The sequence below is a fragment of the Skermanella aerolata KACC 11604 genome, from assembly GCF_000936425.1.
In the GTDB taxonomy this organism is placed as follows: Bacteria; Pseudomonadota; Alphaproteobacteria; order Azospirillales; family Azospirillaceae; genus Skermanella; species Skermanella aerolata.
The window spans coordinates 56485-283974 of the sequence record NZ_AVFK01000004.1 but is presented as its reverse complement, the minus strand read 5'-3'; the positions used below and the strand labels follow the sequence as shown (position 1 = coordinate 283974).

Below are 227490 nucleotides of genomic sequence, written 5' to 3'. Positions count from 1 at the left end.
ACCGGCTGAACGCCGAGAAGAGCGCCGCCGCCGTCGTGATGGACGTCCATACCGGCGGCATCTACTCGATGGCCTCCCACCCCAGCTACGACGCCAACCTGTTCACGACAGGCATCAACGCGGAGACGTGGGAGGAACTGCTGTCCGATCCGACCACGCCGCTGTCGAACAAGGCCGTGGCCGGCCAGTACGCGCCGGGCTCCACGTTCAAGATGATGGTGGCGCTGGCCGCCTTGGACAGCGGGATCGTCGGCCCCCGGCATAGCGTGTTCTGCCCCGGCCACATGGATCTTGGTGACCACCGCTTCCATTGCTGGAAGAAGGGCGGACACGGCACGGTCGATTTCGTCGGCGCGCTCAAGCATTCCTGCGACACCTTCTTCTACGATCTGGCGAAGCGGATCGGCATCGACCGCATCCACGACATGGCGAAGCGCTTCGGTCTGGGACAGCGGCTGCAACTCGACCTGCCCGGCGAGCGGCCCGGACTGATCCCCAGCCGCGACTGGAAGCAGGCCAACCTCGGGAAATCCTGGACGCAGGGCGAATCGCTGATCGCCGCGATCGGCCAGGGCTATGTGCTGGCGACCCCGCTCCAGCTCGCGGTGATGCAGTCGCGGCTGGTCAACGGCGGTTTCGCGGTCAAGCCGCACCTGACCCGGCAGATCGAGCGCGGCGCCGGCGAACAGACGGCATGGCCGGCGATCGGCATCAGCAAAGCCCATCTGGACATCACGCTCGCCGGGCAGAACGCCGTCATGAACCAGGGCGACGGCACGGCCTTCAAGATGCGCATCACTGAACCCGGCTTCGAGATGGGCGGCAAGACCGGCACCAGTCAGGTCCGTCGCATTACCATGGCGGAACGCAGCACCGGCGTCCTCAAGAACGATCAGTTGCCCTGGCGTCAGCGCGATCACGCGCTGTTCGTCGGCTACGCGCCGATCAACGCGCCGCGCTATGCCTGTGCGGTCATCGTCGAGCATGGCGGCGGCGGTTCCGCCGTGGCGGCGCCCATCGCCCGCGACCTTCTGCTGGAGGTCCAGCGCCGCGACAGCGCGCGGGGCTCGGCGCAGGTCTCGCGGGCGGAACCCGTGGTGGAACCGGCGGCTGCGATTGCCGTCAATCGGGGCGCTGCGCGAAAGGTCGGCGGATGAGCGGCGATTACCTCGGCCACCAGCCGGAACTCAGCCTGGGCGAGAAGCTCTGGCAGATCAACTGGAAGCTGATCCTGCTGCTGACCTCCATCGCGGCGGTCGGCTGGACAATGCTTTATTCCGCCGCCAACGGCAGCATCGATCCCTGGGCCTCGCGGCAGGCGACCCGGTTCGGCATCGGCCTGTGCGTCATGGTCGCGGTCGGGCTGATCGACCTGCGGATCTGGCTGCGCCTGTCCTATCCGATCTACGCGGTGGCTCTTGTCCTGCTGATCGCCGTCGAGATCGTCGGCGAGATCGGCATGGGCGCCCAGCGCTGGATCGATCTCGGCGTGATCCAGATCCAGCCGTCGGAGATCATGAAGATCGCCATCGTGCTGGCGCTGGCGCGCTACTTCCACGGCGCCTCGCTGGAGGAGGTCGGCCGGCCCACCTTCCTGATCGTGCCGCTGCTGATGGTGCTGGCCCCGGTCGGACTGGTGATGAAGCAGCCGGACCTTGGCACGGCGCTGATGGTCATGATGGTCGGCGGCGCCATCTTCTTCCTGGTCGGCGTGCGGTTGTGGAAGTTCGGCATCGTCCTCGCCGGCGCCGCCGCGTCCATCCCGGTCGCGTGGCAGTTCCTGCACGACTACCAGAAGAACCGCGTGCTGATCTTCCTGAACCCGGAAAACGACCCGCTCGGCGCTGGTTATCACATCACCCAGTCCAAGATCGCGCTCGGGTCCGGCGGCATCGCCGGCAAGGGCTTCCTGATGGGGAGCCAGAGCCACCTGAACTTCCTTCCGGAAAAGCAGACCGACTTCATCTTCACGATGCTGGCGGAGGAACTGGGCATGATCGGCGGCACCGGGCTGCTGCTGCTCTACAGCCTGCTGATCGCCTACGGCATCGTCATATCGCTCCGCTGCCGCAACCAGTTCGGCCGGCTGGTGGGGCTCGGCGTCTCCACCAACCTGTTCCTCTACGTCTTCATCAACATCGCCATGGTGATGGGCCTGATCCCCGTGGTCGGCATCCCCCTTCCCTTGATCTCCTACGGCGGCACCGCCATGCTGACCGTGCTGTTCGGCTTCGGCCTCGTCATGTCCGTCTACATCCACCGCGACATCCGGATCACCCGGCGGACGATGGCGGGAGATCTCTGAGAAGGCCATCGAGGTGAGGCAGTTAAAAAACTGTCGTGAAAGCGTTTTTTTGCCATCGACAAGCCGGGAGCGCTTTGCTATCTACCCCTCGTCGCCGGGCGCTGGTGCAAAACACCGGATCGCGGCGCGGAATACAGAGGGTGCATAGCTCAGTTGGTAGAGCAGCTGACTCTTAATCAGCGGGCCCAAGGTTCGAGTCCTTGTGCACCCACCAAATTCTCCCTTGGATAACAGGGGTACGAAAAAGACTAAGGGCTGCCTTTGGGTGGCCCTTAGTCTTTTTCGGCTTTACCGGCAAAGCCGAATTCGTATGCGAAGAAGCCTTCGATACTATTAGATCGCGTCCTCCTATTGATTGGGGAGTCCCTGCATGACTCCCCAATCATCGTGCATGACAATTCCCGTCGTGATCCCGCCGGAGATGGTCATCCGAAGGGCCGGTGTCAGAGCGGCCGTCGCAAATTGAACTTCAACGGGTCCGGTTCACTTCGGCAATTCGCTGCCCCCGTGGGAGGGTTGCATTGCCCCAGCGCCCTGGATCTCGACCTGAATGGTAACAGAACCGGACTTTTCGAAGTTCAACGTCAGGGGAAAGGCCTTGCCGCTAACCAGCGACTGCTTAAGCCCAAGCAGCATGACGTGCAGACCACCCGGCGCGAACGGCGTCGGTGAGCCGGGAACGACTTCGACCGCGCTGACCGGACGCATCCGCATGATCCCATCATCGGCGATATGTGTATGCAGTTCGGCCTTTTCAGCGATCGGGGTCGACGCGGAGATCAGACGGTCCGCATCCTTGCCCTCGTTGCTCAGTACCATGTAGACGGCGCCGCTAGGTGCCGAAGGCGCGGTCGAACGCGCCCAGGGATGCTCGACCTCGATCGAGCCTGCCTTGTAACCATGCGCCCCGGCATTTCCAGACCATCCGGCCAGACAAAGCGCCATGCCGAGATTGATTGCCACATTCTTGATGTTCATGACCTTGTTTCCGATTGCTGATTGTTTATCGCAGGTTGTTTGAAGAACTGAGAGTAGCCGCTCTCGATCGATGTTTTGCCGCTTCACCGCATCTGAGTTTTCATGGTCCCGCACCCTCTGGGACGTTTAGTTCAGTCCTGAAGACGGCTTTCTCGAAATCGTCAATCAGGACGTCGAGAGCCAACGTCCAGCGACCGGCCATGGGCAGATCGATTTCACCGTCGACAGTCCCTTGCGCCGTGATGTTCAGGGAACGGGTGATCGGTTCGATACCCGCTCCGGGATTGGCCATATCGATGTGCGCCTCCAACGGTTTCACGACCGAACCGCCTGGCTCTGTCAGGTATGCCTTGAACCGATTGCGGCCGGGTTGCGCCGGGTCGATCTCGATGGTCGCCATGCGCTGTCCCGCCATTACGACCGTGGTATAGCCGTGCCGCTCTCCTGCAGGCCTTGCTCCGTCAGGATCATGATCGTGGCGACGACTTTCTCCGGCGCCGTCCTGGGTCAGGAGAGCCCGAGGCGGCGGCGTCAGACCGAAACTCGCGGTCGCCAGCACGACGACCGCGACCACTGCGATCTCGGTCCGGACGCTGCGGTCCAGCAGCAGATACGCGGAAGCCCCATCCCTGGTCGTCGACTTGACCAGTGCCGGACTCAAGCGCTGGCGATTGAGAGCCGCAAGGGACAGAAGAGCCGCGACCAGCGTCATTTTGACCAGCCAGACCCAACCGTATGGGGTGTTCGTCACGGCGTCCATTGCACCGAGCTGAAGCACGCTCAGAACCCCGCCGGCTCCTGCCAGCACGATGACAGCGATGACCGCAATGCCTGAGAACCGGCGCACGGCGTAGATGACCTCATCCGCCGGCGCCTCGCGCAGGACCTTGACGAGCGGCCACAAGGCGCCGACCCAGTAAGCCGCCATAAGGCCATGGACGAATACCAGGGGCCGGCTCAGCCACTCGGGCGGTGCCGTCGCCGCATGACCAGTCGCGGCTAGCGAGGCTGCCGCCAGCAATGCTCCGCAAATCAAGGCGACGTTACCTACCCTGCCTTTCAGCGCCAGTCCCACGACACTGGACAGCAATCCTGAAAACGCCACCATAGCGGCGACGCCGACAGAGCTCGCCAATCCGGTCCGCCAGACTTCCGCCGTCAGCAGGCCGTCCACGGAAAATCCTTGCAGGGTTGCCCCGGCAAGACCGACTCCGAGTACCGACGTGGCCCCGGCGACTATCGCGGTAAGGCACAAGCCGGTTGTCAGGCTTGCGCTCGACGCCGTCCCGTGCCCCAGCACGAGGACTATGAAAAGTCCTCCGCCGGCAGTGGCCAGCAACGTTCCGTAATGAAGCGCTCGCATTGTCACGGCCGCGACCGAGATAATAGAGAAGGCACCATCGGACGCTGCCGTGTCAGCCGGCTCCGCCTCCGGAGTTGTGCCAATCCCGAAGACGATGGAGCCTGCCACTGGATGACCATCGCCCGATGTCACCCGATAGCTGATGACGTATCCGCCTTGCTTCATGCCATCCGGCAGGGCAACGCGGACAGTTTCCGCCTCGCGAGATACACCTTCCGGCGAAGTTATCGCGGTTCCCGACGCGTCGAGCACACGTACCGAAACCGGAACAACAGGTTCGTTGAAACGCAGCCAAATTTCCCTCGGAGCCGTACTCAGCTCAGCGCCGTCTTCCGGACTCGTCTCGAGCACGACCGCATGGGCCCAAGCAGCCGATGCCATGAGAAGACAGATCGACAAGACCGCCAAGGCCACGATCAACCGGGTGGTCACCACCGAAGAAATGGGCGCCACATCTATACTCCGGATAGCAGATGGACCTACGGTTTGGCGGTGATGGTCACGCCGGGAGCCGGCTCCTTGTAGTCGTCAGCCACCTTGCCCGTCTCCGGGATCTCTATCCACCGGTGCGCGCCCTTTTCGCACTGCTGCACGATGGGAAAATAGACTACGCTGCCGGCCGGGCTATCCGGCATCCTGACTCGAAAAACGAACTCGTCATACCAAGCGTCGGGCAGGCTGCCGCCGGACCACGACACCTCCGTGACGCCCTTGGTCAACTTTTCACCATAGTAGTCATAGGCTTGGGCGTACTGGCCTTCCTTGGTCGTCAATTGCCAGCCCGGCTTGGGCATCGGCTTGACCGCGATGACCCCTTCGGGGATCTGGACGCGAATCGCGGTCGTGGGCGAGCCTTCGCAGCCATGTCCGATACGGACCACGGCCTTATAGAAGCTGCCCGCTGGGGTCTCCTTTGTTTCCAGCGTAGCATGCGCAAAGGCGGCGCTGACGCTCGCCAGGCAAAGAATCGCGGTGCCGAACGCCACCATGTGGACGTGCTTCATGATTGTCTCCATCGGGACGAAAGATCGGGCTGACGTATTTTGGAACGCCAGCAACTGATGAGGGATCAGACTCGAACTTCGAGCGGCGGAGCGCGCGGATGCAGGCAACACAGGAATTGCAGCAAGACGAACGGCATTGCTGCGTCTGTGATCGGATAGACATTGAAGAAGTCCGGAGTTGGCAAGGCTTGCGCACCGGACATCGACGGCAGCACCTGGATCGACTTAACGAAACAGAAGGGGCAGAGTTCGTGTCTGTCGTGGGAGGAGGGCTGGTCTTTCTCCGGCTTTTCCGGGGACTTCTCGGCGGCCCCGTGCTCGTGCCCGCCATGGTCTTGGTGCATCCCGGCAACAGAAATCGCGATAGCGGACTTCTGCTGGGCTGCCGCTTCTCGCGCGGCCATTGCCAACTCAGGGACGATTGCCTGGATGAGCAAAGTGCAGATCGCGATGAACGCGAGAAGGCGACGCCAGTACGACTTCACCTTCCGCTGTCCGCGATGATCTTCGTGCTCGATCCGGCCCATGGCTCCCAGGCCATTGTCATTATCTCGATTACAATGGCATACGCCAACCGCAAACGCCAGTCACAGCCAATCGATCTCGCCCGACATGATAGGCCCGGTGATGACCTTATCGGCCTCGTTCTATCTGGTATCGATCTTCTGATTCGGCAGAAAAACAATGTACTCCCGATACCCAGCTTTATAGATCGCAATACATCGGTTTGAATGATCTACATTGCTTGAACATGCATTCGGGAACCGCGCGATGAGCAGGAGCGGAGTCCATTGGTTGACAATGATATCAAGCTTGGTGGCCGGATCGACCGTCCTTGCGTTGTCATTTTCTCTGTGGCCGGGCCTTTTGGACGCTGAGCCTTATGCCGATGACATGGTCGAAATATGCACATCCGACGGCATAAAGCTGATCAAAATCTCACCGGCTGATTCATCCGTCGCGAATACCGCGCAAACAATTTCTTCGGATGCTCGCTGAGTCCAAGGGTCCTTGTTCGCTGACCAAACATGCGGTCAATGGTTTAAAACCCTGACCTGTAGATCTTCCGCCCTGCGGGACCGGATCAGGCTGTCCTGAACCGGTCCCCGGCAGTTTCCTCAGCTCACGCCGAGCGCCACGAAGCGCAGGTCGCCCTGCCTGTCCACCAGCAGCAGCACAGTGTTGCGGTTGGCGTCGCGGGCGGCTTTGACCTTGGCGGCCACGTCCTGCGGAGTGGCAACCTCCTCCTGGGCCACCTCGACGATTACGTCGCCGGGACGCAGACCCTTCTCGGCGGCGGCGCTGTTGCCGGCGACCTCCGTCACCAGCACGCCCTTGAGCTGCTCGTTGATGTCGAACTGCTGGCGTAGTTCCGGCGTAATGTTGGTCAGCTTCAGCCCCAGCGCCTCGACCGATTCCGGCGCCGCAGGTGTGGGTTCGTCGGGGATGGCGGCCAGGGCGCCGGACTCCTCGGCTGCTTCGAGCTCGCCGACCTTGACCTGGACGGTCTGTTCCTTGCCGCGGCGCCACAGCTTGACCGGGACCTTCTCCTCGACGCCGGTTTCGGCGACGACGCGCGGCAGGCGCCGCATCTCGTTCACTTCCTTGCCGTCGAAGGTCAGGATGACGTCACCGGCCTGGATGCCGGCATCGGCCGCCGGGCCATTGGCGGTGACGCTGGCGACCAGGGCGCCGGTCACGGCCTTCAGCCCCAGGCTCTCGGCAATCTCGGGAGTCACGCCCTGGATGCGCACGCCGAGCCAGCCGCGCCGGGTCCGGCCGAACTCCTGGAGCTGGGCCACGACGCTGCGCGCCAGGGTCGAGGGAATGGCGAAGCCGATACCGACCGAGCCGCCGGAGGGCGAGAAGATCGCCGTGTTGATGCCGATGACCTCGCCCTTCATGTTGAACATCGGACCGCCGGAATTGCCCCGGTTGATCGATGCGTCGGTCTGGAGGAAGTCGTCGTACGGCCCCGCGTTGATGTCGCGGGCGCGGGCGGAGATGATGCCGGCGGTCACGGTGCCGCCGAGGCCGAACGGGTTGCCGATCGCCAACACCCAATCGCCGACCCGCATGTCGTCGCTGTTGCCGAACGTCACCGCCGTCAGCTTCTTGTCGGTCTTGACCCGCAGCAGGGCCAGATCCGTCTTGGTATCGCGGCCGACCAGTTCGGCCTTCAGGTTGGTGTCGTCCTGAAGGATCACGTTGATCTCGTCGGCGTCCTGGATGACGTGGTTGTTGGTCACCACCAGACCGCCGGCGTCGATGACGAACCCCGAGCCGAGCGAGGTGGCTCGGCGGGGCGGCGCGTTCTGTTCACGGCCCTGGCGGTCGAAGAAGTCGCGGAAGAACTCCTCGAACGGCGATCCGGGCGGGAACTGCGGCATCTCCGGACCCGGACGGGGACCGGCGCCACCGGGGCCGCGTCGCTCGGGAATATTTTGCGTGGTCGAAATGTTGACCACGGCAGGGAGCAGCTTCTGGGCCAGGTCGGCGAAGCTCTCCGGCGCGTTGGAGCGGGCCTGGGCCTGCGCCAAGGGCATGGAGGTAAAGAGCAGCAGTGCCACCACCGGCAAACCGGCAACCCAGCGGAACCACCCCTCCTGGAACCTTCCGGGGCGGCGTTGCCCGGCGACGATCGTCATGTCGTTTCCTCCGTCCTGTCCTGGGGCATTCCCGTGTGCGGCATTACCTTGAGCACTATTCGTCACGGAAGCTCTCTCCTTGCTTCATTATGCACCCGCCAGCAGCCGCCGCCGGTGCGTAGGCGCGCTCCCAAGGAATGCGCTCCAACTGCCGGGTGTCAGCCCGTGTATAAACCGCCCGGCCCGGTCATGCCGGGAACGGCTTTCGTCGTCACAGGAATAATAAACGCTATTCAGCGTTAAAAGTAAGGCGTCCGGTTGGCTGTCTGACGAACTTATTATTTTTCTTCGCCGTCCGGCAGGCTCTTAGTCAGCCGCGCAGCAGCCAGACCAAGCCAACGCCGCAGATCGCGGCGACCAGTCCGGCAACCCGCAACTGTCCGACCGGCGTCATCAGCGCCAGCGCCAGCATACGCCGCATCATGTCAGGAAAAAGAGCGTAGGCGATGCCTTCGAGCACAAGAACGAGCGCGAAGGCCGTCAGGAATTCAGTCGTCAACGGTAGGCCCTGGATGGAAGAGAACGTTGCGGCGGCCCGATGGGCCGCCGCAACGGAAATACGGGCCGGCGCCGCGATGGTGCGGCGCCGGCCCGGCTGGAAGGATGGACCGGATCAGTTGGCGGCTTTGCCCGGCTGTGTGTTCTCGGCGCCCTGGGTCGCCGGTGGAGTCGAAGAAGGCGCCGAGGGGATTGCCGACGCTCCCGATGTATTGGCGGGTGCGCCGCCCGGAACGCCGCTGGGAGCGCTTCCGGCGCCACCGGCCGATGCCATGCCGCTGAGGGTGCCGAAGTACTTGAAGAAGTCACCCGTCGGCGAGAGCACCATCGTGGTGTCCTCGTTGCGCAGGCTGTCGCGGTAGGCCTGGAGCGTCCGATAGAACGAGTAGAAGTCCGCATCCCTGCCGGTCGCCTCGGCGATGATCCGGAACGCCTGGTTGTCGCCCTCGCCTCGCAGGACCTGCGAATCGCGCTGAGCTTCGGCGATGATGACGGTACGTTCGCGTTCCGCACGGGACCGGATCTGCTGGGCCTGCTCCTGACCCTGGGCGCGGAACTCGGCGGCTTCCCGCTCGCGTTCCGACCGCATGCGGGCGAAGATCGACTGGCTGGTCTCTTCCGGCAAATCGGCGCGCCGGATGCGGACGTCCACGACGTCGATGCCGAAGCGCTGGGCCTCCGCGTTGACCTGCTGGCGGATATCGGCCATCACCTGCGAACGCTCGTCCGACAGGATCGCCAGCACGGTCACGTTACCCAGGACCCGGCGCAGGGCCGAGACGACGACCGTATTCAGCCGCTGTTCCAGCACCATTTCCGAACCGACCGACTGGAAGAAGCGCAGCGGATCGGTGATGCGGTAACGGGCGAAGGCATCGACGTCCAGGCGCTTCTGGTCGGCCAGGATGACCTGCTCGACCGGCGGGTCGAGGTCGAGCACGCGGCGGTCGTAGACCACCACGTTCTGGATGAACGGGACCTTGGCCTTGAGGCCCGGATCCTGGATCACGCGACGCGGCTCACCAAACTGGAGGACCAGCGCCTGCTGGGTTTCGTTGACCGTGAACAGGCTGGCGGAGGCGAGGATGCCCAGGATGACGACGACGATGCCGAGAATTGCTAGCTTCTTATTCATGGCTCAAATCCTCACTGCGCCGGGCGGGAAGCGCCGGGAGCGGCGGCCTGGGCGGGTGCCGCAGGGCGTTGCCGCTGCAACTCCGTCAGGGGCAGGTAGGGAACGACGCCGTTGGCTCCAGCCTCGCCATTGCCATCGATGATGACCTTGTTGGTGCCGCGCAGCACCTGTTCCATGGTTTCCAGATACATGCGGCGGGCGGTGACTTCGCGGGCGCCCGAATAGGCCTCGTAGACCGACAGGAAGCGCTGGGCGTCACCCTGGGCCAGACTGACGGTCTGTTCGCGGTACGCGGAGGCTTCCTGGACCAGCCGTTCGGCTTCGCCTCGGGCACGCGGGATGATGTCGTTGCGGTACGCCTCGGCCTCGTTGCGGACGCGCTCGCGGTCGGCGCGGGCGCGCTGAACGTCGTTGAAGGCGTCGACGACGGTGGCCGGGGGATCGACCTTCTGCAACTGGACCTGAGTGATCTCGATACCCGACTGGTAGTCGTCCAGCATCGCCTGGAGGAGCTGGCGGGTACTGTTCTCGATCTGCTGACGGGCTTCCGTAAGGGCCGGCTGAATGTCGGTCTGGCCGATCACCTCGCGGATGGCGCTTTCGGCCGCCTTCTTGACGGTGGTCTCCGGGTCGCGGATCTTGAACAGGTACTGGCCGGCGTCCTTGATCACCCACAGGACCGTGAAGTCGATGTCGATGATGTTCTCGTCACCGGTCAGCATCAGGCTCTCGTCGACCACATCCCGCTCGGTGCCGGTGCGGCGGCCGTCGCCGGTGCCTGAACGGAAGCCGATCTCGATCCGGTTGACGCGCGTGACCTTGGGGGTCAGCGCCGTCTCGATCGGGGCTGGGATGTGATAGCGGAGGCCGGGCTGCTCGGTCCGGACCCATTCGCCGAATCGCATGACCACGCCCTGTTCGTCGGCCTCCACCCGGTAGATGCCGCTGAACAGCCAGATCAGCACGACCAGGGCGCCCGCGATGGCGATACCCTTGCCGCTACCGAAGCCGCCGGGCATCACCCGGCGGAACCGGTCCTGGCCCCTGCGGAGCAAGTCTTCGAGATCGGGTGGCTGCGGTCCGCCACCGCCACCGGAGCCGCCTGGACGACCCCATGGGTTGTTTCCGCCGCCATTACCGGGCGGAGGACCCCAGGGGCCACCGCCGCCCCCTCCCTGATTGCTCCAAGGCATGCCTCTCGGTCCCTTTCTTTACGTATTCGCTCGCATTTCGTTCTAACGCGTGGCTCTTTCCAAGCCGCGTGTCCAGTCTTATAACGGCCGACAGGCGCGGCGCCGACCGAGCTGACAGTTATCCGCCAATATTGGGAAAAGATCGGAGTTTTCAACCATGGCGCAGCTTACCGAGACCCAGGTCCTCGACGCCCTCCGGGCCGTCAAGGACCCCGACCGTCAGACCGACATCGTCAGTCTGAACATGATTTCGGGGCTGGTCGTCAAGGGTTCCAACGTCGGCTTTTCGATAGAAGTCGATCCCAAGCGCGGTCCACAGCTCGAACCGTTGCGGCAGGCGGCTGAAAAAGCCGTGGAAGCCCTACCCGGCGTTACCTCGGTAACGGCTGTACTGACGGCGCACCGCGAGGCCCCGGCGGCACCGAAAGCGGCGGCGGCTCCGGCCACCGCCAAGGCCCTGGTGCCGGGCGTGCGTGCTATCGTCGCGGTTGCGTCGGGCAAGGGCGGCGTCGGGAAATCGACCACGTCGGTCAATCTGGCGCTGGGGATGAAGGCCAACGGCCTGCGCGTCGGCCTGCTGGACGCCGACATCTACGGCCCGTCGATGCCCCGCATGATGGCGATTACCGGCAAGCCGAACTCGGCGGACGGCAAGATGCTCCAGCCGATGGAGAACTACGGCGTCAAGGTGATGTCGATGGGATTCCTGGTAGCCGAGGATACGCCGATGATCTGGCGCGGCCCGATGGTCCAGAGCGCCTTGCAGCAGATGCTGCGCGACGTCGCCTGGGGCGAGCTGGACGTGCTGGTGGTCGATCTGCCGCCCGGTACCGGCGATGCCCAGCTCACCATGGCGCAGCAGGTGCCGCTGGCCGGTGCGGTGATCGTCTCGACCCCGCAGGACATCGCGTTGCTGGACGCCCGCAAGGGGCTGAACATGTTCCGCCGCGTCGATGTGCCGGTGCTCGGCATCGTCGAGAACATGAGCTACTTCTGCTGCCCCAACTGCGGCCATCGGACCGACATCTTCAGCCACGGCGGAGCCAAGCGCGAAGCCGAGTCGCTGGGCATGGAGTTCCTGGGCGAAATCCCGCTCGACATCGCAATTCGCGAAACCAGCGACGATGGCCAACCCATCGTGATGTCGCAGCCCGACAGCGAGCACGCCAAGGTCTACCGCCGCATCGCCGCGCGCGTGTGGGAAAAGGTGGCGGGACCGCAAAGGGGAACGCCGAAGATCGTGATCGAGTGAGGGTTGGGGTAAGGGAAGCTTGAGGCTGACAAAACGATAGATGCTGGCAAAAACCGCCAGCATCTATCGTTTTGATACTGGAAAGCCCGTATGCTCATCCTATTGTAGGATATAGCTTGGGCCGAGGGGGTCGATGTGCGCAGAGTGGGTGATGTTGGGGCAGCCAAGAAGCGAACGCAACGGCGCCACTTTGTTGTCCATCTGAATAGTTCTGCTAGTTTTGCAACTAACCCTCAGCCTTATGGTCTCAGCGACGATCCTACCGGAGCGATGCTTCCCGGCTTCAAGATGATACCGAATTGGAAGCCACTCATAGAAGCAAAGCCAGGACAAGCGAAGAACGGTCTTTATGCTCATCTGGCTTTGAAGCTAGAGGATTGATTTCTTCGGATCGAAGCCAATGGCTGACCTTCTTCTGGACACTCAGGCCTTGTTCTGAATGATCTACAGCCACAAGCATGTTTCCGCAGCCGCTTGGGCTGTTATCAACAACCAATACGCTTCATCTCACCAAAGTGCAGGGCCATCGCGACCCGATGGATCGTCTGATCATCGCCATGGCGCTTGCACGAAGGATGGTGCTCGTGTCTGCCGACCATCATGCTCCAAGCTATCTCGGAACAGCCGTGATTGATGCTGGAGGAGCGCCAGCATCGGCAGAGAAGCGCCAGACGATCGATGCGCGAAATGCCTTTCGCACCCTGGATTTGCCTGAACGGGAAGCCTGAGTCAGACGGTCGAAACGCACTACCCGATCAGCAGCGCATCATCTGCCAGTTGCTGGCCGCGTACGCGGCTGAACATCGCGAGCAGGTCGGGGACGTCCAGGCCGGCCCGCTCCTGTCCGCCGACGTCCAGCACCACCTGTCCCTCGTGCAGCATGATCGTGCGGTCGCCGTAGTCCAGGGCGTGACGCATGGAGTGGGTGACCATCAGCGTCGTCAGGCCATGTTCCACGACGATCCGCCGTGTCAGGTCGAGCACGAAGTCCGCCGTGGAAGGGTCAAGTGCGGCGGTGTGCTCGTCAAGCAGGAGGATGCGCGAACCCGCCAGGGTCGCCATCAGCAGGCTCACCGCCTGACGCTGGCCGCCCGATAATAGGCCCATCTGGTCCTTGAGCCGGTTTTCCAACCCCAATCCAAGTTCCGCGATCCGCTCGGCGAAACCGGCACGCTGGCGGGTTCCGACCGCAGCGCCTAGACCGCGCCTACGGCCCCTTGCCGCCGCCAGCGCCATGTTCTCCTCGATCGAGAGGGTGGCGCAAGTGCCCGCCATCGGGTCCTGGAAGACGCGGGCGACCAGACCGGCGCGGCGCGGGGTGTTCCAGCGGGTGACGTCGGTGCCGTCAATCGCAACGGTACCGCGCTCCGGGATCACGTCGCCGGCGAGCGCCCCCAGCACGGTCGATTTCCCGGCACCGTTGGAGCCGATGACGGTCACGAACTGGCCGCTCGGGATCGCCAGATCGACACCACGCAGGGCGTGCTTCTCAAGCGGCGTTCCCCGGCCGAAAGTAACGTGCAGGTTCTTCGCGGCAATCATCGGGAGGTGGCCTCCGCACCCGCACGGGCTTTCAGAGGATTGCGAATACGCGGCAGGATCAGCGCGCCCGCGACCAGCAGCGCCGTCACGAGGTTGAGGTCCGACGCGCGCAACCCGATGAAATCGGCGTTCAGCGCAACCTGGATCGCGATGCGGTACAGGATCGAGCCGACGACACAGCCGACCAGCATCCATACGATGACGCGCGAACGGACGACCGTCTCGCCGACGATGACGGCTGCCAGCCCGATCACGATGGTCCCGATGCCGCTTGTGACGTCGGCGAAGCCGTTGGTCTGGGCGAACAGGGCACCGGCAAGGCCGACCAGGGCGTTGCTCAGCGCCATGCCGACATAGATGTGCAGGTCGGTCGAGACGCCCTGAGCGCGCGCCATCCGGGCGTTGACGCCGGTCGCCCGCATCGCGAGCCCGAATTCACTGGTCAGGAAGCGCGCCAGCAGAGCCACGACGACCAGCACGACCGCCAGGACGAACAGCGGCCTGACCACGGCGTCCGACAATCCGAGCGTCTGGCCTAGATCGTAGAAAGGCGTCAGCACGGTATCCTGGATCAGGATCGCGACGTTGGGCCGTCCCATGACCCGCAGGTTGATCGAGAACAGGGCGATCATCGTCAGGATGCTGGCAAGCAGGTGCAGGATCTTGAAGCGGACGTTGAGCGTCGCCGTGACGATGCCAGAAGCCGCACCCGCCAGCATGGCGATGCCGGTGGCGACCCAGGGGTTCCAGTCGGCCAGGATGAGCGTCGCGGCGACGGCGGCGCCCAGCGGGAAGCTGCCGTCCACCGTCAGGTCGGGGAAATCCAGGACGCGGAAGGAGATGAACACGCCCAACGCCACCAGGGCGAAGACCAGCCCCAGTTCCGCCGCACCCAGCAGGGCCACGGTGCTCATGCCCCGTGCTCCACCCGATGACGCACCGTCACTGACCGATCACCTTCGACGCCCGCGCGACCACTGCTTCCGGGATGGTGACGCCCATCGCCTGGGCAGCCTTCGGGTTGACGTGAAGGTCGGTTCCCTGCGCCGAGCGTACGGGGATATCGCCCGGCTTCTCACCCTTGAGCACGCGCGCGACGATCTCGCCGGTCTGGCGTCCGACCTGATAATAGTTGAACCCGATGGTCGCGATCGTGCCGCGCTGGACGCTGTCGGTATCGCCGCTGAAGACCGGCAGCTTGTTCTGCGCGCCGACGATCAGCAGGGCCTCCAGGGCGGAGACGATCGTGTTGTCGGTCGGCACATAGATCGCGTCCACCCTGCCGACCAGGCCGCGCGCGGCGCCCTGGACGTCCGAAGACTTGGTCGCGGGCGCCTCGACGACGCTGAATCCCTGCCCGGGTGCCAGCTTCTTGATGATCTCGATCAGGGTGGCGGAATTCGGTTCACCCGGATTGTACGGCACGCCGAGACGCTTCGCCTCGGGCAGAACCTCCCGGATCAGCGCCAGATGGTCGGCGATCGGCGACAGGTCCGACAGGCCGGTGACGTTGCGGCCGGGCTTGTCGAGGTTACGGACGAGCTGGGCGCCGAGCGGATCGGTGACGGCGGTGAAAACCACCGGGATGTCGCGGGCCGCCGAGACGACCGCCTGGGCCGACGGCGTCGAGATCGGAACGATCACGTCGGGTCCCTGCCCCACGAACTGGCGGGCGATCTGAACAGCCGTTCCGGGATTGCCCTGGGCGCTCTGGTACTCGAACCGGAGGTTCTCGCCGGGCTTCCAGCCCTGCGCCGCCAGTTCGTCCCGGATGCCGTCACGCGTCGCGTCCAGCGCCGGATGCTCGACGATGGCGGTCACGGCGACGGTGGCGTCACGAGCCTGCGCCAGGGCGGCGGTAGCACTCAGCGCGACCAGCGCCAGGGCCGCCCCCGCCATGCGGGTCATCTTCTTCATTGCTTTTCTCTCTTCCAACCCCGGTCCCGAAATCGCTACGGCAGCCGGGCATGCCGTCACGCGTCGGGCGAACGGCCTAGCTGCTCCATCAGTTCACGCCATTCGCGCTTGCTCAGGCCGCTATCGCCCTGAACCACGATTTCGCCCGCCAGCATACGCTTCACGATGGCAAGGCCGGTCGCGGAGAGATGGGTACCGCCCAGGCGGTAATCCCGGAACGCTTCCGATGTCATCGGCACCCAGCGTTGCAGGATGTCGATCATGATGTCGGCATAAACCCGGATCTCGTACTGGGCATGGCTGTCGGCGCGCAGCCGCAGGAAATGCATCAAGTTGTGCAGATCCACCTTCCAGTACCACTGCGTATAGTAGTTCAGCGACAGGTTCATCCGCGCCAGTTCGCGCGCCAGTCCGGACCGGTTCGGGTCGAGCGCCGCACCCTGGTCGTCCTGGTTCAGCATCTCGGCATAGCCGCGATACGCGCGCTCGGAATCCTCCCGCAGCAGGTCGAGTACACGGGCCGCTTCGTCGCCCTGAAGCACGTCGCCACGGCCCTGCCGGTTTATCTCGCTCTGAGCGGACAGATGCTCGGGTTCCGGTATGTAGAACTCCTTGTCGAGGATCGAATAGCGCGCCGAGTACTCGTTGACGTTGGCCGTCCTGTGCCTGATCCATTGTCTTGCCACGAAGATCGGCAGCTTGACGTGATACTTGATTTCGCACATCTCGAATGGCGTCGAGTGCCAGTGCCGCATCAGATAGCGGATCAGGCCGGCATCCTCGCTGACCTTCTTGGTGCCCCGGCCGTACGATACCCGCGCCGCCTGGACCACCGCCCCGTCGTCGCCCATGTAGTCGATCACGCGCACGAAGCCATGATCGAGCGCTGGGAACGCCTCGTACAGGATTTCCTCCAGCGCCGGCACGGTCGCCCGTCTGGTCTGAACCGGATTGCTGCGCTGCTGATCGATTTCGTCGCGTTGCTCTGGAGTGAGCGGCATGGTGTCCCCGGCTTGCAAAGTCCGGCGGCACTCTAGCGCTCCACCGCCGCTTAGACCAGACCCGGACCGCCGATAAGATGGCCCATGGACGGCGCATCGTCTCTTCAGAAATATAGACCTTGCGGCAATCAGGCTCTTTCGCACCGCCATCGAAATGCCTATATTCCAGATGCCGGGTAGCATCCGGCAGTGGCCGTACGCGTCACACGAAGTAAGCGCAGCGGAACCGGGAGCGGTACCCGGTGCCTCCACCAAGCCAGCTTCCAAGCCGTGCTCTGCGGCTTTGGAACATGGGGGCATCAAGTGGCGGAAACCTCCCGTTGAATTTTGATTCCACTCGATTATCAAGTGGTGTCTTACACTGATTAATTAGGTTGAGGCGGCGCCTGGAATGCCTACCGAGTACCTCAGATACGACAAAATGGTTGAAAACGCCTTGCGTGGCGTGGTCCGCGAGGCTTTGCGCCAAGCGGGTGAGCGGGGTCTTCCCGGCAACCATCATTTCTATTTGACCTTCCGCACGCACGATCCGGACGTTCATATCCCCGATTATCTTCGCGGCCAGTACCCAAGCGAAATGACGATCGTGCTCCAGTACCAGTTCTATGGTCTGGAGGTGGACGAGGAAAAATTCGGCGTCACGCTCAGCTTCAACAACATGCATGAGCGGCTGGTCGTCCCCTTCGCGGCGATCACCACCTTCGCAGACCCCTCGGTCAACTTCGCGCTCCAGTTCCAGCCGCTCGGCGCGCAGGACGGGCCGTCGAGCGTCGAAGAGATCGAGGCCGAGGTCACCGAGGAAGCTGCTCAGCACGCTGCCAAGCTTGGCAGCCCCAAGCCTGCGGAAGAGGGCAAGACCGGTCAGGTCGTGACCTTGGACGCTTTCCGCAAGAAATAGGTTTCGGATCTGAACATCGCCGGGCAGGCAAGTCTCAAAGGGCGCCGTCATCGACGGCGCCCTTTTTCGTTCCCGTGCGTTGTCATGCCTGTAAGTACCCGGACGCCTTCTCGACGCCGGAACGCCGGTATTAATCCGTTCGGTGTCACCCTTGAGAGTTGGCGATCCGGGTGGAATCAGCTTTCAATGCTGCGTTGCAGCAGTTACGGATTCGCGGATAGGACTCCGGTTTCGTCATGTACGACCCTCTCCTGAGATCAGAACGATCCCGCCAAGAACGATGTTATGAAAGCTGACATGCGGCACTCCGACCGTCCGAGCCTGCTGACGAAATTCTTTAATCTCGACGCCAAGCTGGCAAGCAGTCCTTGGGGCCGCGCCGCAGTTATTGTTCTGGCGCTGGTGCTAACCATTGCCATGACCTACCTGCTGATGGGCAAGCGTGAGGTGATCGCAGCCGATACGCGCGATTATCTGGCCTTCTCGCCGCTCCGGGTTTTCGGCTATCCCTCGTTCCTGATGCTGATGTCGTCGATTGCGGATGTCCGTATCAGCACCGTGATAATCCAGACGCTGATCTTCCTCGGGTCCAGCGTCTTCCTGGCGCTAGTGGTATTGAAGGCGACGCGCTCGCTGGTCCTTACGCTGGCATTGACCGTGCTGCTGTACGGCAACATCGTGACGACCATCTACAACTATATCGCGGTTACCGAGTCGCTGGTCACTTCGTCGGCCATGGTGGCACTGGGTGCGCTGATCCAGTTCTACCGGACCCGCCGCCTGTCCTGGTTCGTCCTGATCTGCGCCGTCGCCGCGCTCAACATCGCGATCCGGCCGGCGGGCCAAGTGTACCTGCCCTTCCTGATCGTCATCGGGCTTTATTCATGGCTGGCGCTTCGGGTCAGCCTAGCCCGGATGGCCGGCGCCTTCGTGCTGACTGTCCTGGTCAGCTACGGCTCCATCTATGCGGTCAACTACACGGTCCACGGCTTTACGGGCACCAACAGCAACCATGGCACCGGCCTGCTCGGCAAGGCGATGCTGCTGGCGCCGAAGCATGCCGGCGAGTTCGCCGGTACACCCCTGCAGGAACCGGTATCCGAACTTGCCCGCATCATGGAGCCGGTCGTCAGCCGCCTCGACCAGATGGAGAACGACCGGGCGCGGACACTGATTTCGCAGACCTATGTCAACTATCTACGCTTCGGGGTCCTGTTCCCGATGTACCGGGACAGGTACAACCATGCCGACGGCTGGGACCGCGAACTGTATGTCCGTGACATCGCGAGCGCCATCGTGTCCAGGGACCGCGCGGGATATCTGGAACTGTCCTGGCGCGAGTTCATGGCGCTGGTCACCCTCGCCCCGATCATGACTCCGGCCGAGGCGGACACGGCTCGCGCCGATGTCGAGCGGCTGGCGCCCTGGCCCTATGACGGCGACGAGAATTGGGAATATGAATCCGGTCCCCGCCTGCTCAAAATGGAAATCGGCATCGGCGACGCCCAGCGCGGCACGGCCACGGTCGTCGCTTTCCGGGTGATCTATTACGGCTTCTACGTCATTGGGATCGGCGGGATCCTGGTGATGGTCGTAACCGCGGTCCGGCGCCGGCCGATCGACTTGGATCTTCAGATCATCGGTTCTTCCGCGATCCTCTATGCCGGTACGATCAGCATGACCGCTCTCGGCGATGTCGGCGGGGTGCGTTATCTGGTGCCAATCTGGCCCTGCATCGCTGTATCGTGGATCTTCGCCGCCGACTGGGTCCGGGTAAAGGCGCTGGCGCCGCGCACGGCGGCCGGCACCGACTATGCCCCTGGCCGGCGCCCCGCCATCTCCTGACGGGGTTTCCGGAAACGGAAAAGGCGCGGCTGTCGAAGCCGCGCCTTTCCGCACATCCCGAAACCGGGATCATCCATCAGGAATTGATGGAGATCGAACCGATCTGGGTGTTGTCGCTCACGTCGCCGCCCAGGGCGCCGGCAGCGTTCGAACCCGAGAGGGCGTTGCCGCCGGTGGCGTCCGAACCGGCGCTGCTGAAGCCGAGACCGCCGGCCGAAGCCATCCCGGAGGCATCGCCGCCGAGGCCCATCGAGGACGAACCCGAGAAACCGACCGCTTCGCCGCCCGACTTGCCGCTCTGCTCAATACCAACATGCGTGCTCATGTGAATCTCCCGACCTGATAAGGTGTTTGTATCGCTTCGACCGGCAGCTTCTCCGCCAGTGCTTTCCTTATCAGCAAGGGTTGTGCCACTTTAGTGGTAACCATTATAGACCGATCCGCGATGGCGGACTCCCGCGGTTTTACTGCCCATGGCCGCCAAGTTCGGGCGGAAGGACAGCCGGATGGTCTACCTGTCGGTCCAACGGTGTGGACACCGTCAAGGAAAGCTGGACGATGCCTGCTCCGCCCCGGCTTCAGGCGGCCATCGACCCGCGCAGCCGGGAAGCCAGCCGGTCCAGCACCTCGGCATCGACCGTTTCGTCGAACTTGCGGGCGAAGAACGCCGACGACGATGCCAGTTCGGGCAGGTCGGCCGCTGTCAGGACCCGAGGGTTGCCGGAATTCGGCATCCACTTGATCAAGCGCTTGTTGTCGGCATCGACCGTGCCGGCGAAGGGACTTGCCATCATCATGGCCTGATACCAGGACTCATGAGGATGCTTGACGCGACGGAACCAGCGCAGGCACTCCTGAGCGACCGGTGCCGTCACGGCCCACTCGCAGAACTCCCGCGTCAGGATGTGCCAGCCGTCGCCGATCCAGTCGTTCCGGAACCCGCGCGGCTTCGGATAGGGAAGCGGCAAACGCCGCACCTTGCCGCCGGCTTCGACGCAGACCCAGTGGAACCGTCGGCGGAAATGCGGTTTGCTGTCGGCCAGCGGCAGTACCCGCATATGGTTGACACCCGGTTTGGAGCGCAGTTCCTCGATCATCCGCTCACGCGTCCGGAGCGGAAAGTCCTGAGCCGTGATGTTCATCATGTGAGTCCAGCCGGGGCGTCGGATCAGCGCATTCAGCGCATTCCATTCGGCTTGGCAGAGGCCGAAGCCGCCCCACACCACCGAAACCGGCGGGATGAACTCGATATTGCTGCGGCCCTTGGCGGCCAGAACGAACTCCCGGTGGACCTCGGGGGAGGTCTTGGCATCGACATGCACGGCGAAATGATCATCGGGATGCCAGAGCACGTCCATCAGCCGGGCAAACTGCGACGGCTGCTTGTAGGCGGTGATGATGTAAGCAAGGGACATCAAGCCTGGGAACTCCGCGAAGTCTCAGCCCGGTTGGGGCCGGTAGAGCCGGCCTTCATGGGAAGTGGGAACGATAAGACGCTCGAAACCGTCCGCCATCCGCCCGGCGGTGAACAACTGCGCCCGAACCCGTGCCCGCTCGGCCAGGACGGCGCGGCGTCCCGCGTCCCTTACCAGAGCTTCCAGCGCCGTGATCCAGGCCTCGTCGCCGTCAAGGGGCAGCAGTTCCCCCGCCGCCTCCGGACCGGGACCGCCAAGCGTCTCGACCTGGGCCGGGATGTCGCTGGACACGATCGCCAACCCGGCGTGCATCGCCTCAAGCAAGGCGTTGCTCTGCCCCTCGAACCGGGTCGGCATCGCGAAGATGTCGGCGGCGCGCAGCAGATCCGGAATATCGGCGCGCTTGACTTCGCCCAGGAAGTTCACCCGGTCGGCGATGCGGAGCCGGACCGCCGCCGCTTCCAGGTCACCCCTGTCCTCGCCATCGCCCGCCAGCACCAGATGCCCGGCGGACATAGCGGCCAGCGCCCGGAGCAGCAGCCCCTGGTTCTTCTGTTCGGCCAGCCTGCCGATGTTCAGGATCACCGGCTGCCCGGACGGCAGGCCGAACCGCGCCCGCGCGGCGGCGGAGTCCAGGGCCGACGGACGCCAGTCGATCCCGTTGTGGACCATCGTCAGACGTCGCCGGTACGAAGCCGGATAACGATCGAAGCTATCGAGCACGGACTGGGAGTTGCCGACATTGACGGTGTAGCAGCCGAGGCTTCCGGCCAGCTTGTCCAGCCGCTGCATCAGGGGACTGTAGCTCCAGCCGGGATTGCGCTGGGAGGCGACCCGGTGGCGCACCCCAGCCAACCGGGCCGCGATCTGTCCCAGGCCGTTGGCAAGCGGCAGGAAGCTGATCACGGCATCCGGACGGTGCGCTTTCAACTGGCCGACCAGCTTGGGAAGGATTTGGAGATAGCCGGACGCGCCCGGCGAAGCTTCCGGCAGCAGGACCCGGACGCGTTCCTCGTTCCGGTAGAGCGTCGACTTCTCGTAAAGGAACCATGTCTCCACGTCATGGCCACGGGCGCGCAGTTCGCGGGCGAGACGGAGCAGCGCTTCCTGTGCTCCGCCCTGGTCCATATGGGTGATGAGCAGGACCAGCCGCCGTGTTTCACGTCCGGACATGGACGCTGCCGCCGCCTGTCCGCTCATCGATTGACGCCCGCTTCCGGCTGCGCCATGCGGGGATGGACCAGGGGCCGGCGGACGGCCTGGGGTCCGAGCGCCAGTTCGAGATACGTATCGACCGCCCGATCAAGGGTAAACTCCTCGACTTTCCGCGCCATCTCGTTGGTTTGGACCGGCTGGTCCAGGGTGCGGAGGATGGCGTCGGCCATGGCCTGATCGTCATTCATCGGCACCAGGATGCCCAGGCGACCGTCGTCCATGATCTCCCGGGTACCGCCCGGACAGTCGGTCGCGACCACGGGAGTCCCGCAGGCCATCGCTTCGACCAGGACGGACGGCAGGCCTTCCCACTGCGAAGACTGGACGAAGACCGAGGCGCGCGACATCACCGCATAGGGATTGGCGTAGAAGCCAGGCATTCCGACATCGTCGGCGACTCCCAGATCGGATGCCAGCTTCTCGAGCTCGCCGCGCAGTTCGCCCTCGCCCAGGATCAGCAGCCGGGCGCGGCGGCGTGCCCTCAAATCCGCGAAGGCGCGGATCAGGGCCGCGAAGTCCTTGACCGGAGCCAGACGTCCTGCCGCCATGATGACCGGAGGCTCGCCGGGAGCCAGCCATGGATGGTCGCAGGGTTCCGCGGCCCTGGCATAGAGTTCGGGTGTCACGATGCCGTTGTGGATGACGCTGATGGTATCCCGCCCCATGCCGCTGAACGTCGCCAGATCGTCGGCGACGCCTCCCGATACGGCCACTACGCGGGTGGCGAGCGGGTAGACGCGCGGCACCATCCTGTATGCCAGCTTCACGGTCCGCGACGTCAGGGCCGCGAAGTTGCGGGTGATCTGGCTGTGCTCGGTCACGATGACGCGGGTCCGTGCCCGCGACAGCGTCGAGGCCAGCAGGGCGCCGACGTTGACGTGGACCAGCGCCGTCAGCATGGCGGCCGGGCGCTCACGGCGAAGGTAGCCCGCAAGCGCCGCAACGCTGTTAAGCGTCCGCCGCGTATTCAGCACGACGAGGCGCACGCCCGGCGGGATCGAGTCCAGGTAAGCGCCTTCGCGCTTGATCAGGACGAGATCCACGGCATAGGAGCGCGCAGCTATTCCGGCCGCCAGACGCAGCATGACCCGTTCAGCCCCTCCCCCATGAAGATCCTGGAGAAACAGGCAAATTTTCGGAGTCATCGGTGTGGAAGCCGTCATGGTTTCAGTGGTCATTCAACAGGACTGCAACAGTTGGATAAGGTCGCGAGGGGGTCGGCAGGTGGTCGTAGCGGCTGGAAATCAAGAGTTCCGACTATAGGACGGATGGTGACCGTTGTTGGCCTGATCGCCACGGCAATTAAGTCCTACCCGTAGTGGGCACCCATTGATGGTTCTCGATCTAACGTCCTTTGCCATGTAACAGCCATACATTGGCATCAAGATCTCTGTATAATAGAACCACCAAGAGAATCCAAATGCCTCCCAAAGCGCTGAGTACTATAGACTGTGGCAATTAGACTCAAATGTAATGCATCTCGTCTTCTTATGCGTTGGCTTTGATCTTTAACCCATAGGGCTAACATGCACCACCTTTTAGCATTGTCTGCTCTGCGCATAGGAAGACACCCGGCATTCCACTGAACAAAGCCTCAGGCGACAATGTTCGTCCTGAGATGTCGCATGCGCGTGTAAAACTACCGGATACCACCGATGAACAAGCTTTTGACGCCGGAACGCCAAGAGACCGACCGGCATGATTGGACCACCCACGAGGAGGGTCCGTCCAGAACGGCGCCTACCCTTGGGTTGGCCGACTTGCTGATGGTCCTGTCGCGCCGGAAATATTTGCTGCTCGGTACGATAGGAATTGTGACGCTGATCGGCATCGTCAACGTCTATATGTTGACGCCACTATTCACCGCGACCACCTCGGTCATGGTGGACCCGCGCGAGCAGCGCGTCATCAATATCGAATCCCTAGTCGCCGGCGGTCCTGCCGACCAGTCGACCATCGAAAGTGAAATCCAGGTCGTCCAATCCGACGAACTGGCATCGCGCGTCATCGCCCAACTGGGGCTGGACAGACTGGCCGAGTTCAACCCGAAGGTGGCGGCGGAACAGGAAGCCGACAGTTTCCAGCTTCCCAGCCTGCGCGACCTGCCGCCTGTCCAGTGGCTGAAGAGCCTGCTTTCCGACGGCGAGGAGGAGACGCCGGATCCGGCCGCCGCGGAAGCGCGCCTGCGCACCGCCATCGAGGCCAAATTCCTGAGCAGGCTGAACGTCTCCAGCGTCGGACGGTCGCGCGTCCTGAACATCAGCTTCACCTCGCAGGACCCCGCGATCGCGTCCAGCGTGGCGAACAGCATCGCCAATCTCTATATTACGCAGCAGCTCGAACAGAAGTTCGACGCCCGCCAGAAGGCCAACGCATGGCTGACCGAGCGGCTGACCCGCCTGCGCGAGGAAGTCGAGACGGCGGAGAGGGCGGTGGAGACCGCGCGCGCCAGCCAGGGCGTCGTCCAGGGCCGCGATGCCGGCCTGGTCAACGAACAGCTCTCCCAGCTCAACACCCAGCTCGTCATGGCGCGTGCCGAGAACAGCACCTCCGTGGCGCAGCTTCGCAGCGTCGAGAGCGCCGTCGAAGCGCGCGGCATTAGGGCCGTGTTCGACGTGACCGACAGCACCCTGGTGAATGGGCTGCGCGCCCAGGAGACGACGCTTCGCCAGCGTGAAGCCGAACTGCTCAACAACCTGGGTCCGCGCCACCCGCAGGTCGTCGACCTGAAGTCCCAGATCAGTTCGGTCAGCAACGAGATCAACAACGAAGCCAACAACCGCCTCCGCGCGCTCCGCAATCAGGCAGCGGTCACGCAGCAGCGGGTCGCATCGCTCGAGCAGTCGATGAGCAGGCTCGAGCAGGAATCGGCGCGCGTCAACCAGTCCGACGTCCAGATCCGCGCTCTCCAGCGCGAGGCGGACGCCAACCGGGCGCTGTTCGAAAACTTCCTGGCGCGGTCGAAGGAAACCCAGTCGGTCGACCTGGAACAGCCGAACGCGTGGATCGTCTCCACCGCCAACTCACCGCTCAACCCGTCCTTCCCGCAGAAGCCCCTGTTCATCGCGGTGGCGCTGATCCTGGCGACGGGCCTGGGCCTGACGCTGGTCTTCCTGGCCGAACAGCTCGAACGCGGAATGCAGACGCAGGAAGACGTCGAGCGCATGCTGCACCTGCCGTCCCTCGGCATGATCCCGCTGGTCAAGCGCAACCGGCTCAGCCGCATGCCGCCGCAGGACTACGCCCTGGACAAGCCGGCATCGGCCTATTCGCAGGCGGTCAAGAGCCTGTTCACGTCGCTGATCATCGCCCACCAGCGCAAGGGCACCGGCAACATCGTCCTCCTGACCTCCGCCGTTCCGGGCGAGGGCAAGTCGGCCCTGGTCGCGACGCTGGCACGAGTGACCGCCATCGCCGGCCGCCGCGTGCTGATCGTGGACTGCGACCTGCGCCGTCCCAACATCCACCGGTCGCTCAGCCTGCCGAACCAGTACGGCTTGGCCGACTTCCTCAGCGGAAACGCCACCCTGCCCGACGTGATGCGCACCGACAGCAGGACCGGCGCCGACGTGATTACCGCCGGGTCTCCGACCGATAACCCGGAAGAGATAATCCGGAACCCGCTGTTCGATCAGATGTTGTTCAACTTACGTCCCCAGTACGATCTGATCCTGCTGGATGCCCCACCGGTCCTGCCGGTGTCCGACACCCGCATCCTGGCCGAGAAGGCCAGCCAGTGCGTCGTGGTGGTCAAGTGGCGCCGGACCCCGCGAAAGCTGGTCCAACTCGCCATCCGCCAGTTGACGGAGGCGGGCGCCAACATCGCTGGCGTCGCCCTCAATCAGGTCGATACCAGCAAGGCGGCACGCTACGGCTCTGGTGAGGTGGAGTACTACATGGGCCGACGCGGCAGCTATTTCAAAAACTGAGCCTTAAGACCGAGCTATTGAAGACACTCCGCCGGGAACACAGTATGCCTTTGGGATTCAAGTCGAGCGAAATTTTCGGTGTGAAAGTGACGCCGACGACCATGGACGATCTGTTCACCCTGATGGATCGTTCCGTCGCCGCGAAGGATCAGGTCGTCATTGCCAGCCTGAACCTTCACGGCATGTACAAGCTGTTCAAGGACGACGTATTCCGCAGCCTTCACGAAGATCCGAAGACCTGCGTCCATATCGACGGCACGCCGATCATCTGGCTCGGGAAGGCAGCGGGGCTGCCTCTTAACGGCAGGCACCGGACCGGCTGGATCGACTGGTTCCTGCCCCTGATGGAGCGCGCCCAGCGCTCCGGATGGCGCGTCTATTACCTGGGCGGCACCGAGGAGGTGCTGACCGAAGGCTTGGCGCGCCTGCGCGCCGAGTATCCCGATCTGGCGATCGACGGCCATAACGGCTACTTCGACGCCCGTCCCGGCAGCGCCGGGAATGCAGCCGTGGTCGGCCACATCAACCGGTTCGAGCCCCACATCCTGATCGTGGGCATGGGCATGGGCCGGCAGGAACACTGGATCTCGGCCAACCGGGACAGCCTGCGGACCAACTGCATCGGCACCTGCGGCGCCTGCATGGAGTATTTCGCCGGCGCCGTCCCGACGGCGCCGCGCTGGCTGGCTCCCTTGGGGCTGGAATGGCTTTACCGGCTGCTCAGCGATCCGGCCAGGTTCTGGCGGCGCTATCTGGTCGAACCCTGGATCGTCGCATGGTTCCTGGTGACCGGCGTCAACCGGAAACGCCGCCGTGCGGCGGCCGCCGCGGAGGCAGAACGGTCCTCAAGCTGAAATCCGGCCGGTGAAGAACACGAAAAGGGCCGCCGGGCAGAAATGCCCGGCGGCCCTTTTCGTTGACGACAACCTCGGCCGTTCGGGCCGGCTTACGCCCCGTCCGCTTTCATCACGATCCACACCGTCCGCATGAGGACGTGCAGATCCAGCCAGATCGAGTAGTTTTCGACGTAGTAGACATCCAGTTCAAGCCGCCGCTCGAAGGTCGTGCGGTGACGGCCGGAGACCTGCCACAGGCCGGTGATGCCGGGACGGACGCGCGCCAGGACGCCCTGCTGGTGTGGGTATCTGACCAGTTCGTGCGGCATATAGGGACGCGGACCGATCAGGCTCATGTCGCCGATCAGGACGTTCCAGAGCTGGGGCAGTTCGTCGAAGCTGAGCTTCCGCAGGATACGGCCGAAGCGGGTAACGCGCGGGTCGCGCGTCAGCTTGTGGTACATCTCGTACTCGTGGCGGAGCACGGGATCGGCCTCCAGAAGCTCCTGAAGCAGACGCTCCGCATCGACATGCATCGTGCGGAACTTTAGCGCCCGGAACGACCGCGTGCCGCCGGCCCAGCGGGACTGCCGGAACAGCAGCGGCCCCCGGCTGTCCAGCTTGATGCCGGCCGCGATCAGCAGGAGCAGCGGGGTCACCAGCAGCAGGAGCAGCGCCGAGGTTACGATGTCGAAGCTGCGCTTCAGCATCGGCGTCACGCTGGCTCCCAGCGGCCGTCGAACTTCGAGGGACAGTATGCCCGACAGGTCCCGCACCCGCGTATTGACGGTCTGAAGCCCATTCCATTCCGGCACCACCAAGATGGTGGAGAACGGAAGATTGCCGATCATCTCCTGGAGGCGTTCCGGCTGGTCGTGCGGCACGGCAAGGATGCCGACCGACGCATAGCGTTCCAGCCGTTCGTCGACGGAGTTTCCGCCCGGCGGCACGACGGGCAATCCTTCCACCGTCGTTCCCCAGCGGCCGGGGTCCTCGTCGATGAACAGGACAGGATTGTATCCCAGGTGCTCGTTCTGGCCGAGACGCCGGACGATGTCGACGCCGGTCTTGCCGGCGCCGACGACGACACAGGGACGTCCCCAAAGACGCAGGCGCATCAGCACGCCGCGTCCCAGGGCATCGGAAACCCATATCAGGATCGCCAGCACCAGCAGAGCCATCAGGAGCCCGGAGTTCAGCCAGTGCGAATCGTTGAACTGCAGATCGAGGATCGTTACGCCGACCACCGTGCCCAACAGGATCATGAACTGCCTGCGGAGCCGCTCCACCGGCGACATGCCATACCCGGGATACAGCCCGACCATGCCCTTCAACGCCGGGACGACCAGGAGAATGCCGGCCAGGACCTGGGCCTCGTATGCGACGTCGAAAGAAAACGCAAAAGCATCGGCGGAGAGGGTCTGAACGCCGATATGAGCGATCAGGACAGAACAAAAGACTGCGGTAGCGTCGACGAAGAACTGGAAGAGAGCTGGCTGCAGCGAACGAAGCTGCCCCCGCGTTCTCTGAGCAGGACCAGATTTTACGGAAATCTGGAAGTCATTGAGCATTCTGAAATTCCCCGCGCCGGTTGCCGGACGCCAGCAGACCGGCTGATTCACATCTTCTCACCGAAGGTGAGATCGAGAGCATCCGCGTAGCATTACCCTATAATGCACTGCAACATTCCCATGCATGAAAGAAATGGTAAAGACAAAAGGCCCCTGGCCTCCGGACAATATCGACGTAAGCCCGTTGGCAGGTCCCAGAAATCGCCCGAGAATTTAAAATTTGAGCCTTAAACGATTCTATGCTTGTCTGCCACTGCTTTACCACTTCCACCTAGGGCTATACTTAACGAATCAACAAAATATATCCAGAATCCTTTCCGTATTACGCTTGTTGCCTCCATAGGAGTGTTGCATTCAAGCCGCTATGTCCGGCTATCGCGCGTACCGCACTGCCCGGTCCCGGCACCGGTACAATGCGCCCGGGCGGCCGATGGTTGCGGCAGACGCCGCAGTACCTCGAATACCCAATACAATTGAGAGAGATACCACGGCGGCCCTAGCCTATCCGATGGATGTCCGCTTCGCGGCAACTGCCATTCAGGGCTTGTGTCCCACGGTGTCCGCAACATAGGCACGGCGTTGCCCCAGCGGACGCTCAGCGCCTTTCGTCGTGTCGCGTGCCGTCTGATGCTCCATCTCGGCATTGAGTTCCGCCCCAAGCAGGACCGCGAAGGAACTCAGGTTGAACCAGAGCAGCAGGATGATGACGGCTCCCATGGCGCCGTAGGTCTTGTTGTAATCGGCGAAATTGGAGACGTAGACGGAAAAGGCGACCGAACCCAGCAACCAGATCGCCGTCGCGACCACGGCCCCCCAGCTTACCCAGCGCCACCGGGGCGCATCGCGGTCGGGCGCATATCGGTAGAGCACGGCCAGCGCCAGGATGATGGCGACGGCCAGGATCGGCCAGCGCGCCAGCCGGATCGTCCACTCGACGGTTTCGCCCAGGTTCAGGTAGCCGATCACGACCGGCAAGCCCACGACCACCGCTAGGGTGACGATCATAAAGACGATCAGCGCCACCGTCAGTGCCAACGCTATGGCGTTGAGCTTGACGAAGCTTCGGGATTCCTCCTCGTCATAGGCGATGTTGAGGGCCGTGATCATGGCGATGACCCCGCGTGAAGCGCTCCACAGCGTCAGCGCGATGCTCAAGACCACGCCGAAGCCCAATTGCCCGCCCGAGGCCGCTGTTACGGCGGTCAACTGATCGACCATGATCGAGCGTGCGTCCTCCGGAATCACGCCGGCGACCGCTTCGAAGTTCCGCTGCACGTCGACCGGATCGGCGACGAGGCCGTAGATCGACACGGTGGCGGCGAGCATCGGGAAGATCGCCAGCATCAGGTAGAATGCGACCCCGGCGGCGATCATGGAGATGTTGTCCTTGGACGTCTCGTCCTTGACCCGCAGCAGGATATCGCGCCAGCCCTTGGCCGGGATCTTGCGCGGATGATCAGCTTCCCGTCCGCGGCCGTCGCTGCGGGCCAGCGCCTGATCCTGGCCTTTCCCCTTGTTGCGTCCCTGACTGGGACCGATGTAGCGGTCCGCCATGACTTCGCGGTGGGCGGATTTGCTCAATCCAAGCATTTTCGGACCTCTCCGCTCATGACGTGGCGTTCTTGAGGGCGCTCATCCGGTTGTGGGTCTGCTGGATGGCGTGGAAATGCGCGCCGACCACCACGCGGGTTTCGTCCGGAAGGTCGGCGTGAAAGGCCATGCGGAAGGACTCGAGCGCCGAATCCTCGCCGTTCTCGATAGCGGCGATGATGGCCGGGGCCTCGCCCGTGACCAGGGCCCGCCGCAATTCGCTCCAGGCCGGATGCGGTCGGCTGGGAGCCATGACGCCGACCAGCGGCGTCGCGCCGTGCCGGCGCACTTCGGCGTCGAGCGCCGCTGCCGCCCGATCGTGCTGCTGGCCGATCTCGCGCACGATCGCCTGGATCTCGCTGTCGGGAATCTTCGCTTCGGCCTGACGCAGGCCGTCCACTCCCTGAAGCGTTACGGAGATCAGCGGCGACAGCACCTCCGCGATCTCGTTCGGACCGAGCCGGCTGAGACGGCGGGTGCCTGTTTCGTCATGCGGCTGCTGCGGCCGGTTCATCGCGAACGCCAGCCACAGCGCCCCGATGCCGATCATGACGACAGGGATCGGGTTGTTGCGGATGGCGTCGCCAAGGCGGCTGGGATTGCCGCGCATGACGTCCTTGACCAGGTCGACGGCGCCGGACGTCAGTTGCCCCGGTGACAGCCGGAACTCGAGCTCGTCGAGCGTGCGGTCCATGCGGGAGCGGATATCGGCGATGTCGCGCTCGATCTCGTCCGGACTGCGTTCGGCGTTCCCCTCGCTTCCGCTCTGAGCATTTCCATCGGACGGTCCGGTTCCGGGCTCCGGTCCTCTCGAAGCTCTCAAGTCATCGTTGTCGTTATTGCGATTCATCCCGGTATACTCCATGCCCCATTTGCCGCCATTCAACACTGGGCCTGGGTCTGTGTTCCGGAACAGGCCCGTTCCGGCTCGATACCGCAGGTCCGACCATGAATTCAGGAAAACAGGTGAGGCCGACAGGATGATCGATTTGAACCGCGCGAGGGCCGAAACACCCGGCGTCAACCATGTCACGCACTTCAACAACGCGGGCGCCGCCCTTATTCCGCAGCCCGTCCTGGATGCCGTGATCGGGCACCTGAACCTCGAGGCCCGGATCGGCGGCTACGAGGCGGAGGCAAGGGCCGCCGACGCGGTCGGCCGCACCTACGATGCGGTGGCGGCGCTGCTCAACTGCCGGCGGGAAGAGGTCGCCATCGTCGAGAACGCCACGGTCGGCTGGGACATGGCGTTTTACGGCCTAGCCCAGACATTCGCCGCCGGCGACCGCATCCTGACCTCGATGGCGGAGTATTCCAGCAACTACATCCCCTTCCTCCAGGTAGCCGGACGCACCGGCGCCGTGGTCGAGGCTGTGCCCAACGACAGGCACGGACAGCTCGACGTGGATGCCCTTGCCGGCATGATCGACGGGCACGTCAGGCTGATCGCGATCACCCATATCCCGACCAACGGCGGGCTGGTCAATCCGGCCGCCGAAATCGGCAGGATCGCCCGCCGGTACGGCATCCCCTACCTGCTCGACGCTTGCCAGACCGCCGGCCAGATGCCGATCGACGTCGAGGAACTCGGCTGCGACATGCTGTCGGCGACCGGCCGCAAGTTCCTGAGAGCCCCGCGCGGCACAGGCTTCCTGTATGTCCGGAAGACCTTGCTGGAGCGGCTGGAGCCGCCCGTCCTCGACAATCACGCGGCGACCTGGGTGGCGCCCGGCCGCTATGAGATCCACGCCGACGGCCGTCGGTTCGAGAACTGGGAAAGCAACGTCGCCGCGAAGATCGGCCTGGGCGTCGCGGTCGATTACGCGCTGGGCTGGGGCCTGGATGCGATCTGGGACCGGGTGCGGAACCTTGGCGACCTGCTGCGCTCCCGCATCGCCCCCTTGCCGGGCTATACGGTCCGCGACTTGGGAGAGGTCCGGTGCGGCATCGTCACCTTCACGGGGCCGCGCCCGCCGGCGGAGATCAAGGCGCTGCTCGCGGAGCAGGGCATCAACGTGTCGGTCACCAAGGCGGCATCGACCCTGTTGGACATGAATGCCCGGGGCCTGACGGAAATGGTCAGGGCATCCGTCCACTACTACAACACGGAAGATGAGATCGACCGGCTGGTCGAGGCACTCACCTGACCGGGCGCCACCAATCCGCGGCGGCGCGCCGGCGGGCCTCTTCGAGGCGCTCGCCTTCCAGCACGAGGCACAGGTGGATCTCCGGACGTCCCCGGCGGGACGACTCGACGACAAGGTAAAGATGCGTCCATGTCCCCCGACCGCGATGGACGGCGGCGAACACCCATTCGCGCCGGTCCGGCTCGCGCGCGGTGGCGCGGCTGCCGCCCGCGATCAATTCGAGCGTGTCGGCAGGGCCGCACAGCGGGATGGTACAGGGACCGGCGACGGGGACGACGGGCTGACGTTCAGACATGACTAAACCCTCCTGGCTTCTGTGCCGAGGAGGGCTGACGCAGCGGCTCGTTCCCGTATAGTTGCCGGTTCAGGCCGCATCGTTCCGTTACCGGAACCACCACCTTGCCCGGGAAGGCAGGTTGGTGTTGGGCGCCAGCCCAACTCTTGATGCTGGGGTCCATGTACAATGACGACCGCGTCCGGTGCAACAGCATTCTTAAAGCCCTGCGACTCTATACCCCTGTTGAAAGTGCTATGATATAATCCTGAAGAATCATATAAGAGCTAAGCTTCGTCCGCCGGTCCAGGGATAGCGTCACCATGGTTTCATCTTCCCCGATCTCGCCCGATCTCATGCGGACGGCTCCCAAGGTGCGTGACCTGACGCCACAGACGCAGGCGTTCAACCAGGAAATCAATCGGCAGGTCAGCAACACCAACGACGGAATGAAGGTCAATGCGCGGGTCGAGCCACTGACCGGCGTCACCAAATCCATCGTCGGCGAAGACAGCAAGGCGATCCAGGAAACCAATGCATCGACCAAAGCGGGCGCGAAGGTCCCCACGCTGACCGGCGCCACCAGCGCCTATGTGACGGAGATGAAGTCTTCCGACCAGCAGAACGTCCAGAGCATGATCGCCGCCGCCGGCCGTGCCCGCACGCTTGGACAGGGTCCCGGCGGCGGAACGATCGATCTGTCGGCCTGACCGGAACCGACGCCCCCTTCTCGGTCCACAGCATACCGAAGCGCCGATTTTCGTTGATCTCTGATCTCCCCGCTCCTATTGGCTGCAAAATCTGTTAGTCAGATCGCGCGCCTGACCGGAGAGACGATCGCCATGCAAGACCAGCACACCCACCCTGCCCCAGAGCGCCGCAAGGCGATGGACGTGATCGCAAGCCTTCTGCCGATCGAAGGCGCCCGCATCGTGGATGTCGGCTGCGGCGAAGGCTCTTTAGTTCGCGCCCTCGCCAAACGGGGCGCCCATGTGACGGGCGTCGAAATCCTCGACGAGGCCCTGAACCGCGCCCGCGCCGCCCAGCCGGTCCGGGACGAGCGCTATATCAAGGGTGTGGGCGAGAACCTGCCGATGCACAACGACAGCGTCGATGCGGTGATCTTCATGAACAGCCTGCACCACGTACCGATCCCACACATGGCGAAGGCGCTGGCCGAGACGGCGCGCGTGCTGAAGCCGGGCGGTCTGGCGCTGATCCACGAACCGGAACCGCGCGGCGGCTATTTCGAACTGACCAAGCTGGTCGACGACGAAACGGATGTCCGGGCCGCAGCGTTGAAGGCACTGAAATCCGTCCGGGTACTGGAAGCGGTGGATGAGCTGTTCTACCTCAATCCGGTGAAGCACGATGACTACCAGAGCTTCGCTGACCGCATGGCGGGCGTCGATCCGACCCGCTCGACCCTGATCCGCACGGAGGACGCGCATCTGCGCGCGCTTTTCCAGGCCTCCGGCGAGCAGCGCGAAGGCGCCTGGTGGTTCGACCAGCCAATCCGGATCAACCTGCTGCGAAAGCCTGACCAGTGACTGCCTCTCTAACCGAACTGCCTTTCGTCGATTACCAGTATCCTACCAAGGACCCGGCCGGCGGTCGCATCGCCATCATAGGCGAAGCTCCCGGCGCTGAGGAAGCGCGCACCGGCAAACCCTTCGTCGGCGTCAGCGGCCGTATGCTGGACGAGAACCTGAAATCCGTCGGGCTGGACCGCGCCACTTGCCTTGTCGGCAACACCTTCCGCTACCAGCCGCCCGGCAACAAGGTCGGCCATTTCTTCTCCTCGCGGACCAAGGCCCGGAAACTCGGCGTCGAGGTCGCGGAGGATTTGGGTCCGATGGGCATCTCGGACTACTGCCTCGCCGAATACGCCGCCGAAGTCGAACACCTGCGCCGGACCCTCAACGAGATCAAGCCGGCCGTCGTCATCGCGCTGGGCCGCACGCCGATGTGGGCGCTGACCGGCCAGAGCGGCATCACGGCCCTGCGCGGCCAGGAACTCCCCTGCCGCCTCTACCCGGACGCCATAGTCGTACCGACCTTCCACCCCAGCTACATCCTGCGCGGCAACCGCGTCGAAGAACCCCTCTTCCACGCCGACGTGACGCTGGCCGCGAAGCTGGCTAAGCGTTAATCGGGGCAAACACTAACTCTTTCGATTTTTCACCGTGACTGCTATGAGAGGCGCCTTCTCTTCAGGAACGAGCGGCGGTCACAGCCGCTTGCTTCTTGCTCTCATGGCTGATCGATGGCGAAGCGAACGGCAAACCCGAAACGTGCGATACGCCCACTCTCATCCAGCTTAGAAGAAGAGCAATTGCTGCGATCCATTTCTCTCAGGATTGGGTATGGCGGCAATCCGATGCACAAAATGCATCCGGGAGACTTTGGACTGACGCCTCCCGGATCGGCTCGCCAGAACAAGACGCTGTGCGATGCCGTGGTGATCTTCTCAAAGGCCGAGGCCACCCGCCTGCTTCGACAGGGCGCCGTCCTTGGATTGGTGAGCGTGGAGATGGACGGGGATTGGCCAAAAAACGTCTGGGCAGTAGCTCGGAACGGCGATCCTGTCGAAGCGATCCTGGAGAACAGGGTTCAGGGGATTTATCATGGCTATCCGATGGGTGAGGACGACCCGCTGGCAGTCGATGTCCGGAAGCGTTGGAGTGCGGTATGCCGACAAAGTTCGTGATGGATGCCGAATGGGTTGCGTGCGACTGCGGCCTGCCTGAGGATCGTGTGACAGCCACGCACCTTCACATCGCCGCCGGCGACTTTGTGGCGACGCATATCGAAGACACCTTATCCCACACCGTTCATGACCATGTTCATGTTTCCGCCTATCCGCTGGCCTTGTGGTTCGCCGCCAACTGGTGGCGTCTGCGGTGGGAACCTCAATCCTCGTGGGGTGAGTTTCCGGCTTCATGGAGGATGGCGCATGAAATGCCGGCAGCCGGTCATGGCTTTATCTGGCCTCCGGTGACGTTCAGCAGCGATGGGGAAACAATCGAAGTTTCGTGCCAGCCGTCACGACAGAAATCACCGGAGCCGATTCGCTATCTGGCGGATTTCAAAGCGACGATAGAAGGCAACGATTTCGAATCGACGGTGGATGCCTTCATCGACCATGTACTGGTCCGGTTGCGGCAGCAGAAGGCCGGAGAAACCGACTTGTCCCGCCTCTGGACCGAAGTCGCCGCTGAAAGGCAAGATCCGAAGGAGCGGGAGCGGCGGAGATTGGAAGCTCAACTTGGCTTCGATCCCGACGAAGCTCCGGAACAGGCCCTCCTAGACCTCCTGACCCTGAGAGAACAAGCAGGGCAAGCAGCGTTGGACGAGATCGCGCCCACTTTGCCCAGGACTGCCCTGAATGAAGCGATTCAGCGGACGACGCGTATTGCGACCAGAACGGGAACCCCCGCTTGCATACACACGCCGAATGCATTGCAGAACCTTCATTTTTCCCCTGGTGTGCCTCCCTGGAGTCGCGGTCGGACACTTGCCACGGCGGCCCGGCGCGCATGGGCCATTACGCGGGATGCCGTAACGGATAAGGAACTGGCGAGCCTGTTCGATATCCCTGTCCGCTCCTTTTCACCCGAACCTGGAACGGACCCGAAGGCTCCGTTCGGACTTGCCGTCCGTGAGCCCGGCGACTCCCGGCTCAAACTCCTGTTCAAGAGGCGGAGCGCTTCCGGCCGCAGGTTCGAAGCGGCAAGATTCCTGGCCGATTTTTTGATTGCGCCAGCTACCGACGCATGGCTTCCGGCAACCGACACCAGAACAGCACGCCAGAAGGTGCAGCGAGCGTTCGCCGCAGAGTTCCTCTGCCCGATCGATTCTCTTCAGGCATTCCTCAATGACGATTTTTCCGAAGACCGGATCGAAGAAGCCGCTGATTATTTCGGCGTCTCGGCATTGACTGCAAAAAACCAATTGGCCAGTCATCCATAGAACCGATTTTAACGCCCCCGACCTTACGCCGGGATCAGTTCGAAGCGGTCCACGTCCACCAGACCCATGTCGGTAATCTTCAGGTGCGGGATCACCGGCAGCGGCAGGAAGGCCAGTTGCAGGAACGGTTCGGCAAGCGGGCAGCCCATCGCGCGGACGGCGGCCCGTGAAGCGATCAACTGGTGCTCGACTTCCTCGAAGCTGCGGTCGCTGATCAGGCCGGCCAGCGGCAGGGCCAGTTCTCCTGTCACGTTGCCGTCCAGAACAGACACGAAGCCGCCCTGAAGCTCGATCAGCCGGTTGACCGCAACAGCCATGTCGGCATCGTCCGCACCCACCACGATGACGTTGTGGCTGTCATGGCCGACGCTGGATGCCAGCGCGCCGCGCTTCAGGCCGAAGCCCTTGACGAAGCCGCGCCCGACGTTGCGGTTGGTGCCGTGGCGGCTGAGCACGCAGACCTTGAGGATATCGGCTTCCGGATCGGGGTGACGCTCGCCGTTGCGATACGGCAGGCTCTCCGTCAGGTGCTCGGTCAGGATCTTGCCGGGGATCAGCCCGATCACCGGCCCGGTCGGGCCGTTTGAGGCGACGCGGAAGATATCGGGCGTGACCTGGTCCAGCTTCAGCGAGTTCAGGCCGACCGCCGCCACCGTCGGCCGCCCCTCGAAACTCTCCGGTCCGACAAGCCGGCCGCTGCGGATCACCGAGTTGACGCGGCAGTCGGCCAGATCGTCCAGCAGCACGATATCGGCGCGGAAGCCCGGCGCTATCAGCCCCCGGTCGGTCAGCCCGAAGCCGCGCGCCGCCGACCACGTGGCGGCCCTGTAGACCGACTCGACCGGAGCGCCCAGGGCGATCGAACGCCGGATCAGGTGGTCGATATGGCCTTCCTCGGCGATGTCGAGCGGGTTGCGGTCGTCGGTGCAGAAGCCCAGGAACGGCGACGTCATCGCGTCGATGATAGGGGCCAGCGTATTGACGTCCTTCGACACGCTGCCGTCCCGGATCAGCACCTGCATGCCTTTCCGCAGCTTCTCGCGCGCCTCCTCGACTCCGGTCGTCTCGTGGCAGTTCTTGATGCCGCACGACAGGTAGGCGTTCAGGTCGTAACCGCTGACCAGCGGGCTGTGCCCGTCGATATGGCCGCCCTGGAACGCCGCCAGCTTGTCCAGCACGCCCGGGTCCTTGTGCAGCACGCCGGGGAAGTTCATGAACTCCGCCAGCCCGATCACCTGGGGGTGACCCCTGTGGCGCACGAGGTCGGCGGCTTCCAGCCTTGCCCCCGAAGTCTCAAGCTCGGTCGCGGGCACGCAGGAGGACAACTGCACCCGCAAGTCCATCGCCAGCCCGACGGAGCTGTCGAGGAAGTATTGCAGCCCCTCCTCGCCCAGGACGTTGCAGATCTCGTGCGGGTCGCAGATCGCCGTCGTCGTGCCGCGCGGCAGGACGCAACGGTCGAATTCGAACGGCGAGACCAGCGTGCTCTCGCAATGGACATGGGTGTCGATGAAGCCCGGCACGGCGATCCGGTCGCGGCCGTCGATCACGGTGTCGCCGTCGTAGCTCTCGTAGGTGCCGACGATGACGTCGCCGCACACGGCGATGTCGCCCTCCGCGATCTCCCCCGTCACCACGTTGAGGAACCGGGTGTTCTTGATCACCAGATCGGCCTTGGTCCGGCCCATGGCCTGATCGATGCGCCGCTCCAGGTCATCCCTGGTCACATCGGGCTTGCTCACCCCCATAGCGCTGCCTCCGGCGGAAAGACGGTTTCGCCCTCGTATTTGAGGCCGGGCACCCTATCCCTAGCCAACCACAGCGGCCCGTCCAGATCGACCAGATCGACGCCCTGCGCGAGCACAACGCCGGGAGCCATCGCGAGCGAGCTTGCCAGCATGCAGCCGACCATGATGCGGAAGCCGGCATCCTCGGCATCCGATTTCAACCGCAACGCTTCAGTCAACCCGCCCGTCTTGTCGAGCTTGATGTTGACCACCTGATACTTGCCGCGAAGCTCGTCCAGCGTGCCCCGGTCATGACACGACTCGTCGGCGCCCAGCGGCACGGGACATTCGACGCCGAACAGGGCGTCGTCCTGTCCCGCCGGCAGCGGCTGCTCGATCAGCTCCACCTTCAAACCGGCGAAGGCGTCGCCGAAGCGCTTCAGGTGCTCCACCGTCCAGCCCTCGTTGGCGTCCACGATCAGCCGGGCGTCCGGCGCGTTCTCCCGGACCGCCCGGACCCGCTCCAGGTCGCCGTCACCCGTCAGCTTCAGCTTCAGCAGCGGGCGGCGCGACGATGCCTTTGCTGCGGCGGCCATGTTCTCGACTGTATCCAGGCTGAGGGTATAGGCGGTAACGACCGGCTCCAGCGGGCCGTCCAGGTCGGCGACCTCCCAGATCGGCTGTCCGGTCAGCTTGCAGGCCAGATCCCAAAGCGCGCAGTCCACCGCGTTGCGGGCAGCGCCCGGCGGCAGGGCGGACAGCAGTTCCTCCTGCTCCATCCCGGCGCCGATGGCAGCCGCTACACTCTCGATCTGCTCGACGACGCCGTCGATGCTTTCGCCGTAGCGGGCATAGGGCACGCATTCGCCGCGCCCGACGACTCCGCCGTCCTCCACCTCGGCGACGACGACATGGGCCTCCGTCTTGGCCCCGCGCGAGATCCGGAAGGTGCCCTGGATCGGGAAAACCTCGCGGCGGACGGTCAGGGTGCGTTTCGCTGAAACGGCTGCCATTGCATCAACCCAGCAGGTCTACGATCGGTGCCACTCCCCCACGGACGGGATCGACCGCCGGCATGCCGAAGCGGTTGGCCAGCTCCTTCAGGTACTTGGCGGCGGCAGCGTCGTCCATCGCCGCCGTGTTGATGCTGAAGCCGATCACCTTGGCATTGGGATTGGTCACCCGCGCCGCCGCCTCGTGGACCGCGATGCAGTCCTTCAGGTCCGGCACCTTGCGGTTGGGAAGACCACGCATGTGCGGGCGGGTCGGCTCGTGGCACATCACCATCACGTCGGGCTGCGATCCGTGGACCAGCCCTAGGGTCACGCCGGCATAGCTCGGGTGCAGCAGCGACGCCTGCCCTTCCACGACGTCCCAGTGGTCCTCGTCGTTGGCGGGAGCCAGGAACTCGACCGCGCCCGAAACGAAGTCAGACACCACGGCGTCGATCGACACGCCGTCGCCGGCGATCAGGATGCCGGTCTGGCCGGTCGCGCGGAAATCGGCCTTGAAGCCGCGCGCCCGCATTTCCTTCTCCAGCGCCAGCGCCGTGAACATCTTGCCGATGGAACAGTCTGTCCCGACCGCCAGCAGCCGCTTGCCCGGCCGCCGCTCGCCGGTGCCGATGTCGAACTCCCGCGTTGGATGGCGCACGTCAAACAGCGAACGGCCGAGCGCCGACGCCTTCTCCGCCACCGGCTTGATGTCCGAAACCTTGTTGTGCAGGCCGCTGGCGATGTCCATGCCGAGGTCCAGCGCCTTCAGCATGGTTTCCTGCCAGCTCGGCGCAAAGCGGCCGCCGCGATTGGCGACGCCGATGATCAGGGTCTTCGCCCCCTCGGCCGCCGCTTCCTTCAGGCTCTTGTCGGCCAAGCCGAGATCGGCCTTGCAGCCGTCCAGGCGCAACTGGCCGACGCACCAGTCGCGGCGCCAGCGGGCGACGCCATCGGCGGTCTTGGCGGAAAGCGGATCGGGCGCATCGCCGAGGAAGAGCAGGTAAGGATGGGCAATGGCCAAGGTCTTCTCCATAGGCATCGAATGGCGGGCATCGGATCGATAGTTACAGTCTAATCCAATATGCGGCGCTGACCAGAGCGAACCGCCTGAAGGATCAGCGGCCCGGATGCTCGACCCGCAGCACGCGGTTGACATGGGGGTGTTCGACGCTCCGCATCGTCCCATCCGGCCAGCGCACCTCGACCCGCTCTACCGAATGAACGGCCCCCAGCCCGAAATGAGCCACTGGCTCCATCTGGCAGAGATAGCCGCTGCCGGCGCAGATCGCGCGCCGCTGGGTCCGCCCCTTCGCCGTGCAGGTCACGACCGCGCCGCGCGCCGGCGCACCCGCCATGGTCAGCGGCATAACCCGCAGCCAGGCATTGTCGTTCGGATAGGGCCGGTAGAAGCCGAGCGGCTGGGGCGCCGATTCGCCGTGGGAAATCAGCAGCTCCAGTCTGCCGTCGCCATCGATATCGGCGACCGCCGCCCCGGTGCCCAGTCCATGGGGCTCCTCGGCATCGCCGATCTCGACCTCGGTCCAGCGCTCGTGCGACCAGGCGAACAGACGGTTCGGCTGGCCGATATTATTGAAGAAGATCTCCTCGTATCCGTCGTTGTCGAAATCGGCGGCGATGACGGTGCGGATTCGCGACGGCTCCGACATTTCCTCCGGCGCCGCATCGGCGAACCCGCCGCCCGCCTTCTGGAGGAACAGCCGGTGCGGCCCTTCCCAGTTGCCATAGACGAGGTCGAACAGCCCGTCGCCGTCGGCATCCAGGACGGCGATGCCACGTCCATTGTTTGCCGGATCGGCGATGCCCCATTCCGCCGCGATCTCCTCGAAGGTGCCGTCGCCGGTATTGCGGAACAGGAAGTTCGGCCCGTGTTCGTTGGCCGCGAAGATATCCATGCGGTCCGAGACCAGCGGCAGGCTGACTAGGGCCCTGCCCGCTGCCGGCAGGTCGATGCCCGCTTCCTCCGCGACGTCCGACACCCTGCCCCGCCGGTCGAACTCGTAGAGCCGGAAGCGCCCGCCATGGTTGGCGACCACGAAACCGTATTTGCCGGTGCCCGCCCTGTCGATGCAGGCGACCGAACGGCCCGCCGTCTGGTTGATCGCCGCGAAGTTCTCCGGCTGGCCGAACAGGTCCAGCCATCGATGTCCGAAACAGGCGAACAGCCGGTCGCCGAACTGCTTGGGTCCGCTGAAACTTTCCGAATTGAGGATATAAAGCTCTTCCCGCCCGTCGCCGTCGGCATCCGCGGCGCAGAGCCCGATGGCGTTGCGCCGCGCGTCGGCCATCACTTCGCCGGCGATATCGACCAGCCGGCGTCCATCCCATTTGAGCACGAGGTTGGCGCAGCCATAACCCGCGACGACGAACTCGAACGCCCCGTCGCCATCCACATCCGTCACCGCCACACCGTACCCAAGCCGGGGCGGGTTCCGGCCAATCGACGCCGTCTCATCCAGAAACATCGTCCACTCCCTATTCGGATAGGCGGGACCATGCTGACACAAGTTCCGGCGAAAAGGGGAGGATTACGTATCCGGTCAGGCGCCTGCCCTGACCACGCCCGTCGACGGCGTCCGGTTCGCCTTGGCGGCTCTTAGGCGTGACAGCACCGGCTTCTCGACGATCAGGTGCAGCGCGACCGCCAGGGCGACGGTGATGGCGATGTTGATGCTATAGGCGATTTCCGCCGTCAGCATCGGCTTCACCGCAGGGTTTGCCAGCAGCTTGACGACCACTGAATTGACCGGCTGGTTGATCAGGAACAGCATATAGGCGGCTCCCCCGAAAACGGTCAGGAAGCGCGGAATTCGCCATGCCGAACGCTGCTCCCACGCCGCCAGCGCTGGGATCGTTATGGCGGCGCAGAGATTATAGTATGTCTTCTCGATCGTCTCGCCGAACACAGGCGCCCGCATCGGGACGGTGTCCACATAGTACCACTCGGCGATCAACCCGGCGGCGAAGCCCGCCAGACCGAGCAGCGCCAAGAGGCGGGGAGCCGGAATACGGTCCTTCATCACAAGATGGGCGCCGATCATGCCGAAGGCGAAGCCGATGTTGGTGATATCCAGCGCCACTTCCGCGAAAGCACTTTCGGCAAAGGGACTGGCGGTATTGAACAGGATGGCGGCTTGCCAGACGACGAACACGGCCATGCCCAGCCGGGGCACCAGCAGCAGCAGCGCGAAGGCGAGATAAAAGACCATCTCCCGCTGCAACGCCCAGGCGGGAGACAGGACCAGCGCTCCGTCTCGCGGGATCATCAGGAAGTCCAGCAGCGCCTTGCCCGGCGTGATGCCCTTTTCGGCCCCCAGGCTCGGCACCGCCAGCATCGCGGCGGCCAGCAGGCCGACGACCAGCCAGTACATCGGATAGATGTGGATCGCCCGTTGATAAGCGAACGATCCGAGCCGGCCCGGGCGCCCGATGTCGGAGGCATGCGCGGTGTAGATGAAGAAGCCCGCCAGCACGAAGAAATACTCGAACCCGGCATGGCCGCCCCGGAACGGGTTGCCGAATACGCTGACGCCGAAATACTTCTCGTAGAAGCCGGTGGCATAGAACAGCGTGATCAGCAGGGCGGCGATACCGCGTCCGAACTCAAGACCCGCAAAGCGGCTGACCACCGGTTGAGCTATTGTCATGACGATATCCCCACGCACGATTGCCTTCCGTCAGCGCCCGGCTGCCGGTGATTGGCGATGATGCTGAGCTTTTGCCGAAAAGTTTATCGGCCTTCGGAGGGGCACTCCCGACTATTAATCCACTACACTGCACTACACGGTACTTACTTCGGTTGAGAACGATCGATTCGTTCCAGCCAGCTGCGATTTCGGATCGCGGGATTTTACGATCAATTTTTGCCACAAGCCTGCATTCATCGTGACGCGGCGTCCCCGGCATTATATCTAGGCGCACGCAAAGCAACCCGTGCCACCAAGGGGAAGCCAGACATGAGTGTCCAGGACAGCCGGCGGCGCGTCACCGTTCCGGAGTTGACCGCGCGCAAGGGCGGAACGCCCATCGTGTCGCTGACCGCCTACACCACCCCCATGGCCCGCCAGCTCGATCCCCATGTGGACATGCTTCTGGTCGGGGACAGCCTTGGCATGGTGCTCTACGGCATGGACAGCACGCTGCCGGTCACGCTCGACATGATGATCGCCCATGGCGCCGCCGTTGTGCGCGGCAGCAGCCATGCCTGCGTCGTCGTCGACCTGCCGTTCGGGAGCTATCAGGAATCGCCCGAAGCGGCGTTCCGCTCGGCGGCGCGGGTGATGGCGGAGACAGGGTGTGCGGCGGTCAAGCTGGAAGGCGGTGCCGAGATGGCGCGCACGGTCGAGTTCCTGGTCCACCGGGGCATTCCCGTGCTCGGCCATGTCGGCCTCACCCCCCAGTCGGTCAACGTCCTGGGCGGCTACCGGGCACGTGGCCGTAGCGGCCAGGAAGGCAACGCCATCGCGACCGGCGCCTTCGCCATCGCGGAAGCCGGCGCCTTCGCCATCGTGATCGAGGGCACGGTCGAGACGTTGGCCCGCCAGTTGACCGCCGACCTGTCGGTGCCGACGATCGGCATCGGCGGATCGCCGGCCTGCGACGGCCAGATCCTGGTCACCGAGGACATCGTCGGCCTGTTCAACGACTTCACGCCGAAATTCGTCAAGCGCTACGCCGATCTGAGCGTCCAGATCGGGCAAGCGGCCCAAGCCTATGCCGACGATGTGCGGGCACGCCGTTTCCCCGGCCCCGAGCATGTCTTCGCCCCCAAGCCGAGCGGGAACACCCCAAATGCCTGAGAACCTGTCGGTAGTCCGGACCGTCGCCGACCTCCGCGCCCGCGTCGCCCGCTGGCGAGCCGCCGGAGACAAGGTCGGCCTCGTCCCGACCATGGGCGCCCTCCACGAAGGCCATCTGAGCCTCGTGGAAGCGGCGCGCCGGCAGGGCGCCAACCACGTCGTGGTCAGCGTCTTCGTCAACCCGACGCAGTTCGGACCGAACGAGGATTTCTCGAAATACCCGCGTCAGGAAGCTGCCGACGCCGCCAAGCTGGCGACCGTCGGGGCCGACCTGCTTTACGCTCCCGAAGTCGGCGAGATCTATCCCGACGGTTTCTCCACCACGGTCCATGTGGCGGGGCTGACCGACGGACTGTGCGGTCCGTTGCGTCCCGGCCATTTCGACGGCGTCGCGACGGTGGTATCCAAGCTGCTGCTGCAATGCCTGCCCGACGTGGCGGTGTTCGGTCAAAAGGATTATCAGCAGCTTCAGGTCATCCGCAGGATGGTCCGCGATCTCAACGTCCCCGTGCTGATCGAAGGTGCGGAAACGGTGCGGGACGAAACCGGCTTGGCCCTGTCGTCCCGCAACGCTTATCTGACGCCGGAACAGCTTGCCGTCGCCCGGCAGCTGAACCGGGTGCTGTTCGCCATGGCCGCCCGGATCGCGGAGGCGCCGGAGCGCTGCCTGACCGAGATCGAATGGGGACTGGAGGAGTTGCGGGTAGCCGGCTTCGACCGCATCGACTATCTCGCCGTCTGCGACGCCGCATCGCTGAAGCCGCTGGATGTCGCGGACCGTCCGGCACGAGTGCTGGCCGCGGCCTTCGTCGGCCGAACGCGGCTGATCGACAACGTCGCTGTTTGAAATTCAATAAGAAATAGCCCGAACCGGCCGGATCTATCCGGCCGGCGCGTACCGCAAGGCCTTACAATGCAACCGCCTCAGGCCCGCTTCGCCGCCGTGGCGGCCTTCGCAGCGGATGCTGCATCGCCGCCGGCGGTGTTGGTGGCGGTGCCGCGCGTACGGACCCCCTTGTCCGGCGACGGCGGCGGCAGTTCGATGTTCACTTCGAGCGTCGAATAGTCTCCGCCCCGCTCGAAGCTCACTTCAACCTTCTTCTCGTCGATCTGCACATACTTGGCGATCACGGCCAGCAGTTCACGCTGGAGGATCGGCAGGTAATCGGGGCTCGACCCGGCGGCCCGCTCATGCGCCAGCACGATCTGGAGGCGTTCCTTGGCCTCCTCGGCGACGGATTTGCGGGGAGCCTGCCGGAAGAAGTTGAAGATGCTCATGCAGTCCTCCGCAGGAGGCGGTCCAGGAAGCCCTTCTTCTCCGGCTTCATGAAGCGATGCTCGACCGTCTCACCCAGGAACCGCGCGACCGCATCGGTATAGGCCTTATTGGCGTTGCTCTTCTCGTCCAGCGTGACCGGCATGCCGATGTTGGAGGCGCGCAGCACGGCGGTGCTTTCCGGAACGACGCCGAGCAGCGGGATCGCCAGGATCTCCAGCACGTCGTCGACCTTCAGCATGTCGCCGCGCTCGACGCGCTCCGGATCGTAGCGGGTCAGCAGCAGATGCTCCTGCACCGGCTCCTGGTTCAGCTCCGCCCGGCGGGACTTGGACGCCAGCACGCCCAGGATGCGATCGCTGTCGCGGACCGACGACACTTCCGGGTTGGTCACGATGATCGCGTGATCGGCGAAGTACAGCGCCATCAAGGCGCCCTTCTCGATGCCGGCCGGGCTGTCGCACAGGATGTAGTCGAAGTCCTTCTTCAACTCGTCCAGGATCTTCTCGACGCCTTCCTTGGTCAGAGCGTCCTTGTCGCGGGTCTGGCTGGTCGGCAGGATGAAGAGGTTCTCGACCCGCTTGTCCTTGATCAGCGCCTGGTTGAGCTTCGCCTCGCCGTTGATCACGTTCACGAAGTCGAACACCACGCGGCGCTCGCAGCCCATGATCAGGTCGAGGTTGCGCAGACCAACGTCGAAGTCGATGACGACGGTCTTGAACCCGCGCAGCGCCAGTCCAGTGGCGAAGGCAGCGCTCGACGTGGTCTTGCCCACGCCGCCCTTGCCCGATGTCATCACGATTACCTTGGCCAAGGAAGCCTCTCCACTCTTCGAAGTTGATAGATTGCTACGATTGCTGCGGCTCATGACAACGGGTCCATGCGAAGATATCCGTCGTCCAGATATATGTGTACCTGCTTCTTGAACACCGACGCGTCGAGGTCCTCGCTGACCCGGTACAGACCGGCGATCGACACCAGTTCGGCTTCCAGGCTATGGCAGAAGATGCGGGCGTTGGTGTCGCCTGAAATGCCCGCCAGCGCGCGTCCGCGCAGCGAACTGTAGACGTGGATATTGCCGTCCGCCAGAAGTTCCGCCCCGGCGCTGACCGGCCCCATCACGATGAGGTCGCCGCGCGCGGCGTAGATCTGACGGCCCGAACGCACCGGCTCGGTGATGATCATCGTCGTCTTCTGGAAGTCCGGCGCCGGCGGCGCCTCGCCGATCGGCGAAGGCGTACGGGGCGGCAGCGGGTCGGTCGGCGCGCGGCCCGGAGCCGGCCGCTGGAATTCGCGTTCCGGTTCGCGGCTGGGACGGCCGGTCGGCATGATCGTCAGCCCAGCTTCGAACGCCGCGTTCTGCTGGGCGGTCGTGCCGCCCTGGATGCCGACCGGGATCAGGCTGTGCTGGCGCAGGGTAACGACGAAATCGATGAAATCGGCCGGTCCGGCGCTCTCGTCCAGTTCCTCAAGGTCGAGCACCACCGGCGCATTCTTGAAGAAATTAGGCGCCTGACGGATCTTGCTGAGCAGTTGGGGGAAAAACGACGGGTCGTCCGGCGCCACCAACTTCAGCACCATCACGGTGAAGTTGTTGCCCCGGAGCTGGAACGGCGCGTCGCGCTCGGAAATCTGACTGGTGCTTCTCACAAACCCCTACCGCCTATCCATGATGTCCGCCGCCCCGCGGGCGGCAGCAGCATCCGCCGCCCCATGCTCCGGCCATCCCTGTTGAAAATCCGGCGACCTTCCAAAATCGAGAAAATGGCTACTCCTTCTAGCGAGCCATGGCCCCGAAGTGCAAGCGTCTAGTTAACCATAACCCACGGATATTCCAACAACCACCCCTGCCCCCGTCCCCAAATCTGGTCGAGGTCCAATTTGTTGGGGTCTGTGCCGGAAAAGCTACAAACTATGGTAACGGCACGAAGATGCCTTGGCAAAGTCTTTAAGCGACTCCGGCAGCCTGTTCCGGCTGTGAAGGGATCACCGAGGACTGGTTCCGGTAATGGCAGCCTTCCTCTCGTCGTATTCGGCCTGCGTCATCAACCCACGGTCGAGCATAACCTTCAGCGCGCGCAGAGACCGCGCCGCCGAGTCGTCGCCCTCCTCGCCGCTCTCGCTGTCGGCCATACCGGTCGCGACGCCTGCCCTCCCCGCCGGACGTACTGCTTTGACGGCGGATCTCTTCTCGTTCCAGATCGAGGTGAACCTGTTCGCCATAGTATTCTCCGTCGAAGATCAGCCATTCAGCATAAGCAATGCCCGGCAATTGCGCCATGCCGAAGCCGCGTTCGCACCTGCAATGCGGACAATTCGCAACAACTGAATGAATTTTTTATTCATCCCCCGAAATCTCGGGACAAAAGGAGAATTGTCTCGTTATCCTTCTTGTTACGAGCGGCAGTCACCGACGACAGGAAAGCGAAACTTGTCAGACCCGTCGAGACGCATTCACGATCCGGACAGCGGCCCCCGCATCCCTCCCTGCCGCCTCGCTTCCGTACGCTTAGTTCCAGTCACCAGCACCGATGTCCGCACCTCCCCCCGGGGAGGTTTTTTTGTGCCCGGATACTTAACCTCCAGTCGCCTGTACCACCCCGTTTCACCGAAGCCGTGTTCCAACGATTCAGGAGAACGACATGGTCCATCGCCGGTTCGGCAGAGGAGTTGATCGATGAGAGCCCCCATAGAGACGAATAAATTGTGGGACCCGCTCGATCAGGACACCAGTGAAGGGAAAGGACGACGTTCCATGGCAAAACGCACCGCATCCTCGGCCCGCATCGTGGCTCTGCCCGATGCCGACGGCGACGCTTTCCGCGACCAGAGCTACCTGAAGACGGTCAAGCCCCGGACCGCCAATCAGGAAGCGCTGATGACGGCCATCGACACCCATTCCATGACACTGGCGGTCGGCCCCGCCGGTACCGGCAAGACCTATCTCGCCGTCACCAAGGCGGTGGAGGCGATGAACGCCGGGCGCGTTTCGCGAATCGTCATCACCCGGCCCGTCGTCGAGGCCGGTGAGAGCCTTGGCTTCCTGCCCGGCGACATCAACGAAAAGATGGACCCGTGGATGCGCCCGATCTACGACGCGTTGTCCGACCGGCTGGGCGCCCGGCAGGTGCGGCAGATGACCAAGGACGGGACGGTCGAAATAGCGCCGCTGGCCTATATGCGCGGACGGACCATCTCCCGCAGCTTCGTGATCGTGGACGAAGCGCAGAACATGACGTTCCAGCAGATCAAGATGCTGCTGACGCGATTGGGCTGGCATTCCACCATGGTCATCACCGGCGATCCCGACCAGACCGACCTGCTGCCCGGCATGTCCGGCCTCGAGGAAGCCGTACGCCGGCTGCAACCGCTGGAAGACATCGCCATCGTCCGCCTGACCACCCAGGACATTGTGCGGCACCCGCTGGTCGCCGCGATGATGCCGCTACTGGCTTAGGCGTCATTCGCCACCGTGCGGCGGGGTGGTTTCCGCCGCACGGTGAAACCAGCGGTTATTTGATCCCCAGCGTCGTCACTGCCTCTTTCAGGATGCCGGCGCTGCGTGACAGCGCGGCCATCTCACCTTTGTCCAGATGCGGATGGATTGTGCCAAGCACGCCTTCCAATCCGACGATCCTGGGCAGCGACAGGGCGACGTTCTGGACGCCTGCGACCTCCGGGTTGACGACCGAACAGGTCATCACCGCGCGCTCGTCGTCGGAGATCGCCTGGACGATCCGGGCCAGTCCGCCACCGATGCCGTACCACGTGGCGCCCTTGCCCTTGATGATCTTCCCGGCGGCCCCGCGCACGCCCTGATCGATCTCCGCCCGGACCGCATCCGTCAGGGGATGGCCGACTTGATCGGCGAAGTCGGAGATAGGCATCGCTCCGGCATCGGCGCCGGACCAGTGAAGCACCTCGCTGTCGCCATGCTCGCCCAGCACATGCGCATGGACCGATTTGGGCGAGATGCCCAGATGCTTCGCCAGCAGTGCCCGGAAGCGGGCGGTGTCCAGGATTGTCCCCGACCCGATCACCTTGCCCACCGGGAAGTCCGGACTGGTCCGGCGCGCAATCTCCAGCGATACCTGTGTCATGACATCGACCGGATTGGTCGCCACTAGGAGGATCGCCTGCGGAGCGGCCGCCAGCACGCGGGGAATGATGTCGCCGAACACCGCGGCGTTGCGTTCCAGCAGTTCCAGCCGCGTTTCGCCCGGGCGCTGGTTGGCGCCCGCAGCTAGGACGACGACGCATGAGCCGGCCAGCGCCTCATAATCGCCCGCATTGACAGGCATGGGATATGCGAAAGGGGTCGCGTGATGGATGTCTTCCGCCTGTGCCACGGCCAAGTCCTGGTTCCGGTCAACCAGCACGATTTCCGTACCGACTCCGCGCATCACCATCGCGTATGCCGCGGCGCTGCCGACGAAGCCGGCCCCGACGATTCCGATTTTCATGGCGTGATCCTCTCTCGATCCTCTTGGCCCGAGCCCCGTAACCGATTTCCCCCGGTCCGTTCCCTGTGGACTGGCATCGGGCCGTGGCTTAAAGGAGTGCGGCGTTGCGGCCGGGCTGCGGCGATTGGTCCTCCTGATCCCAGGCTCACCCCTAACAGATATCCCGGTCAAGCAGCGAATCATCCGGCTTTCCGCAACTGTAGTTGACGATAATGAACCAACGTCTCCTCCGCCTCGCCATCGGTACGCTGATCGGACTGCTGATCGCGGCCGGCATCGTCTGGTGGCAGATCTCCAGCCTTCCGACAGGATCGTCGTCCGGGACCCAGACGGGCGGGGCGCTGATCGGCGGCCCCTTCTCACTGACCGATCAGACCGGCCGGCCGGTTACCGATGCCGACTACCGCGGCCGCTACATGCTGATCTATTTCGGCTTTACCTTCTGCCCGGATGTCTGCCCGACGGAACTTCAGGTCATGGCGAGCGCGCTCGACCAGTTGGGCCGGCAGGCCGACGAGGTGCAGCCGATGTTCATCACCATCGACCCGGAACGCGACACTCCGTCGCAGCTTGCCGGTTACGTCTCGCAGTTCAATCCCAGGATGGCCGGCCTGACCGGGACGCCGGAGCAGATCGCGTCCGTTGCGCGCGCCTACCGGGTTTATTATGCCAAGGCGCCGAGCAAGGAGAATGACGGCTATTACACGATGGACCACTCGTCGTTCGTGTATTTCATGAGTCCGGACGGCCGCTTTCTGGAGGCCTTCGCCCATGGCACCACGCCGGACAAGATGGCGCAGGGCATCCGGGCACATATCAAGTCCTGACACCGGAAGCTCGAACGATAAGAGCCGGAGAGCACTCACATGCGTCATATTTTCGCAGCCCTGGGCGTCAGCGTCCTGCTTGCCGCCGCCTTTACCCCGCCTGCATCGGCACAGCACAGCCCCGGCGTACACGCCGCGGCGGTTCAGACGCAGGGTACCCTTCGGATCGACGGAGCCTGGGCGCGGGCAACGCCTCCCGGCGGCAAGGTCGGCGGCGCGTTCGTCACGCTCGCCAACACCGGCGACGCACCCGACCGCCTCGTTTCCGCCGCCTCTCCGGTCGCCGACCGTATCGAGCTTCACACCCACATCAAGGACGGCGACGTGATGCGGATGCGCGAGGTGGAAGGCGGGATCCCGCTGCCTCCCGGCGATACCATCAAGCTCCAGCCCGGCGGTTTCCACATCATGCTGCTGGGGCTCAAGCAGGCATTGGCCGCCGGCTCCAGTTTCCCCCTCACGCTGACCTTCGAGAAGGCGGGCAGCGTACAGGTGGACGTACCGGTCGAAGCCATCGGATCGATGGGACCCGCCGGGCAGGCCGGCATGCACCCGCAATGACCGTTCCCGGCGCCTTCGTACAGCCTGCGTACATAGTGTCGCATTGGGGTGCTTCCGGCATGAAAGTGCGGGTCCAGACCCCTTTCGAACCCCTGTTTCGACCAGTAAATTCAAGAAATTCAACCACTTGGGCTGAGGGTTTTGCGACTTGACAGGGTACTGGCCTAACCGTATGGTGCCGCCGCTTTCGTGCGGTTGCCCGGCCAACCGGGGGAAATGGTTTCGAGTATGAGCGACGACCAGTCACCCCCACCTTCGTTGGCCGACCTTGACGCCCGGTTGCAGAAGGCGCGGGAACGTAGTGCCGGACCGGCTCCAGTGGCCGGAGGCGACGACGGCCTGTCCAAGCGGTCCATCGGGCTGGCCTTTCGCATCGGGATCGAGATGGTCGCCGCCATGATCGTTGGTGTCGGCGGCGGCATGCTGCTCGACAACTGGCTGGGCACGACGCCCTGGGGCCTGATAGGGATGTTTTTCCTTGGCGCCGGGGCAGGAATTGTGAATGTCTACCGCGCCGTCAACGGCATCGGCTACGCTCCGGGATACCGGAAAGAGCCGGGACCGAAGAGCGGACCGGAACAATAACAGCGCCAGACGCACAAGTTTGGCTGAACGAGGACGACCGTGGATCCGCTTCACCAATTCCAAATCCAGAGGTATCTGCCGATCAACATCGGTGGCCTCGACGCATCGTTCAGCAATTCCGCGCTGTACATGGTGATTACGGTAGCGCTGATCACCGGCCTCATCGTCTACGGCATGCGCGGCCGCGCGCTCGTTCCGAGCCGCATGCAGTCGCTGGCTGAACTCTTCTACGAATTCGTCGCCAACCTCGTGCGCGACAACGCGGGTCCCGATGCGCGGAAGTACTTCCCCTTCGTGTTCTCGTTGTTCATGTTCATCATGGTCGGCAACCTGATCGGCCTGGTCCCCGGCAGCTTCACCTTCACCAGCCACATCATCGTCACCTTCGGGCTGGCCTTGACGGTTTTCGTGTTCGTGACCCTGCTGGGCCTGATCAAGCACGGCTTCCACTTCTTCTCGCTGTTCATGCCCTCGGGCGTGCCGATGGCGCTGGCGCCGATCCTGATCCCGATCGAGATCCTGTCGTACCTGTCGCGTCCGGTCAGCCTGTCCATCCGGTTGTTCGCCAACATGATGGCGGGCCACACGATGCTGAAGGTGTTCGGCGGCTTCTCGGTCCTGCTCGGCGGCGCGCTGGGCGGACTCGGCTACACGGTCGGCATCCTGCCGCTCGTAATCAACATCGCATTGGTCGGTTTTGAAATCCTGGTTGCCATGCTGCAAGCCTACGTTTTCACGATCCTGACCTGCCTCTACATCCGCGACGCCCTGGAGCTGCACTGATCCCTGACGGATCGGTGCCGCGCCGCGGGTTCACTCCACACCACCCCACCAGTCTACCGACACAGTCTCACAGGAGAGGTTTTTATCATGGAAACAGAAGCCGCTAAGTTCATCGGCGCCGGTCTGGCGGTCTTCGCCCTTGCTGGTGTTGGCATGGGTATCGGTAACATCTTCGCGACCCTGATCGCCTCTATCGCTCGTAACCCGGCCTCGCGCGCCGCGGTTTTCCCGATCGGCATCCTGGGCTTCGCGCTGACTGAAGCCGTTGCGCTGTTCGCGCTGCTGATCGCCTTCCTGATCCTGTTCGCCTAAGCTCGAGCCTGAACGAAGCTGGTTTTCGCTCACATGCGGCGCCGGGTCATGCGGGATTACAATCCCGACGGCCGGCGCCGCAAGCTTAGGGGATCGATCATGCCCAAGTTTTTGGCTCGTCCGCTGATCAGCGGGCTGGCCGGGCGCGTTGGTCTCGCCTGGACGATGCTCGTCGTCACGGCGGGCGGCGCCTTGGCCCAATCCGACCATGGAGCGGCCCCCGGTGGCGATGCGGCGCACGGTGCCGAGCACGCCAGCGGCGGATTGCCCCAACTCGATGCTACCGCTTTCGCTCCTCAGCTCGTCTGGCTCGGGATTACGTTCATCGCCCTCTACTTCCTGATGTCCAAGGTCGCCCTTCCAAAGGTCGCCGAGGTCCTGGAAGAACGGCAGGAACGGATCACCAACGATCTGGACCGGGCCGGCGACCTCCGCAAGGAGTCGTCCGTGGTGATGGCCGGTTATGAAAAGGCTCTGGCCGACGCGCGGGCGCATGCCCAGTCGGTGATGGCCGCTACCGCCGCCGACATCTCGTCGGTTACGGCTGGCCGTCAGGCCCAGTTCAATACCGATCTTGCCGCCAAGACCCGTGCCACCGAGGACCGGATCAACGAGGCCAAGGGCACCGCTCTGGCCAGCGTTCGTTCGGTGGCCGCGGAGATTGCCCAGCAGACTGCCGAGAAGCTGGCCGGCATCAAGGTCGATGCCTCCGCCGCCGACGCGGCAGTCGGCGCCGTGATGCAGGAGCGTGGCTGATGTTTCAAGCTGCTGAATTCTGGGTTGCCCTCGCCACCATCATCTTCGCCGTCCTCGCATTCCGTCCCGGCGCCAAGGCCGTGACGGCGATGCTGGACGAAAGGGCGGACAAGATCCGCCAGGAGCTGGAGGAGGCGCAGCGCCTTCGTGAGGATGCCCAGGCTACCCTCGCGTCTTATCAGCGCCGTCAGCGCGATGCGCTGAAGGAAGCCGAAGACATCATCGCCCATGCCCGTGAGGAAGCGGAGCGGCTGCGGCTGCACTCCACTGCCGAGCTGGAAGCCGCGATGAAGCGGCGCGAAACCCAGGCGATGGACAAGATCGCCCAGGCCGAAGCGCTGGCGCTCCAGGAAGTCAAGAACCTGACGGTCGATATCGCCGTCGCCGCAGGCGGACGCCTGCTCGCCCAGAACCTGGACGCGCAGCAGTCCGCCAAGCTGATCGACGCCTCCATCGCCGATCTGCGCCGCAACCTGCACTAAGCAGGACCGCGGCAAGCCGGCTTAACATCCGGATTGGACTTCCAAAAGCCCTCGATGCTCCAGCATCGGGGGCTTTTTGCTTATCGTTTCCGTCGATCAGCGCTTGCGACAAACCCGTCCGGCTGCGGTAGGCTTGCCCTCAACAGCGCCGCGCACCGGCGCAATGACAAGGGAGAACGGGCTTCATGTCGATCCTGATCAGAGGCGGTACGGTCGTCACCGCCGAACAAAGCTTCCGGGCCGATGTCTACTGCGAGAACGGCATCGTCGCCGCCGTGGAGGACGGCTTCACCGCGCCGGCCAGCGCCGAGGTGGTCGATGCCGGCGGCATGTACGTGATGCCGGGCGGCATCGATCCCCACACCCATATGGAACTGCCCTTCATGGGGACGGTAGCCAGCGAAGACTTCTTCACCGGCACCTCGGCGGGTGCGGCCGGCGGCACCACCACCATCATCGACTTCGTGATCCCTAGTCCGCAGCAGTCGCTGATCGAGGCCTACAAGCAGTGGCGCTCCTGGGGCGAGAAGGCTGCGACCGACTATTCCTTCCACGTCGCCGTGACATGGTGGTCCGATCAGGTGCGGGAGGAGATGGGCGTGCTGACCCGCGAGCACGGCGTCAACTCGTTCAAGCACTTCATGGCGTACAAGGGCGCCATCATGGTCGATGACGGCGTCCTGCTGAACAGCTTCGCCCGCGCCCAGGAACTGGGCGCCCTCTGCACCGTCCATGCCGAAAACGGCGACGCCGTCTTCCATCTCCAGAAGAAGATGCTCGACCAAGGCATCACCGGCCCCGAGGGACATGCCTTGTCCAGGCCTCCGCAGGTGGAGGGCGAGGCTGCCCAGCGCGCCATCGCCATCGCCAACGTGCTTGGAGCGCCGGTCTATATCGTCCACGTCTCGACCGAGCAGGCGACCCAGGCGATTGCCCGCGCCCGCGCCGCCGGCCACCGCGTCTTCGGCGAAGTGCTGGCCCAGCAGCTCGTGATCGACGAATCAGTCTACCAGCATCCCAACTGGCAGACCGCCGCCGCCTATGTCATGAGCCCGCCGTTCCGGGCAAAGCACCATCAGGACGCCCTGTGGGCCGGCCTCACCTCCGGCAACCTTCAGACCACCGCCACCGACCATTGCTGCTTCTGCGCGCCGCAAAAGGCCGCCGGGCGCGACAACTTCACCAAGATTCCCAACGGCACCGGCGGGATCGAGGATCGGATGTCCGTCCTCTGGCATCACGGCGTCGGCACCGGCCGGCTGACTCCGAACGAGTTCGTCCGGATCACCTCGACCAACTGCGCCCAGATCTTCAACCTCCATCCGCGCAAGGGCACTGTCCAGGTCGGCGCCGACGCCGACCTCGTGATCTGGGACCCGGAGGGCACCCGCACGATCTCCGCGAAGACCCATCACCAGAACGTCGATTTCAACATCTACGAAGGGATGGAAGTGAAGGGGCTGGCCCGGCATACCCTGTCCCAGGGCAAGCTGGTCTGGACCGATGGCGACCTGCGGACGGTGCGCGGGGCCGGCCGCTATATCGACCGCCCCTGCTTCCCGCCGGTCTTCAAGGCGATCGACCTCTACAACGACCTGCACAAGCCGGTTGGCGTGGACCGCGAAGTCGCGACCGCCGTCACTCCCTGACGGATGCCGCAACAGTGGGCAAGGATGGAAGGCCACGGTTCGATGGCCTTCCGTTTTTGTCTCAGGGCGGACTGTCGCAGGCCCGGGAAATCATGTCGAAAATGTATTATGTTACCCCGAATCGTTTTCTCATTCGGGGTAACCAGCCGCTATGGGTGCAGCTCTCCGCCGATTTCTCCGAGTGGCGCCGGTTATCCTCCTGATCCTCGCAGCCGTGCCATCGCTGGCTCCAACCGCCGGGGCCGGTGAAATAGCGGTGTCGGGGGGAGGAATGCCCAAGCCGGCGCTGATCGAGTCGGAACAGCTCGAATCCCTCCCGGCCCGCGAGATCTCGACAGCCACTCCCTGGACCGGCAGGGCCAGCTTTTCCGGTCCCCTTTTCACCGAGGTCCTGGCACAACTGAAAGCCAAGGGCACGAAGGTGTCTCTAGTCGCCATCGACGACTACAAGGTCGATCTCTCGATGGCCGACATCGAACGCTACCAGCCGATCCTGGCGCTGAAGATGAACGGCGAGCGGCTGCCGCCGCGCGGACGCGGCCCCTTCTGGCTGATGTTTCCCTTCGACGACCACCCCGAACTCCAGAACGACGCCTGGTACTTCCGTGCCATCTGGCAGATCGACCGGATCAGGATCGAGCCGTGAAACGCGGTCTCCGGTCCGCCCTGGCAGGGATCGGACTGGCGGTCATCGCCTCCTTCTCCATCGTCGGCGGACTTCAATACCTGCTGTCTTCCAAGACGACGACCGTCCTGGCCGGCGGCCGTGACAATCAGGCTTGGACGTTCTACCAGTTGTCCGGCGAGCATCAGCGGCTCCACGTCGCCTTGCTGGAAGCCGTCACCGGCACCGGCACTCCGAACGCAGCATTACGACGCTACGAAGTCTTCGTCAGCCGCCTCAACATCGTCAACGACGGCGCCTATCGCGCGATGTTCAAAGACCAGCCGTTCTATGAGAACGCCATGGCGGAACTCGGGCGTTTCGTTTCCGAGACGGACCGGCTGCTGGAACGCTCCCCTGCCCTCAACTCGGAGGTCCTGACCGAGCTTCTGCACCGGATGCCCGCCCTGCGGGAGCCTGTCCAGGCCATGCTGCTCGGCATCAATGCCGAGATCGCGGGCGATGCGGCCAAGCGCTGGGCCGAAATCAACGAGATGCAGCGCCTCACTACCCTGGCGACGGTGATACAGGCTGCCCTCAGCCTTATCTTCGCGGGGTTGGCGGCATGGTACATAGCGCAAAGCATCCGGTCCCGCCGGAAACTGCTGCAACTGACCGAAACGCTGGATCTGGCGAAACAGGACGCCGAAGCCGCCAGCCGCGCCAAGTCCGAGTTCCTCGCCAATATCAGCCACGAGATCCGGACGCCGCTCAACGGCGTCATGGGTCTGCTTGGCTTGCTGGTAGACAGCCGGCTCGCACCCGAACCGCAGAGCCACGCGCGATCGGCGTTGCGCTCCGCGGAAAACCTGCTGACCATCGTCAACGACATTCTCGATCTGTCGAAGCTGGAAGCCGGGCGGATCGTCCTGGAGTCCGAGGACTTCCTGCTGACCCAGCCCGCCGAGGATGTCGTCTCGATCCTGCACCCCAAGGCGCAGGAGAACGGTAACGAGCTGTCCTATACCATCGCCCCCGACACCCGCCTGTCGCTCCACGGAGATGTCGGGCGCATCCGTCAGGTCCTGTTCAATCTCGTCGGAAATGCGGTCAAGTTCACCCAGCAGGGCAATATCCACATCCGGTTCTCCACGACCCAGCCGGATCCCGACAGCATCCTTTTGACCGTCGACGTAAGCGACACGGGAATCGGGATTCCGCCTGATTTCATCGGCCGGCTGTTCGAGCGGTTCTCCCAGGCCGATGGGTCGACCACCCGGCGCTACGGCGGCACCGGCCTCGGCCTGGCGATCTGCCGGCAGCTCTGCCTGCTGCTCGGCGGCGATATCGGTGCCCGCAGCGAAGTCGGCAAAGGCAGCACCTTCACATTTACCGTGAAGTGCCGGCCCGGCCCCGATAACGCCATCCTGTCGGTTCCGGAACCGCAGGCGACCCTGCGGGAGACCGGCCCCTTGCGCATACTCGTCGTCGACGACGTCCCGGTAAATCGGACCTTGCTGACCGGCCTGCTGGCCCGGAAGCAGCACATGGTCGATACAGCCACCAACGGGCAGGAAGCCGTGATTGCGGTGGCGAAGGCGGCGCCTCCTTACGACTTGGTGCTGATGGACATCCAGATGCCTGTCATGGACGGCTGCTCCGCCACCGAAGCGATCCGCGCTCTGCCGTCCCCCTTGGGCAAGACGCGGGTAATCGCCGTGACCGCCCATGCCATGGCGGGGGATCGGGAGCGCTACATAGGTGTCGGGATGAACGATTACGTTTCCAAGCCGGTTCGTCCCGGCGACCTGTTCTCCGCCATCGACAGGGTCGCGAGCGAACTCCCGGCCTACCCGCCGGCGAGCGCGCCGGCTTCCGGGCCACCGTCGCCACCACCACCACCACCGTCGCCACCGGTCGACGCCTTCACCGCCACCCCCCTGCTCGATCAGGGAATGCTGGACCAGTTGCACGACTGTCTCGACCAGGAAGACCTGACCGACATGTTCGCCCTGTTTCCCGGCCAAGCAAGGCTTCAGGCGGATGAGATCGACGCGGCCATCGCCAATGCCGATCCGGCAGCGGTCAAACGGGCTGCCCATGGCATGAAAGGGGCCAACGCCAATCTCGGTGCCCAGCGCATCGCCGCCATTGCCCGGGAGATCGAAGTCAGTGCCGGGGATTTCGAACAGGCCGCCCGCCTCGTCGCCCTCGTCCGTGCCCAGATCGCACCGACACATGAAGCCCTGGGCGTCCAGCTAAAGACTGAACCGGCCGACTGACGGCACCGCTCAGTCCGCGACCCAGTGCCCTTCCCGCCGTACGAAGCGGCCGGAGGCGCGGTAGCGGAACAGCTTTCCGTCCCACACGCGAACGCCGAAGCCGACCCGCTCGCCATCGACCTCAATCACGTTATAGGCGTTCGGTTCGTTACGCAGCCGGGTCGATGTCGCGGTGGACGCCTGCGCCACTAGGATCGACCGCTTGATCGCGGCATGATGGGTCCTGACATCGCCATGGTATCCCCGGTGCAGATGCCCCGCCAGCAGCAGATCGACGCCGCAGCCCTCGAAAGTGCGGAGCGCCAGGGAGGCGCGGCCGACCAGCTTGGTTTCCGGCGCATCGGGCGGCGGCAGGAACGGGTGATGGGTCACGACGACCTTGAACACATCAGCGCCCAGCGGCTCGAACACCGACCGAGCATGGGCGATCTGCGCCGAATTGATCCGGCCGTGCGACCAGTTCCAGTGAGGTCCGACCGGCCGCGCGGTGTTCAGCCCCAGCACGGCGATCTCCGCATCCATATGCAGCGGCCGCATGTCCTGCTCGATATAGCGCTGGTACCGGGCGAAGGGCGCCGCGAAGCGGGCAAGCATGTTGACGCCGGGAATGTCATGGTTGCCCGGCACGACCAGATAAGGCGCCTCGAACCGGTCGAGGAATGCGCGGGCCGCCCGGAACTGGTGGCGGTGACCGCGCTGAGTCAGGTCGCCGCTGACGACGATCAGGTCGGGGCCGAGGCTGTGCAGGTCGGCCAGAAGCGCCTCCACGACCGCCTCGTCTATCCGGCCGAAATGCAGGTCGGAAATATGGGCGAGTTTTCTCATTGGGCAGGCTGCTTCCAGAACAGGCAATCGGTGGAACACTCCGCCGAAAACGGTTCGGGAAGCGCCGCTGTTCCCTTTCTAGCCGAAACGGTCAGAGTCCAGCCTTCTCCCAGACCTCGTGGGTCCAGGCTCCTTCCGGCTTCTTGCTGATGACCGGATCGGACTTGCCGTTGATCAGGACGCCGACGGTGCGCTCATAAGCCGCCGGATCGAGATAGCCTGGCTTCGACCCGCCCTCGATCAGCTTGGCAATCTCGCTGATCATCTGCTTCTGGTGCTTCTCGGTCTGAGCGCCCGACGCATCGTTGTCCAGCACGATGCCGACCGCCTCGTCCTGGTTCTTGACGGCATAGTCCCAGCCCTTCATCGACGCCTTGACGAAGCGGGCGAGCTTGTCGACCATCTTCGGGTCCTTCAGCTTGGCATCCAGGGTGTAAAGCCCGTCCTCCAGGGTCGCGACGCCCTGGTCCTCGTACTTGAAGACGACAAGTTCCGATTCGGGGATACCGGCGTCGATCACCTGCCAGTATTCGTTATAGGTCATGGTCGAGATGCAGGCGGCTTGTTTCTGAAGCAGCGGATCGACGTTGAAGCCCTGCTTCAGGACCTTGATGTCCGGGTTGCCGCCGCCGGTACTGTAGCCCAGCTTGTCCATCCAGGACAGGAACGGGTATTCGTTGCCCGAAAACCAGACGCCCAGCGTCTTGCCCTTGAAATCCGCAGGCTTGGCGACACCGCTGTCCTTGCGGCAGGTCAGCATCATGCCCGATTTGTTGAAGGTTTGGGCGATGTTGACCAGCGGGACGCCCTTCTCGCGGGTCGCCAGCGCCGACGGCATCCAGTCGACCACGACGTCGGCGCCACCGCCGGCGATCACCTGCGACGGGTTGATGTCCGGCCCGCCCGGCTTGATCGTCACGTCCAGCCCTGCTTCCTCGTAGAAGCCCTTGGCGGCGGCCACGTAATACCCGGCGAACTGCGCCTGGGTCACCCACTTCAATTGCAGCGTCAGCGCATCCGCCGCCGAAGCACCTGTCACCGAACCACCCATCACCATCGCCGCCGCCGCAGTGGCGATCCCGGCCAGAGTCAATTTCCGCATCACCCAGTACTCCCAGCCTCAGGTCGTTTTTGACGTCATTTGCGAAACGAAGGATGCCAGAACGTGGCTCCCCGCTCGATCACCGAGATGATTCCGTAAAAGGCCGATCCAACGACCGCCGCCACTGCGATGGTCGCCCACACGATATCGACATTCATCCGCGCGACCTCGGTCGAGATGCGGAAGCCCATGCCGACGATCGGCGTCCCGAAGAACTCCGCCACGATGGCGCCGATCAGCGCCAGCGTGGAGTTAAGCTTAAGCGCGTTGAAGACGAACGGCAAAGCGGCGGGCAGCCGCAGCTTCATCAGCGTCTGTCCATAGCCGGCCGCGTAGGACCGCATCAGGTCCAACTCCATTGCCCCCGCCGCCTGCAGGCCAGCCAGCGTATTGACCAGCATGGGGAAGAAGGTCATCACCACGATCACCGCCGCCTTCGACTGCCAGTCGAAGCCGAACCACATGACCATGATCGGAGCGATGCCGACGATGGGCATGGCGCTGATAAGACTGCCGAGCGGCAGCAAGCCGCGCTGAAGGAAGGGCGAGCGGTCGATGGCGACCGCCGTCAGGAACCCCGCTCCGCAACCCAGGATATAGCCGGGAATGACCGACCGGATGACGGTCTGCTGGAAATCCGCGATCAGCGTCGGGATATTGGCGGCGAAGGCGTGCCCGATCATGCTCGGCGGCGGCAGCAGGATGCGCGGCACGCCGAAGCCGACCGTCACCATCTCCCACAGCCACAGCAGCAGCACGCCGAACAGCAGCGGCACGGCCAGCCGCGCCGCCCAGCCGTCGTGGCGGGCAAGCCCGCCCATTGCCCATATGCAGGCCGCGACCGCGACCACGCCGACCGCCAGGGCCGCAACCGGGCTCACCGCCAGCAGGGCCAGCGCCGCCATGCCTAGGACCAGCGTCAGGACGACACGAACGATCACAGCCGCCCTCCCCGCAGGCGCGTCAGTCCGCGTTCCGCCAGCCCGACGGCTCCGACCGCCGCCACGGCCAGGAAGGCCGACATGAACAGCGCCGCCCAGATCTGGATCGTCTGCCCGTAATAGGACCCCGCCAGCAGCCGCGCGCCCAGCCCCGCCTGCGCTCCGGTCGGCAGTTCCGCGACGATGGCGCCGACAAGGGACAGCGCGATGGCGACCTTCAGGCTTGGGAACAGGAACGACATGCTCGACGGCCAGCGTAACTTGGCGAAGGTCTGCGCGTCGGTCGCACTGTATGTCCGCATCAGATCCAGTTGCAGCGGATCGGGTGAGCGCAGCCCCTTCACCATGCCGATGGCGATGGGAAAGAAGCTGAGATAGCCGGAAATGATCGCCTTGGGCAGCAACCCGGTGAACCCGAGATTGCCGAGCACGACGACGATCATCGGCGCTATCGCCAGGATTGGGATCGTCTGCGACGCGATGATCCACGGCATCAGCGAACGGTCCAGCACCGTCACATGAACGATCCCGATTGCCAGCAAAACACCCAAGGCAAGGCCAAGGGCGAAACCCGCAACGGTCGCCGACAGGGTTACCTGCGCATGGTAGACGAGGCTCCGCTTGGACGTGACCGGCCGCCCGAACACCGAGTCATAAAGCTCGACCGCGACCTGATGGGGAGCCGGCAGGACGGGCCGCTCCATCGCCCAGGTGCCGGCGACCAACCGGGACACACCCCAGTCCGTCCCGCCCCGGTTCAACTGTTCGGTCACCTGCGGCGCGTTCAACCAGACTGCCGCCACGTACCAGACCGCCAGCAGCACCGCCAGGACGGTCAGCACCGGCAGCACCACACCGTCTTGAGCCCTCTTCCGGACCGCTGGAACCGCAACCCCGCCCAGCACCGCGTCAGTCATAGCTGTGACCCGCCCGCAAGGCCACGCGGACCCGGTGCGCGATCTCCAGGAACTCCGGCGTCTCGCGGGCATCCAGATCGCGGTCGGTCGGCAGATCGCTGTCGATCACCTCCAGGATCCGGCCTGGACGCGGCGACATCACGACGATCTTCGACGACAGGAAGACCGCTTCCGGGATGGAGTGGGTGACGAAGATCACCGTGATCCCGGTCTTCTCCCACAGCCTCAGCAGATGAACGTTCAGGTTGTCGCGGGTGATCTCGTCCAGAGCTCCGAACGGCTCGTCCATCAGCAGCAGCGCCGGCTCGAAGCTGAGCGCGCGGGCGATCGACACCCGCTGCTGCATGCCGCCCGACAACTGCCAAGGGAACTTCCGTTCAAAGCCCTTCAGCCCGACTAGATCCAGATAACGCGCCGCCCGCTCCCGCCGCTCGGCTTTGGACATCCCCATGATCTCGAGCGGCAGCATGATGTTGCGCTCGATCGAGCGCCACGGATACAGGGCCGGCGCCTGGAAGACGTAGCCATAGGCGCGGTCGAGCCGCGCCTGCTCCGCACTCCCGCCGTTCACCAGCAGCGTGCCCGAAGTCTGCCGCGCCAGATCGGCGACCACCCGCATCAGCGTTGTCTTGCCGCAGCCCGACGGCCCGATCAGGGAGACGAAGTCGCCCCGCCGGATCGTTAGGTTGATGTCGCTCAATGCCGTGACCGGCGCGTCTGGCGTCTGGAAGATCAGCGAAAGGTCCCGTGCCTCGACGACCGGAGCACGCTGTGCCCCGGTCCCCGCCGCCGGTGCCAATCCTTCGAGCACCGCCTGTCCCGGAACCATCACGCCGCCCTGTCTTCGCTGCCGCGGTTGTCGTACTCCAGCACCGCCCGCAGCAGGACGTTCGCCCCGGCCGCCACATGGTCGTACTCGGCCTTCTCGATCTCGTTGTGGCTGATGCCCTTCTCGCAGGGGATGAAGATCATCGCCGTCGGCACCACCCGCGCCATATAGGCCGCGTCGTGGCCGGCACCGGACACGATCTCCCGGTGGCTGTACTCGTTCTCGGCAGCGGCAGTCCGCACCGCTTCGACGCAGGCCTGGTCGAACTTTACGGCGGGCGAGTCCCAGACCTGCTCGACCTTGATCTCCAGCTTGAGTTCGCCGGCGATCCGATCCAGCTCCGCCTTGACCTCCGCCTCCATGGCCACGACCACCTCGTCGTCCGGGTGGCGCAGGTCGATCGTGAAGAAGACGTCGCCCGGCAGGATGTTGCGGCTGTTCGGCCTGACTTCCATCAGCCCGACGGTCGAGACCGCCAGCGGCGGGTGGTCCAGCGCCACCTTGTTGATCGCCTCGACCATGCGGGATGCTCCCACCAACGCATCGCGGCGCAGATGCATCGGCGTGGTGCCGGCATGGCTTTCGAACCCGGTGACGGTCACCTCGTACCAGCGCATGCCCTGGACGCCGGTGACGACGCCGATCACCTTTTCCTCGTCCTCCAGGATCGGACCCTGCTCGATATGCAGTTCGAAGAAGGCGCCCAGCTTATGGTCGCCGGCCTTTTCCGTGCCGCGATAGCCGATCCTGTCCAACTCCTCACCGAAGCTCTTGCCCTCGCGGTCCTTACGGCTGTCGGCGTAGTCGCGCGTGAACACCCCGGCGAACACGCCGGACGCCAGCATGGCCGGCGCGAAGCGGGAGCCTTCCTCGTTAGTCCAGTCGATCACCTCGATCGGCGCATTGGTTTCGTATCCGGTATCCTTAAGGGTCCGCAGCACTTCAAGCCCGGACAACACGCCCAGGATGCCGTCAAACTTGCCGCCGGTCGGCTGGGTATCCAGGTGACTGCCCATCGCGATGGGCGGCAGCGAGTTGTCCTTGCCGGGACGGCGGGCAAAGATGTTGCCCATGTCGTCCACGGTGACCGTGCAGCCGGCTTCCTCGCATTGCGCCACGAACCAGTCCCGCACCTGCCGGTCCAGATCGGTCAGCGTCAGACGGCAGACGCCGCCCTTGGCCGTCCCACCGATCTGCGCCGTTTCCATGATGCTGTCCCACAGCCGCTGCGCATTGATCTGAAGGTTATGCATGATCTTCCCTGTTAGGCGTGCTTATCGTTTCTTCGTAGCAAGGAGGGTGCCATGGCGGCCCCTCGGGCGTCAGGATGGATTGGAGGGCGGCGCCGTAAACAATTGATCGAGAGTCTTTCCATCTATCAACCCGTCCGCCCAAGCATCCATTTCCGCCATGCTCCCATCCATGACCCTTTGCCTGTATGTATTTGCAATAGGACCGAACCGTCGCGCCATTTGACGAAGGAGCACCTCGGACCGGCCTTCAAGGGCACATTCCTCGGCAATCGACATAAGACGCTCTGCCTTGTTTGGCGTAACCTCGGTCAGCATTTCCCGCAGCACTCCCTTCTTCAGTCCGTTGGGCTCCATCATCACAAAACGGACGAGCACGACGATCTCGTCGTCCAACTCTTCCGCTAGCGCTTCCCGGATCAGCATCTTCAGGATCTCGCGGACATCGCCGTCGCGGGCGCCGTATTTGAGAACCTTGAAGCCGAACCGCAGTACCCGGTGCCTCGACAGAACCCCGCTATCCGTCTGGCTGAGATCGAGTAGAGTATAGCGCAATTCGGGCAGCCAAGGGCGTATCTCGTCGTCGTCCCCGCCTTCCGTCGCACCTGCCAGAGTCAGCGGTACGTTCCATCTCTCCTCGCCATTGTACACGACGATCGAGAACAGGGCCGGAAGCTTCCGCAGACGCCCGTCCTCGTCACGCCCCTCCAGCTTGTCCCACCATTGCAGGATCTGGACATCGTAGCCCAGAAGCTGAAGACCGGTCCGATGGTCGGGCGAGGATTTATGCTCGACCAGCGTATAGACCAGGATCGGCTGTCCCTCCGTCGTCCGCGTCCGGTAGAGCCGGTCGGGCCTGCGCTCCTCCAGCTCGTCGGAAATGAAGGAGGTCGGCAGCGACTCCGGGTCCTCATCCGCCAACCGCCGGGCAACCGCAGTCGGCAGCCGCTCGCGGAGCAGGGCCAGCGCGGTGCCCGGCTGATCGAGCAGGCGCTTGAAGTAGGCGTCGTGGCGGTGGAACAGGCGGGTAGGCACGGCGGGTTCGATTCAGGAATGGGAAAGACCATCCCGTCATGGCACATATCGAACGGGGTAGCCATGCCTGCCCGCACACGATGGAATTCCGCCGCACCTGCTTCTTACTCCGCAGCCTCCCGCCGCATCGGGTTGTTCGAATGCTCCTTCCACGTCATGTACGAAGAGCCGTCGTCCAGCCGCTCCATCGTGATGCAGTCCTCTACCGGACAGACATGCATGCACAGGTTACAGCCGACGCATTCCTCCTCGATCACCTCGTAGCGCCGCCCGCCATCGATCCTGAGCGCCGCGATCGACTGGTGCGAGGTGTCTTCGCAGGCGATGTGGCACAAGCCGCACTTGATGCAGGTGTCCTGATCGATCTTCGCCACGATCTTGTAATTGAGGTTCAGGTCTTCCCAGTGGACGTAGTTGGGGATCGCCATGCCGGTGAACGCCTTGACGTCGCCAAAGCCCTTGCCGTCCATCCAGTTGCTCAGCCCGTCGGCCATCTCCTCGACGATCCGGAAGCCGTGATGCATCGCGGCGGTGCAGACCTGCACCGTGCTGGCGCCGAGGCTGATGAACTCCGCCGCGTCCCGCCAGTTGGAAATACCGCCGATGCCGCTGATCGCCATGCCCTGGCACTCGGGATCGCGGGCTATGTCCGCCACCATCCGCATCGCGATCGGCTTGACCGCCGGTCCGCAATAGCCGCCATGGGTGCCCTTGCCATCGACCACGGGCGTCGGCGCCATCACATCCAGGTCGACCGACATGATCGACTGGATCGTGTTGATCAGCGAGACCGCGTCAGCCCCGCCTCGCTTCGCTGCCCGCGCCGGCCCCAGGATGTTGGTGATGTTGGGCGTCAGCTTGACGATCACCGGCATGCGGCTGTGCTGCTTGCACCAGCGGGTGACCATCTCGACATATTCCGGCACCTGCCCGACCGCCGACCCCATGCCGCGCTCAGACATACCGTGCGGACAGCCGAAGTTCAGCTCGATGCCGTCGGCGCCGGTATCCTCGACCTGGGCGAGGATACGCTTCCAGCTTTCCTCCTCGCACGGCACCATCAGGGAGACGACGACCGCTCGATCCGGGAACTGCCGCTTGACCGACTTGATCTCCTGAAGGTTGATGTCCAGTGGCCGGTCGGTGATCAGCTCAATGTTGTTGAAGCCTGCGACCCGCGTGCCGTTGTAGCTGAACGCGCCGTACCGCGACGACACGTTGACGACCGGCGGGTCCTCTCCCAGGGTCTTCCAGACCACGCCGCCCCAGCCGGCCCGGAAGGCACGGACGACGTTGTATTCCTTGTCGGTCGGCGGGGCCGAGGCCAGCCAGAACGGGTTGGGCGAGCGGATGCCGACGAAGTTGCTGACGAGATTTGCCATGATCCTGTTCTTCCCTGCTTATCTGTCCGCCGCCGTCACGAGCCGGTCAGCAGGCGATGGATCGCCCGCGCCGCCACCTTGCCGTCCTGTACCGCCGAAACGGTCAGGTCGATTCCGCCGATACAGTCGCCGCCGGCAAACACGTTCGCCAGCGACGTCTGCCGGTCCTCGTTCACCGCGAACCGTCCGTCCGGCTGGAACTCCAGGATCTCCGCGAACCCTTCTTCGCCGACCGCCGAGGGCACGAAGCTCTGGCCGATCGCCTTGAACACCATGTCGGCCGGAACCCGGAAGACCTCTCCCGTCCCCGCCAGCCTGCCGGCCTCGTCGAGCACCGTATATTCGAACTCGACTTCCCGAAGCGAGCCGCCGGACCCGACCAGCGTGCGCGGCTGAGCCCAGTACTTGATCCTGACGCCGTTGGTCTGGGCCCACTCCTGCTCCGCCCCGGTCGCCGACATCGATTCCGGCCCGCGCCGATAAACGATCGTCACGTCCTCCGCCCCCAGGCGCTTCGACTGGGTGGCGACGTCGATGGCGGTGTTGCCGCCACCGATCACGACGATCTTCCGCCCGACCGGCAGCGCCGACTTGTCAGGCGCCTGCCGAAGCGCCGCGATGAAATCGACGGCGTTGCTGACACCCGCCAGATCCTCGCCCGCGATCCGCAGCGCGTTGACTGCGTTGTGTCCGATGCCCAGGAAAACGGCGTCATAATCGGCACGAAGCTGCGCCAGCGTGATGTCGCGCCCCAGCGCCTTGCCGTACTCGACGGTGATGCCGCCGGCGGATAGGATGAAATCGACCTCCCGCTGCGCGAAGTCGTTGGTCATCTTGTAGGCGGCGATGCCGTATTCGTTCAGCCCGCCGGCTTTGGGCTGCATCTCGAACACCGTCACGTCATGACCGTGCAGCGCCAGTGCATGGGCACAGGACAGCCCCGCCGGCCCGGCGCCGACCACGGCGACCTTCCGCCCGGTCGGTTCGGCGCGGGTGAAAGGCTGGATCTCCCGGTCGAACAGCCAGTCCGTGGCATAGCGCTGGAGAGCGCCGATGGTCACCGGCTTGTGCTCCTGCGCCGTCCGGACGCAGGCCTGCTCGCACAGGATCTCGGTCGGGCAAACGCGGGCGCAGGTGCCGCCCATGATGTTCTCTTCCAGGATCGTGACCGCCGCCCCCTTGACGTTGTCGGTCGCGATTTTCCGGATGAAGCTCGGGATGTCGATTCCCGTCGGGCATGCCTCCATGCAAGGCGCGTCGTAGCAGAAATAGCAGCGCGCCGCCTCGATCAGCGCCTGTTTCCGGTTCAGCGGCGGTGTGGCATCGTCGAAATTGACCTCGTACTCCCGTGGCGAAAGCCGTCCGGGAGCAATATCAGCCGGCACGTCCATCACGCTCGTCATCCCGCCTGCTCCTGTTCCGTTTGTTGGTATGTTTGGATGGATGCTATAAAGAAATTGACCGCTTGGTCAACTTGTTTCAAAAATGTAGAAAAATGGGACGGAATGCTGCTCAGATGAGCGAACTGATGAATAATTCGGCTTCACCGCGCACCACTGCTTCCCGGGGCCGGATCCGGCGGGAAAACGAGGCCCGTATCCTTGAAGCGGCCGAGCGGGTCTTTGCCGAAACCGGCCTTGCCGGCGCCACCATGTCGCAGATCGCGCAGGCGGCCGGCCTGCCCAAGGCCAACCTGCATTATTACTTCGGCACCAAGGAGCAGCTTTATCAGGCCGTCCTGACCGCCATACTGGAACTCTGGCTCGACGCCACCGACGCGATGCTGCCGGAAAGCGATCCTGCGCTGGCGCTGGCCGGATACGTCCGCGCCAAGATGCGCCATTCCCGAACCCGCCCCTTTGCCTCCAGGGTGTTCGCCAACGAGCTGCTGAGCGGCGCTCCCTATCTGACCGACTACCTGGAGATCGATTTGAAGCAGCGGGTCGAAGCCAAGTCGCGCATCATCGCGGGCTGGATCTCTGAGGGCCGGATGGCGGCGCTCGATCCTCGCCACCTGTTCTTCATGATCTGGGCGATGACCCAGACCTATGCCGATTTCGCCGTCCAGATCCGGGCCGTCATGAACGTCGAAAGCCTCGACGACGACGCCTGGGAAGAAGCCACCGGCGAAGTCATCTCCTTCGTGCTGCGCGGCTGCGGCATCACGCCGGCGGCATCAGCGCCATGAAGAACGACACCCGCCAGCAGCAGATCCTCGACCTCGCCGGGCGGCAAGGCTTCGTCTCGATCGACGGGCTGTCGCGCCAGTTCGAAGTGACGCCCCAGACCATCCGCCGCGACATCAACCAGCTCTGCGACCAGGGCTTGCTGGAACGCCACCACGGCGGCGCCGTACCCCGCTCCAGCACCCACAACGTCGATTACGTCGAGCGCAAGGCGCTGGGGTCGGAGGCGAAACGGGCCATCGGCCGGCTGGTCGCCCGCCACGTGCCGGAAGGCGTCTCGCTCTTCATCAATATCGGCACGACGACGGAGGCGGTCGCCCAGGAACTGGTCAACCACAAGGGCCTCAGCGTCATCACCAACAACCTCAACGTCGCGGCCTTTCTCGCGTCGGGCACCGATCTCGATGTCTTGGTGGCGGGTGGCCTTGTCCGCAACCGGGACGGCGGCATCATCGGCGAGGCGACGATCGACTTCATCAACCAGTTCAAGGTCGATATCGGCATCATCGGGATCAGCGGCATCGACCTGGACGGCACGCTGCTCGACTTCGACTACCGGGAAGTCCGTGTGGCCCAGGCGATCATCCGCAACGCCCGCACCGTCTTCCTCTGCACCGACCACAGCAAGTTCGGCCGCAACGCCATGGTCAGGCTAGGCCATATCGGCGAAGTCTCCGCCCTGTTCACCGACAAGGCGCCGCCGCCGCCACTGGCCGAGGTTCTGAGCGCGCATGGCGTGGCCGTGCATATCGCCAAGCCGGAATGAGCCGTCGGTTTGGGCAATAGCCTGCCGATTGAGCACTCGTTCCTTCCCAGACTGCGCTCACGACTTCCGAAAACCGTTTGCGGTGCCGGATGCATCCCTGGCCCGCGTCTTGCGATCCGTTCAAGCCTTGCGGATACAAACGAAATAACCCATTGGCTGTGCCTTGAGATCCGCACAGTCTCAGTACCGCTTCGGCATGCGGAAAACACCTCGACAGAGCTGGTCCAAGCTCCTGATAGGCCTCGAATTAGCCGTCGTGAGCGCTTATTTCTTGGACCGGAGGGACTTGATGAGTTTACCGGAGAGATCTGCCAACGTGGTGTTGAATTTTCTGCGCAAACGTCAGGATGAGGAGCAGGTGGCAGCGACCGTGCCGCGAGGCATCCGGGTCTACGCGATCGGCGACATCCACGGCCGCGCGGACCTGCTGATGCGCCTGCTCGACATGGTGACCGAGGATGCCAAGGCGGCGCCCGGCCCCGTCAACTACTTGGTTTATTTAGGCGATTACGTCGACCGGGGGCTGCATTCCCGGCAGGTCATCGATATCATGATCGGTGGTCCGCCGGCCACCTTCGGCGCCGTGCACTTGCGCGGGAACCATGAAGCGACGTTCGAGGAGTTCCTGACCAATCCGGCCGTCGGCCCCGGCTGGTTCAAGTTCGGCGGGCTGGCAACCCTCCACAGCTACGGTGTCCAGATACCGTCCGGGCTGACCCAGCAGGAGCGCATCGCCTATGCACAGCAGGAATTGCGGAAAGCGATGCCGCCGTCGCATGTCAGCTTCCTCAGCCATCTGCGGCCAAGCCTGACCATCGGCGACTATTTCTTTACCCATGCCGGCATCAAGCCGGGCGTGCCGCTGAACCGCCAGGACCGTGACGACATGCTGTGGATCAGGGAGGAATTCCTGACATCCAACACCGATCACGGCAAGGTCGTCGTCCATGGCCACACGATCAGTGAGCTGCCGGAAATCCGCAGCAACCGAATCGGCATCGATACCGGAGCCTACGCCAGCGGCCGCCTCACCTGCCTCGTGCTGGAAGGCGACCGCCGCCGGTTCATCGCCACAGAACGCTAACCGCGGAAAACGCTAGTCGCGGAAATTGATGTACTGAAGGGGCTGCTCGATCTTCAGGCCCTTGACCATCGCGATGGCGGCCTGAAGATCGTCGATCTTCTTGCCGGTGACGCGCAACTCGTCGCCCTGGATCGATGCCTGGACCTTCATCTTGCTGTCCTTGATCGCCTTGGTGATCTGCTTGGCAAGGTCCTTGTCGATGCCCTGCTTGACGGTGATCACCTGTCGGACGCTGTCGCCTGCGGCCTTCTCAGGCTTGCCGTAGTCCAGGGCGCCGGAATCGAGCTTGCGCCGCGTGAAGTGGACGACCAGCAGTTCGTGCATCTGCTTCATCTTCAGGTCGTCGTCGGCCAGGAGCGTCAGTTCGTTCTCCTTGCGCTCGATCGAGCAGCGCGACCCCTTGAAGTCGTAGCGCTGCCCGATGTCGCGGGTCACCCCATCCAGGGCGTTGTCGACTTCGGCAATCTCGGTCTTCGATACGATGTCAAACGACGGCATGGTCTTCCCGTATGCTGGCAAAATGGGCTGCTGGCGAACAGGACGGGACCCTAGCACGCCCCACGGCAAAAGCCATACTCTCCGGACCCGGTGCTCCCCAGCGGCATCGAAGAGCGTTGAAAATAGCGCGGATCGGAACACCTGATACAGCTAAAATCGCTTAAAGCTACACCAACAGGAGGACAATAATGCCCCACCTCGACCGCGACAGCTTCATCGCCTTGCTCGACCGCCTCGGCGATCCCGACGAGGCCGAGGTGCTGGCAACCGCACGGGAAATCGACCGTCGCGTCCGGGAAAGCGGCATGACGTGGAGCGAACTGCTGGCCCCGCCTCCCTCCGCCGCACGCGGCAGCGGTGAGAGCTATGACGATTATCGCGGCGCCTTCACCGATGACGATCTGTTCGACATCGATCAGCCTCGTCCCAGGGAAGGCTACGCCGGCGACACCGCCCTGATCGACGAATTGCTGGCCAACCAGGACCTGGCGCCGGAAACCCGCCAGGAACTGCTAGACTTCAAATCGGATATGGCCGAGGGGGAGTTCACCGACATGGACGCCAAGTACCTGCGCGGCCTCCACGCTCGCCTGACCCGGCAAACGCACTCCACCGCCTGAGCCGCCCGGCGGCGTCTATCCCCGGACCGCCGCCGCGATATCGCCGACCGCCGTGAACATGCGGTCCGGAGCCTGGGACTCCAGCAGTTCGGGCTTGGCATAGCCCCAGGATACGGCGGCGAACGGGATGCCGAGGCTGCGTGCCGCCTCGGCATCCCGGACCTCGTCGCCGATGCAGATCGTCTTATGCGCCGGCACGCCGCTCCGCCGCAGGACCTGCCTGAACTTCGGCGGCTTGCCGAAGATCGATGCGCCGCAAGCGTAATGGTCGATCAACCCGGCGTTCCGATGCCCCAGAACGCGCCGAACGTTCTCTTCCGAATTGGACGTCACGACGGCAATCCGCATGTCCAGGGCCTTGAGATCCCGCAGCATCTCAGGGACTCCGTCGAACAATGCGATGCCGTCAATATCGGCGGCCATCATCCGCCTCATATGGGCCGCGATCATCGGCATCTTCCACAGCGGCACGCCAAGCCGGCGGATGACTTCCCGGTTGCCGACGCCTCTCAGCGTCTCGAACTCCGCATCGTTCAGGGCACGGAAGCCGTAATTCCGGGCTACGCCGTTGAAGACGCTGCGGAACCACGGCAGGCTGTCGGCCAGGGTGCCATCGAAGTCGAAGATGGCGAGACGGTATTTCATGGGAGATGTCTCAGGGTGTGAAGGCGGGACCGCCGCGACGGTACCCATTGCCGCGACGGTCCGCAATCCACCTCAGGCGATCCTCACTCCGCCGCCTGCGCCGGAGTCTTGTCCTCGCCCGCCCCCATCACCTTGTCGATCGTGATCGGCAGGTGCCGGATACGCCGGCCGGTGGCGTGGAAGATGGCGTTGGCAATGGCCGCCGCCGTACCGACGATGCCGATCTCGCCCAGGCCCTTGACGCCGATCGGGCTCGCCTTGTCGTCCTGCTCGTCGACGAAGATCACGTCGATGTCGTGGACGTCGGCATTGGCCGGGATGTGGTACTCGGCGATGTTGTGGTTCATGAAGCGGCCCAGCTTCTTGTCCATCAGGCTCTCCTCGTGGAGCGCCATGCCGATGCCGAACACCACGCCGCCCAGGATCTGGCTGCGGGCGGTCTTAAGATTGAGGATCTTGCCGGCGGCCACCGCATCGACGATCCGTGTCACGCGGATGACGCCAAGCTCCTCGTCCACCCGGACCTCGGCGAAGATCGCGGAGTGGGTGTAGCCGGAATACTTCTTCTTGGTTTCCGGATCGGGAGCCGTGGTTTCCTCCGCCGAGATCTCGCGCTCTCCGGTGGCGGCCATGGCATCCGCCAGCGTCACGAACCGGGACGGATCGCCGGATACGGAAATCCTGCCGTTCTCGAAGACGACGCGGTCGATGCCGAAATTGGCGAGCGGTGAGCCCTCCACCTTGCGGGCATGGTTGAACAGCTTCTCCCGGACCTTATGGCAGGCGGCCTTGACGGCGGTACCGGTCGAAGCAGCCGCCCAGGAACCACCCTCGACCGGCGCTTTCGGTAGCGAGGAGTCGCCGATCTTGACCGTGACGTCGTCGATGGGAATACCCAGTTCGTCCGCCGCGATCTGCGCCATGATGGTGTAGGTGCCGGTGCCGATATCGGCGGTGGCAGCAGCCACCTCCAGCTTACCGCCGGCCGTAAGCGTGGCCCGAGCGCTGGTCTCCTGCATCATCGCTTCCCAGACGCCGGTCGCCATGCCCCAGCCGATCAGCTCGCGGCCTTCCCGCATCGACCGCGGCTCGGCGCTCCGCTTCGACCAGCCGAAGCGCTCGGCGCCCTGCCGGTAGCAGGCGCGCAGCTCTTTGCTGCTGAACGGCTTGTCCTCGTTCTGGTCCTTCTCGGCGTAGTTCTTCAGCCGCAGCTCGACCGGATCGACGCCGGTCGCATAAGCCAGCTCGTCCATCGCCGCTTCCAGGGCATAGACGCCCAGGGTAGCACCGGGAGCGCGCATGTCGCCCGGCGTGTAGACGTTCATCTTGGCGATTTCGTAGGTCAGCTTGGTGTTGGCGCAATCGTAAAGCAGGCCCGACCAGTTGACGACGACTTCCTGATAGTCCTCGAAGGTAGACGTCTCCGCGACGGCGTCGTGGCGGATCGCCTGAAGCTTGCCGTCCTTGTCAGCGCCGATGCCGAGCGTCTGGATCGTGTCGGGACGGTGCGTAAAGGTAAACATCTGGTCGCGCGTCAGCACGACTCGCACCGACCGCTTCAGCTCCATCGCCGCCATCACGGCCAGGAAGAGCTGGTATTGGGGACGCAAGCCCGAACCGAACGCCCCGCCGACGAAGGGCGATATCACCCGGACGTCGTCCTTTTTCAGCCCGAAGATGCCGGTGACGTAGTTCTGGGAGTTCTGGACACCCTGGGTCTTGTCGTAGACGGTCATCTTGCCGTCATCGTGCCAGACCACTGTCGTCGCATGCGGCTCCATCGGGTTGTGGTGCTCGACCGCGACCCGATACTCGTTCTCGAACTTGACCGGCGCCTTGGCGAAAGCCGCATCGGCATCGCCGCGCGGCGGCGGCGGCGGTGCTATGCCGGATCGCTTCTCCTTCGGCTCGTAGGAGGACGAACGCTCGGCTTCCAGGTCCGTCTTGTGCGGCTTGGTCTCGTACTCGATATGCACCAGCGTCGCGGCATGGCGCGCCAGCTCGAAGGTCTCGGCGACGACCAGGGCGATGGGCTGGCCGGCATAGGCGATCTTTTCGTCGCCCAGGGGCCTCATGGGAGAGCCGGGAGGGGCTGTCTGGTCCTGGTACTTCTTGTCGTCCGACGCGATCTTGGGCCGGTTCTTGTACGTGAAGACCTTGATGACGCCCGGCACCGCCTCGGCTGCCGAAGCATCAATCCGAGTGATTTTCCCATGGGTGATCTCGGACGAAACCACATAGCCGTATGTGAGGCCCGGTGTCGGGAACTCGCCGGCGTATTTGGCGCCGCCGGTCACCTTCAGGCGTCCGTCGATCCGGCGCTGCGCCGTCCCGACATAGCGGCCGGCGCGCTTGCCGTCCAGATTGGTGATGTTGCTGGTCATGCCTATGGCCTCACTTGATGCGCTTGTCGGTCTGGGTCTGCGGCGTGCCCGCGGCTGCCTGCGACAGCGCCCGGACAATGGCCCGGCGCGCCAGATCGATCTTGAAGTCGTTATGGCCGAAGCCCCGCGCGTCGCGCAGGATGTGGTCCGCGACCGGCTTGAACGAGGCTTCCTCGGCCGGCTTGCCGCGCAGCATGTCTTCCGCCGTGGTATCGCGCCAGGGCTTGTGGGCGACGCCGCCCAAGGCCATCCGGGCTTCCGCGATCTTGCCGCCGTCGATCTTCAGCGCTGCGGCGACGGAGACCAGCGCGAAGGCATAGGACAGCCGGTCGCGCAGCTTCAGATAGCTGTAGTTCTTCGAGAAATCCTCGTCCGGCAGCTCGACCGCGACGATCAGTTCCTGCGGCCCCAGATTGGTGTCGCGCTCCGGCTGGTCGCCCGGCAGCCGGTGGAAATCGGCCATCGCGATGACCCGCTCGCCCGACGGACCCGCGACATGGACCTTGGCGTTCAGCGCCGCCAGCCCGACGCACATGTCGGACGGATGGGTCGCGATGCACTTGGAACTGGTGCCCAGGATGGCATGGATGCGGTTGACGCCCTCGATGGCGGAGCAGCCGCTGCCCGGCTCCCGCTTGTTGCACGGCGTCGCCGTGTCGTAGAAGTACAGGCAGCGGGTCCGCTGGAGCAGGTTGCCGCCGGTGGACGCCATGTTGCGGAGCTGGGGCGAGGCACCGGCCAGGATCGCGTCCGACAGCAGCGGATATCTCGCCTGCACCTGATCGTCGTAGGCCAGATCGGAATTTGGGACCAGAGCCCCGATCCGCAGGCCTCCGCCATCGGCCTTGTCGATGGTGGTCAGCGGCAGGCGGGTGATATCGACCAGCCGGGTCGGCCGCTCGACATTGTACTTCATCAGGTCGATCAGGTTGGTGCCGCCGGCGATGAACCGGGCGGACGGATCGGACCCGACTTCGCGGACGGCTTCGGCGACATCGGTCGGACGGGCATAGGAGAACCGGTTCATTCCGCGGCCTCCTTGATCCGTGCGCCATCCGATTCGATCACCTGTTCGATCGCTGTGACGATGTTGACGTAGCAGCCGCAGCGGCACAGGTTGCCGCTCATCATTTCACGGATCTCTTCCGCCGAATGCGCCCTGCCCTCCTTGATCAAGCCCACGGCTGAACAGATCTGCCCGGGCGTACAGTAGCCGCATTGAAAGGCGTCATGCTCGATGAAGGCGTCCTGCATCGGGTGCAACTCGTCGCCCTGTGACAGGCCTTCGACGGTGGTGATGCTCGCGCCGTCCTTCATGACGGCCAGCGTCAGGCAGGAGTTGACACGGCGATCGTCGATCAGCACCGTACAGGCACCGCATTGGCCGTGGTCGCAGCCCTTCTTGGTGCCTGTCAGGTCGAGTTCGTCCCGCAGCAGATCCAGGAGGCTGGTCCAGGGCTCCACCGTCAGGTGCCGAACTTCGCCGTTGATCGTCAGGGTGATAGGGATCGCTTGCGCGGCCCCAGTGTTCGGACCGGGCTTCAAGATGGAGTTCAAAACGAACCTCCTAACAACTTCGATTGATCGGGACGAGGCGACCGCCTGGGTCTTCCGGAGGACCGGGACGCGCCTTCATGCCGTCGTTAACTATTTCGAGGCTCGGGAGTTCCAGCTTCGGGATGAGAAGCGCAACCCGAGCGGCCGGCGGGTGTTTCTCCCGTCGGCACCGACCCGAACGGTCCATGCCCGAACGGTTCACGCCCGAACCGCTCGTCCGCACAGACAGATGACATGAAGCCGGCACCGACCTTGACAAGGACCAACGTCCTCCATGCCGCGACCCGCAAGGAGCGGTCGCTCGACCAGATGCTGGCAAGCCAGGCGCTCTCCAGGGTGACGGGCGCCTCGGCGGTTCCGGGCAACAGCCTGACCTTGCTGAAGAACGGCGCCGAGAACTATCCGGCATGGCTGGAAGCGATCCAGTCGGCGGAAAGCTCCGTCCAGTTCGAGAACTACATCATCTACAACGACGCGACCGGCCGGACCTTCGTGGACCTGCTGGCGGAGCGCGCCCGCGCCGGCGTCCGCATCCATTTCCTCTACGACTGGCTCGGCTGCTTCCGGAAGACTTCGCGCCAGATGCTCCGGACGCTGGCCCAGGCCGGCGTCCAGATCCGCTGCTTCAATCCGCCCGGGTTCGAGAGCCCGCTCGGCTGGCTGAGCCGCAACCATCGCAAGACGCTGATGGTGGACGGAAGGATCGGCTTCGTCTCCGGCCTGTGCATCGGAGATGCCTGGATGGGCGACCCGACGGGCAAGCGGAAGCCCTGGCGGGATACAGGCGTCATGATCGAAGGCCCCGTCCTGAACGACCTGGAATCGGCCTTCCGCCATAGCTGGAACGCCGCCGGCCCGGCGCTGGAGCGCCTGGAAGCCCCCATCCCGCGCCATACCCGCCCGACCACCGGCGACGTGTCGATCCGGCTGATCGAGGGCCAGCCGTCTGAGATGGGCGTCTACCGCCTGGACCTGCTGATCGCAGCCGGCGTGCAGGACCGGCTGTGGCTGACCGACGCCTATTTCGTCGGCACCACCGCCTATATCCAGGCGCTGGGAGAAGCCGCCCGCGACGGTGTCGATGTCCGCCTGCTGGTCCCCGGCATCAGCGACATCCCGATCACCCAGGCGCTGTCCCGCGCCAGCTACCGCCCCCTGCTGGAAGCCGGCGTCCGCATCTTCGAGTGGAACGGCCCGATGCTCCACGCTAAGACGGCGGTCGCCGACGGTCATTGGGCACGCGTCGGCTCGACCAACCTCAACATCGCCAGCTGGATCGGCAACTGGGAACTGGACGTTGCGATCGAGGACAGCTCCTTTGCCGAGGCGATGGAGAGCATGTACCTGGAAGACTTGAACCAATCGACCGAAGTCGTCCTGGACGTCAAGCACCGCCCGCAATCCGTCACCGTCACCCCGCGCAGCCCCGGCGCCCGGCGCCAGAAGAAGCAGAGCACCGCCCGGATGGCGGCAGGCGGCCTTGGCATCGGCAACACGGTCGGCGCAGCATTGACCAACCGCCGCGCGGTGGGCCGCGCTGAGGCCGGAGTGCTGGCCGGAGCCGGCGCCATCCTGCTGACCCTGGCGATCCTGGCCGCCTTCTTCCCCCGCCTGATCGCCGTGCCGATCACCCTACTGGCATTGCTGGTCGGCGGCGGCCTGCTGGTCCGCGCCTGGAAACTGCGGCATCCGGGAGGAGCCTAGACTCCGGCCCAGTGCGTCGGCCCTTTGAGCAGTTTCACGACATCCGCCGGGTCCATCGGCTTGGAGAAGAAATAGCCTTGACCATAGTCGCAGCCAAGCGACTGCAACTGCTCGATCTGGCCGGCGACTTCGGCGCCTTCGGCGACCACGTGCATGCCTAGGTTGCGGGCGAGGTTCATGATGGTGTTGACGATCTGGAAGCTCTCGGCGCTCTTGTCCATCGCCGAGACGAAGGAGCGGTCGATCTTGAGGACGTCCAGAGGCAGGCGGTGCAGGTAGCTGAGCGAGGAATAGCCGGTGCCGAAATCGTCGATGCTGAGCCGGATGCCGAGGTCCTTCAACTGGGACAGCATGCTGACTTCACGGTCGGCGTCGCCGATGGTGACGCTCTCGGTGATCTCCAGCCGGACGGTCTGCGGATCGATGCCGGTTTCGGCGATGATACGGCGAACCTGGGCCACGAGGTCGGGTTCGGCGAACTGGCGGGGGGAGATGTTGACACTGATGGTCAGCGGGGTCTCGCGCGGGAATTCCCGCTGCCAGCGCCGGGTGGCCATGCAGGCTTCGCGCAGGATCCAGAAGCCCAGCGCCACGATCAGGCCGGTGTCCTCGACGATGCCGATGAAATCGCCGGGATAGACCATGCTGCCGTCGGGGCGGCGCCAGCGGACCAGCGCTTCGAACCCGACGACCTCCAGGCTTTCGAGCGAGACGATCGGCTGGTAGTGCAGCAGGAATTCGCCATTGACCATCGCCCGGCGCAGGTCGGCTTCCAGGGTAAGGCGGGTCATCGCGGAGCGGTGCATCTCGCGGTGGAACATCTCCGTCCGCGACTTGCCCAGCGTCTTCGCCCGGTACATCGCCAAGTCGGCGTCGCGCAGGACGTCTTCGGCATAGGCATAGGGCGTGGTGCTGAGCGAGATGCCGATGCTGGCGCTGGTGTGGATTTCCTGCCCGTCTATGGTGAAGGGACGGCGCAGGCTTTCCTGGACGCGGTGCGAGAAGCGGACGGCGTCGCTGGGATCGCCGATGTCGGTCAGCAGGATCGCGAACTCGTCGCCGCCAATCCGGGCCAGCAGTCCGTCGGTGCCGGACATCGCGGAAAGCTCTTCCTGATGGAGGGCGGCGGTCAGCCGCTCCGCGACTTCCACGATCATGCGGTCGCCCGCCAGATGGCCGAGGCTGTCATTGACCACCTTGAACCGGTCGAGATCGATGAAGAGCACCGCGAAGTGGACGCCTCGGTTCAACTTGCGCCGGGCGATCGCCAAGCCGAGGCGGTCGAGGAACAGCGATCGGTTGGGCAGGTCCGTCAGCGCGTCGTGGGAGGCATCGTGGATCAGGCGCTCTTCCGCCCGGCGGCGCTCGATCACGCGGCCGAGCTGGACACCGATCTGGGACATCAGACCGAGCAGCGCCTCGTCCTGTTCGATCGTGCTGTAGGCGAAGAACTCCAGGACGGCGGCGACGTCTTCGCCGACCAGCACGGGAAAGGCGAAGCCGGCCTTGATCCCGCAGGCCAGCGCCGGGCGGCGGCGCGGGAAGTTGCCTTCCTCGGGAGCGTTGAAGAACCAGTGCGGCTTCGCGCTGGCCATCACCTCGCCGGGGAGGCCGACACCGGAGGGAAATGCCGAGTCTTCCGTCGCCCGCTGGAACCCGGCGATGCGGTCGGGGTCGGCGGCGTGCCAGATCGCGGCGGACCGCAGCGCGGGCTCGGCGGAGTCCTGGTCGAGCAGCAGGGCATGGCCAACCGGCCAGTCCATGAAACCGCAGATTTCCGTCAAGGTCGATTGGAGGACGTCGCGGACGGAGCGGGAGCTGTTGGCGATGGTGGCGACCTTTTCCAGCAGCTTGAGCTGTTTCTTCCGCTGGTAGAGGTCGCGCAGGCCGCGTTCCGCGATGGCTTCTGCTTCCTGGCGCGCGATGCGCTCCCGCTCCAGCCGCCGCCTCAGCTTCGCGATCTCCGGCGGTTCTTCCCTGGTCATGACTGGCGCCACTTGAAGCTGTACTCCATCACGCGGCGGTCATGCGGATGACGCAGTGGCGGTCGCCGTGAGCCATGCAGTGCGGATGGTCGAGGCGGATGTTTTCCCGGTAGTGGTCGGCGGCGCCCTCGATGAAGCCGTGTGCGAGGTCGCACAACCGGCGGGGGGAGTTGTAGCCGATCAGCAGGGCGCCGTCGGGCGCGTCGTCGAAATGGAAGTGCGGGCAATGGGCGCCGGCGTAGAGCTTGTGGACTTCCGGATGGATGATGCTGTTGAGGCTGGTCAGGAACGACCGCGTCGAGGTATGCGGGGCGAAGAAGGCGGAATAGCGCTCAGCCAGCAGGGGCATCGCCTGACGGCCGAACCAGCGCAGCACGTCGGCGGGCGGCAGTGAGAGGGCCGATGAGGCCGCTCCGACCAGCTTCGACATGTCAGAATCGGGGTAGCTGCCGAGAGAAGTATAGGCGCCGGAAAGTTCAGCGGCGTCGAGCAGATCGTCCCAGACGCTGTCGCCGTAGTGTCTGCCAACCACCTCCTCAAGCAGATTGAATACAATGCCCTTCATTTCTTCCCCGAAATTAGACGTAAAACGAAGATCACATCGTTTCAGCCATTCGAGGTGAGAACAGTAAATAAACATTAAAAACTATACTATGGCTAATAGTATAGTCACGAAGGGATAACCCTGGAAAAGCGGATATAGGATTCCGCCTTGAGCTTTGGGAGCACTGGAGCGATCATTATGCCAGTTCCCATGAAGAAGCCGATCAGAGCCTGATATGACCGTTACCGATCCGATCCCGCGCCGCAAGCTGTCTCAGGAAGTGCTGGATCGCCTGCTGTCCCGCATCACCAGCGGAGAATACGCCGCCGGCGACCAGCTTCCGTCGGAACGGCAGCTCATGGAGATGTTCCAAGTCGGCCGTCCCGCGATCCGCGAGGCGATGCAGACGCTTTCCCATATGGGTCTGGTCTCCATCACCCATGGCGAGCGGGCACGGGTCACGCCGATCACCGCCGCCAAGGTGATGGGCCAAGTCGGAGAGAGCGCCAAGCACTTCCTCGCCACCGCCCCGGAGAACCTGGAGCACCTGAAGGAAGCCCGCGTCTTCTTCGAGGTCGGCATGGTCCGGCTTGCCACCGAGCGGGCGAGCGATGCCGATATCGCGCGGCTGGAGCGGCGGCTTCAGGAACACCGCGACGCCCTGACCGACCTGTCCGGCTTCCTCGCCCGCGACATGGCGTTCCACCGCGAGATCGCAGCGATTTCCGGCAACCCGATCTACGCCGCCGTGGCGCAGGCGATGTTCGACTGGCTGGCGGTCTACCATGTCAGCCTGCTGCGGGCGCCGGGGGCCGAGCAGATCACGATCGACGAGCACGAACGGATCTTCAACGGCATCGCCAAGCGCGACACCGAGGAAGCGGCCGCCGCCATGTCCGACCACCTGAAACGGGCAAGCAGCCTGTACCGGCAGTTCGAGAAATAACGGGACGCCGGTAGGCCGGCGGTCCCCTTCCCTACCCTCCATTTTGCCGTTGTCGGGTCCGCCCCAACTGGTATGATGAGTGTATAAGCAAACCAAGCGGCACAAGCCGCGGGCAGGGAGGAAACATCATCATGAAGCTCACGAGGCGGCAGTTCACGCTGGCTACCCTGATGGCGGCCGGCACGGCCGGCTTGCCGGTCTACGTCAAGGCGCAGGGCAAGAAGACCATCGCCGTGCTGTTCGACGGTCTCTACTCCCCGTTCTGGGTAGCAGGCCTCGACGTCATCAAGCAGGACCTGACCAAGCGCGGCTACGAGATGGTCCAGGCGATCTCCGACAAGGACGACAACCGCCAGTTCGAGCAGGTCCGGGCCATGCTGGCGCGGAAGGTCGACGGCATCATCATCGTCCAGACCGACAGCAACGCGGTCATTCCGGCGATCAAGGCGGCCAATGACGCCCGCGTGCCGATGGTTCACTTCAACCGCCCGCCCGCCAAGACCGACGCGTTTTCCGTCGCGGTGGTCGCCGACAACCGCAGCATCACGAATGCCACCGTCGAGCACATGGTCAAGGTCGCCAAGGAGAAGGGCGGCAAGTACAAGGCCGCTATTCTGATCGGCAATCTGGGCGACCCCAACGCGATCGGCCGGCGCGACGGCTTCTTCGACGTGGTCGACAAGAACAAGGACATCATCGACGTCGTCGCCCGCATCCCGACGGAGTGGAACGCCGACGTGGCCTTCGCCGGGCTGACCAACGCTTTCCAGGCGAACCCCGACATCAACTTCCTCTTCACGTCATCCGACTTCCTGTTCCCGCAGATCGTACAGGTTCTCAAGACCAGGAACAAGTTCCAACCGATAGGACATAAAGACCATATCATCTTCGGCGGCTTCGACGGCGACGCGATGGCCTATGAGCTGCTGAAGGACAAGTACCTGGATGCCGACGGCGTGCAGGACCTGTTCAAGGAAGCCGAACTGGCGGTCAACGCCATCGTGGACTTGCAGGAGGGCAAGACGGTCGAGCGGGTGCTGCTGGACCCCGGCTTCGCGATCCATCAGGCCAATCTGGAGCAGGCGCGCGACCGCATGTGGGGCTATTCGATCTACAAGCAGAAGAACGGCTGAATCCGGCCATGACGGCTACCAGCCTGGAAACCGAGGCCCGGTCTTCGGGGATGCGGCGCTTCGTGCGCCGCGTCCTGTTCTCCGAATATCTGGTCCTGTGGCTCAGCGTCCTCTACTTCCTGGCGGTGCTGCCGTTCGTGCCGCAAATGGCCTCGGTCGAGGTGCTGCGGAACATCCTGTCGGACATGCTGCCCTTGCTGGTGGTCGCGATCGGCCAGACCTTCGTGCTGATCGTCGCCGGCATTGACCTGTCGGTGACCTCGATCATCGCGATGGCGAGCGTGGTCGGGGCCAGCGTCATGACGGGGGACGGCGGCTATCTGGCGGGGTCGCCGCTGGCGGTCCCCGCCGCGATGCTTGCCATGGTGACGGTCGGGCTGGCGATCGGAGCGTTCAACGGCTTCTGCATCACCCGGCTGGGCATGCCGCCGTTCATCGTCACGCTGACGACGATGATGTTCTTCTCCGGCGCCGCTATCTGGTTCACGACGTTCCACACCACGACCAGCAGCATCGCCAACCTGCCGCACGGCTTCGTCGTGCTGGGACAGGGCAATATCGGGGGCGTTCCCAACTCCCTCTGGGTCGTGCTGGCGGTAGGAATTCTGGCCCATATCGTGCTGGCTCGGACGGTGCTGGGCCGCCGGCTTTATGCCTGCGGGCAGAACCGGCGCGCGGCGGCCGTTTCCGGCGTCCCGGTACGCAAGGTGATCGCGGCGGCGTTCCTGATCTCCGGAGCCTGCGCCGCCGTGGCGTCGATCCTCTATACCGGGAGGCTCCAGACCGGCACGCCGATCCTGGGGCAGACGATCCTGCTGGACATCATCGGCGCCGTGGTGATCGGCGGCACCAGCCTGTTCGGCGGCAAGGGCAAGGTGGTGTGGACGGTGTTCGGCGTGCTGTTCCTGGTGCTGATCGACACCAGCCTGAAGATGCTGGGGCTGTCGCTGTTCTCGGTCTTTGCGATCAAGGGCGCGGTGATCCTTCTGGCCGCCGTGATCGACGCCGTCCGCACCCGCTTCGCCGCCAGGATTTAGTACATCCCTATAGAGGAGGCCCGATCCATGGCCCTGCTCGAATGCGAGAACCTTCGCAAAAGCTTCTTCGGCGTCGAGGTCCTGCACGGCGTCTCGTTCTCGCTCGACCGTGGCCGGGTGCTGGGGCTGGTGGGGGAGAACGGCTCCGGCAAATCGACCACCATGAACATACTGGGAGGCGTGCTGCCGCGCGACGGCGGGCGCATCCGGCTTGAGGGGGCGGAGTTCGATCCGCGCGGCCCCAAGGACGCGCTGGCCGGCGGCATCGCGTTCATCCACCAGGAACTGAACCTGTTTGAGAACCTGTCGATCGAGGAAAACCTGTTCATCACGGGCTTTCCCCGGCTGGGCGGCGCCCTGCCCTTTATCAACCGCGGACGGATGCGCCGCCGGGCGCGGGAGTTGCTGGAACAGGTCGATATCCGCCACCCGCCCGGCACGCCGGTCGGCAGTCTCAGCCAGGGCGAGCGGCAGCTTGTCGAGATCGCCAAGGCGCTGAGCGTCGATGCCAAGGTGATCATCTTCGACGAGCCGACGACATCCCTGACGCGGCGGGAGGCCGACCGGCTGTTCGGCATCATCGAGCGTCTGCGCCGGCGCGGCATCGCGATGATCTATATCAGCCACGTGCTGGCCGACGTCACCCGGATCTGCGACGACATCACCGTGCTGCGGGACGGTGCGGTGGTCGGCGGCGGTCCCGCCGCCCAGATGCCGACGGAGCGCATGATATCGCTGATGGTCGGGCGGACGCTGGACCAGCTTTTCCCGGAACGGACCTGCACCCCGACCGCAACGCCGGTGCTGGAGGTGCGGGGCGTCAGCCAGCCCGGCGTCGTCCACGAGATCGACCTGACGCTGCATGCCGGCGAGGTGCTGGGCATCGCCGGCCTGATGGGAGCGGGGCGGAGCGAGCTTGCCCGCATCCTGTTCGGCCTGGACAGCTTCCACGGCGGGACCATCGCGGTGGACGGCACCGTCATCGAGAAACCGAGCCCGCGCACCTGCATGGAGCACGGCATGGCCTTCCTGACGGAGGACCGGCGCGGCGAAGGGCTGATGATGCATGCGACCATCACCGACAACATAGCGCTGGCCTCGCTGGACGAATACGCCTCCCCCTGGGCGAGGTTCATCGAGCGGACGCGGCTGGGCGACGAGGTTGGGCGGATCGGTCAGAAGGTCAGGCTGCGGGCGGCGGACCCGGTTGCGGCCCTGGCGCGCAGCCTGAGCGGCGGCAACCAGCAGAAGGTGGTGTTGGCGAAATGGCTGCTGCGCAACCCCAAGGTCTTCATCCTGGACGAACCGACGCGCGGGATCGATGTCGGCGCCAAGTTCGAGATCTACAAGATCATCGATACGCTGGTGGCGGGCGGCGCCGGGGTGCTGATGATCTCCTCCGAGATGGAGGAGCTGATGGGGCTGTGCGACCGCATCCTTGTGATGAACCACGGCGAGATCCAGGCGGAGTATTCGCGCGGGGAGTTCGACAGCGGGCGCATCCTGGAGGCCGCGATGAAACGAAAAACTTCCGCCGCTGCTCCTGGCGCTATCGCGGAAAAGGTGGCGTGACATGAATACCGTCCGTCTTCGTCTGGCCCTGCTGCGGAATGCGCCGGTCGCCCTGTTCGTCGTCGTTCTGGCGGTGTTCGGGTCGCTGTCGGACCGGTTTCTGGACGTGCAGAACTTCACCAACATCCTGATCCAGGCGTCGCATATCGCGATCCTCGGTATCGGCATGACCTTCGTCCTGTTGACCGCCGGGATCGATCTGTCGGTCGGCGCCGTCATGTATTTGTCGGTGGCGCTGCTCGGCATCTACCTTGCCGATGCCTCGCCGATCCTGGCCGTGCCCGCCATGATGGCGGTGGGGGCGCTGTTCGGGCTGGTCAATGCCTTCTTCGTGGTCCGGCTGCGGGTGGCGGCCTTCATCGTGACGCTGGCGACCTTGTTCATCGGGCGCGGGCTGGCGCTGTGGGTGACCGAAACCCGCATGGTCTTCTACAAGGACCAGATCCTGTCGCTGGCGAGGGCCGAATTCCTGGGCGTGCCTTGGGCGATCTGGGTCTTCGCGATCGTCTTCGCGGTGGCCTGGATCGTCCTGAACCACACCCCGTTCGGCCGGCAGGTCTATGCGGTGGGCGAGAACCCCGATGCGGCGGCCAAGGCCGGGATCAACGTGCCGCTGGTGCTGACCACCGTCTACGCCGTGTCGGGAGCCTGCGCCGGAATCGCGGGCTTCGTGTCGATCACCCAGGTAGGCGCCGCCGCGTCCTCCTTCGCGATGGAGAAGGAGTTTGCCGCCGTCGCGGCATCGGTGCTGGGAGGCGTCAGCCTGTTCGGCGGGCGCGGGGGAGTGGCCGGGACCGTGTTCGGCGCCGTGCTGATCCAGACGGTGCAGAACGGCTTGGTGATCGTCAACGCCGATCCGTACATCTACCCGCTGGTCACCAGCTCGATCATTTTCGTGGCGGTCTTCGTGGACAGCCAGCGCTCCCGCATCCTGGAGCGACTGGGCCGCCGCCGCATCCGCATCGAGGAGAGACCCGTATGACGACGACTTCATCCGATACGCCCCGCTATGCGCGGAAGACCGGCAAACTGCGCGGCACGCTGATCGGCTGCGGCTTCTTCGCCGAGAACCACCTGAACGCCTGGACCAGCATGCGCGACACGCCGCTGGAGGGCGTCGAGCTGGTGGCGGTGTGCGACCGCGACCTTGCCAAGGCGGAGGCCGCCGCCCGGCGCTTCGGCATCCCGCGCGCTTACGCCGATGCCGAGACCATGCTGGCGGAGCAGAAACCCGACTTCGTGGACATCGCGACGACGCTGCCATCGCACCGGCCCCTGGTGGAACTGGCGGCGCGGCATGGCGTGCCCGCGATCTGCCAGAAGCCGTTCGCTGAGAGCCTGGAGGACGCGCAGGCCATGGTGCGGGCCTGCGCCGACGCCGGCGTGCAGCTTATGGTCCACGAAAACTTCCGCTGGCAGCACCCGCTGCTGGCGGTGAAACAGGTGCTGGACGAGGGCTGGGCCGGGAAGCCCTTCTATGGCCGCGTCCAGTTCCGCCACGGCTTCGACATCATCACCAACCAGCCCTATCTGGCGGAGGACGAGCGCTACATCATCATGGATGTCGGCCTGCACCTGCTGGATGTGGCGCGCTTCCTGTTCGGCGAGGCGGGGCGGCTTTACTGCCGGACGGCGCGGATCGACCCCAGGGTGCGCGGCGAGGATACCGCGACCATGCTGGTGGACTTCCACAGCGGCGTTACCTGCGTCGTGGAGCTTTCCACCGCGACCCGGACGGAACCGGAGCCCTTCCCCGAGTGTCTGGTGCGGATCGAGGGCACGGACGGAACGGTGGAGCTTGAGCAGGGCTACCGCCTTGTGCTGAGCCGTCCGGGCCACCGGGAGGTCCGGCCGGTCGATGCCGAACTGCTGCCGTGGGCGAGCCTGCCCTGGCATGTGGTGCAGGACAGCGTGCTGGCGATCCAGCGCCACTGGGTCGATTGCCTGCGGGAGGGCCGCGAGCCGGATACGTCGGGGGCGGATAACTTGGCGACGCTGGAACTGACCTTCGGGGCGTACCGGTCGGCGGAGCGGGGACAGGCTGAGGTGTTCGGCTGAGGCGATGTTGACATCCCCTACCCGTATGTGAATGTACGCAGATGTCATCACGGACACGGTTCGGTTGCGCGGCGGGACGGGCATGGGGGAGCTTCATGGTCGGTGGCGGAGACGGAGCTGTCGGGCTTGATGGGGCTGAGTATATCCTAAAATGCTGATTACAGAAAGACTATATTCCTTGTAGGTGTGGCGTTGGCGGCGTCGCGGCTGATCCGCTCGGGAGTTGCCCCGTGGAGCGTTGCGGCGTCGCATGGACGCGTTCTGCCGGCGTGTGCTACCTGACGTCTGCTGCCGTGCAGGCAGGCGCGGCAGTGGATGCGGGAGTTGAAGATGCCTTTTCCGGCGGACGACGGTCTTCCACCGATCCATCCCGGCGAGATCCTAGGTGACGACTTGGAAGCCCTGGATCTGAGTGCTGGTCAGTTTGCCGCACATATCGGTGTGCCGCTGGACGCTGTGACCGAAATCCTGAGGGGAGAGCGCCGCGTGACCGCTCCCATGACGCTTCGGTTCGGTAAGGCTTTCGGCACCGATCCACGGTACTGGACCGATCTTCAGAGCCTTTATGAGATCAAGAAGGCTCAAGCTGAAGTTGGCGACGCGCTCTCGGCAATCACCCCGCTACCGTATCATGGCGTAGCTGCTTAATCGGCTAATCGCAAACCGCCGATTGGACGAAAACTGATCAATGCCGGAGGGATAATGCAAGACTGGAGAACTCTGTACGATGAATGAGCAAGCTCAACCATCAATCGGACCACATGAGGGAAGGGAACTTGACCTCATGCTAACGGAGAAAAAGCCGTTGGCATTGTTCTACGCTATAGAGAGCGAAACGTGGATCTTGCCAGAGGAAGAGTTCGACTGTCACGTCGCGTTGGGGAAAATCGTCAAAGCTGATTTCCTGTTCAAGCCGACCAGCCCGGCGGCGCCGGCGGTGAAGTGTGTGCTCTACGCCCTGCCAAGCGAGACGGCACGTGTACCTGAAGCCGCCGAAATCCTACGGACCGTTTTCGAAGAACTGACCGCTCCTACGGACGACCAGGAGCGAGCGCTGGAGCGCCTGCTTGGATACACGGAAGACGATATCGCATTGTTTCTGAGCCGGGGTTCCAACCTGCCGATTCCCGAACTACCCACAGCAAATGAGTCTCTGGCCAGCTCATCAACATAGGTCCACCTGTCATCACTTTTGGACGAACGGCATCATTACGAAGGCAGTGACCCCTCACGAACCATATGGGCGAGAAAACTCAGAGTCATTCATCAACAACGTAGTTGCAAGAAACGTGGTCAGACCACCTTTATCCAGATGAAGTGTCGGCCGACATCGACGCACCGGCTTCTCGCTTGCTGCTTCGTTCTACACCGACCTACCGCTGCTACGGCTGTGGCTTTCCGGATGTCGCTGGCCCTTCGATGGCATTCTGCACGTCCGTCGGAGTGGCATAACTGCTATAGGCCCGATATGCGACGATCAGCAACCCCAGGAATATGGGAGCGAGCAGGGCCGTGCCGAGAGCCAGCAGACCTTCGCCAGATGTTGCTTCCTTTGGAAACTTCGGCGAGCGTGGCTTTGTTATGCGCCTCGATCGCTCCAAGGGTGGATTGCTGAACCGCGTCCTGCCGCTCGGCTTCGATGCGGCCCTCCAGCAAGTCGAGGGCCGCTTCCCCGAATAGCTGAAGCGCCTTGTCCTCCAGCCCTTGGAAATATCTCTCCGTCAGGTTCTTCCGGATGTGAGCGTCGATCTCATCCTATGCCGGATGCCGGTCGCCATCAGCGACCTGCTTGGCGATCCAGTCTTCCAGTTCGGCCCAGAACAGTCCATACGCGATGATTCCGGGCACATCGCGTGTCGTGCCGTCGTCGCTTACCTTAATGAGGCGGCGGTAGACTTCGTGAACGTTTTAATGCAAGGGAAGTTACTTCTTGGCAGTCTGACTGTTGGAAAGCACGCGCTTGCCGGCTGAGCGCAAGGCATGCCGAGCTTCGTTCTTGTCCACGCGAACGTAGGATTTCCCACGGGAGATATGCACGATTTCGACGCCGCCCCTGCGAGCGCTACGCCCCAAGCGGATTTCGTTGGCCAGTTCTGACTTGCTGTTCTCGCGGCTCATGTCGTGTGCTCCTCACCATGACTTTAACACGTCCACCACGCGATTGGCTGTTCGGAACCTATGAAATCAGTCTTGCGAACAGGGCCAATCGGCAGTCGGCATCAACGCGCCAGCTTGTCAGGTGCCGCTTCGCTCTACGCCGATCTACGAGAAGCAGAAGCGGCAACACCGATCGGTCAGGTATCGCTGAACGCGGCATGAAGCGCTTCTGCCACCGGGACAGCATGCCGCAGCATGCAAGTTCCCGTGTTTAGTTGAGGGGGTTCCCCCTATTCTCCCCTCCGTCGGGTGGAGCAGACAGGCTACTCCACCGCGACACACAAGAGGAGGGAGTGTCCATTGTTCAAGTGGACCATCCGCTTCCGCTGGAAGGGACAGACGATCGAGATTGAAATCGAGATCGGCCTGAACCTCTAACGGAGCTATCGGGAGGGGTGTTGACGCACCCCTCCCAACTCCTTCCAGTTTATTCAAACTCGCTGGGTTTGTGAAGTGCCTGATTACGGACGCGTGGGGCGGAATGTCGCTGCTCTGTGCAGCGTGCCATTCCGGACAGCGGTGCTGACCTGTGAGGACAGTGTTTGTTGGGCCATGGCCCAACACTCCCGAGGTGCCAGTCAAACTCTTCGGCTCCTGGAATTAATTGGAGGCCGCTTACGGGAAAGCCGCAAGCCCAAGCGTCCTCCCGCTGCACCCCGTTGCCACCTGCGCCCCGGCGTCGAGCAATCCCGCTTCCAGGTCCGCAAAGGCGACCGCGCGGTTCTTGCCCAAGCGCTTGGCGGCGTAGAGCGCCCGGTCGGCGCGCTCCAGCACGTCAGGCAGGGTGGCGCCGTGGTTGGGCCACTCGGCGAAGCCGATGCTGCATCCGACCCGGACAGCCCGGCCGGCAATGACTATCGGTTCGCCGACCGCCGCGATCAGGCGCTGGGTGATTTCGTCCATCCGCGCCGGCATGCCGCTGGCCGCCGGAACGATGATCGCGGCGAATTCGTCGCCGCCCAGCCGCGCCACCAGGTCTTCGCCGCGCAGGCAGGAAGCCAAGCGCACGGCGACCTGCCGCAGCACGATGTCGCCGGCCTGATGACCCAGTGTGTCGTTGACCGACTTGAAGCCGTCCAAATCCATGTACAGGACGGTGAAGATCCCCCGGCCCGGCCGGTTCGACAGGGACTCGGCGTATTGCTCCAGGAATCGACGGTTCGGCAGGGCGGTCAGCCGGTCCTGATAGGCCGCGTCCTCCATCCGCGCCAGGGCGGCCTTGGAACTGGTCAGCGCCCCGATCAGCGCGCGGAGCGACTGGGACAGGTCCTCGACCTCGGCGACGCCGCCGAGTGCCGGGATCTCGACGCCGGGTTCGCCGTCGCGCAGGCGCTTGGCGGCGCTGGCGATGGCGCTGAGGGGGCGGGTTATCCAACCGGCGGCGATCCAGGCCAGGATGCTGAAGACCACGGCGAAGATGCCGCCGTAGATCAGGATGTCCTCGCGCAGCAACTCGGCCGGCGCGAAGGCGACGTCGACCGGCTGCCGGGCCAGAACCGTCCAGCCCAGCCCCTGATAGTCGCCATGACCGGAGCCGAACGCCACTCCGGTCAGGTAGGACTTGCCGTCAGGCCATTCCTCCACACCCCAGCCGCGATGCCTACCCCGGGCCAAGCGGATGCTCTCCAGGTCGAGCTTGCCGCCGAAGCTCCCTTCGGGTCCCAGAAGCACCGTGCCGTTCGCTCCGACGATCAACGCCTCCAGACCGGGACGCCCCTTCATCGATTCGAGCAGCGAGCGCTGGATCGCCCTTGCCCATTCCCATGAAAAATGGGAGGCGAGGGTGCCGACGACGGTGCCCTGCTCGTCCTTGAGCGGCGCCGAGACATCGACGAACTTCATCGGCTCACCGGAGGGATTGGGCAGCATCTTGGCGAGCAGCACGGCGTCATGGACATCGCCGATGAACAGGCCCTTCAGTCCCTCGACATAGACCGGACGCGCAGAGGCATCGACACCGATCAGGATGCCGTCGCTGGCGGCGACGATCCTGCCCGCGAAATCCATGACCCCGACCCAGGCCACCGTCGGGTCCCTGGCCTTGAGCTCGTCCACCACCTTCTGCGCGACCGCCGGATCGCGCACGGCGGGGATCTTGGACAGGACGCTGACCTGATTGGCTCTGGCCCACATGTCGGTATCGAGCTTATCCACCATCTGGTGAGCGACTTCGGACAGCGAGCGGCCGATCTCCTGCTCGATCTGCCGGCGCGACCGTTCGCTGGTCGCCTGTGCCATCAGCCCGGCCATGCCGACGACCAAGGCGGCGCTGACGAAAGCGACCAGACCGCGAAACCCCTTCCGCTTCCACACCATAGACCAGCTATCCAATCCAAGAACCATCGGCTTGCTAAACCGGGTTACTACTTTAGGATTTGATAGTCAAGCAAGGCGATTGGTTAGCGGTTCGTTGCGAATGCTTCCCATAACGAAATAAATCGCAGTGAAAATCACATCAATTACTGCCTATTGTAGCGCGGGGAATGTACTGCCGCCCTGCCCGCGCTCCCGCCTCCAGCGCCGTCACCAGGGCGCCGCCGTCCCGTGCCGCGATACGGACCATGACGCCGCAGTCGCCGGGGAGGCGCGATGCGCCGGCGTAGACGGCTTCGCCGCAGGCGGCTATCGCGTCCAGCACAGCGGCCTCCGCCTCGGCTTCGTGCGTTCCGCCGATCAGGGCTATCCAGCCGAAGGCGCGGAAGCTTCCGCTCAGGCCGGTGCTGCCCTTCGCGATGGCGGCGCCGGTCACCCGCATGCGTTCGCGCGCTACGACGATGCCTCCCGGCCGGCGGATCTCCGTCGACGTGTCCAGCCAGTCGAAGCTGCCTTCGGCTCCCCTGGGCGTGTGCATGAGGAAGCCGTCGCAGGCCAGTACGGTGGCGTCCTCGGCGGCTTCGATCACGATGCGCTGGCGCAGCCTGCTGCCGGGGAACAGGATCACCGGCTTGGGCAGGTATTCCAAGCGGGCGTCTTCGTCCGCCTTGAGCGTCACGTCCTGGCGGGCCATGCCGCCGCCCGGCATTCCGTGGACGACAGCGGCGGATGGGGTCGCGAAGCGGGCCTGGGCACCCGGCTGCGCCGCGATCGACAGCGATAGGTCTTCGTCCTCGAACAAGCCGCCCGAGGCCGATTGCAGGATGACGGTCGCCCTGTCGCGGGACGCCGGGTCCCGCGAAGTCCTGTCCAGGCGGAAGACGTCGGCGACCGAGAAGGGATAGGCGACCCGTCGGCTGACCAGCCGCGTCGGCCCCGTCCCGCCGGTCCGGCCGAATACCAGATCGAGCTGATGCACCCGGTCGGCGACGGCCAGCCCGGTCATCGGCTCCCGCTTCCGGCCGATTTACCCGTTTGCCTGCCCAGGGGGACCGCGTCGCGGATCGCCCGAACGACGCCGTCCACGCCGTCGCCGGTCCTGCAATTGGTCAGCACCACCGGCCGACCGCCTCGGACCTCGCGCGCTTCCGCCACCATGCGGTCGAGATCGACGCCGACATGGGGCGCCAAATCGACCTTGTTGATGACCAGCAGGTCGCTCTGGATAATGCCGGGACCGCGCTTGCGCGGGATGTCGTCGCCGCCGGCCACGTCGATCACGAACATCCAGTAGTCCACCAGATCCAGCGAGAAGGTCGATGCCAGGTTGTCGCCGCCGCTCTCGATCAGGATCAGCTCCAGACCGGGGAACTGGGCGTCCAGTCGCTCTGCCGCCTCGATGTTGAGGGTCGGGTCCTCGCGGATGACGGTGTGCGGGCAGGCTCCCGCTTCCACCGCCAGCACCCGTTCCGGATCGATCAGCCGGCTGCGGCGCAGGCGCTCGGCGTCTTCCTTGGTCACGAGGTCGTTGGTGATGACGGCAAGGTCGATCCCTTCGCCGCGCAGCAGCGGGATCAGACGCTCGACCAGCGCCGTCTTGCCGGAACCGACCGGGCCGCCGACGCCGACACGGGCGGCGCCGACTACTTCAGTGGAAACGGTCATCGCAGCATGTACCTCCGGTTCAACGGCACCTTCTTGGCCGGGGCGCAGGTCAGCAGCGCGCCGTCGGCGTAGACGTCGAAGGTCTGGGAATCGACCGTGATATGGGGCATCGCGTCGTTGTGCAGCATGTCGCGCTTGGTGATGCCCCGGATGTTGCGGATCTGGATGAAGCGTTTCTGAACGCCCAGCTTGCGTTCGACATCGGCCTCCACCGCCAGCCGGGAGACGAAGGTGTAGCCGAGCTTGTGCTTCGCCGTGCCCAGCGCTCCCCACATCGGCCTCTGGATGATCGGCTCGGAATTGGTCTGACTGGCGTTGCCGTCGCCCATCGCGGCCCAGGCGATGAAGCCGCCCTTGATGACCATCCACGGCTTGACGCCAAACGAGTTGCGCGGCCACAGCACGATGTCGGCCAGCCGGCCCGGCTCCAGCGATCCGACATGCTCCTCGATACCCACGGCCCGCGCCGGGTTGATCGTGTATTTGGCGACGTAGCGGCGAATGCGCTCGTTGTCGGCGCGCTGGGTCGTCTCGGTCGGCAGCCGTCCGACGCGCTCCTTCATGACGCTGGCGAGCTGCCAGCACTTGGCGACGTTCTCGGCCAGCCGCCCCATGCCCTGGGTGTCGGTGGCGAAGATCGAAATCGCGCCCATGTCGTGCAGAATGTCCTCCGCCGCCATGGTCTGCGGCCGGATGCGCGATTCCGCGAAGGCGACGTCTTCCGGCAGGCGAAAGTTCAGGACATGCGCCAGCATCGTCATCGGCACGCCCTCGTTCAGGGCATAGGCGGTGAAGGGGTTGGTCGGGTTGGTCGACGACGGGATGACGTTGGCGAAGCCGTTGACCCGCAGCAGGTCCGGCGCATGGCCGCCGCCCGCTCCTTCCGTGTGGTACATGTGGATCGTCCGGCCGTCGATGGCGGCCAAAGTGTCCTCGCAGAAGCCGTACTCGTTGATCGTGTCGGTGTGCAGATGGACCGCGAAGTCGTTGCGGTCGGCGGCGATCAGCGAGCCGTCGATCACGGCGGACGAGGCGCCGAAGTCCTCGTGGATCTTGACGCCCAGGGCGCCGCCCGCGACCGTTTCCTCGACGGCGCCGGGGTCGGAAGCGCCGCGCCCCAGGAAGCCGAAGTTCAGGCAGTACTCGTCGGCCGCGCGGATCAGCTCGCCGAGCACGTTGGGGCCGGAACAGCTCACGTCGAAATGGGGGCCAGGGCTCATCCCGATCATGGTCGTGATGCCGCCGGCCAGCGCGTGGTCGCACTGCTGGGGCGACAGGAAATGCGCGTGCGCCTCCACCCCGCCCGCCGTGGCGATGTAGAAGTCGCCATGCACGACGGTCGTATTGGGACCCGTCCGCAGGGACGGGTCGACGCCGTCCATGATGTCCGAATTGCCGGCCTTGCCGATGCCGACGATGCGCCCGTCGCGGATTCCGATATCGCCCTTGACTATGCCGAGCACCGGATCGATCACCGTGGCATTCTGGACCACCATGTCGAGCGCGCCGGACGCGTAGGTCCCCGTCGTCTGGAAACCCTCGCCGTCGCGCATCGACTTGCCGGCACCGGTCGTCAGCTCGTCGCCGTAGACGGTGAAGTCATGCTCGATCTCGGCCAGCAGGCCGGTGTCGCCGAGCCGGACCATGTCGCCTGTGGTCGGGCCGTAGATCTCGGCGTAATGCGCGCGGGATATCGTCGCCATGGCTCAGTTTCCCCCCTTCGGCGGTCCATCGGGAGGCATGAACCCGCGTGCGCGCGCTGACGCGAACGCCTTTTCGCGGACTTGCTCGTCGTTGACGTCGCCGTTGGTCAGGCCGGATTGCCCGAACACCAGCCCGGCACCGCCGAAGGCCACCAGCCGCACCTGCTTCCTCAGACCCGGCTCGAACCGGACGCCGACGCCGGACGGCGCGTCCAGCCGCATGCCGAACGCCTTTTCCCGGTCGAACTCCAGCGCGCGATTGGTCTCGAAGAAATGGGCGTGGCTGCGGACCTGGATGTCGCGGTCGCCGGTATTGACCACATCGAGCACGACCGAACGCCGGCCGGCATTGACCTCGATATCCTCGTCCGGGGTGATGATCTCGCCGGGCACCGGCTCTCCGGTCGGCGGGTTCTTCCCCGGCCGGATCGGGTCGAACACGATCACCATCTTGGTGCCTTCCTCGAAGCTGGCCTCGACCGAGATGATGTTCGCCATCTCCGCGACGCCCTGCATGACATCGTCGGTGGTCAGCAGCCCGCAGGCCATGTCGACGATGTCTTCGTATGCCATGCCGGCGCGGGCGGCCAGCATCATCTCGTCGGAAATCAAGGCGACCGCTTCCGGATGGGACAGCGGGATTCCCCGCGCCTTGTGGCGGCGGGCGAACTCGGCGGCGGTGAACAGCGTCAGCCGCTCCATCTCGGTGGGCGTCAGGTTCATGGATGTCTCCGGATTTTCGGCGTCAGTTCGAGAAGAGGCGCATGGAGCGGGCGCCGTGGCGCATCATGGCGATCTCGGTCAGGGGAGAGAACGAGGAAACCTCGTCGATGGGCAGGACGGGGGACTGCGCCAGCGCGGCGATGACGGGCCGGGCGGCGGAAATCGCCTGCTGCATGTCGATATGCGAGGCGATGCCGAGCCGGATCGCCGCCGTCGTCAATCCCGACACGAAGCCGTAGCCCGACAGGGCCAGCGCCGGACCGCGCGCCAGACCGGCCCCGGCGAGCACCAGCCCCAGCGCCACGGCGGCATGCCCCGGTGTCTTCCCCGCCGACACCAGCTTGCGGAACTCCGCCGCTCCCGGCGTGCCCAGCCGGGCATGGATGCCGAGCAGTGCCGCTCCAGCGCGGCGCGATCCTTCGCGCTGGGCGCTTGCCAGGCTGTAGGTTTCCACGCCGGCGTCCAGGCCGCACAGCGCCGCCTCGTCGCCGGCGCCATCATGGGCGTGCGCCACGAACACCCGGTCGAACCCGGACCAGCGGCCATCGACCTGCCCGAGGATGAACGGGACCAGATCGCCACGTCCGACCAGCCCGTCGGTCACCAGCCCTTCCAGTCCCCAGGAGAACCCGAAGGCTCCGCTCGGGAACTGCCCGTCGCCGAACTGGCAGGCCATCAGCAGAGTCTCGATATCGCTCACGGGCGTATCATTCACCGACGACCTCGACCTTGCCCTCGTCCATCAGGTCGGCCAGCCGCGCGACATAGGTCTCGCGCGGGCCGTCCAGCGCCACCAGCAGGTCGCCGTGGTCGAAGCGGACGCGCCAGTGCAGGTTGCCGGCATGGTAGCCCAGTTCCAGGGCGGCGCCCTCGACATCGCTCGGCCGCAGCCGCAGCCAGTGCTGCTCGGTCAAGCGCGCCACCACGGCGCGGTCGTGTTCCAGCAGCAGCACGGCGCCGTCGAAGATGCCCTGGTCGCGCGGCAGCATCACGGCGCACTCGCTGCCCATGTCGGTCACGGCGCGGAACCGGCGGCGGGCGGCTTCGGCGGGAGGAATGTGCAGATATTCGATGCCGCCATGGTGGCCCGCGTGATGGATGCGGGCCGACAGGTCCGGATCGTCGCAGTGGCCGAGGATTCGGGTGATTTCAATCATGTCTTGGGTTCTGGCATATCTGGGATTCCGGCACCGCAACAGGGCGTCAATCAATCGTCGCCAGCCCTGCCCGTCCGTGTCAAGGAACAGAATTATGAAGATAGCCGTATAAAGGATTGAAAAGCCATCGCCCATGGAATGGGCCACGAAACCGGCTCCCGGAGAAACCACCATGCCGCAGCATCCCGCCCTAGCCCCCGACCGCGCCGCCGTCATCACCGGAGGCGCCAGCGGCATCGGCCTTGCCGCCGCCGAACGCTTCGCCAAGTTGGGCATGAAGATCTGTCTGGCCGACATCGACGCCGAAGCGTTGGAAGCCGCCGCCGAGACGATCCGCCGCTCCGGCGGCGAGGTCATCGCGGTGCCGACGGACGTTTCCGACGCCGAGCAGGTCAGGCGCCTGAAGGACAAGGCGATCGAAGCTTTCGGCGACATCGCTGTAGTCATGAACAACGCGGCCCGCGAAGGCGGCGGCGGGCTGTTCGCCGATCCGCAGCGCTGGCGCGACACCCTGGCCACCAACCTGTGGGGAGTCATCAACGGCGTCCAGGTCTTCGGTCCGGCCCTAATCCAGCAGGGCAAGCCGGCAGCGATCATCAACACCGGCTCCAAGCAGGGCATCACCTGCCCGCCCGGCGACACCGCCTACAACGTCACCAAGGCCGGGGTGAAGGTCGTGACCGAGGCGCTGGCGCATGAGCTTCGCAATGTCGAGGGCTGCCAAGTCACCGCCCATCTGCTGATCCCCGGCTTCACCTTCACCGGCTTCACCCGCGCCAAGGGAGTGACGGAGAAGCCGGCGGGAGCGTGGTCGGCCGAGCAGGTCGTCGACTTCATGCTGGACTCGATGGCCAACGGCGACTTCTACATCCTGTGCCCGGACAACGACGTGTCGCGTGAGATGGACAACAAGCGCATCCGCTGGGCCGCGGAGGACATCATCCAGAACCGCCCGCCGCTGTCGCGCTGGCACCCGGACTACAAGGAGGCGTTCGAGCGGTTCGAGCCGTGAGGCGGTGAGCGCATCGACTTCCCAGGCACCGGAGGAACCGGCATGAAGCGTTCGATCCTTGCGGCAACAGCCCTGATCTGCGCCTTCGCCACGCCAACCCATGCCACCGATGCCATCCCCGTCGGCCTCGACGCCTACGCCCAGTGGGACCGCTGGCCGCAGCAGCGGATCGGCGTCCGGGCCTATATGCGCTCGACCTACGACCGCGACGGCGGCAACCGCACGGCCGATGCTTCGCACTTCCTCTACGCGGAGCGTCCCGATTTCAACGTGGCGCTGGATATCCTCGGGCGCGGGGTCCTGTATTTCGTCCGCACCAACCACTGGCATGGCAGCCCGTGGCATTACGAGGTGGACGGCATCGACAATATCGTGCGGGAAACCAGCACCGCCGACCCGGACCATCCCGTCCCGGATTCGACGTTCGAGCCAGCGGCGGCATTCCCGCCGCCGCTGGCATGGACGTGGTCGACGACAAAGGGCGCCGACCTGAACTGGGTGCCGATAGCTTTCGACCGATCGCTGAGGCTGGCCTATGGCCGGACCTTCTACGGCACCGGCTACTACATCTATCACCAGTTCGCCGAAGGCACTCCGCTATCCACTCCGCTGGTCCCCTTCGACCTGACCAAGCCGCCCGATCCCAAGGTGCTGGACCTGATCTCCCGCGCCGGGACCGATATCGCGCCCCGGGATATCGCCCGCGCTGAAAAACGCGTCACCCTCGCCCCTGGCCAGACGGCAGCGCTGTTCGAACACACCGGCTCCGCGACGATCCGCGCGCTGAAGATCACGCTACCGCGCGACCGGGCGCGGGAACTGTCGGACGCCCGGCTGCGCGTCACATGGGACGACAGGGCGGTGCCCTCGATCGACGCGCCGCTGGCGCTGTTCTTCGGCGCCGGACTGCTGCACAACCGCGACGACGCCGAGTATCTGGTCAAGGCGTTCCCAACCAGCATCCGCTACGCCGCCGACGCCGTCCATCTCGACTGCTACTTCCCGATGCCGTTCTTCCGCTCCGCCCGGATCGAACTGGTCCCGCCCCCAGGCCTGTCCTCCCCCGTCCCGCTCAGCGCGGAGATCCGCCACGAGCCTTTCGGCGGCTCTCCCGCCGCCTCCGCCTATTTCCACGCGACCTACCGCGACCATGGCGGCGGCGAACCCGGCCGCGACCATATCCTGCTCGACACGCGCGGGATCGAGGGCAGCGGCGATTGGTCGGGATCGTTCGTCGGCACGTCGTTCACCTTCACCGACCGGGCCGAGTTGCGGACGCTGGAGGGCGATCCGCGCTTCTACTTCGACGACGCCTTGACACCGCAGGCCCACGGCACCGGCACGGAGGAATGGGGCGGCGGCGGCGATTACTGGGGCGGGCAGACGATGACGCTGCCCTTCGCTGGGCATCCGATCGGCGCGCCCCGGCCGGAGGACGCCCGCACGCCGGACGATCTGGTCCACTCCGCCTACCGGTTCCTGCTGGCCGACCTGTTCCCGTTCGGCCGCAACGCCCGCATTCAGCTGGAGCACGGCGGCCTCAACGAGATGTCAGAGCAATACAGGACGGTGACATACTGGTACGGCTTGCCGGCGGCGTCGCTGGTCCAGACCGACCGCCTGATCGTCGGCGACGAACGGTCGGAAAGCGATCATGGCTACCGATCGCTCGACGCCACCGCACCGCAGCCCGGCCTTGGCCGCCGGACGCGCGGCAGTTCGGAGTTCACGCTGACCATCCGGCCCGACAACAGGGGCGTGATGCTGCGCCGGACGCTGGACTACGATCTGCCCGACCAGAAGGCCCAGGTCTGGATAGCGGACGCCGATGCCTCGGCGCCCCGATGGGAACCGGCCGGCACGTGGTATCTCGCCGGCTCGACCACCTACTACCACAGTTTCCCGGCCCATGAGACCGACCCGCCCAATCCAGAGGTTTACAAAACCGATGCACGGCTACGTGACGACGAGTTCCTGCTGCCGCTGCGCCTGACGGAGGGCCGCAAGGCGATCCGAGTCCGCGTGACCTTCGAACCGGTGGACCGCCCGCTGCTGCCGGGGATACCGCCGCAGCCGTCGGCATGGTCGGAAATCGACTATACCGCTCATAGCTGGGTGACCCCGAGCTTCACGTTGCCGGCCAGATAATCGATGAAGGCGCGCACCCGCGCCGGAAGGTGCAGCCCGGCGCCGACGAAGACGGCGTGGATTTCCTCGACATCGCCAGGGTTGAGGTCTTCCAGCACCGGCACCAGCCGCCCGTCCCGGATGTCCGGATCGATATGGAAGCGCGACAGCCGCGCCAGCCCTACCCCGGCCAGCACCAGCCGGCGCGCGGTCTCGCCGTCTCCTACCTGCACGTCGCCGCAGGCCGGCACCGTGCGGATCGCACCCGCCTCCAGGAACGGCCATTCCTCGATGCTGCGGGCGAAGTTGAAGCCGATGCGGTTGTGGGCGGCGATCTCTTCCAGCGTTCGAGGATTTCCAAAGCGCTTCAGATAAGACGGCGACGCCACCACCACCATGCGGCTCGCCCCCAGCTTCCGCGCCAAAAGCTGCGAGGCCCTCAGCGGCCCGGTGCGGATCGCGACATCGGCGCGTTCTTCCAGCAGGTCGATCACCTGATCGGTCAGGACTATGTCCAGCGTCACCTCGGGGTGACGCTCCAGAAAACCCGGCACCAGCGGCAGCAGATGATGCAGCCCGAACGGCACGTTGGAATTCACCCGCACCCGCCCGCGCGGCTCGGTCCCGGCCGCCGCCTCCCGCTCCGCCTCGTCGATGTCGGCCAGCACGCGGACGCAGCGGCCATAGAAGGCCAACCCCTCCGGCGTCAGTTGCAGCTTGCGGGTCGAGCGGTTTATCAGGCGCGTCCCCAGCCGGTCCTCCAGCCGCGCCACCAGCTTGCTGACCGCCGACGGCGTCATCCGGAGCGACCGAGCGGCGGCGGAAAAGCCCGAGTGCTCCACCACGCGCGCGAAGACTTCCATCTCGCCCGAGCGGTTCGTGTCCAGTCTCGACATGGTGAGTTCAACTCACAAGTGATGTGCTCTGCGGCAGTCTAATTCATCGATGCTCCGCTCGCCATCTCCTGGGCTGGACAAGTCATCAACCCAGGGTCTTCTCCCATGCCCATCGCGGTCTACGCCCTCGCCGCCGGTGCCTTCGGCATCGGCACGACGGAATTCGTCATCATGGGCCTGCTGTTGCAGGTCTCCGCCGATCTCGGCGTCTCGGTCCCCGCCGCCGGCCTGCTGATTTCAGGCTATGCGCTGGGCGTCTTTGTCGGCGCCCCTCTCCTCACCCTCGCCACCCGCAGCCTGCCGCGCAAGACGGTGCTGGTTGCCTTGCTGGTCATCTTCACGGCCGGCAACATCGCCTGCGCCATGGCGCCGAACTACGAAGCGCTGATGGCGGCCCGCGTCGTCACCTCGCTTGCCCACGGGACGTTCTTCGGCGTCGGCTCGGTCGTCGCCACCGGTCTGGTCGGCCCCGACCGGCGGGCATCCGCTATCGCCATGATGTTCACCGGCCTGACGGCGGCGACATTGCTCGGCGTGCCGTTCGGCGCGTGGCTGGGGCTCGATTACGGCTGGCGGTCCACGTTCTGGGCAGTCGCCGCCATCGGCGTCGTCGCCACGATCGTCCTCGCCGTCTTCGTGCCCAGTACGCGGGAACGCACCCAGGCGCCGCCGCTCCGTGACGAGTTGGCTGTATTGGCTCGGCCCCAGGTCCTGCTGGGCCTGCTGATGACCGTGCTGGGCTATGCCGGGGTCTTCGCCGTCTTCACCTATATCCAGCCGATCCTAACCCAGATCACCGGCTTTTCCGACGCGGCGGTCTCCCCGATCCTGCTGGTGTTCGGCGCCGGCATGGCCGCCGGCAACATCCTGGGCGGCAGGATCGCCGACAAGCGTCTGGTGCCGGCGCTGATCGGTACCCTGGCCACCCTCGCCGCCGTCCTGATCCTGATGACTCCGGCGCTGGAAGCCAAGGCTTCCGCCGTGATCGCCATCGGCCTGTTCGGCGCCGCCGCCTTCGCCACCGTCGCTCCGCTCCAGTTGCGGGTGCTGGAGAAGGCAGGCGTAGCCGGCCAGAGCCTCGCCTCCAGCCTCAACATCGCGGCCTTCAACCTGGGCAACGCGCTGGGCGCCTGGACCGGCAGCCTCGTGATCGACCATGGGCCGGGCCTGTCCGCCCTGACTTGGGTCGCGGCGCTGATCACCCTGACCGGCCTTGCCACAGCGCTCTGGAGCGTCCGTCTCGACCGCCGCCATCCCGCCCCGGCACTCCGCACCGCCTGAAACTTCCAGAACAGAGGAAATCCGACCATGGAATACAGACAACTCGGCGCATCGGGGCTCAAGGTCCCGGCGCTCAGCTTCGGGGCCGGCACCTTCGGCGGGCGCGGCCCGCTGTTCGGCGCCTGGGGCGACACCGATGTCGCTGGCGCCCGGCGGCTGATCGACATCTGCCTGGAAGCCGGCGTCAACATGTTCGACACGGCGGATGTCTATTCCGGCGGCGCTTCCGAGGAAGTGCTGGGCGAAGCGGTCAAGGGGCGGCGCGACAAGCTGATCCTGTCGACCAAGACCGGCCTGCCGACGGGGGAAGGCCCGTTTGACGCCGGGACCTCGCGCAGCCGCCTGATAACCGCTACCGATGCGGCCCTGAAGCGGCTGGGGACCGACTACATCGACCTGCTCCAGCTCCACGCCTTCGACGCGCATACCCCGGTCGAGGAAGTGCTGGCGACGCTCGACACTCTCGTCCAGGCCGGCAAGGTCCGCTACGTCGGCGTCTCCAACTTCTCCGGCTGGCAGATCATGAAGTCGCTGGGCGTCGCCGACCGCCACGGCTTGCCGCGCTACGTCGCAAACCAGGCCTATTATTCGCTGATCGGCCGCGACTACGAATGGGAGCTGATGCCGCTAGGATTCGACCAGGGCGTCGGCGCCGTCGTCTGGAGCCCGCTGGGCTGGGGCCGGCTGACCGGCAAGGTGCGCAGGGGGCAGCCGTTGCCGGATGTCAGCCGGCTGCATGAGACGGCGGAGTTCGGCCCGCCGGTGGACGACGAATTGCTGTTCCGGGTGATCGACGCGCTGGACGGGATCGCGGAGGAAACCGGCAAGACGATCCCGCAGATCGCGATCAACTGGCTGCTGCGCCGCCCGACCGTTTCCAGCGTCATCATCGGCGCCCGCAACGAGGAGCAGTTGCGCCAGAACCTCGGCGCCGTCGGCTGGTCGCTGACGCCCGAGCAGGTGGCGAAACTGGACGCGGCCAGCGCCACGACCGCCGCGTATCCGTATTGGCCCTATCGCCGTCAGGCCGGCTTCGCGCGGCTCAACCCGCCTGCGGTCTGATACCAGTGGCCGAAGAGATTGACCTGTGTGGACAGTGTTTGTTGGGCCACGGCCCAACATTTGCCGATCGCCAGTCGAACTCTTCGGCCGCTGGTATGAAATAGCCCGGACAGGACGGGTCTGTGGCGGTCACGCGGGTTTCTCCTGCGCGGCCGCCGCTTCCTCGGCGGCCTGGCTCCGCAGGACGCGGCGCATGACCTTGCCGGTCACCGTCATTGGCAGTTCCGCGACGAACGCAACCTCGCGCGGGTACTCGTGCGCCGCCAGCCTGACCTTGACGAAGTCTTGGATCTCGCGCGCCAGCTCGCCGGAAGGCTCCACCCCGGCGCGCAGCACGACGCAGGCCTTGACGATCTCCGTCCGGATCGGGTCCGGGACGCCGATCACCGCCGCCATCGCGACGGCGGGATGCCGGATCAAACATTCCTCGACCTCCGCCGGTCCGATCCGGTAGCCGCCGCTGGTGATGACGTCGTCGTCGCGCCCGACATACCAGAAGAAGCCGTCCTCGTCCTTCCGCCCGAGGTCGCCGGTCACCAGCCAGTCGCCGACGAACTTCTGGCGCGTCGCTTCCTCCCGGTTCCAGTAGCCCAGGAACATGACCGGGTCGGGCCGATGGATCGCGATGGCCCCGACCGTGCCGGCCGGCACGACCTCGCCCCGATCGTCTATCACTTCGACCCGGTGGCCGGGAATGGCCCGCCCCATCGACCCGGCGCGGAAGCCCAGATGGGCCGCGGCGTTGCCGACGACCAGATTGCATTCCGTCTGGCCATAGAACTCGTTGATCGTGACGCCGAACACCGTGCGGCCCCAGTCCAGCAGTTCGGAACCGAGCGTCTCGCCGCCGCTGGCGACGGTGCGGAGGTTCAACCCTTCTCCCGTCACGCCGGCCCGCCGCATCAGCTTGATCGCGGTCGGCGGCAGGAAGACGTTGCGGACGCCGTGGCGCTTCATCAGGTCGACCGCTTCGTGCGGGTCGAACTTGCGGAAGCGATGGGCCAGCACCGCCACGCCATGATGCCATGCCGGCATCAGCACGTCGAACAGGCCGCCGATCCAGGCCCAGTCCGCCGGTGTCCAGAACAGGTCGTCCGGCTGCGGGAAGAACTCGTGCGGCAGCTCGACGCCGGGCAGATGTCCCAGCAGCACCCGATGCCCATGGAGCGCTCCCTTGGGGTTGCCCGTCGTGCCGGAGGTGTAGATGATCACGGCGGGATCGTCCGGCCCGGTATCGGCGGGCGTGAACTCGTCCGAAGCGCCTGCCAGCGCTTCGTGGAAGTTCACGGTGCCCTCGGGCGCGCCGTCGATGCACAGCACCAGGTCCAGCACCGGCAGCCGGTCGCGCAGCGGTGCGATCTTGGCGTATCCGGCGGCATCGGTCACCAGCACGCGCGCGCCGCTGTCGCCCAGGCGATATTCCAGCGCTTCTTCCCCGAACAGCGCGAACAGCGGGATCGTGACCAGGCCGGCCTTGAAACCCGCGACGTGCCCGATCGCCGTTTCCGGCGATTGCGGCAGCAGCACAGCCAGACGGTCGCCGCGCCGCAACCCGTGCTCCGCCAGAACGTTGCACAGCCGGTTGGTCAGCAAGCGCATCTCCGCGAAGGTGTAGCGGCGGACGCTGCCGTCCTCGTCCTCCACGATCAGCGCCACGCGGGCCGGATCGCCGGCATGCCTGTCGCAGACATCGACGCCGATGTTGTAGCGGTCGGGCACGTCCCATACGAAGCTTCGGGCAAGCTCCGCGTAGTCGTCGTGGCGCGTCAGCATGGGCTTCCTCCTTTTTCCCAGCAGGGTACACGCGCCTGAATACGAACGCACGTTCTTTTCCTTGGCGGTCCGCTCGGTCTCCAGCGCCGCGGAACTGACGTCCGCGATGGTGCCGGTGACGCTGGTCGTGCCGATGGCGGCCTGCTGGACGTTCTGCGCGATCTCGCCGGTCGCCACGCCCTGCTCCTCGACGGCGGCCGCTATCGCCGTAGCGATCTCGCTGATCTGGCCGATGACGCCGCCAGTTCCTCGGTCGCGGCGGCGGTCCGGTCACGTCTGACTATCTCACAACCTCTGTTCGTACATAGTAATTCGACCACAATGGTCCAGATGGCCGATATCTTCGCCTACGTCATAAGCTGGGGGTGCGGCTGCGTTCCATGGTGAAAACGAAGCGCAATGAACTGGAAGATCCAGCGCGTCAAATGTCGGCCTTGCGGTGTCACACCCAGCGCCCCGGAGGCGATCAGGTCTGGGGCTTCAAGGTAATGCGCAGCCTGGAACTGAGCGGGCATCTGGCTGCGGCCTTGCCCGGTCCGTGAGTCCGTGCCTTGAAATGAAAAAGGCAATGCGGCCTTTTCGGGCCAACAAAACCTCCGCAACGATAGTTGTCACGCCGATCGAGCCACGCGAATCGCCAATAAGGCAGAACGCCTCAAAATTTAAAACTCTCCAAAAAGAATATGGGGGCTTACGCCCCCTTCTCCTGCGCACCGATCGCTTCGAGTGCTGCCTTCGCCACCTCGACGTCCTGGGCGCTGGTGCCGGACCCGACGCCGATGGCGCCGACGCACACGCCTTCAATGAAGATCGGCAGGCCGCCCTCGGCGTTGGTCAGGCGGCCGCCCGACGCGATCGCCAGCTTCATTTCCATCGCGGCCGGAATCCCGCCCGTCGGCATGCGGTGCGATGCCGCCGAAAGCGCCTTCGACTTGGAAGTCTCGATCGACAGGAACTTGGCGCCGTCCATCCGCACGAAGGCCAGCATGTTGCCGCCGTCGTCGACGATGGTGATGTTCTGAGGAACGCCGATCTCCTGCGCCTTGGCGATGGCGGCGTTCAGCGCCGTGAGAGCGCCTTCGTGGGTCAGCTTGAGGCTCGGCTTGGTCGTCATGATGCTGTCAGCTCCTTGATGGTCGTGAAGGGCCGCATACCACAGTGAAAAAGCATGCGGCAGTGCAAACACCGCAATGCACCCTGAAACAAAGGATAGCGCGCGTCGCAACCGCGCCGCATGATGGGTTGCGACACTGGCTTGACAGTCGGTTGCGACTCACTGTACGTCTTACTGATAATCCGCAATGAATCAGGTGGAGGTCAGGCGATGGCGAGCACGACTATCGGCGTTAAGATCGACGACGGGCTGCGCGCCCGTCTCAAATCGGCCGCCGAGGCCATGGGCCGCTCGCCGCACTGGCTGATCAAGCAATCCATCCTGTCCGTCCTGGAGCGGATCGAGCGGGGCGACGGCGTCGACGACCTGCTGGGCGATGCCCGCTCCGATGTCGCCCTCCTGGAAAACACCGCCGCCGATCAGCCGCCCGACGCGCCGTTCCAGCCGTTCCTGGAGTTCGCCCAAAACGTCCAGCCGCAAAGCGTGCTGCGTGCCAAGATCACCAGCGCGTACCGCAGGCCGGAGCCGGAGTGCCTGCCCCTGCTGCTGTCGGAGGCAACCCTTCCCGCCCCGGTCACCAAGGCTGCGACCGACCTCGCCCGCAAGCTGACCGAGGCGCTGCGCGGCAAATCCCGCTCCGGCGGGGTCGAGGGCCTGATCCACGAATACTCGCTGTCCAGCCAGGAAGGCGTCGCGCTGATGTGCCTCGCGGAAGCGCTGCTGCGCATCCCCGACCGCGCCACCCGCGACGCGCTGATCCGCGACAAGATCGGTGTCGGCGACTGGAGTTCCCATCTGGGCCATAGCCCATCCCTGTTCGTCAATGCCGCCACCTGGGGCCTGGTCGTCACCGGCCGCCTGACTTCGACCACCAGCGAGGCGAACCTGTCTTCGGCATTGACCCGCCTGATCGCGCGTGGCGGCGAGCCGGTGATCCGCAAGGGCGTCGATATCGCGATGCGGATGATGGGCGAGCAGTTCGTCACCGGCCAGACCATCGCCGAAGCGCTGGCGAACAGCCGCCGGATGGAAGCCAAGGGCTTCCGCTATTCCTACGACATGCTGGGCGAAGCCGCCGTCACCGCAGCCGATGCCGACCGTTACTACCGCGAATACGAACAGGCGATCCACGCCATCGGCCGCGCCGCCGACCGGCGCGGGATCTACGAAGGCCCCGGCATCTCGGTCAAGCTGTCGGCGCTGCACCCCCGCTACTCCCGCGCCCAGCAGGAGCGCGCGATGTCGGAGCTTCTGCCCCGGCTGAAAGCGCTGGCCCTGCTCGCCCGCACCTACGACATCGGGCTCAACATCGACGCCGAGGAAGCCTACCGGCTGGAACTCTCGCTCGACCTGCTGGAGCAGCTCTGCTTCGATCCCGATCTGGCGGGATGGAACGGCATCGGCTTCGTCGTGCAGGCCTATCAGAAACGGGCACCCTTCGTGCTCGACTACATCATCGACCTTGGCCGCCGCAGCGGCCACCGGCTGATGATCCGGCTGGTCAAGGGCGCCTATTGGGACAGCGAGATCAAGCGCGCCCAGGTCGAGGGTCTGGAAGGCTTCCCCGTCTTCACCCGCAAGGTCCACACCGACGTCTCCTACATCGCGTGCGCCCGCAAGCTGCTGGCGGCACCCGATGCCGTCTTCCCGCAGTTCGCGACCCACAACGCCTATACGCTGTCGGTCATCCACGCGATGGCGGGCGGCAACTATCACGCCGGCCAGTACGAGTTCCAATGCCTGCATGGCATGGGCGAGCCGCTGTACGAGGAAGTCGTCGGCAAGGGCAAGCTGAACCGACCGTGCCGGATCTACGCACCGGTCGGCACCCACGAAACGCTGCTGGCCTATCTGGTCCGCCGGTTGCTGGAGAACGGCGCCAACACCTCCTTCGTCAACCAGATCGCCGACCCCAACGTCTCGATCGACAAGCTGATCGCAGATCCGGTCGCCGTCGCGAAGACGATCGAGCCGGTCGGAGCGCCGCATCCCAGGATCGCCCTGCCGCGCGACCTGTTCAACGGTGAGCGGGAGAACTCCGCCGGGCTCGACCTGACCAACGAACAGCGCCTCGCCTCCCTCTCCGCAGCGTTGCTCGCAAGTGCCGAAACCCGCTATCAGGCGGTGCCGCAGCTGGCCGACGGTCCGCGCACCGGCGAGGTGCAGGCGGTCGTGAACCCGGCCGACCATCGCGACACCGTCGGCGCCGTGACCGACGCCTCGCCCGAGCAGATCGACGCGGCCCTGGCCTTTGCCGCGACATCCGGCGCCGTCTGGGCCGCCACGCCGCCGGACCAGCGCGCCGCCTGCCTGCTGCGGGCCGCCGACCTGATGGAATCCCGGATGTCTTCCCTGCTCGGCCTGATCGTGCGGGAAGCCGGCAAGTCGCTGTCCAACGCGATCGCCGAAGTGCGCGAGGCCGTGGATTTCCTGCGGTACTACGCGACCCAGGTCCGCAGCGACTTCAACAACGACACCCATCGCCCGCTCGGCCCCGTCGTCTGCATCAGCCCGTGGAACTTCCCGCTGGCGATCTTCACCGGACAGGTCGCGGCGGCGCTGGCCGCCGGCAACCCGGTGCTCGCCAAGCCGGCGGAGGAAACACCGCTGATCGCGGCGCAGGCCGTCGATATCCTGCTGGAGGCCGGCATTCCCCATGCCGCCCTGCAACTCCTCCCCGGAGCCGGCGAGACCGGAGCCAGGCTGGTGGCGTCGCCCCACACCCAGGCCGTGATGTTCACCGGCTCGACCGACGTCGCCCGCTTGATCCAGCGCCAGCTGGCCGACCGCCTCAACCCGCAGGGCCAACCCATCCCGCTGATCGCGGAAACCGGCGGCCAGAACGCGCTGATCGTGGACTCCTCCGCCTTGCCGGAGCAGGTCGTCGGCGACGTGCTGATGTCGGCTTTCGACAGCGCCGGGCAGCGCTGCTCGGCGCTTCGCCTGCTCTGCGTGCAGGACGATGTCGCCGACCGCGTCTTCACGATGCTGGACGGGGCGCTGGCGGAGCTGGTCACGGCTTCCCCCGACCACCTGTCCACCGATGTCGGCCCGGTGATCTCCGCCGAAGCGCGGAGCCGCATCCGCGACCATGTGGAGGCCATGAAGGCAAAGGGCTTCAAGGTCCGGGAACTGCCGCTGCCGCCCGGCACGAAGCACGGCACCTTCGTCGCCCCGACGGTGATCGAGATCGGCAAGGTCGCCGACCTGACGCAGGAAGTTTTTGGTCCCGTCCTGCACATCCTGCGCTACCGGCGCAACAAGCTGGAAAGCCTGATCGACGCCATCAACGCGACCGGCTACGGCCTGACCTTCGGCGTCCACAGCCGGATCGACGAGACCATCGCCCGCGTCAGCGAGCGTATCGGCGCCGGCAATATCTACGTCAACCGCAACCTGATCGGCGCCGTCGTCGGCGTTCAGCCCTTCGGCGGCCACGGCCTGTCGGGAACCGGTCCGAAAGCCGGCGGCCCGCTATACCTGTCGCGCCTGCTCGCCGTTTCTCCGCCGGTGTCGCCGGCGCTGCGCCCAACGCCGGAGAAGCGTCCGGCCGCCGCCGAGGCTTTCGCCGAGTGGCTGGACTCTCGCGGCCTTGCCCGCGAAGCGGCGCGCTGCCGCGCCTATATCGAGCACTCCCCCGCCGGGACCGTCGTAGCATTGCCCGGTCCGGTCGGCGAGCGGAACCTCTACCGGATCCACGCGCGCGGCACCGTCCTGTGCCTGGCCCAAACCGAAACGGGCCTGCTGCTCCAGGTCGGGGCGGCGCTGGCGACCGGCAACAAGGCGCTGGTCCCTGCGGGCAGCGCCCTTGGCGGCCTGCCGAAGCCGCTGCAAGGCCATATCGAGATGACACCGGACTGGACCGCCGGACCCGGCTTCGAGGCCGTCCTGTTCGAAGGCGACAGCGACGCCCTGCGCGACCTGAACCGGCAGCTGGCTGCCCGTTCCGGCCCAATCGTCGCCGCCCAGGGCATCAACCGCGACGCCCTGGCCTCCGGCGCACAGGACTACACGCTGATCCCGCTGGTCGAGGAACAGTCCGTCAGCACCGACACGGCGGCTGCCGGAGGCAACGCCAGCCTGATGTCGATCGGATAGGCGCTATACTCACCGGAGCCGGAGAGTTCCAGACCGGAATATTCCGGCTCCGGTATCAATCCAGTGTCTCTAGCGGCGCGCTGCGGCCGAACCGGAGCGGGGCGACGTCCCGAGGGGCGGCCCAGTGTACCGCATTGGCGATGACGCGCTGGACGTTGGCGTCATGGTAGGTCGGGTAGGTCTCGTGACCGGGGCGGAAGTAGAAGATCCGGCCGAGGCCGCGCGTGTAGCAGCAGCCGCTGCGGAAGACTTCGCCGCCCTGGAACCAGCTTACGAAGACCAGTTCGTCCGGCGCCGGGATGTCGAAGGGTTCGCCGTACATCTCTTCGGGCTTCAGGTCGAAGTATTCCGGCAGTCCCTCGGCGATCGGGTGACCGCGCGCGATGGTCCAGATCCGCTCCCGCTCGCCGGCGACCCGGTGCTTCAGGTTGCAGGTCGTGCCCATCAGGCGGTTGAAGATCTTCGAGAAATGCGAGGAATGCAGCGGGATCAGGCCCATCCCGGCCCATACCCGCGCCTGAACCCTGTCGACGACGGCATCGTCCACCTGATGGTGCAGACGGTGGCCCCACCAGAGAAGGACGTCGGTTTCCGCCAGGACGTCCTCGGTAAGTCCATGCTCCGGCTGGTCCTGGGTGGCGGTGCGGACCGTGAATCCGGCGGCACGCAGGGGAGTTGCCAGGGCTTCGTGGATGCCGTCGGGATATACCGCCTGCACAACGGCCTGGGTGCGTTCGTGCAGGTTCTCGTTCCAGACCGTTACGCGAATGGGGTTAACGCTCATGTCTTTCCTCCACATCTGCGCAATCCCGGAAGGCGGAACCAAACAACAGGCTGGTGGTTGCACGTCCGACCGAACCAATCACCAGACATATAGCGGATCAGGAGATCGCACGATGGGGCTGTTCAGGCACCGTCCGAAGCCCGTCGGCCATTTGCGCAAGGACGCAAGGACGCCGAACGGAACGATCTGGACGTGCTTCGCCACGCCGGAAGAGGAAGAAGCGCTGGAAGAACCGGAAATACTGGATCGGGACCGCGTGCTGAATGCCGGTGACGTCGTCAACGTCAAACCGTGCCAGAGCCGCCGGCGCTTCAGCGTGCGGGTCAGGAATCGTCAGGACAGCATCGTATCGATCTCGAAGATTCGCTGACCGGCGCGAAGATGGCCTAGCCGGCGTCCGCTTCGACGGCGTCGACGAGTTTCCGGACATCGGCGATCGTCCGGTCGTAGTCGGCCTTGGCCGCCTTGGACGGGGTCGAGTCCTGAAATTCCTTCAATTTGTCGATGTAGTCCTTGAGCGCCGCGGCGACATGCCCGCGCAGTTCGCCTTCCACATGCACCGTGGCCATGGCTGCGGCCTTAGCCGACAGCGATGAGAAGCAGCACGATCGAGGTGACGATCGATACAAGGACGATGGTGTGGTGGGTGTTGCTTTCCATGGACTTGCTGCTCCAGCTTTGATGTGAAATGTCCTGTAAGAGCACAGGCTGCTGGAGTCAAGCTTCGGCCGCAAGGGTTTGTTCCGGAAGAACAAAGCATTTTCGGGATAGCGGCCGGCTTCCCCATGGCGGGAAGCCGGCCTGCGTGTCCTGCCGGTCCGGATGTCTTACCGGTCCGGATGTCCTAGTAGTCGTCGCCGCCGCGCGAGGCGGACGACTTGGTGTCCTGCTTTTCGACGACCAGCGCCTCGGTCGTGATCATCAGGCCGGCGATGGAGGCCGCATCCTGAAGGGCGATGCGGACGACCTTGGTCGGATCGATGATGCCGGCCTTCAGCAGGTCCGTGAACTCGCCCTTCTGGGCATCGTAGCCGTAGTCGATGCTTTCGGAGTCGAGCAGCTTGCCCACGACGACCGAACCGTCGGCCCCGGAGTTCTCGGCGATCTGCCAGACCGGAGCGCGGAGCGCCCGGCGGACGATGTCGATGCCGACGCGCTCGTCGGCATTGACCGGCACGATGGCGTCGATGGCACGGGTCGCGTAGAGCAGCGTGACGCCGCCGCCGGGGACGATGCCTTCCTGGATCGCGGCGCGGGTCGCGTGGACGGCGTCGTCGACGCGGTCCTTGCGTTCCTTGACCTCGACCTCGGTTGCGCCGCCGACGCGGATGATGGCGACGCCGCCGGTCATCTTGGCCAGACGTTCCTGAAGCTTCTCCGTCTCGTAGTCGGAGGTCGCTTCCTCGATCTGCGCTTTGATGCGCGCGATCCGCCCGGCGATCGCCTCGGCGTCGCCGGCGCCGTCGACGATCGTGGTGTTCTCCTTGCTGATGATGACCTTGCGGGCCGAGCCGAGAGAGTCCAGCGTGACCGTTTCCAGTTTGATGCCGAGGTCTTCGGCGATCACCTGGCCGTTGGTCAGGATCGCGATGTCCTCTAGGATGGCCTTGCGCCGCTCACCGAAGCCGGGAGCCTTGACCGCCGCGACCTTCAGGCCGCCGCGCAGCTTGTTGACGACCAGGGTCGCCAGCGCCTCGCCCTCGATGTCCTCGGCGACGATCAGCAGCGGGCGGCCGCTCTGCACCACCGCTTCGAGCAGCGGCAGGATCGTCTGGAGGCCGGACAGCTTCTTCTCGTGCAGCAGGATGTACGGGTTCTCGAGTTCGACGACCATCTTCTCGGCATTGGTCACGAAATAGGCCGAGAGGTAGCCGCGGTCGAACTGGAGGCCTTCCACCACGTCGAGCTCGGTCTCCAGGCTCTTCGCCTCTTCGACCGTGATGACGCCGTCGTTGCCGACCTTGGCGACGGCACGGGCGATGATGTCGCCGATCAGGGTGTCGCCGTTGGCCGAGATCGTGCCGACCTGGACGATCTCCTCATTGGTCGAGATCTTCTTGGAGCGGGCGTTGATGTTCTCGATCACGGCCGCGACGGCGCGGTCGATGCCGCGCTTCAGGTCGAGCGGGTTGAGGCCGGCGGCGACCGCCTTGGAGCCTTCCCGGACGATGGCCTGGGCCAGCACGGTGGCCGTGGTGGTGCCGTCGCCGGCGAGGTCGTTGGTCTTGGTCGCGACCTGGCGCAGCAGTTGCGCGCCGAGGTTCTCGAACCGGTCGGACAGTTCGATCTCCTTGGCGACGGTGACGCCGTCCTTGGTGATCCGGGGAGCGCCGTAGCCCTTGTCGATCAGGACGTTGCGGCCCTTGGGGCCGAGCGTCACCTTGACGGAATTGGCGAGGATATCGACGCCGCGCAGGAACTTGTCGCGCGCATCGGTGGAGAACTTGACGTCTTTGGCGGCCATGTCTTAAATCCTTGAAGTATAACTGATCGAAAAACGACTTAGACGGCGGCTGTTTCGAGCACGCCGATGATGTCGGATTCCTTCATGACCAGGAAATCGGCGCCGTCGATCTTGATCTCGCTGCCCGACCACTTGCCGAAGATCACGCGGTCGCCGGCCTTGACGTCGGGAGCGTGGAGGTGGCCCTGGGCGTCCCGGACACCGGGACCGACGGCGATCACTTCGCCTTCCTGAGGCTTTTCCTTGGCAGTATCGGGAATGATGATCCCGCCCTTGGTCTTGGCTTCCTGCTCGATGCGGCGGACGACGACGCGGTCGTGCAAAGGTCTGAACGACATGAATGGCTCCTGTGAAATCCGCTGTACGGTCAATCGTTTCAGGGAGCGCCTGTTAGCGCTCAAACCGGACGAGTGCTAACGCCAAGCTTTAGGCCACTTTTTTATAAACTTCCAGTTAATAAACCATGTCGCTTGAAGATGTCGTTATGCGGACATGGAAAAGGGTGCGGACCGGAGGCCCGCACCCTTTCCTGAGATCTACCCGTCGGCAGATGAGCGGAAAGCTTACAGCGCTTCGATGCTGACGGCTTCCAGACCCTTCTGGCCCTGCTGGACCTTCATGCGGACGCGCTGGTTCTCGGCCAGCGGACCGGTGCCCGAACGCTCGACCGCGGTGACGTGAACGAAAACGTCCTTGCCGCCGTTGTCCGGAGCGACGAAGCCGAAGCCCTTGGTGGTGTTGAACCACTTGACGGTGCCTTCGACCTCTTCCGAGGGGCCGGCACTGGCGCCACGGTCGTAGCCGCCACCGCCGCCGTAGCCGCGGTCGCTGCCACCGCCGTAACCGCCGCCGCCGTAGCCGCCGCGATCGTTGCCGTAGCCGCGGTCGTTGCCGCCGCCGTAACCGCCGCCGCCGTAGCCGCCGCGGTCGTTGCCGTAGCCGCCGCGATCGTTGCCGTAGCCACGGTCGTTGCCGCCGCCGTAGCCGCCGCGATCGTTGCCATAGGGGCTGCGGGGAGCCGCACCGGCACGCGGGGCCGGGCGGGCCGCGTCATCACGACGCGGACGGGGGGAAGCGGTCGAGACATCCACATCGTAGATTCGGCTGACCTGATTACCCTTCTGGCTCTGGACCAGATCGACGACGACAGTCGTGCCTTCCGGCAGACGGTCGTGCCCGACCGCCGTCACGGCGGAAGCGGGCAGGAAAGCGTCGGGTGAACCATCTTCAGGTGCTACAAAACCGAAACCCTTGTTCGGGTCGAACCACTTGACTGTCGCCTTGATCTTTTCGGCGACGGGAGTTTGCTGCTGGAAGGAGTGACGCGGGGCGTTGAAGCGCATGGGAAAGCCGATCCGTGGAGTCTCGATGAACACGTCTTGTCAACAAGACACGTCAAGGTGGCCATGGTCGCCCATGTCCCAAGGGTCTGCCGTCGCTTCCCCACCCGTGTCATGCCCCGCAGCAAAACGCGCCTACAACCAAAATTACATTTACAAGCGCCGCCTACGGAAAAACTCCTTCAGCAGCTCCGCCGCCCGACGCTCCTCCAGCCCTCCATAGATTTCGGGAGCGTGGTGGCAAGTCGCCTGGTGGAAGAAGCGGGGCCCATGTTCGACCCCGCCGCCTTTTACATCATAGGCCCCAAAGTACACTCTGCGCAACCGAGCAAAACTGATTGCCGCAGCACACATTCCGCATGGCTCCAAAGTCACGTATAAGTCACAGTCCGGCAGCCTCGGCTCCCCCCTTCCGGCGCAGGCTTCCCGGATTGCCAGGACCTCCGCGTGGGCGGTCGGATCGGCCAGTTCCTCGGTACGGTTTCCAGCAGCGGCAAGGACCTTTCCGGTTACGGAATCCACGATGACGGCGCCCACGGGAACCTCGCCGCGTCCGGCGGCGGCTTCCGCCTGCGCCAGGGCCAGTTCCATATGCGGGATTGCCGCCGCGATCTTCAACATCTCGCCTCCAAACTAACGGCATGGTTGTGTCGCACCCGGAAGAGCGTCAAGCGGCGGATGCCAACTTGTCGCACCCGCAAGCGCGTGATTGCAAGACCGACTTCCGCACCATCATGCTTGGTTCCCCGACTATCTTTGGAACGGAGCATTTTCATCATGAGCGATCATACCTACCAGAAGATCGAGATCGTCGGCTCCTCCCCTACCAGCATCGAGGATGCGATCCAGGGCGCCGTCACCCGGGCGGCGAAGATGCACAGCAACATGAACTGGTTCGAGGTCGTCGAGACGCGCGGCCATATCTCCAACGGCAAGGTGGCGCATTACCAGGTGGTGCTGAAGGTCGGGTTCCGCCTGGAAGACTGAGCCGGAGGCGGCGCAGGCCTGAAACTTCGTCCGGCCTGAATCTTTATCCGGAACGAGGCGGGGCGTGGAGCGGTTCTTGCGGGTTGAGGGCCGGCACCATACAGTCTGACATCATGTCAGAACCATCGTCTCAGCCACGGGCCGGAGTCCGCCTATGACCACGCCCGAAACAGACTCCCCCGAACAGCAGGCGGGTCCCGAACGGATCGCCAAGCGCCTCGCGCGCGCCGGGCTGTGCTCCCGGCGCGATGCCGAGCGCTGGATCGCCGACGGCCGCGTGGCGGTCAACGGCGTCGTCCTGACATCCCCGGCCGTCACGGTCGGTCCGAAGGACAACATCGTCGTGGACGGCAATCCCCTGCCCGACCTGGAGCCGACGCGGCTGTGGCGCTACCACAAGCCCGACGGGCTGGTGACGACGGCGCGGGACGAGAAGGGCCGGCAGACCGTCTTCGACGTCCTGCCGGAGGACCTGCCGCGCGTGATCTCCGTCGGGCGTCTCGACCTGACGACCGAGGGGCTGCTGCTGCTGACCAACGACGGCGAGCTGGCGCGGTTCCTGGAACTGCCGACGACCGGCTGGGCACGGCGCTACCGCGTCCGGGTCAACGGCTTCGTCGATCCCAACCGGCTGCTCGGGCTGGCGCGCGGCATTGCGATCGACGGCATCCAGTACGGCCCGATCGAGGCGGTGCTCGACCGCCAGCAAGGCGCCAATGCCTGGATGACCGTCACGCTTCGTGAGGGCAAGAACCGCGAAGTCCGCAACGTGATGGAGAGCATGGGCCTGACGGTCAACCGTCTGATCCGGGTCGCCTACGGTCCCTTCCAGCTCGGTAAGCTGGAGCGCGGTGAGGTCGAGGAAGTGCCGAAGCGCGTGCTTCAGGATCAGGTCGCCAAGTTCTTCGCCGACCGGGGCGACAAGCCGGCGGAACCGAACATGGGAACCGCCAAGGCGAAGCCGAGGCCGAAGCCCCGGCATACCTCCACCTTCCATTCGGTGAAGCCGGGCAGCGGTGGCGGGCCGGACCGGCCGAGGCCGCCTGCCGGCGGCAAGCCGTCGGGTAGCCGTCCATCCGGCGACAGGCCGGCGGGGGAACGGACTTCGGGCGACAGACCATTGAGCGGCCGGGGGCCGGCGGGGAAGCATGAGACTCGTCGGCGGTGACCTGCGCGGCCGGCGGCTGGAGGCCCCCGCCGGGCGCGACATCAGGCCGACCAGCGACCGGACCCGCGAGGCCGTCTTCAACATCCTGGCCCATGCCGAGTGGGCTCCGGAGATCGAGGGCATCCGCGTGCTCGACGGGTTCTGCGGAACCGGGGCGCTGGGGCTGGAAGCGCTGTCGCGCGGCGCTGGCCATGCCGTTTTCATGGATCAGGGCCGCGAAGCGCTCGACCTCGTCCGGCGCAACATCGCGGCGCTGGGTGTCGGCGACCGGAGCACCGTGCTGCGGGCCGACGCCTTGCGTCCGCCGCGCGCCCAGGCACCCTGTCCGCTGGTCTTCCTCGACCCGCCCTACGGCCAGGGGATGGCGTCCAAGTCGCTGACCGCGCTGATGGAGCGCGGCTGGTGCGTGTCCGGCGGCTTGGCCGTCGTGGAAACGGGATTGGAAGACCCGTTCGAACTGGACCTGGAGCGGTTCGACGAGCGGGTCTACGGCGATACGCGGGTGTATTTTCTGCGGATCACCTGAGGTTTCGCGTCACCGCCGTCCGAACAATCTTTCGATGTCGGAGAGCTTCAGTTCGACGTAGGTCGGGCGGCCGTGGTTGCATTGGCCGCTGTGGGGCGTTGCTTCCATCTGGCGCAGCAGGGCGTTCATTTCGTCCTGGTTCAGGCTGCGGCCGGCGCGGACGGAGCCGTGACAGGCCATGGTCGAGCAGACGGCGTCGAGCCGTTCGCGCAGGCTGAGGGCGTCGCCTAGTTCGGCCAACTCGTCGGCGAGGTCGCGGACGAGGCCCTGGATGTTGGTCTTGCCGAGCAGTGCCGGGAACTCCCGGACCACGACGCAGCCGTCGCCGAAGGGTTCCAGGACGAGGCCGAGATCGGCCAGTTCGGCAGCACGGGCGACGATCCGGGCGGCGGAGGGTTCGTCCAGTTCGACCACTTCGGGGATCAGCAGGCCCTGGCGCTTCACCCCGCCATCGACCAGCGCCTGCTTGACGCGCTCGTAGACCAGACGTTCATGAGCGGCGTGCTGGTCCACGATCACGATGCCGTCGCCGGTCTGGGCAACGATATAGGTGTTATGGACCTGCGCCCGCGCGGCCCCGAGGGGATGGTCGGGGGGAGGTTCGTCGGCCGCCGGCATGGCGGCCGGGGCCGCAGGGCGTGCCGAGGGAGTTGCGGCGAAGCCGGTCAGAGGGGCCTGAAAGGCTGACACGGCGTCGGCCAGATCGCGCGGGATGTATGAGGAGTGCCGGCTGCTGAAACCGTAGCGGAAATCCGGCGGCGAAGAAGGAGCCTGCGGGGTCATGCCGGCGGAGAAGGCGTCGAGCGTCGCGGTCGCCACCGTGTTGGACGCGCGGTGGCCGGCCTGCGCCAGCGCATGCCTCAGCGCGCTGACGATCAGGCCGCGCACCAGGCTTGAGTCGCGGAAGCGGACCTCCGCCTTGGCCGGGTGGACGTTGACGTCGACTTCCTCCGGATGGATCTCCAGGAACAGCGCCAGCATCGGGTGACGGTCGCGGGCCAGGAAGTCGGCATAGGCGCCGCGCACGGCGCCGACCAGCAGCTTGTCGCGGACCGGGCGTCCATTGACGAACAGGTACTGGTGGCGCGCGGTCGGGCGGTTGAGCGTCGGCAGGCCGATATGGCCTGTGAGCTGGACTTGGGCGCGCTCGGCCAGGACGGGGATTGAGTTGTCCGAGAACTCCCGCCCCATCAAGGCACCGAGCCGGGTCAGACGGGCGTCCAGCAACTCGCCCTGGGCGACCGACAGGCGGACGGGAGTGCGCCCTTCGTCGGCGACGGTGAAGGAGACATGCGGATGGGCCATCGCCAGTCGCTCGACCGCATCGACCGCGTGGTCGAACTCGGTCCTCGGCTGCTTCAGGAACTTCAGGCGCGCCGGCGTTGCGTAGAACAGGTCGCGGACTTCGACCCGGGTGCCCTGCTGGTGCGCAGCGGGCGCCACCCTGCCCTTGGCGCCGCCTTCGATCGCGATGCACCACGCGCTGTCGGAGCCCTTGGCGCGGCTGGTCAGGGTCAGGCGGCTGACGGCGCCGATGCTGGGCAATGCCTCACCCCGGAAGCCCAGAGTGGCGATGTTCAGCAGGTCCTCGCCGGGGAGCTTGGACGTGGCGTGACGCTCGACCGCCAGTTCCAGTTCGTCGGCGGTCATGCCGCAGCCGTCGTCGGTCACCGCGATCAGCGAGCGCCCGCCGTCGCGGACCACGACGTCGATCCGGGTGGCGCCGGCGTCCAGCGCGTTCTCGACCAGTTCCTTGACGGCGGCGGCGGGCCGCTCGACCACCTCACCGGCGGCGATGCGGTTGACCAGGGTCTCGGGGAGGCGGCGTATCGTCATGGGTCAACATGTACGCATGATCCGGCAGGATGTCACCACCCGTCGGGCTCATAAACCCGCTTCAGATCTTGAGCCCGGCGGCGCCTTCCAGGTTGGCGGTCCGGAGGGCGTCGCGCTCGACCCGCGCGCCGAACAGCTTGGCATGGCGGAAATCCGTCTTGTTCATGTCGGCGCCCAGCAGTGTGGCGAAGGACAGGTCGGCTCCGGCGAAGCTCACCCCGCGCAGGCAGGCGCCGTTGAGGTTGACGTAGCGCAGCTTGGCGCCTTCCAGGTCGGAGCGCATCGCCCGCTTGTCGTCGATCATCAGCGGACGCAGGTTGACGCCGCTCATATCGGCGTTGTTCAGCTTGGCGCGCTTCAGGTTGACGCCGCGCAAATCGGCGTCCTTCAGCTTGCAGGTCCGGAAATCGCTGTCCTCGAGTTGGGCCGCCTGCAACTGGATGCCCGTGAGGTTCATGCCGTAGAAGATGGTGCCGATGCCCTTGACCATGGTCAGGCACATGCTGTCCAGGGACGCGAGGCTGCCGCGCAGGTCGAAGCCGCTGAGGTCGAGCTTGGTTCCCTCGGCGCCGGCGCTGCCGACCCAGGCCATATGGTCGCGGGCAAGCTCGTCCAGCGGACGGCCCAGGGAGGAGGCCGGGCGGCCGACCGGCTGGTCGGTCAGCATGTCCTCCATGTCGGCGCCGGCCGTTTCCGCCATGGTCATGGAAGCACCGGTCAGCACGGCGCCGCGCAGGCAGGCGCCGCGCAGGTCGGCGCCGCTGAGGTCGGCGCCCTCCAGGTTGCTGCCACTGAAGTTGGCGCCGCGCATGGTCGCCCGGACCAGCTTGCAGCCGCGCATGACGGCGTCGGTGAAATCGGTGTGGATCGCCATGGCGCCGGACAGCCGGGCATTGGTCAGATTGGCCCCGCTCAGGTCGGCGCCGGAAGCCTCGGTCGGCTGGGTATCGACCTGGACGAACTTGAGGTTGCCGGCCCGGTCCGTTTCCGCCAGCGTGCCGTCGCGCAGGTCGCTTTCGAACATGTTGGCGCCGATCAGGACGGCGCCCCGCAGACAGGCGCCCCGCAGGTCGGTCTTGACCAAGCTGGCGTTCTCCAGGTTCGCCTGACGGAGGTCGCAGGCGAACATGGCGGCGCAGTCGAGACGCGCCCCCGCCAGATTGGAGCCGCGCAAGGACGATCCGACGAAATCCGCGTGCGCGAGATCGCGCCCGGTGAGGTTGAGGCCCGAAAGATCGAAGAACGACAGCGTCGCCCTCGATCCGCCCATCCGGGCATTGCGAAACATCTCGTGGCGCCGGACGACGTTATCGAGTTGTGCCTGATCGAGCCGCGTGAGCGGCCGGGATTGCGTCATCTAAACCTGCACACGCACTGTCAGCAATTTACATCAATAACGGACAGTATAGCGTGTGCAGGTACTCCAGCGCTACTCCCTGCATGCCTCGATCAGGCTGGAGGTCGACGAATCGTGACCGGCGGGCGCCGATGCTTCTCCCAGTTCGGGAAGAATCACCTTCGCAAGTTGCTTGCCGAGCTCGACGCCCCACTGATCGAATGAATTTATGTTCCAGATTACGCCTTGCACGAAGACCTTGTGCTCGTAAAGCGCGATCAGCAGACCGAGCGTGCGTGGATCGAGCCGCCGGAACAGAATCGAATTGGTCGGCCGATTCCCCTCGAACACCTTGTGGGGAACCAGGGCTTCCAGCTCGGCGCCGACGACGCCCGCCCCCTGCAACTCCGCCCGGACCTCTTCCGCCGTCTTGCCGCGCATCAGCGCTTCGGGCTGGGCCAGGAAGTTGGAGAGCAGGATCGGGTGGTGCTTGCCGATGGGGTTCTGCGTCTCGACCGGGGCCAGGAAATCGGCAGGAACGATCCGGGTGCCCTGATGGATCAGCTGATAGAAGGCGTGCTGCCCGTTGGTGCCCGGCTCCCCGAACAGCACCGGACCCGTGCCGTAGTCGACGCGGTTGCCGTCGCGGTCCACCGACTTGCCGTTGCTCTCCATGTCGAGTTGCTGGAGATAGGCCGCGAAGCGGTGGAGGTATTGGTCGTAGGGCAGCACCGCGTAGCTGTGGGCGTTCAGGAAGTTGGCGTTCCAGATGCCGATCAGGGCCATCAGCAGCGGCAGGTTGGATTCGGGCGGCGCGTTGCGGAAATGCTCGTCCATCTCGTGGGCGCCGGCCAGCATCGCCTCGAAATTGTCCATGCCGACTGCCAATGCGATCGGCAGGCCGATCGCGGACCACAGGCTGTAGCGTCCGCCGACCCAGTCCCAGAAGACGAACATGTTTTCCGGGTCGATGCCGAACTTCGATACCTCCGCCTCGTTGGTCGAGACGGCGACGAAGTGCTTTGCGACGGCCTTCTCGTCGCCGGCCTTCTCCAGGAACCAGGAACGCGCGGTATGGGCGTTGGCCAGGGTTTCCTGGGTGGTGAAGGTCTTGGACGCGACGATGAAGAGCGTGGTCGCCGGATCGCATTTCTTGAGCGTCTCGGCCATGTGGGTGCCGTCGACATTGGAGACGAAATGCATCCGCAGGTCCGGATGCCCATAGGGCTTCAGCGCCTCGCACGCCATGTAGGGGCCAAGATCGGAGCCGCCGATCCCGATATTGACGACATCCTTGATCTGGCGGCCGTCATGTCCCGTCCAGGCGCCGTCGCGGACGGCCTGCGAGAAACGCCCCACCTGCGCCAGGACCCGGTTGACCTCCGGCATCACGTCGCTCCCGTCCACCGTCACCGGCCGGTTGGACCGGTTGCGCAACGCCGTATGGAGGACAGCCCGGTTCTCCGTCGTGTTGATCTTCTCGCCCGAAAACATGCGATCGCGCCAGCCGGCTACGTCCTGCTGGCGGGCCAGATCGAGGAGGAGACCCAGCGTCTCCTCCGTGATGCGGTTCTTGGAGTAGTCGAGCAGGAAGCCGTCCAAGCGCGCCGAGAAGCGGGAGGCCCGCTCGGGATCGCGCTCGAAAAGGTCACGCATATGGATTGTTTCCATCTGCGCGCGGTGCGCGGAAAGGGCCTGCCACGCGGGGGAGTCGGTCAGAGCGGACATGGAGAATACTTCCTCTCGTTTTTCAGGTGCCAGCCAGCCGAATAACATCCGGAACGGAACGATGGCCTCACAGCGCTCCTGTTGTCCCCCATACTACCGTAATCGCGATCAGCTCGGAATATCGTCCCTCGTCCTGGTCGGCTCGACGCCTTCCGGCTGGCCGACGACCACGGTCAGAAGCGCCGCCGGATCGAGCAGCCGCTTGGCTACGCGCTGGACGTCCTCCAGAGTCACGGCCTCGATCAGGCCGGAGCGGCGGTCCAGGTAATCGATGCCCAGGTTGTCGCGCTGGACCTGGAGCAGGATGTCGGCGATGGCCGAACTGGACGTGAACTGGAGCGGGAAGGAGCCGGTCAGGTAGGTCTTGGCGTCGTCCAGTTCCGCCTGGGTCACGCCATGGTCCCGCATCTTCCGCCATTCCGCCTTCATCAGCTCGACCATCTTGCCGGCATTGGCGTTGGCGGTCGAACCTCCGGCCATGACCAATGCCGTATGCTGGAAGGGGACCAGATAGCTGTAGACGCCGTAGGTCAGGCCGCGCTTGGTCCGGATCTCCTCCATCAGGCGGGAACTGAAGCTGCCGGCGCCCAGCACGTAGTTCATGACGGTCGCGGCGAACCAGTCGGGATCGTCGCGCTTGATGCCGGGCTGGCTCATCAGCACGACGCTCTGCGGCTGCGGCCGGCGCACCAGCACCGTTTCGCCCGCTCCCTTGGGAACGACATCGGTCGGCGGCTTGACGGCTGAATTGGCGGGCAGTTCGCCGAAGATGCGGTCGAGCACCGGACCGAGCCGGTCCGGTGCGATGTCACCGGTGACGGCAACGGTCAGGTTGTCCTTGGCGAAACGCTGCCGGACGAAGGCCGCCATGTCGTCGCGGGTGATGGAGCCGACGCTCTCGACGGTGCCGCGCGCGCGCCTGCCGTAGGGGTGGTCCGGGAACGCCGTTTCATAGAGCGCGCGGCGGGACAGGAAGTCCGGGTCGCCCTGGTCGCGGCGGATCTGGGACAGCACGCCACGCCGCATCCGCTCGACCGCTTCCTCGTCGAACCGGGGCTGGGTCAGAGCGAGCCGGGCCAGATCGACCGCCTCGTCCTGGGTCTCGACCAGGGTATGGACACCGCCGTAGAACCCGTCGGTCGTCGCGGTGAAGCCGATCGAGATCGAGTTGTCGGCCATCCGGCGCTGGAATTCCTCGCTGTCATAGGGGCCGGCGCCCTCGTCCAGCACGGTCGAGGTCAGATTGGCCAGGCCTTCCTTGCCGGCCGGATCGGTTTCGACCCCGCCCTTAAAGAAGAACTTGATCGACAGCAGCGGGACCTTGGCGTCCTGCACCAGCCACGCCTCGATGCCGCCGGGGCTGACGACGCGCTTGATGTCGATGGCCGAGGCGGTGGATGTCAGGGCCGCCGATACCAGGCAGAAGACGGCCAGGAATATCGGCAATGACGAACGATGCGACAGGCGGCGCGACAGTCTGGTCGGGTAGTTCATCGGATCAATCCCGAGGTTCCGGGCTGGGAGCCTGCGCCAGCCGGCGCGGCTGGACGAGGTTGGGCACCGTCGCCGGCGGAGGCCTCCCGCACGGGGGCCGGCAACAGCAGGCCGGTGACGGGGTTGGTCTGGCCGAGCACGGCCTTAGCGGCGGCGTTGACCTGCTCGACCGTCACGGCGGCGATCCGTTCCGGCCATTCCTCCACGTCCTCGATAGTCCGGCCGGTAGCAAGCGCGGTGCCGAAGCTCATGGCGGGAGCTTGCAGGCTGTCGCGGGCGAAAATGGCGTCGCGGCCCATCCGGATCTTGGCGGTCTCGACCTCCTCCGGCGTGACACCCTCGGCGACGACCTTGTTCAACTGCTCGATCAGCGCCGATTCCAGCTTGTCCATGTCGACGCCGGGATTGGGGCTGACATAGGCGCCGAACACCGCCAGATCGAAGGCCTGGGGCGAGTAGCCGGTGCCGGCGCCCGTGGCGAGCTGCTGTTCAACCACGAGTGAGCGGTAGAGCCGGCTGGTGGCGCCGCCGCCGACGATCTCGCTCAGCACTTCCAGCGGGTAGGCGTGCTTGGACTCGCCCCTGTTGTAGCTGGGGGCTTGGTAGAGACGGCGCAGGCTGGGCTGGCGGACTTCGGCGTCGCGCAGGATGACGCGGCGCTCGGCGGCATAGGGCGGTTCCTCGACCCGTTCGCGAGCCGGCACGGGACGCGGGGCGATCGGTCCGAAGTACTTCTCCGCCAGCGGCTTCACCTGTTCGACTGTCACGTCGCCGGCGATCACCAGCACGGCGTTATTGGGAGCGTACCAGCGCTGGTAGAACTCGTTGGCGTCGTCGCGGGTTAGCTGCCGGATCTCATGTTCCCAGCCGATCACCGGCGTACCGTAGGGATGGTGGACGAAGAGCGCTGCCTGGACGAGTTCGGACAGCTTGTCGCCGGGCTCGTTCTCGGTCCGCTGGCGGCGTTCCTCGATGATCACGTCGCGCTCCGGGAGAAGCGTTTCGTCAGTCAGCTTGAGGTTGGCCATCCGGTCCGCCTCCATCCGCATGACCAGCTCCAGCCGGTCGGCGGCGACGTTCTGGAAGTAGGCGGTGTAGTCCCAGGAGGTGAAGGCGTTGTCGCGGCCGCCGTTGCGGGCGACGATCCGGCTGAACTCGCCGGGCTCCAGCTCGTCCGTGGCCTTGAACATCAGGTGTTCCAGGAAATGGGCGATGCCCGACTTGCCGGTCGCTTCGTCGGCGGCGCCGACTTTGTACCAGACCATGTGGGTAATGACCGGCACCCGCTGGTTTGGCACGACGACGACCTGCATGCCGTTGCCGAGCGTGAAGGTCTCCGGGAAAAACACGCCCTTGCGAAGCGACGGAGGCCGCGGCACCTCGGTCTGTTGCTGCGATGTTTGTGCTGTCTGAGGTTGCGGCGTCTGCGCGAAGCCGGTACCGGCAAAGGCGGCCGAAGCGAGCAGAAGGGAGGCAAGAGCGGGCGCGGCGATAAGCCGGCGCAACGGAACGGGCACGGCAACACCTCACGGGGGGCTAACGGAAAGTGCCGTCCGCCGCGACGCTGACGCCGCAGCGGACTGGAGTGTCCAGTGAACTGGGCTCCCCTGCTTGAACGGACAAGAGTTTAGTTGAACAAGCCTTCGAGCGGGGCCTTGCGGCGGCGCTCGATGGTCGGCGTGCTGCCCTCCGTCACCGGCTTGCCCAGCGCCGCGTTCTCGCGCAGGCGCTGCTGCTCTTCCTTGGCGTTGACGACGGTGCCGGGCGGCTCCTGCTTCTGCCAGAACAGCAGACTGTCGATGAACCGGGTGTCCTGGTTGGCCGCCGTGACGGCATCGCGGTTGACGGTGGTGCGGATGCCGGGCTGGACATCGACGGCACCGGCCTGGTTGAGGAAGGCGGATTCGCCCGATGTCGTCGGCTTGGCCGTGTCCGCCGCCTGCTGGCGTGTCTGCGGCGTCGAGCCGAACACGGCAGATGCCGCCTGTTCGCGGGTATCGGCTTCCTGCGGGCGCGGCGCGCCGGGGACGGGCGGACGCAGCTTGTATTCCGGCGGCACCGCCAGCGGTGCGCGCGTCAGGACGCTGAACTCGTCGGGCGGCGCCCGGTCCAGGCCGAAGGTCTGGCGGGAAAGGCCGCAACCGGAAAGCGCCAATGCGCCCAGCGCCAGACAGACCAGCGGTGCCGCCAGCCGTCGGCCGCGTCGGTTGTGGCGGGGTTGAAGAGTGCTGATCACGTCCATTGCCGTTTCTCTTATATCCAGATCGAGTTGCTCTTCAGGTCCGGTTCCGCACGTCCCGGTCCCTTGCTTAATCCTTCGTTCCGCCCTTTTCCCCATCCGCATCCTGACTACCGAACAGGCTGTCGATCACGATCAGGGCGACGCCGACCGAAATCCCGGTATCGGCGACGTTGAACGCCGGCCAGTGGTATCCCAGGACATGGAAGTCCAGGAAATCCGTCACGGCGCCGAACCGGAGCCGATCGACCACATTGCCCAGCGCGCCGCCGATCACCATGCCGATCGACACGGCCAGAAAGGGGCGGTCCGCCTTGCGCAGCCATGAAAGCAGGAATGCCACGATGCCCAGCGCAACCGCAGAGAGCACGTATGGCATATATTCCGCCTCATGCCAGAACAGGCTGAAACTTACACCCCTGTTCCATGCCATGACCAGATTGAAGTAGGAAGTGACTTCGATGACGCGGGGGTTGGCGAGCATCCCGACGCCCTCGAGCATCCACCACTTCGACGCCTGATCCAGGATCATCACGATCAAGGCGATGATAAGGCCGAGACGGATCATCGAGCGTGGCCGATCCACCGCACCGGCCTCGTCGCGGCTTCGACCGACCTTGGTTCCGCCGCTCATTCGGCTGCCTCTGCGATGTGGTCGACGGCATCGGCGCAGCGGCCGCAGACGGTCGGGTGTTCGGGGTCCTTGCCGACGTCGGGCAGGACCCTCCAGCAGCGCTCGCACTTCTCGCCCTCTGCAAGGGCCGGCATCACGCCGACTCCGGCGACGTCCTCGATCGTGAAGGCGCCTTCCGGCACGGGGCCTTCCAGCACGCGGATGTCCGACGTGATCGAGACCTCGGCCAGATCGACGCCGGCCAGGATCGCGTGGACTTCCGGCGTGACGGTGACGACCGGCGACGCCTGGAGAGACGAGCCGATCCGCTTGGCCGAGCGCTCCAGTTCCAGGGCGCCGGTGACGACGCGGCGGACGTCGCGGACGACGTCCCACTTGGCGGCGAGTTCCGGCGATGCCCATTCAGCCGGGATGTCGACGAAGGTACGCAGATGGACGCTCGGGACCGGGCCGTCTGTACCGTAGCGGCTGAGCCATGCTTCTTCCGTCGTGAAGCACAGCACGGGAGCCAGCCACGCGGTCAGGCAGGAGAACAGGTGGTCCAGCACGGTCCGGACCGACCGGCGGGTCACCGAATCGGGGCGGTCGCAGTACAGGCTGTCCTTGCGGACGTCGAAGTAGAAGGCCGACAGGTCCACGGCGCAGAAGTTGTGGAGCGACGTGAACAGGGTGTGGAAGTCGTAGTCGTCGATGCCCTTGCGGACGACGCCGTCAAGCTCGGTCAGGCGGTGCAGGACCCAGCGCTCCAGTTCCGGCATCTCGGCGACGTCGATCTTCTCGTCGTCCGAGAAGTCGGCGAGAGCGCCCAGCAGGTAGCGCAGCGTGTTGCGCAGGCGGCGGTAGAGGTCTGCCTGGGACTTCAGGATCTCCGGCCCGATGCGCAGGTCTTCGGAATAGTCGGAACCCACGACCCAAAGACGGAGGATATCGGCGCCGTATTTGTCCACGACCTCCTGCGGGGCGGTGACGTTCTTCAGCGACTTCGACATCTTGCGGCCCTGCTCGTCGAGCACGAAGCCGTGGGTCAGTACCGCGTCGTAGGGCGCCCTGCCCCGCGTGCCGCAGCTTTCCAGCAGGGAGGAATGGAACCAGCCGCGATGCTGGTCCGAGCCTTCCAGGTAGAGCGACGCCGGCCATTGCAGGTCGGGACGCGCTTCCAGCACGAAGCTGTGGGTGCAGCCGGACTCGAACCAGACGTCGACGATGTCGAAGACCTGGTCGTAGTCGGCGGCCGAGTAGCTGTTGCCTAAGAAGAACTGGGCGTCGCGGGCGAACCACGCGTCCGAGCCTTCGGTGTGGAAGGTGTCGGCGATGCGATCCAGCACCGTCTTGTCCTTCAGCGGCTCGCCGGTCTTCTTGTCGACGAACAAGGCGATCGGCACGCCCCAGGCGCGCTGGCGGCTGATGCACCAGTCCGGCCGGTTCTCGATCATCGAGGAGATGCGGTTGCGGCCCTGCGGCGGCACCCAGCGGGTGTTTTCGATCGCCTTCAATGCCACCTGACGCAGTTCGTTCGTCTCCATCGAGATGAACCACTGCGGCGTGGTGCGGAAGATCAGCGGGGCCTTGGAACGCCAGGAATGCGGATAGCTGTGGACCAGCTTGCCCTTGGCCAGCAGCCCGCCGGCATGGGCGATCGCGGAGATCACGGCGCCGTTGGCGTCGCCCGTCTTGCCGGCCTGGGTATAGACACGCTTGCCGGCGAACAGCGGCACGTGGTCGTAATAGGTCCCGTCGTCGGCGACCGTCTGCGGCACCTGGATGCCGTGCTTGCGGCCAAGATTGAAGTCGTCCTCGCCATGGCCGGGGGCGATGTGGACGAAGCCGGTGCCGGCATCCGCCGTGACGAAGTCGCCCGGCAGCAGCGGGACCGAGAAGTCGTAGCCCTGGCCGTGCAGCGGATGGCTGGTCTGGGTATCGGCAAGGCGGGCGCCCGGCAGCGTGTAGACCTGCCGCCACTCGGCGATGCCTGCCGTCTTCTTGAGGTCTTCGGCCAGCGCCGTGCCCACGACCAGCCGCTCGCCGATCTTGGCGGCGCTGCCCTCGGCCACTTCCAGCACCTTGAAGACGCCGTATTCCAGATCGGGACCATAGCCGATGGCGCGGTTGCCGGGCAGCGTCCAGGGCGTCGTGGTCCAGATGACGACCGAGGCGTCCTCAAGCTCCGGCACGGCCGGGGCCGAGATTGGGAACTTCACCCAGACGGTGGTGGAGGTATGGTCGTGGTATTCGACCTCCGCTTCCGCCAGCGCCGTCTTTTCGACCACCGACCACATGACCGGCTTAGCGCCCTTATAGAGGCCGCCGTTGAGCACGAACTTGTGGATCTCGCGGACGATGGTCGCCTCGGCCGGGAAGGTCATGGTCTTGTAAGGGTTGGACCAGTCGCCCAGCACGCCCAGCCGCTGGAACTCCTCGCTCTGGATATCGACCCATTCCTGCGCGAACTGGCGGCACTCGGCGCGGAACTGAAGGATCTCGACCTGATCCTTGTCCTTGCCGGCGGCGCGGTACTTTTCCTCGATCTTCCATTCGATCGGCAGGCCGTGGCAGTCCCAGCCCGGCACATAGACCGAGTCCTTGCCCAGCATCTGCTGCGAGCGGCTGACCACGTCCTTCAGGATCTTGTTGACCGCGTGCCCGACATGGATGTTGCCGTTGGCGTAGGGCGGGCCGTCGTGGAGGATGAACTTGGGCCGGCCGGCGGAGACTTCCCGCAGGCGGTCGTGCAGGCCCATCTCCGCCCAGCGCCGCAGCAGCTCCGGCTCCTTCGCGGGCAGGCCGGCGCGCATGGGGAAATCGGTGCGGGGAAGGAATACGGTCGATTTATAGTCGCGGGTCATGATCGGGTCCAGGCAGCCGTCAGGCTGTCGGTGCGGTCACCGGCAGCTCGTCGGGTGAAATCTGGGGAGAGCGATAGCATCGCAAAGCCTCCCACGTCCAGCCGCGCCGACAGGGCAGCGGCGGCAAACAGCTATTTCCCGGCCCTCAGCGGAGGACCGGGCAGCTAATTCGCGCGGGACGGAGGCGGGTGGCGGTGAAGAAGCCGATCATGATGGCGGAAGTTTAGCAGGCGCGGGAGGCGGGTCAAGGCAAAGCTCGAGCTTCAAAACGTGGACGGCCAGCGTTGCGCTCCCTGGATAACTCTGATCACAATAATTGTAGTTTGACCCATGACGTAGGGGACAATGTAGGGCTTACCTGAGATAACAAGCTCTCTGGTCCCCACAACGCGCCCAACCCGACCCTGCATTGGATTTTCACCAAGGCTTTGGCGGCGTACACGATCTTTTCGACCAGATTACGCGCGGCACGCGGATTGTCCTTTCGGACGAAATTACTGATTGAATGGAGGTTTCGCTCAGCAGCGGGCAACCACGCGATGTGCAAGATATAAGCCTGAAATTTCAAAAGCTTGCCCGTACTCGGGCGACAACGTCTTCGTGGGAAATAAGCTTAACTTCCGGTGATGCAGCTTCAACAAGACCTTGCTCAACTTCCTGTCGAAACCATGCATCATGTTCTGTTTTTTCAACGTAATTTTGCATGAACTCCCGCAACAGCATGGACGCTGAAAGGTCGTTTGTCTGAGCAGCACCGACAAAGCGGTCCTTTAAGTCGTCTTCAACGCGGAACGTGAAATTCGTCTCTGGCATCCGACTTCGAGTCCAAACATCAGGGGCATATTCTGGGTAGATGATATGGGCGGCCGCGTATTTCTTCAACTCGGCCTTCAGCGAGCCATCTGCTGGTTATTTCCCGCAAACAAATTTCATTTTCCCGCCGGGATTAAACCGCCGCACCCCGCGTAATTGCCGCGAAACCTAAGTGAATCGCGGACGGAGTGCCAAGCGGTGCGGCAGGAAAAGCGGAAAGGATGGAAGGATCGGCGGGTCGTCGCGGTTGCGGTGGCGGCGGCCATCGCCTTGCCGGCGCTTGCCGGCTTTACGCTGGGACGGTCGGCTCCGGAGCCGGTCGAGATCCTTCAGGTCGCCTGCGGACTGCCGCGCGAGACGGTCAGCTTCAGCCTGCCCGGCACGCTGCTGACGATGACCGGCGGGCCGGGCGACGGCATGCATGTGCCGGTCTGGCTCGGACCGTTCCGGCACCAGGGGAGCGCCGACGTGGTCAGGCTGCGCTTCAGCGGCGATGCCGACGGCAGCGGATCATCCATCACCAGGGTCGGCGACGTGCTGCACCTGCCGGTCAATACCGGCGATCCGGCCGATCCGCCGCAGCGCATCCTGCTGCATTGCCGGAACGATGTCGTGGCGAAGGTCCAGTACGTCAGCCAGGACGGCATCAGCAAAGACTTCCCCGTCGTTCGCACCCTGATGGCCGAGGACATGAGCAGTGATCCGCACTTGGCCGCGAAATGATGAAAAAGCCGGGATTAAAGCGCTGAGCCGTTCGTAATCGGGATCAAAGCGCATCGTTCAAATCAGCAGACAAAACACCAGACAGGGAATACGGGAGCATTTTCATGGAGTCATCGCCTAGCCGTTCGGACCTTGCCCGCTATCTCTCCCGGATTCGCGAATACCCGATGCTGGGCGCCGACGAAGAAGCCGATCTGGCCCGCGCATGGCGCGACCGGCGCGACCCGGATGCAGCGGAACGCCTGATCGGCAGTCATCTGCGCTTGGTCGCCAAGGTGGCGCGCGGCTATGCCGGCTATGGGCTGCCGATGTCCGACATGATCGCCGAAGGCAACATGGGGATGGTCCAGGCGCTGAACGGGTTCGACCCGGACCGCGGATATCGCTTCACCACATACGCTTTGTGGTGGATCCGGGCGGCCATGCAGGAATATATCCTGCGTTCGTGGTCGATGGTGCGGATGGGCACCACCGGAGCCGAGAAGAAGCTGTTCTTCGGCCTTCGCCGCGCCAAGAGCAACATGAACCTGTTGCAGGAAGGCGACCTGAGCCCGGAGGAAGCCCTGAGGCTGGCCCAGCACATGAAGGTGCCGGTGGCGGATGTCGCCGGGATGAACGGACGGCTTGCCGGTCCCGACCAGTCGCTGAACCTGCCGCTTCCGGGGATGGAGGACGGACAGGCGCAGGACTGGCTGGTCGATCCATCGGAAAGTCAGGAAGAGATGCTGGCCCAGCGCCAGGAACTGGAACGCAGGAGGCTTCAACTGAAGAGGGCGATGCAGCAGTTGCAGGAACGTGAACGCTCGATCCTCGCCGCACGGCGCCTCTCCGAGGAACCGCTGACGCTGGAGGACCTGTCGCGTCAGTTCGGCATCAGCCGCGAGCGGGTCAGGCAGATCGAGGCGCGCGCCATCGAGAAGCTTCAGCGCCTGATGACCGGCGGCCGGCGCGTCCCTTCACTGGTACCGGCCTGAAACGGAAATCGATGCCCAACGGGAACAACCCGCACGGAAAGCTGAAGCAGGAGATGGCGACCCACATCGCCAGCCTTCGCCGCTATGCGATCGCACTGACCCGCAACACCGACGAGGCGGAGGATCTGGTGCAGGAATGCCTGTCGCGGGCGATAGCGGGCGCCGACACCTTCCGGCCTGACGCCGACCTGCGGGTGTGGCTGTTCCGCATCCTGCACAACGTCCATGTAAGCGGCCTGCGGCGGCGCAAGCTGGAGACCGCCGTCAAGGCGGATGCCGATGCGACGGCGATGCAGGCGACCGAGCCGGCGCAGCACCAGCATATGGAAGTGCGGGAGGTCATGGCGGCACTGTCCCAGTTGCCCGAAGATCAGCGCCGCGCCGTGACGCTGATCGCGACCGAAGAGTTGAAGTATGACGAGGCTGCCAAGCGGCTGGGAGTACCGATCGGTACGTTCATGTCCCGCCTTGGCCGGGGGCGAGCCGCCTTGCGCTCCATGCTCAATCAGGCCAGACGGCCCAGGCTGCGTCTGGTCGGGAGGTCAGAATGACGATCGAAATCGACGAGAACGACCTTCACGCCTTCCTTGATGGGCAGCTAACCGCCGAGCAGGAAGCCGTCGTCCTGGCATGGCTGGAAACCGACCCGGAGGCACGGCAGCGACTTCACGACTATGCCGAACAAAAGCTTCTGACGGCCATCGGCGTCTCCGAAGGCGCCGGGGAAGCGGACCCGGAGCGGACCGAGGAGCTCGCGGAGGAACTGGGAGCCCGCCTTCAGCGGACGCTGACTAAGCGGCGCCCCCTCGTCTGGCTGCGGCAGGCCGCCGCCATCGTGGCGCTGGTGGCCGCCGGCTGGACCACCAACGAGCTTGTCCACCGCTTCGTCCCGGGGCCGCTGCCGACCTATGTGGTGGAAGCTACGGGCGCGCATCTAGTGTTCGCCGAGGGACCGATGCCGCCGGTCGTCAATCCCGGCCAGGAAGGCAGCGCGGATCTCGCACGCTGGATGTCGGCCCGGCTCGGCGAGCAGGTGGATGTGCCCGAACTGACGCCCCTAGGCCTGAAACTGGTCGGCGGACGGGTGATGGGCGACATGCAGCACCCGCTGGCCGGGCTTATCTATGAGGACCGCGAAGGTCACCGGCTGACGATCTGCCTGGTGCCTCGCGACGACGGACAGGCGGACGGTCTGCACATGGCGGAGGTCGGCGGGGTCCGCGTCGGCTACTGGAGCAACGGCGAGCGCAGCTACGTCATCGTCGCCGATACGAGCGAGACCCAGCTTGCCGCGATCGTCAGCCAGCTGGTGCAGACTACCGGACAAGCTGCGAGCCAGGCCGGAAGCAGCCAGACCGGAACCGGCCAGATTATCGACAGACATTACTGAACCGCGCATGGCGGTTCGGAAGCCGGTGGGGGCATGCCGATGAACGCCGGGAAGCGGCGAACCGCGGTTGCGGCCTGCCTTATGGGACTGGGAGTGGCGGCCGGGACCGCGGCGTACTTCGTCTCGCTCCAGATGACCGCACCCCGAACGGTTCCCATAACCTTGGCTGCATGCCGGGGCAACGGCGAAGCGCGGGTCGAAATCCCGCTGCAAGCCCTGGAGCACGGCACGTCGGCCGTACCGATCAGCTTCGGCCCGATCGACCTTCCGGGAGCGGGAGGTGCTATCCGGCTGCACTTCCATACCAGCCTGTCTTCCGGAAACGACGAGTCCGACGATGCCGAGGTCATGCGGTCCGGCGACATGGTCCATCTGCCGCTGACGTTCGGCCGTGACAGGGTTCTGCCTGAGCGCATCGACCTGAAATGCCTGGAGGGAAAGCTGACCGGCATAAGGTACCGGCATGAAGGGGGCGGCCGGATGTTCCGGGTCGTCGAAGAACCGCGCGAGGTCGCGGAGTAGCGCTATCGGATGCATTCGTAATGATTAGCACTGGCAGGGAGCCGGTGCGGCATTTACCATCCCGGCCACGCAGCGGAGAGCTGGGTGTGGGAATAACTTGGTATGTGGCCTGAAATGGTGGAGCGTCCCCTCGTCTATGTCCTTGAACAGATTGCGCCCAGCGCCGTCGCGACGCTGCGGCAAAGTTGCGACGTGGTCGAACCGGGCGACCCGCGGAGAGACCGATGGCCCGAGGACGCCGACGGCATCATCGTCCGCACGTCCAAGGTCACGGCCGACCTGCTGAAGGCTGCCGTCAGGCTCAAGGTCGTCGGCAAGCACGGCGTCGGCGTCGACAACATCGACCTGGACGCGGCGCGGGCGCAGGGGATCGCGGTGATCAGCACGCCGGGCGCCAACGCCAACGCGGTCGCCGAACTTGCGGTCGGCTTGGCGCTGTCGGTCGCCCGGCGGATAAGCCAACTGGACCGCGTACTGCGCGAGGGCGGCCTGAACGGCACGCCGCCGCAAGGCTTCGAACTGTCCGGACGGACCGTCGGCGTGGTCGGCATGGGCAGCGTCGGGCGCCGGACCGCGATGCTCTTCAAGAACGCTTTCGGAGCGCCGCTGCTGGCCTTCGACCCCTTCGCTCCGGACTCGGCCTTCAATGAAGTCGGCGCCGAGCGCCATACCAGCCTCGACGCCATGCTGGCGCAGGTGGATGTGCTGACGCTGCACATCCCGCTCTCTCCCGATACCGCCGACCTGATCGATGGACGCAGACTGGGGCTGATGCGGCGGGAAGCGATCCTGCTGAACCTGTCGCGGGGCGGGATCGTGGACGAGACGGCACTCCATGCGGCGCTGGAAGGCGGTTCAATCGCGGGTGCGGCCAGCGATGTCTTCGTGGAGGAACCGCCGGCGAAGGACCATCCCCTGCTGAGCCTGAGCAACTTCGTCGCCACTCCGCATGTCGGGGCCGCAACAGCCGAATCGATGGAACGCATGGGAATGGACGCCGTGGCCGGCGTGGTGGCGGTCCTCTGCGGCGGGACGCCGAGGCACCGAGTGGTATGACCCGAGGGAACAAATTTTGAATATTTATCTGAAATTTCGTTTGAAACCAGAAACGAAATATATCGGATAAATGTCGTTTCGGACTCGATTCGATTGGATCGACCGCTTAGGTTCCTGCATCCAGGCCATCGTCCCGTTCCCGACCGGCGCCGGAACGAAGACCCGGAGACACCGCACGATATTGAAGAAAGTGGAGACACCCCATGGCCATGGTGGACAAGATTGCCGTCATCGGCGCTGGATTGGTAGGTCGGGGCTGGGCGATAGTCTGCGCCAGGGCCAATCGCCGCGTGGCGTTGTACGACAGCAATCCCGAAGCTTTGCCCTTGGCGATGCAGGTGATCGAGGGAAACCTCCGCGACCTGTTCGGGTTCGGACTTATCAACGTCGAGCCGGACCGGCTGCTGGAACGCATCGAACCCACGTCGAACCTTGCCGACGCCGTCGGCAATGCCAGCCACGTCCAGGAATGCGTGCTGGAACAGGTAGACCTGAAGCGCGAGTTGTTCACCGAACTCGACCGGCTGGCCGACCAGGAAGCGGCCATCGCCAGCTCGTCGTCCGGCCTGCCGGCCTCCACCTTCACCGAACACCTGCCGGGCCGGGCGCGCTGCCTGGTCGCCCACCCGGTCAATCCCCCCTATCTCATTCCGCTGGTGGAACTGATTCCGGCGCCCTGGACCGACGAAGAGGTCGTGCTGCGCACCCAGGCGCTGATGACGGCGCTTGGACAGGAGCCGATCCGGACCACGCGGGAAATCCCGGGCTTCGTGCTGAACCGGCTTCAAGGGGCCTTGCTGAACGAGGCGTTCAAGCTGGTGCAGGACGGCATCGTCAGCGTGGAGGACGTCGACAAGACCATCCGTGAGGGCCTTGGCCTGCGCTGGTCCTTCATGGGACCGTTCGAAACGATCGACCTGAATGCGCCGGGCGGCGTGGTCGATTACATCCAGCGCTACGGGCCGATGTACTACGAGATGGGGCAGAGCCAGGCACAGCCGCGCGAATGGGACGAGGCGGTGGCGACCCGGATCGAGCGCCAGCGCCGCATGATGCTGTCGGAAGACCGGCTCCAGGCACGTCAGGCGTGGCGCGACCGCCGCCTGATGGCGCTGGCCGCGCACAAGTCGCAGGCCAACAAGACCATCACGGAATAGAGGCTTCAGCAGCCGGGTGAACCAGGGGGGTCAGCGGACGGACCCGTCCGGCTTCGGCAGTTCTTGCAGAGCCTGCTGCCCGGCCGCCGTCAGTTGAAGCCAGGGCTGCCATGCCAGCGTCGCCATCCGCATCCAGAGGGCGAATGGATTGGCCATCATCAGGGCTTCCGGACGGAAGGCCTGGGACATCGCCTGGAACGACGGTGTCGCGCGGATGCTGATAGTCAGCACTTCCGATCCGGAATCCTGATGTTCGCGCATGACCATCTCGACGGTGGCCGTGGGCAGGGTCGCGGTGATCCTGGTCTCTTCGGGCTTGGCTCGGTCGATCATGGTCTCTCCTCGGCGAATAATAGTCGGCGGCGAATGGTCGGCGGCGAACGGGCGGGCTGCGAATTCCGGAGCCTGTGGCCCGTTATAACCCGTCAGCCGGCATTTGGCTGCTGTCATAGGATGCGGCTTCGTGTTCCCGCAAACGTGTCGCGGCAAAGATCATGACGCATATGTGACCCCTCACCCGGATGCCCTCCTTTGCCCCCGCGACTGGCGGCAACGGGGGGAGTACGCAACCCGTTTCGATGGTGTTCAGCGTATTCTGGGGAATCTCATGGCTTTCTGGCTGGTAACCGGTGGTTGCGGCTTTATCGGGTCCCATCTGACCGACACGCTGCTGGCGCGTGGCGACAAGGTCCGGGTGCTCGACGACCTGTCCACGGGACGGCGCTCCAACCTGCCCGAAGAGGTCGAGGTGGTGGTCGGCGACGTCGCCGACGCGGAAACCGTAGCGCGTGCAATGTCCGGGGTGGACGGCTGCTTCCATCTGGCGGCGGTCGCATCGGTCCAGCGCGGCAACGAGGACTGGCTGGGCACGCACCGGGTCAACCTGACAGGGACGATCGCGGTCTTCGACGCCGCGCGTACCTGCAACCAACAGGGACCGGTGCCGGTGGTGTACGCGTCATCGGCCGCGGTCTATGGCGACAACCCGAACATGCCGCTGGACGAGAGCGCCGCGACGGCTCCGTTGTCGGCCTATGGAGCAGACAAGCTGGGCTGCGAGTTGCACGGCCGGGTCGCTTGGCAGGTCCACAAAGTCCCGTCGACCGGTTTCCGATTCTTCAATGTCTATGGACCGCGCCAGGACCCGAAATCGCCCTATTCCGGCGTCATCGCGATCTTCGCCGACAAGGTCGCGGAAAAACGGGAGATTACGGTGAACGGCGACGGCGGACAGGTCCGCGACTTCGTCTATGTCGCCGATGTCGTCCGCCACCTGGTCGCGGCCATGGACGGCAAGGCCGAGGGCAGCAGGATCTTCAACGTCTGCACCGGCCGTCCGACGACGGTGCTGGAACTGGCGCGGATCATCTCGGAACTGGGCGGCGTCAAGCCGAGGATCGCCCATGGACCGGCACGGATCGGAGACATCCGGACCTCGCTCGGCAATCCTGCCAAGGCGGCGCAGGCATTCGGTTTCACGGCGGAGACGCCGGTCGCCGAGGGTCTGCGCGAGACGCTGACGGCGATCACCCGCGACTTGGCCGCTGAGTGATCACCGTCGGAAAAGCCTGAGGTTCAGTAGCCGGAGGCGCGGCGGCGGATCTGCCGGCCGAACCGGAAGGGCGACGGGAAATGGGCGACGAGATTGCCAAGGCCGGACAACCGGCCCGTCGTCCGCCCTACCCTCATTACGTCGGCGATCCGGCGGTCCAGGAAGGCCCAGGTGTCGCGCTTGTCCTCCGAGTGGTCGTTCAGCCAGTAGAGCGTCGTGGACGTCAGCACGGCGGCCAGCAGCCCCCGCTTGGTGTAGTAGTTGAAGTCGGTAGCGGTATCGCCCGCCGCGTACCACATGGCGTCGACCGTGCGATAGACCATGCGGGCGCCCTGCGCCGTATGGTTCGGCAGCGCCAGGAACGTGAGCGCACGGCGGACGGCGTCCTCGTGCGGTTCCAGCACCTCCAGCCGGGCACGAACCGCGAGCGTAATGCGCTCGCGCACCTTCATGGCGTCCAGGTCGTGCTTTTCCAGTTCCTCCAGCATCCGGCGGTCGGCCCAGGAGCTGAAGTGGTCCACCAGTTCGGGAATGCCGCCGGGGAAGGCGCGGAACACCGCGTCGCTGTCATAACCGGCCATTGATGCGCCGTCGCGGAGCGACTGGGTGCTCCAGCCGTCGAAGATGACGTTGGGGAGGGTCGCCTCCAGGATCTCGTCCCGGATCCTGTAGATGTCGCCCTCGTGCGTGTCGGTGTGGGTGTCGTCGATGTCCATTCCAGCCCCGTTCATTCTTTTGGCCCCATCAGATCAATCTACTTGGCATCACCGCGCCGAAAAGCCAGTTCGGACAGGTCGTCCGGGAAATATCGGACTTCCTCGTTGAAAGTCAGCAGGCTGAGGTCCGGCATCCGGTCCAGATAGAGGATTCCGTCGAGATGGTCCATCTCGTGCTGAACCACGCGCGCGTGGAAGCCCCTGGCTTCCCGCTCCACCGGATTGCCGTGGAGGTCCAGGCCTCGGTAACGGATATGGACATGGCGCGGCACGATGCCGCGTATGCCCGGGATCGACAGGCATCCTTCCCAGCCAGGAACGGTTTCGTCGCCGACCGGCTCGATTTCCGGGTTGATCAGGACCTGGAGGCCACGCGGCCTGTCCTCCTCGTTCTCGTGGGTGGCCCGGGCCGCCGGCACGATGAAAAGGATGATCCGGCTGGACATGTGGACCTGGGGAGCGGCCAACCCGGCACCGGCCGCGTCCTCCAGCGTTTCGGCCATGTCCAGGACCAGCCGCTGTATTTCAGGGTCCGTAGGGTCCGCTACCGGGTCCGCGACCCGGCGCAGGACAGGGTGGCCCATGCGGGCAATCTTCAGAATAGCCATGGGGCCAGTATGGGTGTATAAGGGGGTCCATGCAAAGCCGTGTCATCGCGATATGGTGAGCAACCGCCTTTAGCTATCCGATTAGCCCTTGAGAAAGGGTTCCCCGGCATGCTAGAACCCGCGACCTCGGTCGGACGGGTGCCTTTTGCGCATCGTGCGTGATGACTTAAACTGTTGGAGAGACACCAAACCGTGCAAGTGCTGGTTCGTGACAACAATGTCGATCAGGCCCTCCGCGCGCTGAAAAAGAAGATGCAGCGCGAGGGTATTTTCCGTGAAATGAAGCTGCGACGGAACTACGAGAAGCCGTCGGAGAAGCGCGCGCGTGAGAAGGCGGAAGCCGTTCGCCGCACTCGCAAGCTGCTGCGCAAGCGCATGGAGCGTGAAGGCTACTGATCGACCTTCAGTCCGCGCCCGTCTAAAGACCGCGGATAACAGGTTAAGGCCGCATGGAACCGCCCCGGAGCACTCCGGAGGCGGTTTTTGTGCGTGGGGAATTGGATGAATGCGAAGGATTGTTGGGCCACGGCCCAACAATCCTTTCATTGATGTCACGCGGGCAAAAAGAAAGGGCGGCGCGGTCTGATGACCGCGCCGCCCTTTCAGCTAAGCGTCAGCCGCTAGCTATCCAGTGACTTCAGCACTTCCTCGGTGACTTTCTTGGCGTCGCCGAACAGCATCATCGTATTGGGACGGAAGAACAGCTCGTTCTCGACGCCGGCATAGCCGGCCGCCATCGAGCGCTTGATGAACAGCACCGTCTTCGCCTTCTCGACGTCCAGGATCGGCATGCCGTAGATCGGCGAGGCCGGGTCGGTCTTGGCGGCGGGGTTGGTCACGTCGTTGGCGCCGATCACGAAGGCGACATCCGCCTGACCGAAGTCGCGGTTGATCTCCTCCAGTTCGAACACCTCGTCGTACGGCACGTTTGCTTCCGCCAGCAGCACGTTCATGTGGCCGGGCATGCGCCCTGCTACGGGGTGGATGGCGTAGCGGACATCGACGCCTTCCTTCTTCAGGACGTCGCCCATCTCGCGAAGGGCGTGCTGCGCCTGCGCCACCGCCATGCCGTAGCCGGGGACGATGATCACGGACGAGGCGTTCTTCATGATGAAGGCTGCATCTTCCGCCGAACCGGCCTTGACCGCGCGGTCGCCAGCATGTCCGCCGGCGGCTGCCGCAGCCGAGTCGCCGCCGAAGCCGCCCAGGATCACGTTGAAGATCGAGCGGTTCATGCCCTTGCACATGATGTAGGACAGGATGGCACCTGAAGATCCGACCAGTGCGCCGGTGATGATCAGCAGGTTGTTCTCCAGCGTGAAGCCGATGCCGGCGGCGGCCCAGCCGGAGTAGCTGTTCAGCATCGACACCACCACCGGCATGTCGGCGCCGCCGATCGGGAGGATCAGCAGGAAGCCCAGCGCCAGCGCCAGCAGAACGATGATCCAGAGCGCCACGGTGCTGTTGCTGACGCAGAGCCAGACGATGGCCAGCACCAGCAGGACGCCGAGGCCGGCGTTCAGCATGTGCTGCATGTTGAACACGAGCGGTTTGCCAGTGACGAGCCCCTGAAGCTTGGCGAAGGCGACCAGCGAGCCGGTGAAGGTGATGGCGCCGATGGCGACGCCAAGGGCCATTTCGATCAGGCTGCCGACCCGGACGTTGCCGCGGGTGCCGATGTCGTAGGCCTCCGGCGCGTAGAACGCGGCGATGGCGACGAACACTGCCGCCAGACCGACCAGGGAGTGGAACGCGGCGACGAGCTGCGGCAGGGCCGTCATCTCGATCTTGCGCGCGGTGACAGCGCCGATGGTACCGCCGATGGCGATGCCGACGATGATCAGGGTAAGGGAGAGCCCGGAAATCAGGCCCGGCAGCATCAGCGTGGTGACAATGGCGATCACCATGCCCACGATGCCGAAGTTGTTACCCTGCCGGGACGTTTCGGGGCTGGAAAGACCGCGCAGTGCCATGATGAAGCAGATGCCGGCGACGAGATACGCCAATGGAGCGAAAGCGACCATGTTGGTTCAGGGCTCCCTTATTTCTTCTGCTTCTTCTTGTACATCGCCAGCATGCGCTGCGTGACGATGAACCCGCCGAAGATATTGACCGAAGCGAGGATGACGGCGAGGAAGCCCAGCGCCGTGGAGAAGGTGAAGCCGGCGGTGCTGCCGGTCGCGATCAGCGCTCCGACGATGATGACCGACGACACCGCGTTGGTGACGCTCATCAGCGGCGAGTGCAGCGCCGGCGTGACCCGCCAGACCACGTAGTAACCGACGAAGCAGGCCAGCGCGAAGACCGTCAGGCCGGTGATGAAGAAGCTATGGCCGGCGGCGGGCGCCGCGTCGGCTGCTCCCGTCGCGAAGTTGGCCGTTTCCATGGCGAGACGATCGGCCTCGGCGTTGAGCGACCGCAAGGCCGCTTGCAGGTTGGCGACCTGCTGGGCCAATTCCTGGCTTGTCATTGGCTGTGTTCCCCTCAGCTCTTGGCCGCGACGGGTTCGGCGGCGAAATTCGGATGCACCAGGGCGCCGTCGCGGGTCAGGGCGGTACCTTTGATGATCTCGTCGTCCCAGTTGATCGTCAGGCCTTTTTCCTTGTCGATCAGGGGCGTCAGGAAGTTCAGCAGGTTCTTCGAGTACAGCATCGACGCGTCGATGGCGTTGCGGCTCGGCACGTTGAGGTGGCCGACGATCTTGACGCCGTCGATATCGACGATCTCACCCGGCTTGGAGCCCTCGACGTTGCCGCCCTGCTCCACCGCCAGATCGACCAGCACGGAGCCCGGCTTCATCGAGCGGACCATCGCCTCGGTCACCAGGATCGGGGCCTTGCGGCCGGGAATCAGCGCCGTGGTGACGATGATGTCCTGCTTCTTGATCGTCTCGGCGATCAGCGTCCGCTGCTTTTCCTGGTAGGCGGGGCTCATCTCCTTGGCGTAGCCGCCAGCGGTCTGGGCCTCCTTGAACTCGTCGTCCTCGACCGCGACGAAGGTGGCGCCCAGCGACTGCACCTGCTCCTTGGTGGCCGGACGCACGTCGGTCGCGGACACGACGCCCCCCAGGCGCCGTGCCGTCGCGATGGCCTGAAGGCCGGCGACTCCGACGCCCATGATCATGACGCGGGCCGGCGGCACGGTGCCGGCGGCGGTCATCATCATCGGGAAGGCGCGGCCGAATTCCGACGCCGCGTCGACGACGGCACGATAGCCGGCAAGGTTGGCTTGGCTGGACAGCACGTCCATCGACTGCGCGCGGGTGATGCGGGGCATCAGTTCCATCGCGAAGGCGTTGACCTTGGCGTCGGCATAGGCCTGGAGCTGGTCGCGCTGCTGATAGGGCTGAAGAATGGCGACCAGCATGGCGCCCGGCTTCATCAGCGCCAGTTCGTCGGGGCCTCCCTCGGCCTCCGTCAAGGGTCGTTGCACCTTGAGAACGATATCGGCGTCGGACAGGGCCGTGGCCTCGTCCGGCGCTATGGTCGCTCCGGCATCGGCGAAGGCCTGATCGGGGATCGAGGCTTCCTTACCGGCGCCGGTTTCGACAACGACGTCCAGCCCAAGCTGCTTATACTTCTTGATGGTATCGGGGGATGCCGCAACGCGGCGCTCGTTGGCACGCCGCTCCTTGGGTATCGCGACTTTCATCCTGGCTGGTTCCCTTGCCGCTGATTTTATTGTGCCGAAAGTATGGCGTACGGTTTATGCGTTGGCAAAATGCCGCATTCAGGAAAGTTTGTGAAGCGTTCTACCCACTAACCTTGCCCGTTCAAGCTTCAACACTAAACCTTTCTTGCGGGCGCTTGCCCAGTGGACAAAGGTCGAAGACGCGGGCATCAGCCGTGCGGCTTGCGCATGTGCGCAAACGAAAGCAGCCGGCCCACAAGGGGCCGGCTGCCAGTATCGCGGAACCGAAGCGCCGCGTATCGTCTTATCTTGCTTGAAGCAACGCCTTAGCGGCGAGCAGGCATCATCCCTTCGGCCGGGCCGCCGCCCGCAACGCCTTCGTTGCCGGTCTGGCTGGCGCCCGCAGGGGGAACCACGCCGCCACCGGCCGCGGCGCTGATGTCGTTGACGGTGCCGCCGGCCTTCACGATCGAGTTGCGCGCATCGGCGAGGATCTGCGCGCACCGGGCCGGATTGCCATCACGGAACTGGTTCTCGGCGGTCTGGAACTGAACCTCCAGGCGCTCGCGGATCAGATCGTTCGAGATCGTCTTGGCATCTGACCGTACGGCCGCGACATCGGTCGGACCGCAGGACGCCGGAACCTGAAGGTTGGTGGTGCCGGTCGGGTACGTCGGATCACCAGCGCCTACACCACCACGGCCAAGAGCCGCACGACCGCTGGTTACGCCGTCGGTCTGGCCGGTTTCCATCGCGCCATCGGGGGTCACGACGGGAGCCTGGGTGCCCCGCATCGGCTGGCCGGTGGTGGCGCCGGTGGCGCCCGGTGCTACGCCCGGCATCTGGGAACCCATCGAGGCGCGGCCGCTGGTCACGCCGTCGGTCTGCCCTGTGGTAAGGCCCGAATCCTGTGCGAGCGACGGTCCGGAGACACCAATAGCGAGAGCCAACACCGCGGCGCCATAAAACAGCTTATTCATCTCTGGAAATTCCTCGTCTTTGGGGGCGATACGATCGCCATTCGGCAACCTTTGACCCTCTCAACAACGGTTTTCGGTGGATGGTTCCGAGAAATCTCACGAAAGACCGACACCGATCACACGTTTGTGATAGGAGCCGGTCCAATACCGCGAGCATCAGACCGGCAGCGGCACCCCGTTTCGGTTCAACAGTTCGGTCTGGCGCTTTTCCAGGGCATCGACATCGAAATCGCGGACGAGATCGTGGAAGAGCTGGTACCAGTTGACCTCCGCCTTCAGGTGCAGGAAGACCGAACCGAGACCGATCGCCGCACGGTCCATGAAGACGAATTCACGCGGGATCTCAAGCCCGCCGACCTCGTGGAGCGAGCGGTGGACCTTCTCTGCGGCTTCGCGGCCATACATGGCGCTGTTGGTCTCGTCGATCCTGCGGGTGCGGTCGTCCATGATCGGGGCATAGACGAAGCGCGCCCAGACGTTGAGGATGTCGATCAGCTCGTTGTTGATCTTGTTGAAGCCCCAGACCCGATAGGCTTCCGCCGCCAGATCGCGGTCGTCGGTCTGAAGCGCGTGGTAAAGGTCGATCACGCCCTTGACGAAGCTGGGCTTGAAGATTCGGATGCAGCCGAAATCCAGCAGGTTGATCGATGCATCGGGACGGACGGTATAGTTGCCCAGATGCGGATCGCCGTGGATCGTGCCGCAGGTATAGAACGGCGTGTACCACGCCCGGAACATGTTCAGCGCAAGCTCGTTGCGGTGTTCCGGATGGTCGCCGACATAGTCCAGGATCTTGCGGCCCTCCAGCCACGTCATCGTCAGCAGCCGCTTGGTCGAAAGATCCGGGACGACCTCCGGCACCTGGACGCCGCCGATGGGGCTCAGGATATCCCGGTACAGGGCGGTGTGCTTGGCCTCCAGCGCATAATCCAGCTCTTCGCGCAGGCGAGCCGAGATCTCGGCGTGGATCTGCTTGGTCGAGATCGTGCGGTCGTAGCGCTCGTAGATCGAGAAGATCAAGTTGAGCTGACCCAAATCGGCTTCCACGGCGGACATCATGTCCGGGTACTGGAGCTTGCAGGCAAGCTGCCGCCCGTCATGGCCGACCGCCTTGTGGACTTGGCCCAACGAGGCCGCCGAAGCGGCTTCGCGCTCGAAGCTGGCGAAGCGCTTCTGCCAGTTGGGACCCAGTTCCGCTGCCATCCGGCGCTTGACGAAGGGCCAGCCCATGCTGGGCGCATCGGCCTGAAGCTGGGAGAGCTCCTGGACGTATTCCTGCGGCAGGGCGTCGGGAATGCTGGACAGGATCTGCGCCACCTTCATCAGCGGACCTTTCAGCCCGCCGAGCGCGTCCCGCAGTTCCTTCGCGTGTTCGCCGCGTTCGAGTTTGAGACCGAGATAGCGTTGTCCGGCGAGCCGCGCCGCCAGCCCGCCCATCGCCGTGGAAACCCGTGCGTAGCGCGCGATCCGCCCGCCGAACGAGTTCTGTTCAGTGCCATTTGCCATGGATGGGAAATGGTGCCGAAAGCGCCGAATAACCAGTGCGGCCGGAGCGTTTCGGGGCTGGTCGATGCGCGAAGGAATGCCGGCCCTTCCGAAGTTCGGAAGGGCCGGCGGCAGGTCCGTCAGTCGGCGGCTTGGTCGTGCCGCATGCCGGACTGGCTGTTCTTCATGCCGCCGAGGACTTCTTCGGCGGTGGCCTTCCGGTTCTTGACGGAGCTGGTCCACTGGCCCCAGACGGTGGGGTCGATCCTGTCGCCGTTGTTGCCGAGGTTCTGGAGCCGGCGCTTGTCTTCGTCGGTCAGGACCTGTTTCGGCAGCGGGGCCAAGTTGCGAACGTCGTCGGCGGAGACGCCGATGATCTGGCCGACGCGGGTGCCGTAGTCGTCGTGGATGAGCAGGAAGTGCCAGATCATGCGTTCCTGGACGTCGCGTTCGCACTGGCCCAGCAGGGTGCCCATGTTGAGGACGAGGTCGTCGCGTTCCCAGTCCATCATGGTGTTGTAGCGGCCGCGCGCCTGGACGTAGTCGTTGCGCCGCTCGATCACGCTGCGGGTCAGGCGTCCGTGGATTTCCGGCGCGTTGCTCGACTGGTCCAGTGAGGATTCCACGAGGCCGTTATGGATGGACGGCTCGAAGTTGACGTGCGGGTTCTGTCCCGGCGCCAGATCGCGGTAGTAGGATGCCTGGCCACCCGACTGGTTGGTCGCGACGCGGGCGTTCTTCGGCTGGTTCACAGGCAGTTGCAGGTAGTTGGTTCCGACGCGGTAGCGCTGGGTGTCGGAGTAGGAGAAGGTCCTGCCGACCAGCATCTTGTCGTCCGAGAAGTCGAGGCCGTCGACCAGGACGCCGGTGCCCATGGCGATCTGTTCGTTCTCGTTGAAGAAGTCCTCGACGTTGCGGTTCAGCGTCATGGTGCCGACGTGGCGCAGCGGGAAGTCCTTTTCCGGCCAGATCTTGGTGTCGTCCAGCGGGTCCCAGTCCAGTTCGGGATGGTCGTGGTCTTCCATGACCTGGACATACATGTCCCACTGGGGATAGTCGCCGCGCTCGATCGCCTCGAACAGGTCCTTGGTCGCGGAACCGAGTTCCTGGCCCTGCACCTTGGCCGCTTCCTCCGCCGTCAGGCTGGCGACGCCCAGGCGCGGGTGGAAGTGATACTTGACGAGGACGGTGTCGCCCTGCGCGTTGACCATCTTGTAGGTGTTGACGCCGAAGCCTTCCATGTGCCGGTAGTTGGCCGGGATCCCGCGCGGGCTGAACAGATGCGTCAGCATATGCATGGATTCGGGCGTCTGGCTCATGAAGTCGAAGATGCGGTTCGGTTCCTGGCGGAACGTGACCGGATCGGGCTTCAAGGAATGGATGACGTCGGGGAACTTGATGGCGTCCCGGATGAAGAAGACCGAGAGGTTGTTGCCGACGAGGTCCCAGTTGCCGTCTTCGGTGTAGAACTTGACCGCGAAGCCGCGCGGGTCGCGCGCCGTTTCGGAACTGTCGCGGCCGCCGATGACGGTCGAGAAGCGGATCGCCAGCGGCGTCTTCTTGCCGGCTTGCTGGAACAGCTTGGCGCGGGTGTACTTGGAAGCGGGTTCGTCGCCGATCTTGCCGGTGACTTCAAGTTCGCCGTAGCAGACGAAACCGCGCGCATGCACGACCCGCTCGGGGATGCGCTCGCGGTCGAAGTGGCTGATCTTTTCGAGGAACTGATAGTTTTCCAGGGTAGCCGGGCCACGGCTGCCGACGGTGCGCTGGGATTGGTTGTTGCTGATCGGATGTCCCTGCCGGTTGGTCAGGACCTTGTCCGAAGCTCCCGAGGACTGGTTGCCGGCAGCACCGGGCTGGTTGGGGCTCTTGTCCATCGTTCTCTCCCAATGTGTGATCAAGCGGATTGATCCGCCTTTTCATGGGGTTTTCAGGGGTCTACGCGGAAGGAGAGCCAGTCAGCGGCGGCGCGTCCGGCGTGACATCCTTGCCCTTGCGGCAGGCATCTGCGAACGGCATCGATGGGAGAAATCTTGAGCCGGGTCATGGTGTCCCCCAAGCTGATTGGCTCCGGCAAGACGCTTTGCCCGTGGGCGAAGCGCTTGGCCGAATTAACCATATGGGAGCCCTTCCAGCACACGCTAGAGGCGGCCTGTTTAGAATCGTTTTATTTCGATGTTATATTTCCGAAGGGCATAGCTGACCTGTCGCGTCGTCAGGCCCAGCAGGCGGCCGGCCTTGGCCTGGACCCAGCCGGTCCTTTCCATCGCCCAGAGCAGGCGATCGCGCGGGGTGGTGAACTCCGGCTCGTCGGGACCGCCGTTGCCGATCCGCATGCCCAGCAACTCGCCGACCGCCGCATCGTTCAGCGCGTCGGCGGAAATCGGCCCTTCCGAAGCGGGCGACGGCGGCGGCAAGTACCGGCCCGCCGTCGGGGCGGGCTGGGCCGGCTGGGCCATGAACGGGACGGCGGCGGGCAGACCGCCGACGGGAGCGGCGGCGCAGCTTCCGCCGGACGAGGCGGAACAGCCCGGCACGCCGCCGGTGCTACAGCCCGCCCTGGCGGGCGCCGCCTGCGGCAACCCCGGCATGCCTTGTGACGCGGGAATGCCGGGCTGTCCCGGCATGCTGGCACCGGCGGTCGGCGTCACGGTGCGGTGATGCCACAAGGTGGACGAGTAGCACAGGTTCATCTGGCAGGACAGGTCGAGGTCCCAGATCACCCCGTCGCGGCACAGGGTCGCAGCACGCTCGATGCAGTTTTCAAGCTCCCGGACGTTGCCGGGCCACGGACACTTCTTCAGGATATCCAGCGCGTCGTCGTGAAGGGCGACGTTCAGCCCGTTCTCCCGGTTGAACTTCTGCACGAAATGGCCGGCCAGCAGCGGGATGTCGTCGCTGCGCTCACGGAGCGGCGGCAGGAAGATCGTCACCACGTTGATGCGGTAATAAAGGTCGGCGCGGAACTTGCCTTGCGCTACGGCTTCCTCGAGGTTGACGTTGGTCGCGGTGATGATCCGCACGTCCGTCTTGATCGTGCGGGTGCCGCCGACGCGCTCGAACTCCTGCTCCTGCAAGACGCGCAGCAGCTTGGCCTGGAACGACGGCGAGATATCGCCGATCTCGTCCAGGAACAAGGTTCCCCCCGTCGCCAGTTCGAACCGGCCCTTGTGGTCGCGGTTGGCGCCGGTGAAGGCGCCGCGCTCGTGGCCGAACAGCTCGGACTCCAGCAGGCTTTCCGGCAGGGCCGCGCAGTTGATCCGGATGAAGGGCTGTTCCTTGCGGGAACTGAGCATGTGGATGGCGCGGGCGATCAGCTCCTTGCCGGTGCCGCTCTCCCCCCGGATCAGCACGGTCGAGCGGAAGGGCGCCACGCGGTGGACCTGGGCCAGGACTTCCTGCATGCGCTTGCTGCTGCACACGACGTTGTCGACCTGATAATCCACCTTGGACACTTCCTTCTGAAGGCGGAACTTCTCCCGCATCATGAAGCGCCGCTCTTCCGCGACGGTGCGGTGGAGCCGGACGGTCTGGCCGATCAGGTTGGACACCATGGTCAGCAGGCGGACGTCGCTGTCGAAGTTGCCGGCGTAACCGTCGTCGCTGATGCGGTCGATGGTCAGCACGCCGATGCATTCGCCGGCCGCCTTGATCGGCACGCCGACGAGGCTGATGATTACTTCGGCGAGATCGGTCCTGCCGCCGGTGCGGTTGAGGAACAGCGGCTCGTCCGCAAGGTTGGGGACGACGGCGGGCATGCCGGTCTTGACGATGCGCCCGACGATCCCCTCCCCCGCCCGGTACTGGCCGCGCTCCATCTCCTCCTGCGACATGCCGAGGCCGGCGATCAGCTTGAGCGTGCTGTCGTCGGTCAGCAGGCAGATCCGGCCGCGCTGCATCTGGAGATGGTAGGAGAGCAGCCGCAGGACTTCCCTTAGCGTCTGCTGGAGATCCAGCGAGGAACTAAGGATCTTGCTGACTTCGTAGATAGCGAAGAGTTCAACGCTCGACTGATTCTGGCGTGTCGCTCCGGCCATGTGAAGAACCCTTTCCTCAAGCCAATAAGGGACAGTCCGACGCCTCGCCACCAGGGGTGGCGAGCATGCCGTTGCTCAGTCTCGAACCTTTTCCCGTAACGCGGAAACCCGAAGCCGAAACCCGTGAGCGGTCCGGCCGGGCTGCTCTCCTGCCCTTTGCTAGGGTCTCTGGCGTATGTAAGGAATTTTCAAAAATAATCGTGCCTCGTGCAAGCACCATCTTGCGACCTCCCCCCAAAGCCGACGGAGATCAGCCCCAATCGGGCGGATTTGCCGCAAGTTTAATATACTCCTTTCGATAGAGAGTTCCACATTGATTTGCCGGACGGATGGTTACGAGATTGCGCCGGCCTCCGGGGCCGGGATACTGACGCGGAAATAACTCGCCGGAACGGCAAAAAAAGACACTTGGTGTAGTATGGTTAACGTTTTTGAAACGGTTCCAGCATTACAGTTGGTCCAACGCAATTGGTTGCGTTTCCTCCCTTAAGACTTACAGCCCCGCGCGACATCCGCTGCGGGGCTTTTTTTTGCGCCTGTGGCGGCCTGATACCAGCGGCCCCGAAGAATAGCCGGTCATGAACGTTAGATGTCGGGCTGAAGAGGCCCGACCTACGGGGGGCGTGCTCGTGTACAATGGCCGGTGCGCCGGGTGCGGTTGCAGGGCTTGAACGAAGCCGTCGAGTGGGGTAGTGAAGCGCGCGACGGACGGGTGGCCGAGTGGTTTAAGGCAGCGGTCTTGAAAACCGCCGTGGGTGCAAGCTCACCGTGGGTTCGAATCCCACCCCGTCCGCCATTTCTTCCCCTACTCCCTCCCCGATGGTTGCCGGCATGTTCGCCGGAAGTCGGCGCGTTCCGGAAAGGTCATTATTCCGGGTCACTATCGCGGGGCCGGGCGGTGGGGCGGCGATGGCGTCGAGTTCTTCTTCGGGATCGGGTTCGAGGTTTTCCAGGTCGGCGTCGGGATGGACGCGGTCCTGATGATAATGGTGCGCGATCCGCTTGTCCTGGATGACGCCGCGCAGTTTCAGGCCGAACTCGATGGCACGCAGTGCGAGGGAAGTGCGGTTGTTCTCCATCGCGTCGGCGATGATCTCCCTAACCTGCCCTGCCGCCTCTTCGAGTGCCGCCTGATGGTCGGCCTGGCGCTCTGCCCTGAGCTGATCGACCCGGATGCGAATTTCCGGCTGGTTCATCAAGTATGCGCCGCGCTGTTTCGCGCCGTTGGGCGAGTAGCCGGCCCTTCTGGACGCTTCGGCCCCGCCGGTGTTGCAGGCCATCGCCTGGCAGAACGCTTCCTGCCGGTCCGTCAGGCGGACGGCGGTCGAGTGGGCAGCGGGAAGCGGTTTTGCGGGTGCTGGGGACATGGCGGGGGCTTCGCTTCGTTAGGATCGATTACGGATTTTTATCCTATGAAGCTGACTGAAACGCAAGAGCAATTAGCGTCCTGTAGGTATCTCTGCCGATTAACGATGGCGTAGAAGCAGTTGGAAGCCGCCTCTACGACATCGCTGTCGGTCGTTCCGAGACGGCGCCGACGTCAGACCTTCACGTCGAACAGCACGTCGGCGACGGTGCCCCGGCTGCCGTCGGTGCGGGAGAACTCGCTTTGCGAGGCGATGACGCCGCCGTCCAGCCGCTGCTGTTCGGCCGGAGCCTTCAACCCAATCGCGATGTCGAGCTTGATGCCGGTGATGCCTTCGTCCCGCAGGCGGGACATGCCGCCATCGGCGTGCAGCAGGATAAGCGAGTTGAAGATGTTGTCCTTGGCATCGATGGAGCCGCTGCCGTCCTGGTCGAACCGGGCCAGCTCGGCGAAGCCGTCGCGGGCGCCGTTCTGCTCGCCGAACAGCTCGCTGCCGTCGTCGATCCTGCCATTGCCGTTGCGGTCCAGCGCCAGCAAGGCGTCGCCGCCCGACACCCAGGCGGTTTTGTCGCGGGTGCCATCGGCGTCCATGTCGAAATAGACGCCGTTTTCCACCGAGGACAGGTTGACGCCGTTGCCGTCCAGGTCGAACACCAGCGGATCGACTTGCTGGATGGCGCCGCCGCCGCCCGGCGCCTGAGCTTGGCCGGGTATCTGCCCCGCGCCGCCCGGCTGGTTGCCGCCGGGCAACCCGGCCGCCAGGGCGGCTCCGGTCGTCACGCTGGCTTCCATCCGGACGATTTCGATGGAAGCCTGGACCTTGCCGGACTCGCCGCTGACCTGGAGCGTCACGGACTGGAAGACGACGGAAACGTTGGTCGAAGCCTCCCCGCCTGCCGAGGGCCTTGTCCCCATCGGCCCCCGCGTCGAGGCATCCCGCGCCTTGCCGGTAACCGCTTCAGCCGCTGCGAGCGCTTCCTTTTCGGACTTGCCGAACATGCGGAAGACCTTGACCAGATCTTCGCGCACCTTCTTCATGGCCTCGTCCATCGGCCCTTCCTGCTTCGCGTCGCGCGCCCGGCGCAGGCTGCGCAGCATTTCGACGGCGGCGGGAGCCGGCTCGGGCTGCGCGTCGCCCGACTGCGTCAGGCGGGTGGCGGCGGCGGAAAGCTGGACGGTGACACGGTTGTCGTTGTCGCGGCCGCGCCGGGGGTCGGCGGAGCGGGCGCGGTCGCGCTCCCGGTCGCGATCGACTGCGCGGTCGGACGTGCGGGTGGTCGGGGCAGGCGTCGCGGCTTGTTGCAGCGTCGCGGCGGTTGCCGTGGCTGCCGTCGTTGCCGCCGCCTTCGCCGCAGGGTGGGCCGTCGTCAAAGCCTCGCTGACGCGCGTGGCATTCAACGAGGCAACCAAATTCTGACTCAGAGTCTCCAGTGTGCCAACCATCGGCTGCCTCCTTCTAAGGGCCAATTCTGACGGGGAGAGCGGGAACCAGCACCTGCTGCGCGGTTTAGGACGCTCTCCGGAGGCTCAATTTTGTCACCGGGGCGGTTAACGGTTGCTTAAGGCGGGGTTCTATTCGAGGTGCTCTTGTGGCACGCGGAAGACGCCCTTGATGAGGCTGGAGTTCCGGACGGCGATCTGGATGGGGTCTTGTCACGGACGCCTGCGGCTGGGTAGACCGGGTCACCCTCGACGAACACGCCACGCACGGAGTCGAACGGGACTGCTCCGGCCTTTTCGCGGTTCTCGTGGAGGTAATTTATGACCGCGCAGTCGAGATGCCGTTGCAGTAGGTCGCGGCTGCCCTTGTTTTCAGGAAAGTCGGCGTCATGGAACTTCGGGCTTTTCGTGTAGGCCCTGCGGAAGCTGTGATAGGCGGCTTTCAAAGCCTGCATGGCATTGTGGGACATGAGATCGAAGCAGTACCCGAGGTCGATGACAGCACCGACGACAAATGGCTCATCGAACTTCTTACGCTTCACCGCTTCGTTTGCCCATTGGAGGCCCCGGATCGGGTTCGTTTCCCAGAAATAGATCCCGGAACCAAGCCAGTCATATTCGTTGACGCTGACCCGTAACTGTTCGTCGCCCCGCAGGATAGCTTCACCGATTTCCCGAGAGCATCCATGATACCCGAGGACGAAAGACGAACTTAGGCTGTGCATGATCTCAGGTGTATTCCGGAGCCAACTTGCCATCTTCGGTATAGGTGCCGCTGTCGATTAGAATACGGTCAGCGGCCTTCGGGTCCTCGTCAATCTGCTTGTCGAGGGTAGCCAGCGCTGCGAGGAACTGCTCAAGGTCTTTCTTGCTCATTCGGTGCGCTCCTTGGGCATTATGCTGCTCGCGTATCCAAGGTCGCACCATACAGCAAAGTCTCTGGGAAAACAGGTACGGCAAACTCTCATGTATGAGGGTAGCATGAACATCAAAGAGTTTTATCACCCTTACAGGCTTGACTATCACTGCTTTGATGTGGAAAAAGCCACTCTAACCTCTTTACAGCCCCGCGAGTCCTTTAGCACCTCCCCTGTTGCGGCGTGAAATCGGGCGCGACAAGCTCATATGTATTCAGATTCCGACTAAGTTTCATGCCGACGAATGTTCAGGATAGGCAACAATAATAGCCTTACAACTGAGAAAGTTCTTGGTTTAAATAATTTTTAATGATTTTATAATTAAAATAGAAATTTATCCAGCAATCATAAACATGCCCAGGATATCAAATGCGTAAAGCGCCACCTAAAAGACACCACTACGTACCTGAAATGCTTCAAAAGCACTTTACGGATGATCACGGATTTTTATTTGCTTTTCTAAGGAATCATTCGTATCGCGGTATTCTCCAAATCAAGCCAGAAAATATTTTTCTTGAAGGACACCTTTATCGCCGAGTAGAAAAAATGGTTTTGCAGACACTAGTATGGAAGCAAAGCTTTCACAGCTTGAAGATCATGCCGACACAATTATCTCTAAAATTGTCAACTCAGTAAGGATAAATAAAATCCCAGATTTATCATTTGAGGAAAAAGAATTTTTGTATAAATTTATATACATGCAATGGAAAAGGGTTCCCGATCTTCGAAACACAGTCAACACCTCCGCAGAAGCTGATGTAATGTATAAAAATTTGATAAATGAACTACATACCTTGCTTCCTGAGAGAAGAATAGAAATATCCGAACTTCAAAATCGAAATACTAAATCGCGTATTATACAAAACTGTCGAGTTGATCTCTTGGAACATTTCGGAGAAGATGTTCTCTCAGTATTTCGAAAACGCGGGATTGCCATGCTGAAAATTGTTGCGAAAGATAAGAAATTCATTATTGGAAGCAGACCAGTTGTCAAATTAACAATTAATGGTGATTACAATCTATTAAACTATCAGAATGAACTCTGGCTTCCAATCGCTTCCGACATTGCTGTCGGGCTTGATACAAGTGAAAACGCTTGCAGAATATATCCAGTAACATCAAGAGAAACCATCAGAAGCTTGAATATGGCTATTTCTCAGCAAAATACTATATTTGCTGGTGAATCAATGGCATTAATCAAGTCGTTAGCATACCCAAAATGATGGATACCAATCAACTAATTACAAAGCAGTTGTTTTTAAATTAAATGAGAGAAACATCTCTATTGAAATTTCAAATGCGCTGAAACAGCGGATTTTCATTTTTCTACAACAACGCAACAAACAATCAGCAATATGTCCAGGTTGAACGAGGTGACACGACGGCGAAGATCTGGCTGATGCCCGTCTCGATAGCGCATGATATGGGCTACTCGGCCAAAGGACTGGGGAACTGCTGCATTTGGTTTGTGACCATCAGACACAGTTATTGGAGGCATGGCATGGCATGGCATGGCTATTTCGGCGCATAAGACTGACGAACGGGTGAAGTCGGTTTCGGTCGATGACGACCGCTTGACGGTCGATCTCATGGATGGGCGCACCATCGCTGTTCCCTTGGCATGGTATCCCCGCTTGTTCAACGCTACGCCGGAACAGCGGCAGCGGTGGGAGATTGCAGGCGGCGGGCATGGTATCCATTGGCCGGATGTGGACGAAGACCTCAGCACCGACGGCCTGTTGCGGGGAGCGCCGGCACCGGGGCCGGCGGGTTATTCATCTAATTGATGGATGTTTCGTTCGATATGCTTAAGACTTGCAGTTGTAGCTCAATGACGTGGCCGGAGCCGGATTGGTGGCCTTATGCCGGGAGATGCCAAGATCAAGTCTTGGCAGGACGGTTGGGGAGCATGACGGTACGGGGACGCGCCAATATCAGCGGCATTGAAGGATGACCGGTTCGGAGCGTTAGATGTCGGGCTGGAGAGGCCCGACCTACGGGGGCGTGCTTGTGTATGATGGCTGGAGCGCCGGTCGAAAGGATTGCGTACTGGCGTAGGTAGGGCCTCATCAGTCCGCCATCTCTGCCAGAAATCACAAGTCAATCTTCAATGCCGCTACAGGGGCTTGCTCATGTACGATGGCAGGAGTGCCGGTCGAAAGGATTGTGTGCTTTGCGGAGCGGACCTATTGAGCCCGTGAGAGCGGGAGAATAGCAAACCGCCGTCGGCACTATACCGCCAGAATGCCGCAGCATGCAGGTTCCCGTATCGGATGTCCGATCGCGTCCCTATTCTCCCGGCTGTCCGGTGGGCGGAATACCCCGTCCCACCGAGACACACCTGAGGAGGAGCCGTCCATGGTGAAATGGACGATCCGGCTCCGTTGGAAAGGACAGACGATCGAGATTGAAATCGAGATCGGCCTGAGCCTCTAGCGGAGTCACAGGGAGGGGTGTATCCAGCACCCCTCCCCACTCCTCTATCCTAATCGAAGCCGATTGGATTTGGAAGTCCCTGCGCTGGCGGCTCTCAGTCCATCACCGAGGATTCTTCCTGGAACTTGTGGCCCGGCCAAAGCTCGGGTGCGGCACGGGCGTATTGCGGCGGGTAGGCGATCTCTCCGCCCAGTTCCCTCGCTGCTCGCCAGCCCCAGTGCGGTTCGTCCAGCAGGGCTCTCGCCAGCGCCACGAAGTCGGCTTCGCCTTCCGCCACGATGCGTTCGGCCTGTTTGGGATCGACGATCAGGCCCACGGCCATCACCGGGATCTCGGCTTCGCGGCGGATTTGGGCAGCGAAGGGGACCTGGTAGCCGGGGGTCAGGGGGATCTTGGCGCCCAGGGCTATGCCGCCGCTGGATGCGTCGATGAAGTCGCAGCCGCGCTGCTTCAGGATCTTGGCGAGGGCTACCGATTCCTCGATGGTCCAACCGCCCTCGATCCAGTCGGATGCGCTGAGGCGGAAGCCTAGCGGGCGGTCGGTCGGCCAAACGGCGCGGACGGCGTCGAAGACTTCCAGGGGGAAGCGGGTGCGGCCTTCGAAACCGCCGCCGTAGCCGTCGGTTCGCTGGTTGGACAGGGGCGACAGGAAGGCGTGCAGCAGGTAGCCGTGGGCGCCGTGGAGTTCCGCCGCGTCGAAGCCGAGCCGGACGGCGCGCTGGGCGGTGGCGACGAAGGCGTTGCGGACGCGCTCGAAGTCCCGGGCGGCGAAGGCCTGCGGGGTGTGCCAGTCCTCGGCGAAGGGGATCGCGGAGGGGGCGTAGGTGGTCCAGGGGTCCTGGTCGGGCCGCAGCGCCCTGCCGCCTTCCCACGGGCGCTGGGACGATGCCTTGCGACCGGCGTGGGCGATCTGGATACCGAGCTGGGCGTTGCCGTAGCGCCGGACGGAGGTCAGGACTCGGGCGAGAGCGGCTTCGTTCTCGTCGTTGTAGAGGCCGAGGTCGCCGGGGGTGATGCGGCCGGCCGCCTCGACCGCCGTCGCTTCCAGGATCAGCAGCGACGCGCCGGAGTTGGCCAGCATGCCCAGGTGCATCAGGTGCCAGTCGGTGGCGATGCCGTTCTCCGCGCTGTACTGGCACATGGGAGAGACGACGATCCGGTTGGCGAAGGTACGGCCGGCGAGGTCGATCGGCGAGAACAGTTTGCTGGCGGTTTGGCTGGACATGGGGCGTGGATCTCCTGCGGGTCCCGGCTGTGATCCGGGGAGTAGGTCGATACGGACGGTGATGTTGGGCCACGGCCCAACCTACGGTGACGGGATCGTAGGTTGGACCGTGGCCCAACGATCGGGTGCGGGGCGGGGTTACTCCGCCGCCGCCCTGCCGTAGCGGTCGGGAACGTAGAGACGATCCCGCCAGAAGCCGCGCGTGTCTATCACGATCTTGTTCAGCAGTTCCTTGGCCTCGATCGCGCGGAACTCGGCATGATCGACCAGCAGCACGGCGATGTCGGCCTCCGCCAGGGCTTCGGACATGTCGCAGTAATGGAGGTTGTCGAACTCGGTCAGTTCCGGGGGAAGGCTCCGGATGTGGGGCTCGACCGCCAGCACCTTGCCCAGTCCCTCCCTGGCTATATGGGCGGTGATCTCCAGGGCCGGGCTTTCGCGCAGGTCGTCCACGTTGGGCTTGTAGGTCAAGCCCAGGCAGGCGATCACCGGGTCCTTGAAGCGGACGGCGTGGCGGCGGATGCGGTCGATGATGTGGTGCGGCTTGCTGTCGTTGACCTCGCGCGCGGTGCGGATCAGGCGGGAGGCTTCCGGCATGCCGTCCACGATGAACCAGGGGTCCACGGCGATGCAGTGGCCGCCGACCCCGGGGCCGGGCTGGAGGATCTTGACGCGCGGGTGCCGGTTGGACAGTTCGATCACCCGCCAGACATCCAGGCCCATGCCGTCGCAGATCATCGACAGCTCGTTGGCGAAGGCGATGTTGACGTCGCGGTAGGCGTTCTCGGTCAGCTTGACCAGTTCGGCCGTGTTGGCGTCGGTCAGCAGGCAGGCGCCCTTGACGAAGATGCGGTAGAGCTGGTCGGCGCGGGCGGCGCAGGCGGGGGTCAGGCCGCCGATGATGCGGTCGTTCTCAACCAGTTCCAGCACCATGCGGCCGGGCAGGATGCGTTCCGGGCAATAGGCGATGCGGATGTCGGAGCGTTCGCCGGCCGTGTGGGGGAAGGTCAGGTCGGGGCGGAGTTCGGCGAGCTGGCGCGACAGGCGGGCGGAGGTGCCGACCGGGGACGTGGATTCCAGAACGATCAGGTTGCCGGCTTCCAGCACCGGGGCGATCGAGTCGGCGGCGGCGTCGATGAAGCTGAGGTCGGGGCGCTTGTCGTCGGTCAGCGGGGTCGGCACCGCGATGATGAAGGCTTCCGCCGGCTCCGGCGTCACGACGGCGCGCAGCTTGCCGGTCATCACGGCGGCGCGGACCAGCATGTCGAGGTCCGGTTCGCTGAAATGGACCTTGCCCTGCGTGATCATGGAGACGGCGTGCTCGTTGACATCGACGCCGATCACCTCGACGCCCCGGCTGGCGAGCGTGGCTGCGGTCGGCAGGCCGATATAGCCGAGGCCGATGATCGCGACGCGGGAGAATTTATGCTGCACGGGTCAACTCCTTGACGATTCGCTTGGCAGCATGGCCGTCACCATAGGGATTGTGGGCGCGGCGCGCCTGGGCATAGGCCTGCTCGTCGTCGAGCAGGCGGTTGGCTGCCCCGACGATGCGGGCGGTGTCGGTGCCGACGAGCTGGACGGTGCCGGCCTCGACCGCTTCGGGGCGTTCGGTCACGTCGCGCATCACCAGCACCGGCTTGCCGAGCGAGGGGGCTTCCTCCTGCAAGCCGCCGCTGTCGGTGACGATCAGCGTGGACCGCTCCATCAGGTGGACGAACGGCAGGTAGTCCTGCGGCTCGATCAGGTGGACGTTGGGCCGGTCGCCGAGCAGCCGCATGACCGGCTCGCGGACGTTGGGGTTGAGGTGGACGGGGTAGACGACCGAGGTGTCGCCCCGGTCGCCGAGCTGGGCCAGGGCGTGGCAGATCCGCTCGAAACCGCCGCCGAAGCTTTCGCGGCGGTGGGCGGTGACCAGGATCATCCGCTTGTTCTCGGCCAGGAAGCCGAACCTCGCGTCCATCTCGGCGGTCAGCGCGCCGTCGCCGCGCAGGCGGTCCACGGTGTGGAGCAGCGCGTCGATCACGGTGTTGCCGGTGACGAGGATGCGGCGGTTCTCCAGCCCTTCGCGCAGGAGATTGGCGCGCCCACTTTCTGTCGGGGCGAACAGCACGTCGGCCATGCTGTCGATGACCTTGCGGTTCATCTCCTCCGGCCAGGGCTGCTGGAGGTCTCCGGTGCGCAGGCCGGCTTCGACATGGGCCACGGGGATGCGGGCGTAGAAGGCGGCCATGGCGGCGGCCATCGCCGTTGTCGTGTCGCCGTGGACCAGCACTCGATCGGGCTTGATCTCCTCGAACAGGTGGGTCAGGCCGGTCAGGACGGCGGTGGTGATGTCGGCCAGGGTCTGGCCGGGCTTCATGATGGCGAGGTCGTGGTCGGGCACGATCCGGAACAGCTGAAGCACCTGGTCGAGCATGGTGCGGTGCTGACCGGTCACGCAGACGATGTTTTCAACGCCGGGCGCGCCGTTGAGCGCGCTGATGACCGGGGCCATCTTGATCGCTTCGGGCCGGGTACCGATGACCGAGAGTATTTTCCGCATCCGTCCTAACCGCTGGCGGGTGGCCGGGACGCAGTGCCCGGCCTTGAGCTACAGTCAGGAAAAGTGCTCGACCTTGAGGCACAGGGTCAATGTCGCCTAAGGTCGTTTACTAAAGGAGCGGATACCAGGACGGGTTACCACCGGGATGGTGGTAGTTGGGCGTGAGTATTCGTCATGGATCAGGGCCTTCGGTTGAAGTTTCCGCGTTTTTTATTGTTTTTGTCAATCACACCAGATGCCGAAGACGTTGAACCATCGGGAACGCTGTTGTTGGGCCACGGCCCAACCTACAGGTGACGCCACTCGTAGGTTGGGCCGTGGCCCAACATTTCCGGAGCGCCGGTCGATCTCCTCGACTTTTGGAATCAATCCAGCGGGTGGGCCGGGCGGCGGCTGGTGGGCCAGGGTTCGCCGATGTCTTGGAGGCGGCAGACCCAATGGTCGCATTCCAGCTTGATGCAGGCGCCGCCGGAGAAATGCAGGACGATGCCGCCTTCCCCCTGGACGACGGTCAGGAGGGCCAGCATCTGGCGGCGTTCGTGCAGGTCGATGTTGCGGGTCTTGACGGCGATGACGCCGTCGAAACAGACGCCGCAGTTGGTCCGCTCGAACGGGACCATGACGTCGTCCTCGCCGTCGCCGTCGTAGCTGACGTCGGTCAGCTGCTGGGGCACGGTGTCGGGGAGGTCTTCCTCCGCGGCGCTTTCCCATTTGAAGCGGTTGGCCACCATGACGAACCGCTTTTCATCGGGCAGGAAGCACATCTCGCCGATCGGCACGATGGCGTCCTGCAAGCAGCCGGAGATTACGTGAAGATCATCCCGGTCTTCCGCGCGCAGCTTCATCGGCCCAGTCATATCGTCGTTTCTCCTCACGCCTTGATCGAAATTCCTCAGCGTTTGGAATGTGGTGCCGGGGCGGGTTGATGTCACCCGTTACCCTTCACCCTTTCGATGTCGGCGCCGCAGGCGGACAGTTTTTCCTCCAGCCGCTCGTAGCCCCGGTCCAGGTGGTAGACGCGGTTGATCTCCGTCTCGCCGTCGGCGGCAAGGCCGGCCAGGACGAGCGAGCTGGACGCGCGCAGGTCGGTCGCCATGACGGGCGCGCCGGTAAGCTGCTTGACGCCGCGAATCAGGGCGGATGCGCCGTGGACGGTGATCTTGGCGCCCATGCGCGCCAGTTCCGGCGCGTGCATGAAGCGGTTCTCGAAGATCGTCTCGGTGATCATCGCGGCGCCGTCGGCGACGCACATCAGGGCCATCATCTGGGCCTGGAGGTCGGTCGGGAAGCCGGGGAACGGCTCCGTCATGACATCGACGCCGGTCAGAGCGCCGTTGGCGCAGGAGACGCGGAAGCCGCGTTCGGTCTCGGCGAAGGAGATGCCGGCGCCGGCTAGGACCTTGGTCACGGCCTGGATATGCTCCAGCCGGCCATTGATCAGTTCCAGGTCGCCGCCGGTGATCGCGGCGGCCATGGCGTAGGTGCCGGTCTCGATCCGGTCGGGGACGACGGTGTGATAGGCGGCGTGCAGCCGGTCCTTGCCCTGGATGCGCAGCGTGTCGGTGCCGAGGCCCTCGATCTGCGCGCCCATCGCGATCAGGCAGCGGGCGAGGTCGGTCACTTCCGGCTCGCGCGCGGCGTTGACCAGCACGGTCTCGCCCTTGGCGAGGCAGGCGGCCATCAGCAGGTTCTCGGTCGCGCCGACCGACACCGTCGGGAAGACGATCTGCGCGCCGTGCAGGCCGTTGGGGGCGGAGGCCAGGATGTAGCCGGCCTCAAGCTCGATCTGGGCGCCCATCTGGACAAGGCCCTTGATGTGCAGGTCCACCGGGCGGGCGCCGATGGCGCAGCCGCCCGGCAGCGACACCTTGGCGACACCGCAGCGGGCGACCAGCGGACCGAGTACAAGGACGCTGGCGCGCATCTTGCGGACCAGATCGTAGGGTGCGGTGGTGCTGGTGATCTCCCTGGTGGTCAGTTCGAGCACCCGGCCGGCGGGACCGTCCTGGGGTGCGGAACCGTCCATGCCGAAGACGACGCCGTGCTGGGCCAGCAGGTTGGCGAGCGTCGCGATGTCGGCCAGATGGGGCACCTGGGCCAGCGTCAGCGTCTCGTCCGTCAGGAGGCTGGCGACCATCAGCGGCAGCGCCGCGTTCTTCGCGCCGCCGACCGCAAGAGAGCCGCGCAGGGGACGGCCGCCGCGAATCCTGATCTTATCCATGGGAACTCGATTGACCTGGGGGAAAAATGTTGGGGGAGAGCGATGCGGGAAATTAGGCGGTTATGGTTAAAGCTTCGGTAACGTGACGCCGGTCTGCTTCATGTACTTGCCCTTGCGGTCGGCGTAAGAGACCTCGCACGGGCCTTCTCCCTTGAGGAAAAGGAACTGGCACAGGCCTTCATTGGCGTAGACCTTGGCCGGCAGCGGCGTGGTGTTGGAGATCTCCAGCGTGACGTAGCCTTCCCATTCCGGCTCCAGCGGGGTCACGTTGACGATCAGGCCGCAGCGGGCATAGGTGGACTTGCCCAGGCAGATGACCAGGACGTCGCGCGGCACGCGGAAATATTCGACCGTGCGGGCGAGCGCGAAGCTGTTGGGCGGGATGACGCAGACATCGACCTTGCGGTCGACGAAGCTCTGCTCGGCGAAGTTCTTCGGATCGACGATGGCGTTGTCGACGTTGGTGAAGATCTTGAACTCGTCGGAGACGCGGGCATCGTAGCCGTAGGACGACAAGCCGTAGGAGATCACGCCTTCCGCCGTCTGCTTCTCGACGAAGGGCTCGATCATGCCGTGCTGCTGCGCCATGTCGCGGATCCAGGAATCGGGCAGGATCGCCATCGGGACAGTCTCCGAAAGGGTTGGACTGCCAGCGCTTCTACCCGACCGGCGGCGGAACCTCAAGCTTGGCTGACGTTTCGTCCTCGGGCGGCGCCGGCGGCGGGTCGGGCTGCCGGCGCTCGCGCGCCTGCTCCTTCCGCTTGCGAAGGTTCTCGCGCAGGGCGGCGGCTTGCCGCTCCTGGCGGGTCGGCTGCTTGGGGGGCTGATCGCTGCTCATGTCACGAGCGGTTATAGGACGGCGGCGCGGGATTCACAGCGGAAATCGGCCGTGGGACGATACGGGCGGTCAGGAATTGCCGGCATGGTCCGCCGGGTGGTCGATCGCCCGGCAGGCGGCCGAATTGCGCAGGCTGCCGCAGGCGTCGCTGCCGCCGAGCGGCGTGAAGCGCATGACCACCTTGGCCTCGGCCTCGCGGGCCTGGGTACGGACGGGTGGACGGGGCGCGTAGTCCTCGTCGTCGTCGATGGAGGCGACTTCGTAGCTGGCGGGCTGCTCGACCGGCGCGGGCTGGACGCGGGCCGACACGGGGACGACGGCAGGCGCGGGAGCGGGAGTGGGCGCCGTGACCGGTTCCGGCGGCGGTGCGGCGGAGGCGACCTGGACGATTTCCGCCGGGCGGCCGGCGGGCTTGGGCGGCTCGGCCGACGCGATCATGACGGGCTCGACGGCGGGTTCGCCGCCGGTGCCGCGCGGGGCAGTCTTGGCGACGACGGGCGCCAGGGCCGCGATGTACTGCCGCGTTTCCTTCGGCAGGCGCTGGCGGCCGGCCTGGACGGCGGAATAGCAGGCGGGGCCGCAGTTGTAGGCGGCCAGGAAGCCGGGGCTGCCGAACTGGTCGTACATCTCGCGCAGATAGGCGGTGCCGGCCATGATGTTGTCGCGCGGATCGGCGGGCGTCAGCCCCAGACCGTAGCGGTCGCGAAGCTCGGCATACGTGGCCGGCATCACCTGCATCAGGCCGATGGCTCCGGCCGGGCTGGTGATCACCTTGCCCTTGACGATGGCGCGTCCGCCGCTTTCACGGTGCATCACGGCCCTGATCCACTGTTCCGGCACGTCGAACCGGTCGGCCGCCTCCGCGATCAGGTCGCGCCAGGGGTCCTTGGGATCTGGCGGCAGCGGCGCCGGCGTGACCAACGCCACCTGTACCGGTGCGGTCAGCGAAGTATCGGAGGAACCGTATTGTTCACTTGTCGAGCAACCCGAGACAAAGCTCCCCAAAAGGAGTACCATGGACGCCTTCACCCCAAAATCCAGACAGACCTGTCGGCGTCCTTGGTTACGCTTTGCTGTCATGGGGTTGCGCCTCTTCCTTAAGGTTTCGATTGAAGCTTTGCCCTCCCGGCTTACTGATACAGCAGCAACACTGTCAAGCGACAAACACCCCGAAATCGCCATCCCTATGCCGTTCTTCAGACGAATTCGCGGTTCCCGGTAGGTCTTCCGGCGGTCGGGGCCAATCTGTCGCATAGAACAAAAAGAGAAGATCGGGAGGCGGCGGGGTCACCATCCTCCCGATTCGCGGCCTCCCCGGCAGAGGTCGGCGTTAATACCTCAGCCGAGACCCAGCACGTCCCGCATTGAATAGAGGCCGGGGTGCTGGCCGTGCGCCCAGAGTGCGGCACGGACGGCGCCGACCGCATAGATCTGCCGGTCGTTGGCCCGGTGCGACAGCTCGATCCGCTCGCCCTCCCCCGCGAAGACGACGGTGTGATCGCCGACCACGTCGCCGCCGCGCATGACCGCGAAGCCGATGTCGCCGCTGTTGCGCGGACCGGTGTGGCCGTCGCGGATGCGGGCGGATACGGCGTCCAGATCGACTCCGCGCCCGGCAGCGGCGGCGCGGCCCAAGCCCAGGGAGGTTCCCGACGGCGCATCGACCTTGTGGCGATGGTGCATTTCCAGGATCTCGATGTCGAAATCGGGACCCAGAGTTCGGGCGACCTGTTCGACCAGGACCATCAGCAGGTTGACGCCCAGGCTCATGTTGGGGGCATGGACGATCGGCGCGTACTGGGAGGCGCGCTTGACCGCCTCGGTCTGCCCCGGGTTGAGGCCGGTCGTGCCGATGACGTGGACGGTCCGCGCCTGCGCCGCCAGCGCCGCGTGCCGCTCCGTCGCTTCCGGCGTGGAGAAGTCGATCACCGCGTCGGCGTGGGCGAAGAGCTGGACCGGATCGTCGATCACGGCGATGCCCACAGGGTCGAGTCCGGCCAGCGTGCCGATGTCCTTGCCGACCGCCGGACCGTCCGGCCGTTCCGTGCCGCCTGCCAGCTCGCACCCTTCAGTGGCCACGATTCGGCGCACCAGCATCTGCCCCATGCGCCCCGCGCACCCAACCACTCCGATCTTCATCGCGCCGCACTCCACCTTATAGGACTGGATCGTTCCGATCACTTCAGCCCGTGCTTTAGCACGATCCGCCGTCCGGAACAGCCGCCGAAGACGGCCGATTTTAATTCGACAAGGGCGGTGCTTTGGCCTTGCGCGTCCAAAATCGCTATGGCATATACCCGCCACCTCAACGGGCGCTGCTGTAGCTCAGTGGTAGAGCACTCCCTTGGTAAGGGAGAGGTCGACAGTTCAATCCTGTCCAGCAGCACCATCCTGAACAAGCGCATGACGCGTCGTTTAGTCGAGACCGAGGTTCCTTTAATCAATTACAGTGCCGTTTTCGTGCGCTTGTCCCGGCAGGCGCATTCGCCTTTGCGCGGGTATTTTCAGCGGCAACCATATGCCCTATGAGAAGCGGCGTAGTCCCTTCAAGATTTTATTACCTTCTTACATCACCTTTATCGCTCATACCGGGCCTTGAGCGTTTTGCTATAGCTTCTGCCAAGAAAAACGCCCAGTGGAAGCACAGTAACGATGGCCACTCTCGACTCTCGCATTTCTATTTACATGGATGCCTCCAGCACCAGTGAATATAACCCGCTGCAAATTTCCTACTTCGTCTATGACAGCGCCACCTACGCGAAGTGGGTCAATCCATATTCCGAGTATGTCGAGATTTGGGGTTCATCGAATCCGTCGGCTCAAAGCGTGGTCATCAATTCCCTGAAGATCTCCGAACCGAACGGCAGCCTTATCCTGTCGCTTTCCGGCATCGCTCTGAAACTCAATGCCAACGACCTGGACTCGCTGGGAGTTCAAAACTTCCAGAGCCAGTTCTCCGGCAACGATGACATCCGGGGAAGCAACGAGCATGACATCCTGATCGGCTTCAGCGGCAACGACACCATCACGCCGAACGGCGGCGGCGACAACATCGACGGCGGCACCGGGATCGATACCGTCGTACTCTCCGGCAGCCGTGGGACCTATTTCACCTACCGGAAGGGCGACACGACCTTCATTACCGACAACAGCGGCAAGCAGGGCGTGATGCCGACCCACAACGTCGAGAACGTCAGGTTCACCGACGGCAGCACCTACACGATGGCCGAGCTGACCAGTTCGGCGACATCAGCCGGGACGCACTCGATCTCGCGGCTGTATCTGTCGGCGCTGGACCGGCTGCCGGATCAGGCGGGCCTGAACAGCTGGATCGACGCATCGCGGAACGGGATGACGCTCGAGGAAATCGCCAACGGTTTCGTCGCGTCCACCGAGTTCTCCAACCGATACGGCGGCAACCTGTCGGACGCCGGGTTCATCAAGCAGCTTTACGCCAATGTGCTGGACCGCGCGCCCGACTCCGCCGGACAGAGCCATTGGGCGAAGTATCTCGCCGCCGGCAATCCCCGCGCCGAGGCGCTTGTCGGCTTCTCCGAATCGGCGGAGAACGTGGCCAACTACAAGGACGACGTCCTTCAGCCCCAGGTCGGACGCCTGTATCTGGCGACCTTCGACCGCCTGCCCGATCAGCAGGGCGAGTCGACCTGGGTGAACTACCTCAATGCCGGGCACGATGTCGGGGACGTGGCGGTCAGCTTCGTCAATTCGCCGGAGTTCCAGCAACGATACGGCGCCCCCAGCAATCCGCAGTTCGTGGAACTGCTGTACCAGAACGTCCTGGACCGGGCGCCCGACGAGGCCGGGCTTGCAAACTGGACAAATGCGCTGGACCACAGCCTGAGCAGGGCCGACGCGCTGGCCGATTTCTCCTCCTCTCCGGAGTTCGTGGCTAAGACGGATTATCTGTGGGCATAAGGGCGGCGGGGGCCGACAGGCGCCAAGGCTGGCGTGACCGCATGAACGCCTGCCACGGCCGCGTGACGCGCGGGGTTCCGGCCAGCGAGAAGTCGGTGGCGTCGAGCGACAAGTTGGGGTTGTAATAGGGGTCGCGGCGCAGGACGTCGCCCCAGCGGTCCTGCATGTATTTCACTTCCGCGGCGAAACGGTCGCGGTTTTCCGGCGTCAGGTCGGACCCGCGCGAGGCGGATTCCAGGTGGTACAGCTCGGCGTAGGGGGTCCAGATCACCTGATAGCCGGCTTCGCGGATGCGGATGCACAGGTCGACGTCGTTGAAGGCGATCGCTAGGTTGACGGCGTCGAAGCCGCCGACGCTCTCGAACACGGCTTTAGGCATCACCATACAGGCCGCCGTCACGCAGGACAGGTTCTGGCAAAGCCTGAGACGGGAGAAGTAGCCGTAGTCGTGCCGGCCGAAGCCCTTGTGGGTATGGCCCGCGACGCCGAGCACGCCCAGGATCACGCCGGCATGCTGGATCTTTCCGTCGCCGTACAACAGCTTGGCCCCGACGGCGCCGACGCCGGGACGGGCTGCATGGCTGGCCATCTCGGACAGCCAGCCCGGCTCGATCACCTCGATATCGTTGTTGACGAAGCCGATCAGCGAGCCGGTCGCCTGGGTCGCCGCATCGTTGTTGAGTGCGGAGAAGTTGAACGGTCCCTCGCGGCGCAGGATGCGGACGCGCGGTTCGGCGGCCAAGCCGTCGAAATAGGCCAGCGTCTCAGGCTCGACGCTGGCGTTGTCCACGATCAGGACTTCCAGATCGGGATAGTCGGTCCGGTGGAGCAGGCCGTCGACGCAATTGCGCAGCAGTTCGACCCGGTCTCGGGTCGGCACGATCAGCGACACCCGGGGCGCCGGGTCGGGCAGCGCCCGGCGCACCCTGTTGTAGCCGGAGATGCCGGGCACGACCTGCGCCGCCTGCCCCGTCCGTTCCAGATGCTCCGCCACCGCCCGCCGTCCCGCTTCCGCCGCCTTGCCGCCGTGGTCGGTCGAGAAGGAGCCCGATGTCGCGAAAACCCGCCAGTGATACAGGATATGCGGAATATGGCGGATGCGGTTAGGTTCGGTGAGTTTAGTGAGTTCGGTCACGCGCAGGGCCAGATCCCAGTCCTGGCTGCCCTCGAACCCGACGCGGAAACCGCCGGCGGCACGGACCAGTCCGGTCCGGTAGACGCCGAGATGGCTGATCATGTTCTGGGCCAGAAAAAGCTCCGGGTTCCAGTCCGACTTGAAGTGGGGTTCGTGACGGCGCCCGTCGCCGTCGATCTTGTCCTCGTCGCTATAGATAAGGTCGGCCGGGCCATTGGCTTCCAGGTCGGCCGCGATCCGGTAGAGCGCGTGGGCCGGCAGCAGGTCGTCATGGTCCAGCAGGGCCAAGTACTCACCGGTCGCCAATTCCAGCGCGGAGTTGCTGGCGGCCGAGATGTGGCCGTTGGCCGCACGGGTCACCAGCCTGATCCGCGACTCGCGCTTGGCATAGTCGGCGAGCAGACGGCGGACCGCCGGATCGGTCGAGGCGTCGTCGGCTATGCAGAGTTCCCAGTGGGGATAGATCTGCCCGATCACCGATCCGATGGCCTCGGCAAGGTGGCCGGGATCGGGATCGTAGACCGGCATCAGGACCGAGATCAGCGGCGCCGCCCGCATGGCGGCGATATGGGCACCGATCGCCGCGATGTCGTCGTCGGCCAGCGTGTCGAACAAGGCGACCCAGTCCTTGTAACCGTCATGGGCGGGAGCGTTCAGCCGCTCGGCCATGCGCAGCTTGGCCGCGGCGACACCGTGCTGCGCCACATAGCCGGCCGCTGCGACGACCCTGCCGGGATTGCGCAGCGCCGCCCGCGCCAGAACGTGGAAGCGGGTGATGGGATCGATGCGGAACCCCGTGATCGTAAAGACGCCCGGCTGGTCCATAGGATCGAAGCACAATTCCCGGACGCTGTCCGGCAGCCGGATATACTGGTCGACATGGCCGTCGCGCAGGGACGGCAGCGGATGGCTGATGGTCGGCTGGTCGCCGTCCGGCGTTACCCGGATCGTTCCGCTGGCGTAAGGACGTGCGTCGGCTATGGAAAAACGGATACGGACCCAGCCGGTGGGAAGCCCATGCCGTTCCGCGCTGATGTCGAACCGGGGAGCCGTGCCGGTGCTCTTGAACCGCCCGCCGCCCAGATCCGTCAACTGCCGGACGGCGTGCAGCCGGAAACGTCCCCTGGCAGCCGCAGAAGTGCCGACGCGTTCGTTAGACTTGGAAACCATCGGATCGGACACCCTGACAAGGTTCGGCGAAGGGACAGGCCATGGACCTCGCCATGACGACTCGCACCCTTCTACTCACAACTAATTAACCAGTTTAGCATAGGTTTCCGGCTGATTGCCGTAGATGGTCCGGACCTATACGCCATTCAGCTTAAATTCTACTTCTATTGAGTTACCCTTATGGGTCCTATAATGAAGCTGCGGTGCACTGGTCGGCGGATTTCCCGGTTGCCAATGCACGCCCATGGTGAGTTGGCCGGAACATGGATATTTCGATCAGGCGTATTTTTCAGCTCTGCGCCGTTTTGATCGTCATTGCAGCGATCTATCGAGCGGGGAACACCGGCTTCGAGACGGCGTCCGCCGGCGAATCGGCGTTGTGGGACACGATCCACCTGCTGATAGCACCGCTGGCACGGGTCTATCTCGCCATGTTCGGAAGTCCGGCCACGGCGATTCTGCTAGCCGGCGGTCTTGTGATGGCCGGCATCCTGATGGCCCTGTGGTTCGTGTTCCTCAAAGTTCGGCCCATGCTGAGCAGGCTCGACCGGCTGGCTTCCGACTGCGCCCGCGCACCGGTTCAGTTCGGCCGCGGCGAGGATCTCGATCGGGTGCTCGGTCCCAGCTTCCTCGGGCCGGACTGGCGAGCGTGGCAGGCCGCTGCCGACTCCGGAGTTCGCCCGTCGGCCTACATTACCCTGGCATCGCTGGAGCGTTCGGGGCTGCGGCTGGGATTGATGCAGGCAATGCCGAACTACTTCGTCGGACTTGGCTTGGTCATGACCTTCCTGGGCCTGATCGCCGGCCTGTATTTTGCCAGCCAGGGGATGCGGACCGCAGATATGATCGAGGCGCGGGCGGCATTGGTCCACCTGCTGAACAGCGCAACTTTCAAGTTCCTGACCTCGGTCGCCGGCATCTCCATGTCGCTGATCGTGTCGCTAGTTTTCCGGATTTCCGTCCAGTCCTTGAGTCTGCGCCTGACCCTGCTATGCGACAGGATCGAGGAAGCGACAGCCAGAAGCGCCCGCACGGCGGAGGCGCCTTTCGCTTCACAGGCCGACGGCCAAGCGGTGCTGGCCGAGCGGATCGCACAACTCATCCGGTCGCTCGACCGGCTTGAAGAGACCATCGTCCATCGGACGACGGCTGAACGGCATGCGGTGGGGCACGCGAATTCCGGCCAGCCGATGCCGGTAAGCTGAGAAAGGCGACGGCATGTCCCATCCAGCCGACAGTTTCTCCAAGGACGAAGGCTATTACGCCTCCATGGCCGATTTGATGGCCGGGATGCTGTTCATTTTCATCATCATTGCCATGGTCTTCGCCCTGGACGTCCGCAAAGACAGGGTCGATGCCGTGGCGGAAGCGGAAGCCAAAGCCGAAGCGCGCATCAAGGCGAAGTTGGATGTAACGGCTACGCCGCTGGAGCGTCCGGCCAAGGCCGATGTCGAGATTATGGTCCGCGCCCGGCTGATCGAAGAGATCAGGGATTTCCTGGCATCGCGCGGTATCCAGGCCGAAGGCATCCCGCGCGAGGGATTGCTGCGCCTGCCCGCCGGCCGGTATTTCGCCCCCGCCGGAGCGATGCCGCTGGCTCCTGGCCAGACCATGGTTTCACACCTTGGCGAAGCACTCGGCCGCTGGCTTCCCTGCATGTCCAACGGTGCTCCGCAGCCGGACAGTGCGGTCTGCCAGCCTTTCGCCGAAGCGCGCCTGCGGACGGTACGCATCGAGGTCCATGCCGAACCCGGCCAGCAAACTGCCGCCGAGGTGGACAGCCTGACCGGAGCCCGCGCCGTCCATCTGCTGAGCGGCCTGCTTGGCGTCAGTCCGCGCCTGCTGGACCTGCGCAACGATGCGGCGGAACGGCTGGTCGACATACGCGGCATGGGAGCGCAGTGGCCCCTGGAGCCGGCACCCGTGGAGGCAAAGCCGGCCGAGCCCGCGAAGCCCGCGCCCGGCAAAGGAACTTCCGGAAAGAAGGACACGGGCAAGAAGGATATCGGCAGCGGCGCTCCGGCGACGGCCGAACCGGCACAACCGCCCGGCCAGACGCAGAACCAGGCACGCAGCCAGCGGATCGACCTGCGCTTCGACGTGGCCGTTCCGGGTACGGAGCAACCCGGCCAGCCAGGAGGGTTGATCCTCCGGCCGACTTCCAAGTGAAACGGGCACATGAACAGGACAGGCAAACCAGGCCGTGGCAATGGACTTCGATATCACCGCACCGGCCGGTGCGGTGGACGAGCAGGACGGGGACGATAGCGTGAACATCATGGCACCCACAGCCTTCGAGCAGTTGATGGCCCAACGGGATACCGAGGTCCATACGTCGAATGCCTCGGTCAGTCTCGACAGGGTCGATGTCATTTTCGGCCAACACGTCTACCGCACCGTAAAGGGCGTGCTGGTCGGGATGCTGCGGGGAACACCGAAGGAGGTCATGACCGGCCGCAAGGTGCTGGATGCCATCGACCTGAAGGTCTCGCCCGGAGACAGACTGGGAATCGTCGGGCATAACGGGTCGGGCAAGACGACGCTGCTGAAGGTGATCGCAGGCATCCTTCCGCCGGTCCACGGCACCCGGAACGTCGCCGGCAGCATCGCCCCGGTCATCGCCCAGGGGCTGGGTTTCGAACCGGACCTGCCGCTCCGGCTCAACATCAAGCTGGGTCTGGCCTATTCGAATCGACTGCCCCAGCACAGCCGGGACCTTGAAGACGCCATCCTAGACTTCGCCGAACTGACCGAGTTTGCCGATGCCCAGTTCCAGACGCTCAGCAGCGGCATGCAGGCCCGGCTCACCTTCGCGACCTCGCTGTTCCAGACGCCCGATATCCTGATCCTGGACGAGGTGTTCGCCACCGGAGACGCCAATTTCGTCAGGAAATCGCAGGCCGCGATGATGGAGCATATCGAGCGCACCCCGATCGTGATCCTGGTGAGCCATTCAGCCGGCTTGATCCGCGACGTGTGCAACAGGAGCATCCTGCTGGACCACGGGCGGATGGTCGAAGACGGCCCTACCGACAAGATCCTCGACATCTACGCGCAGCGATATGGATGATATCATGTTACTGAACGAGAGCCTGAAGACAGAGCTGAAGACAGTACATTTCATCGCCAGCGTATCGCTCTATAAGAAGTATTGCGGATCGCTGATCGGCATGGGCTGGTCTTTGCTCAACCCGTTGGTTCAGTTGATCGTCTACTTCTTCGCTTTCGGCCTTATCATCAAGGTGCCGATCGATAACTACTTCGTCTATCTTGCTGCAGGTCTGCTGCCCTGGACCTTCATATCGTCGAGCCTGATCAACAGCGCCACCTCGATCACGTCGCGCAAGGGGACCTGCCAGAACACCGCGATGCCTCACTGGATCTTCGTGCTATCGGACATCTCATGCGAGTTGTTCGCCACGCTGATCGCGATGTCGCTGCTTCTGGCCGTCGCGATCGTCACGTCGGACAATGCGCTGATGATCGTGGCGCTGATCGTGCCGGTGTTGTTGCCGGTCGTGATCTTCACCTACGGCGCGGGCGTGGTGATGGCTTATCTGGGTGTGCTTTACCGCGACCTGCCCCACCTGCTGAACCTGTTCTTCTCGGTCATGTTCTGGCTGACGCCGATCGTCTATCACTGGACCATGGTGCCGAAGTCGATCGAGGTCATCGTCAAGTACAACCCCTTCGCCATGCTTTTCGGCTCCGTGCAGGTGTTGCTGCACGGCGGCGCCGCCCCGACGCTGGACCTGATGATCGCAACCTATGTCATCGCCCTGACGGCGGCGGCGGCGGGCATCACGATGGCGCGCCGGATCGGCAACAAGCTGATCTACGCGTTGTGATACCAGGAGCCGAAGAGTTTGCATGCCGGTCGGCAAGTGTTGGGCCACGGCCCAACCTACGAAGCAGGAGCCTGTAGGTTTGGCCGTGGCCCAACAAACACTGTCCACACAGGTCAATGTCTTCGGCTTCTGGTATTAGAAACGGCATCTAACCGCTTCAGCAGAGCTTCACCGTCATCCCGTGCGTGTCCATGAAGTGGCGCAGCACCAGCTTCAAGCGGGCGACGTGGCGGCGGTCGCCCCGCTCCTGGGCTTGCCTGATATCATCCAGGATGATGCCCTTGATGCAGGTTTCCCCATCGGGACGGTGCAGCAGGTAGTTGCCCATCTCGAGCGCGACCATTTCCGGCACGTGCTCGTGTTCGGCAATGGCGAGGATCTCCGGTTCAGTCAGTTCGCTGAGCGCTATGCAGTCCTCAATGGTGATCATGGTCTGCAACTCCTCCAGGGTGAGGCCCCTTGGCGGCGCGTTGGCGCGGTTAGGGCTCTTCTTGATGTTTTGCGTTCGCTTGATGGACGGGTTGACCTGCCCTGACCGTTGTTTCCAGCCTGCGGCACCTGTAGGTCGGGCCTCTTCAGCCCGACACCCAACGCGTCGGCAGGTCAGAATTCTCCGACCCTGGTATCAGTGGGCGATCAGGACCGGCAGGCTCGGATGGTCGAAGATGTAGCGGGTGACGCCGCCCAGGATCATTTCACGGACCCTGCTGTGGCCGTAGCCGCCCATGACCAGAAAATCCGCCCCCAGTTCAGACGCCCGGGCGACGAGCGCGCTGCCGACCGGCTCGTCGTGCGGCTTCACCACATGGATGCCGGCCTGGATACCGTGCCACGCCAGATAATCCGCCAGCCGTCCGCCTTCCTCCGGAGCTGTCGAGGACGTATGCGCGGTCAGGATATGGACCGTCGCGGCCCTTAGCAGGAACGGCATCGCGGCGGCCACGGCACGGGTGCATTCGGCACTGCCGTTCCAGGCAATGGCGACCGTGCCGCCGATCTTCGTGGGCGGACGATCCGGTGCCAGCAGCAGCGGCCGGGAAGAGTCGAGCAGAGTCGATTCCAGCGTCACCGCCATCCGGTTGTCGCCCCGGCCGGCCCCTTGGGAAAACACCACCAGATCAGACAGGCGCGCTTCGGCCGGGACGATGTCGTCGATGCGGCCGGTTACGGATTTGAACCATCCCGACGCCATGCCCGGCCCCGGTGCCGACTGGGTCACTGCGGCCTGAGCCGCCGCACGCGCGGCTTCGAAGTGCTGGCGGGCGGTTTCGGCATCGGCCGCCGCATCCTTCTCCGCCGCCTTCATCAATTCTTCGATCAGCGCCGCGGACATGCCGTCGCCCAGCATCGGTATCGCGTCGCGCGCATCGATCTTGACGTGGAGCGCCTCTACATGGGCATCGAAGATCCTGGCGACCGTGAAGCCCATGGCGAGGACAGCGCGGTCGCTGTCACGGCCGGTCACCGGCACGAGAATTTTTCGAAGCATTTTTACCGCTCCCTTATTTCATCAGGAAGTCTGTTATCCTGGGGAGCTTAAGACCGCGCCTGTCCGTTCTCAATGACTCACATCAATTCGACGACCGAATAGCTGACTACCACTAATGCTACACTTGGATCAATTATGAGATAATTTGTCGTAATTTTGATTTGCTGTCTTCATCCCCATCAAGATGAACGACCCGCGGCCATGAGATTTCCCCCAGGGCATAGGTTAACTGGCGCCGGACCACGCTTTCGCCGGCATCGGAGGCATCGCCGGTCCGGGCCTCGACACGGGCGATCAGCACTTCGGGAGGCGCCTCCAGCCAGATGCCCCGGAACGGGACGCCAAGACGGCGCGCGAGATCCTCCAGCGCCGCCCGCTCTCCGATCCGGGCATGGACGGCATCGACGACGACGCCGTGGCCGGCGGATACGATGCGGCGCGCCCGGTCCGCCAGTTCGGCATAGACGCGGTGCGTCATGTCGGGAGCGTAGGCTTCGGGCGGCAGGCGGTCCGTTTCCGCCACTCCCCACAATTCCTTCCGCACAGCGTCGCTGCGAAGCACCACGGCACCCGGCGCCGGACCGATGTCCGGAGCAAGCATGCGGGCGACCGTGGTCTTGCCGGAGCCGGAAAGTCCGCCGACCGCCACCAGCTTCGGCCCGGGCGGATCGATAGCCGTCAGCGCATGGTCGAAGTATTCACGTGCCGACCGGTCCTTGCCGGCCGAGGCCTCGACCTTGGCGCGGACGGCGGCGCGGGTCGACAGGAACAGTGGCAGCAGCACCAGCCCACCGATATCGCCGGTCCGCTCGAGCATGCGGTTGAACAGGGCATTGGCAAGGGAGCGCAGGCCCCGGTGCTCCAGGTCCATCAGCAGGAAGGCCTGATCGTAGAGCACGTCGACGATCGCGATGTCGTCGTTGAACTCGATGCAGTCGAACAGGGTCGGCTGCCCGTCCACCAGACAGATGTTCCGCAGGTGCAGGTCGCCGTGGCAGTACCGGACCAGCCCGCCGTCGCGCCGAAGGTCGAGCAGGCCGGCGTGCCGGTCCAGCGCCACGCGGGAAAGATCCGCCAGCCGCGCCAGCCGGTCCGGTCCGAACAGGTCGGGCCGCTCGGCGAGTTCGGCGACGTTGTCCTCCACCACCCAGCGCATCGCGGCCTGCCCGCCCCGATCGGTGAACCGCTCCGCCGAGGCATGGAAGGCCGCGACGGCATCGGCCAGCCGGCGCATCAGGTCGGCGTCGAGCCTGCCGCTTTCGGCCATGCGGTCGAACAGCGCTTCCCGATCGACCCGCGCCATGACGACCAGCCAGTCCTCGGCCTCCCCTTCCGCCCTCTGCACCAGAGGTCCTAGCCGGAAGCCGTCGGCAGCGCCCCGCAGCACGGGAGCCAGGCCGAGATAGAGCGAAGGGGCCGTCCGGCGGTTCAGCTTCACCTCCGCCTCGCAGGCGGCGGCCCGCTTCTCGCGCGTGCCGTAGTCCATATAGGGAAAGCTGACGGCCCGCTTGAGCTTGTAGACACGGTCGCCGGTCAGGAAGACCATGCTGCCATGGGTGTCGATCCGTTCGACATCGCCGCCATGGGTGGCGGGATCGGACAGGAAGGCGGCAATAGCGGCCTGATCGGCGGGGGAACTGGCACCTGTCATCATACCCCAGTCTAGCAAGTCGGCGGCGTCGAGTTGAACCCCTTGTCCTCAGGAAATATCGGGCGGATTTTCCGGAGAATTCCGCCATGCGGGTTTTTCCATAAATGGCAGGGAATCGGCGTTGACAGACCAGTGGGTCCGCCGCATCGTTCCCACATCGCGGCGCAGCAATCCCTGCACCGTCCCGCCACGTCCGAGACCAGCTTATCCGGAGCCCCCGCCCGGAGCCTCAGCGCCAGGAGCAACCGACGCCATGCCACGGCGCCCTCTTGCGGACCTTCCCGGCAAAGCCGCCCCAGGTGCTGGCCGCTCCGCTTCCATCCGCAGCCCCCGTTCGACGAAAGCCCGCACCATGCAGCAGGACTCCCCGGTCATCGCCTCCCCTATCCTCGCGACCGACAATGCGGAGACTGCCGGGATGACCGGACCGGCGCAGGACGGCATGACCGGACTGAACTGGCCGCTGCTGACGAAGGATGCCTGCTTTCCGCCGGCGGACGCGGCGCCGGCCGATCTGGCCGCCCTTACCGCCGATCTGGTCGCCGCCCTCAAGCGCTTCAACGAAGCGACCGACGACGACCCGTTCAGCAACCCGATCCAGCGGGTGGCGCTTGAACTGTCGCGCCGGATCGAGGACGGTTCAGTCTCCTACGCAACGCTGGAGCAGCTGATCCAGTACCTATCGGCCGACGGCTTCATTGGTCGCGCCGCCCGGCTGAAGCGCTATGTCGGGGAAATGGACCCGGATGCCAATATCCGCATCCTGACGGCCAAGATCGAAGCGCTGGCGATGCCGCCCGGCACCGCGGAGCCGGTGGCGTTCGAGCAGTTCCGCGCCCAGGTGGAGCACGAGTTGTTCGGCATCGTCATGACCGCGCACCCGACGTTCAACCTGTCGGGCGAGCTGATGGAGCTGCTGACCACGATGGCGTCCGGCCGGGCCGGCGACGGCACCCCCCTGCCCGAATCCACCCGGCGGGAACTGGTCGACCATATGGCGGGGCTGGTCCACCGGCCCGACGACGACCTGAGCCTGACGCGGGAACACAACCTGTCGCTGATCGCGATCGGCAACGTCCAGGCCGCCTTGCGTCAGCTCTACGGCATCGTCCATGACGTCGCGGCCAATCATTATCCGGACCGCTGGACCGAGCTGACGCCGCGCCTGATCACGGTGGCGAGCTGGGTCGGCTACGACCTGGACGGCCGGTCGGACATCAAGTGGACCGATACGCTGCGGAAGCGCCTGATCGTGCAGGTGGCCCAGCTGCGCCATTACCGGGAGGAAGTCCGGGCAGTGCGCGAGCTGACCGCCATCGGACCTGCATCGGGCCACCAGGCATCGAGTGGACCGGCATCCGGGGGTGAGGACATCCGCCACACGCTGGACCTCCTGGAGTCGCGGCTGGCGCTGGCGATCAACGAGGTGACCGACGAGATCGGCGTGTTCGGCCAGGACCCCGGAGAAGCGGAGGCGCTGCCCCATATCCAGCGCATCGCCCAGCGGATGCACGACGGCATCTCCCTGCGCCTGATCGACAACGCCCAGGCGATCGGGCTGATCGACCGGATCATCCGGCTGGCGGGCTCTGCCGAAAAGGCCAGCCAGCCGGCCATTCACCGGCTCTGCACCCTGCGGGCAGAGATGGCTAACTACGGGCTCGGCATGGCCCACACCCATGTCCGGATCAACGCGACCCAGCTTCACAACGCGATCCGCAAGACCGTCGGGATGGAGACGGCTCCCGACGATCCGCGCTACCGCCAGTGCTACCTGAATTCGCTGAACGACCTGCTCGACAAGGTCAGGCCGCAGACGATCAATTTCGGATCGATCATGTCGGAGCGGACATCCGCCAAGCGGCTGTTCATGATCGTGGCGCAGATGCTGAAATACGCCGATGCGACGACGCCGGTCCGTTTCCTGATCGCCGAGTGCGAGTCGGCCTTCACGCCGTTGACGGCGCTTTATTACGCCAAGCTGTTCGGCGTCGCCGACAAGGTCGATATCAGCCCGCTGTTCGAGACGGAAAAGGCGCTGGAACAAGGCAGCCGGGTGATCGATCAGTTGCTCGACAATCCGCATTACCGCGCCTATGTCCAGGCGCGCGGCCGGCTCTGCATCCAGACCGGCTTTTCCGACGCCGGGCGCTATCTGGGACAGACGCCGGCCTCGGCGTCGATCGAGCGGCTGCGGCTGCGCATCGCCCGGCTGTTCCCCAAGCACGGCCTGACGGGCGTCCAGCTCGTCATCTTCGACACCCATGGCGAATCGATCGGCCGGGGGGCGCACCCGGCGGGATTCGAGGAACGGCTGAGCTATACCGCCACGCCGTATTCGCTGGAATACCTTGCCGACAACAAGGTCGATTTCAAGCAGGAGGTCAGCTTCCAGGGCGGCGACGGATTCCTGTATTTCGTGACGCCGGCCGGAGCGCTGGCGGTGATCACCCGCATCCTGGAGCACATGTTCGGCGACCGGGGAGAGGCGCGGAACGACCCCTATTACGAAGATCCGGATTACATCACCGAGTTCTTCACCACTGTGAAGGAGTTCCAGGTCTCGCTGGTCAGGAGCCAGGACTACGCGACGCTGCTGGGCGCTTTCGGCACCAACCTGCTCTATCCGTCGGGCAGCCGCGCGATCAAGCGCCAGCACGACGGCAACGACGATATCGAGCAGGCGTCGGTCAGCCAGATCCGCGCGATCCCGCACAACGCGATCCTTCAGCAACTGGGCCTGCCGGCCAATACCATCAGCGGCGTCGGCGAGGCGATCGACAAGGACCCGGAACGGTTCCGCCAGCTCTACCTGCGCTCCAACCGGTTCCGCCAGTTGATCGGCATGGTCGAGTACGGGGCCGCCATCGCGTCGCCCAATGCGCTGCGCGCCTATATCGACACGCTCGACCCCGGCCTGTGGCTGCTGCGGGCGGCCAAGACTCCCGACCGCGCGCGGGCTGAGCAGATGCGGCGGCTGGCGGGATACCTCGAGGATACCCAGCTCCATGCCCGCCAGACCAAGGTCGGCCGCAAGCTGTTCGCCGATTTCTGCATCCTGCGGAACGGCCTGGCCCAGATCGAGGGCGGTGGCTGCGGGGCGCTGGTGAGCGGAGCGGCCCGGGAGCAGCTTGGCGTGCTCCACGCGGTACGGATAGCCCTGATCCACGAGATCTTCCTGCTGTCGACCCACATCCCGCAGTTCAGCAACCAGCACAACACGACCCATGCCCGGCTGCTGCTGCGGGTGCTGCACCTGGACATCCCGACGGCGGTGAGCCAGCTGGAGCGCATCTTCCCGGCGACGACGGATACCGCCGTGACCGGCGACTTCGGCGAGCGCGCGACCTATGCCAGCGACGAAAGCCAGAACTATCAGCGCGAGAACGAGGACATCTTCACGCCGATGAACGGGCTGTACGAGCTGATGCGCCGGGTCAGCATCGGGGTCGTGCACAGGATCGGCTTCTTCGGGTAGCAGGTCCGGGGCGGCATCGACGAATCACCGTGCAGCCCGTCCCTAGTGCGATTGCGGATGATGCGGCAACCGGACTGACACTTGTACCGGTCGGCTACAGACATATCTCCAACGCCGACCTGACCGAAGCGAACCTCGGCGGCGAGATCGTCGTAGCCAGACTGCACGTTCCCGTCAGACCGCCGGTCGGGAACGGATAGGCCAGTCATGGGTTTGACCGGCACCTTGCGCTCATCGTCATCCGGAGACCGGCCATTACGACCTTCAACCTGCTCCTGGCCTCCGGCATCCTGCTGCTCGGTCTGGCCGTCGCCTATGGTCTGGCGTGGGGCGCGATGATGCTGATCCGTCATGGCGCTGCCAGATTGCAGGGTCCGGTCCGCATGTCGCGCCATTGGGTGCGCGACCGGCCGGTGGTGGCGCTGCTGGAACAGCGCTTTCCACGGACTTTCCGTTTCACCGCCGCACGGCTCCGGACCAAACAATTCGACGGGTTGCCGCTGACGCTGATGGTCCTGTTCGCCCTGTATCTGGTCGCACTGTTCGGCGGGCTTGTGCAGGAACTTCACGAGGCCGAAGGGCTGGTCAGGCTGGACAACGCGGTGGACCGCTGGTTCGACGCCCACCGGGTCCAGCCCTTCATCGACGCCATGGTATGGCTGACCCTGTGGGGCGAAGGCCCGACCACGACCATCGTCGGGCTTGTGGCCTCCCTGCTGTGGTGGAGCAGCAGCCGGGGGCATCTGGTGATTCCGTACTGGATCTGCGTGCTGGGTGCCCAGGTCACGACCTGGAGCGCCAAATACATCATCGCGCGCGAGCGCCCGGCCAACTGGGACCTGATCGAGGCGCACAGCCCGGCCTTCCCCAGCGGCCACGCGACGGCGGCCATCTCCGTCTATGGCTTCATTGCCTACAGTGTCTGGCGGACGATCCAGACCAAGCCGCGAGCCCGGTTCGAAGTGGTGTTCTGGGGAGCTGTGGCGATCGCCATGATCGGCTTCAGCCGGATCTACCTGAGCGTCCACTTCCTCAGCGATGTCGCCAGCGGCTATGTGGTCGGTGGTTTCTGGCTGGCGGTCGGAATCGTCGTGACCGAGTGGTACACCGAGAAGCGGCACGTACGGCAGGCGGACAGGGAACGGTCGGCAGGTGGTGCCGGCGAAAACCGGGACGCGCAGGATGCGGATCGTTATTTCCAATAACTCCGGATGTTACCGGACAGGTTTTCAACCATTCCAAAATGCAGCCTGCCCCCTTGACCCAAAAGGTCTTAGACCAAAGTACAGCGTTACAGTCTCGCCCGGATCGCTATTATGTAGCTCCATCACCCACGAAATGGTGAGGCGAGCTGTGCTCAAGGTGTCAACCACGAGCTTTGCTCGAAATGTCCCAACCAGGAGAGGATTACGCTATGAAGTGGAAGACCCCCCGGATCGTCGAGATCGCCGTCGGCATGGAAATCAACTGCTACGCCTGCGCCGAGATCTAACCTACCCTACACTACCCGCACCGCCTGCGGTTGAAAACTGGATACGGCCGTGAAAATAGTTGTGCTGGGCTCGGCCGCCGGCGGTGGCTACCCTCAATGGAACTGCAACTGCGACACCTGCCGCAGGGCGTGGAGCGGCGACCCCGCCGCCAAGGCGCGCACGCAGTCCTCCCTTGCGATCAGTGCCGACGGCGAGAGCTGGTTCCTTCTGAACGCTTCGCCCGACCTGCGTAAGCAGATCCTCGATACCCCCCTGCTCCACCCGAAGTCCGGACGCCGGCACAGCCCGATCATCGGGGCCGTGCTGACCAACGGCGACGTGGACCACGTCTGCGGGCTGATAAACCTGCGGGAAAGTCAGCCGCTGACGCTCTACGCGACGTCGCGTATCCACGAAGTGCTGGCAGCCAACAGCGTCTTCCAGGTGCTGAACGCCGATCTGGTGAAGCGCCGGACGCTGGCGCTGAACAGCCCGGTCGAGCTTGAGGGTCCGGATGGTCCCAGCGGCATCACCGTCGAGATGTTTACGGTCCCCGGCAAGGTGGCGCTGTACCTGGAGGGTGCGGCACCTGTGCTCGACGGCGAGACCGAAGACACGGTCGGGCTCCGCATAAGCGGTAACGGCAAAAGTTTTTTCTATATTCCCGGCTGCGCTCGGCTGACCTCTACCCTGGCGGACCGCGTCCGTGGCGCCGAACTGCTGCTGTTCGACGGCACGCTTTGGCGCGACGACGAAATGGTCGTGCAGGGCGTCGGCACCAAGACCGGGCGGCGGATGGGGCATATGAGCGTGTCGGGACCCGATGGGTCGCTGGCCGCCTTCGCCGATCTTGGCATCCGCCGCAAGATATTCATCCATATCAACAATACCAACCCCATCCTGCTGGATGACAGCCCCGAACGAGCATTCGTAAAAGAAGCCGGCTGGGAAGTGGGGGAAGACGGAATGGAGGTATCGCCATGACTGAATTATTGAGCCCCGACCAGCTTGAAGAACGCCTGCGCGCAATTGGCGCCGCCCGCTACCACAGCCTCCACCCGTTCCACGAACTGCTGCATACAGGCAAGCTGAACTTCGGGCAGGTCCAAGCCTGGGCGCTGAACCGCTACTATTACCAGTGCAATATCCCGATCAAGGACTCGGTCGTGCTGTCGCGCCTGACCAGTGTCGAGGACCGCCGCGCCTGGCGCCAGCGGATCATCGACCATGACGGCAGCCAGCCCGGCGAAGGCGGCATCGCCCGCTGGCTGAAGCTGACCGAAGGGCTGCACCTGGACACCGCCTATGTCGAAAGCTGCGCCGGCCTCCTGCCGACGACGCGCTTCGCGGTCGAGGCCTATGTGCATTTCGTCCGCGACCGGACGGTGCTGGAAGCGGTCGCTTCGTCCCTGACGGAGCTGTTCTCGCCGGGAATCATCCAGAACCGGGTTTCCGGCATGCTGGCTAACTACGACTTCATCTCGAAGGAAACGCTGGCCTACTTCAACAACCGCCTGACCGAAGCGCCGCGCGACGCCGATTTCGCCTTGGCCTACGTCAAGCGCGAGGCGCGCCGCCCCGATCAGCAGCAGGCCGTCCTGGCAGCACTCGAGTTCAAGTGCGACGTGCTGTGGGCACAGCTCGACGCGCTGTACTACGCCTATGTCGCCCCTGGCCATATCTCGCCCGGCGCCTTCGTGCCGGAAGGGTTCACAACCGAACTCAGGCGCTGATGATGAGCGAGGACAGCGGAAGCGTCCGTCCGACGGTCACCGAAGAGAGCGTGCCGCGGCTGCCGCGGCACGTGAAGTTCCGGTTCGATCAGGCACGCGACGCCTGGGTCGTGCTGGCGCCGGAAAAGGTCTTCATGCCGGATGAGATCGCGGTCGAGATCCTGAAACGGTGCAACGGCAGCACCACATTGCGGGACATCATCGACGACCTGGCCAAGACCTTCGAGGCGGACCGCGACACGGTGGCGTCCGATGTCGTTGTTCTGCTCCAGGATCTGGCCGACAAGGGGATCATCACGCCATGAACGCCCTCTCGCCGTCTCCGACCAAGGAAAAAGCCGGTTCCGCGGCGCCGGCCCCGCCGCTGGCGCTCCTGGCCGAGCTTACCCATCGCTGCCCGCTGCAATGCCCCTACTGCTCCAACCCGGTGGAACTGGAGCGGTCGGGCGCCGAACTGGACACGGCCACCTGGAAGCGGGTGCTGGAGGAGGCGGTCGGACTTGGCGTCCTTCAGGTCCATTTCTCCGGCGGCGAGCCGACCGTGCGCAAGGATCTGGTCGATCTGGTGCGGCACGCCGCCAGCCTCGGCTGCTACACCAACCTGATCACGTCGGGCGTGCTGCTGGACGGCGCCCGCTTGCAGGACCTGTACGACGCCGGGCTGGACCATGTTCAGCTCAGCTTCCAGGACACCGACATCGAGAGCGCCGAGCGGATCGGCAACTTCAAGGGCGCCCAGGCGCGGAAACTGGACCTTGCGCGGCAGGTCCGGGAACTTGGGCTGCCGCTGACCGTCAACGCGGTGGTCAACCGGCACAATCTGGGCCGGCTGGAAGAGATGATCGAGCTGGCGCTGAAGCTCGGGGCCGAGCGGCTGGAAGTCGCCCACGTCCAGTACTACGGCTGGGCGCTGAAGAACCGCGCTTCGCTGCTGCCGACGCGCGAGCAGCTCGACAACGCCACCGCGATCGTGACGGAGGCGCGGGAGCGGCTGAAGGGCCGGCTGATGATCGACTACGTCATCCCCGACTACTACGCCAAGCGCCCGAAGTCCTGCATGGGTGGCTGGGGCCGACAGTTCCTCAACATCTCGCCGGCCGGCAAGGTGCTGCCGTGTCATGCGGCGGAGAGCATCACGGGACTGGAGTTCGACCGGGTTCAGGACAGGTCGCTGGCGGATATCTGGCGCAACTCCCCCGCTTTCCAGGCCTATCGTGGGACCGACTGGATGCCGGAGACCTGCCGGACCTGCGATCGGCGGGAGATCGACTGGGGCGGCTGCCGCTGCCAAGCCTTCGCGCTGACCGGCTCGGCCGACGCGGTGGACCCGGCCTGCGGGCTGTCGCCGCACCATGCGGAGATCTTCGAGCTTGCCGAACGCGAAGCCGGCGCTCCGCCGCCGCCTTTCGTCTACCGCCGGATCGGCGGGGGCTGAGCGCTGCCGGTTACTTGGGCAATGTTGCGACTTTCAGCCATGGCGGAGTTGTTGGGCCACGGCCCAACCTACGAAGCAGGCGCCTGTAGGTTGGGCCGTGGCCCAACACCGGTGCGCTGACAAGTCAGCAACGCCATCAGGACCGCTCAAAGCGGACACCGCCGGGCGATCCAGGCGGGGGGTGAGGAGTCGGTCAAGGCGCCCTGGGCGCCGACGCCGGACAGCACGATCTGGTCATTGCCGACGATGTCGTAGAACTGGGTGTAGCCACCCTCGAAGACGATCGTGAAGCGGTTGCCCAACTGCTTGAACTGCGTGATGGTGCGCTTCTCGGTGCCGCCGAAGGTGCTCCACGAGGTTTGCAGCCCGTCGGTCCACTCGATGTATCCGAGGTCGCATTTGGCGCCCCAGCGCCCGCGCAACGGGTCGGGCGTTTCCGTCGTACCGGCGGAGGCCTGAGCCGCCTCGAACTGAGCGCGGGCTTCCGCGATCAGGGCCATGGCGGTGGCGCGGTCGGCACTGGCCGGCGTCCAGTCCACCCGATCCGGCGGATCGACGTCGGGGCAGCGGACCAGCGCCGGACCGCCGGGATGCGGGCCGGTACGGGTGCTGAAATACGAGACCTGCTGGATATTGTCAGGTCCGAGGCGGCTGTAGCGTGCTTCGGTCGAGCCGTCGAAGGCGATCAGGTCGTCGTCCACCATGCCGTAATAGACGGTGCCGCCGGAAGCCAGCGAAGTACGAGCATCGAACAGATAGCTGCGGTCGGGCTGGTACAGCAGGTACTCGGTGGCGCAGCTTGCGGCATCCTTCGACCACTTGCCGAAAAGCCCCGCCGCTTCCCTCGGCGTCGCATCGGCGGGAGGCGGCGGTACCGGCGCCGGTATCGTCGGCGGAGCGGCCGGAGCCGCCGACGCCGCGAGGCGCGCCGCCTGGACGACGGGCGGCGGTACCGGCTGTTCCGCCATGGGGATGACGTGCTCGGGCAGGCTCCACAACACGGCGGCGGCGATGCCGGCCAGGGCAGCCGTCGCTGCGCCGGCTTTCGCCACGGTGCCGCGCGAGGGGGGCCATGGACTGCCAGCCGCCGCCGGATCGGACGCCGCCGACGCCTTCGCCAAGGTCCTGCGCGATGGCGTGAATTCGACCGGTGCCGGAGGCTGGTCCAGGAACTTCGGGCGGACGGTAGCGGGAGGCTCCGCCAGTTCAAGCTCCGATCCGAGGCGGAAGGTACGCGGCGCATCCTCCTCGTCGCGGTCGTCGATCTCGAAGATGGGATCGGGCACGGGCGTCAGCTCGAACGGTCGGTCCGGCTCGGCGTCCTTAAGGTGTTCCCACAGGATGCGTTCAGGCTTGTCTTTCAGGCTTGGGTCGATCAGGGCGATCCGGACGCCGTCGCCGGGCAGCATCTCCACCAGCGTCCAGGCCATGCGGGCGGCCTCGAGGTCGTCGGCCATGAGGCACAGGACCGACCACTTGTCCTTGTGCTTTTCCAGCGTCTCGATAGCGAACCTGAACGCGCTGACATCCATGCCGAACTTCCACCATGATCCAGGCGGCTGGGGCCGCTCGATGCCGCCCCGATTCATCCCCGCCGCATTGTCCCATACTACCTCTTTCGATAAGGTGGATAAAGTGGTGCCGAGGTCGGACTTCGCCGGACTTTATCGGACTTGGCGGAGCCGAGGGGTGCTGGTATGATGAGTATATAACAAGGTGCCAAGAAACAGATCTGAGGGAGGCCCGATGACCGCTCGGCGCATCACCGCGACCTACCGTATCGAGACGGCGTATCCGATCCGCGAAGCGGTCGAAACGATGGCGGGGGAGCAATCTACCGGGACCTTCGTCCGGTTGCCCGGCGAGACCGACGAGATGCGCGAGCTTTACGGGGCGCATATCGAGAGCGTCACGGAACTGGGCGAGGTTGCCGAAGCGTCGCTGCCGGGAGCCGGGGTGCCGAAAGGGCTGCCGGGCAAGCCGGTGTGGCGGCGGGCCGAGGTGGTGCTGTCGTGGCCGCTGGCTAATTTCGGCGCGTCGCTGCCCAACCTCGTCGCCACCGTGGCCGGCAACCTGTTCGAACTGCGGCCCTTCAGCGGGCTGCGGCTGCTCGACATCTCACTGCCGGAGGAGTTCGCCGCGAAGTATCCGGGGCCGAAGTTCGGTGCCGAGGGGACGCGGCGGCTGTCCGGGGTGGAGGGACGGCCGCTGATCGGGACCATCGTCAAGCCCAGCGTCGGCCTGGGGCCGGAGCAGACAGCAGAACTGGTCAGGGTGCTGTGCGAGGCCGGGATCGACTTCATCAAAGACGACGAGCTTCAAGCCGACGGGCCGCACTGCCCGTTCGAGGCGCGGGCGCGGGCCGTGATGCGGGTGATCGGAGATCATGCCGAGCGGACAGGCAAGAAGGCGATGTACGCCTTCAACATCACTGGCGACCTGGACGAGATGCGGCGGAACCACGATCTGGTGGTGGAACTGGGCGGCACCTGCGTGATGGCGAGCCTGAACTCGGTCGGGCTGACCGGCATGATCGAGCTTGGCCGGTTCAGCCAGTTGCCGATCCATGCGCACCGCAACGGTTGGGGCTATCTGTCGAGGGAACCGTCGCTGGGCTGGTCCTATGTGGCGTGGCAGAAAATCTGGCGGCTGGCCGGCGCCGACCACATGCATGTCAACGGCCTCCGGAACAAGTTCTGCGAGAGCGACGAGAGCGTGATCGCCTCGGCCAAGGCTTGCCTGACGCCGATGTTCGACAGCAAGCCGTGCACGGCGATGCCGGTGTTCTCGTCCGGCCAGACGGTGCGGCAGGCTCCAGCGACTTATGCGGCACTCGGGTCGACGGACCTGATCCATGCGGCCGGTGGAGGCATCATGGCGCATCCCGACGGTCCGGCCGCCGGTTTCGCGGCGCTTCGCGAGTCCTGGGAAGCGGCCCTGGCCGGCGTCCCGCTGGAGGACTATGCGCGGGACCATCCGGCGCTCGCCAAGGCGCTGGGAGCCTATGCGGCATGAGACCGCCGTCATGAGATCCTTGCCCCAGGGTCCGCTGGTGAGCTTCTACGGCGACGACTATACCGGGTCGTCCGCCGTGATGGAGGTGCTGACCTTCGCCGGCTTGCCGACGGTGCTGTTCCTGGACGTGCCGACGCCTGAGCGGCTGGCCCGGTTCGAAGGATATCGCGGCATCGGCATCGCTGGCGTGGCGCGGTCCAGGGGCCGGAAATGGATGGACAAGCACTTGCCGCCGGTGTTCCGGGCGCTGGCGGAGCTGAAGGCGCCGGTTTCCCACTACAAGGTCTGCTCGACACTGGACTCATCCCCGCAGGTCGGATCGATCGGGCGGGCGGCGGAGTTGGCCGCCCCGATCCTGGGCGGCGCCTGGCATCCGCTGGTGATCGGCGCCCCCGCCATCGCGCGGTACCAGGCGTTCGGCAACCTGTTCGCAGCGGCGGCCGATGGCGTGCGTTACCGGCTGGACCGGCACCCCGGCATGTCGCGCCACCCGGTAACTCCCATGAACGAGGGCGATATCAGGGTCCATCTGGGCCGCCAGACCAACATGCCGATCGGGCTGGTCGACCTTGTCGCGATGAAGTCGCGCGAGGGCGACGAGGCGCTGAAACGGGAGCGGGCGGCGGGTGCGGCCATCGTGGCGCTGGACGTGATCGACGAGGAAACCCTGGTCGAGGCCGGGCGTCTGGCTTGGGAACGGGGCGGCGACAGGATCTTCGGCATTGGATCGCAGGGGTTGGAATACGCGCTGGTCGCCTATTGGCGCTCGGCCGGGCTGATCCCGAAGGAACCTCCAGCCCTACGGGCGGAGCCGGTCGAGCGGATCGCCTGCGTTTCCGGGTCGTGCTCTCCGGTGACGGCGGGGCAGATCCAGACCGCCGTGAAGAACGGCTTCGCCGGTATGCGGATCGACGTCAGGCGGGCGGTCGATGCCGATGCCTGGGAACGCGAATTGGGCCGTGCCGCCGATGCAGCGCTGACGGTGCTGAGCCAGGGTACAGACCCGCTGCTGTTCACGGCCATGGGGCCGGACGACCCGGCGATCGGCGCGCTGAAATCCGCCGTCGAGACGTCGGGCTCCTCCCTTGACGCGGTCAACGACCGCATCGGGACGGGGTTGGGCTGGTTGCTGGACCGCGTGATGCGGGAAGCGAAGCTGACGCGCGGCGTCATCGCGGGCGGTGACACCTCGGGCCATGCGGCGATGACGCTCGGCATCTATGCGCTGACGGCGCTGGCGCCGATAGCGCCGGGCTCGCCGCTGTGCCGCGCCCATTCCGACGATCCGGCGCATGCCGGGCTAGAGGTGGCGCTGAAAGGCGGCCAGATGGGAGCGCCGGACTATTTCCGAACAGCCAAGCAAGGCTGCGGCTAGAAAACTCAAAAAACCGGAGGGAACGGGAACATGACGAAGATCGCACTGCTGGGCGCCGGCGGAAAGATGGGCGTCCGGCTCGCCACCAACCTGCACGGGTCGGCCTTCACGGTGGACCACGTCGAGATTTCCAGCGAAGGCCGGGAGCGGCTGAAATCCGCCATCGGCGCCGATTGCGTCGATCAGGAACAGGCGCTGGCCGAGGCCGACGTTGTGCTGATGGCGGTGCCGGACCGGCTGATCGGCAAGATCGCCCACACCTTCATCGCCAAGCTGAAGCCGGGCGCCGCCGTCATCATGCTGGACGCGGCGGCCCCCTATGCCGGTGAACTGCCGGAGCGGGCCGACATCACCTATTTCGTCACCCATCCCTGCCATCCGCCGATCTTCAACGACGAGGTCGAGACCGCCGCCAAGACCGACTATTTCGGCGGCATCGCCGCCAAGCAGAACATCGTCTGCGCCCTGATGCAGGGACCGGAGGAGCATTACGCCCTGTGCGAGGAGGTGGCGCGGACGATCTACAAGCCGGTGATGCGGTCCCACAGGGTCACCGTGGAGCAGATGGCGATCCTGGAACCCGCCCTGTCCGAGACGGTCGGCGCTACCCTGTCGCTCGCCATGCGCGACGCAGTGGATGAGGCGGAACGCCGAGGCGTCCCGCGCGAAGCCGCGGTCGATTTCATGCTCGGCCACCTGAACATCGAACTCGCCATCGCCTTCGGCGTCTTTCCGCAGGGGCGCTTCTCCGACGGGGCGCTGCACGCGATCGAGCAGGCTAAGCCGGTGATCTTCAAGGAAGGCTGGCTCGACCGCGTCTTCGCGAAGGAGAACGTGCTTCAGTCGGTGAAGGACATCTGCAAGTAGGGGTCGGCGGATGGAACAGGACGCCACCGCAAGTTAATTGTTGGGCCACGGCCCAACCTACGAGTTCCTGTCTTGTAGGTTGGGCCGTGGCCCAACAATCTCCCGCTCACCCCTACTCCGCCGCCTCCTGCTGGCCGAAGACGCTGATCTGGGGCAGGTTGACGACGCAGCGGTCGCCGACCACGAGGTTGAGGTCGCGCAGGCGTTCGCGGTCCATCACGGCTTCGATCGCGATGCCGTTTAGGTCCACTTCCACCCTGGCGCTGGGGCCGACGGCGTGGATGCCGAGCACCTTGCCGGTGTTGGGGACGTCATGGCCGTTCGGGCGGGCCAGTTCGACGTCGTGCGGGCGGACGAAGGCAACGGCGGCGCCGTCGCCGCGCAGATGGGTGCGGGCGAAGGGCTGGGTGGTTCCGGGCAGCCGGGCGATGCCGTCATGGACATCGACCTCGAACCGGTTGACGTTGCCGAGGAAGTCGTAGACGAACGATGTCGCGGGATGGTCGTAGACTTCGGATGGCGTGCCGATCTGCTCGATCCGGCCCTGGCTCATCACGACGACGCGGTCGGCCAGTTCAAGCGCTTCCTCCTGGTCGTGGGTGACGAAGACGCTGGTGATGTGCATCTCGTCATGGAGCCGGCGCAGCCAGCGGCGAAGTTCCTTGCGGACCTTGGCGTCGAGGGCACCGAACGGTTCGTCCAGCAGCAGCACCTTCGGCTCGATGGCAAGCGCGCGGGCCAGCGCCACGCGCTGCCGCTGGCCGCCGGAAAGCTGGCTGGGATAGCGGTCGGCGACCCAGCTCAACTGGACCATCTCCAGCAACTGCATGACGCGGGCGCGGATCTCGCGCTTGGACAGCCGGACGGCGCGCGGCCGGACATCCAGCCCGAAGCCGACATTGTCGGCCACCGTCATGTGGCGGAACAGCGAGTAGTGCTGGAAGACGAAGCCGACTTCGCGGTCGCGCGGACTGCGGTCCAGCGCGTCGTTGCCGAACAGGCGCAGACCGCCGCTGTCAGGGTATTCCAGCCCGGCCATGATGCGCAGCAGCGTGGTCTTGCCGGAACCCGACGGCCCGAGCAGGGCCAGCAGTTCGCCCGACTTCACTTCAAGGCTGACCCGGTCGAGCGCCACGTAATTGCCGAAGCGCTTGGAGATGTTGGAGACTTCGATGGTCATAGCAGACCCTTCCCTAATGCCGAGCCGAAGCGGCAAGTTCATCGCCGTACCGCCATTCCAGCAGCGACTTGACGACCAGGGTCACCAGCGCCAGCAGGGCCAGCAGCGACGCGACGGCGAACGCGGCAACGAAGTTGTACTCATTGTAGAGGATTTCGACATGCAGCGGCATCGTATTCGTCATGCCCCTGATGTGGCCGGAAACCACCGACACCGCGCCGAACTCGCCCATCGCGCGGGCGTTGCACAGCAGCACGCCGTACAAAAGCCCCCACTTGATGTTCGGCAGCGTCACCCGGCGGAAGACCTGCCAGCCGCTGGCGCCGAGCACGACAGCGGCCTCTTCCTCCTCCGTGCCCTGCTCCTGCATCAGCGGGATCAGTTCGCGGGCGACGAAGGGGAACGTCACGAAGACGGTCGCCAGCACCAGCCCGGGTAAGGCGAAGATGATCTTGATGTTGTGGTCGATCAGCCAGGGACCGAGCCAGCCGTTGAGGCCGAACAGCAGGACGTAGACCATGCCGGAGATCACGGGAGAAACCGAGAACGGCAGGTCGATCAGCGTTATCAGCAGGCTCTTGCCCCGGAACTCGAACTTGGCGATGCACCAGGACGCGGCGACGCCGAAGACGAGGTTGAGCGGTACCGCGATGGCCGCGACCAGTACCGTCAACTGGATTGCCGAGACGGCGTCCTGCTCGACCAGGGCGTCCCAATAGGCCTCGACCCCGTGCCCGAGCGCCTGCACGAAGACGAGGATCAGCGGCAGCAGCAGGAAGACCGCCAGGAAGGTCAGGGCGCCGCCGATCAGGGACAGGCGAAGCCAGAGCGGCTCGCGCAGGGCCGGACGGCCACCGGAAGGAGCGATTGTTTCAGCCGGCATGGCGGCTCCTCATCCAGGCTTGCAGCATGTTGATCGCCAGCAGCATCGCGAAGGACACCATCAGCATCAGGGTCGCGATGGCGGTGGCTCCGGCATAGTCGAACTGTTCCAGCTTGATGATGATCAGCAGCGGGATGATTTCCGAGATGCCCGGCATGTTGCCGGCAATGAAGATGACCGAGCCGAACTCCCCGACCGCGCGGGCGAAGGCCAGCGCCGTGCCGGTCATCAGGGCCGGCAGGATCGCCGGGAAGATCACCCGGCAGAAGGTCTGCCAGCGGGTGGCACCAAGGCTGACCGCCGCTTCCTCCTCCTCCGGCGCCAGATCCTGAAGGACAGGCTGCACCGTGCGGACGACGAACGGCAATCCGATGAAGGTCAGCGCCACGATAATCCCGATCGGGGTGAAGGCGACCTTGATCCCCATCGGCTCCAGCCACGATCCGATCCAGCCGTTGCGGGAATAGAGCGCCGTCAGCGCGATGCCGGCGACGGCGGTCGGCAGCGCGAACGGCAAATCCACGATGGCGTCGACGATCTTCTTGCCGGGGAAGCTGTAGCGTACCAGCACCCAGGCGACCATCAGGCCGAAGACGGCATTGATGAGCGCCGCTATCATCGACGTGCCGAAGCTGACCCGAAAGGCCGCCAGCACACGCGGCGTCGTCACCGCCGACCAGAAGCCGGACCAGCCCAATCCGGCGGCCGCCAGGATCAGGCCCGCGAGCGGGATCAGCACGATCAGGCTGAGGTAGCACAGAGTAAAACCCAGCGTCAGCCCGAAGCCGGGCAGAACGCTGGGTTTCCTCAGCGACCACCTCCCCACGCGCATCTGCGGCGCGCTTCTGAGGGAGATATCGGTCACAATTATTTTCCTGGCTGATAGATCTGGTCGAATATACCGCCGTCGGAGAAGTGCTTCTTCTGCGCAGCTTGCCAGCCGCCGAGCCGTTCGTCGATCGTGAACAGGTTGGCCTTGGTGAAGACGTTCTCGTACTTGGCCGCTATCGCCGGATTGCGCGGGCGATAGAAGTTCTTCGCGGCGATCTCCTGTCCGGCGTCGGAGTACAGGTAGTTCAAGTACGCCTCGGCCACCTTGCGGGTTCCCTTGCGGTCCACGACCTTGTCGACGACGGCGACGGGAGGTTCGGCCAGGATGGTCAGGCTGGGAACGACGATCTCGAGCTTGTCGGCGCCCAGTTCCTTGATCGACAGGAACGCCTCGTTCTCCCACGACAGCAGCACGTCGCCCAGGCCGCGTTCGGTAAAGGTGATGGTCGAGCCGCGGGCGCCGGTGTCGAGCACGGGCACGTTCTTGAAGATCTGTTCCAGGAACTCCTTGGCCTTGGCCTCGTCGTTGTTCCACTTCTCCAGCGCATAGCCCCAGGCCGCCAGATAGTTCCAGCGGGCGCCGCCCGACGTCTTGGGGTTCGGCGTGATGACCTGGACGCCCGGCTTGGCCAAGTCGTCCCAGTTCTTGATACCCTTGGGATTGCCCTTGCGGACCAGGAAGACGATGGTCGAGGTATAGGGCGAGCTGTTCTGCGGCAGCCGGGCCTGCCAGTCCTTATTGATCTGGCCGCGTTCGGCGATGGCGTCGATGTCGTAGGCCAGCGCCAGCGTCACGATGTCGGCGTCGAGCCCGTCGATCACCGAACGCGCCTGCTTGCCGGAGCCGCCATGCGACTGGTTGATCCGCACCGCATCGCCGCCCTGGGTCTTCCAGTACTCGGCGAACGCCTTGTTGTACTCGACATAGAGTTCGCGCGTCGGATCGTACGAGACGTTCAGAAGCGTCGTATCGGCCGCCGCCGGCATGGAAGTGAGCAGGCCGCACCCAAGGGCGCCAGCCGCGAGAGTGACACCCAGAAATCCGCGTCGGAGAAGGCCGAACACCATCTTCACTCCCCTATTCTATAGCGCTCGCGTTCAAAAAAGCGAACAACACAAACTTTATGTGTGTATTTTGCACAAGTTCCACCGGAATAGTAGAGTTATCCGGCCGAAGATGGAAAGCTTTTTTTTCGAGCGTGTGCAGATCATGAAACTTCGCCGCACCGGCCCGGAACGACACAGTCCCGATAAATGCCTTGACCCGGCGTCTTTGCTACGCACATAACAGCCGATACGCGGGATCAGGGCCATTATGCTGACGAACAAGGGAAAATACGGTCTCAAAGCCCTTCTGCATCTGGCGAACCACGAAGGCAAAGGGTCGGTTTCGATCTCCGACATCGCCGACTGCAACAACATCCCGAAGAAGTTCCTGGACGCGATCCTGCTGGAGTTGAAGAACGCCGGCCTGCTCTACAGCAAGAAGGGCAAGGGCGGCGGCTACTGGCTGGCCAAGCCGTCGGACAAGATCATGCTCAGTTCGGTCATCCGCGTGCTGGACGGGCCGCTGGCACCGATCGCCTGCGCCAGCAGAACGGCTTACCGCCCCTGTGCGGACTGTCAGAACGTCGCGGCCTGCGAGATCCGCGCCCTGATGCAGGAAGTCCGGGATGCGATGGCGAAGGTGCTGGACGGCACCAGTCTGGCCGACCTGCGCAGCCGGAGCGCCGCGGCGGAAGCGATCCTGCTCTACGACATCTGAGGCGGAGTCAAGCGCGGGACGGATCGACTGCGATACGCGAATATCGGTCGGCGACGTCGCATTTTGCAAAGAGTGTTTCGTCGAGGAAGTTCGGCCGGTCAGGAACGTAAGTGCCGGCCTGAAGAGGCCCGACCTACCTCAGCGTGCTCTTGTACAATGGTGGGAGCGCTAGTCGAGGTCTTCTTCCCGGTCGGTGCCTTTGCAACCGTATCCTCCCTTTGGATCTATTCTTAAGATTAGGACAAATGGGCATGCTTGTTGCTGTGACATGGCTTGCAAGAGCTGGCAGTCACGGGCGGGTCGAAGACAGTGGGTTACGACGGAGTGATATATCTCGACCAAGTGAAGGCGGCGCGCCGGCAGCAAGCCGCTAATCTCGGACGCAACCGCGATATCATGTCGGAAGAGCATGAAACGGTTTCCGACGAAGTGAACTTCAACCTTGCTATAGCCCAGGTGTGGCACCTGATCGTCGCGGATCGGCTGAAGCAATGTCCGGACGACCTTCGGCGGACTGTCGAGTTCTGCCAGGCTTGCCGGGAAGCCTGCGACCTGACGGACATCGAAGCGATGGAACGCGCCCGCGACGAACTGGTCGAAATGCGCCGCGAGCGTGCCCTGGGAGGGGGTTCGGAATGAGCATCGGCCGGATGACTAGGCCGTTTTTCAGCTTATTGCGCATTACCCACTATCCTTAGTAGGATTCCGACCTCATCGTCCCCATCTGAAAGGTAGTATTTTCCGTAAAACCGTGAGCGGAGTATGCCTGCGGCGATAAGCCGTAACTTCTATCCGATGCGTACTTCGAAATACTTGGCTAATCATCTGGAGAACCGTCATGACCGCCCGTCCGAAACAAAGCGCCGTTGCTCCCAAGAAGCGTCAGGCGACGAAAGCGGCTGCTTCGGTTGCAGCACAGGCCAGCGTATCGGCCGCCAACTCCGGACTGGCACTCGCAAGGCTTTCCGAACAGCGGAACGACGAAAGGCGCGCATTGCGCCTTGCCCAGGCGCCCGCGCGCGTCGTATCCGCCGTCAAGGAACATAAGTACGAGGTCGGCCAAGTGGTCGATTTCACGCCCGGCGCCCTGACGCTGGAAACGTCGATCGGCAAGTACGAGATCGTCCGTCACCTGCCGCCCGAAGGTCCGGAAAACCAGTACCGCATCAAGAGCGTCCTCGACAGCCACGAGCGTGTCGTAAGGGAAAGCCAGATTGCCTGATTTCACCATGCACGACGTGGAAGCCCTCGCTCAGAAACTGTATGAAGCGAGCGATCCGGAAGCGACACCCTGGGCCGAGCGTAGCCTTGTCGTTCGCGATCCCTGGCTGGCGGCTGCAAAGAAGAGGCTGCTGGCCGCCGTGCTTCCGCGAGCCTGAAAAGGGACGAGGAAGCCGGTCAGGGCTTGGGCGTGCCCTCCGACTCCGGGGCACCTGACAGGCGCTGGATATCCTCCAATGCACTCGCGATCAGCTTCTTGTATCGCGGGTCCTGGCCTTCCGATGTGCCGGCCAGTACGGTGATGAGGTAATGAGCCTTTAGCCCGGCCTCCTCCCACGTCGCTGCGGGGCCTGAGGACAAGGCACCTTCCAGATCGTCCTGATGCTGCCGGAGCACGACCCGGTCCGCCTCGACCTCGGCGGTATGCCGCCGGTCCTCGGTCGCCTTCTGAGCTGCCATGCCCCTGTGGGTGTCGAGTTCGATGGGATCATCAGCCGTCATGGCGGTCCTTTCGAGCTTTTCAGCTCAGGCTTTTCAACGTTGCGGGTCCTGGCGCTGCGTCGGTCACGCAGCCTCCTGGTCGCGGCTCCTCGCCTCTTCCAACTCGATCGGATCGACGACGGCGACCTGGGTCAGCTTAGGCTGTCCCGGCGGCTGGAGCAGGAACAGCAGGGTCTCGATCCGCCGCCAGGCGGGGAACGACAGGCCTTCGATCAACTCTTCCAGGGTTTCGACCTTGTAGGTCCCTGCCTGCAAGGGCTCCTCAAAACCGCTCAGATGGAACGGTTTGTTGAAAGTTATCGTGCTAGGAACTGTACGTTGGGTCATAGCTTTCCTCCACAATCCATATGATTATAACTTAAGATGCCTCACACCGACACGCAAGCTATACTCTAAATGCGCAAACGATAACAGGATAGTTTGCCATCTTAACATTAGGCGATGTCCCTGTGAGCCAACTTTTATTGGAACGTTGTGCGGCGCGTCATGTTCTTAGCATGTGCAGCACGGGCGGTCACCGATCCCCCGATGCTCGCGACAAGCAAACACCAAAGGAACGCGTCATGCCAACATCCATCATTGGATTGTTCGAAACCCAGGATATCGCCCGCAAGGTGGTCAGCGCCCTGGGCAAGGCCGGCTTTGATGACGACAAGATCGAGACGATGACCAAGGCAGGCATCGATGAGACCACGGACCGCCTCGTGGAAGCCGGCTACGACAAGGACAAGGCTCGCCGCTATGGCGAAGCGATTCAGAAGGGCGGCGTCCTTGTCGTCGCCGATGTGGACGACGACAAGGCCGACGAAGCTCTGAGCACGATGCGGCAGTTCGACGTGCTGACCCCGGAAGCCCTGCTGGAGAGCGCCGGTGAGGAAACATCCGCGCAGGTGATCGAGGAGACGCTGGACGTCGGCAAGAGGAAGGTCTCCGCCGGCAAGCGCCTGACGACGGAAGTCAGCGAGCGGGAAGTCGAGAAGACGGTCACGCTCCAAGACGAGAGCGTCGAGGTGGAGCGCACCAAGGCGGACAAGACGCTGAAGCCGCAGGAGGCTGCCAAGGCCTTCAAGGAAACCACCGTCGAAGTCAGCGGCTATACCGAAAAGCCGGTGGTGTCCAAGGAAGCCCATGTGGTCGAGGAAGTCAGCCTGAGCAAGAACTCCGGCGAGCGCGACGTTACCGTCAGCGGCACCGTCCGCCGTCAGGACGTTTCGGTCGAGGATGTCGACCGTAAGACGAAAAGCTCCGATAAATCCTGACGCAGGACTGAAGGACGGGAGCGGAAGGCCTCCCAAGGGGGTCCTTCCACCCACCACCCCGCCGTCAGAACAGCCAGCCATTCACTTGAAGAAAGACCGCAACGACCGCAGCCACCACGATGAGGCCGATATTCTGCGTGCTGGTCATGCCACCGGCGGCATTCGAGCCGCTGGCCCCTTGCGCATCGGGCGCGGGCCTGGAGCCGCCTTCCGGCAGGAACTGAACCAGACGTTCCGAAATACGGAAGTAGTCGGGTAACTCCGGCTCGCTCCTGGGCAGCCGGGCAAGGATCGCGGCGAGTGCGGCAGCAGCACCCGCGCGCGGCATCTCCGCCAGTCGGGCCGCCTCGCCCCAAGGGTCCATACCTAGTCTTGCCATGGCCGACAGGATGCTCAGCGGCGTGCCGCTCTTCTCGTCCCATACCGGAGCGGAAAGAAACTCCTGCAAATCGGAGTGGTGCAAGTTGAACCCAGCGCGCATGGCCATATTGCCGATCCTGAAACCGAGACTTGGAAAGTCTCCTATATGTGGAATTATTTATCGGATATTTCAATTAGCAATATGGAAATTTCGCGCTTCCCAAATTTCGCCGCCACCGGCATCGCGATATCGATGCCGGTGGCGGCGGCGTTCTATCAGCGCTCGGTCTTGAGAACTTCGCCGGTGGAACCGTCCACCTCGACCTCGCGGGTATCGTCGCCGACCAGCACGGTCACCTCATAGTGGATGCCGCCGCTGTCCTCGTCGATCTCCGCTTCCATAGCCTTGCCGTTGGCGTTCTGCTCAGCGACGCCGATCGCCTGAATCAGCGTTGTCTTGGCGCCGTTCAGCTTGCCGGCATCGACCTTATTGACGCCGAGGAAGTCGGCAAGGCGGCCCTGCTCCTCGGCCTTGGTCGACTGGCCGGTGGCCGCGTCGATATGGTAGGTCATGACCTGATCGCCGTTCATGACCTTGATCTCGTACTGGGACTTGCCGTCGTCGTGCTCGAACTCCGCATCGACGGCGCGGGCCTGTCCGCCCTGGGCCTTTTCCGCGGCCTGGATCGCCTGGGTCAGCGAGGTGCTGGCCTGCGAGAAAGCCTTGTAGTCGTCGCTGTCGGCGGCGAAAGCCGGAGTTGCCAGGAGACCGGCGGCGAGCAGGGTGGCGGTGAAGCCGAGCTTGGTGTTCATATCATCCTCTGTGCGCTTTTGAGTCGGAGGCTTATGCCCCCTTTGTCAGCATTCAACAGGTGGGATGATCGAAAAGTTGCCGTGCTATGCACATCCGCAATTATGGGGCCGTGGCGGCGTAACCTTAGTTCGCCATGGGCAAATTCGCGGAAACTTCAGAACTCATCCAGGTTCTCGTGCATTTCCTCGATCCGCGCCAGACGCTTGCGCCCCTGCGCGCCGGTCCGGACGATGACCTGATTGGCCAGGATGTGGCAGAGGGCCAGCACCGCGACATGGTTGTCGAGTGGGCCATGGGAGCGCGTGTTGCAGCGAAGCAGCCAGTCGGCGCTGGTATCGGCGGTCATCCCGTGGTCGGCGATATAAGCGATCTTCGATCCCATCTGGCGGGCGGCCGTGGTGATCTTGCCGATCTCCTTCACGCGGCGGCGCAGACCGAAGACGATGACGACATCGGACGGTTCGAAGCAGGCGGTGTATTCCCCCAGCGTCTCGCCCGCCACGGGGAGCAGGCGGACGCCGTCGCGGACCTGGACGAACTGCCAGCGCAGGTAGCCGGCCAGGAAGTAGCTGTTGCGGAACCCGACCAGCCAGACCTGACGGGCCGTTGCCACGGCGTCCGCCACCGCGTCGATCACGGCGGGGTCGATCTGCTGGAAGGTGCCGCTGACGTTGTCGGCGCAAGCCTGGAGATGGGAATTGACGAAGTCGGCGCCGTTTGACGCCGGAGCGTGGTTCATCAGGTAGAGCGGCGAGCCCCAGGACTTCGCCTCGCGCGCCAGCACGCGCAGTTCCTCGTAGTTGCGGAACCCTAGGCGCTGGACGAAGCGGCTAACCGCTGCGTTGGAGACGTTGGTCAGGCGCGCCAGCTCCGACGCCGAATAGCTGGCGATATCGCCGGGATATTCCAGCATCAGGTCGGCCAGCCTGCGGTCGGTGGGCGACAGGTCCTCGTAGCAGGACCTGATCCGGGCGGACAGCGATTGGGGCAGGCTGTGAGCTTCCATAGGGATGAGGGTACAGTCGTGAAAATCTATTTTCACTAGGAACACTTTCTTTCCATAATCGCCAAGCGTGCTCCATCAAACCCCCCATCACGAATAAACTTTCCAGTCTGATAGGGATTATGATGCGGAAATTCGTTTTTGGTCGATATACCTAGTGAAAAAATCTTTTTACGATGTTAACCTTCTCTCAACAACGACAGGCCTTGAACCGAAGGCGCGTAAGAACAATGACACGGGGGAGACGCGGGACATGAAGATCGGTTTCATCGGCCTCGGCATCATGGGCCGCCCCATGGCCGGACACGTGATCCGGGGCGGTCATGCACTCCACATATACAGCCGGGGCACCCCCCCGCAGGAGCTGGTCGAGGCAGGCGCCGTCGTCTGCGGTTCGCCGCGAGAGGTTGCGGAGCGGAGCGATGCCGTCATTACGATGGTCCCGGACACGCCCGATGTCGAAGCGGTGGTCTTCGGCCCCGACGGCATCGCGGAGGGGCTGGGCCACGGCAAGATCCTGATCGACATGAGCTCGATCAGCCCGATGGCGACGAAGAAGTTCGCCAGGATGCTGGCCGAACGGGGCTGCGAGTGGATCGACGCTCCGGTGTCGGGCGGCGATGTCGGCGCCCGGAACGCCACGCTGTCCATCATGGCGGGTAGCACCCCGGCGGCTTTCGAACGGGTGAAGCCCGTCCTGGAGCTGATGGGCCGAAACATCACCCTGGTCGGGTCCGCCGGCGACGGGCAGACCGCCAAGGTTGCCAATCAGATCATCGTGGCGCTCACGCTGGAGGCGGTCGCCGAGGCGCTGGTGTTCGCCTCAAAGGCCGGCGCCGACCCGATGCGGGTGCGCCGGGCGCTGATGGGCGGCTTCGCGAGTTCGAGGATTCTCGAGGTCCATGGCGAGCGGATGATCGAGCGGAACTTCGAACCGGGCTTCCGGGTCGAGCTTCACCAGAAGGACCTCAACCTTGCCCTGCAATCGGCAAGGGAATTGCAGATGAGCCTGCCCAATACCGCCGCAACCCAGGAGCTTTTCAACGCCAGCAAAGCGCATGGCGGAGGACGGCTGGATCATTCGGCAATCGTCAAGACGCTCGAACTGATGGCGGGTCACGAGATCGGCGGCGGCGCCGCCAAGGTATCCCAAACCTAAAGTCGTAACGCGCCGATGGCGCAACGAAACAGGGAAGGCAGACAGATGGCAACTCACGGCACGGCTCAGGCCGCCGGGCGCAAGCCGCTCTACAAGTCCCTTTTTTTCCAGGTCGTCGTGGCCCTCGTGCTGGGCATCCTGATCGGCGCGGTGTGGCCGGACTTCGCCCAGGCGCTGAAGCCGCTGGGCGACGGCTTCATCAAGCTGATCAAGATGATCATAGCGCCCATCGTGTTTTGCGTGGTCGTACTTGGCATCGCGCAGGCCGGCGACCTGAAGAAGGTCGGCCGCGTCGGCATCAAGGCGGTGGTGTACTTTGAAATCGTCACGACCTTCGCGCTGCTGATCGGCGTGATCCTGGCCTACGCGCTCCAGCCAGGAGTCGGCATGAACATCGATCCGAGCACGCTGGATGCCGCCGCGATGTCGGCCTATGCCGACAGGGCCGGCGAGGTCCGGCACGGCACGGTCGATTTCCTGCTGAAGATCATCCCGACCACTGTCACCGACGCCTTCGCCAAGGGCGACATCCTGCAAGTGCTGCTGTTCGCGATCCTATTCGGCGCCGCATCGTCCTTCCTGGGCGAACGGGCGGCCCCGGTGGTCACCTTCATCGAGCGGACCTCGCACATCCTGTTCGAGATCATGTTCTTCATCGTCCGGCTGGCGCCGCTGGGCGTGCTGGGCGCCATCGCCTTCACGGTCGGCAAGTACGGCGTCGGTTCGCTGGCGCAACTCGGCATGTTGGTGCTGATCTTCTACGCGTCCTGCATCGTCTTCGTGCTGTGCGTGCTTGGGCTGATCCTGCGGGTGGCGGGCTTCAGCATCGTCAAGTTCCTCCGCTACATCCGGGAAGAGCTGATGATCGTGCTGGGCACGGCGTCGTCCGACAGCGTGCTGCCTCAACTGATGCAGAAGCTGGAAGGACTGGGCGTCGGCAAGTCCACCGTCGGTCTGGTGATCCCCACGGGCTACTCGTTCAATCTCGACGGCTTCTCGATCTACCTAACGCTGGCCGCCGTCTTCATTGCACAGGCGACCAATACTCCCCTGAGCTTCACCGACCTGATGGTCATCCTGGGCGTGTCGCTCGTGACGTCCAAGGGCGCCCACGGTATCCCCGGCTCGGCCATCGTGATCCTGGCCGCCACCCTGACCGCGATCCCGACGCTTCCCGTCGTGGGGCTGGTGCTGGTATTGGCGGTGGACTGGTTCATGGGCATCGGCCGGGCGCTGACCAACATGATCGGCAATGCCGTGGCTACCGTCGTGATCGGCGCCTGGGAGAAGGACATCGACCGGGTGCGCGCCAACCAAGTGCTGAACGGCGAAGTCACCGTGACGCTGGATGAGACGGAAGCCGTGCCGGAGCCGGCCGCGACCGTGAGAGCCTGACCTATTCTAGACAGACAAACCTGAGGCATACCATGCGGATCAAGGTCATCAACCCCAACACCACGGCCGGCATGACGGCGAAGATCGGGGAGGCCGCGCGCGCCATCGCGGCTCCCGGCACCGAGATCGTCGCGGTCAACCCCGCCTTCGGCCCGGTCTCGATCGAGAGCCACTACGACGAGGCGGTCAGCGTCCTGGGCGTGCTGGAGGAAGTCCGGAAGGGTGAGGAAGAAGGCTGCGACGGCTACGTCATCGCCTGCTTCGGCGACCCCGGCCTGCTGGCGGCCCGCGAGATCGCCACCGGCCCGGTGATCGGCATCGCCGAAGCCGCGATGCACGCCGCCAGCTTCATCAGCACCGGCTTCTCGGTCGTCACGACGCTGAACAGATCCTGCATCATCGCCGAGCATCTGGTCGAGCGCTACGGCATGCACCACGCCTGCCGCAAGGTGCGCGGCACCGACATCCCCGTGCTCGACCTGGAGGAGACCGGCAATGCGGCGCTCCGCACCATCCTGGACGAGTGCCGCCGGGCACGGGACGAGGACCGGTGCGGCGCCATCGTGCTGGGCTGCGCCGGGATGGCCGATCTGGTCGCCACCGTCCAGCGCGAGATCGGCATGCCGGTGATCGACGGCGTCGCGGCGGCGGTCGTCCAGGTCGAGGGGCTGGTGCGCCTTGGGCTGGGGACCAGTAAGCACGGCGATCTCGCATGGCCCTTGCCGAAACCCTACACCGGCAGTCTCAGCCACTACGCCGTGAAGGCTCGCTGAACGCACGCCTGACCGGCCGTCGCTGAACGGCTGCCGTTCGATCTCTACCACTTAAACTGGGAACATGACTGGGTGAACGCGTCGGCCGGCGGAAGCGCCGGCCGCGAACAGGGAGACTTTGACATGGCTGGTGGAATAAAGAGCGGGGAAGTCTATACCCCTCCCTATGCTAGCGACAAGCTCTACAACCACGATCTGGCGCCGCTGAAGGACCGCTTCTGGGGCTGGTATCAAATCTTCTGCATGTGGATGTCGGACGTCCACAGCGTCGGCGGCTACCTGTTCGCGGCCAGCCTGTTCGCGCTGGGGCTGGCGGGCTGGCAGGTGCTGGTCTGCCTGATCGTCGGCATCGTGATCGTGATGTACCTGACCAACTGGGTGGCAAGGCCGGGCGTCGAGCTTGGGGTGCCCTACCCCGTCGTGTGCAGGCTGTCGTTCGGCGTCTACGGCGCCAACGTCGCGGCCATCATCCGGGGCCTGATCGCGGTCGCGTGGTACGGCATCCAGACCTATGTCGCGTCCAAGGCGCTGATCGTGGTCGTCCTGAAGTTCTTTCCGGAATACGCGGTCTACGGCCAGATGTACTTCCTGGGCCTGTCGTATCTGGGCTGGTTCGCCTTCCTCATCATGTGGATCTGCCAGTTCCTGGTGTTCTACCGGGGCATGAAGGCGATCACCGTGTTCATCGACTGGGCGGGACCGGGCGTCTACATGGTCATGTTCGCCTTGATGGGCTGGATGATCTACAAGGCCGGCTGGAGCAACATCAGCCTGACGCTGGGTGAAGTGAAATACAGCGGCGGCGAGGCCTTCTGGCAGATGATCGTCGCGACTTCGCTGGTGATCTCGTACTTCTCCGGACCGATGGTCAACTTCAGCGACTTCTCGCGCTTCTCCACCGACATGAAGGCGGTCAAGAAGGGCAACTTCTGGGGCCTGCCGGTCAACTTCCTGGCTTTCTCCATCGTCACCGTCATCACCACTTCAGCCACGCTGCCGGTGTTCGGCGAATACCTGCACGACCCGGTCGAGATCGTCGCCCGCGTCGACAATACCGTCGCCGTCGTGCTGGGAGCCGCGACCTTCATCGTCGCGACCATCGGCATCAACATCGTCGCCAACTTCGTCTCGCCGGCCTTCGACTTCGCCAACGTCTCGCCCAAGCACATCACCTTCATCCGGGGCGGCATGATCGCGGCGGTCGGGTCGATCTTCGTGATGCCGTGGCACCTGTTCAACTCTCCCCTGGTGATCCACTACACGCTGGACACGCTGGGAGCCGCGATCGGCCCGCTCTACGGTATCCTGGTGGCCGATTACTTCATCGTGAAGCACGAGCACCTGTTCGTGGACGACCTCTACAGCGACAAGCCGGACGGCCATTACTGGTACCACAACGGCTACAACCCTGCCGCCATCAAGGCCCTGATCGCCGGCTTCGTCGTGGCCCTGCTGTTCGTCGTGATCCCGCAGCTCTTCTTCCTGGCAAGCTTCTCCTGGGGCATCGGAGCGGCGGTCGGCGCCACCACCTACGTCAAGCTGATGAAGGGACAGAGCGGTCTGGCGGTAGCCCGTGACGAGCGGGGCCGGCGGAAGATGGCGCTGAACGGCGACGGCCCGACGCCGCTGCCGACCTGACCCGGCCAATACGAAAAGAGGCCAATACGAAAAGAGAATGAGGAGCCGCCGCCGTGATGGCGGCCCCCGGAGGGAAGACCACCATGATCGACACAAAGACGGCGGGAGACCTGGCGTTCGACCGGCTTGAAGCACTCGCCGGCTTCACAGAGGAACCGGGACGGCTGACCAGACTGTACCTGACACCGGCGCACAAGGCGGCGGCTCTCCAGGTCCTCGCCTGGATGCGGGAAGCGGGAATGAAGACGCGGATCGACGCCGTCGGCAACGTCGTCGGCCGTTACGAGGGGGTGGAGCCCGGCCTGCCGGCCCTGCTGATCGGCTCCCACATCGACACCGTGCGGAATGCCGGCAAGTACGATGGCAACCTGGGCGTCGTCGCCGCGATCTCGGCCGTCGCGGCACTTCACCGCCGGTTCGAGCGTCTGCCCTTCGCGGTCGAGGTGCTGGCCTTCGGCGACGAGGAAGGCGTGCGCTTTCCGGTGACACTGAACGGCTCGCGCGCCGTGGCGGGGACCTTCGACCCGGCGGCCCTGGATGTGCGCGACGCCGAGGGCGTGACATTGCGCGAAGCGCTGGAGCAATTCGGCTGCGATCCCGCCGGGATACCCGACGCCGCGCGCGGGGCCGGCGACGTGCTGGGCTATGTCGAGGTCCATATCGAGCAGGGGCCGGTGCTGGAGGATGAGGACCTGCCCGTCGGCATCGTCACCGCGATCAACGGCGCGTCCAGGTTCGGCATCGAGGTCACGGGAGTAGCCGGCCATGCAGGCACGGTGCCGATGCATCTGCGGCGCGACGCCCTGGCGGCGGCCGCCGAAATGGTGCTGGCGGTCGAGCGGGAAGCCAAGGATACCTCCGGCATCGTGGCGACGGTCGGGATGATGGAGGCGCTGCCGGGTGCCGTCAACGTGATCGCGTCGGGGGCCAAGCTGTCGCTCGACCTGCGCAGTTCCAGCGACGAGTTGCGCCGGGAGGCGGTGGCCCGGCTCAAGCGGCGGTTCGACGGGATCGCGGAGCGCCGGAGCGTCGGCGTGCAGGTCACGCCGCGCTACGACGAACCCGCCGCCACCTGCGCGCCGTGGCTGGTCGATCAAATGGCAGCCGCTGTGGAACGCTCCGGCATCCGGCCCCTGCGCCTGCCGAGCGGGGCGGGACATGACGGGCTGGCGATGATCGCGCTCTGTCCCATCGCCATGCTGTTCGTCCGCTGCGCCGGCGGCGTCAGCCACAACCCGGCGGAAGCGATTACCGCGCAGGACGCCGATGCCGCCATCCGCGTGCTGACCGACTTCCTGCGCCACCTGACGCCACCGCAATAATGCAGTCTGAGCGCTCCCGGCGAGACGATTTCGATCCGCGTGGGTTGAAATGGGTATCCTAACGACGAGCCGAGAGAATCACATGGCCGACCAGCACAAGCAGAGCCCCGAGCACCAGAAAGCCCACGATCTGGCCGAAGAGGCGATCGACAAGGCGGCGGAAGGCAACCAGAAGGAAGCCACGCAGCTGGCGAACGAGGCCAAGAAGATCGACCCGAAGATCGGCGACGAGATGGCTCAGGAAGTCGAAGCCGACAGGAAGCAGGCCGAGAAGTTCCAGAAGTCGTAAAAACGACGCCCCGCCCGGGCTTTTCCTCTCGCGAGGGCCCTAGGCGGGGCGATCTTGGAAATAGCTACTGTCCGTCAGTTACCGATGGAGTGACCGATCGCCGCTCCGGCGGCGGCTCCGCCGATGGTAGCAGCAGTATTGCCCGAACCCTTGCCGAACTGGTTGCCGACAGCGGCGCCGGCGCCGGCTCCCAGGGTCTCCGCGCAGGCCGACAGGGCCAGTGGCATCACCACGAGAATCGCCATTGTGGTCTTGCTCAATCGGTTGGACATATCTTCCTCCTCTGTATCTGGCTGTTTCAACAGCTACCCAACTAACAGAGGACCGCACCCAAAAGTTCGGTCGAGTCTATCGCGATAGCCCGGAAGCATGACGGAGGGGCGTTGGAATACCCCGAACAATAGCGGGCATTCTAGAAAAGCCGCCTTCCCTCGCTGAAGACGCCATTCCCCTCGACGACTTCATCGTACTCGGCGAAAGCCTTACGGTTTTCCTCGACCCATCGCTCAGACTGGGATTCGCGCCCGGCGTCTTCCTGCGTGGTTTCGACCGCTTCGGACAGGCTTACGCCAAGGCCGTTTGCTTCGAAAGCCTTATCCGTTTGCGCTGAGACATTGGTCGGCATGCCGGTCTCCATCGTATCGGCTCAGGGCATGGCGGAAAGCGTAGCACCCAATTGTGATCGGACACCCGAACGCTTATCTTCAAGGCTGCACTTTTTCATGAGGTATTGATGTCCGCCGGAAATCCCTTTTTCTCGCCCTGGACGAACGCATTCGGTTTTCCCCCTTTCGACCTGATCAAGCCGGAGCATTTTCCGCCGGCGCTCGACCGTGGCATGGAAGAAGGGTTGGCCGATTTCGACGCCATCGCCGGCTCGGCCGAGGCGCCGACTTTCGCCAACACGATCGAGGCGATGGAACAGGCGGGCCGGTTGCTCGACCGGGTGTGCTCGGTGTTCTTCAACCTGAACTCCAGCCACACCAACGAGGAGCTTGAGGCGATCGCCCGCGACTACAGCCCCAAGCTGGCTCAGTACAACGCGAAGATCTCACTGAACCCCGCCCTGTTCGCCCGCGTCTCCGAGCTTTACGCCAAGCGCTGTGAGCTGGGCCTGGAAGCCGACCAGATGCGACTGCTGGAGCGCAGCTATCTGGGCTTCGTACGCAGCGGTGCAGCCCTGGGCGAGGACGCCAAGCTGCGCATGGCGGCGATCTCCGAGCGCACTGCCACGCTGACCACGCTGTTCGGCCAGCATGTCCAAGCGGACGAGCAGACCTGGCAGCTCGTGCTGGAGGAAGGCGACCTCGACGGCCTGCCCGACTACGTCCGCGAAGCGGCGGCGCAGGCTGCTGCCGAGCGCGGGCTCGAGGGCAAGTATGTCATCACGCTGCTGCGTTCCTCGGTCGAACCGTTCCTGACCTTCTCGACCAACCGCGACCTGCGCCAGAAGGCCTACAAGGCCTGGACCAACCGGGGCGCCAACGGTGGCGACACCGACAACCACGACCTGATCCGCGAGATCGTGGCGCTTCGCGCCGAGCAGGCCCGGCTGCTGGGCTATGCCACATATGCCGACTACAAGCTGGACGACACGATGGCGAAGAAGCCGTCCGCCGTGCTCGACCTGCTGCATCAGGTGTGGGAACCGGCCCGCTTGCAGGCGCTGGCCGAACGCGACGTGATCCAGTCGGAAGCTTCGGCGGCGGGGTTCTCCGGCGCCATCGCCGCCTGGGACTGGCGCCTCTACGCCGAGCGGGTGCGCAAGGCCCGGTTCGACCTGGACGATGCCGAGATCAAGCCGTACTTCCTGCTGGAGAACATGGTCCGCGCCATGTTCGACACGGCGACCAGACTGTTCGGCGTCAAGTTCCGCGAGATATCGGACCTGCCGCTCTACCACCCGGACGCCAAGGTCTACGAGGTGGTCGATGCAGCGACGTCGGACCATGTCGGCCTGTTCATCCAGGACAACTTCGCCCGGTCGTCCAAGCGCTCCGGCGCCTGGATGAGCGCCTATCGCTCGTCGGAGTTCTTCGCCGAGGCGATCACGCCGATCATCGTCAACAACAGCAATTTCGCCAAGAGCAAGCCGTCGCTGCTGACCTTCAACGACGCCGAGACGCTGTTCCACGAGTTCGGCCATGCGCTGCACGGCCTGCTCAGCAAGGCGCGTTATCCGTCGCAGTCCGGTACCTGCGTCCGCCGCGACTTCGTGGAGTTCCCGTCGCAGGTCTACGAACACTGGCTGGCCGCTCCCGAGACGCTGCGGACCTACGCCGTCCATTACGAAATGGGCGAGCCGATCCCGGAAGAGCTGCTGACCCGCATGCTGGAAGCGCGGAAGTTCGGCCAGGGCTTCAACACGCTGGCCTATACAAGCTCGGCCCTGCTGGACATGGAGATCCATTCCCAGACCAACCCGGACAACCTTGACCCCGAAGCGTTCGAGCGCGATGCGCTGGAGCGGCTGGGCATGCCGGCCGAGGTTGGCATGATGCACCGCCTGCCCCACTTCAAGCACCTGTTCTCGGGCGGCTATGCCGCCGGGTACTATTCCTACATGTGGTCCGAGGTGCTGGACGCCGACGGCTTCGACGCCTTCAAGGAAGCGGGTGACGTGTTCGACCCCGAGCTGTCGAGGCGGCTGAAGGACATCTACGAGGCGGGCGACACCCGCGACCCGATGGAGCTTTACGTCAGCTTTCGGGGGCGGGAGCCGAAGACCGAGGCGCTGCTGAGGCACCGGGGCTTGGCAGCGGCGGAGTAACCGGCGGAGGCACCCCGCTCCCCGGATGCGCAGCGGTTTTTCGTAAAAATGGCGGTATAGTGCGCACCTGATGGAAATGCATCAGGTGCGCTATTTTCTGGCGGTCGCGCGCACGCGCAACTTCACCCGTGCCGCGGAAGAGTGCAACGTCAGCCAGCCTTCGCTGACGCGCGCGATCCAGAAATTGGAAGGAGAACTCGGCGGTCCGCTGTTCCGCCGGGAACACAGCCTGTCGCACCTGACCGACCTTGGCCGGATCATGCTGCCGCATCTGGAACAGACCTATGCGGCGGCCCAGGCCGCGAAGTCGCTGGCGGAGGGTGTCCGCAAGGGCAGCCTCGCCCCGCTCAGCATCGGCGTCACGGCGTCCTTCGCGGCCGACCATCTGGTCGATCTGCTGGAACGGCTCAACCTCTCCCTCGACGGGCTGGAACTGACGCTGGCGACGGCGGCGCACGCCCATCTGGTCCGCGACATGATGCACGGCGATTTCGACGTCGCGATCCTGGAGGAAGCGGCCGACCTGCCCGAGCGCCTGCGGAGCTGGCAGCTTTTCCGGGAACGTTATCAGGTGCTGTGCAGGACCGACCACCCCTTCGCCCAGTTGAACGCGATAGAACCGGCGCTGCTGAGCGGCGAGATCTGGATCGACCGCTCCGGCTGCCTGTCCAGCCCCCGCTTCCATCAGCTTTGCGCGCTGGCGGACGTCAAGCCGGTGTTCCGCCACCGCGCCGGCAGCGAAGCGCATCTCCAGCGCATGGTGCTGGCCGGCCTCGGCTGTGCCCTCAGCCCGGAGAACGTGCCGGTCGAGGACGGTCTGACCTTGCGCCCGGTCCATGACCTCGACCTGTCGCGGACGGTGCTGGTCGCGACGGTGATCGGGCGGCGGGTGTCCGCCGCGTCGGATGCGTTCCTGAAAGCGGCCCGTGCCAGAGCGTGGCCGGTGACGGAGCAGCAGGGTTAGCTTAAAGCCAGCTCCCGTAGCACCGCGAGCACGGCTTCCGGTTCCGCGCGGTGGCGGAAATCGACATCGGCCTCGGCGAAGCGGACGACGCCCTGGCGGTCGATGACGTAGGTAGCGGGGACCGGGATGAACCATGCGTCGCTGCCGTAGCGCTTGGCGAGGTCGAGGCCGAAGTCGAGATAGGCCTTGCGGACTTCGTCGGTGACGCGGACGACGAGGCCCAGTTGCAGCGCCAGACCGTGATCGACATCGACCAGGACTTGGCCGTCGAGTTCCAGCTTCCGCCGGAGCGCTTCCGCCTCCCCGCCGGTCTCGCCGGTCACCGCGACGAAGGACGCGCCGAGGTCGTGGATCGCGGGAACGGCTTCCGCCCACGCGGTCATCTCGGTCACGCAGTAGGGGCACCAGCCGCCCCGGTAGAAGCTGACGACCAGCGGCCCCCGCTCCAGCAGTTCAGGAGACGACACGTAGCGCCCTTGGCTGTCGGGCAGGGCGAAGGGGGTCAGGGTGTCGCCGGGCTTGGGGCTGCCCGATGCCGCACCGGCGGCGCGCAGGCCTTCGACGAACCGGTCGTAAAGGACGTCCCAGGAGGGGTTGACCGACCTGCGCGTCTCTTCCAGCCTTTGCCCCAGCCCTTCCATGGTCATGTCCCCGTCCTGATCCCGATCACGGGCATTTGAGCGGCGTGCGGTCAAGCGTGATTGGCCTTTCGGTCCATCACCGCCCATTGTCATAGAATACGCGATAAGCCGCTGTCCCAGGAGACACCAAGATGAAGTTCCGATCCGTCCTGTCCCGCGCCGCGCTGACGCTGGGGCTTCTGTGCGCCGGCACGGCTGCCGCCATGGCCGCCGAACCGGCGGGCAAGACCGAGAGCGTCATCCTGGCCGGCGGATGCTTCTGGTGCGTCGAATCCGACTTCGACAAGGTGCCCGGCGTGCTGGAGACGGTCTCCGGCTATGCAGGCGGCACTTTCCCGAACCCGACCTATGAGCGTCATCCCGGCCACCGCGAGGTCGTGCGGATCACCTACGATCCGGCCAAGGTGACCTTCCCGCAACTCGTGTCGTATTTCTGGCGGACGATCGATCCGGTGGACGGCGCCGGGCAGTTCTGCGACCGGGGTGAAGCGTATACGACCGCGATCTATCCGCTGACTTCGGAACAGACGGAACAGGCCAACCGGAGCAAGGCGCATATCGAGGAAGTGCTTGGCAAGAAGGTGGCGACGCCCGTGATCCAGCTCGACCCCAAGGGCTTCACCGAGGCCGAGGGCTATCACCAGAACTACCACACCATCAACAGCATCAAGTACTCCTTCTATCGCTATAGTTGCGGCCGTGACGCACGGCTGAAGCAGCTTTGGGGCGACGATGCCGGCAAATGGCCGCCGCGCGACGGCATGAGCTGAGCAGGCACCGCTACTCCAGCGGCTTGAGGTTACCCAGCAGCGTCGGGATCAGCTCGCTGACCGTCGGGTGGATGTGGACGCTGCGCTGGATCACCGTATAGGGGGCCTTGGCCGCCATGATGTCGAGCAGGCTGTGGACGATCTCGTCGCCCTCGATGCACAGCAGCGCCGCTCCCAGGATCAGGCGGGTTTCCCGGTCCACCAACACCTTCATGAAGCCCTGCGTCTCGCCGCGCTCCTTGGCGCGGCCGACGCGAGTCATGGGCAGGACGCCCTTGAGGGCGGGGCGTCCGCTGGCGCGCACTTCCGCCTCGCTCATCCCGACGCGGCCGAGCGGCGGATCGGTGAACAGGGCATAGGCGGTGATGCGATCCGATACCCGGCGCTTGTCGCCGTCCAGCAGGTTGGCGGCGACGATCTCGAAATCGTTGTAGGAGGTATGGGTGAAGGCGCCCCGGCCATTGACGTCTCCCATGGCCCAGATCCCATCGGCGCTGGTCCGCAACTCGTCATCGACCTGGATGTACCCGCGCGCGTCGGTCTCGACACCGGCGGCTTCCAAGTTCAGGTCGCCCGTATTGGGGAGCCTGCCGACCGCCAGCAGCAGGTGGCTGCCATCGACCGTGACGGGATTGCCTCCGGCCTTGGCGGTCAGCCGCACCCCCTGCCCCTGCCTTTCCACCGCGTTGTCCCGGACGGCGAGGTGGACGGTGATGCCTTCGGCTTCCAGGATCTCCCGCACCGTGTCGGATACCTCCGGGTCCTCGCGGGCGATCAGGCGGTCGGCGTATTCCAGGACGGTGACGTGGGAGCCGAAGCGCCGGTACATCTGGGCGAATTCCAGCCCGATATAGCTTCCCCCGGCGACGATCAGGTGGGCCGGCAGCGTGTCCAGCGCCATCATCGAGGTGTTGGTGAGATAGGGAACATCCGCCAGTCCCGGCCAGTCCGGCACGGTCGGACGTCCGCCTGTGTTGATGAAGATCCGAGGCGCCGTCAGGCTTTCGCCTTCGACTTCAACGGTGCCGGGGCCGGTGAAGCGGGCCGAGCCCCAGATCAGCGTCAGGTTCTCCGTGGCGGCGATCCAACTCGCCAGACTGTCGAGCGAGGCCTGGACGATCCTGTCCTTCCGCGCCTTGACGGCCTTCATATCGACGCTGATTTCACCGCCGGTCAGCACGCCGTAGTCGGCGGCGCGGCGCGCCATATAGGCGACGCGAGCGCTGGCTACCAGCGTCTTGGTCGGGATGCAGCCGTCGTTGACGCAGGTGCCGCCCAGATGCTCCCGCTCGATCAGTGCGGTCTTCATGCCGGCCTGAGCCAGCCGAACCGCTAGGAAGGGACCGGACTGACCGGCCCCGATGACGATGGCGTCGAAGGTCTTGGACATGTCGCTTATCCTCCCTGTCTTATTTTGTTTTTCGCTGATGCGGTCCGCAGATTGAAACCCAGAACGGCGGCGGCAGCGAGTGACAACCCGACTCCCAATACCGAAGCCGGCCAGCCGAAGCGGTCGAAGGCTTGCCCCAGCACGGCGCTGCCTGCCAGCCCACCGGAGAAGTAAGCCGCCAGATAGACCCCGCTGGCAGCGCCGCGATCAGCGGCCGCCCGGCTGACGAAGCCGGTCGCCGTCGCCTGGGCGAAGAACGTGCCCGCGCCGACCAGCACCATGCCAAGCAGCACGGTAACGAGGTCGGAACTCAGCAGCGGAACCAGCCCCAGCGCTGCGACGCCCAGCCCTGCCCAGAGAGCGGAACGCACACCCCAGCGCCCGGCGGCGATACCCGCCAGCGGCGTCAGGATGATCGACGGCAGGAAAACGAAATAGACGAATCCAACCGACATCATGCCCAAACTAAGTGGCGGCCGGACCAGCACGAAGTTGACGTAGGTAAAGACGCCGATGAAGGCGAACAGGATGCAGAAGCCGACCGCGAACCCGGATAGCAGCGGCACCGTGGAAAGCTGGCGGACACGGCGCGCCAACGGAACCGGCGGCCCGGATGCCGGCGGCGGCGCTCCCCGCATCGCGGCCCAGGCCAGCGCCGCACCCGCCAGATTGAGGGCGGCGAAGAAAGCGAAATTGCCGGCCAGCCCGAAGCCGTCGGTGACGGTAGCAGCCACCAGCCTCCCGACGAGGTTGCTCGCGACGTTGCCGGTGATATAGGCGGCGAAGGCGCTCGCCTGCCCCATGCCGCCACGCTCGCCCAGCCACGCCAGCGTCAGCGCGAAGGCGGTGGACATGCACAGCCCCTGAGCGATGCGAAGGACCGCGAAACTCGTCAGGTCGGGCGCCAGCGCCAGCAGCGCGGTCGGAACGGCCAGCAAGACCAGACTGGCGACCACGCCGTTCCGGCGGTCGATCCGCCGGCTGAACAACGCGGTCGCTAAACCTGCCACCGCCATCCCGAGCGTGCAGGCGTTGACGGCCATGCCCATGGCCGACGGCGCCACGCCATAGGCGGCGGCCAGCATCGGCAGGATCGCCTGTGTCGCGAACAGGTCCACGACGGTAAAGAAAGCCATCGCCGCGACGACGGCGGAGCGTCCGGCGGATGATATTCTGGCAGGCCGGAAGGGTGCGGCAAGGGACATCGCAGATCCTCCTGAAGGCTGAAGGGACGCCGCATTGCTGCAACCGTCCCTTCCGAAAAGGCTCCGGCAGCGGGGTCCTACATCATGTGCGGGTCGGCGTCGTTCACGTGCAGGAGGTCGGCGGAGATCAGGACGGCCGTAGTCTTGCCGGTGTTCTTCCACCAGTGGGCGACGCCGTGCCGCTCCGCCGTGCTGTCGCCGGCCTTGTGGACGATGGGGACGGAGCAGGTGCTGGCGTATTCCGTGATCTCGCCCTTCACGATGTAGATGATGGCGGGGCGGTCGTCGTGGCTGTGCCAGGGTACGACGCCGCCAGGCTTGACTTCCAGCCGGCGCATGCGGAATTGCCGGCCCTCGATATCGGCGGGCTCCTTGGCCACGTCGATCGAGGAGATGACGGTATCGGTCACGTCCCGCGCCGGGGTCGTGTCCGGCTTCCGCACATCGACGCCCTGCTTGCCGGCGGGGCATGAGCCGGCCAGCGCCGTTGCCGGAGCCATCGCCACGGCGCCGCCGATCAGCAGCGCCCCCATCAGCAGCACACCCATCAGCCTGCGCACCAGAACGGAATTCATCCAAAGCTTGGCGATCATCTGAAGTCTCCCGGTTGCCACGCACCATCGCGTGGTGTCGGGATCGAGGATCGGCGTTTCAGCCGTTCCAGTGAAATGCCGGGTGGCTAATGTTTCGATAGCCGGCGCGTATCGACTGATTAGCTAACCGGCATTTCACGAAGGCCCGGTCCGGGTGGGAAAGTCTGTTCAGGATCAACAGGGAGACTTCTCATGGACATGCGCGTATCGGAAAACCGTATCTCGCCGGCCAGCGAGTTCCTGGGCCGGGTGGCGCTTATCACCGGATCGACCAGCGGCATCGGCCTCGGCATCGCCAGGGCCTTCGCCGCAAGGGGGGCCGCCGTCGTCCTGAACGGCTTCGGCACGGCCAAGGACATCGCGGAAGCCCGCAGCGGGATCGAAGAGGACTTCGGCGTGGAGGCGCTTTATTCCGATGCCGACATGTCCGACCCGGCCGCGATCGGCCGGATGGTCGACATGGCGGTGGAAACCCATGGCCGGCTCGACATCCTGGTCAACAATGCCGGCATCCAGCACGTGGCGCCGGTGACCGAGTTCCCGACCGCAAAGTGGGACCGGATACTCGCGGTCAATCTCAGCTCCGCCTTCCATACCGTCCGGCTGGCGCTGCCGGTCATGCGGGGCAACGGGTTCGGCCGGATCATCAACGTGGCTTCCGCCCACGGCCTCGTCGCCTCGCCGTTCAAGTCGGCCTATGTCGCGGCCAAGCATGGCGTCGTCGGCTTTACCAAGTCGGTGGCGCTGGAAGTGGCGCAGGAGCCGATCACCTGCAACGCCATCTGCCCCGGCTACGTGCTGACGCCCCTGGTCGAAGCGCAGATCGACGATCAGGCGAAGGTCCGCGGGATCTCGCGCGAGGAGGTCGTCCGCGACGTGCTTCTGGCGCAGCAGCCCAGCAAGCGCTTCGCTACGGTCGATGAGATCGGTGCAGTCGCCGTCTTCCTGGCCAGCGCCTCCGCCGCCTCGATCACCGGCGCCGCCCTTCCGGTCGATGGTGGCTGGACCGCGCACTGACCCATCCCATCCCCTCGCTTCCAGGAGAGCCGACATGCTGATGACGAAGACCGACGTGAAGCCGCAAGCGGCGTTCGACAAGGAAAGCCTGGGTCAGGTGGTGCTGGTGTTCCAGGGCGGCGGCGCGCTCGGCGCCTATCAGGCCGGCGTCTATGAAGCGATGCAGGAAGTGGGACTTGAGCCGGACTGGGTGATCGGAACCTCCATCGGCGCCATCAATGCCAGCCTGATCGCCGGCAATGCACCGGGCAAACGGCTGGCCCGGCTTCAGGAATTCTGGCGCAGGGTCGAGCACGGCCCCTTCCGCCAGATGGCGGCCGCCGCCTGGGGGGCCGGATCGATGGGGTCCAACGCCATGACCATGGCTGCCGGGGTAGACGGCTTCTTCCAGCCCAATCCCTGGGCACTGATGGGGGCGTTCATGGGGACGAAGATGACCATGGGTTCCGAGAACGCCGGCTATTACTCGACGGCGCCGCTGGCGAAGACCTTGGCCGACCTGATCGACCCTGGATACCTGAATGCCGGAAAGCCCCGGCTGACTGTGGGCGCCGCCAACGTCCAGAGCGGCGAGATGCACTACTTCGACAGCCGCAAGGCGCCCCTGTCGATCCGGCACGTCATGGCATCAGGCGCACTTCCCCCCGCCTTCCCCGCGATCCGGATCGACGGCGAGCTTTACTGGGATGGCGGCATCCTGTCGAACACCCCCGTCGAAGCGGTGTTCGACGACAATCCCCGGCGGAACGGCGTCGTCTTCACGGTCCATATCTGGAACCCCAGCGGACCGGAACCGGACAGCATCTGGAAGGTCATGAGCCGCCAGAAGGACCTTCAGTATTCAAGCCGCGCCGCCAGCCATATCACCCGCCAGAAGCAGATCCACCGCCTGCGCCACGTCATTGCGGAACTGGCGGAACGGCTGCCCCCCGATCTCCGCAACGATCCCGAGATCCGGGAGCTTACCGCCTATGGCTGCCTGACCCGTATGCATGTGGTGAGGCTGCTGGCCCCGCCGCTGGCGGGCGAGGACCATTCCAAGGATATCGACTTCAGTCCGGAAGGCATCCGGGCACGCTGGGCCGCCGGCTATGCCGATACGGCCCGCGTGCTGGCCCAGGCCCCGTGGACACATCCCTACGACCCGATCGAAGGCTTCATCCTGCACGACGCCAGCATGGGCAGGATGATCAAGGAAGGTTGAGGATTGTAGGTCTAGGGCCGGAGGCTGGGGTTTCAGCCGGCGCGGAGCGCGTTGGGGATGGCGTGGACGCGGACGTTCCCGACGCCGGCCAGCACGCTTTGCAGGCGGGCAACCGTCTTGTTGCCGTCCGCTTGCTGCTTCGCCACGGCGCAGACGGTCAGGACGCCGCCGTCTTCGGCCTTGATGAGGATATGGTCGGCGTGGAAGACGCCTTCGTTCTCGGCGATCAGGCCGTTGCCCTTCAGGCGGCGGCGCAGTTCTTCGATGCTTATGGATTCGGAAACTATAGCCGTCATGCTTGTCAAATCCCCATTCGTGGAACAGGTGGTAAAGCTATCTGCCTGAAACAGCATAGTGCATCGCAGCATACACGCCGATGGCACATCGGTTACATATTTCATCCATTCGGCGGGATTCCGTCAGAGCTACCGTTGCGGCCATTCATGACTATCCATTGTTGAAAAACCGGGATGATATCCGACATTTGGGCGAACACAGACCGGGGAAGAGCCATGACCACGAAGTGGTGGAAGGAAAGCGTCGTCTACCAGATCTATCCGCGCAGCTTCCAGGACAGCAACGGTGACGGAATCGGCGATCTGCGGGGCATCATAAGCCGGCTGGATTACCTGAAGGAACTGGGCGTCGACGTCGTTTGGCTGTCACCGGTCTACAAATCGCCGAACGACGACAACGGCTACGACATCAGCGACTACCAGGACATCATGGACGAGTTCGGCACGCTGGCCGACTGGGAGGAACTGCTGGCCGAGATGCACGCGCGCGGCATCCGGATGGTCATGGACCTCGTCGTCAACCACAGTTCCGACGAGCATGCCTGGTTCGTCGAGAGCCGCAAGAGCAAGGACAACCCTTACCGCGACTTCTATATCTGGCGGCCGGGCAAGGACGGGCGGGAACCGAACAACTGGGAGTCCTTCTTCAGCGGCTCGGCTTGGCAGTACGACGAGGCAACCGACGAATACTACCTGCACCTGTTCTCCAGGAAGCAGCCAGACTTGAACTGGGAGAACCCCGCCCTCCGGAACAAGATCTACGAGATGATGCGCTGGTGGCTCGACAAGGGCATCGACGGCTTCCGGATGGACGTCATCACGATGCTGTCGAAGACGCCGGGCCTGCCCGATGCGCCGGTGATCGGCGACAAGCCGTACCACTGGGGCGGCCAGTACTTCATCCACGGCCCCCGATTGGACGAGTATCTGAGCGAGATGCACCGGGAGGTGCTGTCCCGGGGCGATATCCTGACGGTCGGCGAAGCCGTCATGGCGACGACCGAGCACGCCATCGACCTGACCAACGAGGAGACCGGCCACCTCAACATGCTGTTCCAGTTCGAGCACATGGACCTGGACCGCGATCCCCACAGCATGTCGGCCAAATGGGCCTTGAAGCGCTGGGACCTGCTGGACCTGAAACAGGTCATGACCCGCTGGCAGCGCAATTTGGAAGGCAAGGGCTGGAACAGCCTGTACCTGTCCAACCACGACCAACCGCGCTCGGTCTCCCGGTTCGGGGACGACGGCTATCACAGGGTGGCATCGGCCAAGCTGCTGGGGACGTTCCTGCACATGCTCCAGGGCACGCCCTATATCTATCAGGGCGAGGAGATCGGCATGACCAATGTCCGGTTCCCGTCGATCGACGACTACCGGGACATCGAGACGCTGAACATGTACCGGGAGTTCGTCCACGACCGGGGGATCGATCCCGCCACCGTCATGGCCGGCATCCACGCCAAGAGCCGCGACAATGCCCGGACGCCGGTCCAGTGGGATGACGGCCCCAATGCAGGCTTCACGACGGGGAAGCCGTGGATCGGTGTCAACGCCAACTACCCGGAAATCAACGTCCGCGCGGCGCTGGTGGACCCGAATTCCGTCTTCCACTACTACAAGAAGCTGATCCGGCTGCGGAAGGAGAACCCGGTCATCGTCCATGGCCGCTACGACCTGCTGCTGGAAGCGCATACCGAGATCTACGCCTTCACCCGCACCCATGGCGACGACCGCCTGCTGGCGATCCTGAACTTCACCGCCAACCAGCCGGTCTTCGCCCTGCCGTCGGGCATCGCGTATTCGGGCACGGAGCTGATGATTTCCAACTTCGAGGTCGATGCGGCGGAAGACATCGCACTGCTGACGCTACGGCCCTATGAGGCGAGGGTCTACCGGCTGACCTGAGCGCCGGCTGGGTGCTGCAATGATCGCTCACTATCCGGCAAACACTCGATTTACAACCTTTGCAGGCTGGAATGGATCTTTTCGCCTGCTCGGGTGTATTTCATTAGATAGCTCAGGAGCGCTCGTTCCTAGCACAAAAGCGATATCAAGGGAGGACTCCATGTGGAAAGTAGCCGGTCTGGCACTGACAGCCGCCACGCTGATGGGATGCGCCAATGAAGCCGAACTAATGGCCGAATGCGAAGCCAAGGGTGTCAGCAGGGATACTTGCTATATGGCCGAACAGAATCGCCAGAACGAGATCAGAAGAAATTCCGAAGAGAATTACAGAATGGATATGGAGAGATGGGATAGGGAGCACAAGAAGAAACCGTAAAGGCAAGTCCGGGACCCTATGAGCGGCCGATGTGTTGCGGAGCCATGGTTTTTTCCCCGCCATTACCGTCCAGCCATGGTCCGGCGGAGTCCAGGCTTCGACTCCGGATTACGCCTCCGCGCACGTTGTCCGCTCCGGCCTGCCTGTACCAGCGGTAGGTCGCGGCAAGGCCGTCGCGCAGCGGCGTCCCGGCGGTCCAGCCGAGCGACTTGAGGACGCCAGCGTCGAGGACCTTGCGGGGCGCGCCGTCCGGCTTGGAGGGGTCGAAGTCGAACCGGCCCTGCCAGCCGATCGTCTCGGCCAGCATTTCCGCCAGTTCCAGCACAGAGATGTCCTGTCCCGTCCCGATATTGACCGGCAGATCGCCGGAGTAATGCCGGAGCAGGAAGACGGCGGCATCGGCAAGGTCGTCGACGTGCAGGAAGTCGCGGCGCGGCGTGCCGGAGCCCCAGATCCGGACGCTGTCCGCCCCTTCCACCAAGGCGCGGTCGATCCGCGCCATCAGACCGGGGACGACATGGCTGTTGACCGGATCGAAATTGTCGCCTGGCCCGTAGAGGTTGGTCGGCATCGCGGCGATGAAGTCGCAGCCGTGCTGAAGCCGGTAGGCCTGACACAGCTTGACACCCGCGATCTTGGCGACGGCATACCACTCGTTGCTGGGTTCCAGCGGGCCGGTCAGCAGAGCGCCTTCGGTCATCGGCTGCTCCGCCAGCTTCGGATAGATGCAGGACGAGCCGAGATACAGCAGCCGCGTCACGCCGCAGCCCCTGGCGGCGTGGATGACGTTGGCCGCTATCGCCAGATTGTCGTAGATGAAATCGCCGGGCAGGGAGGAGTTCGCGACGATGCCGCCCACCCTACCGGCCGCCAGCACCACGGCATCGGGCCGGTTGGCCTCCATCCAGTCCTCTACCTTGGACTGGCGACGGAGGTCGAGGTCCTTCCTGCCGACGGTCAGGATTTCGCATCCCTCGCGCGCCAGCCGGCGGACCACCGCCGAACCGACCATGCCTGCATGTCCGGCAACCCACACCCGTCGTCCGGTGAAATCGAAAAGCTCCCGCATGGGCAGAGTTCCGGATACGGCAAAATCAAGATGGACGCACAATAGTATTCAGCCGGACCGCGATGCAATTACTTTCTACTTTTCAGCTAAAGGCTGCGTTTTGTGCTTATGAACGAATACAGCATGACAGCTCCCGATATATACAGACCCCAGTATATACTGCCACGAGCCGTCGCGGGTCTCCGCTCCGGCCCTCAGTTCGCGTGAAGGGGCCGGCGGGTGTCGGCTGCCGCTTCCAGCTCTTCGTCCCGGCGTTCCTTCTCGATCCGATCGTTTTCCAGCCGGGCGGAGAAGGACAGGACGTATTGCTGCAACTCCCGCGCCTGGAAAGGCTTGGCGAGGAAGAAGAGACGGTCGGCCGGGGGAACGTCGTGGGTGATCTTGCGGGCATCGACGCCGGCGAAGCCGCTGACGATCACAATGTTGATCAGGCTGTCCAGCGCGCGGATGCGTTTGGCGGCTTCCAGTCCGCTGATGCCGGGAGGCATGCGCATATCCAGGAAAGCGGCGCCGAACCGCCTGCCCGCCGCCAGTGCGTCGCGAACATGGGCGACGGCGGCTTCGCCCTGCCGGACGCAGCACAACTCGACCTCCGGCGTCGGCGGCGTGTCCGCCGGGCCGAACAGCTGTTCCTCCAGTTCGGTCATCCTGTCGCGCCGGGGCGACAGGTCGTCGATGACGTAGCGGTAGCTGTCCAGCAGCATCGGTTCGTCATCCGCCACGAGTACCCGGAACGGTTCCCTTGCCTTCATGCGCTTTCTCTCAACTCGTCGAACTTGAACACACGTTTCTTGACCGGCAGCCGGACGACCATGGTGGCGCCCCTGCCTACGCCCTCGCTGGTCGCCCAGATGCCTCCGCCCATGCCGGCCAGGCTATTGGCGCACCAGTGCAGGCCGATCCCGCCGCTATGGGCGCGGCGGGTCGAATAACCCCGCTCGAAGATGCGGTCGAGCTTGTCCTCGGGGATGCCCTGCCCGTCATCGGTAAAATGCAGTTCCACCATATCGCTGCCGTCGGTGGTGACGACCTTGCCGTCTATCATTATCTTTCCCGCGGTGCGTCCTCCGGCCATGATCGCTTCCTCCGCATTGACCACCAGATTGCCGAAAACCTGGGTCAGGACGACATGGTGTCCGCGTACCTGCGGCAGCTTTCCGATCCCCGGAGCGACTTCGATCTTTACGGCGTCACCATGCTGCAACAGTTTGGACGCCTCTTCGATCACGCCGACGACGTCGATTGTTTCAACCTGACGTTTAGCACGGCTGAACCGCTCATGGTCATAGAAGATCTGTTCGATATGCGTCGCCTGATCGCCGATCACGCTGAGATCGGTCTCGATGGTGGAGTGACTGGTCCGCAGATGCTCCATGCAGGCCTTCAGGTACGTCACGGCCAGTTCGCAGTCGCGGCGGTCCGCCGCGGCCTCGGCGACCTTGGCCACCGCCGCCTCCATCTTGTCCAAATGCGCCATGTCGAGCGCCCGACCGATATGCCAAAGCTTGATCGAGATCGGCGTCAGGGCGTTCCGCACATTGTGGGTCATGCCGCCGACCAGTTCTGCGGCGCCGGTATAGAAACTCTGCTCGACCAGCCGGTTCCGGGTCTCCTCTAGCTGGGCCAGCGTGCGTTCGAACTCCGCGCTCAGGATCGCGATCTCGTCCGAAGCGCCTTCCCCGCTGTCGCCCTTTTCAGCCTTTGGCCCCGACGTGGCGCCGCGCGCTTCCAGCACCCGGTCCATCAGCCGGGCGACCGGCTTGAGGACCGTGCCGTTGAGCATCAGCAGGATTGCGAGACCGGTGATCCCCAGCACTCCGCCCATCAGCGCCAGCACGTAGTTGACCATGCTGTCGCCGGCGGCGCTGATGCTCCGGGCATAGTTGGTTTCGAGCACGAGGGCGGGGCTGCCCGCAATGTCCTGGAGCACGCTCCGCACCCGGAGCTGACCGCCTTCCACCACTATGCTGGGGCGCTCCCTGCCGGACCGGTCTTCCTCTTCGTCCGTGGAGATCTCACCGGTCGGCTCCTGCACCTTGATCGGCGACTGGCGCTGGCCGATCGGGTCCAGCGTGAAGCGGGCATGGACCTGACGGCCCAGCCGGTCGATCAGGCCGTTGTCGAGGAAACGCCCGAGGACCAGTATGCCGGCCGCCGATCCGGTGCCGTCAGCCCGATGGATCGGAGCACCGACCACCAGCATGGGGCCTTTGCCGGTCAGCATGATCCCGGACCGGTCCGGTTCGTCCTCGCCCTCCCCCTCGTGGAGCAAGGCCAGGCGGTCGGGCGGCAGCCGGTCCGACGGAAATTCGGGCAGGTCCATCGTCTCGCCTGTCGCCAGATCGTAGATGCCGCCCCACACCACGGTCCCGTCATAGCGAAGGAAATACATCAGGTTGACCTGGATGCCCTGGAAGCTCTGGAACATCAGGTTCTGATCCACGAATTCCTGGGCGTTCTCGCCCTGCATGAACGCGTAGCTGCTGTCCCAGGCCGCCCAGTCCATGGCCGAGGACCGCAGATGCGCCAGATTGTTGGATACCGCGTCGACCGCGCGGTTGGCGTTGCGGACCGCAAGCTCGCTTTCCAGGTTCTTGAATTCCTCGCCGACCAGGAGGTGCAGGATCAGGGCGTTGCCGACCAGCATGGCGAATGCCGCCGCCGACAGGATGAAGATGACGCGATGGATCAGGCGCATTCGTCCGGGCTCCGGTTTTTTTCTTCGGCGATATGGATCAGGTGCAGCCGCTGCTGCGGCTGCGCGCCGGCCGACTGGTCGGCCAGCCGTGAATAAAGGCGTGCCACCCGCTGCTGCCATTCGTCCAGGACAGGCGGCAGGACCAGCGGGTGTTCGGCCACCAGATCGGCGATCACCGCCCGGTGGAACCGCATGACGACCAGTTCGGTGACGGCGAAGCCGGACACCGCGTGGCGGGCATCCTCGATAAAGGCGTTCTCCCCGAACGAGGCGCCGCGCGTGATCGTATCGACGGCGACGCCGTGGATGCGCAGTTCGACCGTGCCGCTTCGGATGACCGAGAAATGCCGGACCGCGGCACCGGCCTCGAACACGACGCGGCCAGCGGCGAGGCTGGTGGTTTCCGCCCGTTCGGCAAGGTCGGCGATCTCCTCCAGCGTCAACGCCTGGAACAGCGGGACCGACTTGAGGAACAGGATGAGATCGAGCATGGCTTGTTCTCCCTCCGTCGCGGTGACTGCGATCTTGTTTGTGGGCAACCCTTCGAGAGGGCCGCCTTCGAGCAGCTTGGCGGCAAGCAGACGCGTCCAGCGGTCCGATTCGGCTGCCATCAAAAGCGCTCCCGCCGCATCGGTCGCGGGGATGTCGGACTGAGGACCGTTCGATCCCGCCTCCAGCAGCGACAGGACCGGGCGGATGAAGCGGCCAGTGGGCATGCTGGACAGCGCCTCTATGGCGTCCGCGCGCACGCGGGCGTCGGACGAATGCGCGAGGCTGTGAAGCAGCCGGATATCACGCCGGCTGCCCAGCGCCGCCTTGACCATCAGCACGCGCCAGATGATCCGCCGGTTGCTGGCCGACAGGGCAGCCGCCAGCACCTCGACCAGTTCCGCGGAGGCCAGCTCCGCTGAATCGCCGAAGCCGCGCATCGCCGCCAGGCCATGCAGGTTGCGGCGGGCCTGCCGGTAAAGGGGGCGCAGATGGTCGAGCAGGAGACGCCGTGCGCGCCTGGACCCGATGGAGCCGAGCGCCAGGATCGCGGCATGCGCCACTTCGGACCGGGGAGACATCAGCCGGAGCACCGCTTCCCCGATGGCGGCATCGCCGAAACGCCCCAGCGCCTCTGCCGCCGCCTGCCGAGTTTCGGCCGAGCGATGCTCCAGGTCGCGCGCGACGGTCCGGATGCAGCGTCCCGGCAGCGGCGCCACCGGTGCCCGCCTCTCCCCTCCGAAGCGGTTGCGCAGATCGGCGGCGTAGAGCCTTACCTGGGGATCGGGATGGTTTTCCAGCCGCTGGATGTCGGCCTGGGAGAAGCGGTTCATACCGGCTTTCCCCAACTGCGCGGCGGGAACCGCCGCACGCTGGCGCAGGCTGCGCAGCAGGCTCGGCAGGAAACCCGCCCCGACGGCGGAGCAAACAGCGACGAACAGCACGGCCAGGGCGATGGCGACTATCAGGGTGGTGCGCGGCTCCGCCATCGACTGGAGCCAGATCAGCCCGATGCCGGACAGGGCGATGCCGGCCGGGTAGATGACACCTTCGGCCAGCATGCGGACCTGTCCCAGCACGCGGTACGGGATCGCGGCGTAGTTCAGCGTCTTGACCGGCTCGAAGATCGCGTTGGACACCGCGTTGGCGTTCATGTGCATGACCACCGCCGCCGGCAGGCCCCAGAACAGGAAGAGGCCGCACAGGCTGAGCAGCGTCGTCAGCGGGAAGATCAGGTTGCGCGGCAGCGGCCCGCCGCGTTCCAGCACGATACGGCCGAACAGCGCCAGTATGACCAGCTCGGCCGCCTGCTGGGCCGAGTAGACCACGGCGAGGAAACCCGCCAGATCGTCCTCGTCGGCATAGGACTCGGCATAGACGGTCATGGCCAGATAGTCCTGGAGGCAGAACAGCGCGGACATCAGCAGGATACCGCCGCAGATGGCGCCCACCAGCGGGAAGCTCCTGACCGTGCCGGCCAGGGCACGGACGGCTTCCAGCACGCCGCCCTCGCCTTCCTCCTCGTCCTCGCCGTCGCCGAGCCGGGTCAGCCGCCGGCCAATGCGGACGCATTGGAGGAAAGACAGGACGAACAGAAAGCCCGCCACCAGCAGCAGGGTCTGCGTCGCGATGTACTGCGAGAGCAGCGACGCCAGCATGCCGCCGCCCACCCCGCCCGCGCCGAACGCCATGGCGAGCTGCGCCGCGTACCGCTTCGTGTCGAGGGTGGTCAGGTATTCCGACGCCAGCAGCCAGAACAGCGTGTCGTAGAGGATCTCGAGGCTGTAGGCCGCGATATAGGCCGCATAGGCTGCCCCCGGCATCTCGGCGGCCGCCATGCCCCACAGCGCCAAGGCCAGCAGCGCCGAGGCAAGGCAAAGCGCCGCCGAGACCTGGAGCGTCAGCCAGCGCGACAGCACGGCGGACACCCCCGACGCCAGCGGGATCGAGACCGCCGCAAGCAGGACGTAGAAGACGGGCATCGACTCGCTGCCCTCGTTCGCCAGGAACAGGGCGGCGCCGCTGGTCGTCAGGATCAGGATGGAACCGGAGAGCAGGGACCCGAGCACGGCCAGCTCGACGACGCAGGCGGGGAAAGCGAGATGACGCCGGAGTGCGGTGGCAACCAGCTTAGGCGGCTTGATCACATCCACATCCATGACCATGCCCGTGACCAGGGAGGACCGCCGCCGGCCCCTAGAAGCGGCAATCCGAGCCTTCGGCCGCGATCAGCGCCATCTCGGCGGCGAAGTCGGCGACGATGCCCAGGGACAGGTAGCGGCGGCGGAGAGGCTTCGGCAGGGTCGAGAAACTGCGCACCACGCGCCGGCAGCCGCGCGACCCGCAGGCGCAGTCCATATCTTCCAGCGGATGCTCCTGATGGGTCGAGTAGTCGTAGGTCAGTTCCTCGTTCGCCTCGATATCGTACAGGGCCACCATCGAGAAGCCGTCGGGACGGACCTTCAGGCCGCAGTTCGGTTCGCAGCTATGGTTGGTGAAGTCGTCCGGTCCGCCATAAGGCGGGATGAACAGATCGCTTCCCACCTGGAAGATGTCGGCGTGGCTGAACCCGGCCGCCGTGATCTCCGCATGGCTCATCGCCTGCGCCAGATAATCGGGATCGGTCACGGTGAGGACGGTGGCCCCCGCCTCGAACGGCTTCGAGGTGAAAAGTCCGAGCCCGGCTGCCATCGAAGGCGCCACGTAGAGAAAGAGGTACTGGGAAAGCTTGCGTTGCGGCTTCAGAAAGCCGGCCTGATTCCAGGTCACAACGTCCGAAACTTCACCGGAAGTAAAATCGATCGAATCCATCGCCCACCCGAGATCAACCAGGGACCAGTCAACTCGGCTAAAGCTGCGTCTGCGTAGTTAATAATGAGTTAACTAATAGATTGGGCAGTCACGGCCGCCTGGCGCCCGCGGCCATGCGGAGCGGCCATCCGAGACCATGGAGAAGCGCTACGATACAGACCGGCAGGAAAGACCATTGAGTCCTTTTTTGGACCGAAAAGCCTGTTTCCAGGACGCTTACGGCGGCGACCATGAGATAGATGCACACCAGAAGCCAAGAGGTAGAAGACAAAACGCGGCCCTCCATTGACGGGAGGACCGCATCTTATCACCGTAAGGGTTAACCCATAATAACCGGGGTTAGATCGCGTTCAGGTCCTCGCGGCGCCGGGTGCCGGACGAGCCGCCGATGGCGGCCGCGATGGCGCCCAGGAGCAGCGCTCCGAACCCGTAGATGGACGCCTGGGACACGGTGTCGGCCGTGACGTCGGCCGCCTGCCGGGCCGTCTGCTCCGCCTGCTGCGCGGTCTGTTCCGCCTGCTGGCGAAGCTGTTCGATCCGGGCGCGGGCATCCTCCTCGCTGATGCCGGACTGCTGGCTGACGATCTGGATCGCCCGCTGCTGCGCCTGATCGGCTTCCGGACCGCCCGCCACGATCTTCGGAGCCAGCGACACCAGCTCGCGCTGGGCTGCCTCGGGGCTCTGATTCGTCTGGTCGGCCGGACGCAGCAGTTCCTGGACCTGCTGCTGCACCTGCTCGGCCGACAGCCCGGTGGCGTTGGCGACCTGCGGTGCGGCATCGGCGACCGTGCTCGATATGCCGGAAACAGCGTTGCCGAACACGTTGAAGGCGCCGCCGATCACGCTGCCGATGGCCGAGGTCAGAAGCCAGAAGCTGACGACCAGCGCCAGCGCCCAGGTCAGCAGGCCATGGAGCACGCCGTCGGTCTTCTCCCACGCCCCGGCCAGACGGGCCGCGACATAACCGCCTATGACCAGCGCCACCAGGTAGCTGACCGCCCACCAGACCACGGCGCCGATGCTGAGCGTGCTGGCCTCGGGCGAACCGGCTGCCCCCTGTGCGGGATCGATCGTCGTCATCCCGATGCCGATCCCCAGCATGCTCAGCAGAAGCTGGATCGCCACCACCATGAGCACGCCGCCGATCACGGCGCCCCAGGAAATTCGCCGGTAAAGTCCCGGCTGCACCGCGACGGTGCCGCCCAGGTTACCCCTGTAGTTCCCAGTTCCGCCGGACGTATCGTAGACGCCCTCTCTAACCGGCCGATGTCCTGTCATCTCTAAAATATCCTCAGCTCTTGAGCGAAACGTTACGGAAACCCACTGCCTCAAGCCGCAGTGATGACAAAACATGTGAGTCGAGATAAGGTTACGCTTGCACGGTTGGGATGCAAACAGGACTGGCGAGAAGGAATACCACTGTCGCGCGCGCCAATCGTGATATTTGCGGCTTGCAACCGGCCGTGCGGCGGGACAGGGTTGGTGGACTTCAAAATACGGTCAGGGAGACCAGAAAATGCCGACAGGTACCGTCAAGTGGTTCAATGCGACCAA

At 64.6% G+C, this 227490-nt stretch carries 218 protein-coding genes, 3 tRNA genes, 2 pseudogenes and 1 riboswitch (2 of these 224 cut by a window edge); of the genes and pseudogenes, 99 read left to right on the top strand and 124 right to left on the bottom strand.

Annotated features, from left to right (window positions below):
• From mrdA to N826_RS07950, 3 genes are all read left to right on the top strand, one after another.
• Positions 1-1157: the 3' portion of a penicillin-binding protein 2 gene (gene mrdA / locus N826_RS07960; protein ID WP_044427366.1), read on the top strand. Its footprint begins 760 nt before the window's first position; only the last 1157 of its 1917 coding nucleotides appear in the window; the start codon falls outside the window, past its left edge; the stop codon is at positions 1155-1157.
• On the top strand, positions 1154-2305 hold the full coding sequence (gene rodA / locus N826_RS07955; protein ID WP_147040246.1) for a rod shape-determining protein RodA: 1152 nt from the start codon (positions 1154-1156) through the stop codon (positions 2303-2305). Before mrdA ends, rodA begins: the two co-directional genes overlap by 4 nt.
• Positions 2306-2443: 138 nt before the next feature.
• Positions 2444-2519, top strand: a tRNA-Lys gene (locus N826_RS07950).
• A gap of 269 nt (positions 2520-2788) precedes the next feature.
• Here the strand turns inward: N826_RS07950 and N826_RS07945 are convergent.
• The 8 genes from N826_RS07945 to hflK form a co-directional block, all read right to left on the bottom strand.
• The gene (locus tag N826_RS07945; RefSeq protein WP_052830915.1) at positions 2789-3283 is read right to left on the bottom strand and encodes a copper chaperone PCu(A)C; all 495 of its coding nucleotides are present in this window, start codon (positions 3281-3283) and stop codon (positions 2789-2791) included.
• A gap of 100 nt (positions 3284-3383) precedes the next feature.
• Positions 3384-5027, bottom strand: a complete 1644-nt coding sequence (locus tag N826_RS07940; RefSeq protein ID WP_244619464.1) for a copper resistance CopC/CopD family protein — start codon at positions 5025-5027, stop codon at positions 3384-3386.
• A 98-nt stretch (positions 5028-5125) separates the two neighbouring features.
• Positions 5126-5650: a YcnI family copper-binding membrane protein gene (locus N826_RS07935; protein WP_044427361.1), complete on the bottom strand. Its 525-nt coding sequence runs from the start codon at positions 5648-5650 to the stop codon at positions 5126-5128.
• Positions 5651-5715: 65 nt separating this feature from the next.
• On the bottom strand, positions 5716-6177 hold the full coding sequence (locus N826_RS07930; RefSeq protein ID WP_044427359.1) for a DUF2946 domain-containing protein: 462 nt from the start codon (positions 6175-6177) through the stop codon (positions 5716-5718).
• A 591-nt stretch (positions 6178-6768) separates the two neighbouring features.
• Positions 6769-8298 (bottom strand): DegQ family serine endoprotease, encoded by a 1530-nt coding sequence (locus N826_RS07925; protein WP_084720578.1) that lies wholly within the window; start codon positions 8296-8298, stop codon positions 6769-6771.
• A gap of 310 nt (positions 8299-8608) precedes the next feature.
• On the bottom strand, positions 8609-8797 hold the full coding sequence (locus N826_RS07920) for a DUF2065 domain-containing protein (RefSeq protein ID WP_044427357.1): 189 nt from the start codon (positions 8795-8797) through the stop codon (positions 8609-8611).
• Between the two features lie 114 nt (positions 8798-8911).
• Positions 8912-9931: a protease modulator HflC gene (hflC, locus tag N826_RS07915; RefSeq protein WP_044427355.1), complete on the bottom strand. Its 1020-nt coding sequence runs from the start codon at positions 9929-9931 to the stop codon at positions 8912-8914.
• An 11-nt stretch (positions 9932-9942) separates the two neighbouring features.
• Positions 9943-11124: an FtsH protease activity modulator HflK gene (hflK, locus tag N826_RS07910; protein ID WP_044427353.1), complete on the bottom strand. Its 1182-nt coding sequence runs from the start codon at positions 11122-11124 to the stop codon at positions 9943-9945.
• Between the two features lie 157 nt (positions 11125-11281).
• On the opposite strand from hflK, the gene apbC reads away from it, so the two are divergent.
• Positions 11282-12376, top strand: a complete 1095-nt coding sequence (gene apbC, locus N826_RS07905) for an iron-sulfur cluster carrier protein ApbC (RefSeq protein ID WP_044427351.1) — start codon at positions 11282-11284, stop codon at positions 12374-12376.
• Between the two features lie 458 nt (positions 12377-12834).
• Complete coding sequence (locus N826_RS42880) at positions 12835-13104, top strand: PIN domain-containing protein (RefSeq protein ID WP_147040244.1); 270 nt, start codon at positions 12835-12837, stop codon at positions 13102-13104.
• A gap of 19 nt (positions 13105-13123) precedes the next feature.
• Here the strand turns inward: N826_RS42880 and N826_RS07900 are convergent, their stop codons facing one another.
• Genes N826_RS07900 through thyX form a run of 4 tightly spaced genes read right to left on the bottom strand, consistent with a single transcriptional unit; the run spans position 13124 to position 16836 of the window.
• Positions 13124-13918 (bottom strand): ABC transporter ATP-binding protein, encoded by a 795-nt coding sequence (locus N826_RS07900; RefSeq protein WP_044427349.1) that lies wholly within the window; start codon positions 13916-13918, stop codon positions 13124-13126.
• Positions 13915-14832, bottom strand: a complete 918-nt coding sequence (locus tag N826_RS07895; protein ID WP_044427347.1) for an ABC transporter permease — start codon at positions 14830-14832, stop codon at positions 13915-13917. Before N826_RS07895 ends, N826_RS07900 begins: the two co-directional genes overlap by 4 nt.
• A gap of 28 nt (positions 14833-14860) precedes the next feature.
• Positions 14861-15835, bottom strand: a complete 975-nt coding sequence (locus N826_RS07890) for an ABC transporter substrate-binding protein (protein ID WP_147040242.1) — start codon at positions 15833-15835, stop codon at positions 14861-14863.
• Positions 15836-15891: 56 nt separating this feature from the next.
• Positions 15892-16836 carry an FAD-dependent thymidylate synthase gene (thyX, locus tag N826_RS07885; RefSeq protein WP_044427345.1) on the bottom strand — a complete coding sequence of 315 codons (945 nt, stop codon included), beginning with the start codon at positions 16834-16836 and terminating at the stop codon, positions 15892-15894.
• Between the two features lie 391 nt (positions 16837-17227).
• Here thyX and N826_RS07880 point away from each other — a divergent pair, with 391 nt between their 5' ends.
• Positions 17228-17734, top strand: coding sequence for an SspB family protein (locus tag N826_RS07880; RefSeq protein WP_044427344.1), 507 nt, complete (start codon positions 17228-17230; stop codon positions 17732-17734).
• A gap of 297 nt (positions 17735-18031) precedes the next feature.
• Complete coding sequence (locus tag N826_RS07875; RefSeq protein WP_044427343.1) at positions 18032-19579, top strand: hypothetical protein; 1548 nt, start codon at positions 18032-18034, stop codon at positions 19577-19579.
• A gap of 76 nt (positions 19580-19655) precedes the next feature.
• Here the strand turns inward: N826_RS07875 and N826_RS07870 are convergent, their stop codons facing one another.
• The 4 genes from N826_RS07870 to N826_RS07855 all read right to left on the bottom strand — a co-directional run bounded on the left by N826_RS07870 (position 19656) and on the right by N826_RS07855 (position 23387).
• Complete coding sequence (locus N826_RS07870) at positions 19656-19904, bottom strand: hypothetical protein (protein WP_044427341.1); 249 nt, start codon at positions 19902-19904, stop codon at positions 19656-19658.
• Between the two features lie 253 nt (positions 19905-20157).
• Positions 20158-20994: a beta-1,6-N-acetylglucosaminyltransferase gene (locus tag N826_RS07865; RefSeq protein WP_044427339.1), complete on the bottom strand. Its 837-nt coding sequence runs from the start codon at positions 20992-20994 to the stop codon at positions 20158-20160.
• 24 nt (positions 20995-21018) lie between these two features.
• Complete coding sequence (locus tag N826_RS07860; protein WP_169789303.1) at positions 21019-22167, bottom strand: glycosyltransferase; 1149 nt, start codon at positions 22165-22167, stop codon at positions 21019-21021.
• A gap of 23 nt (positions 22168-22190) precedes the next feature.
• Positions 22191-23387 carry a glycosyltransferase gene (locus tag N826_RS07855; protein WP_147040238.1) on the bottom strand — a complete coding sequence of 399 codons (1197 nt, stop codon included), beginning with the start codon at positions 23385-23387 and terminating at the stop codon, positions 22191-22193.
• A gap of 477 nt (positions 23388-23864) precedes the next feature.
• Between N826_RS07855 and N826_RS07850 the strand changes: the two genes are divergently transcribed.
• Together N826_RS07850 and N826_RS07845 are read left to right on the top strand one after the other, a co-directional pair.
• Entirely contained in the window at positions 23865-26138 is a 2274-nt protein-coding gene (locus N826_RS07850; protein WP_044427333.1) for a GumC family protein, read from the top strand.
• Between the two features lie 44 nt (positions 26139-26182).
• On the top strand, positions 26183-26992 hold the full coding sequence (locus N826_RS07845) for a WecB/TagA/CpsF family glycosyltransferase (RefSeq protein WP_044427330.1): 810 nt from the start codon (positions 26183-26185) through the stop codon (positions 26990-26992).
• Positions 26993-27084: 92 nt separating this feature from the next.
• Here the strand turns inward: N826_RS07845 and wbaP are convergent, their stop codons facing one another.
• The 3 genes from wbaP to N826_RS07830 all read right to left on the bottom strand — a co-directional run bounded on the left by wbaP (position 27085) and on the right by N826_RS07830 (position 30985).
• The gene (gene wbaP, locus N826_RS07840) at positions 27085-28545 is read right to left on the bottom strand and encodes an undecaprenyl-phosphate galactose phosphotransferase WbaP (RefSeq protein WP_052830913.1); all 1461 of its coding nucleotides are present in this window, start codon (positions 28543-28545) and stop codon (positions 27085-27087) included.
• Positions 28546-29082: 537 nt separating this feature from the next.
• Positions 29083-30135, bottom strand: a complete 1053-nt coding sequence (locus tag N826_RS07835; RefSeq protein WP_084720577.1) for a YihY/virulence factor BrkB family protein — start codon at positions 30133-30135, stop codon at positions 29083-29085.
• A gap of 16 nt (positions 30136-30151) precedes the next feature.
• Positions 30152-30985: a PA2169 family four-helix-bundle protein gene (locus N826_RS07830; protein ID WP_169789302.1), complete on the bottom strand. Its 834-nt coding sequence runs from the start codon at positions 30983-30985 to the stop codon at positions 30152-30154.
• A 130-nt stretch (positions 30986-31115) separates the two neighbouring features.
• Here N826_RS07830 and N826_RS07825 point away from each other — a divergent pair, with 130 nt between their 5' ends.
• Positions 31116-32282, top strand: coding sequence for an aminotransferase class V-fold PLP-dependent enzyme (locus N826_RS07825; RefSeq protein WP_044427325.1), 1167 nt, complete (start codon positions 31116-31118; stop codon positions 32280-32282).
• Here the strand turns inward: N826_RS07825 and N826_RS07820 are convergent.
• Positions 32275-32577 carry a hypothetical protein gene (locus tag N826_RS07820; protein WP_044427323.1) on the bottom strand — a complete coding sequence of 101 codons (303 nt, stop codon included), beginning with the start codon at positions 32575-32577 and terminating at the stop codon, positions 32275-32277. The two genes, N826_RS07825 and N826_RS07820, sit on opposite strands and share 8 nt — an antisense overlap.
• A 47-nt stretch (positions 32578-32624) precedes the next feature.
• A riboswitch (SAM-I-IV-variant riboswitch) is annotated at positions 32625-32735 on the bottom strand.
• 144 nt (positions 32736-32879) lie between these two features.
• Here N826_RS07820 and N826_RS07815 point away from each other — a divergent pair.
• The 5 genes from N826_RS07815 to N826_RS07795 all read left to right on the top strand — a co-directional run bounded on the left by N826_RS07815 (position 32880) and on the right by N826_RS07795 (position 36528).
• On the top strand, positions 32880-33266 hold the full coding sequence (locus N826_RS07815; RefSeq protein ID WP_044427321.1) for a hypothetical protein: 387 nt from the start codon (positions 32880-32882) through the stop codon (positions 33264-33266).
• A gap of 132 nt (positions 33267-33398) precedes the next feature.
• Positions 33399-34106 carry a class I SAM-dependent methyltransferase gene (locus N826_RS07810; RefSeq protein ID WP_063772218.1) on the top strand — a complete coding sequence of 236 codons (708 nt, stop codon included), beginning with the start codon at positions 33399-33401 and terminating at the stop codon, positions 34104-34106.
• Complete coding sequence (locus N826_RS07805) at positions 34103-34708, top strand: uracil-DNA glycosylase (protein WP_044427316.1); 606 nt, start codon at positions 34103-34105, stop codon at positions 34706-34708. The genes N826_RS07810 and N826_RS07805 overlap by 4 nt, the downstream gene beginning before the upstream one ends.
• A 114-nt stretch (positions 34709-34822) precedes the next feature.
• Positions 34823-35266, top strand: coding sequence for a hypothetical protein (locus N826_RS07800; RefSeq protein ID WP_044427314.1), 444 nt, complete (start codon positions 34823-34825; stop codon positions 35264-35266).
• Positions 35248-36528 carry an ImmA/IrrE family metallo-endopeptidase gene (locus tag N826_RS07795; RefSeq protein ID WP_157599329.1) on the top strand — a complete coding sequence of 427 codons (1281 nt, stop codon included), beginning with the start codon at positions 35248-35250 and terminating at the stop codon, positions 36526-36528. The genes N826_RS07800 and N826_RS07795 overlap by 19 nt, the downstream gene beginning before the upstream one ends.
• 23 nt (positions 36529-36551) lie before the next feature.
• Here the strand turns inward: N826_RS07795 and ade are convergent, their stop codons facing one another.
• From ade to N826_RS07770, 5 genes are all read right to left on the bottom strand, one after another.
• Positions 36552-38255: an adenine deaminase gene (gene ade / locus N826_RS07790; RefSeq protein WP_425600598.1), complete on the bottom strand. Its 1704-nt coding sequence runs from the start codon at positions 38253-38255 to the stop codon at positions 36552-36554.
• Between the two features lie 11 nt (positions 38256-38266).
• Entirely contained in the window at positions 38267-39268 is a 1002-nt protein-coding gene (dgcA, locus tag N826_RS07785) for an N-acetyl-D-Glu racemase DgcA (protein WP_044427306.1), read from the bottom strand.
• 4 nt (positions 39269-39272) lie between these two features.
• Complete coding sequence (gene dgcN / locus N826_RS07780) at positions 39273-40271, bottom strand: N-acetyltransferase DgcN (RefSeq protein WP_044427514.1); 999 nt, start codon at positions 40269-40271, stop codon at positions 39273-39275.
• A gap of 94 nt (positions 40272-40365) precedes the next feature.
• Entirely contained in the window at positions 40366-41733 is a 1368-nt protein-coding gene (locus N826_RS07775) for a CRTAC1 family protein (RefSeq protein WP_044427304.1), read from the bottom strand.
• 75 nt (positions 41734-41808) lie between these two features.
• Positions 41809-42915 carry an acyltransferase family protein gene (locus N826_RS07770; RefSeq protein ID WP_044427303.1) on the bottom strand — a complete coding sequence of 369 codons (1107 nt, stop codon included), beginning with the start codon at positions 42913-42915 and terminating at the stop codon, positions 41809-41811.
• A gap of 309 nt (positions 42916-43224) precedes the next feature.
• Between N826_RS07770 and panB the strand changes: the two genes are divergently transcribed.
• Positions 43225-44067 (top strand): 3-methyl-2-oxobutanoate hydroxymethyltransferase, encoded by an 843-nt coding sequence (gene panB / locus N826_RS07765; protein ID WP_044427302.1) that lies wholly within the window; start codon positions 43225-43227, stop codon positions 44065-44067.
• Entirely contained in the window at positions 44060-44914 is an 855-nt protein-coding gene (gene panC / locus N826_RS07760) for a pantoate--beta-alanine ligase (protein ID WP_044427301.1), read from the top strand. The genes panB and panC overlap by 8 nt, the downstream gene beginning before the upstream one ends.
• A 77-nt stretch (positions 44915-44991) precedes the next feature.
• Here panC and minE read toward each other — a convergent pair whose 3' ends face one another.
• From minE to N826_RS07740, 4 genes are all read right to left on the bottom strand, one after another.
• Positions 44992-45345: a cell division topological specificity factor MinE gene (gene minE, locus N826_RS07755; protein ID WP_084720576.1), complete on the bottom strand. Its 354-nt coding sequence runs from the start codon at positions 45343-45345 to the stop codon at positions 44992-44994.
• Positions 45342-46157 carry a septum site-determining protein MinD gene (gene minD, locus N826_RS07750; RefSeq protein WP_044427298.1) on the bottom strand — a complete coding sequence of 272 codons (816 nt, stop codon included), beginning with the start codon at positions 46155-46157 and terminating at the stop codon, positions 45342-45344. Before minD ends, minE begins: the two co-directional genes overlap by 4 nt.
• Before the next feature lie 50 nt (positions 46158-46207).
• Positions 46208-46993, bottom strand: a complete 786-nt coding sequence (gene minC, locus N826_RS07745; protein WP_044427295.1) for a septum site-determining protein MinC — start codon at positions 46991-46993, stop codon at positions 46208-46210.
• A 336-nt stretch (positions 46994-47329) separates the two neighbouring features.
• A complete protein-coding gene (locus N826_RS07740) occupies positions 47330-47566 on the bottom strand; it encodes an SHOCT domain-containing protein (protein ID WP_044427293.1) in 237 nt (78 codons plus the stop codon).
• 532 nt (positions 47567-48098) lie between these two features.
• On the opposite strand from N826_RS07740, the gene N826_RS07735 reads away from it, so the two are divergent.
• The gene (locus N826_RS07735) at positions 48099-48800 is read left to right on the top strand and encodes a PhoH family protein (RefSeq protein ID WP_044427291.1); all 702 of its coding nucleotides are present in this window, start codon (positions 48099-48101) and stop codon (positions 48798-48800) included.
• A gap of 55 nt (positions 48801-48855) precedes the next feature.
• On the opposite strand, the gene N826_RS07730 is transcribed toward N826_RS07735, so the two are convergent.
• Positions 48856-49806 carry an L-lactate dehydrogenase gene (locus N826_RS07730; protein WP_044427289.1) on the bottom strand — a complete coding sequence of 317 codons (951 nt, stop codon included), beginning with the start codon at positions 49804-49806 and terminating at the stop codon, positions 48856-48858.
• A gap of 212 nt (positions 49807-50018) precedes the next feature.
• Between N826_RS07730 and N826_RS07725 the strand changes: the two genes are divergently transcribed.
• The 10 genes from N826_RS07725 (at position 50019) to N826_RS07680 (ending at position 58647) form a co-directional block, all read left to right on the top strand.
• Positions 50019-50633, top strand: a complete 615-nt coding sequence (locus tag N826_RS07725; protein WP_044427286.1) for an SCO family protein — start codon at positions 50019-50021, stop codon at positions 50631-50633.
• Positions 50634-50672: 39 nt separating this feature from the next.
• The gene (locus N826_RS07720; protein WP_063772217.1) at positions 50673-51194 is read left to right on the top strand and encodes a copper chaperone PCu(A)C; all 522 of its coding nucleotides are present in this window, start codon (positions 50673-50675) and stop codon (positions 51192-51194) included.
• 228 nt (positions 51195-51422) lie between these two features.
• On the top strand, positions 51423-51779 hold the full coding sequence (locus tag N826_RS07715; RefSeq protein WP_044427284.1) for an AtpZ/AtpI family protein: 357 nt from the start codon (positions 51423-51425) through the stop codon (positions 51777-51779).
• 39 nt (positions 51780-51818) lie between these two features.
• Positions 51819-52562 (top strand): F0F1 ATP synthase subunit A, encoded by a 744-nt coding sequence (locus tag N826_RS07710; RefSeq protein WP_044427281.1) that lies wholly within the window; start codon positions 51819-51821, stop codon positions 52560-52562.
• 87 nt (positions 52563-52649) lie between these two features.
• Entirely contained in the window at positions 52650-52874 is a 225-nt protein-coding gene (locus N826_RS07705) for an ATP synthase subunit C family protein (protein WP_044427279.1), read from the top strand.
• A gap of 99 nt (positions 52875-52973) precedes the next feature.
• Complete coding sequence (locus N826_RS07700; protein WP_211099237.1) at positions 52974-53630, top strand: F0F1 ATP synthase subunit B family protein; 657 nt, start codon at positions 52974-52976, stop codon at positions 53628-53630.
• A complete protein-coding gene (locus N826_RS07695; RefSeq protein WP_044427276.1) occupies positions 53630-54112 on the top strand; it encodes a F0F1 ATP synthase subunit B family protein in 483 nt (160 codons plus the stop codon). Before N826_RS07700 ends, N826_RS07695 begins: the two co-directional genes overlap by 1 nt.
• A gap of 185 nt (positions 54113-54297) precedes the next feature.
• Positions 54298-55761 carry a dihydropyrimidinase gene (gene hydA / locus N826_RS07690; RefSeq protein ID WP_044427273.1) on the top strand — a complete coding sequence of 488 codons (1464 nt, stop codon included), beginning with the start codon at positions 54298-54300 and terminating at the stop codon, positions 55759-55761.
• A gap of 181 nt (positions 55762-55942) precedes the next feature.
• On the top strand, positions 55943-56407 hold the full coding sequence (locus N826_RS07685) for a putative pterin-binding protein (protein ID WP_169789301.1): 465 nt from the start codon (positions 55943-55945) through the stop codon (positions 56405-56407).
• A complete protein-coding gene (locus N826_RS07680) occupies positions 56404-58647 on the top strand; it encodes a hybrid sensor histidine kinase/response regulator (protein WP_052830910.1) in 2244 nt (747 codons plus the stop codon). Before N826_RS07685 ends, N826_RS07680 begins: the two co-directional genes overlap by 4 nt.
• 9 nt (positions 58648-58656) lie before the next feature.
• On the opposite strand, the gene N826_RS07675 is transcribed toward N826_RS07680, so the two are convergent.
• From N826_RS07675 to N826_RS07635, 9 genes are all read right to left on the bottom strand, one after another.
• Positions 58657-59472, bottom strand: a complete 816-nt coding sequence (locus N826_RS07675) for a metallophosphoesterase family protein (protein ID WP_044427268.1) — start codon at positions 59470-59472, stop codon at positions 58657-58659.
• 91 nt (positions 59473-59563) lie between these two features.
• Positions 59564-60574: an ABC transporter substrate-binding protein gene (locus tag N826_RS07670; protein WP_044427265.1), complete on the bottom strand. Its 1011-nt coding sequence runs from the start codon at positions 60572-60574 to the stop codon at positions 59564-59566.
• Positions 60575-60609: 35 nt separating this feature from the next.
• Positions 60610-61515 carry an ABC transporter permease gene (locus N826_RS07665; RefSeq protein WP_244619459.1) on the bottom strand — a complete coding sequence of 302 codons (906 nt, stop codon included), beginning with the start codon at positions 61513-61515 and terminating at the stop codon, positions 60610-60612.
• A complete protein-coding gene (locus tag N826_RS07660; protein WP_044427264.1) occupies positions 61512-62432 on the bottom strand; it encodes an ABC transporter permease in 921 nt (306 codons plus the stop codon). The genes N826_RS07665 and N826_RS07660 overlap by 4 nt, the downstream gene beginning before the upstream one ends.
• Positions 62425-63261 carry an ABC transporter ATP-binding protein gene (locus N826_RS07655; RefSeq protein ID WP_044427262.1) on the bottom strand — a complete coding sequence of 279 codons (837 nt, stop codon included), beginning with the start codon at positions 63259-63261 and terminating at the stop codon, positions 62425-62427. The genes N826_RS07660 and N826_RS07655 overlap by 8 nt, the downstream gene beginning before the upstream one ends.
• On the bottom strand, positions 63261-64514 hold the full coding sequence (locus N826_RS07650; RefSeq protein ID WP_044427261.1) for a Zn-dependent hydrolase: 1254 nt from the start codon (positions 64512-64514) through the stop codon (positions 63261-63263). The genes N826_RS07655 and N826_RS07650 overlap by 1 nt, the downstream gene beginning before the upstream one ends.
• 69 nt (positions 64515-64583) lie before the next feature.
• The gene (locus N826_RS07645; protein WP_044427260.1) at positions 64584-65546 is read right to left on the bottom strand and encodes an Rpn family recombination-promoting nuclease/putative transposase; all 963 of its coding nucleotides are present in this window, start codon (positions 65544-65546) and stop codon (positions 64584-64586) included.
• Positions 65547-65650: 104 nt separating this feature from the next.
• Entirely contained in the window at positions 65651-66928 is a 1278-nt protein-coding gene (preA, locus tag N826_RS07640) for an NAD-dependent dihydropyrimidine dehydrogenase subunit PreA (RefSeq protein ID WP_044427259.1), read from the bottom strand.
• Between the two features lie 35 nt (positions 66929-66963).
• Positions 66964-68331 carry an NAD(P)-dependent oxidoreductase gene (locus tag N826_RS07635; protein WP_084720574.1) on the bottom strand — a complete coding sequence of 456 codons (1368 nt, stop codon included), beginning with the start codon at positions 68329-68331 and terminating at the stop codon, positions 66964-66966.
• Between the two features lie 113 nt (positions 68332-68444).
• Here N826_RS07635 and N826_RS07630 point away from each other — a divergent pair, with 113 nt between their 5' ends.
• The 3 genes from N826_RS07630 to N826_RS07620 all read left to right on the top strand — a co-directional run bounded on the left by N826_RS07630 (position 68445) and on the right by N826_RS07620 (position 70964).
• Positions 68445-69116: a TetR/AcrR family transcriptional regulator gene (locus N826_RS07630; RefSeq protein WP_044427258.1), complete on the top strand. Its 672-nt coding sequence runs from the start codon at positions 68445-68447 to the stop codon at positions 69114-69116.
• Positions 69113-69880, top strand: coding sequence for a DeoR/GlpR family DNA-binding transcription regulator (locus N826_RS07625; protein WP_044427257.1), 768 nt, complete (start codon positions 69113-69115; stop codon positions 69878-69880). Before N826_RS07630 ends, N826_RS07625 begins: the two co-directional genes overlap by 4 nt.
• Positions 69881-70169: 289 nt before the next feature.
• Complete coding sequence (locus N826_RS07620; protein ID WP_052830909.1) at positions 70170-70964, top strand: metallophosphoesterase family protein; 795 nt, start codon at positions 70170-70172, stop codon at positions 70962-70964.
• Between the two features lie 12 nt (positions 70965-70976).
• Here the strand turns inward: N826_RS07620 and N826_RS07615 are convergent, their stop codons facing one another.
• Positions 70977-71462 carry a YajQ family cyclic di-GMP-binding protein gene (locus tag N826_RS07615; RefSeq protein ID WP_044427256.1) on the bottom strand — a complete coding sequence of 162 codons (486 nt, stop codon included), beginning with the start codon at positions 71460-71462 and terminating at the stop codon, positions 70977-70979.
• Between the two features lie 188 nt (positions 71463-71650).
• On the opposite strand from N826_RS07615, the gene N826_RS07610 reads away from it, so the two are divergent.
• Positions 71651-72082: a hypothetical protein gene (locus N826_RS07610; RefSeq protein WP_044427255.1), complete on the top strand. Its 432-nt coding sequence runs from the start codon at positions 71651-71653 to the stop codon at positions 72080-72082.
• Between the two features lie 15 nt (positions 72083-72097).
• On the opposite strand, the gene N826_RS07605 is transcribed toward N826_RS07610, so the two are convergent.
• From N826_RS07605 to N826_RS07590, 4 genes are all read right to left on the bottom strand, one after another.
• Complete coding sequence (locus tag N826_RS07605) at positions 72098-72727, bottom strand: HAD hydrolase-like protein (protein WP_044427253.1); 630 nt, start codon at positions 72725-72727, stop codon at positions 72098-72100.
• A gap of 83 nt (positions 72728-72810) precedes the next feature.
• A complete protein-coding gene (locus N826_RS07600; protein ID WP_044427252.1) occupies positions 72811-75111 on the bottom strand; it encodes a xanthine dehydrogenase family protein molybdopterin-binding subunit in 2301 nt (766 codons plus the stop codon).
• A 10-nt stretch (positions 75112-75121) separates the two neighbouring features.
• A complete protein-coding gene (locus tag N826_RS07595; RefSeq protein ID WP_044427250.1) occupies positions 75122-76138 on the bottom strand; it encodes an FAD binding domain-containing protein in 1017 nt (338 codons plus the stop codon).
• Positions 76135-76668 (bottom strand): (2Fe-2S)-binding protein, encoded by a 534-nt coding sequence (locus N826_RS07590; protein ID WP_147040234.1) that lies wholly within the window; start codon positions 76666-76668, stop codon positions 76135-76137. The genes N826_RS07595 and N826_RS07590 overlap by 4 nt, the downstream gene beginning before the upstream one ends.
• Before the next feature lie 234 nt (positions 76669-76902).
• Between N826_RS07590 and N826_RS07585 the strand changes: the two genes are divergently transcribed.
• Positions 76903-78372 (top strand): phospholipase D-like domain-containing protein, encoded by a 1470-nt coding sequence (locus tag N826_RS07585; RefSeq protein WP_084720573.1) that lies wholly within the window; start codon positions 76903-76905, stop codon positions 78370-78372.
• Here N826_RS07585 and N826_RS07580 read toward each other — a convergent pair.
• The gene (locus N826_RS07580; protein WP_044427248.1) at positions 78369-80357 is read right to left on the bottom strand and encodes a putative bifunctional diguanylate cyclase/phosphodiesterase; all 1989 of its coding nucleotides are present in this window, start codon (positions 80355-80357) and stop codon (positions 78369-78371) included. The genes N826_RS07585 and N826_RS07580 overlap by 4 nt on opposite strands.
• A gap of 28 nt (positions 80358-80385) precedes the next feature.
• Positions 80386-80922 carry a heme NO-binding domain-containing protein gene (locus N826_RS07575; protein WP_044427246.1) on the bottom strand — a complete coding sequence of 179 codons (537 nt, stop codon included), beginning with the start codon at positions 80920-80922 and terminating at the stop codon, positions 80386-80388.
• A gap of 214 nt (positions 80923-81136) precedes the next feature.
• On the opposite strand from N826_RS07575, the gene N826_RS07570 reads away from it, so the two are divergent.
• From N826_RS07570 to N826_RS39750, 8 genes are all read left to right on the top strand, one after another.
• Positions 81137-81847 (top strand): transcriptional regulator NanR, encoded by a 711-nt coding sequence (locus N826_RS07570; RefSeq protein ID WP_044427244.1) that lies wholly within the window; start codon positions 81137-81139, stop codon positions 81845-81847.
• 131 nt (positions 81848-81978) lie between these two features.
• Complete coding sequence (locus N826_RS07565) at positions 81979-82980, top strand: sugar ABC transporter substrate-binding protein (RefSeq protein ID WP_052830908.1); 1002 nt, start codon at positions 81979-81981, stop codon at positions 82978-82980.
• A gap of 8 nt (positions 82981-82988) precedes the next feature.
• A complete protein-coding gene (locus N826_RS07560) occupies positions 82989-84017 on the top strand; it encodes an ABC transporter permease (RefSeq protein ID WP_052830907.1) in 1029 nt (342 codons plus the stop codon).
• Positions 84018-84044: 27 nt separating this feature from the next.
• Entirely contained in the window at positions 84045-85589 is a 1545-nt protein-coding gene (locus N826_RS07555; RefSeq protein ID WP_044427243.1) for a sugar ABC transporter ATP-binding protein, read from the top strand.
• A 1-nt stretch (position 85590) separates the two neighbouring features.
• Positions 85591-86571, top strand: a complete 981-nt coding sequence (locus N826_RS07550; protein WP_052830906.1) for an ABC transporter permease — start codon at positions 85591-85593, stop codon at positions 86569-86571.
• On the top strand, positions 86568-87647 hold the full coding sequence (locus N826_RS07545; protein ID WP_044427242.1) for a Gfo/Idh/MocA family protein: 1080 nt from the start codon (positions 86568-86570) through the stop codon (positions 87645-87647). The genes N826_RS07550 and N826_RS07545 overlap by 4 nt, the downstream gene beginning before the upstream one ends.
• Positions 87648-87962: 315 nt before the next feature.
• Positions 87963-88295, top strand: a complete 333-nt coding sequence (locus N826_RS07540; protein WP_244619458.1) for a HigA family addiction module antitoxin — start codon at positions 87963-87965, stop codon at positions 88293-88295.
• Between the two features lie 79 nt (positions 88296-88374).
• Positions 88375-88821: a hypothetical protein gene (locus N826_RS39750; RefSeq protein ID WP_147040232.1), complete on the top strand. Its 447-nt coding sequence runs from the start codon at positions 88375-88377 to the stop codon at positions 88819-88821.
• Positions 88822-89570: 749 nt separating this feature from the next.
• On the opposite strand, the gene N826_RS07530 is transcribed toward N826_RS39750, so the two are convergent.
• The 8 genes from N826_RS07530 to ureE form a co-directional block, all read right to left on the bottom strand.
• Positions 89571-89765 (bottom strand): hypothetical protein, encoded by a 195-nt coding sequence (locus tag N826_RS07530; RefSeq protein WP_044427240.1) that lies wholly within the window; start codon positions 89763-89765, stop codon positions 89571-89573.
• A gap of 654 nt (positions 89766-90419) precedes the next feature.
• A complete protein-coding gene (locus N826_RS07525; RefSeq protein ID WP_052830904.1) occupies positions 90420-92120 on the bottom strand; it encodes a sensor domain-containing diguanylate cyclase in 1701 nt (566 codons plus the stop codon).
• Between the two features lie 139 nt (positions 92121-92259).
• Positions 92260-93123 (bottom strand): urease accessory protein UreD, encoded by an 864-nt coding sequence (locus tag N826_RS07520; protein WP_052830903.1) that lies wholly within the window; start codon positions 93121-93123, stop codon positions 92260-92262.
• Positions 93120-93782: an urease accessory protein UreG gene (ureG, locus tag N826_RS07515; RefSeq protein WP_044427238.1), complete on the bottom strand. Its 663-nt coding sequence runs from the start codon at positions 93780-93782 to the stop codon at positions 93120-93122. The genes N826_RS07520 and ureG overlap by 4 nt, the downstream gene beginning before the upstream one ends.
• Entirely contained in the window at positions 93779-95485 is a 1707-nt protein-coding gene (gene ureC / locus N826_RS07510) for an urease subunit alpha (protein ID WP_044427236.1), read from the bottom strand. Before ureC ends, ureG begins: the two co-directional genes overlap by 4 nt.
• A gap of 3 nt (positions 95486-95488) precedes the next feature.
• Positions 95489-96208, bottom strand: coding sequence for an urease subunit beta (gene ureB / locus N826_RS07505; RefSeq protein ID WP_044427233.1), 720 nt, complete (start codon positions 96206-96208; stop codon positions 95489-95491).
• A 22-nt stretch (positions 96209-96230) separates the two neighbouring features.
• The gene (locus tag N826_RS07500; RefSeq protein ID WP_052830902.1) at positions 96231-96908 is read right to left on the bottom strand and encodes an urease accessory protein UreF; all 678 of its coding nucleotides are present in this window, start codon (positions 96906-96908) and stop codon (positions 96231-96233) included.
• 7 nt (positions 96909-96915) lie between these two features.
• Positions 96916-97365, bottom strand: coding sequence for an urease accessory protein UreE (gene ureE / locus N826_RS07495; protein WP_044427230.1), 450 nt, complete (start codon positions 97363-97365; stop codon positions 96916-96918).
• Between the two features lie 172 nt (positions 97366-97537).
• Between ureE and N826_RS07490 the strand changes: the two genes are divergently transcribed.
• On the top strand, positions 97538-98377 hold the full coding sequence (locus N826_RS07490; RefSeq protein WP_044427471.1) for an SDR family NAD(P)-dependent oxidoreductase: 840 nt from the start codon (positions 97538-97540) through the stop codon (positions 98375-98377).
• A 42-nt stretch (positions 98378-98419) separates the two neighbouring features.
• A complete protein-coding gene (locus N826_RS07485) occupies positions 98420-100525 on the top strand; it encodes a DUF2961 domain-containing protein (protein ID WP_044427228.1) in 2106 nt (701 codons plus the stop codon).
• Here N826_RS07485 and N826_RS07480 read toward each other — a convergent pair.
• Positions 100483-101400, bottom strand: coding sequence for a LysR family transcriptional regulator (locus tag N826_RS07480; RefSeq protein WP_044427226.1), 918 nt, complete (start codon positions 101398-101400; stop codon positions 100483-100485). The genes N826_RS07485 and N826_RS07480 overlap by 43 nt on opposite strands.
• Positions 101401-101505: 105 nt before the next feature.
• On the opposite strand from N826_RS07480, the gene N826_RS07475 reads away from it, so the two are divergent.
• Entirely contained in the window at positions 101506-102681 is a 1176-nt protein-coding gene (locus tag N826_RS07475; RefSeq protein WP_044427223.1) for an MFS transporter, read from the top strand.
• Between the two features lie 27 nt (positions 102682-102708).
• Positions 102709-103743: an aldo/keto reductase gene (locus tag N826_RS07470; protein ID WP_044427222.1), complete on the top strand. Its 1035-nt coding sequence runs from the start codon at positions 102709-102711 to the stop codon at positions 103741-103743.
• A gap of 129 nt (positions 103744-103872) precedes the next feature.
• Here N826_RS07470 and N826_RS07465 read toward each other — a convergent pair whose 3' ends face one another.
• The gene (locus N826_RS07465; protein WP_044427469.1) at positions 103873-105516 is read right to left on the bottom strand and encodes an acyl-CoA synthetase; all 1644 of its coding nucleotides are present in this window, start codon (positions 105514-105516) and stop codon (positions 103873-103875) included.
• A gap of 39 nt (positions 105517-105555) precedes the next feature.
• Here N826_RS07465 and N826_RS45935 point away from each other — a divergent pair, with 39 nt between their 5' ends.
• Together N826_RS45935 and N826_RS42875 are read left to right on the top strand one after the other, a co-directional pair.
• Entirely contained in the window at positions 105556-105903 is a 348-nt protein-coding gene (locus N826_RS45935; protein WP_169789304.1) for a DUF3800 domain-containing protein, read from the top strand.
• On the top strand, positions 105897-106058 hold the full coding sequence (locus tag N826_RS42875; RefSeq protein ID WP_157599328.1) for a hypothetical protein: 162 nt from the start codon (positions 105897-105899) through the stop codon (positions 106056-106058). The genes N826_RS45935 and N826_RS42875 overlap by 7 nt, the downstream gene beginning before the upstream one ends.
• A gap of 149 nt (positions 106059-106207) precedes the next feature.
• Here the strand turns inward: N826_RS42875 and N826_RS07460 are convergent, their stop codons facing one another.
• On the bottom strand, positions 106208-106630 hold the full coding sequence (locus N826_RS07460) for a GlcG/HbpS family heme-binding protein (RefSeq protein WP_044427219.1): 423 nt from the start codon (positions 106628-106630) through the stop codon (positions 106208-106210).
• 210 nt (positions 106631-106840) lie between these two features.
• Between N826_RS07460 and putA the strand changes: the two genes are divergently transcribed.
• A complete protein-coding gene (gene putA / locus N826_RS07455) occupies positions 106841-110728 on the top strand; it encodes a trifunctional transcriptional regulator/proline dehydrogenase/L-glutamate gamma-semialdehyde dehydrogenase (protein ID WP_044427217.1) in 3888 nt (1295 codons plus the stop codon).
• Between the two features lie 55 nt (positions 110729-110783).
• Here putA and N826_RS07450 read toward each other — a convergent pair whose 3' ends face one another.
• Positions 110784-111512, bottom strand: a complete 729-nt coding sequence (locus N826_RS07450) for a ThuA domain-containing protein (RefSeq protein ID WP_044427214.1) — start codon at positions 111510-111512, stop codon at positions 110784-110786.
• 112 nt (positions 111513-111624) lie between these two features.
• Between N826_RS07450 and N826_RS07445 the strand changes: the two genes are divergently transcribed.
• A complete protein-coding gene (locus N826_RS07445; RefSeq protein WP_044427211.1) occupies positions 111625-111882 on the top strand; it encodes a hypothetical protein in 258 nt (85 codons plus the stop codon).
• 16 nt (positions 111883-111898) lie between these two features.
• On the opposite strand, the gene N826_RS07440 is transcribed toward N826_RS07445, so the two are convergent.
• From N826_RS07440 to N826_RS07420, 5 genes are all read right to left on the bottom strand, one after another.
• A complete protein-coding gene (locus N826_RS07440) occupies positions 111899-112081 on the bottom strand; it encodes a hypothetical protein (protein WP_044427209.1) in 183 nt (60 codons plus the stop codon).
• Between the two features lie 275 nt (positions 112082-112356).
• Positions 112357-113976 (bottom strand): chaperonin GroEL, encoded by a 1620-nt coding sequence (gene groL, locus N826_RS07435; protein ID WP_044427207.1) that lies wholly within the window; start codon positions 113974-113976, stop codon positions 112357-112359.
• Positions 113977-114014: 38 nt separating this feature from the next.
• On the bottom strand, positions 114015-114314 hold the full coding sequence (locus N826_RS07430; protein ID WP_044427206.1) for a co-chaperone GroES: 300 nt from the start codon (positions 114312-114314) through the stop codon (positions 114015-114017).
• Positions 114315-114539: 225 nt separating this feature from the next.
• Positions 114540-115319, bottom strand: a complete 780-nt coding sequence (locus tag N826_RS07425) for a cold-shock protein (RefSeq protein ID WP_044427205.1) — start codon at positions 115317-115319, stop codon at positions 114540-114542.
• A 150-nt stretch (positions 115320-115469) separates the two neighbouring features.
• On the bottom strand, positions 115470-115937 hold the full coding sequence (locus N826_RS07420; protein WP_044427203.1) for a nucleoside deaminase: 468 nt from the start codon (positions 115935-115937) through the stop codon (positions 115470-115472).
• A 156-nt stretch (positions 115938-116093) separates the two neighbouring features.
• On the opposite strand from N826_RS07420, the gene N826_RS07415 reads away from it, so the two are divergent.
• The 3 genes from N826_RS07415 to rsmD all read left to right on the top strand — a co-directional run bounded on the left by N826_RS07415 (position 116094) and on the right by rsmD (position 117997).
• Complete coding sequence (locus N826_RS07415) at positions 116094-116303, top strand: dodecin (protein WP_044427202.1); 210 nt, start codon at positions 116094-116096, stop codon at positions 116301-116303.
• Positions 116304-116457: 154 nt separating this feature from the next.
• On the top strand, positions 116458-117471 hold the full coding sequence (locus N826_RS07410) for a pseudouridine synthase (RefSeq protein WP_084720572.1): 1014 nt from the start codon (positions 116458-116460) through the stop codon (positions 117469-117471).
• On the top strand, positions 117452-117997 hold the full coding sequence (rsmD, locus tag N826_RS07405) for a 16S rRNA (guanine(966)-N(2))-methyltransferase RsmD (protein WP_044427200.1): 546 nt from the start codon (positions 117452-117454) through the stop codon (positions 117995-117997). Before N826_RS07410 ends, rsmD begins: the two co-directional genes overlap by 20 nt.
• 9 nt (positions 117998-118006) lie before the next feature.
• On the opposite strand, the gene mutL is transcribed toward rsmD, so the two are convergent.
• The 10 genes and pseudogenes from mutL to N826_RS41540 form a co-directional block, all read right to left on the bottom strand.
• Positions 118007-119833, bottom strand: a complete 1827-nt coding sequence (gene mutL, locus N826_RS07400; protein WP_044427198.1) for a DNA mismatch repair endonuclease MutL — start codon at positions 119831-119833, stop codon at positions 118007-118009.
• 61 nt (positions 119834-119894) lie between these two features.
• Positions 119895-121190: a pentapeptide repeat-containing protein gene (locus tag N826_RS07395; protein WP_044427196.1), complete on the bottom strand. Its 1296-nt coding sequence runs from the start codon at positions 121188-121190 to the stop codon at positions 119895-119897.
• Between the two features lie 72 nt (positions 121191-121262).
• Positions 121263-122897 carry a glucose-6-phosphate isomerase gene (pgi, locus tag N826_RS07390; protein ID WP_044427194.1) on the bottom strand — a complete coding sequence of 545 codons (1635 nt, stop codon included), beginning with the start codon at positions 122895-122897 and terminating at the stop codon, positions 121263-121265.
• A gap of 108 nt (positions 122898-123005) precedes the next feature.
• A complete protein-coding gene (locus N826_RS07385) occupies positions 123006-124391 on the bottom strand; it encodes a M16 family metallopeptidase (RefSeq protein ID WP_044427193.1) in 1386 nt (461 codons plus the stop codon).
• The gene (locus N826_RS07380; RefSeq protein WP_308518156.1) at positions 124388-125908 is read right to left on the bottom strand and encodes a M16 family metallopeptidase; all 1521 of its coding nucleotides are present in this window, start codon (positions 125906-125908) and stop codon (positions 124388-124390) included. The genes N826_RS07385 and N826_RS07380 overlap by 4 nt, the downstream gene beginning before the upstream one ends.
• A 110-nt stretch (positions 125909-126018) precedes the next feature.
• Entirely contained in the window at positions 126019-126633 is a 615-nt protein-coding gene (locus N826_RS07375) for a DUF3035 domain-containing protein (RefSeq protein WP_084720571.1), read from the bottom strand.
• Positions 126634-126700: 67 nt separating this feature from the next.
• Positions 126701-127264 carry a signal peptidase II gene (lspA, locus tag N826_RS07370; RefSeq protein WP_244619457.1) on the bottom strand — a complete coding sequence of 188 codons (564 nt, stop codon included), beginning with the start codon at positions 127262-127264 and terminating at the stop codon, positions 126701-126703.
• Positions 127261-130107 carry an isoleucine--tRNA ligase gene (gene ileS / locus N826_RS07365; RefSeq protein WP_044427191.1) on the bottom strand — a complete coding sequence of 949 codons (2847 nt, stop codon included), beginning with the start codon at positions 130105-130107 and terminating at the stop codon, positions 127261-127263. The genes lspA and ileS overlap by 4 nt, the downstream gene beginning before the upstream one ends.
• 263 nt (positions 130108-130370) lie before the next feature.
• A pseudogene (locus N826_RS45930) lies at positions 130371-130526 on the bottom strand (type II toxin-antitoxin system RelE/ParE family toxin); the annotation flags it as partial.
• Between the two features lie 145 nt (positions 130527-130671).
• Complete coding sequence (locus N826_RS41540; RefSeq protein ID WP_211099236.1) at positions 130672-130989, bottom strand: CopG family ribbon-helix-helix protein; 318 nt, start codon at positions 130987-130989, stop codon at positions 130672-130674.
• A gap of 129 nt (positions 130990-131118) precedes the next feature.
• On the opposite strand from N826_RS41540, the gene N826_RS07360 reads away from it, so the two are divergent.
• From N826_RS07360 to N826_RS07330, 7 genes are all read left to right on the top strand, one after another.
• Entirely contained in the window at positions 131119-131643 is a 525-nt protein-coding gene (locus N826_RS07360; RefSeq protein ID WP_044427189.1) for a hypothetical protein, read from the top strand.
• A gap of 104 nt (positions 131644-131747) precedes the next feature.
• Positions 131748-132617 carry an RNA polymerase sigma factor RpoH gene (gene rpoH / locus N826_RS07355; RefSeq protein WP_044427188.1) on the top strand — a complete coding sequence of 290 codons (870 nt, stop codon included), beginning with the start codon at positions 131748-131750 and terminating at the stop codon, positions 132615-132617.
• 11 nt (positions 132618-132628) lie between these two features.
• Positions 132629-133168: a sigma-70 family RNA polymerase sigma factor gene (locus tag N826_RS07350; protein ID WP_044427186.1), complete on the top strand. Its 540-nt coding sequence runs from the start codon at positions 132629-132631 to the stop codon at positions 133166-133168.
• Positions 133165-134007 (top strand): anti-sigma factor family protein, encoded by an 843-nt coding sequence (locus N826_RS07345; RefSeq protein ID WP_044427183.1) that lies wholly within the window; start codon positions 133165-133167, stop codon positions 134005-134007. Before N826_RS07350 ends, N826_RS07345 begins: the two co-directional genes overlap by 4 nt.
• Before the next feature lie 33 nt (positions 134008-134040).
• Complete coding sequence (locus N826_RS07340; protein ID WP_044427181.1) at positions 134041-134529, top strand: hypothetical protein; 489 nt, start codon at positions 134041-134043, stop codon at positions 134527-134529.
• Positions 134530-134631: 102 nt separating this feature from the next.
• A complete protein-coding gene (locus N826_RS07335; protein WP_052830901.1) occupies positions 134632-135585 on the top strand; it encodes a hydroxyacid dehydrogenase in 954 nt (317 codons plus the stop codon).
• A gap of 203 nt (positions 135586-135788) precedes the next feature.
• Positions 135789-136742 (top strand): 3-hydroxyacyl-CoA dehydrogenase, encoded by a 954-nt coding sequence (locus tag N826_RS07330; protein WP_244619456.1) that lies wholly within the window; start codon positions 135789-135791, stop codon positions 136740-136742.
• A 30-nt stretch (positions 136743-136772) separates the two neighbouring features.
• On the opposite strand, the gene N826_RS07325 is transcribed toward N826_RS07330, so the two are convergent.
• Complete coding sequence (locus N826_RS07325) at positions 136773-137075, bottom strand: hypothetical protein (protein ID WP_044427179.1); 303 nt, start codon at positions 137073-137075, stop codon at positions 136773-136775.
• Positions 137076-137349: 274 nt separating this feature from the next.
• Between N826_RS07325 and N826_RS07320 the strand changes: the two genes are divergently transcribed.
• Positions 137350-138294 carry an NAD-dependent epimerase/dehydratase family protein gene (locus tag N826_RS07320; RefSeq protein WP_044427177.1) on the top strand — a complete coding sequence of 315 codons (945 nt, stop codon included), beginning with the start codon at positions 137350-137352 and terminating at the stop codon, positions 138292-138294.
• 23 nt (positions 138295-138317) lie between these two features.
• Here N826_RS07320 and N826_RS07315 read toward each other — a convergent pair whose 3' ends face one another.
• Complete coding sequence (locus N826_RS07315; RefSeq protein ID WP_244619455.1) at positions 138318-139025, bottom strand: COQ9 family protein; 708 nt, start codon at positions 139023-139025, stop codon at positions 138318-138320.
• 23 nt (positions 139026-139048) lie between these two features.
• Positions 139049-139618, bottom strand: coding sequence for a peptide deformylase (gene def / locus N826_RS07310; protein ID WP_044427171.1), 570 nt, complete (start codon positions 139616-139618; stop codon positions 139049-139051).
• Positions 139619-139810: 192 nt separating this feature from the next.
• Between def and rpsU the strand changes: the two genes are divergently transcribed.
• Positions 139811-140014 (top strand): 30S ribosomal protein S21, encoded by a 204-nt coding sequence (rpsU, locus tag N826_RS07305; protein WP_012974546.1) that lies wholly within the window; start codon positions 139811-139813, stop codon positions 140012-140014.
• A 224-nt stretch (positions 140015-140238) separates the two neighbouring features.
• On the opposite strand, the gene N826_RS07300 is transcribed toward rpsU, so the two are convergent.
• The 7 genes from N826_RS07300 to nifA all read right to left on the bottom strand — a co-directional run bounded on the left by N826_RS07300 (position 140239) and on the right by nifA (position 149750).
• Positions 140239-141642, bottom strand: coding sequence for an NAD(P)(+) transhydrogenase (Re/Si-specific) subunit beta (locus tag N826_RS07300; protein WP_044427167.1), 1404 nt, complete (start codon positions 141640-141642; stop codon positions 140239-140241).
• A 17-nt stretch (positions 141643-141659) separates the two neighbouring features.
• Positions 141660-142088 (bottom strand): NAD(P) transhydrogenase subunit alpha part 2, encoded by a 429-nt coding sequence (locus N826_RS07295; RefSeq protein WP_044427165.1) that lies wholly within the window; start codon positions 142086-142088, stop codon positions 141660-141662.
• Between the two features lie 14 nt (positions 142089-142102).
• On the bottom strand, positions 142103-143269 hold the full coding sequence (locus tag N826_RS07290; protein ID WP_044427162.1) for a Re/Si-specific NAD(P)(+) transhydrogenase subunit alpha: 1167 nt from the start codon (positions 143267-143269) through the stop codon (positions 142103-142105).
• A 305-nt stretch (positions 143270-143574) separates the two neighbouring features.
• Positions 143575-144228: a hypothetical protein gene (locus tag N826_RS07285; protein ID WP_044427160.1), complete on the bottom strand. Its 654-nt coding sequence runs from the start codon at positions 144226-144228 to the stop codon at positions 143575-143577.
• Positions 144229-144384: 156 nt separating this feature from the next.
• Complete coding sequence (locus N826_RS07280; protein ID WP_044427157.1) at positions 144385-145734, bottom strand: ABC1 kinase family protein; 1350 nt, start codon at positions 145732-145734, stop codon at positions 144385-144387.
• Positions 145735-145853: 119 nt separating this feature from the next.
• Positions 145854-147590, bottom strand: coding sequence for a catalase (locus tag N826_RS07275; protein WP_044427154.1), 1737 nt, complete (start codon positions 147588-147590; stop codon positions 145854-145856).
• Between the two features lie 279 nt (positions 147591-147869).
• The gene (nifA, locus tag N826_RS07265; protein WP_044427148.1) at positions 147870-149750 is read right to left on the bottom strand and encodes a nif-specific transcriptional activator NifA; all 1881 of its coding nucleotides are present in this window, start codon (positions 149748-149750) and stop codon (positions 147870-147872) included.
• A 706-nt stretch (positions 149751-150456) separates the two neighbouring features.
• Between nifA and N826_RS07260 the strand changes: the two genes are divergently transcribed.
• Positions 150457-150546 (top strand) — tRNA-Ser (locus tag N826_RS07260).
• 331 nt (positions 150547-150877) lie between these two features.
• On the opposite strand, the pseudogene N826_RS45925 reads toward N826_RS07260, so the two are convergent.
• The 4 genes and pseudogenes from N826_RS45925 to N826_RS42870 form a co-directional block, all read right to left on the bottom strand.
• A pseudogene (locus N826_RS45925) lies at positions 150878-151030 on the bottom strand (hypothetical protein); the annotation flags it as partial.
• A 260-nt stretch (positions 151031-151290) separates the two neighbouring features.
• Positions 151291-152559: a hypothetical protein gene (locus N826_RS39745; protein ID WP_052830900.1), complete on the bottom strand. Its 1269-nt coding sequence runs from the start codon at positions 152557-152559 to the stop codon at positions 151291-151293.
• Positions 152560-152675: 116 nt separating this feature from the next.
• Positions 152676-153281 (bottom strand): hypothetical protein, encoded by a 606-nt coding sequence (locus N826_RS07245; protein WP_211099235.1) that lies wholly within the window; start codon positions 153279-153281, stop codon positions 152676-152678.
• A gap of 4 nt (positions 153282-153285) precedes the next feature.
• Positions 153286-153432: a hypothetical protein gene (locus N826_RS42870; RefSeq protein ID WP_157599327.1), complete on the bottom strand. Its 147-nt coding sequence runs from the start codon at positions 153430-153432 to the stop codon at positions 153286-153288.
• Positions 153433-154039: 607 nt separating this feature from the next.
• On the opposite strand from N826_RS42870, the gene N826_RS41530 reads away from it, so the two are divergent.
• Together N826_RS41530 and N826_RS07240 are read left to right on the top strand one after the other, a co-directional pair.
• On the top strand, positions 154040-154696 hold the full coding sequence (locus tag N826_RS41530; RefSeq protein WP_084720568.1) for a DUF4238 domain-containing protein: 657 nt from the start codon (positions 154040-154042) through the stop codon (positions 154694-154696).
• A 288-nt stretch (positions 154697-154984) separates the two neighbouring features.
• Positions 154985-155260 (top strand): DUF2442 domain-containing protein, encoded by a 276-nt coding sequence (locus N826_RS07240; RefSeq protein ID WP_044427141.1) that lies wholly within the window; start codon positions 154985-154987, stop codon positions 155258-155260.
• Between the two features lie 743 nt (positions 155261-156003).
• Here the strand turns inward: N826_RS07240 and N826_RS07235 are convergent.
• The 9 genes from N826_RS07235 to dapB all read right to left on the bottom strand — a co-directional run bounded on the left by N826_RS07235 (position 156004) and on the right by dapB (position 164877).
• Positions 156004-157134, bottom strand: a complete 1131-nt coding sequence (locus N826_RS07235; RefSeq protein ID WP_044427139.1) for an NADH:flavin oxidoreductase/NADH oxidase — start codon at positions 157132-157134, stop codon at positions 156004-156006.
• Positions 157135-157272: 138 nt separating this feature from the next.
• Positions 157273-158568, bottom strand: a complete 1296-nt coding sequence (gene wecC / locus N826_RS07230; RefSeq protein WP_044427136.1) for a UDP-N-acetyl-D-mannosamine dehydrogenase — start codon at positions 158566-158568, stop codon at positions 157273-157275.
• Complete coding sequence (gene wecB / locus N826_RS07225; protein WP_044427130.1) at positions 158558-159679, bottom strand: non-hydrolyzing UDP-N-acetylglucosamine 2-epimerase; 1122 nt, start codon at positions 159677-159679, stop codon at positions 158558-158560. Before wecB ends, wecC begins: the two co-directional genes overlap by 11 nt.
• A 365-nt stretch (positions 159680-160044) precedes the next feature.
• On the bottom strand, positions 160045-160536 hold the full coding sequence (locus N826_RS07220) for a DUF2948 family protein (protein WP_044427128.1): 492 nt from the start codon (positions 160534-160536) through the stop codon (positions 160045-160047).
• Between the two features lie 71 nt (positions 160537-160607).
• Positions 160608-161900, bottom strand: coding sequence for a UDP-N-acetylglucosamine 1-carboxyvinyltransferase (gene murA / locus N826_RS07215; RefSeq protein ID WP_044427125.1), 1293 nt, complete (start codon positions 161898-161900; stop codon positions 160608-160610).
• A 66-nt stretch (positions 161901-161966) separates the two neighbouring features.
• Positions 161967-162521 (bottom strand): dCTP deaminase, encoded by a 555-nt coding sequence (gene dcd / locus N826_RS07210; RefSeq protein ID WP_044427123.1) that lies wholly within the window; start codon positions 162519-162521, stop codon positions 161967-161969.
• A 37-nt stretch (positions 162522-162558) separates the two neighbouring features.
• On the bottom strand, positions 162559-162738 hold the full coding sequence (locus tag N826_RS07205; protein WP_044427121.1) for a hypothetical protein: 180 nt from the start codon (positions 162736-162738) through the stop codon (positions 162559-162561).
• A gap of 69 nt (positions 162739-162807) precedes the next feature.
• Positions 162808-163755, bottom strand: coding sequence for a lytic transglycosylase domain-containing protein (locus N826_RS07200; RefSeq protein ID WP_084720567.1), 948 nt, complete (start codon positions 163753-163755; stop codon positions 162808-162810).
• A 321-nt stretch (positions 163756-164076) separates the two neighbouring features.
• Positions 164077-164877 (bottom strand): 4-hydroxy-tetrahydrodipicolinate reductase, encoded by an 801-nt coding sequence (gene dapB, locus N826_RS07195; protein WP_044427456.1) that lies wholly within the window; start codon positions 164875-164877, stop codon positions 164077-164079.
• Positions 164878-165052: 175 nt separating this feature from the next.
• On the opposite strand from dapB, the gene N826_RS07190 reads away from it, so the two are divergent.
• Together N826_RS07190 and N826_RS07185 are read left to right on the top strand one after the other, a co-directional pair.
• Positions 165053-165127 (top strand) — tRNA-Thr (locus N826_RS07190).
• A gap of 296 nt (positions 165128-165423) precedes the next feature.
• Positions 165424-166674 (top strand): DUF4214 domain-containing protein, encoded by a 1251-nt coding sequence (locus N826_RS07185; protein WP_044427113.1) that lies wholly within the window; start codon positions 165424-165426, stop codon positions 166672-166674.
• On the opposite strand, the gene N826_RS07180 is transcribed toward N826_RS07185, so the two are convergent.
• Positions 166649-168979: a glycosyltransferase family 2 protein gene (locus N826_RS07180; protein WP_063772216.1), complete on the bottom strand. Its 2331-nt coding sequence runs from the start codon at positions 168977-168979 to the stop codon at positions 166649-166651. The genes N826_RS07185 and N826_RS07180 overlap by 26 nt on opposite strands.
• Before the next feature lie 263 nt (positions 168980-169242).
• Here N826_RS07180 and N826_RS07175 point away from each other — a divergent pair, with 263 nt between their 5' ends.
• From N826_RS07175 to N826_RS07160, 4 genes are read left to right on the top strand one after another with little or no spacing between them, the layout of a single operon-like run.
• On the top strand, positions 169243-170184 hold the full coding sequence (locus N826_RS07175) for a hypothetical protein (RefSeq protein WP_044427111.1): 942 nt from the start codon (positions 169243-169245) through the stop codon (positions 170182-170184).
• A 13-nt stretch (positions 170185-170197) separates the two neighbouring features.
• The gene (locus tag N826_RS07170; protein ID WP_044427109.1) at positions 170198-171148 is read left to right on the top strand and encodes a hypothetical protein; all 951 of its coding nucleotides are present in this window, start codon (positions 170198-170200) and stop codon (positions 171146-171148) included.
• A 40-nt stretch (positions 171149-171188) separates the two neighbouring features.
• On the top strand, positions 171189-172049 hold the full coding sequence (locus tag N826_RS07165; protein WP_052830898.1) for an ABC transporter ATP-binding protein: 861 nt from the start codon (positions 171189-171191) through the stop codon (positions 172047-172049).
• Positions 172050-172053: 4 nt separating this feature from the next.
• Positions 172054-172827, top strand: coding sequence for an ABC transporter permease (locus tag N826_RS07160; protein ID WP_044427107.1), 774 nt, complete (start codon positions 172054-172056; stop codon positions 172825-172827).
• 157 nt (positions 172828-172984) lie between these two features.
• Here the strand turns inward: N826_RS07160 and N826_RS07155 are convergent, their stop codons facing one another.
• The 3 genes from N826_RS07155 to N826_RS07145 all read right to left on the bottom strand — a co-directional run bounded on the left by N826_RS07155 (position 172985) and on the right by N826_RS07145 (position 175970).
• Complete coding sequence (locus N826_RS07155) at positions 172985-173257, bottom strand: hypothetical protein (protein WP_044427105.1); 273 nt, start codon at positions 173255-173257, stop codon at positions 172985-172987.
• 195 nt (positions 173258-173452) lie between these two features.
• Positions 173453-174316 (bottom strand): universal stress protein, encoded by an 864-nt coding sequence (locus tag N826_RS07150; protein ID WP_052830897.1) that lies wholly within the window; start codon positions 174314-174316, stop codon positions 173453-173455.
• Between the two features lie 133 nt (positions 174317-174449).
• Positions 174450-175970, bottom strand: coding sequence for a bifunctional aminoglycoside phosphotransferase/ATP-binding protein (locus tag N826_RS07145; protein ID WP_044427103.1), 1521 nt, complete (start codon positions 175968-175970; stop codon positions 174450-174452).
• 250 nt (positions 175971-176220) lie between these two features.
• Here N826_RS07145 and N826_RS07140 point away from each other — a divergent pair, with 250 nt between their 5' ends.
• Complete coding sequence (locus N826_RS07140; RefSeq protein WP_084720564.1) at positions 176221-179445, top strand: phosphoenolpyruvate carboxylase; 3225 nt, start codon at positions 176221-176223, stop codon at positions 179443-179445.
• On the opposite strand, the gene N826_RS42865 is transcribed toward N826_RS07140, so the two are convergent.
• A complete protein-coding gene (locus N826_RS42865) occupies positions 179343-179798 on the bottom strand; it encodes a hypothetical protein (protein ID WP_147040228.1) in 456 nt (151 codons plus the stop codon). The two genes, N826_RS07140 and N826_RS42865, sit on opposite strands and share 103 nt — an antisense overlap.
• On the opposite strand from N826_RS42865, the gene N826_RS07135 reads away from it, so the two are divergent.
• From N826_RS07135 to pqqE, 6 genes are all read left to right on the top strand, one after another.
• Positions 179781-180650 carry a phosphatase PAP2 family protein gene (locus N826_RS07135; RefSeq protein WP_084720563.1) on the top strand — a complete coding sequence of 290 codons (870 nt, stop codon included), beginning with the start codon at positions 179781-179783 and terminating at the stop codon, positions 180648-180650. The genes N826_RS42865 and N826_RS07135 overlap by 18 nt on opposite strands.
• A gap of 209 nt (positions 180651-180859) precedes the next feature.
• On the top strand, positions 180860-180937 hold the full coding sequence (gene pqqA / locus N826_RS07130; RefSeq protein WP_084165078.1) for a pyrroloquinoline quinone precursor peptide PqqA: 78 nt from the start codon (positions 180860-180862) through the stop codon (positions 180935-180937).
• Between the two features lie 49 nt (positions 180938-180986).
• A complete protein-coding gene (pqqB, locus tag N826_RS07125; protein WP_044427097.1) occupies positions 180987-181901 on the top strand; it encodes a pyrroloquinoline quinone biosynthesis protein PqqB in 915 nt (304 codons plus the stop codon).
• Positions 181898-182650: a pyrroloquinoline-quinone synthase PqqC gene (gene pqqC / locus N826_RS07120; RefSeq protein ID WP_044427095.1), complete on the top strand. Its 753-nt coding sequence runs from the start codon at positions 181898-181900 to the stop codon at positions 182648-182650. The genes pqqB and pqqC overlap by 4 nt, the downstream gene beginning before the upstream one ends.
• A gap of 2 nt (positions 182651-182652) precedes the next feature.
• Positions 182653-182955 carry a pyrroloquinoline quinone biosynthesis peptide chaperone PqqD gene (gene pqqD, locus N826_RS07115; RefSeq protein ID WP_044427093.1) on the top strand — a complete coding sequence of 101 codons (303 nt, stop codon included), beginning with the start codon at positions 182653-182655 and terminating at the stop codon, positions 182953-182955.
• Positions 182952-184085 carry a pyrroloquinoline quinone biosynthesis protein PqqE gene (gene pqqE / locus N826_RS07110; RefSeq protein WP_044427090.1) on the top strand — a complete coding sequence of 378 codons (1134 nt, stop codon included), beginning with the start codon at positions 182952-182954 and terminating at the stop codon, positions 184083-184085. Before pqqD ends, pqqE begins: the two co-directional genes overlap by 4 nt.
• Positions 184086-184231: 146 nt before the next feature.
• Here the strand turns inward: pqqE and N826_RS07105 are convergent, their stop codons facing one another.
• On the bottom strand, positions 184232-185617 hold the full coding sequence (locus N826_RS07105; RefSeq protein ID WP_044427089.1) for a hypothetical protein: 1386 nt from the start codon (positions 185615-185617) through the stop codon (positions 184232-184234).
• A gap of 214 nt (positions 185618-185831) precedes the next feature.
• Here N826_RS07105 and N826_RS07100 point away from each other — a divergent pair, with 214 nt between their 5' ends.
• From N826_RS07100 to N826_RS07090, 3 genes are read left to right on the top strand one after another with little or no spacing between them, the layout of a single operon-like run.
• Positions 185832-187100: a ribulose-bisphosphate carboxylase large subunit family protein gene (locus N826_RS07100; RefSeq protein ID WP_044427088.1), complete on the top strand. Its 1269-nt coding sequence runs from the start codon at positions 185832-185834 to the stop codon at positions 187098-187100.
• A gap of 10 nt (positions 187101-187110) precedes the next feature.
• Positions 187111-188475 carry a four-carbon acid sugar kinase family protein gene (locus tag N826_RS07095; protein ID WP_044427448.1) on the top strand — a complete coding sequence of 455 codons (1365 nt, stop codon included), beginning with the start codon at positions 187111-187113 and terminating at the stop codon, positions 188473-188475.
• Positions 188476-188505: 30 nt separating this feature from the next.
• Entirely contained in the window at positions 188506-189342 is an 837-nt protein-coding gene (locus N826_RS07090) for a phosphogluconate dehydrogenase C-terminal domain-containing protein (protein ID WP_044427087.1), read from the top strand.
• Between the two features lie 112 nt (positions 189343-189454).
• On the opposite strand, the gene N826_RS07085 is transcribed toward N826_RS07090, so the two are convergent.
• The 4 genes from N826_RS07085 to N826_RS07070 are packed head-to-tail and all read right to left on the bottom strand — an operon-like array spanning position 189455 to position 193304.
• Positions 189455-190522, bottom strand: coding sequence for a sulfate/molybdate ABC transporter ATP-binding protein (locus N826_RS07085; protein WP_044427086.1), 1068 nt, complete (start codon positions 190520-190522; stop codon positions 189455-189457).
• A gap of 13 nt (positions 190523-190535) precedes the next feature.
• Entirely contained in the window at positions 190536-191405 is an 870-nt protein-coding gene (gene cysW, locus N826_RS07080; protein ID WP_044427085.1) for a sulfate ABC transporter permease subunit CysW, read from the bottom strand.
• Positions 191395-192237, bottom strand: a complete 843-nt coding sequence (gene cysT, locus N826_RS07075; protein WP_044427446.1) for a sulfate ABC transporter permease subunit CysT — start codon at positions 192235-192237, stop codon at positions 191395-191397. The genes cysW and cysT overlap by 11 nt, the downstream gene beginning before the upstream one ends.
• A 35-nt stretch (positions 192238-192272) precedes the next feature.
• A complete protein-coding gene (locus tag N826_RS07070; RefSeq protein ID WP_044427084.1) occupies positions 192273-193304 on the bottom strand; it encodes a sulfate ABC transporter substrate-binding protein in 1032 nt (343 codons plus the stop codon).
• A gap of 247 nt (positions 193305-193551) precedes the next feature.
• On the opposite strand from N826_RS07070, the gene N826_RS07065 reads away from it, so the two are divergent.
• The 4 genes from N826_RS07065 (at position 193552) to N826_RS42860 (ending at position 195380) form a co-directional block, all read left to right on the top strand.
• Positions 193552-194001, top strand: coding sequence for an RrF2 family transcriptional regulator (locus tag N826_RS07065; RefSeq protein ID WP_044427083.1), 450 nt, complete (start codon positions 193552-193554; stop codon positions 193999-194001).
• A 309-nt stretch (positions 194002-194310) separates the two neighbouring features.
• Positions 194311-194640, top strand: a complete 330-nt coding sequence (locus N826_RS07060; protein ID WP_044427081.1) for a hypothetical protein — start codon at positions 194311-194313, stop codon at positions 194638-194640.
• Positions 194641-194839: 199 nt separating this feature from the next.
• The gene (locus N826_RS44710) at positions 194840-195223 is read left to right on the top strand and encodes a hypothetical protein (protein WP_211099234.1); all 384 of its coding nucleotides are present in this window, start codon (positions 194840-194842) and stop codon (positions 195221-195223) included.
• Positions 195216-195380 carry a hypothetical protein gene (locus N826_RS42860; protein ID WP_157599326.1) on the top strand — a complete coding sequence of 55 codons (165 nt, stop codon included), beginning with the start codon at positions 195216-195218 and terminating at the stop codon, positions 195378-195380. The genes N826_RS44710 and N826_RS42860 overlap by 8 nt, the downstream gene beginning before the upstream one ends.
• A 19-nt stretch (positions 195381-195399) precedes the next feature.
• Here N826_RS42860 and N826_RS07050 read toward each other — a convergent pair whose 3' ends face one another.
• A complete protein-coding gene (locus N826_RS07050; RefSeq protein ID WP_044427078.1) occupies positions 195400-195723 on the bottom strand; it encodes a hypothetical protein in 324 nt (107 codons plus the stop codon).
• 63 nt (positions 195724-195786) lie between these two features.
• Entirely contained in the window at positions 195787-196050 is a 264-nt protein-coding gene (locus N826_RS07045) for a hypothetical protein (RefSeq protein WP_044427075.1), read from the bottom strand.
• A 236-nt stretch (positions 196051-196286) separates the two neighbouring features.
• Here N826_RS07045 and N826_RS07040 point away from each other — a divergent pair, with 236 nt between their 5' ends.
• Complete coding sequence (locus tag N826_RS07040) at positions 196287-196982, top strand: YsnF/AvaK domain-containing protein (RefSeq protein ID WP_044427072.1); 696 nt, start codon at positions 196287-196289, stop codon at positions 196980-196982.
• Positions 196983-197046: 64 nt separating this feature from the next.
• Here N826_RS07040 and N826_RS07035 read toward each other — a convergent pair whose 3' ends face one another.
• The 3 genes from N826_RS07035 to N826_RS07025 all read right to left on the bottom strand — a co-directional run bounded on the left by N826_RS07035 (position 197047) and on the right by N826_RS07025 (position 199162).
• The gene (locus N826_RS07035) at positions 197047-197469 is read right to left on the bottom strand and encodes a hypothetical protein (RefSeq protein ID WP_044427070.1); all 423 of its coding nucleotides are present in this window, start codon (positions 197467-197469) and stop codon (positions 197047-197049) included.
• A gap of 149 nt (positions 197470-197618) precedes the next feature.
• Entirely contained in the window at positions 197619-198155 is a 537-nt protein-coding gene (locus N826_RS07030; protein ID WP_044427069.1) for a PepSY domain-containing protein, read from the bottom strand.
• 155 nt (positions 198156-198310) lie between these two features.
• A complete protein-coding gene (locus N826_RS07025; protein ID WP_044427067.1) occupies positions 198311-199162 on the bottom strand; it encodes a MurR/RpiR family transcriptional regulator in 852 nt (283 codons plus the stop codon).
• 250 nt (positions 199163-199412) lie between these two features.
• On the opposite strand from N826_RS07025, the gene N826_RS07020 reads away from it, so the two are divergent.
• The 6 genes from N826_RS07020 to N826_RS06995 all read left to right on the top strand — a co-directional run bounded on the left by N826_RS07020 (position 199413) and on the right by N826_RS06995 (position 205735).
• Positions 199413-200318, top strand: coding sequence for a 2-hydroxy-3-oxopropionate reductase (locus N826_RS07020; protein ID WP_044427065.1), 906 nt, complete (start codon positions 199413-199415; stop codon positions 200316-200318).
• A 45-nt stretch (positions 200319-200363) separates the two neighbouring features.
• The gene (locus N826_RS07015) at positions 200364-201713 is read left to right on the top strand and encodes a dicarboxylate/amino acid:cation symporter (protein WP_044427062.1); all 1350 of its coding nucleotides are present in this window, start codon (positions 200364-200366) and stop codon (positions 201711-201713) included.
• A gap of 32 nt (positions 201714-201745) precedes the next feature.
• Positions 201746-202486 carry an aspartate/glutamate racemase family protein gene (locus N826_RS07010; protein WP_044427061.1) on the top strand — a complete coding sequence of 247 codons (741 nt, stop codon included), beginning with the start codon at positions 201746-201748 and terminating at the stop codon, positions 202484-202486.
• A gap of 123 nt (positions 202487-202609) precedes the next feature.
• Positions 202610-204124 carry an NCS1 family nucleobase:cation symporter-1 gene (locus tag N826_RS07005; RefSeq protein WP_084720582.1) on the top strand — a complete coding sequence of 505 codons (1515 nt, stop codon included), beginning with the start codon at positions 202610-202612 and terminating at the stop codon, positions 204122-204124.
• A gap of 83 nt (positions 204125-204207) precedes the next feature.
• On the top strand, positions 204208-205446 hold the full coding sequence (locus N826_RS07000) for an allantoate amidohydrolase (protein ID WP_044427059.1): 1239 nt from the start codon (positions 204208-204210) through the stop codon (positions 205444-205446).
• Positions 205447-205528: 82 nt separating this feature from the next.
• Positions 205529-205735, top strand: a complete 207-nt coding sequence (locus N826_RS06995; protein WP_044427056.1) for a hypothetical protein — start codon at positions 205529-205531, stop codon at positions 205733-205735.
• Between the two features lie 74 nt (positions 205736-205809).
• On the opposite strand, the gene N826_RS41245 is transcribed toward N826_RS06995, so the two are convergent.
• A complete protein-coding gene (locus tag N826_RS41245; protein ID WP_084720560.1) occupies positions 205810-206007 on the bottom strand; it encodes a glycine zipper 2TM domain-containing protein in 198 nt (65 codons plus the stop codon).
• A 140-nt stretch (positions 206008-206147) separates the two neighbouring features.
• Positions 206148-206360 carry a type II toxin-antitoxin system CcdA family antitoxin gene (locus N826_RS06990; RefSeq protein ID WP_169789300.1) on the bottom strand — a complete coding sequence of 71 codons (213 nt, stop codon included), beginning with the start codon at positions 206358-206360 and terminating at the stop codon, positions 206148-206150.
• A gap of 108 nt (positions 206361-206468) precedes the next feature.
• Here N826_RS06990 and N826_RS06985 point away from each other — a divergent pair, with 108 nt between their 5' ends.
• Both N826_RS06985 and N826_RS06980 read left to right on the top strand, forming a co-directional pair.
• On the top strand, positions 206469-208505 hold the full coding sequence (locus N826_RS06985; protein ID WP_044427051.1) for a M3 family metallopeptidase: 2037 nt from the start codon (positions 206469-206471) through the stop codon (positions 208503-208505).
• An 85-nt stretch (positions 208506-208590) separates the two neighbouring features.
• On the top strand, positions 208591-209469 hold the full coding sequence (locus N826_RS06980; protein WP_169789299.1) for a LysR family transcriptional regulator: 879 nt from the start codon (positions 208591-208593) through the stop codon (positions 209467-209469).
• Here N826_RS06980 and N826_RS06975 read toward each other — a convergent pair.
• A complete protein-coding gene (locus N826_RS06975) occupies positions 209466-210116 on the bottom strand; it encodes a peroxiredoxin-like family protein (protein ID WP_044427046.1) in 651 nt (216 codons plus the stop codon). The genes N826_RS06980 and N826_RS06975 overlap by 4 nt on opposite strands.
• 125 nt (positions 210117-210241) lie before the next feature.
• Here N826_RS06975 and msrA point away from each other — a divergent pair, with 125 nt between their 5' ends.
• Entirely contained in the window at positions 210242-210880 is a 639-nt protein-coding gene (gene msrA, locus N826_RS06970; protein ID WP_044427043.1) for a peptide-methionine (S)-S-oxide reductase MsrA, read from the top strand.
• 10 nt (positions 210881-210890) lie between these two features.
• Here msrA and N826_RS06965 read toward each other — a convergent pair whose 3' ends face one another.
• The 3 genes from N826_RS06965 to N826_RS06955 form a co-directional block, all read right to left on the bottom strand.
• Complete coding sequence (locus N826_RS06965) at positions 210891-212270, bottom strand: FAD-containing oxidoreductase (RefSeq protein WP_044427041.1); 1380 nt, start codon at positions 212268-212270, stop codon at positions 210891-210893.
• A gap of 5 nt (positions 212271-212275) precedes the next feature.
• Complete coding sequence (locus tag N826_RS06960; protein WP_044427039.1) at positions 212276-213475, bottom strand: MFS transporter; 1200 nt, start codon at positions 213473-213475, stop codon at positions 212276-212278.
• A gap of 77 nt (positions 213476-213552) precedes the next feature.
• A complete protein-coding gene (locus N826_RS06955) occupies positions 213553-214068 on the bottom strand; it encodes a cupin domain-containing protein (protein ID WP_211099233.1) in 516 nt (171 codons plus the stop codon).
• Between the two features lie 192 nt (positions 214069-214260).
• Between N826_RS06955 and N826_RS06950 the strand changes: the two genes are divergently transcribed.
• On the top strand, positions 214261-215085 hold the full coding sequence (locus N826_RS06950) for a 3-hydroxybutyrate dehydrogenase (protein WP_147040226.1): 825 nt from the start codon (positions 214261-214263) through the stop codon (positions 215083-215085).
• A gap of 34 nt (positions 215086-215119) precedes the next feature.
• The gene (locus tag N826_RS06945) at positions 215120-216289 is read left to right on the top strand and encodes a patatin-like phospholipase family protein (protein ID WP_044427036.1); all 1170 of its coding nucleotides are present in this window, start codon (positions 215120-215122) and stop codon (positions 216287-216289) included.
• A 32-nt stretch (positions 216290-216321) separates the two neighbouring features.
• Here the strand turns inward: N826_RS06945 and N826_RS06940 are convergent, their stop codons facing one another.
• A complete protein-coding gene (locus tag N826_RS06940; protein WP_044427034.1) occupies positions 216322-216585 on the bottom strand; it encodes a hypothetical protein in 264 nt (87 codons plus the stop codon).
• Positions 216586-216801: 216 nt separating this feature from the next.
• Here N826_RS06940 and N826_RS06935 point away from each other — a divergent pair, with 216 nt between their 5' ends.
• Positions 216802-218493, top strand: coding sequence for a glycoside hydrolase family 13 protein (locus N826_RS06935; RefSeq protein WP_044427032.1), 1692 nt, complete (start codon positions 216802-216804; stop codon positions 218491-218493).
• A gap of 160 nt (positions 218494-218653) precedes the next feature.
• Positions 218654-218869 carry a hypothetical protein gene (locus N826_RS06930; RefSeq protein WP_044427031.1) on the top strand — a complete coding sequence of 72 codons (216 nt, stop codon included), beginning with the start codon at positions 218654-218656 and terminating at the stop codon, positions 218867-218869.
• A 16-nt stretch (positions 218870-218885) separates the two neighbouring features.
• On the opposite strand, the gene N826_RS06925 is transcribed toward N826_RS06930, so the two are convergent.
• The 6 genes from N826_RS06925 to N826_RS06900 all read right to left on the bottom strand — a co-directional run bounded on the left by N826_RS06925 (position 218886) and on the right by N826_RS06900 (position 227214).
• On the bottom strand, positions 218886-219938 hold the full coding sequence (locus tag N826_RS06925; RefSeq protein WP_063772214.1) for a GDP-L-fucose synthase family protein: 1053 nt from the start codon (positions 219936-219938) through the stop codon (positions 218886-218888).
• A 194-nt stretch (positions 219939-220132) separates the two neighbouring features.
• On the bottom strand, positions 220133-220690 hold the full coding sequence (locus tag N826_RS06920) for a response regulator (protein ID WP_044427030.1): 558 nt from the start codon (positions 220688-220690) through the stop codon (positions 220133-220135).
• Positions 220687-222636: a sensor histidine kinase gene (locus N826_RS06915; protein WP_044427029.1), complete on the bottom strand. Its 1950-nt coding sequence runs from the start codon at positions 222634-222636 to the stop codon at positions 220687-220689. The genes N826_RS06920 and N826_RS06915 overlap by 4 nt, the downstream gene beginning before the upstream one ends.
• Positions 222627-225272, bottom strand: a complete 2646-nt coding sequence (locus tag N826_RS06910; protein ID WP_169789298.1) for a HEAT repeat domain-containing protein — start codon at positions 225270-225272, stop codon at positions 222627-222629. Before N826_RS06910 ends, N826_RS06915 begins: the two co-directional genes overlap by 10 nt.
• 49 nt (positions 225273-225321) lie before the next feature.
• Positions 225322-225894, bottom strand: coding sequence for an SET domain-containing protein (locus N826_RS39740; RefSeq protein ID WP_169789297.1), 573 nt, complete (start codon positions 225892-225894; stop codon positions 225322-225324).
• Between the two features lie 381 nt (positions 225895-226275).
• Positions 226276-227214 carry a hypothetical protein gene (locus tag N826_RS06900; protein ID WP_147040224.1) on the bottom strand — a complete coding sequence of 313 codons (939 nt, stop codon included), beginning with the start codon at positions 227212-227214 and terminating at the stop codon, positions 226276-226278.
• A gap of 238 nt (positions 227215-227452) precedes the next feature.
• Here N826_RS06900 and N826_RS06895 point away from each other — a divergent pair, with 238 nt between their 5' ends.
• Positions 227453-227490: the start of a cold-shock protein gene (locus tag N826_RS06895; protein ID WP_044427023.1), read on the top strand. Its footprint extends 172 nt past the window's final position; the window shows 38 of its 210 coding nt (coding positions 1-38); its start codon is at positions 227453-227455; the stop codon falls past the right edge of the window.

Coding starts and splice junctions, on each gene's coding strand:
- N826_RS07295 (WP_044427165.1), bottom strand. CDS start 142,088: ATGACAAGCCAGGAATTGGCCCAGCAGGTCGCCAACCTGCAAGCGGCC.
- N826_RS42870 (WP_157599327.1), bottom strand. CDS start 153,432: ATGAGCAAGAAAGACCTTGAGCAGTTCCTCGCAGCGCTGGCTACCCTC.
- N826_RS07800 (WP_044427314.1), top strand. CDS start 34,823: ATGGCGAAGCGAACGGCAAACCCGAAACGTGCGATACGCCCACTCTCA.
- N826_RS07735 (WP_044427291.1), top strand. CDS start 48,099: ATGGCAAAACGCACCGCATCCTCGGCCCGCATCGTGGCTCTGCCCGAT.
- rodA (WP_147040246.1), top strand. CDS start 1,154: ATGAGCGGCGATTACCTCGGCCACCAGCCGGAACTCAGCCTGGGCGAG.
- N826_RS07100 (WP_044427088.1), top strand. CDS start 185,832: ATGACCGCTCGGCGCATCACCGCGACCTACCGTATCGAGACGGCGTAT.
- hflK (WP_044427353.1), bottom strand. CDS start 11,124: ATGCCTTGGAGCAATCAGGGAGGGGGCGGCGGTGGCCCCTGGGGTCCT.
- N826_RS07345 (WP_044427183.1), top strand. CDS start 133,165: ATGACGATCGAAATCGACGAGAACGACCTTCACGCCTTCCTTGATGGG.
- N826_RS07185 (WP_044427113.1), top strand. CDS start 165,424: ATGGATGCCTCCAGCACCAGTGAATATAACCCGCTGCAAATTTCCTAC.
- N826_RS07410 (WP_084720572.1), top strand. CDS start 116,458: ATGACCACGCCCGAAACAGACTCCCCCGAACAGCAGGCGGGTCCCGAA.
- N826_RS07555 (WP_044427243.1), top strand. CDS start 84,045: ATGGCCCTGCTCGAATGCGAGAACCTTCGCAAAAGCTTCTTCGGCGTC.
- N826_RS07290 (WP_044427162.1), bottom strand. CDS start 143,269: ATGAAAGTCGCGATACCCAAGGAGCGGCGTGCCAACGAGCGCCGCGTT.
- N826_RS07465 (WP_044427469.1), bottom strand. CDS start 105,516: ATGCTGACGCGCCACGACGACTACGCGGAGCTTGCCCGAAGCTTCGTA.
- N826_RS07850 (WP_044427333.1), top strand. CDS start 23,865: ATGAACAAGCTTTTGACGCCGGAACGCCAAGAGACCGACCGGCATGAT.
- wbaP (WP_052830913.1), bottom strand. CDS start 28,545: ATGCTCAATGACTTCCAGATTTCCGTAAAATCTGGTCCTGCTCAGAGA.
- N826_RS07375 (WP_084720571.1), bottom strand. CDS start 126,633: ATGGACGTGATCAGCACTCTTCAACCCCGCCACAACCGACGCGGCCGA.
- N826_RS06955 (WP_211099233.1), bottom strand. CDS start 214,068: ATGATCGCCAAGCTTTGGATGAATTCCGTTCTGGTGCGCAGGCTGATG.
- N826_RS07235 (WP_044427139.1), bottom strand. CDS start 157,134: ATGTCCAGCCAAACCGCCAGCAAACTGTTCTCGCCGATCGACCTCGCC.
- thyX (WP_044427345.1), bottom strand. CDS start 16,836: ATGCCGCTCACTCCAGAGCAACGCGACGAAATCGATCAGCAGCGCAGC.
- pqqE (WP_044427090.1), top strand. CDS start 182,952: ATGAACGCCCTCTCGCCGTCTCCGACCAAGGAAAAAGCCGGTTCCGCG.
- N826_RS07325 (WP_044427179.1), bottom strand. CDS start 137,075: ATGATCGACCGAGCCAAGCCCGAAGAGACCAGGATCACCGCGACCCTG.
- minE (WP_084720576.1), bottom strand. CDS start 45,345: ATGAGCATCTTCAACTTCTTCCGGCAGGCTCCCCGCAAATCCGTCGCC.
- N826_RS07585 (WP_084720573.1), top strand. CDS start 76,903: ATGAAGCCGGCACCGACCTTGACAAGGACCAACGTCCTCCATGCCGCG.
- N826_RS07595 (WP_044427250.1), bottom strand. CDS start 76,138: ATGAACCGGTTCTCCTATGCCCGTCCGACCGATGTCGCCGAAGCCGTC.
- N826_RS07530 (WP_044427240.1), bottom strand. CDS start 89,765: ATGAGCCGCGAGAACAGCAAGTCAGAACTGGCCAACGAAATCCGCTTG.
- N826_RS44710 (WP_211099234.1), top strand. CDS start 194,840: ATGACCGCCCGTCCGAAACAAAGCGCCGTTGCTCCCAAGAAGCGTCAG.
- N826_RS07720 (WP_063772217.1), top strand. CDS start 50,673: ATGCGTCATATTTTCGCAGCCCTGGGCGTCAGCGTCCTGCTTGCCGCC.
- N826_RS07350 (WP_044427186.1), top strand. CDS start 132,629: ATGCCCAACGGGAACAACCCGCACGGAAAGCTGAAGCAGGAGATGGCG.
- cysW (WP_044427085.1), bottom strand. CDS start 191,405: ATGCCGGCTGAAACAATCGCTCCTTCCGGTGGCCGTCCGGCCCTGCGC.
- hflC (WP_044427355.1), bottom strand. CDS start 9,931: ATGAATAAGAAGCTAGCAATTCTCGGCATCGTCGTCGTCATCCTGGGC.
- hydA (WP_044427273.1), top strand. CDS start 54,298: ATGTCGATCCTGATCAGAGGCGGTACGGTCGTCACCGCCGAACAAAGC.
- N826_RS07140 (WP_084720564.1), top strand. CDS start 176,221: ATGCCACGGCGCCCTCTTGCGGACCTTCCCGGCAAAGCCGCCCCAGGT.
- rsmD (WP_044427200.1), top strand. CDS start 117,452: ATGAGACTCGTCGGCGGTGACCTGCGCGGCCGGCGGCTGGAGGCCCCC.
- N826_RS07615 (WP_044427256.1), bottom strand. CDS start 71,462: ATGCCGTCGTTTGACATCGTATCGAAGACCGAGATTGCCGAAGTCGAC.
- N826_RS07480 (WP_044427226.1), bottom strand. CDS start 101,400: ATGTCGAGACTGGACACGAACCGCTCGGGCGAGATGGAAGTCTTCGCG.
- N826_RS07025 (WP_044427067.1), bottom strand. CDS start 199,162: ATGGAAGCTCACAGCCTGCCCCAATCGCTGTCCGCCCGGATCAGGTCC.
- N826_RS06960 (WP_044427039.1), bottom strand. CDS start 213,475: ATGTCCCTTGCCGCACCCTTCCGGCCTGCCAGAATATCATCCGCCGGA.
- N826_RS07340 (WP_044427181.1), top strand. CDS start 134,041: ATGCCGATGAACGCCGGGAAGCGGCGAACCGCGGTTGCGGCCTGCCTT.
- N826_RS07105 (WP_044427089.1), bottom strand. CDS start 185,617: ATGGATGTCAGCGCGTTCAGGTTCGCTATCGAGACGCTGGAAAAGCAC.
- pqqD (WP_044427093.1), top strand. CDS start 182,653: ATGAGCGAGGACAGCGGAAGCGTCCGTCCGACGGTCACCGAAGAGAGC.
- N826_RS07475 (WP_044427223.1), top strand. CDS start 101,506: ATGCCCATCGCGGTCTACGCCCTCGCCGCCGGTGCCTTCGGCATCGGC.
- pqqA (WP_084165078.1), top strand. CDS start 180,860: ATGAAGTGGAAGACCCCCCGGATCGTCGAGATCGCCGTCGGCATGGAA.
- N826_RS07090 (WP_044427087.1), top strand. CDS start 188,506: ATGACGAAGATCGCACTGCTGGGCGCCGGCGGAAAGATGGGCGTCCGG.
- N826_RS07095 (WP_044427448.1), top strand. CDS start 187,111: ATGAGATCCTTGCCCCAGGGTCCGCTGGTGAGCTTCTACGGCGACGAC.
- N826_RS07430 (WP_044427206.1), bottom strand. CDS start 114,314: ATGTCGTTCAGACCTTTGCACGACCGCGTCGTCGTCCGCCGCATCGAG.
- N826_RS07890 (WP_147040242.1), bottom strand. CDS start 15,835: ATGAAGAAGATGACCCGCATGGCGGGGGCGGCCCTGGCGCTGGTCGCG.
- pqqC (WP_044427095.1), top strand. CDS start 181,898: ATGACTGAATTATTGAGCCCCGACCAGCTTGAAGAACGCCTGCGCGCA.
- N826_RS07470 (WP_044427222.1), top strand. CDS start 102,709: ATGGAATACAGACAACTCGGCGCATCGGGGCTCAAGGTCCCGGCGCTC.
- N826_RS07385 (WP_044427193.1), bottom strand. CDS start 124,391: ATGAACTACCCGACCAGACTGTCGCGCCGCCTGTCGCATCGTTCGTCA.
- ureC (WP_044427236.1), bottom strand. CDS start 95,485: ATGGCGACGATATCCCGCGCGCATTACGCCGAGATCTACGGCCCGACC.
- N826_RS07825 (WP_044427325.1), top strand. CDS start 31,116: ATGATCGATTTGAACCGCGCGAGGGCCGAAACACCCGGCGTCAACCAT.
- N826_RS07175 (WP_044427111.1), top strand. CDS start 169,243: ATGGATATTTCGATCAGGCGTATTTTTCAGCTCTGCGCCGTTTTGATC.
- N826_RS07240 (WP_044427141.1), top strand. CDS start 154,985: ATGGCTATTTCGGCGCATAAGACTGACGAACGGGTGAAGTCGGTTTCG.
- N826_RS07245 (WP_211099235.1), bottom strand. CDS start 153,281: ATGCACAGCCTAAGTTCGTCTTTCGTCCTCGGGTATCATGGATGCTCT.
- N826_RS07560 (WP_052830907.1), top strand. CDS start 82,989: ATGACGGCTACCAGCCTGGAAACCGAGGCCCGGTCTTCGGGGATGCGG.
- dcd (WP_044427123.1), bottom strand. CDS start 162,521: ATGGCGATCCTGCCCGATTCCTGGATCCGCGACATGGCGCAGCAGCAC.
- N826_RS07050 (WP_044427078.1), bottom strand. CDS start 195,723: ATGACGGCTGATGATCCCATCGAACTCGACACCCACAGGGGCATGGCA.
- N826_RS42880 (WP_147040244.1), top strand. CDS start 12,835: ATGTTTCCGCAGCCGCTTGGGCTGTTATCAACAACCAATACGCTTCAT.
- N826_RS07020 (WP_044427065.1), top strand. CDS start 199,413: ATGAAGATCGGTTTCATCGGCCTCGGCATCATGGGCCGCCCCATGGCC.
- N826_RS07775 (WP_044427304.1), bottom strand. CDS start 41,733: ATGTTTCTGGATGAGACGGCGTCGATTGGCCGGAACCCGCCCCGGCTT.
- lspA (WP_244619457.1), bottom strand. CDS start 127,264: ATGAGCGGCGGAACCAAGGTCGGTCGAAGCCGCGACGAGGCCGGTGCG.
- ureG (WP_044427238.1), bottom strand. CDS start 93,782: ATGACCGTTTCCACTGAAGTAGTCGGCGCCGCCCGTGTCGGCGTCGGC.
- N826_RS06915 (WP_044427029.1), bottom strand. CDS start 222,636: ATGCGCCTGATCCATCGCGTCATCTTCATCCTGTCGGCGGCGGCATTC.
- N826_RS07085 (WP_044427086.1), bottom strand. CDS start 190,522: ATGACCATCGAAGTCTCCAACATCTCCAAGCGCTTCGGCAATTACGTG.
- N826_RS07895 (WP_044427347.1), bottom strand. CDS start 14,832: ATGAGCACCGTGGCCCTGCTGGGTGCGGCGGAACTGGGGCTGGTCTTC.
- N826_RS07930 (WP_044427359.1), bottom strand. CDS start 6,177: ATGGGCCGGATCGAGCACGAAGATCATCGCGGACAGCGGAAGGTGAAG.
- N826_RS07925 (WP_084720578.1), bottom strand. CDS start 8,298: ATGACGATCGTCGCCGGGCAACGCCGCCCCGGAAGGTTCCAGGAGGGG.
- putA (WP_044427217.1), top strand. CDS start 106,841: ATGGCGAGCACGACTATCGGCGTTAAGATCGACGACGGGCTGCGCGCC.
- ureE (WP_044427230.1), bottom strand. CDS start 97,365: ATGATTGAAATCACCCGAATCCTCGGCCACTGCGACGATCCGGACCTG.
- N826_RS07550 (WP_052830906.1), top strand. CDS start 85,591: ATGAATACCGTCCGTCTTCGTCTGGCCCTGCTGCGGAATGCGCCGGTC.
- ureB (WP_044427233.1), bottom strand. CDS start 96,208: ATGAACCTGACGCCCACCGAGATGGAGCGGCTGACGCTGTTCACCGCC.
- N826_RS07845 (WP_044427330.1), top strand. CDS start 26,183: ATGCCTTTGGGATTCAAGTCGAGCGAAATTTTCGGTGTGAAAGTGACG.
- N826_RS07395 (WP_044427196.1), bottom strand. CDS start 121,190: ATGACGCAATCCCGGCCGCTCACGCGGCTCGATCAGGCACAACTCGAT.
- panC (WP_044427301.1), top strand. CDS start 44,060: ATGCCTGAGAACCTGTCGGTAGTCCGGACCGTCGCCGACCTCCGCGCC.
- N826_RS07035 (WP_044427070.1), bottom strand. CDS start 197,469: ATGGCCATGCGCGCTGGGTTCAACTTGCACCACTCCGATTTGCAGGAG.
- pgi (WP_044427194.1), bottom strand. CDS start 122,897: ATGTCCGCTCTGACCGACTCCCCCGCGTGGCAGGCCCTTTCCGCGCAC.
- N826_RS07450 (WP_044427214.1), bottom strand. CDS start 111,512: ATGAGCGTTAACCCCATTCGCGTAACGGTCTGGAACGAGAACCTGCAC.
- N826_RS07145 (WP_044427103.1), bottom strand. CDS start 175,970: ATGATGACAGGTGCCAGTTCCCCCGCCGATCAGGCCGCTATTGCCGCC.
- N826_RS07815 (WP_044427321.1), top strand. CDS start 32,880: ATGGTTTCATCTTCCCCGATCTCGCCCGATCTCATGCGGACGGCTCCC.
- N826_RS07830 (WP_169789302.1), bottom strand. CDS start 30,985: ATGAATCGCAATAACGACAACGATGACTTGAGAGCTTCGAGAGGACCG.
- N826_RS06920 (WP_044427030.1), bottom strand. CDS start 220,690: ATGAAGGCAAGGGAACCGTTCCGGGTACTCGTGGCGGATGACGAACCG.
- N826_RS07000 (WP_044427059.1), top strand. CDS start 204,208: ATGATCGACACAAAGACGGCGGGAGACCTGGCGTTCGACCGGCTTGAA.
- N826_RS07865 (WP_044427339.1), bottom strand. CDS start 20,994: ATGTCCCTTGCTTACATCATCACCGCCTACAAGCAGCCGTCGCAGTTT.
- N826_RS07300 (WP_044427167.1), bottom strand. CDS start 141,642: ATGGTCGCTTTCGCTCCATTGGCGTATCTCGTCGCCGGCATCTGCTTC.
- N826_RS39745 (WP_052830900.1), bottom strand. CDS start 152,559: ATGGTTGGCACACTGGAGACTCTGAGTCAGAATTTGGTTGCCTCGTTG.
- N826_RS07630 (WP_044427258.1), top strand. CDS start 68,445: ATGAGCGAACTGATGAATAATTCGGCTTCACCGCGCACCACTGCTTCC.
- N826_RS07660 (WP_044427264.1), bottom strand. CDS start 62,432: ATGACTGACGCGGTGCTGGGCGGGGTTGCGGTTCCAGCGGTCCGGAAG.
- N826_RS07900 (WP_044427349.1), bottom strand. CDS start 13,918: ATGATTGCCGCGAAGAACCTGCACGTTACTTTCGGCCGGGGAACGCCG.
- N826_RS07835 (WP_084720577.1), bottom strand. CDS start 30,135: ATGCTTGGATTGAGCAAATCCGCCCACCGCGAAGTCATGGCGGACCGC.
- N826_RS07520 (WP_052830903.1), bottom strand. CDS start 93,123: ATGACCGGGCTGGCCGTCGCCGACCGGGTGCATCAGCTCGATCTGGTA.
- N826_RS07315 (WP_244619455.1), bottom strand. CDS start 139,025: ATGAACGGGGCTGGAATGGACATCGACGACACCCACACCGACACGCAC.
- N826_RS07770 (WP_044427303.1), bottom strand. CDS start 42,915: ATGACAATAGCTCAACCGGTGGTCAGCCGCTTTGCGGGTCTTGAGTTC.
- N826_RS07490 (WP_044427471.1), top strand. CDS start 97,538: ATGCCGCAGCATCCCGCCCTAGCCCCCGACCGCGCCGCCGTCATCACC.
- N826_RS07565 (WP_052830908.1), top strand. CDS start 81,979: ATGAAGCTCACGAGGCGGCAGTTCACGCTGGCTACCCTGATGGCGGCC.
- mutL (WP_044427198.1), bottom strand. CDS start 119,833: ATGACGATACGCCGCCTCCCCGAGACCCTGGTCAACCGCATCGCCGCC.
- N826_RS07625 (WP_044427257.1), top strand. CDS start 69,113: ATGAAGAACGACACCCGCCAGCAGCAGATCCTCGACCTCGCCGGGCGG.
- N826_RS07855 (WP_147040238.1), bottom strand. CDS start 23,387: ATGACCACTGAAACCATGACGGCTTCCACACCGATGACTCCGAAAATT.
- N826_RS07740 (WP_044427293.1), bottom strand. CDS start 47,566: ATGGCGAACAGGTTCACCTCGATCTGGAACGAGAAGAGATCCGCCGTC.
- N826_RS07065 (WP_044427083.1), top strand. CDS start 193,552: ATGCTGACGAACAAGGGAAAATACGGTCTCAAAGCCCTTCTGCATCTG.
- N826_RS06935 (WP_044427032.1), top strand. CDS start 216,802: ATGACCACGAAGTGGTGGAAGGAAAGCGTCGTCTACCAGATCTATCCG.
- N826_RS07165 (WP_052830898.1), top strand. CDS start 171,189: ATGGACTTCGATATCACCGCACCGGCCGGTGCGGTGGACGAGCAGGAC.
- def (WP_044427171.1), bottom strand. CDS start 139,618: ATGGCTATTCTGAAGATTGCCCGCATGGGCCACCCTGTCCTGCGCCGG.
- N826_RS07440 (WP_044427209.1), bottom strand. CDS start 112,081: ATGGCCACGGTGCATGTGGAAGGCGAACTGCGCGGGCATGTCGCCGCG.
- N826_RS07135 (WP_084720563.1), top strand. CDS start 179,781: ATGATGCTGATCCGTCATGGCGCTGCCAGATTGCAGGGTCCGGTCCGC.
- apbC (WP_044427351.1), top strand. CDS start 11,282: ATGGCGCAGCTTACCGAGACCCAGGTCCTCGACGCCCTCCGGGCCGTC.
- N826_RS06900 (WP_147040224.1), bottom strand. CDS start 227,214: ATGACAGGACATCGGCCGGTTAGAGAGGGCGTCTACGATACGTCCGGC.
- N826_RS07730 (WP_044427289.1), bottom strand. CDS start 49,806: ATGAAAATCGGAATCGTCGGGGCCGGCTTCGTCGGCAGCGCCGCGGCA.
- N826_RS07320 (WP_044427177.1), top strand. CDS start 137,350: ATGGCTTTCTGGCTGGTAACCGGTGGTTGCGGCTTTATCGGGTCCCAT.
- N826_RS07880 (WP_044427344.1), top strand. CDS start 17,228: ATGCCTACCGAGTACCTCAGATACGACAAAATGGTTGAAAACGCCTTG.
- N826_RS07150 (WP_052830897.1), bottom strand. CDS start 174,316: ATGCTTCGAAAAATTCTCGTGCCGGTGACCGGCCGTGACAGCGACCGC.
- N826_RS07180 (WP_063772216.1), bottom strand. CDS start 168,979: ATGGTTTCCAAGTCTAACGAACGCGTCGGCACTTCTGCGGCTGCCAGG.
- cysT (WP_044427446.1), bottom strand. CDS start 192,237: ATGCGCGTGGGGAGGTGGTCGCTGAGGAAACCCAGCGTTCTGCCCGGC.
- N826_RS07605 (WP_044427253.1), bottom strand. CDS start 72,727: ATGAAATACCGTCTCGCCATCTTCGACTTCGATGGCACCCTGGCCGAC.
- N826_RS07415 (WP_044427202.1), top strand. CDS start 116,094: ATGAGCGATCATACCTACCAGAAGATCGAGATCGTCGGCTCCTCCCCT.
- N826_RS07635 (WP_084720574.1), bottom strand. CDS start 68,331: ATGACGAGCGTGATGGACGTGCCGGCTGATATTGCTCCCGGACGGCTT.
- rpoH (WP_044427188.1), top strand. CDS start 131,748: ATGGAGTCATCGCCTAGCCGTTCGGACCTTGCCCGCTATCTCTCCCGG.
- N826_RS07610 (WP_044427255.1), top strand. CDS start 71,651: ATGCCCCACCTCGACCGCGACAGCTTCATCGCCTTGCTCGACCGCCTC.
- N826_RS07860 (WP_169789303.1), bottom strand. CDS start 22,167: ATGTCCGGACGTGAAACACGGCGGCTGGTCCTGCTCATCACCCATATG.
- N826_RS07705 (WP_044427279.1), top strand. CDS start 52,650: ATGGAAACAGAAGCCGCTAAGTTCATCGGCGCCGGTCTGGCGGTCTTC.
- N826_RS07620 (WP_052830909.1), top strand. CDS start 70,170: ATGAGTTTACCGGAGAGATCTGCCAACGTGGTGTTGAATTTTCTGCGC.
- N826_RS07445 (WP_044427211.1), top strand. CDS start 111,625: ATGGGGCTGTTCAGGCACCGTCCGAAGCCCGTCGGCCATTTGCGCAAG.
- N826_RS07715 (WP_044427284.1), top strand. CDS start 51,423: ATGAGCGACGACCAGTCACCCCCACCTTCGTTGGCCGACCTTGACGCC.
- N826_RS06995 (WP_044427056.1), top strand. CDS start 205,529: ATGGCCGACCAGCACAAGCAGAGCCCCGAGCACCAGAAAGCCCACGAT.
- N826_RS07220 (WP_044427128.1), bottom strand. CDS start 160,536: ATGACTGGGCCGATGAAGCTGCGCGCGGAAGACCGGGATGATCTTCAC.
- N826_RS07725 (WP_044427286.1), top strand. CDS start 50,019: ATGAACCAACGTCTCCTCCGCCTCGCCATCGGTACGCTGATCGGACTG.
- N826_RS06985 (WP_044427051.1), top strand. CDS start 206,469: ATGTCCGCCGGAAATCCCTTTTTCTCGCCCTGGACGAACGCATTCGGT.
- N826_RS07040 (WP_044427072.1), top strand. CDS start 196,287: ATGCCAACATCCATCATTGGATTGTTCGAAACCCAGGATATCGCCCGC.
- N826_RS07005 (WP_084720582.1), top strand. CDS start 202,610: ATGGCTGGTGGAATAAAGAGCGGGGAAGTCTATACCCCTCCCTATGCT.
- N826_RS07335 (WP_052830901.1), top strand. CDS start 134,632: ATGTGGCCTGAAATGGTGGAGCGTCCCCTCGTCTATGTCCTTGAACAG.
- N826_RS06925 (WP_063772214.1), bottom strand. CDS start 219,938: ATGCGGGAGCTTTTCGATTTCACCGGACGACGGGTGTGGGTTGCCGGA.
- dgcA (WP_044427306.1), bottom strand. CDS start 39,268: ATGGCAGCCGTTTCAGCGAAACGCACCCTGACCGTCCGCCGCGAGGTT.
- N826_RS07675 (WP_044427268.1), bottom strand. CDS start 59,472: ATGAGAAAACTCGCCCATATTTCCGACCTGCATTTCGGCCGGATAGAC.
- N826_RS07695 (WP_044427276.1), top strand. CDS start 53,630: ATGTTTCAAGCTGCTGAATTCTGGGTTGCCCTCGCCACCATCATCTTC.
- N826_RS41530 (WP_084720568.1), top strand. CDS start 154,040: ATGGAAGCAAAGCTTTCACAGCTTGAAGATCATGCCGACACAATTATC.
- N826_RS42865 (WP_147040228.1), bottom strand. CDS start 179,798: ATGACGGATCAGCATCATCGCGCCCCACGCCAGACCATAGGCGACGGC.
- N826_RS42875 (WP_157599328.1), top strand. CDS start 105,897: ATGGTGAAAACGAAGCGCAATGAACTGGAAGATCCAGCGCGTCAAATG.
- N826_RS07540 (WP_244619458.1), top strand. CDS start 87,963: ATGCGGGAGTTGAAGATGCCTTTTCCGGCGGACGACGGTCTTCCACCG.
- ileS (WP_044427191.1), bottom strand. CDS start 130,107: ATGACCCGCGACTATAAATCGACCGTATTCCTTCCCCGCACCGATTTC.
- N826_RS07160 (WP_044427107.1), top strand. CDS start 172,054: ATGTTACTGAACGAGAGCCTGAAGACAGAGCTGAAGACAGTACATTTC.
- N826_RS07580 (WP_044427248.1), bottom strand. CDS start 80,357: ATGACCAGGGAAGAACCGCCGGAGATCGCGAAGCTGAGGCGGCGGCTG.
- N826_RS07670 (WP_044427265.1), bottom strand. CDS start 60,574: ATGCGGAAATTGACTCTGGCCGGGATCGCCACTGCGGCGGCGGCGATG.
- N826_RS07940 (WP_244619464.1), bottom strand. CDS start 5,027: ATGGCATCGGCTGCTTGGGCCCATGCGGTCGTGCTCGAGACGAGTCCG.
- N826_RS07070 (WP_044427084.1), bottom strand. CDS start 193,304: ATGGTGTTCGGCCTTCTCCGACGCGGATTTCTGGGTGTCACTCTCGCG.
- dapB (WP_044427456.1), bottom strand. CDS start 164,877: ATGAAGATCGGAGTGGTTGGGTGCGCGGGGCGCATGGGGCAGATGCTG.
- N826_RS07795 (WP_157599329.1), top strand. CDS start 35,248: ATGCCGACAAAGTTCGTGATGGATGCCGAATGGGTTGCGTGCGACTGC.
- nifA (WP_044427148.1), bottom strand. CDS start 149,750: ATGGCCGGAGCGACACGCCAGAATCAGTCGAGCGTTGAACTCTTCGCT.
- N826_RS07945 (WP_052830915.1), bottom strand. CDS start 3,283: ATGAACATCAAGAATGTGGCAATCAATCTCGGCATGGCGCTTTGTCTG.
- N826_RS07425 (WP_044427205.1), bottom strand. CDS start 115,319: ATGCGCTTCAACGCCCCGCGTCACTCCTTCCAGCAGCAAACTCCCGTC.
- N826_RS07330 (WP_244619456.1), top strand. CDS start 135,789: ATGGCCATGGTGGACAAGATTGCCGTCATCGGCGCTGGATTGGTAGGT.
- N826_RS06945 (WP_044427036.1), top strand. CDS start 215,120: ATGCTGATGACGAAGACCGACGTGAAGCCGCAAGCGGCGTTCGACAAG.
- N826_RS06940 (WP_044427034.1), bottom strand. CDS start 216,585: ATGACGGCTATAGTTTCCGAATCCATAAGCATCGAAGAACTGCGCCGC.
- N826_RS07655 (WP_044427262.1), bottom strand. CDS start 63,261: ATGGTTCCGGGACAGGCGGTGCTCGAAGGATTGGCACCGGCGGCGGGG.
- N826_RS07820 (WP_044427323.1), bottom strand. CDS start 32,577: ATGTCTGAACGTCAGCCCGTCGTCCCCGTCGCCGGTCCCTGTACCATC.
- N826_RS07155 (WP_044427105.1), bottom strand. CDS start 173,257: ATGATCACCATTGAGGACTGCATAGCGCTCAGCGAACTGACTGAACCG.
- N826_RS07205 (WP_044427121.1), bottom strand. CDS start 162,738: ATGAGCAGCGATCAGCCCCCCAAGCAGCCGACCCGCCAGGAGCGGCAA.
- N826_RS07525 (WP_052830904.1), bottom strand. CDS start 92,120: ATGGTGTGGAAGCGGAAGGGGTTTCGCGGTCTGGTCGCTTTCGTCAGC.
- N826_RS07275 (WP_044427154.1), bottom strand. CDS start 147,590: ATGGACAAGAGCCCCAACCAGCCCGGTGCTGCCGGCAACCAGTCCTCG.
- N826_RS07015 (WP_044427062.1), top strand. CDS start 200,364: ATGGCAACTCACGGCACGGCTCAGGCCGCCGGGCGCAAGCCGCTCTAC.
- msrA (WP_044427043.1), top strand. CDS start 210,242: ATGAAGTTCCGATCCGTCCTGTCCCGCGCCGCGCTGACGCTGGGGCTT.
- N826_RS07045 (WP_044427075.1), bottom strand. CDS start 196,050: ATGACCCAACGTACAGTTCCTAGCACGATAACTTTCAACAAACCGTTC.
- N826_RS07420 (WP_044427203.1), bottom strand. CDS start 115,937: ATGTTGAAGATCGCGGCGGCAATCCCGCATATGGAACTGGCCCTGGCG.
- groL (WP_044427207.1), bottom strand. CDS start 113,976: ATGGCCGCCAAAGACGTCAAGTTCTCCACCGATGCGCGCGACAAGTTC.
- N826_RS07460 (WP_044427219.1), bottom strand. CDS start 106,630: ATGACGACCAAGCCGAGCCTCAAGCTGACCCACGAAGGCGCTCTCACG.
- N826_RS07170 (WP_044427109.1), top strand. CDS start 170,198: ATGTCCCATCCAGCCGACAGTTTCTCCAAGGACGAAGGCTATTACGCC.
- murA (WP_044427125.1), bottom strand. CDS start 161,900: ATGGATAAGATCAGGATTCGCGGCGGCCGTCCCCTGCGCGGCTCTCTT.
- N826_RS39750 (WP_147040232.1), top strand. CDS start 88,375: ATGAATGAGCAAGCTCAACCATCAATCGGACCACATGAGGGAAGGGAA.
- N826_RS07485 (WP_044427228.1), top strand. CDS start 98,420: ATGAAGCGTTCGATCCTTGCGGCAACAGCCCTGATCTGCGCCTTCGCC.
- N826_RS07280 (WP_044427157.1), bottom strand. CDS start 145,734: ATGGCAAATGGCACTGAACAGAACTCGTTCGGCGGGCGGATCGCGCGC.
- N826_RS07875 (WP_044427343.1), top strand. CDS start 18,032: ATGCGGCACTCCGACCGTCCGAGCCTGCTGACGAAATTCTTTAATCTC.
- wecB (WP_044427130.1), bottom strand. CDS start 159,679: ATGCGGAAAATACTCTCGGTCATCGGTACCCGGCCCGAAGCGATCAAG.
- N826_RS07935 (WP_044427361.1), bottom strand. CDS start 5,650: ATGAAGCACGTCCACATGGTGGCGTTCGGCACCGCGATTCTTTGCCTG.
- N826_RS07600 (WP_044427252.1), bottom strand. CDS start 75,111: ATGACCAGCAACATCACCAATCTGGACGGCAAGCGCGCCGGCCGCTAT.
- N826_RS07810 (WP_063772218.1), top strand. CDS start 33,399: ATGCAAGACCAGCACACCCACCCTGCCCCAGAGCGCCGCAAGGCGATG.
- N826_RS07545 (WP_044427242.1), top strand. CDS start 86,568: ATGACGACGACTTCATCCGATACGCCCCGCTATGCGCGGAAGACCGGC.
- N826_RS06965 (WP_044427041.1), bottom strand. CDS start 212,270: ATGTCCAAGACCTTCGACGCCATCGTCATCGGGGCCGGTCAGTCCGGT.
- panB (WP_044427302.1), top strand. CDS start 43,225: ATGAGTGTCCAGGACAGCCGGCGGCGCGTCACCGTTCCGGAGTTGACC.
- N826_RS07200 (WP_084720567.1), bottom strand. CDS start 163,755: ATGGTACTCCTTTTGGGGAGCTTTGTCTCGGGTTGCTCGACAAGTGAA.
- N826_RS41245 (WP_084720560.1), bottom strand. CDS start 206,007: ATGTCCAACCGATTGAGCAAGACCACAATGGCGATTCTCGTGGTGATG.
- N826_RS07700 (WP_211099237.1), top strand. CDS start 52,974: ATGCCCAAGTTTTTGGCTCGTCCGCTGATCAGCGGGCTGGCCGGGCGC.
- N826_RS07575 (WP_044427246.1), bottom strand. CDS start 80,922: ATGAAGGGCATTGTATTCAATCTGCTTGAGGAGGTGGTTGGCAGACAC.
- N826_RS06975 (WP_044427046.1), bottom strand. CDS start 210,116: ATGACCATGGAAGGGCTGGGGCAAAGGCTGGAAGAGACGCGCAGGTCG.
- N826_RS06990 (WP_169789300.1), bottom strand. CDS start 206,360: ATGCCGACCAATGTCTCAGCGCAAACGGATAAGGCTTTCGAAGCAAAC.
- N826_RS07030 (WP_044427069.1), bottom strand. CDS start 198,155: ATGAACACCAAGCTCGGCTTCACCGCCACCCTGCTCGCCGCCGGTCTC.
- N826_RS06950 (WP_147040226.1), top strand. CDS start 214,261: ATGGACATGCGCGTATCGGAAAACCGTATCTCGCCGGCCAGCGAGTTC.
- N826_RS07650 (WP_044427261.1), bottom strand. CDS start 64,514: ATGCATAACCTTCAGATCAATGCGCAGCGGCTGTGGGACAGCATCATG.
- N826_RS06930 (WP_044427031.1), top strand. CDS start 218,654: ATGTGGAAAGTAGCCGGTCTGGCACTGACAGCCGCCACGCTGATGGGA.
- N826_RS07010 (WP_044427061.1), top strand. CDS start 201,746: ATGCGGATCAAGGTCATCAACCCCAACACCACGGCCGGCATGACGGCG.
- N826_RS07870 (WP_044427341.1), bottom strand. CDS start 19,904: ATGAGCACGCATGTTGGTATTGAGCAGAGCGGCAAGTCGGGCGGCGAA.
- N826_RS07570 (WP_044427244.1), top strand. CDS start 81,137: ATGACCGTTACCGATCCGATCCCGCGCCGCAAGCTGTCTCAGGAAGTG.
- N826_RS07285 (WP_044427160.1), bottom strand. CDS start 144,228: ATGAATAAGCTGTTTTATGGCGCCGCGGTGTTGGCTCTCGCTATTGGT.
- preA (WP_044427259.1), bottom strand. CDS start 66,928: ATGGCAAATCTCGTCAGCAACTTCGTCGGCATCCGCTCGCCCAACCCG.